General features: G+C 40.7%; 183 protein-coding genes, 1 tRNA gene and 2 pseudogenes (2 of these 186 only partly in view). 77 read left to right on the top strand and 109 right to left on the bottom strand.

The features are described 5' to 3' along the window. Positions 1–2268, bottom strand: the 5' portion of a protein-coding gene (locus tag B9Y81_RS13010) for a TonB-dependent receptor (RefSeq protein ID WP_245832453.1). It extends 48 nt beyond the left edge of the window; the window shows 2268 of its 2316 coding nt (coding positions 1–2268); the start codon lies at positions 2266–2268; its stop codon lies off the left edge, out of view. Between the two features lie 336 nt (positions 2269–2604). Here B9Y81_RS13010 and B9Y81_RS13015 point away from each other — a divergent pair, with 336 nt between their 5' ends. The 3 genes from B9Y81_RS13015 to B9Y81_RS13025 all read left to right on the top strand — a co-directional run bounded on the left by B9Y81_RS13015 (position 2605) and on the right by B9Y81_RS13025 (position 5574). Further along, positions 2605–4278 (top strand): tetratricopeptide repeat protein, encoded by a 1674-nt coding sequence (locus B9Y81_RS13015; RefSeq protein ID WP_085537339.1) that lies wholly within the window; start codon positions 2605–2607, stop codon positions 4276–4278. A 196-nt stretch (positions 4279–4474) separates the two neighbouring features. Continuing rightward, the gene (locus tag B9Y81_RS13020; protein ID WP_085537340.1) at positions 4475–4966 is read left to right on the top strand and encodes an RNA polymerase sigma factor; all 492 of its coding nucleotides are present in this window, start codon (positions 4475–4477) and stop codon (positions 4964–4966) included. An 11-nt stretch (positions 4967–4977) separates the two neighbouring features. Then, entirely contained in the window at positions 4978–5574 is a 597-nt protein-coding gene (locus B9Y81_RS13025) for a hypothetical protein (RefSeq protein ID WP_085537341.1), read from the top strand. A gap of 301 nt (positions 5575–5875) precedes the next feature. Here B9Y81_RS13025 and B9Y81_RS13030 read toward each other — a convergent pair whose 3' ends face one another. The 12 genes from B9Y81_RS13030 to B9Y81_RS13085 form a co-directional block, all read right to left on the bottom strand. Beyond that, on the bottom strand, positions 5876–7393 hold the full coding sequence (locus tag B9Y81_RS13030; RefSeq protein ID WP_085537342.1) for an arylsulfatase: 1518 nt from the start codon (positions 7391–7393) through the stop codon (positions 5876–5878). Between the two features lie 107 nt (positions 7394–7500). Further along, positions 7501–8379, bottom strand: a complete 879-nt coding sequence (locus B9Y81_RS13035; RefSeq protein ID WP_085537343.1) for a hydroxypyruvate isomerase family protein — start codon at positions 8377–8379, stop codon at positions 7501–7503. Between the two features lie 142 nt (positions 8380–8521). Further along, positions 8522–9850 carry a DUF5125 domain-containing protein gene (locus B9Y81_RS13040; RefSeq protein ID WP_085537344.1) on the bottom strand — a complete coding sequence of 443 codons (1329 nt, stop codon included), beginning with the start codon at positions 9848–9850 and terminating at the stop codon, positions 8522–8524. A 21-nt stretch (positions 9851–9871) separates the two neighbouring features. Beyond that, positions 9872–11362, bottom strand: a complete 1491-nt coding sequence (locus B9Y81_RS13045; protein ID WP_085537345.1) for a glycoside hydrolase family 30 protein — start codon at positions 11360–11362, stop codon at positions 9872–9874. 19 nt (positions 11363–11381) lie between these two features. After that, complete coding sequence (locus B9Y81_RS13050) at positions 11382–12902, bottom strand: RagB/SusD family nutrient uptake outer membrane protein (protein ID WP_085537346.1); 1521 nt, start codon at positions 12900–12902, stop codon at positions 11382–11384. A 12-nt stretch (positions 12903–12914) separates the two neighbouring features. Continuing rightward, entirely contained in the window at positions 12915–15896 is a 2982-nt protein-coding gene (locus tag B9Y81_RS13055; RefSeq protein WP_085537347.1) for a SusC/RagA family TonB-linked outer membrane protein, read from the bottom strand. 239 nt (positions 15897–16135) lie between these two features. Further along, a complete protein-coding gene (locus B9Y81_RS13060) occupies positions 16136–17779 on the bottom strand; it encodes a DUF6377 domain-containing protein (RefSeq protein WP_085537784.1) in 1644 nt (547 codons plus the stop codon). A 140-nt stretch (positions 17780–17919) separates the two neighbouring features. Further along, positions 17920–19023 carry a redox-regulated ATPase YchF gene (gene ychF / locus B9Y81_RS13065; protein WP_085537348.1) on the bottom strand — a complete coding sequence of 368 codons (1104 nt, stop codon included), beginning with the start codon at positions 19021–19023 and terminating at the stop codon, positions 17920–17922. A gap of 70 nt (positions 19024–19093) precedes the next feature. Further along, complete coding sequence (locus B9Y81_RS13070; protein ID WP_085537785.1) at positions 19094–20137, bottom strand: oxidoreductase; 1044 nt, start codon at positions 20135–20137, stop codon at positions 19094–19096. A gap of 51 nt (positions 20138–20188) precedes the next feature. Beyond that, positions 20189–20761 (bottom strand): epoxyqueuosine reductase QueH, encoded by a 573-nt coding sequence (locus B9Y81_RS13075; RefSeq protein ID WP_085537349.1) that lies wholly within the window; start codon positions 20759–20761, stop codon positions 20189–20191. Positions 20762–20781: 20 nt separating this feature from the next. After that, positions 20782–21471 carry a response regulator transcription factor gene (locus B9Y81_RS13080; protein WP_085537350.1) on the bottom strand — a complete coding sequence of 230 codons (690 nt, stop codon included), beginning with the start codon at positions 21469–21471 and terminating at the stop codon, positions 20782–20784. Continuing rightward, positions 21468–22922 carry a sensor histidine kinase gene (locus B9Y81_RS13085; protein WP_085537351.1) on the bottom strand — a complete coding sequence of 485 codons (1455 nt, stop codon included), beginning with the start codon at positions 22920–22922 and terminating at the stop codon, positions 21468–21470. Before B9Y81_RS13085 ends, B9Y81_RS13080 begins: the two co-directional genes overlap by 4 nt. 153 nt (positions 22923–23075) lie before the next feature. Between B9Y81_RS13085 and B9Y81_RS13090 the strand changes: the two genes are divergently transcribed. Then, positions 23076–25160, top strand: a complete 2085-nt coding sequence (locus B9Y81_RS13090) for an outer membrane beta-barrel family protein (protein ID WP_085537352.1) — start codon at positions 23076–23078, stop codon at positions 25158–25160. A 141-nt stretch (positions 25161–25301) separates the two neighbouring features. On the opposite strand, the gene B9Y81_RS13095 is transcribed toward B9Y81_RS13090, so the two are convergent. Further along, positions 25302–26243, bottom strand: coding sequence for a DMT family transporter (locus B9Y81_RS13095; protein ID WP_085537353.1), 942 nt, complete (start codon positions 26241–26243; stop codon positions 25302–25304). A gap of 369 nt (positions 26244–26612) precedes the next feature. On the opposite strand from B9Y81_RS13095, the gene B9Y81_RS13100 reads away from it, so the two are divergent. Then, positions 26613–27101, top strand: coding sequence for an RNA polymerase sigma factor (locus B9Y81_RS13100; RefSeq protein ID WP_085537354.1), 489 nt, complete (start codon positions 26613–26615; stop codon positions 27099–27101). An 11-nt stretch (positions 27102–27112) separates the two neighbouring features. Beyond that, a complete protein-coding gene (locus B9Y81_RS13105) occupies positions 27113–27694 on the top strand; it encodes a hypothetical protein (protein WP_085537355.1) in 582 nt (193 codons plus the stop codon). 35 nt (positions 27695–27729) lie between these two features. Here the strand turns inward: B9Y81_RS13105 and B9Y81_RS13110 are convergent, their stop codons facing one another. Continuing rightward, a complete protein-coding gene (locus B9Y81_RS13110; RefSeq protein WP_085537356.1) occupies positions 27730–28185 on the bottom strand; it encodes a hypothetical protein in 456 nt (151 codons plus the stop codon). 361 nt (positions 28186–28546) lie between these two features. On the opposite strand from B9Y81_RS13110, the gene B9Y81_RS13115 reads away from it, so the two are divergent. From B9Y81_RS13115 to B9Y81_RS13125, 3 genes are read left to right on the top strand one after another with little or no spacing between them, the layout of a single operon-like run. Next, positions 28547–30922 carry a TonB-dependent receptor gene (locus B9Y81_RS13115; protein WP_085537357.1) on the top strand — a complete coding sequence of 792 codons (2376 nt, stop codon included), beginning with the start codon at positions 28547–28549 and terminating at the stop codon, positions 30920–30922. Between the two features lie 48 nt (positions 30923–30970). Next, positions 30971–32353, top strand: a complete 1383-nt coding sequence (locus tag B9Y81_RS13120) for a DUF4374 domain-containing protein (RefSeq protein WP_394335442.1) — start codon at positions 30971–30973, stop codon at positions 32351–32353. A 46-nt stretch (positions 32354–32399) separates the two neighbouring features. Continuing rightward, positions 32400–33371, top strand: a complete 972-nt coding sequence (locus B9Y81_RS13125; RefSeq protein WP_085537359.1) for a ferric reductase-like transmembrane domain-containing protein — start codon at positions 32400–32402, stop codon at positions 33369–33371. Positions 33372–33527: 156 nt separating this feature from the next. Here B9Y81_RS13125 and polA read toward each other — a convergent pair whose 3' ends face one another. Then, positions 33528–36293 carry a DNA polymerase I gene (gene polA / locus B9Y81_RS13130; RefSeq protein ID WP_085537360.1) on the bottom strand — a complete coding sequence of 922 codons (2766 nt, stop codon included), beginning with the start codon at positions 36291–36293 and terminating at the stop codon, positions 33528–33530. A gap of 102 nt (positions 36294–36395) precedes the next feature. Here polA and B9Y81_RS13135 point away from each other — a divergent pair, with 102 nt between their 5' ends. Beyond that, positions 36396–37370, top strand: coding sequence for a polyprenyl synthetase family protein (locus tag B9Y81_RS13135; protein ID WP_085537361.1), 975 nt, complete (start codon positions 36396–36398; stop codon positions 37368–37370). 99 nt (positions 37371–37469) lie between these two features. Here B9Y81_RS13135 and deoC read toward each other — a convergent pair whose 3' ends face one another. From deoC to B9Y81_RS13170, 7 genes are all read right to left on the bottom strand, one after another. Further along, positions 37470–38339: a deoxyribose-phosphate aldolase gene (gene deoC / locus B9Y81_RS13140; protein ID WP_085537362.1), complete on the bottom strand. Its 870-nt coding sequence runs from the start codon at positions 38337–38339 to the stop codon at positions 37470–37472. After that, positions 38326–38670: a nucleotide pyrophosphohydrolase gene (locus B9Y81_RS13145; RefSeq protein ID WP_085537363.1), complete on the bottom strand. Its 345-nt coding sequence runs from the start codon at positions 38668–38670 to the stop codon at positions 38326–38328. The genes deoC and B9Y81_RS13145 overlap by 14 nt, the downstream gene beginning before the upstream one ends. Before the next feature lies 1 nt (position 38671). Further along, positions 38672–39124 (bottom strand): D-aminoacyl-tRNA deacylase, encoded by a 453-nt coding sequence (dtd, locus tag B9Y81_RS13150; protein ID WP_085537364.1) that lies wholly within the window; start codon positions 39122–39124, stop codon positions 38672–38674. 4 nt (positions 39125–39128) lie between these two features. Then, positions 39129–40976: an excinuclease ABC subunit UvrC gene (uvrC, locus tag B9Y81_RS13155; protein ID WP_085537365.1), complete on the bottom strand. Its 1848-nt coding sequence runs from the start codon at positions 40974–40976 to the stop codon at positions 39129–39131. A 46-nt stretch (positions 40977–41022) separates the two neighbouring features. Then, on the bottom strand, positions 41023–42900 hold the full coding sequence (mnmG, locus tag B9Y81_RS13160; RefSeq protein WP_085537366.1) for a tRNA uridine-5-carboxymethylaminomethyl(34) synthesis enzyme MnmG: 1878 nt from the start codon (positions 42898–42900) through the stop codon (positions 41023–41025). A gap of 61 nt (positions 42901–42961) precedes the next feature. Continuing rightward, positions 42962–43399: an rRNA maturation RNase YbeY gene (gene ybeY, locus B9Y81_RS13165; RefSeq protein ID WP_085537367.1), complete on the bottom strand. Its 438-nt coding sequence runs from the start codon at positions 43397–43399 to the stop codon at positions 42962–42964. Between the two features lie 11 nt (positions 43400–43410). Beyond that, a complete protein-coding gene (locus B9Y81_RS13170; protein ID WP_085537368.1) occupies positions 43411–44640 on the bottom strand; it encodes a nucleoside recognition domain-containing protein in 1230 nt (409 codons plus the stop codon). Positions 44641–44739: 99 nt separating this feature from the next. On the opposite strand from B9Y81_RS13170, the gene B9Y81_RS13175 reads away from it, so the two are divergent. From B9Y81_RS13175 to B9Y81_RS13235, 13 genes are all read left to right on the top strand, one after another. Next, on the top strand, positions 44740–45711 hold the full coding sequence (locus B9Y81_RS13175; protein ID WP_085537369.1) for an NAD(P)-dependent oxidoreductase: 972 nt from the start codon (positions 44740–44742) through the stop codon (positions 45709–45711). Further along, complete coding sequence (locus tag B9Y81_RS13180) at positions 45705–46463, top strand: TIGR02757 family protein (RefSeq protein ID WP_085537370.1); 759 nt, start codon at positions 45705–45707, stop codon at positions 46461–46463. Before B9Y81_RS13175 ends, B9Y81_RS13180 begins: the two co-directional genes overlap by 7 nt. A gap of 274 nt (positions 46464–46737) precedes the next feature. Beyond that, the gene (locus tag B9Y81_RS13185; RefSeq protein ID WP_085537371.1) at positions 46738–47307 is read left to right on the top strand and encodes an RNA polymerase sigma-70 factor; all 570 of its coding nucleotides are present in this window, start codon (positions 46738–46740) and stop codon (positions 47305–47307) included. Positions 47308–47370: 63 nt separating this feature from the next. Then, positions 47371–48345, top strand: a complete 975-nt coding sequence (locus B9Y81_RS13190; RefSeq protein WP_085537372.1) for a FecR domain-containing protein — start codon at positions 47371–47373, stop codon at positions 48343–48345. Between the two features lie 221 nt (positions 48346–48566). Then, positions 48567–51788 (top strand): SusC/RagA family TonB-linked outer membrane protein, encoded by a 3222-nt coding sequence (locus tag B9Y81_RS13195; RefSeq protein ID WP_085537373.1) that lies wholly within the window; start codon positions 48567–48569, stop codon positions 51786–51788. Between the two features lie 11 nt (positions 51789–51799). Next, positions 51800–53419: a RagB/SusD family nutrient uptake outer membrane protein gene (locus B9Y81_RS13200; protein ID WP_085537374.1), complete on the top strand. Its 1620-nt coding sequence runs from the start codon at positions 51800–51802 to the stop codon at positions 53417–53419. Between the two features lie 4 nt (positions 53420–53423). Next, entirely contained in the window at positions 53424–55289 is a 1866-nt protein-coding gene (locus B9Y81_RS13205; RefSeq protein ID WP_085537375.1) for a glycoside hydrolase family 127 protein, read from the top strand. Positions 55290–55303: 14 nt separating this feature from the next. Beyond that, complete coding sequence (locus B9Y81_RS13210; protein ID WP_095996283.1) at positions 55304–57760, top strand: glycoside hydrolase family 127 protein; 2457 nt, start codon at positions 55304–55306, stop codon at positions 57758–57760. A gap of 14 nt (positions 57761–57774) precedes the next feature. Beyond that, positions 57775–59361 carry an MGH1-like glycoside hydrolase domain-containing protein gene (locus B9Y81_RS13215; protein WP_085537376.1) on the top strand — a complete coding sequence of 529 codons (1587 nt, stop codon included), beginning with the start codon at positions 57775–57777 and terminating at the stop codon, positions 59359–59361. A 5-nt stretch (positions 59362–59366) separates the two neighbouring features. Continuing rightward, entirely contained in the window at positions 59367–60491 is a 1125-nt protein-coding gene (locus B9Y81_RS13220) for a glycoside hydrolase family protein (protein WP_085537377.1), read from the top strand. Positions 60492–60522: 31 nt separating this feature from the next. Continuing rightward, complete coding sequence (locus B9Y81_RS13225; protein WP_085537378.1) at positions 60523–62568, top strand: beta-L-arabinofuranosidase domain-containing protein; 2046 nt, start codon at positions 60523–60525, stop codon at positions 62566–62568. Between the two features lie 215 nt (positions 62569–62783). Continuing rightward, positions 62784–65444, top strand: coding sequence for a transglutaminase family protein (locus tag B9Y81_RS13230; RefSeq protein WP_085537379.1), 2661 nt, complete (start codon positions 62784–62786; stop codon positions 65442–65444). Between the two features lie 9 nt (positions 65445–65453). Next, positions 65454–66674, top strand: coding sequence for a M16 family metallopeptidase (locus tag B9Y81_RS13235; protein ID WP_085537381.1), 1221 nt, complete (start codon positions 65454–65456; stop codon positions 66672–66674). A gap of 514 nt (positions 66675–67188) precedes the next feature. Here the strand turns inward: B9Y81_RS13235 and B9Y81_RS13240 are convergent. Then, positions 67189–68298 (bottom strand): Mrp/NBP35 family ATP-binding protein, encoded by a 1110-nt coding sequence (locus tag B9Y81_RS13240; RefSeq protein ID WP_085537382.1) that lies wholly within the window; start codon positions 68296–68298, stop codon positions 67189–67191. A gap of 29 nt (positions 68299–68327) precedes the next feature. Then, the gene (gene trmB, locus B9Y81_RS13245) at positions 68328–69086 is read right to left on the bottom strand and encodes a tRNA (guanosine(46)-N7)-methyltransferase TrmB (RefSeq protein ID WP_085537383.1); all 759 of its coding nucleotides are present in this window, start codon (positions 69084–69086) and stop codon (positions 68328–68330) included. 175 nt (positions 69087–69261) lie between these two features. Here trmB and B9Y81_RS13250 point away from each other — a divergent pair, with 175 nt between their 5' ends. The 6 genes from B9Y81_RS13250 to B9Y81_RS13275 all read left to right on the top strand — a co-directional run bounded on the left by B9Y81_RS13250 (position 69262) and on the right by B9Y81_RS13275 (position 75221). Further along, the gene (locus tag B9Y81_RS13250) at positions 69262–70296 is read left to right on the top strand and encodes a porin (RefSeq protein WP_085537384.1); all 1035 of its coding nucleotides are present in this window, start codon (positions 69262–69264) and stop codon (positions 70294–70296) included. A 14-nt stretch (positions 70297–70310) separates the two neighbouring features. After that, entirely contained in the window at positions 70311–70895 is a 585-nt protein-coding gene (nrfH, locus tag B9Y81_RS13255) for a cytochrome c nitrite reductase small subunit (RefSeq protein WP_085537385.1), read from the top strand. 22 nt (positions 70896–70917) lie between these two features. Beyond that, the gene (nrfA, locus tag B9Y81_RS13260) at positions 70918–72417 is read left to right on the top strand and encodes an ammonia-forming cytochrome c nitrite reductase (protein WP_085537386.1); all 1500 of its coding nucleotides are present in this window, start codon (positions 70918–70920) and stop codon (positions 72415–72417) included. A 12-nt stretch (positions 72418–72429) separates the two neighbouring features. Beyond that, positions 72430–73683 carry a cytochrome c biogenesis ResB family protein gene (locus B9Y81_RS13265; protein ID WP_245832455.1) on the top strand — a complete coding sequence of 418 codons (1254 nt, stop codon included), beginning with the start codon at positions 72430–72432 and terminating at the stop codon, positions 73681–73683. Then, positions 73680–74465, top strand: a complete 786-nt coding sequence (gene ccsA, locus B9Y81_RS13270; RefSeq protein ID WP_085537388.1) for a cytochrome c biogenesis protein CcsA — start codon at positions 73680–73682, stop codon at positions 74463–74465. The genes B9Y81_RS13265 and ccsA overlap by 4 nt, the downstream gene beginning before the upstream one ends. Before the next feature lie 135 nt (positions 74466–74600). Next, positions 74601–75221 (top strand): Crp/Fnr family transcriptional regulator, encoded by a 621-nt coding sequence (locus B9Y81_RS13275; protein ID WP_245832470.1) that lies wholly within the window; start codon positions 74601–74603, stop codon positions 75219–75221. Positions 75222–75227: 6 nt separating this feature from the next. Here B9Y81_RS13275 and B9Y81_RS13280 read toward each other — a convergent pair whose 3' ends face one another. The 5 genes from B9Y81_RS13280 to B9Y81_RS13300 form a co-directional block, all read right to left on the bottom strand. Further along, positions 75228–77879 carry a DUF5916 domain-containing protein gene (locus B9Y81_RS13280; RefSeq protein ID WP_085537390.1) on the bottom strand — a complete coding sequence of 884 codons (2652 nt, stop codon included), beginning with the start codon at positions 77877–77879 and terminating at the stop codon, positions 75228–75230. Positions 77880–78135: 256 nt separating this feature from the next. Next, positions 78136–79209 carry a DUF2891 domain-containing protein gene (locus B9Y81_RS13285; RefSeq protein WP_085537392.1) on the bottom strand — a complete coding sequence of 358 codons (1074 nt, stop codon included), beginning with the start codon at positions 79207–79209 and terminating at the stop codon, positions 78136–78138. Between the two features lie 20 nt (positions 79210–79229). Then, on the bottom strand, positions 79230–79565 hold the full coding sequence (locus B9Y81_RS13290) for a cupin domain-containing protein (RefSeq protein ID WP_085537394.1): 336 nt from the start codon (positions 79563–79565) through the stop codon (positions 79230–79232). Between the two features lie 109 nt (positions 79566–79674). Next, positions 79675–81129 carry an aminoacyl-histidine dipeptidase gene (locus B9Y81_RS13295; RefSeq protein WP_085537395.1) on the bottom strand — a complete coding sequence of 485 codons (1455 nt, stop codon included), beginning with the start codon at positions 81127–81129 and terminating at the stop codon, positions 79675–79677. A gap of 82 nt (positions 81130–81211) precedes the next feature. After that, on the bottom strand, positions 81212–82228 hold the full coding sequence (locus B9Y81_RS13300) for a lysylphosphatidylglycerol synthase transmembrane domain-containing protein (RefSeq protein ID WP_085537396.1): 1017 nt from the start codon (positions 82226–82228) through the stop codon (positions 81212–81214). A gap of 96 nt (positions 82229–82324) precedes the next feature. Between B9Y81_RS13300 and rsmA the strand changes: the two genes are divergently transcribed. Further along, the gene (gene rsmA, locus B9Y81_RS13305) at positions 82325–83131 is read left to right on the top strand and encodes a 16S rRNA (adenine(1518)-N(6)/adenine(1519)-N(6))-dimethyltransferase RsmA (protein WP_085537398.1); all 807 of its coding nucleotides are present in this window, start codon (positions 82325–82327) and stop codon (positions 83129–83131) included. A 12-nt stretch (positions 83132–83143) separates the two neighbouring features. After that, a complete protein-coding gene (gene mgtE / locus B9Y81_RS13310; protein ID WP_085537399.1) occupies positions 83144–84490 on the top strand; it encodes a magnesium transporter in 1347 nt (448 codons plus the stop codon). A gap of 92 nt (positions 84491–84582) precedes the next feature. On the opposite strand, the gene B9Y81_RS13315 is transcribed toward mgtE, so the two are convergent. The 6 genes from B9Y81_RS13315 to B9Y81_RS13340 all read right to left on the bottom strand — a co-directional run bounded on the left by B9Y81_RS13315 (position 84583) and on the right by B9Y81_RS13340 (position 90345). Next, a complete protein-coding gene (locus tag B9Y81_RS13315) occupies positions 84583–86985 on the bottom strand; it encodes a TonB-dependent receptor (protein ID WP_085537400.1) in 2403 nt (800 codons plus the stop codon). Between the two features lie 88 nt (positions 86986–87073). Beyond that, on the bottom strand, positions 87074–87448 hold the full coding sequence (locus B9Y81_RS13320; RefSeq protein WP_085537401.1) for a hypothetical protein: 375 nt from the start codon (positions 87446–87448) through the stop codon (positions 87074–87076). Positions 87449–87451: 3 nt separating this feature from the next. Beyond that, positions 87452–87901 (bottom strand): hypothetical protein, encoded by a 450-nt coding sequence (locus B9Y81_RS13325; protein ID WP_085537402.1) that lies wholly within the window; start codon positions 87899–87901, stop codon positions 87452–87454. Then, entirely contained in the window at positions 87898–89118 is a 1221-nt protein-coding gene (locus B9Y81_RS13330; RefSeq protein ID WP_085537403.1) for an ABC transporter permease, read from the bottom strand. The genes B9Y81_RS13325 and B9Y81_RS13330 overlap by 4 nt, the downstream gene beginning before the upstream one ends. Beyond that, positions 89115–89756 (bottom strand): ABC transporter ATP-binding protein, encoded by a 642-nt coding sequence (locus B9Y81_RS13335; RefSeq protein ID WP_085537404.1) that lies wholly within the window; start codon positions 89754–89756, stop codon positions 89115–89117. Before B9Y81_RS13335 ends, B9Y81_RS13330 begins: the two co-directional genes overlap by 4 nt. Positions 89757–89931: 175 nt before the next feature. Next, positions 89932–90345, bottom strand: coding sequence for a Fur family transcriptional regulator (locus B9Y81_RS13340; protein WP_317043273.1), 414 nt, complete (start codon positions 90343–90345; stop codon positions 89932–89934). Positions 90346–90447: 102 nt separating this feature from the next. On the opposite strand from B9Y81_RS13340, the gene B9Y81_RS13345 reads away from it, so the two are divergent. Then, positions 90448–92214, top strand: a complete 1767-nt coding sequence (locus tag B9Y81_RS13345) for a DUF4091 domain-containing protein (RefSeq protein WP_085537405.1) — start codon at positions 90448–90450, stop codon at positions 92212–92214. A 145-nt stretch (positions 92215–92359) separates the two neighbouring features. On the opposite strand, the gene B9Y81_RS13350 is transcribed toward B9Y81_RS13345, so the two are convergent. The 23 genes from B9Y81_RS13350 to B9Y81_RS13460 all read right to left on the bottom strand — a co-directional run bounded on the left by B9Y81_RS13350 (position 92360) and on the right by B9Y81_RS13460 (position 119266). After that, the gene (locus B9Y81_RS13350) at positions 92360–93661 is read right to left on the bottom strand and encodes an LVIVD repeat-containing protein (RefSeq protein ID WP_085537406.1); all 1302 of its coding nucleotides are present in this window, start codon (positions 93659–93661) and stop codon (positions 92360–92362) included. A 12-nt stretch (positions 93662–93673) separates the two neighbouring features. Further along, positions 93674–94477 carry a hypothetical protein gene (locus tag B9Y81_RS13355; RefSeq protein WP_085537407.1) on the bottom strand — a complete coding sequence of 268 codons (804 nt, stop codon included), beginning with the start codon at positions 94475–94477 and terminating at the stop codon, positions 93674–93676. Positions 94478–94990: 513 nt separating this feature from the next. After that, complete coding sequence (locus B9Y81_RS13360; protein WP_085537408.1) at positions 94991–95380, bottom strand: RNA recognition motif domain-containing protein; 390 nt, start codon at positions 95378–95380, stop codon at positions 94991–94993. Positions 95381–95411: 31 nt separating this feature from the next. Beyond that, the gene (locus tag B9Y81_RS13365; RefSeq protein WP_085537409.1) at positions 95412–95855 is read right to left on the bottom strand and encodes a cold-shock protein; all 444 of its coding nucleotides are present in this window, start codon (positions 95853–95855) and stop codon (positions 95412–95414) included. A 25-nt stretch (positions 95856–95880) separates the two neighbouring features. Next, positions 95881–97002 (bottom strand): DEAD/DEAH box helicase, encoded by a 1122-nt coding sequence (locus B9Y81_RS13370; protein ID WP_085537410.1) that lies wholly within the window; start codon positions 97000–97002, stop codon positions 95881–95883. Positions 97003–97402: 400 nt separating this feature from the next. Beyond that, entirely contained in the window at positions 97403–97849 is a 447-nt protein-coding gene (locus B9Y81_RS13375; protein ID WP_085537411.1) for a hypothetical protein, read from the bottom strand. Between the two features lie 79 nt (positions 97850–97928). Continuing rightward, positions 97929–98639, bottom strand: a complete 711-nt coding sequence (locus B9Y81_RS13380) for a ComEA family DNA-binding protein (protein ID WP_085537412.1) — start codon at positions 98637–98639, stop codon at positions 97929–97931. 23 nt (positions 98640–98662) lie between these two features. Further along, entirely contained in the window at positions 98663–100033 is a 1371-nt protein-coding gene (locus B9Y81_RS13385; protein WP_085537413.1) for a sodium-dependent transporter, read from the bottom strand. A gap of 14 nt (positions 100034–100047) precedes the next feature. Continuing rightward, positions 100048–100704: an ABC transporter ATP-binding protein gene (locus tag B9Y81_RS13390; protein ID WP_085537788.1), complete on the bottom strand. Its 657-nt coding sequence runs from the start codon at positions 100702–100704 to the stop codon at positions 100048–100050. Positions 100705–100898: 194 nt separating this feature from the next. Then, positions 100899–101990, bottom strand: coding sequence for a DNA-processing protein DprA (gene dprA / locus B9Y81_RS13395; protein ID WP_394335443.1), 1092 nt, complete (start codon positions 101988–101990; stop codon positions 100899–100901). A 14-nt stretch (positions 101991–102004) separates the two neighbouring features. Then, positions 102005–102412, bottom strand: a complete 408-nt coding sequence (locus tag B9Y81_RS13400) for an acyl-CoA thioesterase (protein WP_085537789.1) — start codon at positions 102410–102412, stop codon at positions 102005–102007. Then, entirely contained in the window at positions 102412–103668 is a 1257-nt protein-coding gene (locus B9Y81_RS13405) for a peptidase U32 family protein (protein WP_095996284.1), read from the bottom strand. Before B9Y81_RS13405 ends, B9Y81_RS13400 begins: the two co-directional genes overlap by 1 nt. A gap of 80 nt (positions 103669–103748) precedes the next feature. After that, the gene (locus B9Y81_RS13410) at positions 103749–104891 is read right to left on the bottom strand and encodes an MFS transporter (RefSeq protein WP_085537415.1); all 1143 of its coding nucleotides are present in this window, start codon (positions 104889–104891) and stop codon (positions 103749–103751) included. 2 nt (positions 104892–104893) lie between these two features. Next, positions 104894–105769, bottom strand: coding sequence for a carbohydrate kinase family protein (locus B9Y81_RS13415; protein ID WP_085537416.1), 876 nt, complete (start codon positions 105767–105769; stop codon positions 104894–104896). 16 nt (positions 105770–105785) lie between these two features. Further along, complete coding sequence (locus tag B9Y81_RS13420) at positions 105786–107345, bottom strand: glycoside hydrolase family 32 protein (RefSeq protein WP_085537417.1); 1560 nt, start codon at positions 107343–107345, stop codon at positions 105786–105788. 4 nt (positions 107346–107349) lie between these two features. Then, entirely contained in the window at positions 107350–108981 is a 1632-nt protein-coding gene (locus B9Y81_RS13425) for a glycoside hydrolase family 32 protein (RefSeq protein WP_085537418.1), read from the bottom strand. Between the two features lie 33 nt (positions 108982–109014). Beyond that, a complete protein-coding gene (locus tag B9Y81_RS13430) occupies positions 109015–110739 on the bottom strand; it encodes a RagB/SusD family nutrient uptake outer membrane protein (RefSeq protein ID WP_085537419.1) in 1725 nt (574 codons plus the stop codon). Between the two features lie 31 nt (positions 110740–110770). Continuing rightward, positions 110771–113890: a SusC/RagA family TonB-linked outer membrane protein gene (locus B9Y81_RS13435; RefSeq protein ID WP_085537420.1), complete on the bottom strand. Its 3120-nt coding sequence runs from the start codon at positions 113888–113890 to the stop codon at positions 110771–110773. Between the two features lie 274 nt (positions 113891–114164). Then, a complete protein-coding gene (locus tag B9Y81_RS13440) occupies positions 114165–116873 on the bottom strand; it encodes a hybrid sensor histidine kinase/response regulator transcription factor (RefSeq protein WP_085537421.1) in 2709 nt (902 codons plus the stop codon). A 19-nt stretch (positions 116874–116892) separates the two neighbouring features. After that, entirely contained in the window at positions 116893–117603 is a 711-nt protein-coding gene (gene pyrH, locus B9Y81_RS13445) for a UMP kinase (RefSeq protein WP_085537422.1), read from the bottom strand. Positions 117604–117788: 185 nt separating this feature from the next. Continuing rightward, the gene (locus B9Y81_RS13450) at positions 117789–118541 is read right to left on the bottom strand and encodes a biotin--[acetyl-CoA-carboxylase] ligase (protein ID WP_085537423.1); all 753 of its coding nucleotides are present in this window, start codon (positions 118539–118541) and stop codon (positions 117789–117791) included. Beyond that, positions 118531–118884 carry an MmcQ/YjbR family DNA-binding protein gene (locus B9Y81_RS13455; RefSeq protein WP_085537424.1) on the bottom strand — a complete coding sequence of 118 codons (354 nt, stop codon included), beginning with the start codon at positions 118882–118884 and terminating at the stop codon, positions 118531–118533. Before B9Y81_RS13455 ends, B9Y81_RS13450 begins: the two co-directional genes overlap by 11 nt. Before the next feature lie 13 nt (positions 118885–118897). Next, positions 118898–119266, bottom strand: a complete 369-nt coding sequence (locus B9Y81_RS13460; protein ID WP_085537425.1) for a YraN family protein — start codon at positions 119264–119266, stop codon at positions 118898–118900. A 70-nt stretch (positions 119267–119336) separates the two neighbouring features. On the opposite strand from B9Y81_RS13460, the gene B9Y81_RS13465 reads away from it, so the two are divergent. Beyond that, a complete protein-coding gene (locus tag B9Y81_RS13465; protein WP_085537426.1) occupies positions 119337–119564 on the top strand; it encodes a hypothetical protein in 228 nt (75 codons plus the stop codon). Continuing rightward, positions 119561–120001: a nucleoside deaminase gene (locus B9Y81_RS13470; protein ID WP_085537427.1), complete on the top strand. Its 441-nt coding sequence runs from the start codon at positions 119561–119563 to the stop codon at positions 119999–120001. The genes B9Y81_RS13465 and B9Y81_RS13470 overlap by 4 nt, the downstream gene beginning before the upstream one ends. Before the next feature lie 376 nt (positions 120002–120377). On the opposite strand, the gene B9Y81_RS13475 is transcribed toward B9Y81_RS13470, so the two are convergent. From B9Y81_RS13475 to B9Y81_RS13525, 11 genes are all read right to left on the bottom strand, one after another. Continuing rightward, positions 120378–120650, bottom strand: coding sequence for a DUF4834 family protein (locus B9Y81_RS13475; RefSeq protein ID WP_085537428.1), 273 nt, complete (start codon positions 120648–120650; stop codon positions 120378–120380). Between the two features lie 58 nt (positions 120651–120708). Next, entirely contained in the window at positions 120709–121407 is a 699-nt protein-coding gene (gene pssA, locus B9Y81_RS13480; RefSeq protein WP_085537429.1) for a CDP-diacylglycerol--serine O-phosphatidyltransferase, read from the bottom strand. Between the two features lie 11 nt (positions 121408–121418). Then, positions 121419–122096 (bottom strand): phosphatidylserine decarboxylase family protein, encoded by a 678-nt coding sequence (locus tag B9Y81_RS13485; protein ID WP_085537430.1) that lies wholly within the window; start codon positions 122094–122096, stop codon positions 121419–121421. 89 nt (positions 122097–122185) lie between these two features. Continuing rightward, a complete protein-coding gene (locus B9Y81_RS13490; protein WP_085537431.1) occupies positions 122186–125407 on the bottom strand; it encodes a UvrD-helicase domain-containing protein in 3222 nt (1073 codons plus the stop codon). Positions 125408–125413: 6 nt separating this feature from the next. Continuing rightward, positions 125414–125758 carry a translation initiation factor gene (locus B9Y81_RS13495; protein ID WP_085537432.1) on the bottom strand — a complete coding sequence of 115 codons (345 nt, stop codon included), beginning with the start codon at positions 125756–125758 and terminating at the stop codon, positions 125414–125416. 14 nt (positions 125759–125772) lie between these two features. Beyond that, positions 125773–126252 (bottom strand): 2-C-methyl-D-erythritol 2,4-cyclodiphosphate synthase, encoded by a 480-nt coding sequence (gene ispF / locus B9Y81_RS13500; RefSeq protein ID WP_085537433.1) that lies wholly within the window; start codon positions 126250–126252, stop codon positions 125773–125775. Between the two features lie 10 nt (positions 126253–126262). After that, the gene (gene porV / locus B9Y81_RS13505) at positions 126263–127465 is read right to left on the bottom strand and encodes a type IX secretion system outer membrane channel protein PorV (RefSeq protein WP_095996285.1); all 1203 of its coding nucleotides are present in this window, start codon (positions 127463–127465) and stop codon (positions 126263–126265) included. Between the two features lie 52 nt (positions 127466–127517). Continuing rightward, entirely contained in the window at positions 127518–130925 is a 3408-nt protein-coding gene (gene porU / locus B9Y81_RS13510; protein ID WP_085537434.1) for a type IX secretion system sortase PorU, read from the bottom strand. Between the two features lie 125 nt (positions 130926–131050). Further along, positions 131051–131665 carry a fumarylacetoacetate hydrolase family protein gene (locus tag B9Y81_RS13515; protein WP_085537435.1) on the bottom strand — a complete coding sequence of 205 codons (615 nt, stop codon included), beginning with the start codon at positions 131663–131665 and terminating at the stop codon, positions 131051–131053. A 6-nt stretch (positions 131666–131671) separates the two neighbouring features. Next, positions 131672–132322, bottom strand: coding sequence for a redox-sensing transcriptional repressor Rex (locus B9Y81_RS13520; protein WP_085537436.1), 651 nt, complete (start codon positions 132320–132322; stop codon positions 131672–131674). Between the two features lie 9 nt (positions 132323–132331). Then, positions 132332–132553, bottom strand: a complete 222-nt coding sequence (locus B9Y81_RS13525; RefSeq protein ID WP_139822927.1) for a hypothetical protein — start codon at positions 132551–132553, stop codon at positions 132332–132334. A 200-nt stretch (positions 132554–132753) separates the two neighbouring features. Here B9Y81_RS13525 and B9Y81_RS13530 point away from each other — a divergent pair, with 200 nt between their 5' ends. The 3 genes and pseudogenes from B9Y81_RS13530 to B9Y81_RS15340 all read left to right on the top strand — a co-directional run bounded on the left by B9Y81_RS13530 (position 132754) and on the right by B9Y81_RS15340 (position 133749). After that, complete coding sequence (locus B9Y81_RS13530) at positions 132754–133356, top strand: methyltransferase family protein (protein WP_085537438.1); 603 nt, start codon at positions 132754–132756, stop codon at positions 133354–133356. Positions 133357–133362: 6 nt separating this feature from the next. Continuing rightward, positions 133363–133458 (top strand): annotated as a pseudogene (locus B9Y81_RS15420) (class I SAM-dependent methyltransferase); the annotation flags it as partial. 123 nt (positions 133459–133581) lie between these two features. Beyond that, positions 133582–133749, top strand: coding sequence for a hypothetical protein (locus tag B9Y81_RS15340; protein WP_176221497.1), 168 nt, complete (start codon positions 133582–133584; stop codon positions 133747–133749). Positions 133750–133789: 40 nt separating this feature from the next. Here the strand turns inward: B9Y81_RS15340 and B9Y81_RS13540 are convergent, their stop codons facing one another. Continuing rightward, entirely contained in the window at positions 133790–134530 is a 741-nt protein-coding gene (locus B9Y81_RS13540) for a DUF5131 family protein (protein WP_085537439.1), read from the bottom strand. 251 nt (positions 134531–134781) lie between these two features. On the opposite strand from B9Y81_RS13540, the pseudogene B9Y81_RS13545 reads away from it, so the two are divergent. Both B9Y81_RS13545 and B9Y81_RS13550 read left to right on the top strand, forming a co-directional pair. Next, a pseudogene (locus tag B9Y81_RS13545) lies at positions 134782–135033 on the top strand (site-specific integrase); the annotation flags it as partial. A 15-nt stretch (positions 135034–135048) separates the two neighbouring features. Next, the gene (locus B9Y81_RS13550; RefSeq protein WP_245832457.1) at positions 135049–136497 is read left to right on the top strand and encodes an RNA-binding domain-containing protein; all 1449 of its coding nucleotides are present in this window, start codon (positions 135049–135051) and stop codon (positions 136495–136497) included. A 126-nt stretch (positions 136498–136623) separates the two neighbouring features. Here the strand turns inward: B9Y81_RS13550 and B9Y81_RS13555 are convergent, their stop codons facing one another. Next, positions 136624–137214, bottom strand: coding sequence for a hypothetical protein (locus B9Y81_RS13555; protein ID WP_085537441.1), 591 nt, complete (start codon positions 137212–137214; stop codon positions 136624–136626). A gap of 41 nt (positions 137215–137255) precedes the next feature. On the opposite strand from B9Y81_RS13555, the gene B9Y81_RS13560 reads away from it, so the two are divergent. Next, on the top strand, positions 137256–138263 hold the full coding sequence (locus B9Y81_RS13560) for a DUF6043 family protein (RefSeq protein WP_085537442.1): 1008 nt from the start codon (positions 137256–137258) through the stop codon (positions 138261–138263). A gap of 113 nt (positions 138264–138376) precedes the next feature. Here the strand turns inward: B9Y81_RS13560 and B9Y81_RS13565 are convergent. Next, positions 138377–138460: transfer RNA gene (locus B9Y81_RS13565), tRNA-Leu, on the bottom strand. A 164-nt stretch (positions 138461–138624) separates the two neighbouring features. Here B9Y81_RS13565 and B9Y81_RS13570 point away from each other — a divergent pair. Further along, positions 138625–139704 carry a mannose-1-phosphate guanylyltransferase gene (locus tag B9Y81_RS13570; protein ID WP_085537792.1) on the top strand — a complete coding sequence of 360 codons (1080 nt, stop codon included), beginning with the start codon at positions 138625–138627 and terminating at the stop codon, positions 139702–139704. A 78-nt stretch (positions 139705–139782) separates the two neighbouring features. Here B9Y81_RS13570 and B9Y81_RS13575 read toward each other — a convergent pair whose 3' ends face one another. The 15 genes from B9Y81_RS13575 to rsmH form a co-directional block, all read right to left on the bottom strand. Further along, a complete protein-coding gene (locus B9Y81_RS13575; RefSeq protein WP_085537443.1) occupies positions 139783–140661 on the bottom strand; it encodes a DMT family transporter in 879 nt (292 codons plus the stop codon). 119 nt (positions 140662–140780) lie between these two features. Beyond that, positions 140781–141680: an IS1595 family transposase gene (locus B9Y81_RS13580; protein WP_085535247.1), complete on the bottom strand. Its 900-nt coding sequence runs from the start codon at positions 141678–141680 to the stop codon at positions 140781–140783. A gap of 72 nt (positions 141681–141752) precedes the next feature. Next, a complete protein-coding gene (locus B9Y81_RS13585) occupies positions 141753–142202 on the bottom strand; it encodes a GatB/YqeY domain-containing protein (RefSeq protein ID WP_085537444.1) in 450 nt (149 codons plus the stop codon). A gap of 27 nt (positions 142203–142229) precedes the next feature. Then, positions 142230–143588, bottom strand: a complete 1359-nt coding sequence (gene ftsZ, locus B9Y81_RS13590; RefSeq protein WP_085537445.1) for a cell division protein FtsZ — start codon at positions 143586–143588, stop codon at positions 142230–142232. A 30-nt stretch (positions 143589–143618) separates the two neighbouring features. Beyond that, positions 143619–144965: a cell division protein FtsA gene (gene ftsA, locus B9Y81_RS13595; RefSeq protein ID WP_085537446.1), complete on the bottom strand. Its 1347-nt coding sequence runs from the start codon at positions 144963–144965 to the stop codon at positions 143619–143621. Positions 144966–144970: 5 nt separating this feature from the next. Further along, the gene (locus tag B9Y81_RS13600) at positions 144971–145699 is read right to left on the bottom strand and encodes a cell division protein FtsQ/DivIB (protein WP_085537447.1); all 729 of its coding nucleotides are present in this window, start codon (positions 145697–145699) and stop codon (positions 144971–144973) included. Beyond that, entirely contained in the window at positions 145696–147072 is a 1377-nt protein-coding gene (gene murC / locus B9Y81_RS13605; protein ID WP_085537448.1) for a UDP-N-acetylmuramate--L-alanine ligase, read from the bottom strand. The genes B9Y81_RS13600 and murC overlap by 4 nt, the downstream gene beginning before the upstream one ends. Next, positions 147069–148181, bottom strand: a complete 1113-nt coding sequence (gene murG / locus B9Y81_RS13610; RefSeq protein WP_085537449.1) for an undecaprenyldiphospho-muramoylpentapeptide beta-N-acetylglucosaminyltransferase — start codon at positions 148179–148181, stop codon at positions 147069–147071. Before murG ends, murC begins: the two co-directional genes overlap by 4 nt. Continuing rightward, positions 148178–149431 (bottom strand): FtsW/RodA/SpoVE family cell cycle protein, encoded by a 1254-nt coding sequence (locus B9Y81_RS13615; protein WP_085537450.1) that lies wholly within the window; start codon positions 149429–149431, stop codon positions 148178–148180. The genes murG and B9Y81_RS13615 overlap by 4 nt, the downstream gene beginning before the upstream one ends. Before the next feature lie 17 nt (positions 149432–149448). Beyond that, a complete protein-coding gene (gene murD, locus B9Y81_RS13620; protein WP_085537451.1) occupies positions 149449–150786 on the bottom strand; it encodes a UDP-N-acetylmuramoyl-L-alanine--D-glutamate ligase in 1338 nt (445 codons plus the stop codon). Positions 150787–150791: 5 nt separating this feature from the next. Further along, on the bottom strand, positions 150792–152051 hold the full coding sequence (gene mraY / locus B9Y81_RS13625; RefSeq protein WP_085537452.1) for a phospho-N-acetylmuramoyl-pentapeptide-transferase: 1260 nt from the start codon (positions 152049–152051) through the stop codon (positions 150792–150794). 3 nt (positions 152052–152054) lie between these two features. Beyond that, the gene (locus B9Y81_RS13630; RefSeq protein WP_085537453.1) at positions 152055–153515 is read right to left on the bottom strand and encodes a UDP-N-acetylmuramoyl-L-alanyl-D-glutamate--2,6-diaminopimelate ligase; all 1461 of its coding nucleotides are present in this window, start codon (positions 153513–153515) and stop codon (positions 152055–152057) included. Positions 153516–153536: 21 nt separating this feature from the next. Beyond that, complete coding sequence (locus B9Y81_RS13635) at positions 153537–155705, bottom strand: penicillin-binding protein (protein WP_085537454.1); 2169 nt, start codon at positions 155703–155705, stop codon at positions 153537–153539. A gap of 4 nt (positions 155706–155709) precedes the next feature. Continuing rightward, complete coding sequence (locus B9Y81_RS13640) at positions 155710–156063, bottom strand: FtsL-like putative cell division protein (protein ID WP_085537455.1); 354 nt, start codon at positions 156061–156063, stop codon at positions 155710–155712. A 7-nt stretch (positions 156064–156070) separates the two neighbouring features. After that, positions 156071–156988, bottom strand: coding sequence for a 16S rRNA (cytosine(1402)-N(4))-methyltransferase RsmH (gene rsmH, locus B9Y81_RS13645; RefSeq protein WP_085537456.1), 918 nt, complete (start codon positions 156986–156988; stop codon positions 156071–156073). Positions 156989–157560: 572 nt separating this feature from the next. Between rsmH and B9Y81_RS13650 the strand changes: the two genes are divergently transcribed. From B9Y81_RS13650 to B9Y81_RS13700, 11 genes are all read left to right on the top strand, one after another. Beyond that, a complete protein-coding gene (locus B9Y81_RS13650; RefSeq protein WP_085537457.1) occupies positions 157561–159057 on the top strand; it encodes a catalase in 1497 nt (498 codons plus the stop codon). 226 nt (positions 159058–159283) lie between these two features. Continuing rightward, positions 159284–160720 (top strand): aldehyde dehydrogenase, encoded by a 1437-nt coding sequence (gene aldA, locus B9Y81_RS13655; protein WP_085537458.1) that lies wholly within the window; start codon positions 159284–159286, stop codon positions 160718–160720. A 5-nt stretch (positions 160721–160725) separates the two neighbouring features. Next, positions 160726–161466 (top strand): (Fe-S)-binding protein, encoded by a 741-nt coding sequence (locus tag B9Y81_RS13660; protein ID WP_085537459.1) that lies wholly within the window; start codon positions 160726–160728, stop codon positions 161464–161466. Beyond that, positions 161463–162860, top strand: coding sequence for a lactate utilization protein B (locus B9Y81_RS13665; RefSeq protein ID WP_085537460.1), 1398 nt, complete (start codon positions 161463–161465; stop codon positions 162858–162860). Before B9Y81_RS13660 ends, B9Y81_RS13665 begins: the two co-directional genes overlap by 4 nt. Continuing rightward, entirely contained in the window at positions 162853–163431 is a 579-nt protein-coding gene (locus tag B9Y81_RS13670) for a LutC/YkgG family protein (RefSeq protein ID WP_085537461.1), read from the top strand. The genes B9Y81_RS13665 and B9Y81_RS13670 overlap by 8 nt, the downstream gene beginning before the upstream one ends. 249 nt (positions 163432–163680) lie before the next feature. After that, complete coding sequence (locus B9Y81_RS13675; protein WP_085537462.1) at positions 163681–164154, top strand: pyridoxamine 5'-phosphate oxidase family protein; 474 nt, start codon at positions 163681–163683, stop codon at positions 164152–164154. A 124-nt stretch (positions 164155–164278) separates the two neighbouring features. Further along, positions 164279–165658: a THUMP domain-containing class I SAM-dependent RNA methyltransferase gene (locus tag B9Y81_RS13680; protein ID WP_085537794.1), complete on the top strand. Its 1380-nt coding sequence runs from the start codon at positions 164279–164281 to the stop codon at positions 165656–165658. After that, complete coding sequence (locus B9Y81_RS13685) at positions 165648–167810, top strand: S9 family peptidase (RefSeq protein WP_085537793.1); 2163 nt, start codon at positions 165648–165650, stop codon at positions 167808–167810. The genes B9Y81_RS13680 and B9Y81_RS13685 overlap by 11 nt, the downstream gene beginning before the upstream one ends. 26 nt (positions 167811–167836) lie before the next feature. Beyond that, entirely contained in the window at positions 167837–169108 is a 1272-nt protein-coding gene (gene purD, locus B9Y81_RS13690; RefSeq protein WP_085537463.1) for a phosphoribosylamine--glycine ligase, read from the top strand. Between the two features lie 8 nt (positions 169109–169116). Next, positions 169117–170127, top strand: coding sequence for a hypothetical protein (locus B9Y81_RS13695; protein WP_085537464.1), 1011 nt, complete (start codon positions 169117–169119; stop codon positions 170125–170127). Continuing rightward, the gene (locus tag B9Y81_RS13700; RefSeq protein WP_085537465.1) at positions 170112–170561 is read left to right on the top strand and encodes a YqaA family protein; all 450 of its coding nucleotides are present in this window, start codon (positions 170112–170114) and stop codon (positions 170559–170561) included. The genes B9Y81_RS13695 and B9Y81_RS13700 overlap by 16 nt, the downstream gene beginning before the upstream one ends. Before the next feature lie 2 nt (positions 170562–170563). Here the strand turns inward: B9Y81_RS13700 and B9Y81_RS13705 are convergent, their stop codons facing one another. The 11 genes from B9Y81_RS13705 to B9Y81_RS13755 form a co-directional block, all read right to left on the bottom strand. Beyond that, positions 170564–171847 carry a S28 family serine protease gene (locus B9Y81_RS13705; protein WP_085537466.1) on the bottom strand — a complete coding sequence of 428 codons (1284 nt, stop codon included), beginning with the start codon at positions 171845–171847 and terminating at the stop codon, positions 170564–170566. Between the two features lie 13 nt (positions 171848–171860). Beyond that, complete coding sequence (locus tag B9Y81_RS13710; protein WP_085537467.1) at positions 171861–172472, bottom strand: polysaccharide deacetylase family protein; 612 nt, start codon at positions 172470–172472, stop codon at positions 171861–171863. 2 nt (positions 172473–172474) lie between these two features. Beyond that, positions 172475–175732, bottom strand: a complete 3258-nt coding sequence (locus tag B9Y81_RS13715) for a glycosyltransferase family 117 protein (protein WP_085537468.1) — start codon at positions 175730–175732, stop codon at positions 172475–172477. A gap of 624 nt (positions 175733–176356) precedes the next feature. After that, a complete protein-coding gene (locus B9Y81_RS13720) occupies positions 176357–177082 on the bottom strand; it encodes a T9SS type A sorting domain-containing protein (protein ID WP_085537469.1) in 726 nt (241 codons plus the stop codon). A gap of 33 nt (positions 177083–177115) precedes the next feature. Continuing rightward, positions 177116–180337 (bottom strand): efflux RND transporter permease subunit, encoded by a 3222-nt coding sequence (locus tag B9Y81_RS13725; RefSeq protein ID WP_085537470.1) that lies wholly within the window; start codon positions 180335–180337, stop codon positions 177116–177118. A gap of 3 nt (positions 180338–180340) precedes the next feature. Next, on the bottom strand, positions 180341–181777 hold the full coding sequence (locus B9Y81_RS13730; RefSeq protein ID WP_394335452.1) for a TolC family protein: 1437 nt from the start codon (positions 181775–181777) through the stop codon (positions 180341–180343). A gap of 48 nt (positions 181778–181825) precedes the next feature. After that, positions 181826–184933 (bottom strand): efflux RND transporter permease subunit, encoded by a 3108-nt coding sequence (locus B9Y81_RS13735; RefSeq protein ID WP_085537472.1) that lies wholly within the window; start codon positions 184931–184933, stop codon positions 181826–181828. 10 nt (positions 184934–184943) lie between these two features. After that, the gene (locus B9Y81_RS13740) at positions 184944–186011 is read right to left on the bottom strand and encodes an efflux RND transporter periplasmic adaptor subunit (protein ID WP_085537473.1); all 1068 of its coding nucleotides are present in this window, start codon (positions 186009–186011) and stop codon (positions 184944–184946) included. A gap of 135 nt (positions 186012–186146) precedes the next feature. After that, a complete protein-coding gene (locus tag B9Y81_RS13745; RefSeq protein ID WP_085537474.1) occupies positions 186147–187415 on the bottom strand; it encodes a type II toxin-antitoxin system HipA family toxin in 1269 nt (422 codons plus the stop codon). A gap of 3 nt (positions 187416–187418) precedes the next feature. Next, complete coding sequence (locus B9Y81_RS13750) at positions 187419–187739, bottom strand: transcriptional regulator (protein ID WP_085537475.1); 321 nt, start codon at positions 187737–187739, stop codon at positions 187419–187421. A gap of 320 nt (positions 187740–188059) precedes the next feature. Beyond that, positions 188060–188980 carry a winged helix-turn-helix domain-containing protein gene (locus B9Y81_RS13755; protein ID WP_176221498.1) on the bottom strand — a complete coding sequence of 307 codons (921 nt, stop codon included), beginning with the start codon at positions 188978–188980 and terminating at the stop codon, positions 188060–188062. 229 nt (positions 188981–189209) lie between these two features. Here B9Y81_RS13755 and B9Y81_RS13760 point away from each other — a divergent pair, with 229 nt between their 5' ends. From B9Y81_RS13760 to B9Y81_RS13855, 20 genes are all read left to right on the top strand, one after another. Next, positions 189210–189455 carry an NVEALA domain-containing protein gene (locus tag B9Y81_RS13760; protein WP_085537477.1) on the top strand — a complete coding sequence of 82 codons (246 nt, stop codon included), beginning with the start codon at positions 189210–189212 and terminating at the stop codon, positions 189453–189455. Positions 189456–189458: 3 nt separating this feature from the next. Beyond that, on the top strand, positions 189459–190322 hold the full coding sequence (locus tag B9Y81_RS13765) for a DUF1573 domain-containing protein (protein ID WP_085537478.1): 864 nt from the start codon (positions 189459–189461) through the stop codon (positions 190320–190322). A 189-nt stretch (positions 190323–190511) separates the two neighbouring features. After that, complete coding sequence (locus B9Y81_RS13770; protein ID WP_085537479.1) at positions 190512–190751, top strand: NVEALA domain-containing protein; 240 nt, start codon at positions 190512–190514, stop codon at positions 190749–190751. A 259-nt stretch (positions 190752–191010) separates the two neighbouring features. Further along, positions 191011–192162 (top strand): 6-bladed beta-propeller, encoded by a 1152-nt coding sequence (locus tag B9Y81_RS13775; protein ID WP_085537480.1) that lies wholly within the window; start codon positions 191011–191013, stop codon positions 192160–192162. Positions 192163–192446: 284 nt separating this feature from the next. Then, positions 192447–192665, top strand: coding sequence for an NVEALA domain-containing protein (locus B9Y81_RS13780; protein ID WP_085537481.1), 219 nt, complete (start codon positions 192447–192449; stop codon positions 192663–192665). A gap of 65 nt (positions 192666–192730) precedes the next feature. Continuing rightward, positions 192731–193873, top strand: coding sequence for a DUF4221 family protein (locus B9Y81_RS13785; protein ID WP_085537482.1), 1143 nt, complete (start codon positions 192731–192733; stop codon positions 193871–193873). Positions 193874–194088: 215 nt separating this feature from the next. Further along, a complete protein-coding gene (locus B9Y81_RS13790; RefSeq protein WP_139822928.1) occupies positions 194089–196017 on the top strand; it encodes a hypothetical protein in 1929 nt (642 codons plus the stop codon). A gap of 28 nt (positions 196018–196045) precedes the next feature. Next, a complete protein-coding gene (locus B9Y81_RS13795; RefSeq protein ID WP_139822929.1) occupies positions 196046–198067 on the top strand; it encodes a discoidin domain-containing protein in 2022 nt (673 codons plus the stop codon). A 68-nt stretch (positions 198068–198135) separates the two neighbouring features. After that, positions 198136–198942 carry a signal peptidase I gene (lepB, locus tag B9Y81_RS13800; protein WP_317043279.1) on the top strand — a complete coding sequence of 269 codons (807 nt, stop codon included), beginning with the start codon at positions 198136–198138 and terminating at the stop codon, positions 198940–198942. A 7-nt stretch (positions 198943–198949) separates the two neighbouring features. Next, positions 198950–200758 (top strand): O-antigen ligase family protein, encoded by a 1809-nt coding sequence (locus B9Y81_RS13805; protein WP_085537486.1) that lies wholly within the window; start codon positions 198950–198952, stop codon positions 200756–200758. Next, positions 200755–201810 carry a BF3164 family lipoprotein gene (locus B9Y81_RS13810; RefSeq protein WP_085537487.1) on the top strand — a complete coding sequence of 352 codons (1056 nt, stop codon included), beginning with the start codon at positions 200755–200757 and terminating at the stop codon, positions 201808–201810. The genes B9Y81_RS13805 and B9Y81_RS13810 overlap by 4 nt, the downstream gene beginning before the upstream one ends. 440 nt (positions 201811–202250) lie before the next feature. Further along, on the top strand, positions 202251–203705 hold the full coding sequence (rpoN, locus tag B9Y81_RS13815) for an RNA polymerase factor sigma-54 (RefSeq protein WP_085537488.1): 1455 nt from the start codon (positions 202251–202253) through the stop codon (positions 203703–203705). Between the two features lie 5 nt (positions 203706–203710). Beyond that, the gene (locus tag B9Y81_RS13820; protein WP_085537489.1) at positions 203711–204331 is read left to right on the top strand and encodes a hypothetical protein; all 621 of its coding nucleotides are present in this window, start codon (positions 203711–203713) and stop codon (positions 204329–204331) included. 18 nt (positions 204332–204349) lie between these two features. Further along, entirely contained in the window at positions 204350–204730 is a 381-nt protein-coding gene (gcvH, locus tag B9Y81_RS13825) for a glycine cleavage system protein GcvH (protein ID WP_085537490.1), read from the top strand. Positions 204731–204790: 60 nt separating this feature from the next. Beyond that, positions 204791–205297 (top strand): 5-(carboxyamino)imidazole ribonucleotide mutase, encoded by a 507-nt coding sequence (purE, locus tag B9Y81_RS13830; RefSeq protein WP_085537491.1) that lies wholly within the window; start codon positions 204791–204793, stop codon positions 205295–205297. A 15-nt stretch (positions 205298–205312) separates the two neighbouring features. Beyond that, positions 205313–207148 carry a 4-hydroxy-3-methylbut-2-en-1-yl diphosphate synthase gene (locus tag B9Y81_RS13835; protein WP_085537492.1) on the top strand — a complete coding sequence of 612 codons (1836 nt, stop codon included), beginning with the start codon at positions 205313–205315 and terminating at the stop codon, positions 207146–207148. Positions 207149–207194: 46 nt separating this feature from the next. Then, entirely contained in the window at positions 207195–207629 is a 435-nt protein-coding gene (gene dut, locus B9Y81_RS13840) for a dUTP diphosphatase (protein WP_085537493.1), read from the top strand. 13 nt (positions 207630–207642) lie between these two features. Further along, complete coding sequence (locus B9Y81_RS13845; protein WP_085537494.1) at positions 207643–209403, top strand: tetratricopeptide repeat protein; 1761 nt, start codon at positions 207643–207645, stop codon at positions 209401–209403. Next, positions 209400–210248: a lipoprotein insertase outer membrane protein LolB1 gene (locus B9Y81_RS13850; protein WP_176221499.1), complete on the top strand. Its 849-nt coding sequence runs from the start codon at positions 209400–209402 to the stop codon at positions 210246–210248. Before B9Y81_RS13845 ends, B9Y81_RS13850 begins: the two co-directional genes overlap by 4 nt. Then, positions 210249–211538 (top strand): murein hydrolase activator EnvC family protein, encoded by a 1290-nt coding sequence (locus B9Y81_RS13855; protein ID WP_085537496.1) that lies wholly within the window; start codon positions 210249–210251, stop codon positions 211536–211538. It abuts the gene before it with no gap. A gap of 32 nt (positions 211539–211570) precedes the next feature. On the opposite strand, the gene B9Y81_RS13860 is transcribed toward B9Y81_RS13855, so the two are convergent. The 8 genes from B9Y81_RS13860 to B9Y81_RS13895 all read right to left on the bottom strand — a co-directional run bounded on the left by B9Y81_RS13860 (position 211571) and on the right by B9Y81_RS13895 (position 222852). Further along, complete coding sequence (locus tag B9Y81_RS13860) at positions 211571–212356, bottom strand: carboxylesterase family protein (protein ID WP_085537497.1); 786 nt, start codon at positions 212354–212356, stop codon at positions 211571–211573. A 9-nt stretch (positions 212357–212365) separates the two neighbouring features. Further along, the gene (locus B9Y81_RS13865) at positions 212366–215167 is read right to left on the bottom strand and encodes a T9SS type A sorting domain-containing protein (RefSeq protein ID WP_085537498.1); all 2802 of its coding nucleotides are present in this window, start codon (positions 215165–215167) and stop codon (positions 212366–212368) included. Positions 215168–215171: 4 nt separating this feature from the next. Continuing rightward, positions 215172–216275, bottom strand: coding sequence for an acyltransferase family protein (locus B9Y81_RS13870; protein ID WP_085537499.1), 1104 nt, complete (start codon positions 216273–216275; stop codon positions 215172–215174). A gap of 15 nt (positions 216276–216290) precedes the next feature. Next, positions 216291–217979, bottom strand: coding sequence for a SulP family inorganic anion transporter (locus tag B9Y81_RS13875; protein ID WP_085537500.1), 1689 nt, complete (start codon positions 217977–217979; stop codon positions 216291–216293). 36 nt (positions 217980–218015) lie between these two features. Further along, positions 218016–218975: a glycosyltransferase family 2 protein gene (locus tag B9Y81_RS13880; protein WP_085537501.1), complete on the bottom strand. Its 960-nt coding sequence runs from the start codon at positions 218973–218975 to the stop codon at positions 218016–218018. A 117-nt stretch (positions 218976–219092) separates the two neighbouring features. Then, positions 219093–220511 carry an adenosylhomocysteinase gene (gene ahcY / locus B9Y81_RS13885; RefSeq protein ID WP_085537502.1) on the bottom strand — a complete coding sequence of 473 codons (1419 nt, stop codon included), beginning with the start codon at positions 220509–220511 and terminating at the stop codon, positions 219093–219095. Positions 220512–220609: 98 nt separating this feature from the next. Next, positions 220610–222262 (bottom strand): AMP-binding protein, encoded by a 1653-nt coding sequence (locus tag B9Y81_RS13890; protein ID WP_085537503.1) that lies wholly within the window; start codon positions 222260–222262, stop codon positions 220610–220612. A gap of 8 nt (positions 222263–222270) precedes the next feature. Beyond that, positions 222271–222852: a helix-turn-helix domain-containing protein gene (locus B9Y81_RS13895; protein ID WP_085537504.1), complete on the bottom strand. Its 582-nt coding sequence runs from the start codon at positions 222850–222852 to the stop codon at positions 222271–222273. Between the two features lie 207 nt (positions 222853–223059). Here B9Y81_RS13895 and frr point away from each other — a divergent pair, with 207 nt between their 5' ends. Further along, the gene (gene frr / locus B9Y81_RS13900; RefSeq protein WP_085537505.1) at positions 223060–223620 is read left to right on the top strand and encodes a ribosome recycling factor; all 561 of its coding nucleotides are present in this window, start codon (positions 223060–223062) and stop codon (positions 223618–223620) included. Positions 223621–223696: 76 nt separating this feature from the next. After that, positions 223697–224629, top strand: coding sequence for a ribosome small subunit-dependent GTPase A (rsgA, locus tag B9Y81_RS13905; RefSeq protein WP_085537506.1), 933 nt, complete (start codon positions 223697–223699; stop codon positions 224627–224629). Here rsgA and dgt read toward each other — a convergent pair whose 3' ends face one another. Both dgt and B9Y81_RS13915 read right to left on the bottom strand, forming a co-directional pair. Further along, on the bottom strand, positions 224630–225958 hold the full coding sequence (gene dgt, locus B9Y81_RS13910) for a dGTP triphosphohydrolase (protein ID WP_085537507.1): 1329 nt from the start codon (positions 225956–225958) through the stop codon (positions 224630–224632). Positions 225959–225961: 3 nt separating this feature from the next. Continuing rightward, the gene (locus B9Y81_RS13915) at positions 225962–226654 is read right to left on the bottom strand and encodes an SIR2 family NAD-dependent protein deacylase (protein ID WP_085537508.1); all 693 of its coding nucleotides are present in this window, start codon (positions 226652–226654) and stop codon (positions 225962–225964) included. A 353-nt stretch (positions 226655–227007) separates the two neighbouring features. Here B9Y81_RS13915 and B9Y81_RS13920 point away from each other — a divergent pair, with 353 nt between their 5' ends. From B9Y81_RS13920 to B9Y81_RS13930, 3 genes are all read left to right on the top strand, one after another. Continuing rightward, positions 227008–228255, top strand: a complete 1248-nt coding sequence (locus B9Y81_RS13920; RefSeq protein ID WP_139822930.1) for an AAA family ATPase — start codon at positions 227008–227010, stop codon at positions 228253–228255. Positions 228256–228261: 6 nt separating this feature from the next. Further along, on the top strand, positions 228262–228714 hold the full coding sequence (locus B9Y81_RS13925) for a hypothetical protein (protein ID WP_085537510.1): 453 nt from the start codon (positions 228262–228264) through the stop codon (positions 228712–228714). 143 nt (positions 228715–228857) lie between these two features. Beyond that, on the top strand, positions 228858–230686 hold the 5' portion of the coding sequence (locus B9Y81_RS13930; protein ID WP_085537511.1) for a helix-turn-helix domain-containing protein. Its footprint extends 103 nt past the window's final position; the window shows 1829 of its 1932 coding nt (coding positions 1–1829); the start codon lies at positions 228858–228860; the stop codon falls past the right edge of the window.

Here is a 230686-nt window from a genome sequence, read left to right on the forward strand (position 1 = left end):
CTTTTTTCCTGCTGCTTTATAGTGTCTGCCAAAATCTAAATTAAAAGTGAGATTTAAAAAGAAAATAGGGCTTAATTTAGTGGAGTATGCTACCTGTTTATAAGGAGCTATATCTGATAGGTTTTCAATTTCTATCTGATATTTATTCGTAAAGGGGTTCAAAACACCTGCCGAGATTGTCCATTTCTCTCTATTATACCCTACATTGATAGAATGCAGTTTCTCTTCTTTAGTTAAGGTTTCTCCCCATAATAAATGATTACTTGTATTCATTTCTGCTATAAATGTCCAATTATTATACATAGCCATAAGACTTCCCCTAACACCAAAGTTTGAATGTTTATGCGTATAATTATTACCGTAGCTGATGTATCTGTTATAGAAAGGAGTTACCTTAACAGCAATGTATTCCTGATATGGGAGATATTGTATGGAAGTCTGCAAATTTAGTCTGTGAAAACCTCTATGATTATTTGTACTCCGTATAAATTTGTCATTCTCTACATATGTATTTTCCATTACTGGTTTATGATCATAACTATATCTACCGAATAGTTCAACCGCAACTTTATTTTTATACCAACTTAGAGTCAGATCATTAGAATAGAATGTAACTGATTTAAGTTCCGGATTTCCTTTTCGTATTTGAAAAGAATCAATTGCTTGTGAAACATCATTAAGGTCTGATAACGATGGGGAATAACCAGATATATATCCATTATATCTTAAGTAAAGATTGTCTTTTATAGTATATGCCACTGTAATGGATGGACGAAAGATGTATTTTTCATTACTCCTTTTCTCTTGTGTGTTATAAGTGCGCATTCCCCCGATACCGAACACATAATTAAATTTTCCTTTATTTATCTGATATTCTGTAAAAGCGTAAGTTTCGGCAGTATTCATTCCTACAATATTATTTATATCTTCGGTATACTTATTCTCAAGATGTGATTGAGTGTGTTTCACTCCTCCGGATAACTTTCCCGTTTTAAGGCGTTTTTCATATATAGCTTCAGCAATTAATGAATACTTTTCTCCTCGAATATTTGAGAGGATGTTTGTTTTTTCATTAGTTGTAACAGACTCAATATAGTTTCTTGTGTTTTTTGTATTTAAGTATGTACCAACAAGATTGAATATAAGTTGTTGCTCATTTTTTAAATTTGTTTGAACATAAATGTCTAATGAAGGAATATTGCTCTTCAATGAAGTATGATCACTAATTGATAAGGTATTATTATCTTGAAACACTGTACTTATTCTATCTCCTGTTGAATTCGGCGTATTGTTATGATTATTCCTAAATCGAATATTAAACAAATATTTTTCCGGCTCTTGTAAGTTATAGTTTAAAGTAAAGTTAATATCATCATATTTTACCTTTGTAGGATCCCCGATCTCTCTACGTTCAATTTGCCGGGCAGGTAACTTAAAAAGTTCATAATTTTCTCTTTTCCATTCAAGGTCTCTTCTACCCCAATAAATATTAGTACTAAACTCAGCTTTTTTATAATTATATTTTCCTGAAAGATGGTTTTCTCCATAACCCACGTTTGATAGACCATTAGAAAAATTACCCGCAATATTTCCCCCGGATTCTTTCCGCTTTACAATATAATCAATAACTGCTCCTGCATTATCATATCTTAATCCGGGATTATCTTGGTATTCAACCTTAATAATATCTGATGGTTTTAACGCAATAATTTCAGCTTGAGAAACCTCCATTCCATTTATTCTTAATTGTACATTTTCTCCTCCCGACATTTTTATACTATTATCTATTGGGTTTATTACAATGCGCGACAACTGCAAATTATGCAACAAAGTAAGACCATTCGAAGATGCTTTAATTTGCCTTTCTGTGGGAAGTATAATCTGTCGATCTGTTTTCCTTATTACCGAATTGGTTGTAATGGTAATTTCACTTAGATTAATTGAAGAACTGTATAACGCGATCTCTCCTATATTTATATGCTGAGAAAGATTTTCAATAGTTACATAACTGTTATTATAACCCATAAATGATGCACAAATTAAAAAATTACCCGATTGCACATTCTCAAGCGTAAATTCACCTTTCTCATTTGTAACCAGTCCCTGAATAAAGGTTGAGTCTGTATTCAATAATTGTATATTCACGTATTCTAAATTAGAATTTGTTTCTCCGTCAATTATCGTACCCGTAATCTTTAAATTCACTGAACTTGCCAAAGACGATAAAAAAACAGACACCAGTATTAATAAAATTTTTGCATTCATCATTGTTTATTTTTTGTATTCTTGTTAGTGCAAAAGTAGAGTCAAAACACTATAAATTTGATTTATATCGACATCTTTATAAAGTGCATACCTATTTTCAAATACCTAATAATCAAGTGTATAAATAGCGTTGGTTTGACAAAAGTTTATATTTGAAAAGGTGGATGTTATATTTATTGGATTAGATGATTATAATGGTGTAATTTCACATCAAAATATATATAAATGTATCTTTGCATAAAGTAAAATATTCATTGAAAGTCTTTTAATCTTTTTAAGGTAGAGGTCTTAGAAATGTTATAGGATAGCAAATAATTATAATGAAAAAGATAAATAATAATGACTAAGTACTATACAAGTGTTATAAAAACGATATTGTTTTTATTTGTACTTCTTTTATTTTTCTCATGCAGTAAAAGCAAGCATATTAATCATATTATTAGTGAAGCAGAAGTAATAGTTTCCCATAATCCGGACAGTGCAATTTCTATATTGATGCAAATACCAAAACCGGAAGAGTTGACTGATTCATTAAAAGCGAACTATTGGCTTGTTATGGGGCAAGCACATTATAACTCCGGCAAGGCGATGTCGCAGGACTCTATGTTAGCATTTTCTCTTAATTATTATAATCATCCTGAAAATAAAAATGTATTTCGTTTATTACAAGCTTATAGATTATTCGCTCATTATTTCTGGTGGGTTAATAAAAGAGAGCAAGCTTTTTCCTTATTAAATCAAGGTTTAGATATTTCTCTCTCTTCAGCAGATACCATCAGTAGCATTCATTTATTAAAGGCTTTAGTCAATTTGTCGGAACAAAATCATGATATTAGGGATAATATAAAATACACCAAAATGCTTTTGGAGATTGATAAAGATGCTCCCGATAAATATTATTATTTACATGAACTTGGAATAATGTTTTACTACTTGAATGAGGAGGATTCGACATTTACATATTTAGATAGTGCAATTGAATATTTACCGCCAACTGACTCACTTATATATTGGAACTATATAATTAGAAATTATGCCGATATACTTAGTGACTTTGGTAAGCATAAAGAAGCAATCGATGTACAGAAAAGAGTTCTGGACTACTATATCAGGAATGATAATCAATTTCAATCACTTTCTTATAGTTCACTATCGAGGTATTACCTAAATCTGGGTAATAAAGATTCTGCCTTTTATTATTTAGATCTAGCAGAGAAAACATATCTACCTTTTATGGATGAAGATTTATCATTGAGAAATTACTATACAATCCAGAAAACCATACTTAATTATGCCAAGTCAAACAGTTTTGAGATAAAAGATATTACATACTTTTCAAACCGAATGTTTGATGAATTCAATAACAGGGAAAAAATAATAACAGCTAAAAGTGAAAATGAAAGATTTTTGGAAAATCGCAACTTGCAACTTTCTCTTGAAAAACAAAAAGACCAGATGATAATTATGTTAATAGTTTTCATCGTCATTGTTGGGTCACTGGTTATAGCAATTTATATCCAAAAAAGAAAAAAATTATTTGAAGAAAAAGAAGAAGAACTTGAAGCCTTAAAAAACCTTGTTTCTGAGGCTCAAAAAACTAACAATCAAGACGATAAGTTTTTCAAAAAGATATTGCTCCAACAACTTGGTATTATTAAACTTGTGGCTACCAATCCCACCCCTTCTAATCAGGAGTTTTTATTGCAGATGTCGAGGATAACAAATAAAGACATTCCTGTAGATGATTTATTGATATGGGATGATTTATATGGAGTAATTGATTCTATTTTCAGTAACTTTTATACTAATATACGAAATCATTACGGTGATTGTTTGTTGGAAAAAGAGTACCAATTGTGTTGCTTGTTACGGGCAAACTTTTCCACAAAGGAAATTAGCGTGGTGACACAGCAGAGTATCAGAACAATATATCAGCGAAAGAGCACCATTCGATACAAATTAGAAATGAATGAAAAAGAGGATATTATCGAATTCTTGCTACAAAACATTTAACCAAAACCTACATAGGCATATTAAGAGCCCGCAAAATATCCGATTTTTATTGGCGCCCTAAGTATCAAAAAACACATCCGGCAGGCATTAATTTTCTCACTTTTCCAACTGAAAAAAGGGTTTTTTTGCCTTTTTTATGCAGGAGATGTGATTTAGGTAGCTATTTTTCGACTAATAGATCAAAAACAATTTTGAAATGATTGACGACAAAGTGACTAATAGGTTTTTAGACATGGTTGAAGAAAACAAAAAATTGATTTATAAAGTAAGTCGAATATATTGTGATTCTTCAATTGATAAAGAAGATATTTTTCAGGAAATCATTGCTAATCTATGGAAAGCATACCCTCATTTTAAGGGAGATTCAAAAATAAGTTCCTGGATATATAGAATAGCTCTGAATACTGCGATCTCTTGGTTTCGTGACTACGTAAAATATAAAAAACATATTGAATATGGTCATTTTTTTCCAAATATGTCAGAAGACTGTGGATTAGATGATGTTTATGAACAACTTTATTTAGCTATTGGACATTTGGGTAATATAGATAAAGCTATAATCTTATTACAACTTGATGGTTATTCTTACGATGAAATTTCAAAAATAATAGGTTTATCAAAAACAAATGTTGCGACAAAGCTCAATCGAATCAAATTGAAATTAAAAAATCATTTATCAAACAATTAAACAAAACAATTATGGAATATAAAGAATTGGAAATGCTATGGCAACAATACGATAAAAAGCTTGATAATTTGGAGAAAATAAACAAGAGATTATTAAAAGACGTACTACTCCAAAGTCCCAAAAAAAGGATTAATAGATTGGAATTCAGTAGCCTGTATGGATTAATTGCTTTGCCAATTATATTACTGATCGCTCTACATCCCAATTTAAAAGTAGAGAATATAGACTGGAAATTTATACTCGGCTGTATATTTATCTTTATTGTTTTACTTTATTTATGCATTGAAAATCTCAAGACCTATTTAATTCTTAAAAAAATGGATTTGAGTTCAGATACAGTGATTAGTTCAATGGAAAAAGTAATCAAATTAAAAAGAGTAGCTAATAATTTCCAAAAATCAGTATTAATATATTATCTTCTGATTTATTTGGGATGTATATTAGTTGGTTGGAATAGTTTTACGTTTACAACCAATACAATCATATTTTTAAGTGTTTTGTTTTTAGCCACTTACTATTTAAACATAATAGGTATAGGGAAATATAAGCAAAGAATTAATAAGTTAGAAAAGGATATTGAGGAATTACGAGAATATTCGGAGGAATAATTTTATCACTTTTCCAGCTGAAAAAAGGCTTGATTTTAGCTTTTTTTATGAGATTGATAGTCAGCGTATTATATCTAGCGAAAAACATAAAGGTTATTTTTCGAAAAATAAAGGATATCTTTTCAAAAATAAAGGATATCTTTTTAAACATATAGTAATATGAAAAAACAGGTTATAAAAGCCATCTCATCCCGTCCCTTTTTTTTTGCTGTTTAGTGAAGCTTTATGCGGAGATTCCTCCACTTCGGTCGGAATGACAAAGAGGGGGTGTTAGGTGTAATGAAGAGGGAAAAAAATGTTTTTAGGGCAAGGTGACGGTAAATAATGGATTGGGCACGTGTTGTTCTTGGATTATATTGGTCATTTGGGTTACGATTTCGGGATGGTTTTTTGCTACATCATTGTCTTCGTGTATATCTGTAGCTAAATTGTATAAATATGGTTGTCCTTTTTTTACTAACAGCTTCCAGTCTGCCCTACGGACCGCTATCTGATTTGTTTCTTCGAACTCCCAATATAAAAAATCGTGTTTCTTTTGGTCTTCTTTGCCTAATAATGTGGGGGCAAATGAGATGCCGTCAAAATAATCTATTGCTTTTTTCTTGTTCGTATATTTCTTGACATAGTTTTTTACACCTGTTAGTTCACAGAAAGTCGGCATTAAATCATAAAATGCCAATTGATGGTCGTTGGTTGTATTTGCAGGTACTTTTTCGGGCCAGCGTACAATAAATGGAACGCGGATACCTCCCTCATGGCATTGACGTTTTAAGCCGCGTAATTTTCCGTCCCGACCAAAAAATTTCGGATCAGCTCCGCCTTCTTCGTGTGGTCCGTTGTCGCTGGTGAAGATCACGATTGTATTATTATCCAACCCTTTTTCTTTCAGTTTCTTGAATACCTCTCCTACGTAATGGTCTAATCGAGTGATCATTCCGGCAAACTGAGCATGCGTATGTACAGACGCATTGTAACGAGAACCTTCACTCCCTCCCCAGGTTTTGTCTTCAAAAAACAGTTTTTTGTAATTCAATAGAATGGAATCTTCGGGTTGAACTAACTCGGCATGTGGCAGGGTATACGTAAATATACCGAAAAAAGGTTGTTTTTCGTTCTGTTTATCCAACCAGTTCATGGCTTCCTGATGAATAATATCTGCCGAATATTGCGGTCTTTTGTAATAATCTTTACCATACATCGGGTGGTTGATGTTTTCTTCCAAAACAAGACGAACCACAGCGGTATCACCTATTGATTTACTGTAACGATTCAGAAAATTGGGGTAATATAAATGTGCCTGAAACTGGCAGATATAACCGAAAAACTCGTCAATTCCACGCTTGTCGGGTGTGGATACAGAGCCTTCGTAACCACCTGCCCACTTACCAAACATACCCGTCGTATATCCCTGATCTTTCATTATTTCAGGAATTATTACATGCTCCGGATCGTAAGGATGCTGTCCGACTACAGAAAAGTCTTCGTTATTTCCATACTTCACAATTGGTGAATCGCGCCAATATTCCTTATTTCCCCTAACCTCCGTATGTCCGGAATGCTGTCCTGTCATAAAACAAGCGCGTGAAGGTGCGCTTACCGGACTTCCCGCGTAAGCTTGTGTAAAACGCATACCTTCTTTTGCCATATTATCAATGTGCGGCGTATTGATATAGGCCTGACCATAGCAACCCAAATCGGCATAGCCCATATCATCACACATAATATAAATAATATTAGGCTTAGGCGATTTTTGCGCATGAGCTCCTGAGGCAGAAAGAGCAAATCCACTACTGAGTATAACGAGGCTTCGGATTTTCATTATTATTGTGGTTTTGTATGGCTTTATTCTATCTTCTCCGGATCTTGTGTAGACCGGGAAGATAGGATAAAACCAAAATAAAGACTGGTACTTACTGTTTTACAGATTTAAACATCGCAAATACGGATACATTTTTCAAGAGAAGCGATTTTGTCTTCTTGTTTAGGAACAAATTCCTGACCTACAAAACCTTTGTAGCCGGTATCTACAATCGCTTTCATGATGGCAGGATAATATAATTCCTGTGTTTCGTCTATTTCCGCACGACCCGGATTACCGCCGGTATGGATATGCGAGAAGTAGCTGTGATATTTTCGAATATTTTCGATGATATTGCCTTCCATAATCTGCATGTGATAGATATCATAAAGAAGTTTGAAGTTATCTGAACCTACCCTGCGGCAAAGCTCTACTCCCCAGATTGTATGGTCGCAGAGATAATCTTTATGCCCTACGCTATTTAATAATTCCATGGTTAGCACCACACCGTGTTTTTCAGCGATTGGAGTAATGCGTTTCAGTCCTTTCGCGCAATTTTCCCAGCCCTGAAGGTCGGTCAGTCCGTTTCTTCTCCCCGAGAAGCAAATCAGGTTTGTGAGTCCGGCTTCGGCCACCATAGGAATTACTTTTTCGTAGCTTTCCACTAACTCATCGTGCAAAGAAGGATCGGCAAAACCCCGGTCTATACCCAATCCTGCACCCTGAGCCATAGCCACAGTCAATCCATTTTGTTTTACGATTGGCCAGTCTTTCGGATCAAGTAATTCGATAGACTCTATACCTATTTTTTTGCATATTTTACAGAACTCATCGAGCTCGTAACTGCCAAAACACCATTTACTTACCGAGTGGCGAATGTTTCCTTTCAGCGCCAGCTTTGTGGTTTGCTCTGTTGCGGGAACAGCAGCTTCTAGTCCGGAAACAGCCAAAGCAGCACTTCCGGCCAGCACACTCTTAATAGCAGCTCTTCTTGAAATGTTTTTCATTTGTTTTTATTTTATGATTTAAGTACTAATGTCTTAGCTACAAATATAGGAAAATAGTATGAACAAAATAGTAGAAAAAAACGCGCCCTTCTTTTCTTTGAAGAGCGCGTTCATAATAGAAATACAATTCTTTATTCGAATGCTATTCCTTTGTAACGATCAGGAGTGCTTTATCATTTCCTTCACTAAGATCAACCGTTAGGATATAACGGGCTCCGGTTTCGAGCACTTTCCCTTCTTGTATTCCCAGATTTCCGGGGTCTCTGCCATTGGTGCCATCTCCCACAAAGATCAGATCGCTTTCAGTACGAAGCGTTTCATTCTTATATTCACCTCCCCAACCTTTCTGATGGAAAAATTTGAAGTTGATATCATTCGCTTTTATTGTCTTTCCGGCTTCTACTACGATGCTGTATTTTTTATTACCCATCGGAGCCATGCATAGCGCTTTGTTGGTATCCCATCCTACAGCGTTCGTGCTTACAGACGGTTTTCCTATACCATCACCGATAATCCATAGTGCACCTGATCCATCAGCTTGTAATGAAGCCGGATCCTTTCCTGATAATGCTTCCACAACTAAATAACTAAGCGATGTATTGGCCGTAATTCTGTATGATCCGTCGATAGGCATAAAGCTTAACTCACCGGCTTCATCGGTTTTAAAGAAGCTTGGGTCTATCCACCAGCTGTTAAAATCTTCAAACCCTTCTACGGTTACTTTATCGCCTTGTTTTAAGGAAAGATCGATTGCGTAGTTCGAATCGTCCACACGTTGCATTACTTGCCCGTTTACGGTATAAGCGATAATAAATGGAGCAGCAGTATAGTCAAGTGAATTAAACGTAATTGTATATTCGCCTCCGGTAGTATTTGAAAATGGAATTCTATCTGTTGTAGCTTCTACGATAGCATCATTACTCCATCCGAATGTGATTTCGTTTCCGTTATCACCCATTGCCGGGCTTTTAAAATAGCCCTTTATTTTCTGTGGAAATGTTGCTGTAACGGCATAACTATATGCGGCGGAACGCTCCATGCGGTATTCACCCTTTTCAGATACAAAAGTAAGATAAGGGAAGTCCGGACGTGAAACCGCTACTTCATATACTTCTTCTGTAGTGGTAAAGTTTATGTTCTGTAAAATGAACTTCAGATTGGCTTTACCATTTGGTATATTTGCGTAATAGGGAACGTGTATCTTGCCGTTGTAGGTACCGTTTGTTTTTGTACGGATAACAGTTTCAGATACTTTCTCATCATTAAAGAACAATTGTGCTTTCACCGTAGACAAGGGAACACTGGCATCTTCAACATTAACATCGAATGCAAGGCTATCGCCCATATACGCGCTGCCAATAGTTGTCTGAATTTTCATTACCGGATTCCCCGGATTTTTATCATCGTCATCACATGCGGTTATAAATAATGAACCACAGAAGAATAAGACTAATCCAATATATTTTTTCATAATGAACTCTAATTAAAAAGGTTATTTTTTCCAACGAAACGAAACCACCGATTTGGCAGGTGCATTGTATGTGAAATTCTGTTTGCCATCATTTACAACAATATTTTTTGCCTCTTCCGATTTATTGAGAAGAACAAAGGCATACGATCCGTCTGTATTCTCAAAGGCCGAATAAACAACGCCATTAGTATACCCTTTGGCACCTATACGTGTTGCCCCCGGTTTAACTACCGACGAAAGATGTCCGGTGATGTAATAATGTGAATTACGTGTAATTGTTTTAAAGTCGGAACGGTCAATGTCTACCGCGCCATAACAAGTCTGACAGCCTCCGTCCCGATTCGGTCCGCGTTCGCTATCCAACATCAGGTTCCATACAATAACCGCTTTACACCAATTATTAATCGTGCCCAGCGCAACTTGCTCCATGTCTTCTATTAAGCGAACAGATAAATTTTTTCCGTCATTCCAAGTCCCGATCGATGTTTCGGTAAAGATCAATTCTTTGTCCGGTTGCTTATTGTAAACATCTAAAAGCTCGTCTTTATCTCCTCCATAATTATGATAAGCGGCTCCGTCTACAAACGAAGAGGCAACAGCATCTTCATAGATACGTACCGGATAATCATTCTGATCGGTTATATTGTCGTAATTGAAGTTGTGGTCGAACAGGTAAATCTTCGTGCCGGGGGCAGATTCTTTCACTTTAGGACCGAGAGCTTCTTTTATAAACGCTAATTGCTCTTGCCAACTCATGTATAAAGAAGCAGAATTACCCCTGTTTAATGGCTCATTTTGCGGTGTGATGGCATAAATAGGAATTCCTTTATCCTGCATGGCGTGTATCCACTTTACAAAATAAGTAGCATAATCCTGATAATAGGCAGGGTTCAATTGTCCGCTTGTCCAGGATTCAAACGGTTTTAACTCCGTTAGGTTATTTACTTTCATCCATGGAGGACATGTCCAGGGCGATCCTAAGATTTTCACATTTGGGTTGATCGTGAGGATCTCTTTTAAAACAGGGATAACGTACTTATTCTCTTCGTCTTGTAAGGCGAAATTTTCAATACCCGGTTTGTCACAACACGTATACTCACTCAATGAAAAGTCCGAACAACCGATAGCAATCCGGATATAACTTTGTCCCATCCCTTCCGTTTCAGAAAAGGTTTCTTTCAGGAATTTGGTTCTATCTTCGGCTTTCATCTGCAGTAGATTGAAACTTGTTGACCCTGTAATAGCAGCACCGAAACCATCCATCGTCTGATAGCGTGTAGCCGGATCGAGTGTAATAGTCAAAGGAGACATGCTGGGTTCAGCGTTGAACTTGACTTCCTGTTTTGCAAAATCAAAACTCCGGTTGTTTGTTGTAACATAGGCAACAACTTCGCCTGTTGTTTCTGCCGGAGGATCGATTGGTTTTTCTTTTCCTCCGGATGAATCGCTTCCACAGGCATTCATTGTTACTATTGTAGAAAGAAGCAAAAGGAATATATTTTTATGTACCATAATTTATTTAAATAGTGTATTAATAACCGGGGTTCTGAATCAGATTTTCATTTTGATCGATCGCTCCCTGAGGAATCGGCAACCGATAGGAATTCTGATCATAAGGATATACTTGAGCCTTACGTCCTGAATCTTTGGCATAGACAGCGTTCATAACCTCTTCTACTTTGTCTAAGCGAACAAGGTCAAACCAGCGTTGTGCTTCAAAGGCCAATTCCAAACGACGTTCGTGAAGCAAAGCATCCAGCATTTTATTCTTATCAGCTCTGGTTCCGGCAGATAGTTTTCCAAGTCCTACCCTTGCTCTTATCTGGTCAATGATATCGGCTGCACCTTGCAAATCTACATTATTTCCCATGATCAGTGCTTCAGCCTTCAATAATAAGACATCGGCATAGCGGAATTTAATAAGACTGCTGTAAGAAGAACGGCATTTGTACATAAACGGATAATGATCGGATGGATAATAATAACTCCATGTGCAGGAGTAATAAACCACAGATTCATTAAAACGAACCATATCACCTTCTTTTGTATAGGCATTGATCAGGTCTCTTGAAGGAGTTACCCATTTGCCCCAACTAAATTGCGTATCCCAGTTAACAAGGTCACGACCAAACATCCAGGTACACCAGTTTCCACTACCGGCGAAAAATTGTGCTTCTAAAATTGATTCGGATGTATTTCTTTTGCGTGCGTCGGTCACGTCGTCATTCATTCCGAACAAGTCTTTAAAGTCAGCCACAAGTGAAGGTCCATCAGCCGCTACTGCATTACAATACTCGATTACTTTTGCATAATCGCGCAATGGTTTTTCCGCGTAAACTTTGGCCAGTAATGTACGGGCAACCGTTTTTGTAAATAACGTTTTATCAGCAGCGTTGTACTTCGGAGCAGTCTGAATAGCTTCTAATAGATCCTTTTCAATCTGTTTGTAAGCTTCTTCTTCAGTGCTTTGTTTCGGAAAATACTGAGGATACACTTCACCGATAGTTTCCGAAGTAATGTCTCCGGCTTCTGTCGTGATCACGGGGATATCTCCCCATAAACGAACCATATCAAACCATATCAAAGCACGAAAAATCTTCGCTTCCGCTTTGTATTGTTCCTTCTCCACGCTTGTTAACAAGGGATCGGATACGGAGTCAATATGAATAATCAGTTTATTAGCACGTGCTACATCTTCCAGATATCTATCCCAGTCGCGTTTAATAACGGAGTTTGATCCTTCGATTGAATTATCTTCGTAGGGTAGAATTTCCGCACCTGTTGATCCGGCATAGGCGTTGTCTGAATGCGTTTCGGCAATCAACAACTGATCCATATACCAATGTTCTTGGCGGTCACGCATTTGATTGTAAAGTGTTTTCAAATGACTTTCAACCGCAGCTTTATCTTTAAAGACAACCTTCTTTCCCGAATCAGTAATGCCTTCCGTTACATCCGAATAGGCATCTAACGGATCATAGTCCAATGAGCATGAACCTGCGGCTAAAAGCAGTCCGCAACATAATCCTTTAAAAATATATGTAAGTTTCATAGTAGTCAATTATTAGAATTCAACATTAATACCGAACACAAAAGATTTGCTATGCGGATAAGTACCCCAATCGATGCCCTGAACAGCACCCTTGTTTCCCCATTGATTTACTTCCGGATCCATTCCTGAATAGTTGGTCCAGGTCAGGAGGTTGCTGGCTGTAAAATAAGGCTGAATACGGGTAATGCCCAACTTTCTCAGTTTCTCTATCCTCAGATCGTATGAAAGAGAAATATCTTTTACGCGCAGGTAGCTACCGTCTTCAATAAAATAAGTAGAGTTCTTAATATCGAAACCGGCTCTGGGCACATCCGTGATTTGTCCGGGTATCCTCCATCGGTTCAATACGCGTGTAGATTGATTTTTGCCGTCATACATACCTTCCGTTTCAATTCTTGAAGCATTGAATACGTCATTTCCATAACTACCCTGAATAAAAATACTCAAGTTGATGTTTTTCCATGAAAAGGTGTTTGTCATACCATAGGTGAAATCCGGATTAGGATCGCCGATATAAGTTCTGTCTGTCGAAGATATTTTGCCATCTTCGTTCAAGTCACGGTAGATCATATTTCCGGTTTCCGGATCAACCCCATCAGCAATGTATCCATAAAAACCACCTAATGCACGTCCCGGTTCATTGCGTACAACCGTTTCGTTCACTACGTCACTTGTTGTAGCGTCATTGTATATCTTCTGCAGATCCAGACGATCCAATTTATTGCGATTGAAAGAAATATTGAAGTCGGTATTCCAACCCAACGCTCCTTGTAGGTTTACGGTGCTTACAGAAAGCTCAAAACCACGGTTTGTCATCTCTCCTTCATTACGGATAATTTTGTTAGAGGCAGCAGCACCTGAAGGTAAAGTAACGTCCATCAGCATATCTTTCGTCTTTTTGTGATAATAGTCAAGCGCTACCATCAGTCGGTTGCTGAATCCTGTAAAGTCAATACCCAGGTTTACCTGCGTTGTGGTTTCCCACTTTAAGTCCGGAGTGCGAAGGTTTGACTGACTGATTGAGGGTAATGCGTTGGCTTGACCGGTAACGAACCATTCAATACGATTAATATTGTAACGTTGCAGGTAAGCATAATCATGAATACCGGATTGATTTCCTGTTTTACCCCAGCCCCCACGGATTTTAAAATCGTCTATCCATTCGATGTCTTTCATAAAATCTTCCGAAGAAATACGCCATGCTGCCGAAGCCGAAGGGAAAGTTCCCCAACGATGATCCGGATGAAGCTTTGAAGATCCGTCCATACGCATGTTTACGGTAAGCAGGTATTTACTGTCGTAATTATAAGAAACACGCCCGAAGTAAGATAAGATTCCCCATTCGGAAGCCCCGCTTCCTGTGTTATTCCAGGCTATTTTATTGGCTGCGTTCAGTGTTTGGATATCAGCGTTTCGGTAGTGCGAACCATTGATCCAGTTATTTTTGTAATCTGAATCTGTCCATGAAGCACCGGCCATAGCTTCAATTTTATTCTTTCCGAACCCTTTGCTGTAACTCAATACATTATCAAAAGTAAGCACCGTGTTTGTATTGCGTCTGTCCGAACCTTCACCAAACTGATTCCGCCCCCAGGAAGTGGTTACCGGATCCAGAAAAGTTGTAATTAAGCCATGTCTTCTATCTAATGTGAACGACGATTTTAAGGTCAGGTCAGGCATAAAAGTAATCAAAGCACTTGCCGAAGCGATCAGACGGTTTTCACGATCCTTATCGTTCTCATTTCTGGCCATATTTTCCAGTGGGTTATTAATATTCCCGATGCCGTAAAAGTTATTATAATACTGCTTGGGGTTTTCCGTATCCCAGATAGGTGCGTAAGTAGGTGTATTGATAACCGAAAGTACTACCCCTCCCCTGTTTGCGCCAAGTCCTGTTTGCAGACCGTTCTTTTCACTATCAGAATACGATACGTTCGCATTAAGATTCAGCCAAGTGCGAATTTTACTGTCTAAATTTAATCTGAAATTATACCGTTTATAATAAGCGGTATTCAACACCCCTTTTTCATCCACATAACCTCCTGAAATAAAATAATTCAGTTTTTCTGTTCCATCAGATACAGAAAGCTGATAATTCTGGCGAGTTCCGGTTGAATACGCCTCGTCAAACCAGTCTGTTTTGTCTGTCAGTCCGTCGGGAAGTGCAATCATACCGATCTCATCCTGCAATTCTTTGTATTGCTGTGTGTTGAGGGATTCCATACTTTTCACTACCTGATTCAAACTAAGTTGTGCATTGAACGTGATTTTGGCTTCTCTGTTGCCTCCGGCCTTTGTTGTAACCAAGATAACACCATTGGCCGCACGAGAACCGTAGATAGCAGCCGAAGAGGCATCTTTCAATATCTGTATATTCTCGATATCATTTGGAGCCAGGAAATTGATGTTATCAACAGGAACCCCGTCTACTACATAAAGCGGATCGTTACTGCCGTTAAAAGAAGTTGTTCCACGCACACGGATAGACATTTCTGCTCCCGGCGCGCCGTTGGGTTGAACTACCGAAACACCGGCAGCTTTTCCCTGAATTGCCTGTGCAGCCGATACAATCGGACGACGATCAAGATCTTTGGTCGATACACTTGCGATAGCTGTTGTAACATCTTTACGCTTTACAGCGCCATAACCTATTACCACAACTTCTTCCAAAGCTACCTGAGACTCCTTAAGTTGTATAGCTAATTTCTGTGAACCGGTTGCTTGTATTTCTACAGGTTCATAGCCTACATAAGAAATATGTAGTGTTGCTCCTACGGGTACGTTCGAAAGTGAAAAATTTCCATCATAGTCGGTTACAGTACCGTTTGTAGTTCCTTTTTGAACGATTGAAACCCCAATAAGGGCTTCCTTGTTTTTAACATCCGTCACTGTTCCGTTAACTTGTATACCGGATTGCGCGAAGGCAGTAGCAAAGCAGGTAAACAAAGCACAGAACAATAAGATTGAAGAAAGCATTCTTCCCATTAATTTCATAATTTTCTGTCGATTAAAATTAGTATTTAAAATTAACGAATCAGAAAAGCGTATACCGAATATAGTATTTGCATTCTGACACACATTATAACATAATGATACAATGTCGATGCTAAACTATTTGTTTTGGATATGCAAATTGAAAACAGGAGATAAAAAAGTACTGACTAAAATAGCATATTGCTTGAATAACAGTATATTAAAAAATGAAAGTTAGCTGAAAAAGTACTGAAAAATTACTATTGTACTGAAGTAATTGCAGCAATTCCGGCTACTCTTTTCTCAAAATCGTCACGAGCACCGGCAGCTTTATTTCTCATTTTTGTTCTGTAGTTATACACCGTTCGAAGCGAATACCGTAGAAATGCCGCTATTTTTACACTATCAGTAATGCCTAAGCGGATAAGTGCGAAAATGCGTAATTCAGTATTCAAAAGCTCACCTTGCTTTACTGTGATTCGCTCTTCGGGCATTAATAGGTTGTTAAAGTCGTCAACAAATGTAGGATACAGGTTCAGAAAAATAGAGTCGAAGTTTCTGTAAAGCTCTTCTACTTCGTTATCAACAAAGTGAGTTGATTTCAGTGCAACATATAATTCGTCTAATTTTTTGTTGGCCGCGAGTTTATTCAGGTCCTTCCTATAGCTTTCGAATTTGTCGATATACGATGAGCAAAGGTCGAAGAAATGACCAATGTATTCTTCTTTGATAAGGTTTGCGTCCAATAAGCTTGTGTTTACCTGATTGAGGTTGGTATTCAACAAACTCAGTTCCTTGTTGGTGTCTTTTAATTGCCGGCGAATCCGGGATAACTTTTTCATCTGTACATACAGATAAATAGTTATTAAAACCGTAAGTACAGACAAGATGCTGATAAGCAAAGAAAAAAGCTGTAGATCAGCGTTTCTTCTACTCTCTTTTTCCTGATACGAGGCGTTGATAATCGGGTAGAAAGACGATGACTCGATTGCCCGATAGCGCAAATTACAAAATAGCGCCTCATTAATGGCCAGGTCGATAAAAAGATACGCCTTGTCTACATTGCCCTGATGAAAATAAAATAACGCCAGTTCTTGTGGGGAAGCATTATCTTTGATAGCGTTCTTTATATCAGCGATGGCCGATATCAGCAAATGCTTCTCCTGTAGCCCTGACTGACCGGTTTGTTTGTAGATCAAACTTAAGAAATAAGAAACAGTAGCTTGTTCAGGACTTTCTTCCGGGATGTCACTAAATAATTTATTCAAAACAGTTTCCGCTTCGTTCATACGCCCTTGATATACCAGTTTAATCCCTGAATTCAGCCGGTATTCGTAGGACTCCTCATCCAAAAGAGCAAGAAGAGAATCTCTGTAATGTTCGCTTTTCAGATAATAGTCCAACTTATCATTACTTTGCCCGTAATGGCTGCAAAACGAGCCATACACTTCGTAATACCGTGCTAAAAGATCGTTGCTAAGCCCGTTTCTGTCAATCCCTTCCAATAAATCTTTTGCTTCAAAATATAAGCCGCGAGATGAATATAACCAGGCCAATTCTATTTCAGAGCTATTTTTCCTTTCCGGATCGTTTAATTTTTCTGCGATTTGAATATTTTTTAATACATAGCTGACTGCCGAATCGGATATATATTTTTTATACTCGTTGTACAGTTGTTCGTTTATATCGAACTCTTGTTCAGGAGATAAATACTTCATATCCAGCAATTGCTTTTGCGCCTGCATACGCTGCTCCTTAGCATCTATATAGAATTGTTTTTTATCGATTACTTTATTTAATTCGGAAATCAGGCTGTTATTCTCTTTTTGAGCTATAATTCCGAAAGGACATAAGAGAGTAAATAAAATAATTCGAATAAAAGTAAATCGTGGTTGATTTTTCATGTCTTTGGCTGCTGTAAACAATGAAACACAAAACTACTTATTTTTTAGCAAACAGCGTGTTCAAATGGAAATTTAAGCCTAAAAAAAGTCCGGACGTAATGCCCGGACTTTTCCATTAGCTGTATGTGGTAAATTTGTAGTTATACATTAAAGCGGAAGTGCATGATATCGCCATCTTGTACGATGTATTCTTTTCCTTCCACGCTCATTTTTCCGGCCTCTTTTACGGCAGCTTCAGAGCCGTATTTAATGAAATCTTCATATTTGATCACTTCCGCGCGGATAAATCCTTTTTCAAAGTCGGTGTGAATCACTCCTGCGCATTGAGGTGCTTTGCTGCCTTTCAGATAGGTCCATGCACGAACTTCTTGTACGCCGGCCGTCAGGTAGGTTTCAAGATTTAATAGTTTGTAGGCCGATTTGATCAGACGGTTTACGCCGGATTCTTCCAGGCCTATTTCACCAAGAAACATCTGACGCTCTTCGTAAGTTTCGAATTCAGCTATTTCGCTTTCTATCTTAGCGGCAACAACAAGTATCTGTGCATTTTCTTCCTTAATGGCGTCACGCACGGCTTCTACATATTTATTCCCATTTACGGCACTTGCTTCATCAACGTTGCAAACATAAAGCACCGGCTTATTGGTTAGCAAGAATAGTTCGTGCGCTATTTTTTGATCGTCTTTGGTTTCAAAACTAACCGTACGGGCACTTTTTCCTTGTTCTAATGCTTCCTTGAACTTTACAAGTACATCGTATGTTTGTTTCGCCTGCTTATCTCCTCCTGTTTGTGCTTGTTTTTGCACTTTAGAAATACGCATATCGATCGTTTCCAGGTCTTTGATCTGAAGTTCGGCATCAATAATCTCTTTATCGCGCACAGGATTTACATTTCCATCTACGTGAACGATGTTTTCATCGTCAAAACAACGAAGTACATGCAAAATCGCGTCGGTTTCGCGGATATTAGCCAGGAATTTATTTCCCAGTCCTTCTCCTTTGCTTGCTCCCTTAACGAGTCCGGCGATATCAACAATCTCTACCGTTGTAGGAACTATGCGTTGTGGATTAATAAGTTCAGCCAGTTTAGTAAGGCGTTCATCAGGAACGGTAATTACGCCAACATTGGGTTCGATTGTACAGAAAGGAAAGTTTGCCGATTGCGCTTTCGCGTTTGAGAGGCAATTAAAAAGAGTAGATTTCCCAACGTTTGGAAGACCTACTATACCGCATTGTAATGCCATTTATAGTATAATTAATTTGTTATATCTCTGATTTACGGGCGCAAAGATAACCAATCTTTTGTTAAGTTATTTATAATGTAACTGCCCGTTTCTTCTCATTACTCTCAAAAGCCGCTTCAATAATACGAATTACCGGCAATACGACAGATGCGTCCGCTTGTGGCATCTTACCTGATTTGAGGGATTGATATACGTCTTCATAAAAAGCCATATAGTTGCCGGAGATCGTTTCTATCTTGCCCCGGAAATGCAGATCGTTCAGCTCGGTATTCAGAATGCCGAAGGTAGATTCCTCGTCTGCACCCCAGTTGGGTGAAGTAGGAGGGAGGCCTGCTTTTAACGCCTCTTCCTGCGGATCGAGTCCATATTTAACAAAAGAACCTTTGGTGCCGTGTATATAGTAGCGTGGTGTTTCTTCGCGCATCAGATAGCCTGCCCTGAGTGTTACTTTTACCTGTGGATAGAGTAGTTGTATGTGGTAATAATCGTCTACCTGTGTTCCTTCACGCAATTTGTCGATATCGGCATATACCGCTTGTGGAATACCGAAAAGTGTTACTGCCTGATCGATCATGTGGGAGCCTAAATTATACGTGAGGCCTACACGATGATCGGCCTTTTCTTTCCAGGTGCCCGGTTGTATGTAGTTGCGATAACGCTGGTAGGCAGACTGAAATTCAACCACCTGGCCCAATGAACCCGAGTTGATCACTTGTTTTACGGTTAGGAAATCGCCATCCCAACGCCTGTTCTGATAAACACAGAGCATACGGTTTTGTTTTTTTGCCAGGGCAATCAGTTCTTCTCCTTCATGCACGGTAAAAACAAATGGCTTTTCTACAATAACATGTTTACCGGCAAGCAAAGCAAGCTTAACGAATTCGTAATGTGTTACGTCCGGCGTGTTGACTACCACAAGCTGAATAGACTTATCTGCCAGCAATTCTTCGTACGACCGTATGATCTTTACCCACGGATATTTCTCTTGAGCGCTGTCTGAGCTTCGTTGTACAATGGCATAAAGTTCGAATGCCGGGTGATTGGCTATAAAAGGGGCATGAAATACCGATCCGGACATGCCGTATGAAGCGATTCCTGTTCTAATTTTCTCCATTTTAACTATATTGCTGATAAACAGAAACAAATATAGTGAAAAGATAGGTGATTATTTGGATTTGCGAAAGCTAAATTCGCAGCCGCAATACTGTTGATTATAGAAATCATATTGCGAAATAATCTCTAACCGGCGTTCACTTAGTCCTCCTTTACGCCAATTTTGTTCCCAAAGCGCTACGCCCGGAAATTGTTTCGCGGCATATCGGCCGGCGTCAAATATATCCGCTAAGTTTTTCCAGCGCGAAGAGGCGAGGGTAGTGGTAAAGAGGGTAAATCCGTTTTCCGAAGCATAACGAGCCGTTTCGAGCATGCGAATGATAAAGCATTTCACACAACGACGACCACGTTCCGGTTCATTTTCCAGCCCTCTGATCTGTTCCCGCCAATCGGAATGATTGTAGTCGGCATCCACAAAGTCGAGGTTCAGCGACTTTACGTAGCGCAGACTTTCCGCCTTGCGTATTTCATATTCCTCTTTCGGAAAGATATTGGGATTATAATAAAACACGGTAGGACGAATATCATTCTGCAATAAACATTCAATGATAGCCGATGAACAAGGTGCGCAACAAGCATGCAGCAACACGTTCTTTTCTCCGTTTGGTGTTTCTAATTTGAGCATTCCAACGGCAAAGGTAAGAGTTATAGTGTCAACTTATAGCCGATTCCCCGTATATTAACAATCCGGATACGTTCGTCTTTAGACAGCTTATGGCGTAATTTGGTAATAAATACATGCAAACTTCGGGAGTTGAAGAAACTATCATCTCCCCATAACTCGAGTAGTATATCCTGCGAATTAACCACTTGATTCAGATTCTGGCAAAGCCTTTTCAGTATTTCCGTTTCCCGGTAGGAGAGTTCTTCCTCGTCTTGCCGATGATAAAGTTTTTGAGCGATAGTATCCAATTTATACTCCCCGATAGTAAATAAACTCGTGGCTTTTATCTCCGGTGGCAATTTACGCACAAGCGCTTTAATGCGTACAATCAACTCTTGCATTCCGAAGGGTTTCCGTAGGTAGTCGTTTGCACCCAACTCAAAGCCTTCTACAACGTCTTTTATGGCAGAACGGGCAGTAAGAAATATAACAGGTGTTAGTGTATCTGTCTGACGTATACGCCGTATCATCTCAAAACCATCCATGAAGGGCATCATCACATCGGTTACAATGATATCCGGTTTCTCTTCAAAGAAGCGGCGCAATCCCTTTTCGCCATTTTCGGTAATATAAATAGAAAACACACCGGTTTCTTCGAGCGTATCGCGGATGATCATAGCCAGCGTAGCTTCATCTTCTACTAAAAGTACGTTTATCTTTTCTGTTTTCATACGTTCTCCTTTCCTGTCGGAATTTGTAGGGTAAATGTTGTGCCTTTGCCGGGCGAGCTTTTAACCGATACGTTTCCTCCATGTTTCTCTGCCATAACTTTCACGTAGAACAGTCCCAACCCATACCCTTTCACATTGTGCTGATTGCCATGCGGTACGCGATAGAATTTATCAAAGATATACGCCTGTTTGTCTGCCGGAATGCCCTGTCCGTTATCCGTTATACTCAGGCTGAATATCCCATTTTGTTTATGGATATCGATGATCACCTGAGTTTCTTGTTTGCTGTATTTAATCGCGTTATCAATCAGATTACTGAGCATATTAGTCAGATGCGTACGGTCTGCATAAAGTGTCAGCTCATCCGTAGCGTAATTTATGCTGAAACTAACCGGTTTTGCTGCTTTCAGTTTATGTTGTTCGATCAGCCCGTTTATGATTCCCTTCAGCTGTATTTCCTCCGGGTGCAAGGCAAACGATTTTCGTTGTTCTATGCTCATAGATAAAATCTGTTCTACCAGATTACTCAAGCGGGTGAGCTGCTCTTTGCATATTTGAAGGTATTTTTTCCGTTTTTCCTGGTCATTGGAAAGATCGAAATTCAGCAATGCGTCAGTGGCCGAGTAGGCAACGGCAATTGGCGTTTTCAATTCATGCGTCATGTTGTTTGTGAAATCGTCTTTCATCTCTTCCAGCGTTTTCAGATTTAAAACGGTTCGAATCAAATACCAGAATGCAAACGCGAGAATTAAGATGATGAGTAGGGTTGTGACCAATATACCACCCATGCGGATCAATACTGTTTGCGTTAATGGCTCCATGTAAATACGGTAGCTGTGATACCCTTTCGACCCTATGGGATAAATAATAGTCGGTTTATCGGCAGCTTTACGCTTCAGCTTCTCTGTGTAGGTTGTGCTGATGATACTGTCGGCCGTGTTGTCGTATAGTTCTGAATAGTAATGCTCTATGATGACGTTGTTTTTTGTCAGCGTATTTTTGAGAATGCTGTCTATCCGGTGTAGGTCAATACTTACCTCTTTATCAATGGCGTCATGGATTGATTCGTTAAGACTTTTACGAAGCAAATCAAAGAACGATTCTGTATTGTCTAAGGCTAAATCACTTGTTGTTATTATTGTGTCGTTTTGCTCTTTGCTTCTGTCGATAAACCGTTCTTCTTTCTGGAAAAGAAGAGTGCCTTCTTCATCTGTTGTTCCTGAAATTACGACTGATTTTTCATTATTTTTCTTCTCTTCTCTACTTTCTATGAGATCAGACCTGTAAATAAGTTCCGTCTGATCGGCTGTTTCTATGCACCTTATCAGTTCTCTTTTCAGATCGGTCTCCATTGATAAATACAGCCCATGGAGCCAATACACCTGCCAACTGAAAATAAGTAGCAAGAACATCAGCACACCGGTAACTATATATCGAAATGTATTTCCCATAAACCGGATTAAGAAGATCTTTTTATTTTCGACAAATATAGAGGGTAATAGTCAGAGTAGCGCAAAACGATAAGACTAAATAACACTTCATAAGCAACTGATAACATAGAGCGATGCGTTTAATGGCGAGATTTGCTGAAAATAATAAAGAATATGAAGAAAATATACTACATAATGATCGCTTTAGCAGCAACGTTTACTTCTGTAAAAGCACAGGAAGGAATTACGCAAAGCGTGGCGTGGGATCAGGATACGCTGATTACGATGCTCAATCTGCCGGATATTATGATAAAAGGGGAGAGGCCTATTGTGAAAGTGAATGACGGAAAACTTACTTATGATTTGCCCCGTTTGCTGGAAAACAAAGTGGTTAGCAATGCTTACGAATCGATCTTGCAGTTGCCCGGCATTCGCGAACAAGACGGACGTATTCTATTAGCCGGCGCAAACAGTCTGACTGTGGTTCTGAATGGAAAACCGTCAACCATGAGTGCCGAACAACTCTACGAACAGCTCCGAAACACGCCGCAATCGCGGTTGAAAACAGCCGAAGTAATGTATAGCGCGCCGCCACAATACCATACTCGTGGAGCTGTGATCAATCTTGTACTTACAAAAGGAAACTCGATTATCCCCGACCTGCAGGGACAAATTAATTCTGCTTATACGCAGAAGCATTACGCGGGCTATTCTTTAGGAGCAACTATGCTCTACTCTTCCGAAAAACTATCCGCGGATTTTCTCTATTCTATAACTGAATCGAAAAACAGAACGGGAATGGATTTATTCTCCCGGCATACGCTGAACGACCGGATCTTTGATATCAATCAATCGACTGTAGGGTTTAGAAATTGGTTATCTCATAACCTACGCTTAGGTCTTAATTATAATTTCACGGAGAAAGATGAGTTGAGTTTTGCTTATACAACTCGTTTAACACCGAAACTAAACAGACAAGAGGTCTCTTCCGGTGATTTTGCCGATACGCATACAAAGAAAAAAGTGATTGATCCCGAACAGATGCATAATGCAGGAGTTCACTATAAATCGGGAAGAGGAACAAGTTTTGGAGCCGACTATACATTTTATAAAGACAATACCGCACAGGATTATATTGACTCTAAAAAAGATTTTGTGGCTTATTCTAAACAACAGATAGATCGTCTCACGGCCTACGTGGATCAAACACACACACTTGAATCCTGGAATTTTAACTATGGAGGTAAATTTTCGTACGCTTCCGACCATAGCTCACAATTCTATACATCCCGTAGTAGTGAGGATCTGTCTGGTTTGGATACGGATAATACATTGAAAGAATATACCTATAACCTGTATGCCGGTTTTGATAAATCTTTCTCGGAAAAACTATCTGTTTCCGCTTCGTTGACGGGAGAGTATTACAAATACGGCGATTTTAACGAATGGGTGTTCTTTCCCGCGCTTGAAGCGACCTACCTCTTTTCTCCCTCACACATTCTTCAGTTGTCGCTTTCGTCGGATAGAGCCTATCCGAGTTATTGGGAGATGCACGGCGCAACAAGTTTTATGAATGGCTATGCCGAGTTACAGGGAAATCGTGACCTAAGACCCTCAAAAGACTATTCTGCCCAGTTGAGTTATATCTTTAAAGGGAAATATATTTTGACGGCTTATTCTAATTATTCGGACGATTATTTTGCCCAGCTGCCTTATCAGTCATCCGAACGATTGGCGCTTATCTACAAAACATTGAATTGGGATCATAAATTAACCGTGGGAATCAACTTAGTGATCCCTTTTAAGCCGTTTGAATGTCTGGACTCGCGTTTAACCCTGAACGGATTTTATGACCGGGCAAAGAGCAACCATTTTCATGATGTATCATTCGACAATGAGAATCCGGTTTTATATTCCCGTTTAGACAACACGGTTAAGCTGGCTTCAAACCTGCAATTAGAACTATCCGGTGCCTATCTTACGCCCAATATTCAAGGACCTGCGGACTTAACTAAAATGTGGATGGTAGATGCCGGTGTGAAATGGACTTTCGCTAAAAAGAATGCCGAGTTGAGACTGAAAGGTACAGATTTGTTTAACACCTGGTCTCCCAATCTGAAAATGCGATATGCCAATCAAAACCTGAACCTGAACATGCTGTCGGATTCAAGAGCAGTAACGCTCTCATTCACTTATAAATTCGGAGGCTATAAAGCCCGTGAGCAAAAAAAGATAGATACCTCCCGCTTCGGGCAGTAATTATAAAACTGAAGGAACAGAACGAAAATATAAATTGAGGCTCTTTGTTTAGTTTGCAGAAGCGCTTCAACAAACAAAACAAAGCGCTTCAAAATGTTTGTTGAAGCGCTTCAACAGACGTATGTAATGAATGAAATCTAATTAGTTTCCGGATTGACCTGTAACTTTACTCGAATGACTGTCGGGCTTTGCTGTCTTATACAAAAACAGTATAGGCTTCATTTTTCTCATATTAGCCTCGGCTATAAACATTGCGAATAGAATTAAAATACCTCCAATGATTGTTCTTTGAGTAATTTCTTCATTGATCAGAATATAAGCCGCTATAGTTGCAAAAATGGGTTCACACAAATAAGCCAAAGCTATTTTCTCTTCATCAATATGTTTTTGGGCAATATTTTGTACACAATACATATACGCAGTAGCGAGTACTCCGGTAAACAGTAATGACGTCCATATATCTTCTTGCATAGGTACACGGAGCGCACCGGGGCCTAAAGTTGTGATGGTCAATATCCCATACATCGCTGCACAGGTGTATAACTGCACTATTACAAAGGAAAAAGCTTCAGTTTTATGCTTTAGTTTACTAACAAGTAGCACATAAAACGAGAAAAATACGGACCCGACAAAAACATACAGATCACCAAGCACAAAGCCTTCTGATGACGACATGGCTATGATATAAAGTCCGGCTAATGCCACAATACAAGCAAACCACATTTTGCGCTGAACGGGCTTTCTGAAGAATAATAATTTGAAGATTGGTATCAGCAATACTTCTATCCCGGCAATAAACGAGGCGTTGGAAGAAGACGTATATTTCAGACCAACGGTATGCAATAATATGGCGAGACCTAAAGGTATCCCTGCCAAAATTCCGTATTTGATACCCTGTTTGCTAATAACCGAAAGCTGTTTGTGGAAAATAAAGTTTAATATAACCGCTGCGATTATAAAACGATACAATAAAAAAGAGTATGGATGAAGGACAGAAAAACTATCTTTCGTAACAGGAAAAGAAATTCCCCAGAAAGCTGTACCTATAAGTAGAAGAACGAGAAAAAATCTGCTTTTCGTCATAATCCGTATAATTTAAATTTGAACTTAAACTATTAGGGTATGTAAAAAACGGCTTTACAAAAGGCAACTTATATCCCCTATCTTCTTCCCTAATGCTGGAATATAAGTCAAAAAAATCCTTATCTGGGTGCAAAATTATAGCAAATAGACAAAATGACCAAATTTTAAAGATAGAGTTTATCTATGATAAGTGATACTTTTGGTCTTTTTTCAACCTTTAAATCATTGAAAAAGTCATAGTAGAATATCTTCGCATAAAAATGAAGTTAACTATGGGAGAAAACAAAAAAATAAGCGTTATTTGATTTTTCTTCTTTTTCAATGTAATAATCCGGATAAACCTTCGACTAATAAAGAAAACGCAATCGAATGGAGAAGATAAGTTTAGATGATGAATTTGTAAAGCTGATTCAGGATAATGAAAAAATCATATACAAGGTTTGCTCGGTGTATGTGACTGATGATAATCCTATAGCCGATCTTTATCAGGACGTAGTTTGTAATCTTTGGAGATCATTTGCCGGATTCAGACAGGAGTGTGCCGCTTCTACCTGGATTTATAAGGTAGCTTTAAATACCTGTATCACGGGCTTGAGGAAATACATGAAGAGGCCTCAGCATGTGTCACTCGCGGCTCTTACCGCGCATTTAATGGAGACAGATCAAATGGATGGTACTATTCGCGAAATGTATCGTCTGATCCGTCGTCTATCTTCACTGGAGAAGGCTATTATACTGCTTTATCTCGACGAACATTCTTATCAGGAAATTGCAGATATAACCGGTCTGACACCCACGAATGTAGGCGTGAGGTTGGTGCGTATCAAAGAGAAACTCAAAAAAATGTCGGAAAATTAAAAAAGAATAACATGGAATTGGAAGAAATGAAAAATGCCTGGCTTGCGCTTGGTGAAAAGTTGGATCAGAAAGGAAAGCTTAGCGATATAATCATCCGTGAAATGTACCGGTCGAAGGTGAAAAAATCGGTAAATACATTGCTTCGGTACGAATATTTTGGAGTTATTGTTTGTCTTCTCGTTCTGCCTCTTATCGGATGGCTTATTTTTGTTAACCAGAGTTTATTATACCGTTTTACATTAGGGTATTGGGCTGTGTTTGATATTGCAGCTGTAATTTGGACACTGAAGAAAATAGGTTTACTTATGAAAATAGATGAGATAGGAGTTATAAAAGAAAATATAAGAACAGCGAATACGTATTCCCTATGGATTCATTCTGAAAAAAAGTATTTTATCCCTTTTACAATAATAGGTGTAATCCCGATGACAGTGATCTATTGGTTTTACGCTAAACCTTGGCACTGGGTTTTTATGACCGCGTTGTTAGTTCTGGTGACATTAATCACTATATGGGGATACAAACGGCTTTACGCCCGGAATATCCGTACAATTCAACAAAACTTGAATGAGCTGGACGATTTAAAGGAATAAGTTTAACCAATAAAAAATTTAAAAGGGAGGGGCCTCTACAGTACTTCTCCCTCAATATATGATTGATACAGATAGGCTGGATTTTCGTAATATAAACTACTATTGAAATCTTCAATTTTACGTGAAAGCCAAGTGTTATATACTTCTATTAGTGTGTCAATAGGTTGCTTGTTTTGCTTATTGCATATATCAACAATTAGTCGCATATAAACTTTGCCAATATCCCAATGAGAAGGAATTAAATACTGTCCGTCGCTAATATTATCAAATACACCTTGTTCAATCTGATAATCGTTCACCAGCTCGTCTGTTATTTTGTCTATGTTCTCACTGTGATATATGTCTGCCAAATCGTATATATGTTGTAATTTGTCTTTACCAATGGCATTAACAATCACATTACGATGATTTTTTGTTTTTCTTCCTATATATTCAATCAGGCTGCAAACAAAAAACATATCATTATATTCTTTCTTTTCTCTTCCGGTCATATTTTAACCCTTTCACTTTTGGATGTACTTCCATGATTTTATATCTGATTGTACAATAAAAATACTAAAAGTTATTTATTTACTCCTTCAACCTATCCGGAAAATACCGTAAAGCCTCCTTTTGGGTGGGAGGTTGATAGCTGTAAAGGCACTATAATGTATGTAGATAATCATTATAATGTCTTTTGTCGATATTATAAGCGTCCATTTTACCTTATTGTAGGTATGAGTAAGTGTTGCTTTTACTTATTTGTTGCGATTGTGTAGCGTTCTTAATATGTGGATTTTTGCACCTGAGTAAAGTCTTTCGGACTTTATTCGGATTTGCGAACAAAATTTATCGCACAAAAAAGGACTAACAATGTGGATTAATAGAAGATTAGACGTAATCGTCTTTTTATTTTTACTCGTTTCTTTATCGATGTTCTCACAGCAGGCAAAACTCTCGGGAAAGATCAAGACAAATACTAATGAAGCTGCGGATTTTGCGACAGTTAGTTTAAAAAATACCACCTATGGTAGTGTAACGGGCGTAGATGGTTTTTATTCCTTACAGGCTCCTGTTGGAGACTATGTGCTGACTGTATCCGCTATAGGGTATAAAACAGTTGAAAGACCTGTAAAACTTGTTGCTGACAGAGAAACTAAAGTAAATATCACCATTGCCGAACAAGCTACTGAACTGGATGAAGTAGTTGTGGTTTCAAACGGAGTAAGCAGACTGAAACGATCTGCTTATAATGTCATCGCGATCGATACCAAGTTATTACAGAATTCTACGCAAAACCTGAGCGAAACATTGGCACAGGCACCCGGAGTTAAACTTCGCGAATCGGGTGGGGTAGGTTCGGATATGCAGTTGATGATGGATGGATTCAGCGGCAAACACATTAAGATATTTATTGATGGTGTGCCGCAGGAAGGTGTAGGTAGCTCTTTTGGCTTAAATAATATACCGGCTAATTACGCTGAACGCATTGAGGTTTATAAAGGAGTTGTTCCTGTTGGATTTGGTACCGATGCTATCGGAGGGGTGATTAATATTATTACAAAAAAGAACCTGAACAAATGGTTTCTTGATGCTTCCTATTCCTATGGCTCATTTAATACGCATAAATCATACGTTAACTTCGGACAAACCTTTGCCAATGGGCTTACCTATGAAATTAATGCGTTTCAGAACTATTCGGACAATAATTATTTCGTAGATACACCCGTCAAGGACTTTGCTACGGGGGCAATTAACAAGAAAAAGATTGAGCATGTGGAACGCTTTCACGATATGTACCATAACGAGGCTGTTATAGCCAAAGTAGGTATCGTAAACAAGAAATGGGCGGATCGTTTAATGTTTGGATTTACTTACTCCAACATGTATAAAGACATTCAAACCGGCGTGCGGCAAGAGGTTGTATTTGGTGGCAAGTATCGCAAAGGTCATTCGCTTATGCCGTCGTTGGAGTATCGTAAACAAGATCTGTTTACTAAAGGTTTGGATGTTACATTGACGGCCAACTACAATAAGAACATAACGCATAATGTTGATACTTCGAACTACGAATATAACTGGCGAGGTGAAATGCGCCTTCTCAGGCTGCCGGGAGAACAAACTTATCAACATACCCGTTCAGACAACGACAACTGGAACGGAACTTTTACGGCAAATTATCGTATCGGAAAGGCACATGTATTTACGCTCAATCATGTTTTAAACGACTTTTCGCGCTCTAACCGGTCTATGCTGAATAGTAGTTCAACACAGGAGGCCATAGCAAAAGAAACACGAAAAAACATCAGCGGTTTGTCTTATCGGCTAATGCCTGCTGAGCATTGGAACATATCTGCTTTCGGTAAATATTATAACCAGTTTATTGCCGGACCTATTGCTACATCATCCGCGCAAGATCAATACACGCGTACAACCAACGCTCTTGATGCTTTGGGCTATGGCGCGGCAGGAACTTATTTTATTATAAGCGGATTACAGGCAAAGCTTTCGTATGAAAAGGCATATCGCTTGCCAACCAATGAAGAGATGTTCGGTGATGAAGACTTGGAGAGTGGTGACATAGGTATTAAACCCGAAAACAGTGATAATGTAAATCTGAACCTGAGTTATAATGAACAGTTCGGGAAGCATGCCGTGTATGTGGAAGGTGGGTTTATTTACCGCTATACGAAGGATTATATTCAGCGTAAATTGGTTGATCTGGGTGGCGGAAAATCAGGTGCGGCTTATGAAAACCACGGGCGTGTGGAGACGAAAGGTTATACCCTTTCCGCACGTTATGGGTTTGCGGATTGGGTTAGTGTGGGTGGAAACTTTACACAAATGGATGTGCGTGACAATGTGAAAACCGTAAGCGGTGGAAGTACGCAGGAAAGTCTGACCTATGGCGCGCGTATGCCCAATATGCCTTACCGATTTGCTAACTCTGATCTTACGTTTTACAAGCATAACCTGTGGAAAAAAGGGAACCTGTTGACTGTTACTTACGACAATCTATACATGCACAGCTTCCCGCTTTACTCGGAAGCATTAGGAAGTGAGTCCAGTTTTGTAGTTCCTTCTCAGTTTTCTCATAATCTCACAATCTCTTATGGCGTTCGGAACGGTCGTTATAACTTCTCGTTTGAATGCAGAAATTTCACGAATGAAAAACTATATGACAATTTCAGTTTACAAAAGGCCGGAAGAGCATTTTACGGAAAGGTGAGAATTGCTTTTGGCAACTAAAAATGAATTGATAATAAAGACTATTATCCTTACTAAAATATATAATAAATGAATAACATGAAGAATTTTTTAACGAAAGGTATTGCCGCAATGATGATGGCAGGAGGCCTGTTTGTATCTTGTAGTGATAGTGATGATCCGATTCCAACCCCGGAAGAAAACGAAGCTTCCAATTATGTTGTTGTCGCATCATCTGCCGACGCGAGTTATTTATTAACCGCAGAGGCATTGGGAGAGGGAACGATTACCACCGCTAATAACGGACTTGTAACAGAAACGGGCTCTTTCTGGATTTTTTACAAGGATAAATACTTGTACCGTTTAGTATATAATCAAGGAAACGCGGGGATAAGCTCTTCTTATGTGATGAACGCTGACGGAAAAGTGGAGGAGCGTGATAATACGTATGAAATAAAAAGATTTACGTCATACGGCATCTTTAACGATTATATTATAACGTCTTCTACCGGTGATCTGGGACAAACGTATGCGGACGAAAACGGATTCTTGCCCAAAGGTTTTCAGTTGTCTTATCTGGATGTGAAAAACGAAACATTTACGGATAATAAAAACGTAATTCGGTCTGAAAACTACCTGGGTAATGGCGAGTTCGTTACATTAGCTGGTATTCAGCAGGTAAATAACAAGCTCTATGTAGCGCCAATTCCAATGGGATTAAGCCAGTATGGCGTGAAAGCTGAAGGCGGTAACTATGTAAAATATCCGGAGTTAGTAAAAACAGAGGCGGGAGGAAGTTCCAGTAGTGCGTATCAGAAAGGTGAGCTGCAATGGACGCAGTATCCCGACGAAGCTTGGGTAGCTATTTATAACGATGAATCACTGACAAACCCGAAGTTGATAAAAACGGATAAGATCAGCTATGCTTGCGGTCGTAATCGCTCGCAATATTATCAGATGATCTGGGGAGCAGATAATGGGGATGTGTATGTGTTTTCGCCCAGTTATGCGAAGACGATGACGGCCGATGTACAGAAAACAACACTGCCTGCCGGCGTTGTTCGTATTAAAGCAGGAACAGAAACTTTTGATGAAAGCTATTATTGTAATATTGAAGCACAATCAAATGGGAAATCATTTGTTCGCTCCTGGCATCTTACAGAAGATTACTTCCTGTTGTTGATGTATGACAGACCTTTGACAGAAACGGGCTTTACAGCGAATCAATTAGCTGTTTATAAAGGGGAAGATAAAAAACTGACTTATGTAACAGGACTGCCGGATGCCGGTATTATTACCGGTTTTGCAAATTCACCTTATACAGAAAATGGTATAGTTTATATGCCTGTTACAACAAGTGATGGTAATCCTGCTATCTATACCATTAACCCAAAAACGGCAGTTGCGGCAAAAGGACTTGTTGTTGGATCAACACAAATCAGTGGTGCAGGCAGACTTACTTATGTTAAGTAAAGAAGCCTTTATCCTTAATTAACTACCTAATAAAACGAAATTTTCCATGGTTAAGCTGCTTTTTGATTTGTTGGAATTCCTGAGGGCATGCGCGCCGTTGCTTATGTCATTGGTTGTCCTTACGTTACTATGTATTTTGTTGTCAAAGTCGATTAGAAAGTATTCCACCGTTTATTATACCGTCTTAGGAATACCGTTTGTGTTGATCGCTATACCCGTTATCGCGCGACTTTTCGGTGTCGATATGGCAGGCTTTTCCCGAGTTCCATTTTTAGGAGAGATTATTCGGGATTATATTCACATGGCAACTTTTGGTCATCCGTTGTTGATCATTATTATGTACATGGGTGCTTTAGATATGAAAACTCCAGGTGTTAAACGATTGATGTCTATACGCAAGGAATTGTCCATTATCTCCGGGTTTGCTGTTCTGTCACATTCATTAATCCGTGTGTTGAATAATCTTCCTGCTTCGCTTACCTATTTTGCCGATCGAGATGCTTATATGGCGGGAAGAACAGTTACGAGTGAGCTGGGGGCGGGGATAACCAATTTCAGTTTTGTGTGGGGTATTCTTTTACTGGTACTGTTTATTCCGCTTTGGGTAACTTCTTTTGATTCGATTCGCAATCGTATGGGATACAAGAAATGGAAGAAAGTTCAGAAGTGGGCCTATGTGCTGTACGCGGCACTGTTTATTCATGCTGTAGGAATTCAGGTTGGCTTCATGATGAACCCAAGAGGAGGAGGGCACGGGCAACAAAAAACCGCTGTTGAGAAAGTTGTTACGCAGGTAGCTGAAAACGGAAAAGAAGCCGTAAAACAAATGCCGCAAACGTCTGTGCAAGCTACAAGCAAACGCACACCAACCAAAGGATTCGCGGATATAGCTGTAAGCTCGTCGACGAAGCAATATATCCACCTTTTCTCCATCCTGTTTATCTATGCGTCGTACCTGTTTCTTCGTCTGCGTAAGGCTAAAAAAGGGAAGAAAAAACGCCCTGTTTCGGTTGCCTGATAAATGCTTGTTTATCAGTGCTATATAGAGGATGAAAAACATAAAGGTTATTTTTCCGAAAATAACCTTTATGTTCGGAAAAATAACCTTTATGTTTTTAAAGACATTACTATGTCTTTTTTATGAGATGTTTTTTAGCGTAAAACCACAGTTCGCTTAATGTGCTTCCAACCAGTTTGCGCCCGATCCGCAATCTGCTATCAGCGGAACCTCCAGCTTGATTACGTTCTCCATTTCTTCTAAGACGATTTGTTTGATTTTATCAAACTCATCCTTATAAACGTTGAAGTTTAATTCGTCATGTACTTGCAAAATCATACGGCTTTTCAGGTTTTTAGCCTGAATGCGGCGGTGTATGCGTACCATGGCTAATTTAATAATATCGGCGGCGCTACCTTGGATTGGCGCATTGATGGCGTTTCGTTCGGCATAACCGCGCACAATCGCATTGGCAGAATTGATGTCCGGAAGGAAGCGCTTGCGTTTGAATATGGTTTCTACATAGCCTTTCTCTTTAGCTATGCGAATGCTTTCGTCCATGTATTCACGAATTTGAGGATAGGTGCGGAAATAGCCGTCTATCAGCTCCTTAGATTCGCTTCTGGCGATTGTAAGGCGTTCGGCCAGACCGAATACGGATATGCCGTAAATGATGCCGAAATTGGCTGTTTTAGCCTTTCTGCGCATATCGCTGTTTACTTCTTTAACAGGGATGCCGTAAATTTTGGCGGCGGTTGAGGCGTGAATGTCTTCTCCGCTGCGGAATGCTTCGATCATGTGCTCGTCTTTGCTTAAATGTGCCATGATACGGAGTTCGATCTGGGAATAGTCTGCCGAGAAGAACAGGCAATCTTCGTTTTCGGGAATAAAAGCCTTCCGAATTTCACGTCCTAATGCGTCGCGAATAGGGATGTTCTGTAGATTCGGATTGGTAGAACTGAGTCTTCCCGTAGCCGCCACTGTTTGATTGAACGAGGTGTGTACTTTCCCGGTTGCCGGGTTTATTAATTGAGGCAGGGCATCGATATAGGTGCTTAACAGTTTCTTTAGTCCGCGGTACTCCAGCAGTTTGCCAACGATAGGGTGCTTTGAACGCAGCTTTTCCAACGTTTCTTCGTTGGTGCTGTAGTTTCCGGTTTTCGTTTTCTTTACTTTCTCTTCTATCTTTAGTTTGTCGAAAAGAACTTCGCCTACTTGCTTTGTGGAGTTGATATTGAACACCATGCCCGCCAGTTCGTGTATCTCTGCTTCTAATTTGATGAGCTCGGCGGTAAGTTCTTCGGAAGATTGTTTCAACGCGGCTTTGTCTAACTTTACACCGGTATATTCCATTTCCGCTAAAACAAAAACAAGTGGCATCTCTATATCTTCAAAAAGAGACTTGATACCGGCTTGCTCTATTTCGGGTGCGAAGTAGTTGCGAAGCTTCAGGGTGATATCAGCATCTTCGGCCGCGTACTCTGCAACCTGATCGATCGGTACGTGTCGCATTGACTTCTGACCTTTTCCTTTTGGACCGATCAGATCTTCGATGGGTACTGTTTTATATTTTAAATAAGTTTCGGCCAAATAATCCATACCGTGACGAAGTTCGGGATTGAGTAAATAATGCGCGATCATTGTATCGAACAATTTCCCCCGTACGCGAACACCGTATTTTCGGAGCACAAGAATATCGAATTTTATATTCTGACCGATCTTGGTAGAATTCAAATCTTGAAGGGCAGGGGAGAAGTACGAAATTATTTTTAGGGCTTCTTCCTTGTTGTCGGGTATCGGAACATACCAAGCCTCATTTTCCTTTACGGCAAACGATAAACCGACTAATCCGGCGGTAAGTGGGTCAACTCCGTCTGTTTCGGTGTCGAACGCAAAAAAATCATGGCTGGATAAATAGGCACCTAATTCGAGGTAAGCATCCTCATTATCAATGATATGGTATTCGTGCGGAGTGCTTTTTAAGTCTGCGAGAGTTGAATATTCCGGAACGGTCGGGACTTCGGTCGGAAATAAATCAAAGAGCGAGCCTTGAACTGGAGCTGTTTCGACGGGTTTTTTAGCTTCCCCTTTCATTTTGTTAATAAAAGTGCGAAACTCCAATTCGGTATAAATTTCGATGAGTCGTTCGTCGTTCGGTTTTTCCCGAACACAAGCTTTCGCGTCGAACTCTACGGGAACATCCGTTTTTATAGTAGCCAGGAATTTTGAAAAACGAATCTGCTCAACGTTTTCCTCTACCTTCTTTTTTAGCGCGCCTTTAAGTTGGTCGGTATTGGCCAATAAATTTTCTATGCTCCCAAATTGCTCTAACAATTTCTGTGCGGTTTTCTCACCTACACCCGGACATCCCGGAATATTGTCGGAACTGTCGCCCATTAACCCGAGTAGGTCGATCACCTGATCGGTCGATGTCAATCCGTATTTTTCGAGTACTTCTTTTTTCCCGAGTATTTCATAGTCACCACCAAACTTCGGACGATACATAAATACATGTTCGGTCACTAACTGTCCGTAGTCTTTATCCGGGGTCATCATATAAACCTCGAATCCTTCCTTTTCGGCCAAATGAGAAATCGTTCCGATCACGTCGTCGGCCTCATACCCCTGGATTTCGAGAATCGGAATGTTGTAGGCCTTAATAATATCCTTTATATAAGGAACAGACAGGCGTATATCTTCGGGCGTTTCTTCACGCTGTGCTTTGTAATGTTCATAAGCTTCGTGACGGAAAGTAGGGCCCGACGGATCGAACCCAACCGCTATATGTGTAGGATTCTCCCGTTTGATAACGTCTTCCATACTGTTTACAAAACCGAAAATAGCGGAAGTATTGAAGCCTTTTGAATTAACCCTCGGGTTTTTAATAAAAGCATAATACGATCTGTATATGAGCGCGTAGGCATCTATGAGGAGTAATTTCATTCTTTTTTAACACGTTTTAGTAAGACATTGTCTGGTAAAAGTAGTAAAAAAGTAGCGTACTCGATTGTTTTTGCTAATTTTGCCTCAACGTAGCGACTTAGTATGGATGAGAGAAGATTAATTGAGAGGCCGGTTATTGTCGAATTTGAAAAGTTCAAGGAGGAATTTCGTTCTTCTTTGCAGAGCAACACCCCTAAACTGCAAGCTGCGATCGAGCTTATTCTGGAATCTACAGGTAAACATGTTCGCCCGCTTTTAGTATTGCTTACCGCTAAAGCAAGTGGTAAAATTTCTGATAATACAATAAATTCGGCCGTGTTTCTGGAACTGCTACATACCGCTACACTTATCCACGACGATGTAATTGACGAAACGAAAGAGCGTAGGGGAGTACCCGCCTTAAACGCGCTATTTGATAATCGCATCTCCGTTTTAGTTGGCGATTATGTATTGGCTACCGCTTTAATCCGTTCTACCTTCACCGGTAATATTGATGTTATCGCAATTGTTTCCAAGTTGGGAAGAGATCTTTCCGAAGGTGAAATATGGCAATTGGAAGTAGCTGATGAAATTATTATTGATGAAGCCAGTTATCTGCGTGTTATTGAAAAGAAAACAGCTACGCTATTATCGGCATGTGCTGAAATTGGAGCGATAACTGCCGGTGCAGATGCCGAAACCATTCGTATCTGCCGCGAATTCGGAACGCTTTTGGGCTATAGTTTCCAAATACGTGATGATATATTTGATTACGATAAAAACGCAAATATCGGTAAACCAACAGGAAATGATATACGGGAGGGTAAAGTAACACTACCTTTATTATATGCCTTAAGAACGGCCGATAAAGCGATTGCAGAACGTATGACAGCTATCATCAACAAGAAGGATTTCACGGAAGAAAACATAGACGTTCTGATTGCTTTTGCCAAGGAATATGGGGGGATAACGTATGCGGAATCCCGCATGGAATCTTATCATAATCAAGCCAAGCAATTGCTCAATCAACTTCCTCCTTCAAGTGCCAGAGAGGCGCTTGAGATACTTGCCGACTATATTATTAAAAGAAAGAAGTGACCTACACTGTATAGGTTTTACCCTACTATAAGAAAGCGCGTCATTACAGGTGAGACCTACAATGACGCGCTTTTTATGTCGCAAAATACGTGTGTTTAATTACTCACCAAGTCGATGCTCGATATCACCAACTAAACTTGAGGCTCCTATACGGAAGAGATCTTTAGTTAGCCATTCTTCGCCTAAGATTTCTTTTACAATGGAGTAGTAAATAACCGCGTCTTCGGCTGATTTTACACCGCCTGATATTTTTAATCCTATCTTACGACCGCTTACCTCATGATATGTTTTGATGACATTACAGAGTGTATAGGCGGCTTCAGGTGTAGCACCCGGAAATCCTTTTCCGGTCGATGTTTTAACAAAATCAGCACCGGAATATATGGCGAGAATAGCCGCTTTTTGAATGAATTCGGCTTTCACTAACGCGCCTGTTTCCAATATAACTTTTAGTTTGGCATTCCGGCAGGCTTCTTTGATTTCTGATATCTCTTCGGCTATCTCCTGGTAATTATCCTCCATAAAATAACCTAAGTTTAAAACGACATCTATTTCGTCGGCTCCGTTCAAAACCGCCAGACTTGTTTCCGCTATCTTAACTTCAATATATGTTTGTGAAGACGGAAATCCGGCTGATACGGCAGCAATACTAACATCCTGTGCTGTCAATGCCTGCTTTACGGTTTCGACAAATAGGGGATAGGTGCAAATCGCAGCTACATTGGGAACATCGGGGCGTGATCCCTCATAGTTATTAACCTTTTCCACTAACTTCCAGATGCTTTCCCGTGTGTCTAAGCTGGTGAGAGATGTAAGGTCGATAAAGCCATGTATTTCCTTTAGAACATTAGCTGTCAGGTTGTTGCTTGCGTTCTTCTCTATTATCTTGTTTACTTCGTTGCTTATTTCCGCTTCTGTAGCAGGGGCCTTGAATTTGGCAAAAGCTTCCTGGTATTTATCCATTTCCATTTATTTTTGAATTGTTTTTATGTCTTTCCTTATCCCGGTTTGTTTTTTTTTCGAGATTTTTTTCGAATGCCGCGGTTAAATCTACTCCGGTTTGGTTGGCAAGGCAGAGGAGTACCCACAGTACATCAGCCATTTCGTCCGGAAGATTATAGGTTTTATCGCTTTCTTTAAACGATTGTTCTCCGTAGGTACGCGCCATTACCCGCGCCAGTTCTCCGACTTCTTCCGTTAGGATGGTCATATTCGTTAACTCATTGAAATAACGCACGCCATGAGTCTTTATCCACTGATCTACTTTGTTTTGCGCTTCCTTTATTGTTAATTCTGCCATATCATTCTTTGTTTTGTGAGTCTATGAAAATGGTAACCGGACCGTCGTTGAGTAGTTCTATTTTCATGTCTGCACCAAATTCACCGGTTTGCACCGTTTTGTCTAACTGTATGCTCATCTCGTCGCAAAAAGTTTGGTATATTGGTATGGCAATATCCGGTTTGGAGGCATAAATATAAGATGGTCTGTTGCCTTTCTTCGTTGAAGCATGGAGTGTAAATTGACTAACCACCATAATTTCTCCGCCTATATCCTTGACAGAACAATTCATCACCCCATTTTCATCGTCAAATATCCGTAAAGAGGCTATTTTCTTTGTCAGCCACTCTATATCCTGCTGAGAATCCCTGTCCTCGATCCCTAAAAGAACAAGCAGACCTTGCCCAATTTCAGATTTTACGGCTCCGTTTATCGTAACAGAGCAGTGTTGCACACGTTGAATCACTGTTCGCATATTGTTATTTGCTTAAACTTTCTATCAGTAGGCGGGCTTTTGCTTCACCTATTACCTTTGTTAGTTCGTCGATATTCGCTTCACGAATCCTTTTTACGCTCTTAAACGTTCGTAAAAGTACTGTTTTTGTTTTGTCTCCAATGCCTTTAATCGTGTCTAATTCTGAGGCCGTTTGCCTTTTGCTTCGCTTGTCTTTGTGAAACGTAATAGCGAATCGGTGTACTTCGTTCTGCATTTGCTCTAGCAAATGGAAGAGCGAACTTTTTTGTACGAGTCCGATTGGTTCCGGCGGAAATCCGAAAAGGAACTCAGATGTCCGGTGTTTTTTATCTTTGGCAAGTCCCGCAATAGGTATATTGATTTGTAGCGTGTCCTGAAGAACCTCACGTACAACTTCCATTTGTCCTTTACCACCGTCTGTAATAATCAGGTCGGGGAGGGGAGCTTTCTCTTCCAGCAGGCGTTTATAACGACGATAAACTACCTCTCGCATGGAGGCGTAATCGTCCGGTCCTTCAACCGTTTTAATATTATATTTACGATAGTCTTTTTTCGCTGGTTTTCCCATTTTAAAAACCACACAAGCCGCAACGGGATCACTACCCTGAATGTTCGAGTTGTCAAAGCATTCAATATGAATAGGCAGTTTGTCTAAATGCAGTTGTGTTTGAATTTCTTTTAGTAAACGAGTGCTTCTTTGCTCGGGGTTAAGCTTTTCGGCTTGCTTTAGTTTGTCTACTTTATATTGCTTTACGTTCATTACAGACAGGTCGAGAAGTTTCTTTTTATCACCTCTTTGGGGGATATTTATGGTTACTCCTTCCAGATTCATGTCCGGTTCAAAAGGAACAATGATCTCGCGCGCTGTGCTTTTGAAACGACTGCGCATCTCTATTATACCCATTGCGAGCAGTTCTTCTTTAGCCTCGTCCAATTTCTTTTTGTACTCGAAAGTATAGGCTTGAACAATGGCTCCATTGCCTATATGCATATAATTAATGAAGGCGGATTTCTCGTTTTCAGCAAAAGAAAAGACATCAATATTCGTTAGCATAGGAGTAACTACAGTAGATTTCGCACGGTAGTTTTCAATAACCTCATATTTCTCCTTAACCTTTTGAGCCTCTTCAAAGCGTAGTTCAGCCGCAAGAGCCTGCATCTCGTCGTATAAAATTTTACTAACAGTAGAAATATTACCTTTCAATATTTCCTTTATCTCGCCAATGTTCTTAAGGTATTCTTCGCTTGATTGTAAACCTTCGCACGGAGCTTTGCATCGTTTGATGTGATACTCAAGACATAGTTTGTATCTCCGTTGTGCAATAGTTTCGGGAGTAAGCGGTAGTTTGCATGTACGGATAGGATACAATTCTTTGATCATTTGAAGCATGATCTTGGCGGTATAAAGTGAAGGGTAGGGGCCATAATATTGTGATCCGTCTCTAACAATATTTCGTGTTTGGAAAATTCTGGGAAAATATTCATTCTTAACAACGATAGAGGGATATGTTTTATCGTCTTTTAATAAAACATTATAACGAGGCCTGTATTGTTTAATTAAGTTGTTCTCCAGAAGCAGTGCGTCTTCCTCCGTATCGACAACAAAATACTTGATGTCTCGGATCTGTTTAACGAGTACACGTGTTTTATTATTGTCGTGCTCTTTGTTGAAATAGGAGCTTACCCGCTTCTTTAAATTCTTAGCTTTGCCTACGTAAATTATTGTTCCTTTCTCGTCAAAATACTGATAGCAGCCAGGATTCTCCGGCAACACGGAAAGGATGGTTTGTATCCTTTCCTTAGTTGATAAGCTGCTAAGTTTTACTTCAGTATTTTTCTCTAACTTGTTCATCTCTTGTTTCTTTCGTGGAACATGTTTCACGTGGAACAATCCACGATTATCGGCCCAATAAAACTAACAGGATGTTTATGTCGCTCGGTGATATCCCCGGAATTCTACTTGCCTGAGCTATTGTTTCCGGATCAATCTTCGTGAGCTTCTGTCTGGCTTCAGTCGATAAAGATTGTATGTTGTTGTAATTAAACTTGTCTTTAATTCGGATATTTTCCAGTCTGTTTATTTTATCAGCGATGATCTGTTCGCGTTTGATATAGCCGCTGTATTTAATTAAAATTTCTGCTGCTTCAATGATTTCTTCCTTACGTGATGCCGGAACTTTTTCAAGCTCGACCTTTAGTGCCGGAACAAGCTCGGATAGATTTTGTAAGGTTAGCTGTGGGCGTAAGATTAAGTCTTTTAATTTACAGCCATGGGAGAGTGGGGTAGTCCCGATTTTTTCTAATCCCTCATTGATGTATTGCGCCTTGATTGAATAATTTTCGGCGAAAGAAATGATCGCATCGCGAAACGCTTTCTTTTCCGTCAGGAGATCATAACGATCTTTTTGGGCTAATCCTAAGTTATATCCTTTTTCTGTTAGGCGCATATCTGCATCGTCTTGTCTGAGTAGGATGCGATACTCTGCGCGTGAGGTAAACATTCTGTAAGGCTCGTCCACTCCTTTTGTTACTAAGTCGTCAATAAGCACTCCAATGTAAGCTTCATCTCTTCCTAAGATAAAGGGTGTGCCTCCATGGCAACTTTGATGTGCGTTTATGCCGGCTATTAATCCTTGTCCTCCTGCTTCTTCATATCCGGTAGTGCCGTTTATTTGTCCGGCAAAGAACAGGTTTCCTACTAACTTGGTCTCTAACGTGTGATGAAGCTGGGTAGGATCAAAGAAATCGTATTCGATCGCATAACCGGGACGATAAATATGCACGTCGCGAAAGGCCGGAATTTGTTGTAATGCGCGAAGCTGAGCTTGCAAAGGCAAAGACGATGAGAAACCATTCAAATAATACTCCTGCGTTGTCTCTCCCTCCGGCTCCAGAAAAAGTTGATGAGCTGTTTTGTCAGCAAACGTAACGATCTTTGTTTCTATACTTGGGCAATAACGAGGACCTATACTTTCTATTTGTCCGTTATATAAAGGTGAGTCTGGTAAACCTTCGCGAAGTATGTCATGACAAGCTTCGTTGGTGTAGGTAGTCCAGCAGCTAAGTTGTTTTAAGTTGTGAGCCGTATGATCTAAATAAGAGAATTTGTGAAAATCGTGTTCTCCCGGTTGTTCTCCCATCTCTTCAAAATGTACAGTCCTCCCATCTATGCGAACGGGCGTTCCCGTCTTCATACGATCTGCCCTAAACCCAAAATTGATCAGTTGTTCGGTCAGTCCTGTAGCTGTTGGTTCGGAAATGCGTCCGCCGCGTAGCTTTGTTTTCCCGATGTGGAGCAGTCCGTTTAGAAATGTTCCGTTAGTAAGTACAACGGATTTAGCAGCGAATTCAACATCCATAAATGTCTTTACGCCACAAACCCGACCCTCCTTAACAATCAACTCACGCACCATATCCTGCCAGATGTATAGATTTGGCAGATTTTCTAATATCCCTCTCCAGTACTCGCTGTACCGGTTTCTGTCGCTTTGAGCACGAGGACTCCACATCGCGGGTCCTTTGCTGCGGTTTAACATTCTGAATTGTATGGATGTTTTATCCGTTACAATTCCCATATAACCACCTAAAGCATCTATCTCGCGAACTATTTGTCCTTTCGCAATCCCGCCTACAGCCGGATTACAACTCATCTGGGCTATTTTGCCCATATCCATCGTGATAAGTAATGTTTTCGAGCCCATGTTGGCAGCAGCAGCAGCAGCTTCACAACCGGCATGACCGGCGCCAACAACAATTATATCATATTTAAAATCCATTTTTCCTTTATCCTGTTTCTATTAAGTCCTGAATGCTTGTCTTATATAACAATCGAACAGCTCATTTGGCTGTGAGAATTTCCGGAGGAAGCATAGCCAACGCCTTGTTTTCGTTTGCTTCCATGATCTCTCTTTCTCCCGGACCTTTGTCGTTTATGCCGCATAAATGCAGAATGCCGTGGATGATTGTGCGATGCAGTTCTTCCACATAAGGCGTATTAAACTTCTCGGCGTTTGTGCGGACAGTGTCTAAGCTTATGAATAAATCTCCCGAAATAACATTGCCGGCGGTGTAATCAAACGTAATAATATCGGTGTAATAATCGTGCTGAAGATACTGGCGGTTTACTTCCAATATCTTTTCGTCCGAACAAAAAATGTAGCTGATATCTCCTGCCCGTTTACCATAAGTTTCTGCAACGGATTTTATCCACGAACTAATCGTTCGTTTCTTTATGTCGGGCGATTTAATGTCTTCCGCAAAATATGAAATGGCCATACTGATTGTTTTTAAAAGAATATATAAGTTACGGCGATCGCGGCAATTGCACCTGCCAGATCTGCCAATAATGAAGCCTGAACCGTATATCTGGTGTTTCGTATGTTTACACTTCCAAAATAAAGCGCCACAACATAAAACGTCGTGTCTGTAGTTCCCTGTGCGATGGAAGCAAGCCGGCCAACAAAAGAATCCGCACCATACGTTTGCATCGCATCGATCATCATACCGCGCGCACCACCCCCGCTAAGCGGCTTCATGAAAATAGTAGGAAGTCCTCCTACAAACTGTGTGTCTATTCCTAAACCCGCTACCGCAAGATGTATTCCTTCAATCAGAAAATCCATTGCGCCGGAAGCACGGAAAACGCCAATCCCAACTAAGATCGCCACCAAATAAGGTATGATTGTTATTGCCGTTTGGAAACCCTCTTTTGCCCCTTCAATAAAGGTGTCATATACATTCAGCTTCTTTCTTATTCCGCTAATGAGAAAACCGCAAATGATGGTAAACAACAATGCATTCGCGAAAACAGTTGAATATAGAGATACCTTATCTTCTTCTAACGAATTGAACAGCCAGCCTAATCCTCCTACAAATAAAATAATACCACCAAACAGAAGCAGTAAACTCTTTTGAAAAACATTTATCTTTTGTTTTAGACAAATTACAAACACCGCTACCAACGTTGAACTTAGCGTGGCCAACAAAATGGGGAGGAATATATCCGAAGGATTAGCCGCGCCCATTTGTGCCCGATACATCATTACCGTTATTGGGATGATGGTAAGTCCTGATGCGTTGATACACAGAAACATAATCATTGAGTTGCTTGCTGTGTCCTTCTTCGGATTCAACTCCTGCAATTGCTGCATAGCCTTCAAGCCCATGGGAGTAGCCGCATTGTCTAATCCGAGTAGATTGGCGGAGAAATTCATGAAGATTGATCCAGTAACCGGGTGATTGTGAGGCAAATCCGGAAATAGTTTACTGAAAATAGGCGAAGCGGCACGTGCGAATGACTGTATCAATCCGCCCTTTTCTCCTATTTTCATAATGCCGAGCCAAAGCGTCAACACGCCTGTAAGCCCGAGAGAGATCTCAAAACCGGTTTTAGCCGAATCGAAAGTAGCATTAATAATATCCGTAAATACAGTTGTATCTCCGGCAATTAATAATTTCCCCAATGCAACTACAAAGGCGATAAGAAAAAACGCGATCCAGATGTAGTTCAATACCATAATCAATCTTCTTTAACGCACAAAAGTAGTAATTCTTCTTTGCTTTAAGGAGGTGTTTCTGTATTTTTGGCTTCAGATAACAAATTTAGATAGAGCGAGATGACGAAAATTTTAGTGACTTATGACATGTTTCGGGAAGGTTTTAATGAGTTGGTTGAAAAATACGATGTGACTTTCCCCGATGAAAAGGGATTTTCTTATGAACAAGTGTTAGAAATGATCCCGGAATATGATGTGCTATGCTCCATGTTTGATTTTCCGGTAAATAAAGAACTGATGGACCGGGCGGAAAAACTAAAATTAGTAGCAAACTATGCCGTAGGCTATGATAACATTGATATACCCTATGCTATAGAAAAGGGTATAACCGTAGCGAATACGCCCGATCAGGTAACGGCGCCGACGGCAAACCTTGCTTTAGCCCTGATGTTGGATGCCGCCAGACGAGTAACCGAATGCGACCGCCGACTGAGAATTGAAGGAAAAAACATGAAAATTGGCGTACTCGAAAATCTTGGTGTAGGCGTTACGGGACAAACCTTAGGAATAGTTGGTATGGGGCGCATTGGTCAGGCATTGGCAAAAAGAGCAAACGCTTGCGGAATGGAAGTGCTTTATCATAATAGGCGTCAGCTTGATCTGGAAGCCGAAACCCGGTTTAAAGTGGAATATGTTTCATTTGAAGAGCTGTTGGAGCGCTCCGACTTTGTGTCGTTAAATGCGCCTTACACAAAAGAAACCTACCATTTAATCGGAGAAAATGAGTTGCGCAAAATGAAATCAACCGCGGTACTGATCAATACCGCTCGTGGTCCGCTGATTGACGAGTATGCATTAATTAAAGCCTTGAAAGAAGGAACAATAAGAGCAGCCGGACTCGATGTTTTTGAGTTTGGAGACTATCCGTCGCCCGAACTGCTTGACTTAGATAACGTAGTAATTACCCCACACATAGGAACGCAAACCATGCAAACACGTATAGAAATGGCAAAAGCAGTATGCGATAATGTGATTGGATTTTTTGAAGATGACCGCCCCGTAAAACGGGTTACTCCGCTTATAAAATGGTAGATGCTATAACCCGAGAAAAACTGATTCGGTGGGCTGCGAAATACAATTGCAAGGAATTTATTCCCCATGATCCGATTCGATTTCCCCACCGTTTCACCGAAAAAAAAGACCGGGAGATATCCGGATTTATTACCGCCTGGATATCTTATGGTAGACGGCCGTTGATCTTGAAAAAAGCAGAAGAACTCCATTCCCTATTCGGAGCAAGTCCCTATCAATGGATTATGCAAGACAAAGCAACACGAATGAGCAGTTGTGAAGCCTTGCGCAAACAAAATACGAACAAAAGAGATACCTGTTACCGGTTCTATACTTTTGCCGATTTCTTCGATTTAACCGATCGTTTACATGCAATCTATCAACAATACGAATCACTCGAAGATGCACTTGCGGCAACAACAGGAAACAATATCATTCAAAGAATGCAATCCCTATTTGCAGACATAAAAGGAATACCCTCAAAAGCTTCCACCTCAGCATGCAAACGCCTGGCGATGTACCTGCGCTGGATGATCAGGAACGATGGAGTCGTTGATTTCGGGATCTGGTCCACCCATTTCTCCCCAAACGATCTGATTATCCCATTAGACACGCATGTATTTCGTGTCTCTCACGAACTAAAACTAATTACGCATAAAACAGCCAGCATGACAGCCGCAATTGAATTGACCGAGGCAATGAAACAAATTTTTCCCTTCGACCCCTGCCTTGCCGATTTTTCCTTGTTCGGCTACGGCATCGACGCCGTGTAATTTTTAAGTTAAAATCACCCCAATAATTAGTTAAAATCCCCTGTTTTTCACCTCGAAAAATAAGCCATGAAAATCAACGTAAAATACACCCCAAAAAACATAAAGGTTATTTTCTGAAACATAAAGGTTATTTTCGAAAAAATAAAGGATATGTTTTAAAAGATAAAGGATGTTTTTTTATCCGTATAATTTGTGTGTGAAAATTGTTGTGTTTTCCCAGGGAACTATATTGTGTTCAAAATTTTATATCTAAGTTTGGGAAACTATTGAATATATGATTGTGAAAAACCGACAAAGTCATAATAATAAGGAATTCGAACAAATATATCTCCAATATTATGCCCGTATGAAACGATTTGCCAGAGAGTACGTTGTATCTGAAGAAGATGCGGAGAACATTCTTCAAGATGTATTTCTCGAGTTTTGGGAAAAAAGAGAAACTTTGTTGGCTTACACTAATCTTATCGCTTTTCTATTTACCGCAATCAAAAACAGATGTATAAACCTGCTAAAAAGAAAAATGCTTGAACAAGAGATTTCGAATCATTTGCAGGAAGAGTATGTTAGAACTCTACAAATTAATTTAGAATCGCTGGAGTTCATGAATGTTGAACTTTTTCAGAGTAATAATATTAAAAAACGAATTGACGATGCTATTAATTCATTACCTCCTAAATGTAGACAAATATTTGTAATGAGTAAAATTGAAGGAAAAAAGCAAAAAGATATTGCTGCGGAATTAAACATCTCTGTTCACGCGATTGAAACACAAATGGGAATAGCGTATAAGAAGTTAAGAGAGAAATTGAAAGGATTTTATCCTCTAATTCTGATTCTTTTTTAGAAATAGTTGTTTTTTTTTTGGCGGATTTTTCTTAGCTGTTTGTTTACTATATAAAACGGCAGAATGGAAAATCAGTTACATCAATATTTTCAAGGTGAACTCAAACAAGAAGAACGTTTACGTTTACTACGTGCTATAGAATCAAACAAAGAACTAAAGCAGGAGTTTATTGAACTGAAAAATCTGCAAACCTTGGCATCTTATGCCTATAACGAAGAAAAAGATCATTTGGAGTCAGGCAAAAGCTATCATTTATTCATTCGCAGACTTAAACATAAACGCTTGCTTAATTTGGTAGCAAAAGCAGCCAGCATTGCTGCCGCAGTAATTGTTTTGGTTACTGTTACTTACCTCTACACAATAAACCAAGTTCAGAACTTACAAGATGAGCAGTTACTGTCATTGCATGTTCCCGCAGGACAAAGACTTAAATTTACCCTTCAAGACGGAACATCTGTCTGGCTGAACTCACGTTCTACACTTTATTATCCGGCATCTTTTACAAAAGATAAAAGACGTGTCGCTGTAGAAGGAGAAGCCCTGTTTAATGTTACGCATGACGCAGAACGTCCTTTTATTGTCTCTGCCGAAGGTATAGATATGAAAGTGTTAGGAACAACATTCAATGTATTTAGTTACCCTGAAACAGAAATATTCAGAACTAGTCTTCTGGAAGGAAGTTTGATGGTCTATCCTGAAAACGACGAATCGGGAAGTGTTGTTTTAAAACCAAGCGAACAAGTAACCGTTGAAAAAGGAAAAATGAAAGTAGAACGCATTCCGGATACCGGCTACTTCCTTTGGACAGAAGGAATATACAGTTTTTATAATGAATCACTTGCAAACATATTGAAAAAACTTGAGCTCTATTTTGATATAGAAATCATAGTAAAAGACCCCACTATTTACACTTGGGAATATACCGGTAAGTTCCGCCAACGGGATGGAATAGACGAAATATTACGCATTATTAATAAAATACATAAATTTAAAATAGAAAAAGACGAAGGAAACAATCGGATCATACTAAGTCGCTAAAATATAATTGTTTAACTTTTAAATAAATACATGCCTATGAACTATCACCACTGTTAAAAAGCATAACGGCAGATGCTGGAACAACTGCCGTTAATAGCAAATACAAAATACTGTCTAAGATTTTTTAGTATTCACTTAATCTCAGCAAAGATATGAAAATAAAAACTTTGTTAACAACCTTTATTGTGCAATCTCGAAACAAGAGTAAAATTGTAAAAATTATGAAACTATCTCTGCTTTTGTTGTTTACCTGTGTAATTCAGCTTTTAGCTGTTAATACAAAAGCTCAAAAAACAACTATTCAGTTCAATGCAACTACCATCTCCGTTGGTCAGTTATTAAAAGAGATAGAAGCACAAACAGATTATCTTATCGTTTTTCGTAACAGAGAAGTAAATACCGAGCGAATTCTCCAAATAAAAGAAAAAACAGGAGAAATTGCGTCATTCTTAAGTTTGGCTTTCGACAAAGCCGGAATAGGCTATGAATTTGAAAATAAGTATATCATACTATCAAGAAAAGAACACGATGCCAACCCGGTAATTACGCAAACGAATAAAAAAACAATCACAGGAACTATCGTTGATCAGAAGAATGAACCTGTTATTGGAGCAAATGTTATTGTAAAAGGAACCACTAATGGAACTGTTACCGATATGGATGGTAAATTCAGGCTGGATGTTGAATCCCAGAATGTTTTACACATTTCATTCATCGGGTATCTTACACAAGAAGTTCAGGTAGGAAATAATACCGTATTCTCTATCCTACTCCGCGAAGATTTGCAAGCTTTGGAAGAAGTTGTTGTTGTTGGTTATGGAACCCAAAGGAAAGGGGAGGTCGCAAGTGCTATTACTACGGTAAAATCTGAGAATTTTGTTAAAGCTCCGGCTCCTGATGCCGCGCAAATGATTCGAGGCCAAGTGCCGGGATTAGCCATAGTTTCACCCGGTGGAGATCCGACATCGACTTCTCAACTATTACTACGTGGGGTTACTACTCTAAAAGCAAGCGCGAGTCCTTTAATTATCATAGACGGAGTACCCGGTGCTTTAAATACAATTTCTCCTGAAGAAATAGAACAGATTGATGTATTAAAAGATGGTTCTGCAGCTGCTATTTATGGTACACGCGGTACAAATGGTGTAATTATTATTACAACCAAAAGTGTGAAAGGAGATGTACCTACTACCTTGGAAGTTAACAGCTATATTTCAACTCAACAAATAGCCCGAAAATTGCCATTTATGACTTATAATGAATATATGGATAAGGTTAAATTAGGCAAACCCGGCGCTCAAGACAATGGTGGAAATGTTAATTGGTTAGATGAGGTTACCCGAACTCCTTTCTCACAAGTTTATAATGTAAGTCTAAGGGGAGGTAGTAAAACGACAAATTATACTGCCAGTTTCGAATATAGAGGATTGGAAGGGATTATTAAAAGATCGGATAATCAAATGATTTATCCGCGTATTGAGGTAAATCATCGAATGTTCGATAATAAGTTAAAGATTAATGCAAACTTAAGTGGTTACGAACAAACTTACCGAACAGGTGGAGATGGTAGTAGTTTTAATAGCGGTGTATACAGGAATGCATTAAACTTTAGTCCGGCAGATCCAGCCAAAGATGCTGATGGAAATTGGTACCAAAGTCCATCTAAGACAGATTACTCTAACCCCTTGGCTATGCTATATGAAGCTGATGGTAAAAGTCAGGCAACAAACTTACGTATGTCAGCCTCAATAACATATTCGCCTATTGAAGGATTGGATATCAAATATATGGCAGCAAGAAATATCTACAACCGAGTGCAGGGATATTATGAAACGAAAAAACATCTTTCTACGGTAAAAGATAATAAAAACGGATTTGCCTCTCGAGGAACAAACCGATCAGTAGACGAACTTTATGAACTGACAGCACAATACAATAAAACAATTGCAAATGATCATTCAATTACTCTTTTAGGAGGGTATAGCTGGCAGGCGAATAATTATCAGAATTATTGGATGCAAAACTGGGATTTTCCATCTGATGATTATTCATATAATAATATGAGTTCCGGACAAGCACTGCGTGATGGTAGAGCTAATGTAAGTTCGTATCAAAGTGATAATAAGCTTATTGGGTATTTTGGGAGATTGAATTACAGCTACAAAGGTAGATATATGTTGTCGGCCAGTATCCGTTATGAAGGCTCTACAAAGTTTGGAGCAGATCATAAATGGGGAACTTTTCCGGGAATATCCGGTGCTTGGAATATAAAAGGAGAAGAATTTATGGAGGATCAACACCTCTTTACAATATTAAAAATAAGAGCTGGCTTCGGAATTACCGGTACTGTTCCTGATGATCCGTACATGTCATTAACTACGGTTAGTTTTGGAGATTATATTTATTATAATGGTGACTGGATAAAATCTATCAAACCAGCAAGTAACTCTAATCCGGATTTACGCTGGGAAAAGAAGGAAGAAATTAACGCAGGTTTAGATGTTGGATTTTTTAATGATAGATTAACCGGAAGTATTGACTATTATTTTAGAAAGACAAATGATTTATTATGGAATTATGATGTACCGTCACCTCCGTATATCTACTCAAATATGAATGCGAATGGTGGATCTATCGAAAACAAGGGAGTTGAAATTTCGTTAAGGGCTATACCTTTTGAAACTAAAGAGTTTCAGTGGATAACGGATCTGAATTTTTCTACAAATACAAATAAAGTATTGGCTCTGTCTAATGATAAATTTATTTCTAGTGGCTATTCAGATGAAGGGGGTACCGGAGAGCCTATTCAGCAAAGTACGCATCGTTTACAAGAAGGTGAGCCAATGGGGAATTTCTATGGTTTTAAGAGCATTGATATTGATGAAAACGGACACTGGATCATAGAAGGTGCAGACGGTAAGCCGAAACCGATTTCAGAGCAACAGCCTACAGATAAAAAGATTTTAGGAAATGGTCTTCCAAAACATTATTTGAATTGGAATAACTCAATAAGCTATAAAAACTTCGATTTGGGAATAACTATGCGTGGAGCTTTTGGATTCCAGATATTGAATATGCCGGAATTGCAATATGCCGCTCCTGTAATGCTTTCTCGTGGTAATGTGATGCAAAAAGCTTTTGAAAATGTTTATGGAAAGCGCCCATTAGCAGATAATCAGGAATTACAGTATGTGAGCTATTATATTGAAGACGGAGACTACTGGAAGATTGATAATGTTACTTTAGGGTATACTTTTAACTTTAACAATAAATGGATTCAGCGTTTTCGTGTTTATGGAACAATTGGTAATGTGGCTACTATTACAGGATATGGAGGCGTAGATCCGGAAGTAAATATTTTGGGACGAGCTCCCGGATGTGATGACAAAAACAGGTATCCTGCAGTACGTACTTATACATTCGGACTTTCGTTTAAATTCTAAAATTAATAAATATGAAGACATATCTGAAATATATAATTACCGTTGTATTATCCGGCATTATAATTAGCTGCGATAATAATCTGGACGAAAAAGTGTATTCATCTGTTACGCAACAGAGTTATAAATACACCACAGAAGATTTTCATCCGGCCATTGCGAATATTTACGCTTATTTACGTTCATCATTAGATCATTGGGGCTTTTTCACCGGACAAGAGGTGACCGGTAATGCCATTGTTTTGGCACCCAATGCATCAGGTTGGGATGATGGGGGAGTTTATCGTCGTATGCATTATCACACATGGAATTCAGAGCAAACACATGTAAGTAATATGTGGAATCAATTCTATAGAGGAATACTTATCTGTAATAATGTATTAGATCAGATTGAACGTGATGTGATTCCTGCAGCATCTACTGAGGAAAAAGAAGCCGGGCTTGCTGAAATTAGAGCAATGCGCGCTTATTATTATTGGATGATTTGCGATAATTTCGGAGATGCCCCTCTTGTTGTGAAGAAGACTGATGAATTACCCTTTAAAAGTAGTCGCAAAGAAATTTATGAATTTGTGGTGAAAGAGTTGATCGAAGTAATCCCTAAACTAAATGAAGAACAGGGAGGTAAAATGTATGGACGCATGAGTAAATGGGCTGCTAAAACAACATTGGCCAATGTTTATTTGAATGCTGAAGTTTATGTTGGAGAAGCACGCTGGAATGAATGTATTGAACAGTGTAATGATATAATCAATAGCAATAAGTGTGCTTTGTCAGATAATTACAACGCTTCATTTCGTGCTACAGGGGTAGAGTCATCAAAAGAAGTAATCTTTTCTGTTCCTTTTGACCGGGAATATGGAGGAGGAAACTCCATTCACATGTATTCCTGGCATGGTGAATTGAAAAAGAAGTTTTTAACAGAAGCAACCCCTTGGGGAAGTGGCGCAGCAATTGGACTTACTCAATTTATTGACACCTACGATGATGATGACAGCCGTTTACAGGATACTTGGCTGATGGGACCTCAATATGCAGCTGATGGAATACAATTGAAAGGGACATACGATAAAAAAGGAGAGCCATTTGTCTATACAAAAGATGTTCCTAATGCCAACTATACTTCAGAAATGGAAGGATATAGGATGAACAAGTTTGAGGTTATTGCCGGAAGTACAAATAATAGCACAACAGATCTTCCGGTTTTCCGCTATGCTCAGGTGTTAATGATGAAGGCAGAATGTTTATTGAGAACAGGACAAAGCGGAGCGGGTGAATTGGTAAGCAAAGTGCGTAAAAGAGCATTCAAAGATTATCCTGATAAGGCAATTGTTACAGATGAGCAGTTAAAAGCGAATTCAATATATAAATACGGCTATGTAGAAAATTATAAAATTACAGATCCTGGAAATCAGGATCCAATTCAGTTTGGTCGTATGTTGGATGAATTAGGATGGGAGTTTGTTTGGGAACTTCAGTCTCGTCGAAACCTGATACGTTTTGGTGTATTTGCAAAGAAAAGTTGGCTTTCACATAAACCACAAGGGGATTACCGAACCGTTTTTCCTATTCCGGAAAAAGTGTTGACCTCTAACCCCAATCTGGAACAGAATCCAAATTATTTAAGTAAATAGAATTATGAATAGATATTTATTACTTTTTATATCCTGCGTAGCCATTATTGGCTGCCAGGATTTAAAGGAGGAAAAGGAGCAGTCCTTTAAGATGATAGAACAGATTGACTTCTCTTGTGTCAAAATACAGGATGATTTCTGGACGCATAGATTAAATAATCACTCAACAACAACGTTGGCCGTTTGTATTGATCAGATAGAAAATCAGACCGGCAGGATTCAGAATTTTGAAAATGCTGCGAAAAAATCCGGTAAACATTCGGGTATTTATTTTGATGATTCTGATGTTTATAAAGCATTGGAAGGTATTGCTTATTCTCTGATTGATAATCCAGCTTCGGATTTAGAGGCTAAAGCTGATGAATGGATTGACAAGATTGCGTCTGCCCAAGAACCGGATGGATATATTAATACATATTACACGCTTACTGATCTTAATGAACGTTGGACAAATATGCACATGCATGAAATGTATTGTGCCGGACATATGATTGAGGCTGCTGTGGCATATTATCATGCTACCGGAAAACGTAAATTATTAGATGTATCAATCAAAATGACAGAACACATGATGTCTGTTTTCGGGCCGGACAAACGACACTGGGTTCCTGGTCATCAGGAAATTGAATTAGCATTAGTAAAGTTATATAACGAAACGAAAGATGAACGCTATCTTAATTTTGCTAATTGGCTGATTGAAGAGCGAGGACATGGGCATGGTGTAGGTTGGAATAATGAACCATGGGAATCTGCGTATTGCCAAGATGATAAGCCGGTACGAGAAATGACGGATATAGCTGGTCACGCTGTACGTGCAATGTACTTATATTGTGGAATGGCAGACGTAGCGGCACTCAAAAATGATACGGGCTATATTGAAGCTCTGGATCGTTTATGGGATGATGTGGTTTTGAGAAAGATGTATGTTACCGGCGGCATTGGCTCATCCAAACATAATGAGGGCTTCACCGAACCTTATGATCTTCCGAATTATGATGCTTACTGTGAAACATGTGCTTCTGTAGGGATGGTTTACTGGAATTCACGGATGAATCAGTTTACAGGTGATAGTAAATACATTGATGTGCTTGAACGTTCTATGTATAATGGTGCTTTAGCCGGAGTTTCTCTTAAAGGAGATCGTTTTTTCTATGTAAATCCATTAGCTTCTTTTGGAGAGCATCATCGTAAGGAATGGTATGGTTGTGCTTGTTGCCCAAGTCAGATATCTCGCTTTCTTCCATCCGTCGGAAATTATATTTATGGGGTTTCAAATAATGCTGTCTGGGTTAATTTATATATTGGAAATGAAGCTAAGTTTAATGTGGATGAGGGGGAGATAACTTTAAAATTAGAAACAAAATATCCTTGGGAAGGCAATGTTAAATTAACGGTGAAATCGTTGTCATTACCATTAGAAAAAGAAATACGACTGCGTATTCCTGATTGGTGTAAATCCTATAGAGTAATTGTTAACGGTCAAACAAAGAATAACCTTGTAACAGAAAAAGGTTATGTAGTGCTTAATAATAAATGGAAAGAAGGCGACAAAATTGAATTAGAAATCGATATGCCGGTTCAGATTGTTTCTGCTGATCCTCAGGTAAAAGAAAACGAAGGAAAGCGTGCTGTTCAACGCGGACCACTTGTTTATTGTGCTGAGGAAATTGATAATGCCGAATCTTTTGAAAAAATGACATTTTCTCCTAAAACTTTGTTTGCTGAGACTTATGTTCCTTCTATACTTAGCGGAATTGTTTCTGTAACAGCTAAAGAATCAGGGAAAAATGTAACTTTGATACCTTACTATTCTTGGGATAACAGAAGTGCCGGACAAATGAAGGTCTGGATTGATTATGTAAATAACTAACTTAAAATTAGGTCATGATTAAAAAGCTCTTAACGGTACTAACCGTTTCTTTTTCATTATTTAATATTCATGCTCAGGAGATTCTGAATCCGGTAGTCTTCAACGAGGTTGTTTTGGAAGATAATTTTTGGCTTCCTCGTTTACAGACTCAGAAGAAGGTTTTGGTGCCTTTTGCGTTGGATAAAACGAAACCGGCGGTCGAGAATCTGAAAAAAACGGCAAACTTTCTAAAAGGAATTCCTGATGAACTGCCTTTTCCGCATCGATTTGTTGCTTCCGATTTGTATAAGGTAATGGAAGGAGCGGCTTATTTGTTGACCTTGGAACGGGATTTGCATCTGGAGGCTGAGATGGATCGGATTATTGATATTATCGCGGATGCGCAGCAGAAAGATGGCTATAATTATGAGTCTCATATAACCGGAGTTGCGAAAGGTCGTAAAAAAGAAATGGGTGCGACGCCTTATTCTTTTGTTGTGCATAGCCACGAATTGTATAATATGGGGCACATGTACGAAGGTGCTATCGCTTATTATCAGGCAACGGGAAAGGATAAATGGCTGCAAGTAGCCCAGGCAAATGCACGTCATATAAACAAGGTTTTTTTTGAAGGCGATCCGAATTATAACGGTGGAAAGCCTGTAAATCAGGCTCCCGGTCATCAGGAAATCGAACTTGCGCTGGTTAAAATGTTTCGTGTAACGGGAGATAGTTTATATCTTCAGATGGCAAAGAGGTTTCTCGATATTCGTGGCGTGACTTACCGTCCGGAGGGAACGGGCGTTATGTCTCCGGAATATGCGCAACAGCATTTACCGGTTCGTGAGCAAACAACTGCGGTGGGACATGCCGTGCGTGCTACTTATCTGTATTCCGGAATGGCAGACGTGAGTGTATATATGCATGATCCAACTTTACGCCCAGCGTTAGATAGTATCTGGCATAATATTGTGGATACGCGTATGCATATAACCGGAGGTTTGGGGGCTGTTCATGGAATTGAGGGCTTTGGTCCGGAATATGAATTGCCTAACTTGGAAGCATTCGACGAAACTTGTGCTGCCGTTGGGAACGTGTTTTTTAATCATCGGATGTTCCTTATGGAGCAGGATGGTAAATACATGGATGTGGCGGAAGTTGCTCTATTGAATAATGTATTGGCAGGTGTGAATCTGGAGGGAAATCGCTTCTTTTATCTGAATCCACTGGAAGCAGACGGAATAAAGCCTTTTAATCATGGGTTGCGTGGTCGGTCTCCTTGGTTTGGAACGGCTTGTTGTCCTTCTAATCTGGCACGCCTGATCCCTCAGGTTCCAAGTTTAATGTACGCTACTATGCAGAATGAGATATATTGCTCATTTTATGCCGGAAGCAGTACTACTTTGCAATTGGAAACAGGTAAAGTGAAGTTGAAACAAACAACAGACTATCCTTTTGACGAACAAGTGCGTTGGGAAGTTAACCCCGATGAAAACGGACAAAAATTCTCGATGAAATTTCGTATCCCGACATGGACAGGTAAACAGTTTGTGCCCGGTGAATTATATCATTTCATAAACGCACAACCTTCCGGTTGGAGTCTTTCTGTAAATGGGAAAAAAGTAAATGCCAATTTGACAAAAGGATTTGCCACGATTGACCGGACATGGAAAAAAGGAGATGTCGTAGAATTACATTTGCCGATGCCCTTGAGATATTCAAAAGCGATAGATCTGGTAGAAGCAGACAGAGGTCGTGTGAGTCTGACGAAAGGTCCTTTGGTCTATTGTGCGGAAGGAGTAGACAATAACGACTGTCTGCCGAATGTATTCATTAAAGGAACCCCGGCCTCAGGAAAAAGTTTGGATAATGGATTAAATCACATACCGCAAATCCAAGTTGCTGCCTGGAAGAAAACCGCCCATGGAAACGAGGAATTTAATTTGAATCTACTCCCTTACTATGCGTGGAATAACCGTGGAGATGGCAGCATGATGGTTTGGTTTCCCGAATCGGATAACGTACAACCATATATCGACCGTCGTTTAGCGACGCATGGTAAGTTTAAAAGTCTTGCCGCGTCATACACCAATAAGGGAGACCATCTTGCCGCTGTTGCAGACAATCAGGTGCCTACGCTTTCCGCAAATGGGAAACTATACAAATGGACAAGTTGGGGCGAGCAAGGAAAAGACCAATGGATTGCTGTAACACTCGATAAGCCTGTAGATATACAAAGTGTTTCGGTTTTTTGGGTGGATGATAACCAAGGAGTAAAAACCCCGGAAGAATGGTCGCTCGAATACGAAACCCAAGAGGGTTGGACAGCCTTTCCATTGTATGTCACGGATGATTATAATGTATTTAAAGACCAATTCAACATGGTACATCCGGGCAAGCAAATACTGACTACGAAAATAAGGCTGCTAATGAAACCGCAATCAGAAAAAGCAGTCGGCATCTTTGAAATAAATATTGATGAAGTAAAATAAAGGAGATATATCGTATGAAATATACCACTTTAACCTTTCTGCTGTTGATGCTTACGTCAATTGCAGAGGCTCAAATATTATCTAAAGATAACTACAAACAATATATTGAGCGATTTAATGCGAATGATTACGAACTTTATAGGTTGGGAGAATTCCCTAATGAAAAAGCCTGGGATTTTCTGATAGCTAATATTCCATTTTTTGATTGTCCTGATAAGCAATTAGAAGAGACTTACTATTTTCGTTGGTGGACATACCGGAAGCATATCCGTAAAACGCCGGAGGGTTATATTATTACAGAGTTTCTCCCGGATGTGGGTTGGGCGGGTCAGTATAATTCAATTTCTTGTCCGGCGGCTCATCATTTTATGGAAGGACGTTGGCTTAAAGATCCGCAATACCTGAAAGACTATGCCCTTTTTTGGTTTAATGGAAAATCCAGTCCCCGTTCATATTCTTTTTGGGCAGCTGATGCGATAATCAACTTTAACAAAGTGCATCCGGATGATAATTTGCTTAAAAAACTATTCCCACTATTAGATCAGAATTATGCATCATGGGAAGCCGAACGCCTCGACGAAAGTGGTCTGTTTTGGCAATATGACAACCGGGACGGAATGGAGGTGTCTATCTCAGGATCGTATGCTGATCCGTATGGTCATGGATACCGTGCTACAATTAATAGTTATATGTACGCCGATGCTATCGCATTAGAAAAAATAGCAAATAAAGCAGGAGATAAAATAAAAGAAGCATTGTATAAAGCAAAAGCTGAACATATTAAACGCTCCATAAATACGCGTTTATGGGATGAAAAGGCAGAGTTCTTTAAAGTCATACCGAAAGGACGGGATATGAGTTTCTCTGATGTAAGAGAAGAGCATGGTTATACACCTTGGTATTTTAATATTCCACCCAACAACTATTCTGTAGCCTGGAAATATCTGATGGACTCAAAGTATTTCTTTGCGCCTTACGGAATTACAACGGCAGAACAAAGTCATCCGTTATTTACTATATCTTATGAAGGTCATGAGTGTCGCTGGGATGGTCCGACTTGGCCCTTTTCTACATCGGTTACATTGACGGCTATGGCTAATCTTTTAAATAATTATAATCAGGAAGAGGTATCAAAGAAAGATTATTGGATTCTTTTATCTCAATATAGTCGTTCTCATCAGAGAGTTTTGGAAGATGGGAGCGTGCTGCCTTGGATCGATGAGAATCTGAATCCTTATACAGGAGACTGGATATCGCGTACAAGATTACTAAATTTTAATGATGTTAAGTGGTCAAAAGATAAAGGAGGTGAGGAGCGAGGAAAAGATTATAACCACTCTACATTTAATGATCTTGTTATCTCCGGTCTGGTTGGTATACGTCCGTCAGATAACAATGTTCTGGTGGTAAATCCACTTATTCCGGATAGCTCGTGGGAGTATTTTTGTTTGGATCATTTGTCTTATAAAGGAAAAACAATCACTGTTTGCTATGATAGAACAGGAACTCGTTACAATAAAGACAAAGGCTTTACAATCTATGTGAACGGAGAGAAAGTACACCAATCTGAAAGCATTAAAAAAGTTAGCATTAATCTATAAGAGCCATGAAAATAAATCTTAGAGTTATTCTGTTTGCTGTTTCATTACTCTTCCTTCCTCTTCTTTTTACCTCTTGTAGTCAGCCTAAAGAGCAGGAAAAGAAGGTGATGGTTGATCATGCTACAATGAATCAGGTGTATGAAAAGGTTAAGACACCTTATAAGTATGGATTAGTAGTTGTTCCAGAAGTCAAAAACAAGATGGTGGATAGTCCGAGTGTCTTTAGGCATGGTGATCTTTGGTACATGATCTACATTGTGTTTGATGGGAAGGGTTATGAAACAATGTTGGCTACTAGCGCGGATCTTTTATTCTGGGAAACAAAAGGAAAAATCCTGTCTTTTACGGAAAATACCTGGGATGCCAATCAGAAGGCTGGGTATGTAGCCTTGCAGGATTATGAATGGGGTGGTTCATATACTATTAATAAGTTTGATAATAAATACTGGATGTCTTATCTGGGAGGCGCCACGGAAGGTTATGAGGCGGGAATGTTGGGTATTGGTGTTGCCAATACTGCAGATATAACTCAAGCGGTTGAATGGAACAGACCGGAACATCCGGTTATGTTACCTACAGACCCAGATGCTCGTTGGTATGAGACAGAAACCATCTACAAGAGTTCGGTTATTAACGACAAGAACAAAACCTTGGGATACCCCTTTGTAATGTTTTATAATGCAAAGAATAAAGGTGAAGAAACTCCTGGGCAAGCAAGGGCGGAGCGTATTGCTCTTGCAGTGTCTGAAGATATGGTGACATGGAATAGATATCGGGACGAACCCGTTATTGACCATGGTAGCGGAATAAGTGGAGATGCCTATATAACCAAAATGGATGATCTGTGGGTTATGTTCTACTTTGGAGCAGGGTGGAGACCAAAAGCGTTTGATCGGTTTGCCTGCTCTTATGATCTGGTAAACTGGACGCTTTGGGCCGGAGAAGATTTGATTACTCCTTCTGAGTCTTATGATATGCAGTATGCTCATAAACCGTGTGTGATAAACTACAATGGCATTGTTTATCATTTCTATTGTGCGGTGAGCAGAGATAATGGAGAAGAACAACGGACTATTGCGCTGGCAACTTCAAAAGATTTGGGGAAGAGTGTGCTGGAATTTCCGAAATAGTGAATATAAATAATTAAAATATAAATATATCATGAAACGAATTGGATTAGTAATTATTTCTTTATTAACAATGACTTTGTATGTTATGGCAACGACCGCTTCGGGGGATAATCTGAGTGGGAATTATCTGAACAACAAGGCTCCGTTGCTGACAAAGCCTTATGTTGAATTGCCTATCGGTGCTATTAAGCCTGAAGGTTGGTTGGAAGAACAGCTGAAGCGAATGGCAACCGGGATGACCGGGCATATGGATACCGTTTATGAACATGTAATGGGTTCGCGTAATGGTTGGCTTGGTGGTGATGGTGATGTGTGGGAGAGGGGCCCGTATTGGATTGATGGTTTGCTCCCTTTAGCTTATATTTTAAATGATAAGGCGCTTATTGAAAAGGTGCAGCCATGGATTGAATGGACGTTAGCTTCACAAAAACCGAATGGTTATTTCGGTCCGGATACGGATCGTGGTCATGAAGCCGGTCTTCAGCGTAATAATTCGCATGATTGGTGGCCTAAGATGGTTATGTTAAAAGTAATGCAGCAATATTATTCGGCAACCGGCGACGAACGTATAATCTCTTTCCTGACAAAATACTTCAATTATCAATTGCAGGAATTACCGAAAACACCACTTGGAAACTGGACCTTCTGGGGCGAACAACGTGGAGGTGATAATCTGTTGGTTGTATATTGGCTTTACAATATAACCGGAGACAAATCTCTTCTGGAATTAGGAGAGCTTATTCATAAACAAACGTTAGACTGGACGGATATTTTCCTGCATCAGGATCATCTGAAGCGTCAACATAGTCTTCATTGCGTAAATTTAGCACAAGGATTTAAAGAGCCTGTAATCTATTTTCAACAAAATAAGGATGCAAAACAAATTAAAGCCGTAAAAAAGGCGGTTACTGATATGCGGAATACGATCGCGTTTCCGACAGGATTGTGGGCAGGTGATGAATTACTACGATTTGGAAATCCAAATCTTGGATCTGAACTATGTACTGCGGTAGAAATGATGTATTCTTTGGAGAAAATGCTTGAAATAACCGGAGACGTACAGTGGGCAGATCATTTGGAACGTATTGCTTACAATGCACTGCCAACACAGATAACTGATGATTTCTCCGCGCGTCAATATTACCATCAGATCAATCAGATCGCGATAGACCGTCATTGGCGCGATTTTGTTACTCCACATGATGATACAGATATTTTACACGGAGTGTTGACCGGATATCCTTGCTGTACATCTAACCTGCACCAAGGTTGGCCGAAGTTTGTGCAGAATTTATGGTATGCTACTGCAGATAATGGTATTGCTGCTTTAGTTTATGCACCTTCAAATGTAACGGCAAAAGTAGCTGACGGGAAGTTTGTGCAGATCAAAGAAGAAACAGCATATCCATTCGAAGAAACTATCAGTTTCACGATCCGTTTTGCTGATACTAAAGTTAAGAAAGCATTCTTCCCATTTCACTTACGTGTGCCTGCCTGGTGTAAACAACCCGTTGTTCGTTTGAACGGAACTGTTATTGCAGTTGATGCTTATCAAGGTGAAATTGTACGTATTAATCGTGAATGGCAACAAGGAGATAAGCTCACGCTTGAATTGCCAATGCATATTGAAGCCACGCATTGGTTTGACCGTGCTGCTGTAATAGAAAGAGGACCACTGATCTATTCGCTCAAGATGAATGAAAAATGGGAGAAGAAAACAATTGAACCGGAAAAAGTGAATCAATACGGAGAATGGTTTTATGAAGTAACTTCAGACAGCCCATGGAATTTTGCTCTTTCCACCAGTCAACTGAGACCGGAAGTAATCAACGACTATTTTAAGGTTGAGAAAGCGACTACTATCGCAAAATACCCGTGGACATTAAACGATGCCCCCATAACGATTAAAGGTAAAGGATATCCCATCAGCACATGGCAGGCTTATCGAGGTTCAGCCGGTTCCGTCTCCTATTTCACTCAGCAAGGCCCTGATAACGGTGATGAGGTAGAGATCGAGCTAATACCATTCGGCTGCACAACGCTGCGAATCACCGAATTTCCAATAAGAAACAGATAGGATTAGGTTTTAATTGTGAGCGGGTGTATCAAAATAAAGCTTTGATTCACCCGCTTTCTTTTTGATTATACTATCTCTAAACAACCTTACCCCCACCCAATAATTACGACCGTTTATTGTATTCATGCTGAACAATTAGAATATAACGTATTTCTTATTAGTATCTTTGTGGCTTAATTATTTATCAATCCATTCATATAGTTTCATAATTAAACATGAAGAAAACGATTTTATCCTCATTACTGCTTGCTTTTGTTTTATTCGGATGTGGTGAAAAAGAACAGCATTTTATTACCGATAATGCATTCAGAACGAAGGTCGAGACAGACTTTAACGCTAAACAAACCGCGCTTCCGCACGGTGATCTTTTTTCTGTTTTCGAAACAGAGATGACTCCTCTCGAAAAAGAAGCACTTATGTTTCTCTATGCTTATATGCCTATTGGTGATGTAACCGACTATGATGGCGGTCTTTATTTGAGCAGTGTACGTTCTTCGTTTAAGGCGAAGGAGGAAATGCCTTGGGGGGATAGTATCCCGGAAGAGATTTTCCGCCATTTTGTGTTGCCGATCCGTATTAATAATGAGAATCTGGATGAAAGCCGGATGGTTTTTTATGATGAACTGAAAGATCGTGTGAAGGGATTGTCTTTGTATGATGCCGTGCTGGAGGTAAATCATTGGTGTCATGAAAAAGTGATTTATACGCCTTCCGATGCGCGTACCAGTTCGCCGCTTGCTTCTGTAAAAACAGCTTATGGGCGTTGTGGGGAGGAATCTACTTTTACTACGGCAGCTTTGCGTGCGGTAGGTATTCCGGCACGTCAGGTGTATACTCCGCGTTGGGCGCATACAGACGATAATCATGCCTGGGTTGAGGCTTGGGTGAATGGAAAATGGTTTTTCCTTGGTGCTTGCGAGCCGGAACCAATTTTAAATTTGGGTTGGTTTAATGGTCCGGCTTACCGGGGGATGTTAATGCATACGAAGGTATTCGGACATTATAACGGTCCTGAAGAGGTAATGGAAGTTACTGATGCATACACAGAAGTGAATGTAATTGGCAACTACGCGCCAACCGCAAAATCAATTGTTACGGTAGTGGATTTGGAAGGAAAACCGGTATCCGGCGTGACGGTTGAGTTTAAGATATACAATTACGCCCAATTTACTACTGTAGCCCGTAAGGCGACAGACGCGGAAGGTAAAACGTTCCTTTCTGCCGGAAAGGGTGATATGCTTGCCTGGGCTTCGAAAGACGGACGTTTTGGCTATCAGAAGATTTCTTTTGGCAAAGACGATCAGGTAAAGATCGTATTAGATAAGAGTCCGGGTGATCTGGAAACAGTGGAATTGGATGTTGTTCCTCCTGTAGATGGTTCTATTCCTGCCGAAGTAACTGAAGAGCAGAAGGCCGAAAATGCAAAGCGTTTGCTTGAAGAAGATGATATCCGTAATGCTTATGTGGCTACGTTCTATACCGACGAGAAAGCGGCCGCTCTGGCAAAAGAATTAGCGATCGATACAGAAAAAACGACGAATCTACTGCTTGGTAGTCGTGGAAACTGGAAGGAAATCGAATCATTCCTGCGTGAAACGCCTGCCGACGAACGCACTAAAGCTCTTGAACTACTGCAAGTGGTTTCTGCTAAGGATTTGAGAGATACCCCTGCTTCTGTATTGCGCGATCATCTACTGCATAGTAAATCAGCGGATCAGAAGTTGTTTGCCGACTATGTGCTTAATCCTCGCGTTGCGAACGAAATGATTACCGGCTATAAAGCATTCTTCCAAAAAGAAGTAAATGCTGCGCTGGCCGAACAGGTTAAAGCGGATCCGATGGTGTTGGTAGACTGGGTGAAAAAGAATATTACAATCAATAACGACCTGAATCCGCAAAATATTCCGGTTATGCCGATGGGGGTGTGGAAAAGTCGCGTGGCTGATGTACAGTCGCGTACTATTTTCTTTATTTCGCTTGCTCGTAGCTTGGGTATCCCGGCACGCATTGAGCCGATCGCACAGAAAATTCAATTTAATAAGGACGGCAACTGGGTAGATGTAGATTTCGAAGCAGCAGAACAGGTAACGGCCCGTCAGGGTAAGGTGGTTGCTCCGTATAAGGCCATTAAGTCGCTCGATAATCCGAAATATTACAGTCATTTCACCCTTGCTAAAGTACGCCGGGATGGAACGCTGCAAACACTTAACTTCAGAAGTAACGCAAACGTTGATATGGGCTTAGGTAATACCTGGGCAGGCATATTAAAACAACCGCTTGCGCTGGACGAAGGCAATTATATGTTGACCACCGGTACGCGTATGGCAAACGGCAGCGTATTGGCAGAACTCAGATTCTTTAATATCGAAGCCGGTAAAACTACGAAAACAGAACTGGTTATGCGCGAAAGTGCCGACGAGATACAAGTTATCGGCAGCATGGATGCGGAAGGAAAGTTCAAACGGGCAGATAACGGCGAAGAAGTAAGTATCCTTTCAACCACAGGGCGCGGCTACTTTATTGTAGGTATACTGGGTGCTCGACAGGAACCGACCAACCATGCGATGCGTGATATCGCTCAGTTTGCGAAAGACTTTGAAGGCTGGGGGCGTAGTATGGTGTTGTTGTTCAAAGACGAACAAGGATGGACTAATTTCGACACGAAAGAGTTTGGAACGCTGCCGCAAACAATTACTTATGGCATCGATACGGACCAAACAATTACCAATATGTTGGTAAAAGGCGCGAATTTGCCGAATGGAAACACATTGCCTGTTTTTGTTATTGCCGATACTTTCGGACGAATTGTCTTTGTTTCGCAAGGCTACACGATTGGATTGGGCGAACAGATGATGAAAGTAATACATAAGTTGTAATTTTACTGTATGAGCTATTTAAGCCATGTGTTGTCTAACGGACTGCGCATTGTACATTTGCCTACGGATTCACCCGTATCTTATTGCGGATACGCGATCAACGCAGGAACTCGCGATGAAAGCGCGGGTGAATTCGGTTTGGCTCATTTCGTTGAACACATGCTGTTCAAGGGAACACGTAAACGAAAATCCTGGCATATTTTGAACCGCATGGAAAATGTAGGCGGCGAACTTAACGCCTACACTACCAAAGAGGAAACCTTCGTTTACTCCGTCTTCATGGAAGAGCATTACAGCAGGGCATTCGAATTACTGACCGATATGATCTTTAATTCGCAATTCCCCATGACTGAAATAGAGAAAGAGGTAGACGTGATTCTCGATGAAATCAATTCCTATAAAGACAGTCCTTCGGAACTGATCTACGATGAATTCGAGAATCATTTATTCAACGGACATACCATCGGGCATAATATCTTAGGCGATGAGGCATCTCTTCTATCGTTTAATTCATCTTCCGGACAATCGTTTATTCAACGATTTTATGTGCCGTCCAATATGGTTTTCTTTTCCATGGGGCGCAAACCGTTTCAGAAGATCGTTAAAATGGCAGAAACCGCTTTGTCCGATTTATCTTTTCCCGCTTTCTCCCACAAAAGAGAAGCTCCCGAATCAATGACTGTTTTTTCACACAAAGAAAGACATGACAATCATCAAACCCACGTTTTGATCGGAGGAAAAGCCTATGATATGTATCACCCAAAGCGTGTGCCTTTATTTCTCCTGAACAACATAATTGGTGGCCCCGGCATGAATAACCGGCTGAATGTTTCGCTGCGCGAGAAGAACGGCCTGGTTTATACTGTTGACTCCGGAATCACGAATTATACGGATACCGGCATGGCCTCGATTTATTTTGGTACGGATCCGAAGAATACACAAAAAGCACTTTCTTTAGTGTATAGAGAATTGAAGAAACTGCGGGATACAAAACTGACCAACACGCAACTGGCCGCCGCAAAAAAACAAATAATAGGACAGTTAAGCGTCTCCGGAGATAACAAAGAAGGGCTTTTTCTCGGTTTGGGAAAAAGCTTTCTTCACCATAACCGTTACGATACACTTTCGGACGCGATTGAAAAGATCAGAACCATAACAGCAGAACAACTTCTTGATGTGGCTAACGAAGTGTTTGCGGAAAATAATTTGTCTACATTAATATACGAGTAAAAACCAATTCGGCTTATTGCCGGATTGGTTCACTTCGTCCTAAATTTTCCCTCTAAAAAAAACAAGCCGTTTTTTACATTACTATATAAAAAAAAATATATCCTTTATTTTTTGAAAAATATCCTTTATTTTTCAAGAAATAACCTTTATGTTTTTCGACAAATATAGAGGCTTGATAATCAGACATATACAAAGGGGCAAAAAAAGAAGAAAATCAGTTGATTTTTTTGATAAAAAAACGCACTTTTCCATAAGCCAATTCGGAATCGAAATCACCCCAAACTCCCCTGTCATCCTGAGCCTGTCGAAGGATCTCATACTATCTTGTTTGTTAATTAATTATCCTCTATGCAGAGATCCCTCCACTTCGGTCGGGATGACAAAGAGGGTAGTCGGTTAGATAGAGTGGTTGATGTCGGGATGACAAAGAGGTGGAGGTTGGGATAAAAGAATTGTAGGGGCGAAAAATTTTCGCCCTTATCAATCTATAGCATCATCCTGTTTGTTGGAATTTTTACTTCACTGTCACGATAACCCGTTGTGTGGGATCTTGATTGCGGTTGCGTTCTTCTACCTTTACAACAATATTCTCGGCCAATGCGCGGAATGCGGCTCCGGTTATTGTATCAGGGTTTAAGGCTACGGGTTTACCGCTATCACCTCCTTCGCAGATACTTTGTACAATAGGAATTTGTCCCAAAAGCGGCACATCAAGTTCTTCGGCTAAACGTTTGCAGCCTTCTTTTCCGAAGATGTAATATTTGTTTTCCGGAAGTTCGGCCGGCGTAAACCAGGCCATGTTTTCAATTAACCCCAGCACGGGTACATCTATTTTCTCGCCGGTAAACATGCTGATTCCTTTGCGCGCGTCGGCAAGAGCTACCTCTTGCGGCGTACTGATTACAACCGCTCCGGTTATTCCCAATGTTTGTACTAACGTAAGGTGAATATCGCTTGTGCCCGGAGGAAGGTCGATCAGGAAATAATCCAGTTCACCCCAGTTTGCATCGCTGATCAGTTGCTTCAACGCGTTGCTTGCCATAGAACCACGCCATAGGATGGCATCGTTTTTATTTACAAAAAATCCGATGGAAAGCATCTTTACGCCATAGTTTTCGGCCGGTTGAATAAGTTCGCGTCCGTTTACCTCCTCCATAAATGGGCGGGCATCTTCAACGTTAAACATCTTAGGTTGAGAAGGCCCGAATATGTCGGCATCCAACAAACCTACTTTATACCCTAATCCGGCAAGTGCTACGGCCAAGTTGGCTGCGACCGTACTTTTTCCTACTCCTCCTTTTCCGGATGAAATGGCGATAATGTTCTTTACATCCGGCAGAAGTTCGTCCGGTTCTGGGCGTATGATTTCCGGTGCTACGGCACGAATATTTCCCTTAATTTCCACGTCGGGGCTTACGTAGGTAAGTATTGCCGTTTCGGCCGCCTTAATAACCGACTTGATAAACGGATCGTTTGGCTTCTCGAACACAATGGAAAAGCTAACCTTCATCCCTTCAATCCGGATGTCGTCTTCTACCATTCCCGCGGTTACGAGGTCTTTGCCGTTCCCCGGGTAACGCACTTTTTCCAGCGCGTCCATGATTAGTTTAGGATATATATTCATATTTTTCCTTATTAATAATGTATTGTTGCCTATTTGCCTGACGCCAACGCGCTTCGTTTGCTTCTGTTGAAGCTGCGGTAGGCATCGTATTCAATTTCTTCTTCAGGTTCGACGAGGGTTTCGCGTTCCTCGCATACAAACTTAATGTATTTAATAGATAAACCTCTGTCTAGCCATTGTTGTTCGTAGTAGGTCTTTATTGCCAGAATCGGATCGGCAGAACCGCTATGATATAGATCGTCTGTTTGGAATAAAACAGGATAATTGTTTATCTCTGCCATTTTCACGGTGTAGGTATACATGAAATTGCTGTCCGTTTTCAGGTGAATCACACCGTCTCCGGCAAGAATCTCTCTGTAAAGCTTCATGAATCGGGTAGAGGTAAGGCGCTTATTCGCCTTTCTCATCTGTGGATCAGGGAATGTTATCCAGATTTCCGATACTTCTCCTGCCGCGAAAAAGCGATTGATCAGTTCGATATGTGTGCGTAAAAAGGCAACATTCTTCATACCTGTTTCATGCGATTCTTTCGCCCCGCTCCACATTCTGGCTCCTTTAATGTCTATCCCGATAAAGTTCTTATCCGGGAATATTTTTCCTAATCCCACGGTATATTCACCCTTTCCACAACCTAACTCCAGAACGATCGGATTTTTATTCTTAAAGAAACGTTCATGCCAATGCCCCTTCAGATCGAACCCTTCGGCTTCAAGAACAGAAAAGGGATATTGAAAAACATGCGGATACTCCGCCATGTCGTCAAACTTTGCTAATTTATTCTTTCCCATACCACAAAGATAATAGTATGCATTGAATGATCAATATATTCCGGTTATTCGGAAAGATAACAAAATAACATAATCTATATTTCCTGTAAGTGTAATAAATATTACACTCTATTTGATGGAAAAACACATTCTTTGTAGACTGAAAACTAAAATGTAACCCCAAAAATATTGTACCATGAACAGGTTAGCCATTTTTCTTTTATTATTCCTTTTAGGTGGTACGGCGTTTTCTCAGGAACAGCCATTCAGAAAGCTTTTTAATTCTCCTTACCTTCAGTTAGGCGGAAACGGACAATTAATGCACAGGTATTCGGATGTAGATAAGATACATCATGATACGAAAGCAAAAAACTTGTTTCTTTCGGTAAACGGTAAATTGAACGATTCGTTCAGATATGGTTTCTTATTAGAATTTGTGAATCCGTCTGTTCAGGAATTCTGGGGCGAGTGGACTGCCGATAAAGCGTTTAACCTGAAGGTCGGACAATTTAAAAGTCCGTTCACGCTTGAAAGCCAGTATGTGCCAGCTACTTTGGAAACTGCCTCTTACTCCAGAACAATAGCCAATCTCGTTGGATATGCCGGCGAAGATGATGTGCTGAAAGCTCAAAACAACAAGAATAACTTTGGTCGGGATGCCGGTATCATGGCTTCCGGAGAATTGATCTCTTTAGACAATCATAATTTGATTCAGTATTCAATCGGTTTATTTCAGGGAACAGGAGTTACCACCGGCGAAACCAACAACAATAGAGACTTTGCCGGAATGTTGCTGTTTAAGCCGGTAAAACAACTTCGTATCGGTGGAGGTGCTTATTTCGGACAAGCCACGTATTACAAAGCAGGAGAAGAAGTGCTCGATGACCATGTGCGTAACAGATGGTATTTAAGCGCGGACTATAATTCCGAACGTTTTACCGCCCGTGCAGAATGGGTAAACGGAAACGATGGAGGCATAAAGAAAGAAGGTGTTTACGCATTGGGTCTTTTCTATATTATTCCTAAAAAATTAAATGTGCTCGGCAAAATTGACTACTATAATCGAAATAAAGATGTTAATGCCGATGTTTTTGATTATACCTGTGGAATAAATTATTATTTTTATCCACAATGCAGGGTGCAATTGAATTATACCTATTCGGATTATTCCAAAGAATGGGGAGCAAAGAACTCTAACGTGGTGTTTGCACAATTACAAGTTGCCTTTTAAAAATCTATGAAAGCATGAAAAAGCTCTTGAGCCATATACCTAATCAGTTTATACTCCCATTATTCATTGTGGGCGGCATCCTTGTCGGACTCGGAGGTTATACTATATATATGTCAAGGGCGCATTCTTACCTCTCAGACGATCCCTCCGCTTGTATAAACTGCCATATCATGACGCCTTATTATCAATCATGGGATCATAGTTCGCATGCGCAATGGGCTACATGTAATGACTGTCATGTTCCGCAAGATAATGTTTTTAAAGGCTATGCTTTTAAAGCGAAAGACGGCTTGTACCACGCGGCAATCTTTACACTGAAGGCAGAACCGCAAGCTATTCGTCCGCGAGATGAAAGTTACGGGGTGATTATGAATAACTGTATTCGCTGCCACACCGAGCTTAACACCGAGTTTGTCGAGACCGGTATGATCAGTTATTGCGATGTGAAGGAAGGCAAAGGAAAGGCCTGTTGGGATTGCCATGTCAATGTTCCGCATACGAAGGTGAGTAGTCTCTCGGCTTCGCCAAACGCGATTGTTCCTTTACCGAAATCTCCGGTGCCGGAATGGCTCAAAGAAAGGATGAAAAAAAATAAGTAAAACAAAATAAGACCAGCAAATTATGTTTAAGAAATTAGCAGAAGCAATCAAACGTAAACCCATGATAGGATGGGGGATCTTTACCGTTGTCATGATCGGTGTTTTCGTTCTTGGCTTGTTGGCCGCCTCCATTACGGAACGACGTGCTGAAATCGTTACCTTGTTTAATAATAAGAAAGTAGAGATTACCGGTATTAATCCACATAATGCAGAGTGGGGTGTTAATTATCCGCGTGAGTATAACACCTGGAAGATGACACAGAACATGGACTTCAAAAGTAAGCATTTAGGAAATATGGCTCAAGATGTTCTGGAGCAACGTCCGGAAATGGTTGTTTTGTGGGCCGGATATGCATTCTCGCGTGAGTATACCGCGCCACGCGGACACATGCATGCCATAGAAGATGTGCGTAATACGTTGCGTACCGGTTCTCCAGAGAATGGAGAAGGAGAAATGCAACCCGGAACTTGCTGGACATGCAAAAGCCCCGACGTTCCTCGTTTAATGCATGAAATAGGAATTGAAAATTATTATAAGGCAAAATGGAGTGCTCTCGGAGCGGAGGTTATGAATCCGATAGGATGTGCCGACTGTCATGATCCGGTAACAATGAATCTGACGATAACACGTCCCGCGCTGGTTGAAGCGTTTGAACGACAGGGAAAAAATATCTCGGAGGCAACACCACAGGAAATGCGTTCGCTGGTTTGCGCACAGTGCCATGTGGAATACTTCTTTCAGGGAGATGGCAAATACCTGACGTTCCCTTGGGATGCCGGAATGACTGTGGAGGATATGGAAAAGTATTTCGACACTGCTGAATACACCGACTGGACGCATGCGATAAGTAAGGCGCCTATGTTGAAAGCTCAACACCCGGACTATGAAATATTTCAATTAGGACCTCATGCACAGCGTGGTCTTTCCTGCGCTGATTGCCATATGCCTTATATGGCTGAGGGTGGAATTAAGTATTCCAATCATCAGGTAATGAGTCCGCTTAAGAATGTATCAAATACGTGTCAGACTTGTCATCGTGACAGCGAAGAAAACCTACGTAATTATGTGTACGAGTATCAGGATAAAGCATTAGAAATAAGAAACAGAATCGAGCAAGAGCTAAGTAAAGCACACATCATGGCTAAAGCGGCCTGGGATAACGGAGCTTCAGAAACCGATATGGCTGCATCTTTACAATTGCTTCGTCAGGCGCAGTGGCGTTGGGATTTTGCCGTGGCTTCTCATGGAGCATCTTTCCATGCACCTGTAGAAACACAACGAATTCTTGCACACGGATTGGATAGAAGCCTACAAGCTCAGTTAGAGTTGCAAAGAGTTCTCTTCAAACATGGTGTTACAGATATAAACATGCCCGATATTTCAACGAAAGACAAAGCACAGGCATATATTGGTCTGGATATGAAAACGCTAAAAGAAAAGAAAGAAAACTGGATAAAAACAGTTGTTCCGAAATGGGTAGAGAAAGCGAAGGGTGAAGGTAAACTAAGAGCCGCGCTTTAATATCCGGATAAAATGAAGAATGATAAAAGAATGATGTGGCAATTCCCCTGGCAGTATAAAGAAAGTTTAGCCTTTGTCGGGGGAATTGCTATTATAGGGTTTGCACTTCAGTTATTGACCGGGCCATTTGATTTTTTCTTTTTACAATATCCCGTAAATCTTATTGTAGGTTTTGTTTTACTTCTTTTTCTCGGCGTGTTTTCCCTTGCCCGGAAAACGGCTTTTTACCAATGGTTTTCGGGTGTTCCGTTTGCTGTTAGCTGTATAGGGGCTTTGCTGCTCTTTACGCTGATCATGGGACTTACTCCGCAGTTTGCCCGGCTTGATCCGCATGATACGGGGATAATTACTCGTCTTGGCTTTAAGCAAATGACTACTTCTTGGGCCTTTGTCTTGCTCTATCTTACAACTCTTCTTGCATTGGGAGCACTGATTGTTCGCCGTATGCTTGTGTTTCGTAAACAAGATTATGCCTTTTACCTGAATCATATCGGTTTATGGGTGTTGCTCTTTGCTTCGGGACTGGGTGCTGCTGATACAAGGCGTTATGTAATGCATGTTCGTGAAGGCGAAACGGAGTGGCGCGTATACAGCGAAACGGATGAAGTGCTGGAACTTCCGGTTGCTGTTCAGCTGAATGACTTTGATATGGAAGAATATCCGCCAAAACTTACGGTTATAGATCGCGAAAGCGGAGAACCTCAGCCGTTGGGAGAGCCGGAGTTCTTTTCTATTGACGATAAGAGACCCGAAGGTAAGCTGGTGGACTGGGATATTCAATTAGAAGAGTATATTCATCAGGCTATTCGTAATAGCGACAGCACTTACCATGAAGTACCCATGCCGGGATCAACCCCTGCCGCACGCATAACCGCTACGAACAGAATTACCGGATCAACTTATTCCGGATGGGTGTGTGGTGGAAATCTGGCACAGTTATATATGACGTTACCGTTGGATGAACAGTACTGTGTAGTAATGACAAAGCCTGAACCCAAACGATTTATATCCGACATCGAAGTTTATACAGAAGAGGGCGGAACCTATCATACACTGCTGGAAGTCAATAAACCGCTTCGGGTGGGGCATTGGACAATCTACCAATATGGTTATGACAATGATGCCGGAAAGATGTCGACCTACAGTAGTTTGGAGTTGGTTTATGATCCTTGGATTTATCCGGCCTACGCGGGAATAATCCTGTTGGCTGCCGGATCTGTTTGTTTACTTTGGTCGGGAAATAAAAAGAGGAGGAAAGAAGTATGACCTGGGATGAGTTTTTATGGTTTGCTTTGCCCGCTATGGGCTGTTGGCTTGGCGCAGGTAGTTTGATTTATAATGGTAGAAGACGAAAATTCGCCGGGCTTCTGATGATTGTAGGCATACTGATTTTTGCTGCTTTTATTGTAGGTTTATGGATCGGACAGGAACGTCCTCCGCTGCGTACCATAGGCGAAACCCGGCTGTGGTATTCCTTTTTCTTAGCCACTATTGGCTATATTACTTATAAACATTGGAAATATGCCTGGCTACTGTCTTTCTCGGTAGTCGTTGCCTGTGTTTTTGTTTGTGTGAATATTTTTAAGCCCGAGATACATTCCACCAATCTGATGCCTGCATTGCAGAGCTATTGGTTTGTTCCTCATGTTACTGTTTATATACTTTCCTACGCGATGCTTGGAGCGGCAACAATAGCCTCTTTCATTTTATTGAAAAATCAGTCGAACGGTGTGCATGACGATAACCTCTACCGTTTAACCGACAATGTTGTGTATATAGGCTTTGGTTTTCTTGTGCTGGGAATGCTGATGGGAGCTGTTTGGGCAAAAGAAGCCTGGGGGCATTACTGGTCTTGGGATCCCAAAGAAACCTGGGCATTTGTTACTTCGGCTGCCTATTTGGTTTATATCCACATGCGCTTGCAGCCGTCTCATGCTAAGTTTACATTATGGATGCTTCCTTTCGCTTTTTTGCTGTTAATGATCACTTGGATTGGTGTAAATTACCTGCCTTCTGCCGCAAATAGCATTCACGTTTATTCGAACTAAAGTATTTAATTTCATTATTCTAAGGAATCATTATATATTTGCTTTTATAATATCAGAAGAAAGCAGATGGATAGTCAATATTTCCTTACCGAGCGACAGATTAATATGATTCATAAAATTCCGTTATTTAGCGGAATGACGGATGAATTTAAAGAAAACTTATTAGATAAGCTGGATTATTCTGTATACACGTTAAAAAAGGGAGATACCGTTATCCGGCAGGATACGGTCTGCAATCACATGTATATTTTGTTGGAAGGCAATCTGGTGGTCAACATTGTAGATGTTTCCGGAAACAACGTAAAAGTAGAGAATATCGTTGCGCCACGCGCGTTTGCTACTCCGCATCTCTTTAGTGGGAATAATATTTTTCCGGCAACATTCACTGCTGTCGAAGACGGGCTATTGCTCAAGGCCGGCAGAGATTCCGTGTTTGATCTGATCAGTTCGGAACCGGGGTTGTTGAAGAACTTTCTCCGTATCAGCGGCAATTGTACAGCCTGCACCGTAAGTAGGCTTCGTATTCTATCCTATAAAAGCATTCGCAGCCGTTTTATTTATTATCTGTTTGACCACAAGCGAGACAATAACCGCGCCGTTATGGATCACAATCAAACCCAATTGGCGGAATATATGAGCGTTACGCGTCCTGCCTTAGCCAATGAACTGAAGAAAATGACGGACGAAGGATTGATAAAAATCGATGGTAAGCAAGTAGAGTTGTTAGCGCCTGTTCTTTTGTTGAAATATATTTAATCTTCCTTACAGCGCGAACCAATAGTTGATTTTCATAACCAACGTGTTGCTGGCTGAAAGCCCGAACAACCGGTCTAAGTTATTATTCCAACCCGAACGATACCGGTCGTCACGATTGGTACGGCTGTTTTCCCATACGAAATAGAGGGTTGAGCCGGGTAGATACTCCCATCTGACAACCAGGTTAGAGCGGAATTCATTAAAACTAAAGTCCGGATTCCTGAAGCTGAACTTTCCCTTCTCGCCATCAACAAGGTAGTTGTTTTCGGAATAGTTGATCTCCTTTTCTCCGACAACGCTAAAGCGATTGTCGTAGTTGCGCGACTTGGTGTCTGCCGCCATTTTGAACTGGTCGTATTTTGCGATGGACGTAAACGGAGAACCATAGTATTGAATTGATAAATCCGGCGTGATATTTACCTGTGCCTTCAATGTTACGCCATAGGTGCGTTGCTTCATGTGTGCTATGATGTAGCGGGTATCGCTGCTTCCTTCGGGTTGAACGCCGGCTACGTATTGCAGGTTGTCTTTGTTCCAAGCATAATCAAACTGTCCGGTCAGGTGAACATGATTGCCGAGGCGGAATATAAGACTTGGCTTTATCAGATTATAGGCCGACTTTTCACTTGGGAAGTGCTTCCCGTCGTATTGAAATTTCAAAACCACCTTTTTAGCCTGATCTGTATTAAAGAGTACACTTGTTGTGAAATTCGCGCCATAACGCATATCCGGTCCTCCCCTCAAAATGCGGCTGTCGATTGTATTCCAGCTAAACGTTTCTTTGATATCGACGTTGAAACGGCGTTTTGTAGTAAGGCTTCTCCACCTGAATGCGATGTCGTTATTTATAAGATCACCCCCGTAGTTCCAGGTGTTTTTCTGTGTCAGGTTTAGTGCCAGATAGCGGAATGGCCCTAATATATCGGTTCTCCTAAAGGCGATCTCCGATTCATTGTAAAGGAAATCGGCTTGCTTCATGTAACCTACGTCGTTCAGGTCAAATCCCGGAGATGACCAGCTGAATGTCTGCGCGTAATTCCATTGCGCGTTACCTCTTTTACCGGCTTTTACGTATCCTCCGGTTCCTTGTAGTGACTTCTTTTCGGGGTTGAGGTCCAGATAAGAAGTGCCCGATTCTCTGTGATAATAATGCGCGGCATTTGTTTTTGTTTTCAGAATAGCCTTTTCCGAACCATGCAATGAGCTGAACATACCCTTTGTTTCGACATAATATAACCGATTCGCAAAATATTGCGTAAAGTCTATCCCTGCCGTATAGGCATTATTTATCATTTCACTTTTTAAATGGTCGCGATCAAGATTACGATTTACGGAGGTGATCATTCCACCTAAAAGGGTATTGCCGTCCCAGTTTTTTTGTACACGGGCAACCGTGTAATTGGTTAGCGGCTCGGTTACTTCTTTGCTGTATTCGCCGTTACGCATCACTTTGGCGGAGGTCTGTGCCGTAATGCTTTCCATAAGTCCGATAGTCAGTCCTTTCTTGTTTGTTCCGGTCAGCTTCAACGCGCCGATAATCGGCACATTGGCCAGTGTTTCGGAATAGCTGTCGATATTGTTTATCTCTTTCGGGCGATAAGACGACATGGCCCCTATACGGCGACTGTAAAACATCATATCCGCTTCGTTGGCAAATTCCAGAATATGTTTGCCCTCGAGGAAGAATGGGCGTTTTTCGTCATAAAAAGTTTCATAAGCAGACAGATTCATAACCGATGGATCCAATTCTATCTGTCCATAGTCGGGATTGATGGTTAGGTCCATTGTGTAATCATTCAGGGCGAGCTTAGCGTCCAGTCCGACGCCGCCTTTCCATTCGTCTCCTTTCTGAAACGGACTGCCTGCTATCCGCGGTTCGTTCCGGTATTTTCCCATGGTGTATGGCAGAAATTCTATTCCCTTGGGCTTAGGCAGGTTTTTCATGCCGTGCATTTCTCCGAACGAAAAAACATGTCCGTTGTTTTTGAGCGGAATAAGACTCCAGTTTTGCACCTCGTTGTTTCGTCTGATGATACGACGCACATGCAGCCCCCATACGTCATTTTCTGATTTGGTGTTGTAACGAAGCTGACTGAAAGGAATGCGTAATTCGGCTGTCCAGCACGAGTCTTCTTTGTTTATGTGAGTTTTACCTTCCCATATCGCGTTCCAACTCAGGTTAACCGACAACTTATCGGTCACCACCAGGTCGGTTTTGTTGCCGCCAAGATTTAGATTAAACTCCGGGGCAGCCCTGAAATCATGATAGGTGTCAAAGGCGATGCTAACCAGATCTCCGTTGCTGTTATCATCCCTGTTCCCGATAAAAGCGTTCATTTTGTCCGGATGGTCGTCTTTGCAATACACCCCGATATACAGGTTTTTATTGTCGTAAAATAATTTGATTCGCGTGGGCGAAGGTGTTTTTGCCCGTTCGTAAGGTGTTACCTGCGAAAATTCGGCAGACCATTCGCCCCGTTCTTTCCAAAGAGCTTCGTCCAATTTCCCATCGATAGAAGGATGCTCGCCCTCGTCTATACGTGTTATATTGTACTTCCGTTTGTAGGCGTCTTCGAAAGAAACCACGGCTTCCCTATGCTCTTGGGCATAACACAGCGAGACGATAAATGAGAATAAAAGGACAATCGGCTTTTTCATTAACTATTGATTTTAAGGCTGAACCTGCAAACTTAATGATAATCTCTAAATATTCAGCCTGAAAATTGCTTATATCGTTTTTAAGAACAGATAGTATATATGTTTGCGCATATAGTTTATTTTCCTTTTTCTATATATATAGAAAAACTTTACCACAGATGTAGAAAAGTTTTTCCACAGATATGGAAAAAGGAAAATATCCTTTATTTCCGAAACACTAACCTATGTGTGTTGAATTAAATAGAAATTGTTGCCGTTAATCCGCGTAAACAGCGAATGTAGCCAACCAATGGTCGCCACCGTAATTTGAGTTAAACAGGAGGGGTAAGGCTTTATCAAATAGTTCGGTGGCCTTTTCCGAGAATAGTTTTTTGTATGGATTTTCCTTTTGCATCTTTCGGGCGATATGTTGCATACACCAGGCGCGAGAGAAAGACAGTCCGACTAAATGAACGATCTGATAGTCGTTTAAATCGCTGACTTTGGGCGATTTGCACAGATTGTCAACACCTCTGCTGCTGATAAAAGCGGCAAACCAGTTGTCGTATTTTTTGTCGGGCAGAATGCGTGCCATCAGGTCGGCGATAAGTAGGGAAGGAGAGAAGAAGTCTGCCCCGTCCGGTTCTAAATAAGAAGGAGTGTCTTTTTCATCACCATAAAATTCTTTGGCTTTATCAACTAACGCTTTTTCGAAATCGTTATCTCCTGTTGCTCTTGCCCAATCGAGCGCGAAACCCAACGCAAAAGCCGAATTGTTATGAGTCCCCACCCGGCTTGGATAAGATTGTTTAGGTAAGTAAGCTTTCCACAGATCAACGATCTTTTGGGTTAAAGGCTGGATGTCGCGATGCCATTTCTTCCCCTCTTCCGTATTCAGAAGGCTTAATTCCTCGTCCAGTTTCAACACCCACGCCCAACCATAAGTCCGTTCAAATGATCTCGTCAGATCCGAGCGATCAAAATAAGCGGCCTCTTTTTCAATATTTTCTTTATTCAGTGAAGTATTCAGCGTTTTAATAATCTCCTCTTTGAACATAATGTCCGGATAATTCCGCAGTAAACGAACCAGCATCCAATGTCCATGAACACTGCTGTGCCAATCAAAGCAACCATAAAAGACCGGGTGAAGATCACGCGGAGAAAGTCCGACTTCACCGGCATTTATATACGTATGACCGGGTTTGTTGGGATACTCTACAAATATATTTTTCAAAGGCATCTCGGCCAACTTAATCAGAATCGAGTCGTTTTTAATATTTTGAGCAGATACATTTCCCGCAAAAAGAAACAGAGCTGAAAGGAGGAGGAGGGTGGCTGTCGGTTTATTCATGATTGTTGTCTACAATGGATTTACAAAAAATCTTCCCTTACGGGATTAAAGCTGTCAATTAATCTTGCTGTGGGTGTCAATAGTTGTATCGCGTGTCTTTTTCCTGAGGCAACGGCAAATAGATCTCCGCTTTTGAGGTGTATGGGGTCTTCGCCTTCTTCCAGATAGAGAACTTCGCCTTCTGCAATGTAGCAGGTTTGTTCGTGCGGATGGCTGTGATAAGGATCGGGTTCTGCCATTGGTCCACCGGAAAATTCCACAATTACAGTCATCAGATTATTGGTGCGGATAAGTTTTCTGCTGAGGGTTGGCGTAAGCTGAGTGGCTTCAGTCTCATCGTATTTCAGAATATTCATGGTGGTGGTTGTTTGTGATTTATGTTTTGTTATTCCAATCGAAGTGGAGGAATCTCGCTGTTGTACAAAAAATCCTTCACTTCGACCGAAATAATAAAGGGTAAAGCTTTTAAACCCTTTCTAATGTAGAAACAATATATTTCCAAACCTTTTCTACAGAAGAAATGCTTACGCGTTCGTCCGGAGAGTGAGGGAATTGCAAGTCCGGTCCAATTGAAATCATATCCATATCCGGGTAAGCGCCTTGTATAATTCCGCATTCAAGTCCGGCATGCATTACTTTAACAGACGGTTCTTTGCCGTAAAGCGCTTTGTATGTTTCTTTCATCACGTTCAGTATCGGAGAATTGATGTTGGGTTGCCAACCATTATAGCCTCCTCCTTCTTCTACTTTGGCTCCTGCCAGTGCAAATACACTTTCCAGACTTGAGCAGACTGCCTGTTTTCTTGTTTCGGATGAGCTGCGTACTAATATCTTTATTTCTGCCAGTTCGTTGTCGATCTTTACCAACGCCAGGTTTGATGAGGATTCTACTGTGCCCGGAAAATCACTTAGCATACTTATTACACCGTTTTGGCAAGCTTCAATCGCATTGATCAGATCGTCCTGAATTTCTTCGGGGATAAGCGATGTTGGTAGCGTTTCTTCTGCCGCGGTGAAAGTTATCTTGTTTTCTATGCCGTCATATTCTTTTTGGAACATCTCCTGATAGTCGGCCACAAGTTCCCAAAGTGCTTCGGCGTTATCTCCCGGAATGGTGATAATCGCGAATGCTTCCCGTGGAATGGCGTTGCGTAACGAACCTCCTTCTACAGAAGCTAAGCGTGCGCCATAATCGCATACAGCTTCTTTCAGAAAACGGAATAGAAGTTTATTGGCGTTTGCTCTGCCTAAGTGAATATCTACACCGGAATGCCCGCCTTTTAATCCGGTCAGGCTTAACTTAACAGCTACATCGCCTTCGGGAACGTAGTTGTCGTTTTTAAATTGAAGGGAAATATTCATATCCGCTCCTCCGGCACAACCCACGAATAGTTCGCCTTCTTCTTCCGAATCGCAATTAATCAATATGCCACCCTTCAGAAAGCCGGGCTTTAATCCGAAAGCACCATCCATTCCTACTTCTTCGTCTACAGTGAATAGCGCTTCTACCGGACCGTGTTTCAACGATGTGTCTGAAAGTACGGCCATTGCTAAAGCTGCACCAATTCCGTTGTCAGCTCCTAAAGTAGTATCCTTAGCCGTTACCCAGTCGCCATCAATGTAAGCATTGATCGGGTCTTTTTCAAAGTCATGGGATATATGCGAGTTCTTTTGCGGTACCATGTCTAAGTGTGACTGTAGGATTACAGTGGGTCGTTCTTCATATCCGGGAGTAGCCGGTTTACGGATCACCACATTTCCTACCTCATCCTGTAGCGTTTCGAGGCCCAGGTTTTTTCCGAAATTAAGAACATAGCCGGTTACTGCTTCCATTTTTCCTGTAGGTCGGGGGATTTGTGTAAGGTCGTAAAAATAACCCCATACATGCTTCGGAGAGAGATTCCTAAGTTCTGCTGACATAGCGCTAAGATTTAAATTTATAATATAAGTCTGCCTGAATAAACATTTGCGGGTTAAGCCCACAAGAGATGTTCAGGTTTGATCATATACTTGTTGTATTAGTAGCCGGCTTGTATTCTTTGTTAATGATTGGCAAGGCTATCACACCGAATAAACCGCATAATCCTGTCCATACAGTTTGAACGGTATGTACTACTAATGCAAAGGCAGCGGCATCCGTTTCTTTTACCCCGAACAAAACCAACGTGGCTATTACCATAAAATGCCAGGGGCCAATTCCGCCTTGAACAGGAACGGCAACGCCAATGCTACTCATCGTAAAAGCAATCAAACCTACCCCTATACCAAGGTCACGGGTAAAGTCGAATGCATAGAACGTGATGTAAAAATAACAAAAATATCCAACCCATATTAATAAGGTCTGTAATAAAAACAAACCTTTCTGTTTCATTAACCAGATACTTTTGATGCCGGCCCAGATATTTTTCAACATTTCTTTCGCTTTCTTCACCAAAGAGAAGTTTCTCATGTAGGTGAACACAAACCAAAGCCCTACGCTGATCAGGACGATGATCACATAAAGCCACATGGAGTTAAACATGGCCTGAAAGCCATCAAACAAAGCCGGATTGCGTGCTAAAAAGTGCGTGAAGAAACTGAAATTGAAAATGAAAATAAACAACGTTATCAAACCAACCATGATGGAATCGCTGATTCTGTCAACGAATAGCGTGCCGAGAAGCTTCGAGAATGATATTTTCTCATAACGTGTAATGATGCCACATCGCCAAACTTCACCCACCCGCGGTAGTACGAGGTTTAATGCGTAATTTCCTAATACGGCATAAATGATATTCTTCATCTTGAAACGTTCGCCTAAAGATCCGATGAGCAAACCCCAACGAAGTGAACGGATGATGTTCGCGGCAAGACCAAATAATAATGAAAACAAGATGATGTCGTATCGAACCCCCTTACGAATAACCTCAAAGATTTCCTGAAAGTCCATCTCTCTATATAAGTACCAAAGGAGTAAACAGCCGAAAGCCAAAGGAATAAATACCTTTACGAATGTACGCGTAATGCTTTTAAAATCCATATACAGTAAGGAAACTAATTTTTTTATTGTACTTTTGTGCTTCGGCAAAGATAAACATTATAATTAAAAACGAGCGGATTACAATATAGGAAGTGGATGAGAGTAGTAAAACCGAAGAAAGCTTTAGGACAGCATTTCTTGAAAGATATGCAGGTCGCACAGCGTATAGCCGGAACCGTTTCGGACTATATGGATCTTCCTGTTTTGGAAGTCGGACCGGGTATGGGGGTGCTTACGCGCTTCCTGCTGGATGTTGGACATAACTTGTCTGTCGTTGAAATAGACACTGAATCGGTAACCTACCTGAAAGAACATTTCCCCGAATTGAATGATAAGATTATAGAAGGAGACTTTCTTAAGCTTGATTTAAACCAACTTTTTTCTTCTCAATTTTGTGTGATAGGCAACTATCCATATAATATATCTACCCAGATTTTTTTCAAAATATTAGAATATAAAGATCAAATACCTTGTTGCTCCGGTATGCTGCAAAAGGAAGTGGCGGAACGCCTCGCCTCGCCTCCCGGTAGCAAAGCGTATGGGATCTTGAGTGTCCTACTGCAAGCATGGTATGATGTAGAATACCTTTTCACGGTGAGTGAAACGGTGTTCGACCCTCCTCCGAAGGTCAAGAGCGGAGTGATTCGAGTCACACGCAATGGACGGACATCTCTGGGATGCGACGAAAAACTTTTTAAAACAGTCGTTAAAACTACCTTCAACCAACGCCGCAAAACGCTGCGTAACTCGATTAAACCTATACTTGGTAAAGAATGTCCGGACTATCATTTACCCTTATTCAACAAGCGCCCTGAGCAACTTTCGGTAGAGCAGTTTGTTGAACTTACAGAGATAGTAGATTGTAATCTGAGAACCAGCCCGGAATCACAGACTCCGGCATAAAGCCAGACTCACATGATTGAATTAACAAAAGACTATATCGATAAGTTTCGTAACATTATCGATCAAAAAGATGAGGTGCAAGCAAAAGAACTGCTGCAGGAACTTCACCCGGCGGATATTGCCGAATTGTATAAAGAAGTAGATTTAAAAGAAGCAATTTTCCTCTATTTACTACTTGACGGAGAGAAAGCCGCTGATGTATTGATGGAGCTTGATGATGATGAACGTCACAAGCTTCTGAAAGAACTCCCCAACGAAGTTATCGCCAAGCAATTTGTCGATAACATGGAAACCGACGACGCCGTAGATCTGATGCGTGAATTGGATGAAGAACGGCAAGAAGAAATCCTTTCCCATATTCAAGACGTAGAACAGGCTGGTGATATCGTGGATTTGTTGAAATACGACGAAGACTCTGCCGGGGGGTTGATGGGTACGGAAATGATCGTGGTAAACGAGAATTGGAGTATGCCTCGTTGTATAGATGAAATGCGCTTACAAGCCGAAGAAGTTGATGAAATATATTATGTTTATGTGGTTGATGACGACGAACGCATGAAAGGAGTTCTGCCGCTGAAGAGATTGATAACCAGTCCGTCGGTTTCGAAGATCAAGCACGTAATGAAGAAAGAACCTATCGTAGTGCATGTGGATGATAGTGTTGAAGAGGTGGTTACTACCATTGAAAAGTACGACTTGGTGGCACTTCCTGTTGTAGACAGTATTGGTCGCCTTGTAGGTCGGATTACGATTGACGACGTGATGGATGAGGTGCGCGAGCAACACGAACGCGAGTATCAATTGGCTTCGGGTATCTCGAAAGACGTAGAAACATCAGACAATGTGTTCATGCAAACAGCAGCCCGCCTTCCCTGGTTACTAATCGGAATGATCGGAGGATTGGGCAATTCTGTTATTTTAGGCGGATTCGAAGCAAGTTTCGCTTCCAACCCCAAGATGGCATTATTCATTCCCCTGATCGGAGGAACCGGAGGGAATGTGGGGATACAATCTTCAGCAATTGTTGTACAAGGGTTAGCGAATAACACGTTGAAACCCGATAATATAGTATCTCAATTAGGAAAAGAATTGGTGGTTTCGTTGATCAATGCGAGTATTATCAGTTTGGTTGTGTTTATATATAACTTCTTTATGCTTGGTGACGCTGGTATAACAGCGTCTGTTTCGCTTAGTTTGTTTGCCGTTGTTTTGTTTGCGAGTATTTTCGGTACGATAGTTCCCGTTACACTTTCAAAACTTAAGATTGATCCGGCACTGGCTACAGGTCCGTTTATTACAATTACCAATGACATTATAGGAATGATGATCTATATGTTCGTTACTTCCGCACTTACCTGATTTTAACAGCATATTTATAATGAGGGTATCCTGAAAGTAGCCGAAAATCTACTTTTAAGATACCCTTATATTTTGTGTTTTACTTTCGGTATTTAGAATAGATTTCCAATCTTTATTCCGATAAACACGGTGCGAGGTAATCCCGGACCATATACGTAGGCCGGATCACGGTCGATACCTTTGTCGAAGTCGTTTTGGTAAGCATTGAAGATATTCTTTATACCGCCATACCATTGCATTGTTACTCCTTTTCCAACCGGCATATTGTAGTGGAGTTTTGCTCCGGCGTCAAAAAACGCGTTTGATTCACGAAGTTCGCCGGCATCCCGGATTTCACCTTCAGGAAGTGCTGTTCCGAAATAGGGAACAAGCATTTTTCCGGTATAATTGCCTGTTAATGATAATCCGAATCTTGGCGCGAAATTCCAGTCCGCAGTGAAGAAACCATACGTGTTCGGAGTGCGGAAAAACTTCTTTTCGTTGAAATTTTCATCCCCTTCTTTGTATCTGCTGGATTGAGCGGTAAGTCCCAGATTGATAAATAACGTCTGTGTGGGATATAGTTTAAATTCTACGTTTACCCCTTGAACTGTTGCGCCGTTTTTGGAGTTGATGCGCGTATAGATAACGGTACCGTGCTCGTCCGGTTCGCCTATCTCGTTTCGGAATGGGTTATGCAAAGTGGTATAAAACCCTTCCACAAGAATCCCGGTGCTCATCGTTCCGATAGTTTTGTTAAAGTCAAAGGATACCGTATAGCTTGTGCTATTCTCCCGTTCCAGATCGGGTGCGTTCTTGTTGATCACCTGACGAGATCCGGAGGTTTCGATATGCAGGTCTTCGTCGAATATCTGCGGTGCCCGGTATCCTCTCGAAACCCCGATACGAGTTTGCAGATAGCGTGTCAGGTCATACATGATGCTGGCTCTGGGAATAAGCACATTCCCTGATTTATCACTACCCTCGGCCTGTTTGTTGTCAATCGAATAATGTTCGAAACGTGCTCCTGCTAAAAATTTGGCCCGTCCGTATTTTATTTCATATTGTGCGAAAGCTCCCGTAGTTTTCAGCGACTGGTCTGAAACGACCGTGCCCGGAACATGAGGAACCGACACAATCTTACCATCTACAATTTCGGCATTATCATAATCCGGGTAGCCCAGCTTTTTATCTTTCAGAAAAGAACCGGTATGTTCAATCCCCCCAACCAACGAAGAGATACCTAAAGTAGCTTTATATTGCGCTCCGATATTGTATGTTTTGTCTTTTGTGTTTCCGTAGTCACTAAGTGACTGATTGGCCCCGTAATAAGAGTCACGGTCGAGGTATTGCCCTGAAGCGAAAACGGAAAGGATGTCGCTTTCACGAAGATACTGTTCGAAAGTAAGATCGCCTACTAACATATCGTGCTTTACAGCCTCTGCTACATCGCGTTCGTGCAATGGAAGTTCCTGCTTATTTCCTCCGTCACGATTTTCCCGGATGTTAAAGAAATTCAGGCTGAGTTTATTTCTGTAGGACGGGCGATGAAACAGGCGTGTGCCGATAACCGTATTTTTCATGGGTGCTATTTCCGAGAATCCATCGCCGTTTTGATCATACATTTTACGATCGCGCATATTCCCGAATACGGCAATGCCCGTTCGGTGATCATCAGTAACAAGCGAAGCATTGAAAGAGGCGTTATGATCTGCTGTGGGGCCGTTGGAACCGCTTACTCCTGTGCCGATAAGAGACGTGTTGTATCCTGCCTCAAATGAATTGACCGTTGGATCTTTCAGAATCAGGTTTACCGTTCCGGCTATGGCGTTTGAGCCGTAAAGCACAGATCCTCCTCCGCGTACCACTTCAATCCGGTCGAGCATATTGGCCGGAATCAACTCCAGTCCGTAAACACCCGCAAGTCCGCTGAAAATAGGACGACTGTTGATCAGTATCTGCGAATATGGACCTTCCAGTCCGTTCATCCGGATCTGTGAGAAACCGCAATTCTGACAATCGTTCTCATAGCGGAGACCGGTGCAATAGTTTAATCCTTCCCCCAGTACGGTTGCTTGGGTGGTAGACAGGCTCTTGGCATTTAATGTGTTCACAATAACCGAAGCCTCCATACGCTTTTGAACCGTGCGACCTGCCGTTACTACGACTTCATTCAGGTTCAGCACGTCTTCTTCCAGTATGAATTCAAGCTCTATGCTTTTGTTCTTTTTAATCTCAACAGTTTGTTCGTGAGGAACATATCCTAAACTCGAAGCCAGGATAGTAAATCTCCCTTCAGGAAGGTTTTTCAATGCGAAATGACCTGTCGCATCGGTTGTTGTGCCTATTGTTGTGTTCTTTAGCACTACATTAATAAAAGGAAGATGCTCCCCGCTTTTCTTGTCAATAACATGACCGAATACGTTTGCATCGGTTTTTGAGAACGAAGGTGTTTCGTCTGCTTTGGCGGTTGTGAAATAAAGCAGACAAACCAGTGTGAAAATATAATATTTCATTTAGTTCGTAATTAGAAGTAATAAGACATATCAACCTCTCCGGGCATATTATGTCCTGATAAATAATCGATTGTATTTGAAAAGTAAATTATAAAAAGGAAGGAGAGGGAGGCGAACGCAGATTGAAAAGCTCCTTGAAAGCACCTAAAAGCTTGTTGTTAAAGCTATCTGATCCTATTTCCCAACAAAATAGATTCAACAATGCCATTACAATGGTAGTAAACGCAACTGCGGTGACAAGCAGATGTGATAATCCGGCGATTAAAACGAATTCCGCCTGTGTATGCGTGTGATTCGCGTTTCCGTTACTGTCTTTTTTGTATGGGTGGGAGTGTACTAAAGTGGAATGTTCGTGTGTATGCGCGAGCGGAAAGAAAGTAAGTCCGGAGTAATAAAACACGAATAGCGTCAGAATAAGAATTCCCGACAACCTCTTTATCCGGTTTGTTTCTTTTACGCTCATCGGTTACTTTATAACTTTTACGAGTTCAGCGTCTTCGAGCACGTACATGAGTTGATCGTTTATCTCCATGTTTAACCTAAAACGCCCTTTTAGTTCAATGTATTTATCGGCTTGTATCCGTTTGAACTCTTTATGCCCTTTCTTTACTATTATTTCCATCACGGTTTCAATGCCGCCTATACTACAGAAGAAGCACATGGCCGATGGTGTTGCCGATAAAGCGAAATACTTTCCCTCTGCATCGATAGGTACATAAAAACCTTGTATTGTGATTTCTTTTTTATCTAGACTCCTGATGGCCGGACCATGGTGTGGAATATCGAAATAGGATTCGGTAGCAGGGTCATAGGCTGTTTTCCATTTGATTTTCTCCAGGTCTTGCCAGGTAACGGCTTGTTGCGCCATAACACAAGGAGTAATAAGAAGCAGGAATATGAAAATAAGCCCTTTCATTCGCTTAGCGTTTTTGAAATGTCTGTTTTCATCGCTTTCAGTGCAGGAACAATAGCAGATAAAAGCCCGATAACGAGCGACAAAGATAATAAATATACATCCCATACGCTAAACCATTGGCTTAAATCATAATGAAAATTACTCTCCGCATAGCCTGAAAGCAACCATATACCCATGCGACTAACTAAGAATCCTGCCGCATAACCAATAACTGAAAAGGTAAGCCCTTCGATTAATACCATAGAAAATAATCTGAACCGGCTTCCGCCCATTACGCGCATCAGGGCAAGTTCGTATTTCCGCTCTTTCAACGAATTGAGCAACGAAATGAAAATGCTGAACGCCGAAATGAGAATAATGAAACCGGCGATAAGCTGGAGCGCTTCGATGCCGACACCCAGCAGAGCAAAAAGACGATTTATCTCTAATGCCGGAGAAGCAGCCTGCATATTGGTTGATTGATTAATATGACGGGGTAGGGTGATTGCTCCCATCGGACTTTTAAAAGAAACAAGGAGCGACGTTATTTCCCGGTGCGCTTCCTGTTCGTGGTGATGTTCCGCATCTTCAGCCTCTTCTTCGCCATGGTCATGGTCATGGTGGCTATGTATTTCCCAAACGCTTTCGATACCTGTTAGCACCAATTGATCGAGCACTGTGCCCGATTCCGCGAGGATTCCTTTTACCACGTATTTGCTATCATCATGGCTATGTCCGGCTCCTTCCAGTAAACCGTGCACGCCCGAAAATGTATCATTTAGCTTTAATCCTGTTTCACGTGCCACTTTCGATCCGATCGTTGCCTCAAATCTCTCTTGCCAGAGATCTCCTTCCGCCAACCGGCCTTCGTAATGAGAAATATACGCTTCTGTAGTGCCTACAATGCGGTATCCTTTGTAATTGTCGCCTAATGCTTGTGGAATTACTTTACCGATCAACGGATTGTTCGCCAGATTCATTGCTTCCTTGTAATCGATATTTCCGGTGGGGTAGTCAACGTGATAAATACCGGAAAGAATAAGTTGTAGCGGACTTCCTTTTGCTCCTACCACCAGGTCTATACCTTTCGCGTTACGTTCTATTTGTTTTTCGAAACCATCGCTGAGTAAGAGAAGTAAGGATATGATCGCTATACCTGACGTAAAGAGGAGTATATTGAGGGTAGAGGAGAGCGGCCTCGACTTGATTTGTTTATACGCTAACTGGAATAAGTTCATGACTGTAATGTTATTACATGGTTAAAATGACCAAGCAATCGTTTATCATGCGTAACTATAATCAAGCTCGATCCGTTTGCTTCTGCTACCGATTTCAATAGGCTGAGAGATTCTTCGCAGCTTTTATCGTCTAAGCTGGAAGTGGGTTCGTCGGCAAGAATAATGGTTGGTTTATTAATTACTGCCCGTGCGATTGAGAGGCGTTGTAATTCTCCTTCGCTCATCCGGTTTACGCGCGAGTCTCGTTTGTCTGATAAATTAAGCCGATTTAAAATACGCGCTATTTCCTCTTCCTCCGTATCCTGATGATTCAGGTAAGGAACAATCCGTATGTTTTCAATCACGGAAAGAGCTTGTATAAAATGAGGCTTTTGAAACACAAACCCTATTTCTTTTCCTCTGTATTTGTCCAACAAACTTCGATGTAATCGGGTAATATTTGTTCCGTTTATCGTAATTTCTCCGGAAGAAGGCTTTAATAAGCCGGCCAGCAGATGCAATAAGGTTGTTTTACCACATCCGGACGGTCCCATAATCAATAAATGCTCTCCCTTTTTGCAATTAATATCGGGAAAAGAAAAACTGACAGGATCATTATATGAGAATGTGAGCTTTTGAGTTATAAGCGCGTAATCCATAACCAAAAAAGTTTTGTGCAAAGATAAAGAATAAATTAATGCAACCCCGTTGCAAATGCCATAAACTTCTGCTATAAATTGACAATTAAAATTCGGCCTTAAAATAGGGCTGTTTTTTACAATACTATATGAAAAATAACCTCTATGTTTTTGGGTAGATTTTATGCTTTTGGAATCACTTGTTTTTTAGGCATTTAGGACAAACGCCTTCATACAGCACTTGTGTTTCTTTTACCTTGTATCCTGGGGGTAAATGTGGAGCGTTCGCGCTTATGTCTGTTTCCAGACAAGTTACGTCGTCACATTCTGTACAATGAAAATGCGGATGCGTTTCAGGAAGGAGTAATTTGTCGTTAAGCGCGTATTTTACCGAAGCGTCCTGAAGTATTACGCGGTGAATAATGCCCTTCTCTTCCAAAGTCTTTAAAGAACGGTAAAACGTAACACGATCAAACAGATCGGGAAGAACCCCCTTGATCTCGTGTTCGGAAAGCGCGATACCTTTGGTTAGCAATTCGTTGATGATATGCTTGCGGCAGCCCGTGTTTTTTAGTCCATGAGCTTTTAATATGTGTTCAGAGTTAATCATATCTGGCTGCATTACAAATACAAAGATAGAAAGTATTTGTTTATTTTCTCTTATATTTGACCTTCGTACCGGAATTCATATTAAAGCTAAAAATATAAGATCATGAAAAAAACGCTCTTATTCTGTTTACTCTTCACGCTCGGTCATTTTGTTACCGCACAGCAAAACAGATACCTGACAGATGATTTCACCGAATTGCCCGACCCGAAACCGCACGACGGCGAGGCGGTCTGGAAGCAACAACCGGCAACTCCACAGATCAGCTGGGGGAGTATCGATATACGCTATCCAAAGCTTTCAGTTCCCAAAACGGCAAAGAATCTCCGTTGGCAAGGAAAGGCCTGGAAAGGAGAGCGTGTTAATGCGCAAGCTTTGGTATGGACCAATACCGACCTGACGGGTGCTACGCTGACGGTTAGTGATTTGAAAAACGGATCGAATATCATTCCATCATCAGCCGCCAAAGCTTCATTCGTGCGTTATGTAATGACAGACGAATTGAGTAAAGACGGAAAAACAGGTTGCGGACATCGTCCGAATAAGGCGGATTGGGATTCTTCTCTGGTTGCCGATATGTTGGATAATATCAAGCTGATCGATATTAAAGCACGCACTACTCAACCTGTATGGGTAAACATCCGGGTACCGCAAGGCACTAAAGCGGGAAAATATAAAGGTGCACTTACCGTTTCGGGTGCAGACTTTAAACCTTTGCAATTGCAACTGGAAGTAGAAGTTTTGAATCACACGTTGCCGGAACCGAAAGACTGGAAATTTCATCTGGATTTCTGGCAGAATCCATACGCGGTAGCCCGTTATTATGATGTTCCTTTATGGAGTCAGGCACATTTCGACGCAATGCGTCCGGTAATGAAAATGTTGGCCGATGCAGGGCAGTCGGTAATTACAACTACCATTATGCATAAACCCTGGGCCGGTCAAACGCAAGACCATTACGACAGCATGGTTGGGAAGATGAAGAAGTTGGATGGAACCTGGGCGTATGATTATACAGTCTTCGACAAATGGGTAGAATACATGATGAATGAAATCGGCATCAATAAGCAGATCAATTGTTATACCATGATTCCCTGGGCGTTGAGTTTTGATTATTTCGATCAGGCAACGAACCGCGTGCTTTATGTAGAGGCAAAACCCGGAGACGCTTTATATGCCGATTATTGGGGTAGCTTTCTAAAAGATTTCGCCTCTCACCTGAAAGCAAAAGGTTGGTTTGAAAAAACAACAATCTCTATGGATGAACGTAAATTAGAAGACATGCAAGCAGCCATAGAAGTGATCAAGCAGGCAGAACCCAATTTTAAAATCGCATTAGCCGGTACGTATCACGAAGAAATTCAGGCAGACCTGTATGATTATTGCATAGCCTACGGACTTGAATTCCCTCCGGCAGTAAAAGAAGAAAGAATAAAGGCCGGAAAAATAAGCACGGTTTATACTTGTTGTGCCGAACCGCTACCCAATATATTCTCATTTTCACCTCCGGCAGAAGGCACATGGACCTTTTGGCACGCGGTAGCCGGAAACTATGACGGATTCCTCCGCTGGGCATGGAACAGCTGGACCATCGACCCGTTGCGAGACAGTCGTTTCCGCACCTGGTCTGCCGGTGACTGCTATCAGATTTATCCGGGTCCTCGCAGCAGCATACGCTGGGAGCGCACCATAGAAGGCATTCAAGACGCTGAAAAGATCCGTATCCTTCGCGAAGAACTAACAAGCAAGAACCAAAAAGGGAAATTAGACAAATTAAATAACGCCGTTTCACGCTTCATGCACGAAAACCTAACCCCGGACAATGCAGCCGAAATGGTAAATGCCGGACGAAGAGTATTGAATTCATTATAAGAAACATTACGCTACCCACCAGTCTCAGTTTTAAAAAAGCTCATCCGGGAAATATTGATGCCGGATGAGCTTTTTTCTTTGGTGAAAACAAGTGACGTTAACAAGCTGGATGACAGATAAACTCCACGATTGTTAATGGGGTGTGTTATTCTGCTGTTTTGACGGGTATTGAGGCGATTTGTTTGATGTTTTTTATGTCGGTATAATCGTAGAGGAAGAAACCTCCTTTGCCGATGGTGAAGAGGTAGCCTTTCATGGGTATTACGTCGTAGGCATGGATGGAGGGGAATTCGGCCAGTTTGTTTTGCGAAAGTTTTGTTTTGTCGGCCACATCGTAAATCTTGAGACCGGCATCTCCGTCACATACAAACAGGGTATTGGCGTCTATTCCTAAGCCGTAGGGTTCTTTCATGCTGTAAGTGGCGATTAGTTCGTTTGATCTGTAATCGTCAGACAGTTTCAGAATATCCAATCGGTTGATGCCGGTCGTTTGGCAGTCAGTACCGCTTCGTAGGGTATAATATGCGTATCCGTCTTGAATCACAACAGGGTCGCAAGCGGTTAGGTGACTATAGGTAGAGATGTGCTTCGGACTGGATGGCGCCGATAGATTAAACACGGAAACTCCCGTGGTTGTACCCAGAAACATGTGTCCGTCATACAGAAACATGGTTTCTGCCTGTGCGTTTGTGCGCGTGTTGTTTATCTTATCTATTTTGGACGGGCTGCTCACATCGTAAGTAACAACTTCGTAGAAGTCTTTCAGAATGTATAAATAATGGTCGTATAATCCGAATGTTGCCATTGAGCCGCCGGTTCCGAACGAAGCAGACCCTTTGCCACCACCGGAAGACATATTATCCAGATAAGCTCCATCCCAATTGTTTATATTATAATAATAATAAGGGTGCGAACTGGGGTATAACTCAACTTCTTGCTCTATTTTTCTTACCTCTAAATCAACGACTACCCCTTTTGTTTCGTCTATGTTAGCATACGGATATTCATTGTCTTTTTGGGGGATGCAGTATTGAAAGGCGGATTGAGCACGTGCTGTTTCACGAATGTTGGAAAGGTCTGAGATATCTATGGCAACCAAGTCTATGAAACTATTTGCCAGAAGTATATTGTTTCTTATACTCAGGTCGGTACAGCCCGGGATGGTGATAAAACCGGCGTTTTCGGGATTTGCCGGGTTGTTTACTTTCAGCACATGTACACCGGCATACGCCTCTACAACAAAGAGGGTGTCTCCTTTGAAATAAATGCGTCCCGGTTTGGTTATTTCTTTCGGACTGTCGAAACGAACAGCACTTCTCAGCTCTTCGTAACTTAAATAAACCGGACTATTCGCCAAGAAACTTTCGGTGTAATCTTCCGTGCAAGCACCGAACATAAGAATTGAGGCGAGGCTGAAAAATTTGATATATTGTGTAATACGATTCATGATTCTTGTATTTTAAAAGATAATACCTAATTTGAGTGATAAGCGGTTGTAGTCCACATTCAGCTTATAATCATTTTTCTCATGACTATATTTTAGTCTGTGGTAGCGGTATCCGACAGACAGGCTTATGCCAAAGTCGTAGTCTGTTTCAATAATAACCCCAACCGAAGGATTAATCATAAATCCCCCCTGGGCATCTAACTTTTCATACCTGTTAGGATTATATATATCATACGGATAATAGGAGGATATTGATGTATAGTAAAAATTGTTGGGTTGGTAATAATTACTTTCCAACACAATGAGATATCCGGCCTGTACAGAGGCAAACGGACTTATTCGCTTTGTGCCTAAGCGATAATGAATATTTGCCGTGACGGGCAGATATGTTCCGTGATAGAACTCTACTCCGGTTCCTATCCCGGCAGAAAGACCATCTGTTAATGTGTAATTTAAAGATGTACTTAGAACGAATGGTGTTTTAGGGTTGCTGTCCGGACCGCCAATCAACAGGCCGGCTTCTGTTATGCTGGTGAATTTACGGGGAGAATAAACAAACTCTTCCTTAGACATTAGGGGACCTTTTGAGCCTGTTTTCTCTACTTCCGAAGCGTTATAAACGCGGGATTCTCCATTCGCGGTTACGCGTATTTTTTCAAAATCGGGCGAATAATGATATTTTCCTTTGAGCACGGTGCCGTCTTTCAGGTAAATATATCCTTTTGTTGCCTTTGGCGGACGATATCCGCTTCCTTGCGCGAGTACGGGGGATAAGCATATCCATACTAATAGATTGATGAGGATAACATGTTTCATTTGTTTCTGTGGTTTAATTAATGATAAGAGTATAAAGTCTGTTTAAATAGATAGATGTAAGGATATTGTAAAAAGCTGCAACCAGACAGTCTTTTTTTTATCATTAGTTATTGATCAACAGTTTTTTAAGGGCGAAACAATAGTTGCCCCGAAAACTGATTCCCGCTCATTATTAAGCAAAAAACGAGTTTGCTAAAGCCTGTGATTGGCAATGCTTGTTTTTTATATTTTAAGTTAAAAACAAGGGTTGGTTTTCAATTTTTAGCCGGTGTTGTATATTGCTAAAATTCAGGGCGTTAGAAACCTGTAAAAACATAAAGGTTATTTTTGGAAAAATAAAGGTTATTTCTTGAAAAATAAAGGATATCTTTTTAAATATATAGTATTGTGAAAAATCACCTCTCTTTTTAAGGGTATTTTGAATTGTTAATGAAATAGACTGACCTGATTTTTTTGGACAAAAAAAACGGGTAAGCGATGGTTCGCCTACCCGTTGCGTATTCAAAATATTGATTAATATCTGTTTCTGCCGTAACCACCGTCGCCACCGCCACGATTGAATCCGCCACCACCGCCGCCGCGATTGAAACCACCGCCGCCACCGCCGCGATTGAATCCGCCACCGCCACGGTTAAAACCTCCTCTGTTGTCGCTTCTCTCCGTTCTTGGACGAGCAACGCTTACATTGATTGTTTTTCCTTGGAAATCAGTTTCGTGTAGTTCTTCAATAGCTTTTTGGGCTTCATTATCATCTGGCATTTCCACAAAACCGAAACCTCTTGAACGGCCGGTTTCTCTGTCTGTAATGATGTTGGCAGATGTTACTTCTCCATATTCCGCGAATAATTGTTGCAAGCTATCTGCATCTGTGCTGTAGCTTAAATTTGAAACATAAATGTTCATTTCTTTTGTTGTTAAAGATAAATTATTTGTTCTATTTAGTAAGAACGATGTTTACAGCACTCATACCTCTGTCACCTCGTTCGAGTTCATACGTAACTATATTACCTTCGGCTATATCTGCCGGGGCATTACTGATATGAAAGAAGTACTTGTTCGTGTCCGAAAGGCTCTTAATAAAACCATAACCTTTATCGGGATTAAAATGTTCTACGCGTCCTCGTAAAGCTACTTCTTCCATCTCTTCTTTCTTTGGTGTAGAAATTAGAATATTATCTAATTCTACTTCCTCCTTTTTCTTGTCCGGATCGGGTGGTGTATCTGTGATAACTCCATTTTCGTCCACATAGGCAATCATTTCATCAAATGAACTGACACCTCCAGCTTTACGCTCTTCTTTGCGTTGCTGTTTCTCCTTTCTTTTCTGATCTTTTTTCTTCTCTAATTCTCGTTTGTTAAATGAATTTGATTTTGCCATTAATATGATTTTATAGTTGTTGTTTTTATGCTAAAGATACGGTATTCAGTTTTTTTCCTGTTAATTTCTGAATATCTTTTACCATTGTTTTTTCTTCCTGCGAACAGAAAGATAAAGCGGTGCCGCTTTTTCCGGCACGACCGGTCCGACCGATACGGTGAACGTAAGTTTCTGCCACATCGGGTAAGTCATAATTGATCACCATTTCCAAATTGGCAATATCGATTCCTCTTGCAGCGATGTCGGTCGCTATAATAACACGTGTTTTGCCGGATTTGAAATTTGTAAGCGCGCGTTGCCGTGCTCCTTGCGATTTGTTGCCGTGAATGGCTTCACAGCCTATGCCTTTCTTGTTCAACACCCGTGCAATTCTATCCGCTCCATGTTTTGTGCGTGAAAAGACCAGTACGGATTTGCTTTCTTCTTTCACCAGAACCGTATAAAGCAATGCGCTTTTTTCGGCTTTCTCCACAAAGTATAAACGTTGGTCTATCGTATCTACCGCTGAAGAAACCGGAGTAACTTCAACTTTCGCGGGATGAAATAAGATAGATTTTGAAAGTTTATCGATAGCGGCAGGCATGGTAGCCGAGAAAAACAGCGTTTGTTTCTGTTTCGGCAGCATTGGCAGCAATCGCTTAATGTCATGTATAAATCCCATGTCGAGCATTCTGTCGGCTTCGTCAAGGATAAAATGACGAATATTGTTGAGCGAGATATGTTTCTGCGCAATAAGATCGAGTAGGCGTCCCGGTGTTGCTGTCAGAATATCTACGCCTCTTTTTAAAACTTCTACTTGAGGGTTTTGATTTACCCCTCCAAAAATAACGGTATGACGTAAGTTCGTATATTTTGTATACTCTTTGAAGCAGTCGTCAATCTGTATTGCCAGTTCACGGGTAGGAGTCAGGATGAGCACCTTTAATTCCCTTTTCTGTCCTTTTGAAGGTTGTTGATCTAATTTCTGAATAACCGGAATGGCAAAAGCGGCTGTTTTGCCTGTTCCTGTTTGGGCTATTCCCAGCAAATCCTGTCCTGAAAGTGCGACAGGTATTGCTTTTTCCTGTATTGGTGTAGGCGTTTCATAGCCTTTGTTTGATAGAGCCCTAAGTATTGGCTCCGAAATATTTAATTCTTTAAAAGTCATAATAAATGTAATTACTTCAGGAAGCTATCCGTATTCCAATCTACGAACGCTGATTCGGAACATGAAATGATATGGCCATTTCTCCCGTTTCGATTACGAAAACAGGCGATCCGTTTTTTTATTCCTGATAAAAAAGATTTCATAATTGTCAAAAGTGTGTCACGACATTGTGCTGCACACCCTCGCGACCGTTAATACTAACAAAAAAAGTTAATTTTGAGGTCGATTTTGACGATGAGAAGATTCGCCGGGGAGAGACGAAGCAAAGCATTGTTAAGAATGATTCAATATAAACTCAATTGTATAATAGTACAAAGATAGGTATTATTTTCAGTATATAGTATTATTGTGTGTAAAAACAAGTGATTCATACGCTTTTAGCCCGCGAAAAGGAGAATGTTTACTCCTCTTCACTTGGTATTATTCCGGAAAGGTCTCCCGGAGTTTCGTTTCCGATACGAACAATTTTATCAACTACGTAGCGTGAATAGCCTCTCCAGGGGATAACGCCGAAATATTCTTTATAGTGCAGCTCAACGGTTTTACCGCCGGCACGCATCAGTTCTTCGGCAATAATTTTATCCTCGATTGAGAATTCGAATTCGTTTGATTGTATCCCTCCCGGCTTGTTTGACCAGATGCCGGATTGAATTAACTTGCCTTCGTATGTTTTGAATATCATTCCTTTGTAAACAACATAATTAAGTTGCCCGGTTTTAACTCCTTCGCCGTAGGGGTAATAATATCTAATGCCTACAAAAAGGATCAACGCGATTGCCAGTATAGCTAAAGAGAAGTTGCGGAACTTCTTCCACCATGATTTCAATTTGCTTGTTTTTGTTTCCATGTTTTTGTTTTATAAACTCTTGCGTGCAAAGATAAGACGAACAAAATGATTTTTCTTTATTTATAATCACAAAGATGTTTTAGTCAAATGAAAGGTAAGGTTTGAGCCGGTTCTTATCGGCTTCGGTAAATTCTTCGAGCAAATCCAACATCTCCCAACCGCTGAGGGATCCTTTTCGTTCGTGCATCCGGGTGATTACGCGCGCTTGCTTATAACTGATGTATGGATGGCGGGCAAGTGTTTCAACGTCAAGCTGATTAATTGCTACTTTACGGATACGGGAAGAGTCTGCTTCAAACCAAACCGCAAGCCCGGCAAACTTTTCTTCATCAATGCCGTATACTTCACGCAGTTGGTAAACAGTATAATAGCCTCCTAACAAATCCCTGTATTTTACAATCCTGTTGGCAAAAGCAGTGCCGATTCCCGGAACTTTCTTTAGGATAGTTGTGTCTGCACTGTTCAGTTCTACGATTGTTCCCTTCTGGAACTTTTGTGAAAAGGTTGAAGCTGATTTTGTAAGGCGAGGTTTGGGCGTGTATTTCTTTTTGGATGGAATCGTTTGCTTTATAACTTCTGCCTGTTGCTTTTTCTCTGTTCCCGTTTCCGAAAATGCAGTGTCAGGCATAACCAAGATTGTATCAAGCTTTGCTTCAATGGCTTCTTGTTTGACGGGGACATAATAATCCTTCAGGATAAGCAACACAAATGCAGTCGCGATAATAAAAAGCAGAAGCGTCAAGGCACGTCTTTCTCCTTTAGAAAAATAAAAGAAATCTTTCCAGCCCATAAGGTTAAGGTTTCAGGTAGGTTTTAGAATAATCCGGCAAGAAACTTAAATACGCCTATTTCATAAAGAAGTATCAGCGCAATAGCTACCGGAGCCAAATATTTAACAAAAAAAGCATAACTATTAAAAAAGTAGAAGGGGATAGTTCCTTCGTTAGTGAGTTCGGCTTTAAGAATTCTCTTTTCTATCCGGTACCCCACAAAGATACAGATCATCATTCCTCCGAGGGGAAGCATGATTTTCGCGGTTATATAGTCCAAAAAGTCAAAAAAAGTAAGTCCGAACAATGTGTACTCTTTTAGATAGCCCAGAGACAAAGAACTGATAGACGCTAAAATAACAACAGCAAATGAAACATAATAAGCAGCTTTCTTGCGTGAAATATGATGTTCTTCATGCAAATAAAGGGTAACGACTTCGTGCAAAGAAATAACAGACGTAATCGCTGCTACAGCAAGTAAAGCATAGAAGAAAAATGCCCAAAGGTTGCCCCATGGTAGTTGAGCGAAAACATTAGGTAGCGTGATAAATACCAATTCTGCTCCGGCTGTGGGCTGAATGCCAAAACTAAAAGCAGCCGGAAAAATAATTACTCCGGCAAGAATCGCTACCAGAATTGAAATAATATTTACCTGAAATGCAGTTTCCTGCATGTTTGTGTTCTTCCCGAAATACGACGAAAAGGTGATGAGGCAGCCCATTCCGATACTGAGAGAGAAAAAGGCTTGTCCCATTGCGCTTAATATCGCAGCAGAATCAATCTTGCTGAAATCAGGTTCGAACAAGTATCTTAAACCCACACTCGCGTTAGGTAAAGTAACAGAGCGAATGGCCAATAAAAGCAGGAATACAAATAAAAGCGGCATTAAAACCTTTGCGGATCGTTCTATTCCTTTCTTAACTCCCGACATAATTACTATTTGCGTAATTAAAACAACCATCAATGTCCAGAAAAGGGGGCGAACGATATCTGTTGAAAAGGCGCTGAAATCCGCTTTTATGTCTACTGCTGTTTTATGCTCAAACGAATAGAAAACAGATTGAAACATATATTCCAGCGTCCAGCCTGATACGACGGTGTAGAAGCCAAGTATGAGAAAAGAAGTAATAACCCCGTTGTATCCGATGAGGTTCCAGCGTGTGCCCGGAGCTAATACGTCAAAAGCACCCGTTACATTGCGTTGCGAATGCCTGCCGATGAAGAATTCGGTAATCATAACCGGAAGCCCCAGAAACAAGATACATAAAATGAATACCAATAAAAATGCGCCTCCGCCATGAGCACCGCACATGTAAGGAAATCGCCAGATATTACCTAATCCTACGGCGGTACCGAGGGTTGCCATTAAAACACCGAATTTACCACCGAAAGTAGCTCTTGCTGTATTTGTCATTATAGAAAAACGTTTTATTTAGAAGAGACGATCCCGTCTTTTATGTGAATGACACGGTCTGTGTCGGATGCTAATTGTTCGTCGTGCGTTACGATTACGAATGTTTGATTCATTTGGTTTCTGAGATCAAAGAATAAAGCATGAAGTTCTTCTTTATTTTTGGTGTCCAGACTTCCCGAAGGTTCGTCTGCCAGAATGACTGCCGGATTGTTTATTAACGCGCGGGCCACAGCTACACGTTGCTTTTCTCCTCCGGATAATTCTGCCGGTTTGTGAGACATTCTGTCGGTTAGTTTCAGGAAATCCAGCATGTCTTTTGCTTTCTTTTCCGCAACAGAGGCTTTCTCTTTTGCAATAAGTGCAGGGATCATGACATTCTCTAAAGCGGTGAATTCGGGCAATAATTGATGAAACTGGAATACAAAACCAATATTCCGGTTTCTGAAGGCCGACAACTCTTTTTCTCCGAGGCGTGCAGTCTCGGTTCCGTTGATCAGCAACCGGCCGCTGTCTTGTTTGTCCAATGTACCTACAATTTGCAGAAGCGTTGTCTTTCCGGCTCCACTTGGTCCTACAATGGCTACAATCTCTCCCTGATTGATGGTGAGATCTATACCTTTTAATACTTGCAGCGACCCAAAGCTTTTGGTAATCCCTTCTGTTTTTATCATTTCCATTATCAATACTTTTATGACCGATCCGGTGCAAAAGTAATAAATCTGAAGTATATGGAAGGTTTATCAGTCGGATTTCTCTGTTTTTAAGAGAAAAGAGTGTGTTTGTTAAGATAATAACCTTTATGTTCAGAAAAATATAGTAATGTAAAAAACAGCTTCTGTTTTACGACGAAAATTGAATTGTTAAATTATCTGATCCATTTATATCTGCTACCGGGAAGGGCATTGATTCTGCCATCCATTTCCAATTCAAAAAGAAGAACCGACAATTCGGATATGCTCATTTCGAGTTTGATGGCGAGTTCATTTATATGGATTTCTTTGTGCTGTCTGATAAGTGTGACAGCCGGAATTTCATCTTTCTCTTCAGTAAAGAGGAGCTCTGTCTGAATAGGTGTTCCCTTGGTTTCTTCCCACCGCATCGCGGAAATAAGATCGGCAGCGCAAGTAATCAGGCCGGCTTTGTTTTGCCGGATTAGTTTGTTGCATCCGCACGATTGAGGATCCGTAGTTCTGCCGGGGAAAGAAAACACATCTCTACTGTAAGAGAATGCGATATCGGCCGTGATCAGGGAACCGCCTTTTTCGGCGGATTCAATAACAATTGTTGTGTCTGCCAAACCGGCTACTATACGGTTTCGTTTTACAAAATTTTGTCTGTCCGGATTTGTTCCGCTTGGGAAATCGGTTAATAAGCCGCCCTGTTGAAGCATATTTATAGCTGTTCCCCGATGAGCACCGGGGTAGATGCGATCCAATCCGTGCGCCAACACGCCTATTGTAGAAAGGTTATTTTTTAATGCGGCCATGTGCGAACAGATATCAATCCCAAAAGCAAGTCCGCTAACAATCAGCAAATCGGGAAAAGCTTTAGCTAACTCAGTCACTAATTGTTCAGTTTGTTCTCTACCATAAGCCGTTGCGTTGCGTGTGCCCACAATACTGATAACCCGCTTCCGGTTTAAATCAATATTCCCTTTTGAATAGAGCAGGAGTGGAGCGTCGGCACATTCCTTTAACCGCTGAGGATAGTTTTCGTCTGTAATGAACAATCCTTTAATGTCGTTCTCCTGCATAAAAGCCAACTCGGTTTCGGCCTGAGACAAGACTTCCGGATTTTTTATTTCCGCCGCGGTTTTGGCACCGATGCGCGGCACTTTCTCAAGTAAGCGTTCTTTCTCCGAAAAGATGGCTTCGGCTGTTCCGAAATATTCTAAAAGCTGACGGCTGTGGACATACCCCACCCCGTGTATCATAGTTAAGGCAATTTGGTATAGCATGTTATTCTGGATGTTTATTTTTCCTCGTCGGATTCTATCAGATGATCGAAATACTCTCCCCGGGTTAGTTTTCCGTCTTCAACCACCACCACATCTACTGTGCCTTTGGCGGCTAAAACGTTATCGGGCTCCCTGTATATCTCTTGTTCGAAAACTAACTTCGGTCCGTTTTTCCTGATATTCACATAAGATGAAAAGCGGTCTCCGCTATGGAGTGATGTGCGGTAATGTATTTCCACGCGCGAAACAAAAGCGTCTACACCTTTTTCGTGCATGACTCCAAAGTTTTCGCCTAACGATTCGAGATATTCGTGGCGGGTATGTTCCATATAATGCTGGTAATTCGCATTGTTGACTACCCCTTGCAGATCACATTCATAGTCACGAACTTTCATTTCCAGTTTAAAAACATATTTCTTCATCATTTCAATTCTTGCGTATTGTTTACAACGAGTTTATACATTCTGTCTGACGGACGTATTTTCTCTTTTACTTTAAAGGAGAAGCGTTCGCCCTTAACCGTTTCTTCTACCGGTTTCAGCTCAACACGAATTTCATCAATCGTTTGCATTAAAGCACCTGTTGTAGGGCCGGTAATAAGAATCTCATCTCCGACCTTCAACGTCTGAGATTCCATTTCAAATTCGGCAACACCTATTTCGCTAAAGTATTTGATTGCTTTTGCGACATATACCTTTTTCTTTGTCGCGCTTGATCCGTATTTGCTTGTCCACTCTCCCAAACGCTGGCCTAAATAATAACCATTCCAAAAACCACGATTAAATACCGTGGCAAGACGCTCGTCCCAAGCTTCTATTTTCGCTTCGCTGAATGTTCCATCACAATACGACTTAACCGCCTCCTTATAGCATTCGGACACGATACGTACATATTCGGGACCGCGTGCGCGACCTTCAATCTTAAACACTCTCACACCCGCATCCATCATTTTATTCATGAAATGGATTGTTTTCAGGTCTTTTGGCGACATGATGTATTGATTGTCTATATCCAGTTCTACACTGCTGTCTTTGTCTTTCACCGTATAACCACGGCGACAAATCTGTGTGCAGGCACCTCTGTTTGCCGAAACATTCTGCTCATGCAGACTCAGGTAACATTTTCCCGATACCGCCATACATAAAGCACCATGCGCAAACATCTCGATGCGGATCAATTCCCCTTTCGGACCTTTGATCTGCTGTTCCACAATCTGTTTGTATATCTCATGAACCTGCTCCAGATTTAACTCGCGGGCCAGCACCACAACATCCGCAAAGTGAGCGTAGAACTTCAGTGCATCAATATTGGAAATATTTAATTGAGTAGAAAGATGTACCTCCTGTCCGATGCTGTTCGCATAACTCATCGGAGCCACATCCGCGGCAATAACGGCCGAGATCTCAGCTTCTTTCGCTGCATCAATAATCTCCCGCATAAGCGAAAGATCCTCCCCATATATTACGGTGTTAACCGTCAGGTAGCTTTTAACATGATGTTCTTTACAAATAGCCACGATCTTACGCAGATCCTCCGTTGTAAAGTTGTTCGCAGAGCGGGCGCGCATATTAAGCCCTTCAATTCCAAAATAAATAGAATCCGCACCCCCCTGAATAGCAGCAGCCAGTGATTCATAAGAACCGACCGGCGCCATAATTTCAAAATCCTTTTCTGTCAAAGTCGTATTATTTTAATAAGATAGGCTGCAAAGTTACAAATAATAACGGTAACCGCTTTTAACAGCCTATCTATAAAATACTAACGCCCTACCGACAGCACCATCAAATAAACAACACCAAGGCTCATAATAAGGATAGCTCCTAATTGTGAACCAATTGCGTCAGACGCTATTCCCATAAAGAAAGGAAAAATAGTACCACCGAAAAGTCCCGTGATCATAAGTCCTGATACTTCATTTTGCCGTTCCGGTAGATGTAATAATGCTTTTGAGAATAGAATAGGGAAAATGTTTGAATTTCCGAATCCCACTAACGCAACGCAAATATAAATCGGCATAAGTTCATGAAGGAAAAATAAACCTCCGAAGGCAACTACCATCAATAATGAGCTGATTATAAAAAATACTCGGTGAGACCATCTGGCTAATATAAAAGCTCCAGAAAAACAGCCGATTGTGCGGAATAAGAAGTAAATACTTGTGATATATCCTGCGTCTTCTAAACCTATGCCCAATCTTTCAATTAAAATTTTAGGTGCAGTAAGGTTTATTCCTACATCAATACCTACATGACACATAATACCTAAGAAGGCAAGTAGAACAAGCTTGTTTCCTAATAGAGCGAAGCATTCTCTAAATGTTGAACTTTTGTCTGTTCTCTCCTGATCTTTGATCTTTGTAAGACTTAAACTGATCAAAGCAAAAATGGCTATGACAAAGAAAATAACGAAAAGAATCTTCCAGTCTCCAAACCGAAATGCAGCCCATGCAGCAATAATGGGAGCAAGGAATGAGGCAATTGCTTTTATAAACTGTCCAAATGTAAGTGAACTAGCTAACTTCTCACCGCTGACAATGTTGGATAACAAAGGATTCAAAGATACCTGCATAAAAGTATTACCTATCCCTAATAGAGAAAAGGAAATCAACATAATTGGGAAGCTATATCCTAATAAAGGAATGAGTAATGCTAACGCAGTTACCGCTAAACTAAGCAACACCGTATTCCGACGCCCGATCCTATTCATCAACATCCCGGTAGGAATAGAAAAAATCAGGAACCAAAAGAACACCATGGATGGAAGAAGGTTTGCGATTGTATCCGATAACTCAAAGTCGGCTTTTATATAATTTGTTGCGATTCCAGTAAGATCCACAAATCCCATAACAAAAAAAGAGAACATGATGGGGAGCAATAGCAAATAAATGTTTTTTTCTTTCATGATTAATCTTTGTTATTCTGTGAGTATTTTACCCATGCTCCGGCTTGTGTGCAAACGAAAGCCGCTGTTTTAACCGCTTGCTTATGGGCTTCTCTTACATCTTTTCCAATAAGGAGGGAATAAATGAATGCTCCCGTAAATGAATCTCCTGCACCTATTGTGTCGGCAACCTGAACACGTGGAGTTGGAATTGTTGAAACCATATCCTTTGTGTAGACAGAGCTATATTCACTGCCTGCTGTTAATATGAGGTGTGAAAGATGAAATGTGTCAATTAACGAACGACAAGCCGTATCGTTGTCTTCCGGTAAATGAAGTAAGTCACGAAGTATTATCAATTCGTCATCATTGATTTTAAAAATCGATGCCTTCCTTAATGACGCCTCTATAATCTCTTTTGAGTAATAATGTTGTCGGAGATTAATATCAAACACCCGTAATGCTTCGACCGGAACAAGATCAATTAATGTGTTAATTGTCTTTCTGGATGTTTCGCAGCGTTGAGCGAGTGTGCCAAAACATATCGCGTTAGCACGTTTAACCAATTCCATCGCTTGTTCAGTTAACGGGATATGATCCCAAGCTACATCTTCTATAATAGTGTATGTTGGAATTCCGTTTATTAGAGTAACAGGTACATAACCTGTTGGTAAATCAACTTTAGAAACACAATAGTTTATTCTATTACGTTCTAATTCGTGAATGATCTCCTCACCATCCTCATCATTACCGACAGCACTTATGGCATATCCTTCCGCGCCTAAGCAGGTTGTATGATATACGAAATTGATTGGAGCTCCGCCCGCGAGCCTACCTTCGGGTAGCATATCCCAAAGTAATTCGCCTATACCTATTATTACCGGCTTCCGTGTTTTCATGGTATGTAAATTATATTTATTTCCAGATTGATTTTAATTCTGTGATTGATCCTGACACAAGATCAATGGTACCGTCTTCCGCGAATACTTCGATCTGATCAAAAGGTTCAGATGGATAGAATACGTTTGTGGAGACAACGCGACCTCCAGCGGCAAAGAACTCAACCGAAGCCATGTCCACGATTAGCCGCCATTCGATCTGAGATGTGTCCACTTTGTAAAGGAATGAATGAAGTGAGGAGAAATGCTCCGAAAAAACCTCTCCCACAGCATTGGTCCTATCTGTATAGAATAGCTTATCTTTGTTGTCATATCCGATTGAGATATATTCGCCTTTTGCATTTTTCAAACGAATGCCGTAGATAGAGGCAAACCCCATCTTTGAATTTTCTGTCTGGTCAAAAACAAGCTTTATTTCTACGGGTGCTGCCATAGGTAAAAATCTTTCTGATAGAATCTTAGATTTATTGATTTCCAGATTTGAGAAAGAAATATTTTTTCCATAAAGAGACTCTATTTCCCGGACAGGAACGGAAGTAAGATAAATATCTTGTCCATCTTTTTCAAGACCGAGTTCTCTTGGGAAGGTTGTAGCCCCACTCCATGCGATACATGGTTTTTCCCCTGCATATTGCCAGTTATTCATCCATCCGATAAAGAGAGTTCGACCATCTTGAACATTGGACCAGGTTACTCCGGCATAATTGTCTTTTCCCTGATCTGCCCATTTTGCCTTTTTCTGATCACTCTTAAATGTTTTACCATCAAAATTTCCCACAAAATACTGAGTTGCTGAGCCTCCTGCCGGTCCACCCGGATTAATATTCACAATTAAAACCCAATATGTTTCATTAGAACCTTTTACTTTAAGAGGAAACATGTCTGGGCACTCCCAAACACCGTCGTGGTTGCCATATCCTTCGCCAAAGTGACTTAAGAATGTCCATTCTTTACAATCTTTAGATGCATAAAAATGAATCTCCTGACCAGCAGCAAGAGCCATGATCCATTGCTTACTTTCTTCATGCCAGAAAACTTTTGGATCTCTAAAATCAGGTATTCCCGGATTTTCAACAACAGGATTTTTCTCGTATTTTGCCCAGGTACGGCCTTTGTCAACACTATAAGCAAGGGCTTGTGTTTGATTTATTCCTTGTTTGGTATGATCGAAATAAGTATAAAAGGCGATCAAGGCAGGATTTTCCTTTGCTCCGAAACCGGATGTGTTTTCCAAGTCTACTATAGCACTACCCGAAAAAATGTATCCCAAGCTGTCGGGGTATAAAGCAACAGGTAAATGCTCCCAATGTACTAAGTCTTTACTGATAGCATGCCCCCAATGCATAGGTCCCCAAACCGAGGCTTCAGGATAATGTTGATAGAATAAGTGATATTCGCCTTCATAATAAACCATCCCGTTCGGATCATTCATCCAACCGGCAACCGGAGAGAAGTGTACCTGTGGACGATGTTTTTCCTGAAAAGGTACTTCTTCTACCGAAGATTCTTTCTTTGTATTGCAGGAAATAATACCTGCAATACAAAGAAAAGAAATATAGAATAAAAAGTTTCTCATATTTTTATTTCCAAATTGACTTTAATGTGTGGATTTCCAGATTTTTGATTTCAATATTGTTCCCCCAGAAACGGAATCCTTCGTCATTCTTTGCGTTCAGACTTATAGAGTATGAATAAGCACCGTTATCAATAAATCCTTCAACGGAAGTCTTATCAATAATGAGATCAGCTGTGATTTCCATGCTTGTCATATCTTCAGGAGAATAGAAAACTCCATTAACCAGATTGCCATTCATATCATAATCAAGTAATGCCTGTCCATTACGGCTTAGTCCGGCACTTGTAGCATGAGATAACTTTATAGTCGCTTTTATACGCAGTATTTCTGAATTATTAAATGCTTTTATTACCTCATTTGCTTTGTCTGAAGATAGAGAACTCCATTCTCCGGCTTTTGTTTGTAAAGTATCAAACTCTTTTACAGGCACACTGAATAAACGGATACCGTTTTTTGTTTTGCGTAAACAAAGTTCTGTAGGGATTAACATCTGACCATTAAAGGGCATGCCCGGATGTGATAATCTACTCCATGCTACCTGAATTCTGCGTCCATCAGAATCAGGAATATTTGCAAAGGTTTGGGCTGCATAGAGTGAACCAGTTGTATAATAATGTTTCCCGGACTCAGGAGTGAACTTTTTTCCATCAAAGGAACCAAGCATGTATGTTCCTGTTGCTCCATACATTACCCATTTTGTGTTTTTAGGATCTCCATCAACCGGAAGTTCGAATAATTCAGGGCATTCCCAAAATCCTGTGATATGACTTTGGTATGTCCAGTTTTTCAAATCACGGGAAGTATAAATTGAATGGCCGTCTCGCTCATTCAATACAATAGTCCAATCCCCTGTTGGTTGATACTTGAATAATTTCGGATCACGTGTATCCTGGCTATTCCAGATATGTTTAGAGTCAATCACGGGATTTTCAGCAATCTTGGTGAATGTACGACCATTGTCCAGACTATACGCGATGCATTGTACCTGTTTTGCCGGACTGTCGGCAGTGTAGGCAATCACCATTGTAGGCAATCCTTTTTTGCTTACACCAAGTGTGTTATCGTAATCAATTATAGCTGAGCCGGAAAACATAGTTCCGTGTTCGTCTGGATAAAGAGCCACAGGTAATTCTGCCCAATGAATTAAATCTTTACTTACTGCATGTCCCCAATGCATGTTGCCCCATTCTTTTTCATACGGATTGTGTTGGTAGTACAAATGGTATTCGCCATTATGAAAAACAAGTCCGTTAGGATCATTAATCCATCCCCTACGTGTAGAAAAATGAAGTTGAGGACGGTTTTTTTCTTTATAGAGACTGTCTTGTCCGGCTATTTGTTCCGATTGGTAAATTTGTTTTAAACCGGTGTTATTACCTGCGTATGTAATGTTGATCTCTTTCCCTTGAAGGTGACTCATGTCACAGAATACCCAATAATCAGGGTTTTCAGGTGCAAGGCGGATAACGAATTCACGTTCCTTCTTGTTTTTTATCTGAAAAGACATACTGGCTCGTTCCTCTTTATGAGAAACCGGTATATTTAAATACCGCTTTGTGATTTTCAATTTCAGATCTTCAGCACTAGATGGTATTGCTAAAAGAACTGCCAGACAAGTGATAATGAATGTTCTCATATTTTTATGTTTTTCGTGTGTTTGAATTTAAAGTTACCAGCCATAATTCTGCTGATACAATTTTTTACTAAAATTAATCTGTGCTTTTGGAATAGGGAAATATTCATCTCTGTTTTTTGTGAAACGTGCTTCCTGAAGGAAAGCTCCACGACGTGTTTTTTCTACAGCCAGATACTTGTTGACTGTTTCAGATGCAATTCCCCAACGTACAAGGTCAAAGAAACGATATCCTTCTTGTGAAAACTCCAAACGTCTTTCAAAGCGTAAAGCCTTGCGTGCGAAATCTTGTGTCCATGCTGGGCAATTATCTCCTGGTTTATAAGATGAAATCTTGAATTTTCCAATCGGATCTCCTTGTACATCTACTAATTTTGCAGTACTATTTGCAGAGCGTTCACGAATACGATTGATCAGTGGAAGGGCTTCATCTTGACGACCTATTTCGATTAAAGCTTCTGCTTGCCAAAGCAAAACATCATCAAAGCGAATGATATCCCGGTTTTTTGAACTTGACATAAATGGATCCGCTTTAGCAAAGCAAGGACAATCGGGTAAAACCGTTTCCTTCATTGACATGAATACTCCGTATATTTGAGGACTGCGGTTCCAATCTTCCTGAAACAAGAATTCTGGATTATATTTATAAGGTAAACCTGGTATTGCAACTGTATGATTTAAGCGTGGGTCGATGTTGTTTGTCAATAATTCTTCAGGAGTAGAAATGCTTTTATCATTGAAGGATTCAAACAATGGTAGTCCATTTTCATCTGTACGGAAAGCATTTACCATATTTTGTGTGGGTTGGTGAAAACCACAGCATCCGTATTCGGAATTCATAGGATAGTTTAACATAGCACCCCAATCCAAGCGTCCGCGCAAAGTTCCGTCACTATGAGAATGCTGAACCGCAAAAATAGATTCCGAACCGTTTTCCGTCTCGCACAAAAAGTTATTGGCAAAATCCGCTGCAAGTGAAAAGCGTCCGTCCAAATCGTTACACAAAGTTACGACTTCTTCCAGTTTTGTCTTGTCTATATTGGTTACATTATGTTGTTCATCCTGTTCGTAAGCCGCATAAAGCAAAGTTTTAGCTAAATACGCTTTTGCCATAGCCTTATTTGCTCGTCCTACATCCTCATTATTGTCTGGCAGATTCTCAACGGCAAAACGAAACTCTGCAATAATCTTATCCCATAACTCTTGGTTACTGTACTCTACATTTGAGATATTAATATACTCTTCTGTCGGAATTGTTTCATCAATAAAAGGTATATGTTTGAATAATATTTTTAAATCGAAATAGAAATGCGCGCGTAAAAAACGCATTTCAGCTTCACGAATTTTCTTTTTAGGATATTCGGATTCATCCACCGCTGAAATACGAGCTAAAGCATCATTAGTACGTGCCACGTAAACGTATTGTGCATACCATTTACGATCAAGATAACCTAAATCTTCTTGCATGTAAACAAAGGTTTCAAACATGTTCAAATCACCCATATCTCCTGCTCCGTCACCGCCCTTATGTGCATCACCGCTCCGTAGGTCACCATATGCCCAGAGTGCATTCATTCCATCCGAATAATTATCATTACCTAATGACGAATAAGCAGAAATAACCATTTTCTCTATCTCTTCAGAATTCTTCAGATTCTCTGAGTCTGCTACTCCTTTTGGTGATTCATCAAGAAAAGAATCACATGCTGCCAATGGTGTAAGTAGGGCTGCTATCAATGTTATATATTTAAAAGTTTTCATTTTTTATCAGTTTAAACTATTAACAAATTAATCAGAAAGAAACATTAAGACCGACTGTAAAAGAACGAGGAACCGGATAAGCAAAATTCGGTGTTTCAGGATCTACTCCTGTAAACGAATCATTACCCCATCCTTTTTTGATTGTAAATAAGTTTTGTCCTGAAGCATATATACGCGCATTTTGTATACGCGCCACTTTAAGAATGTCTTTAGGTAAACGATAGCCTATCTCGAAATTCCCCATTTTCAGGAATGAAGTATTCTCTATAAAATAATCAGATCTGCGTTGCTCGTTATTTACGTCACTACTAGAAACAGCAGGAATACTTGTATTTGTGTTATCAGGTCTCCATCCATCAAGTAAACGTGTTCCGTAATTTTGTCCTCCGAAAAAACCGAAAAAGTCAGTAAACTCCTTCTGATTGTTATATGTTTTTGAGCCACTTTGTCCATGAAAAAACATAGAGATGTCAAAGTTTTTATATGAAGCTGTGATATTTAGCCCATACAGAAAATCAGGATCTTCAACACCTAACCAAGTACGGTCTTCATCATTTATTTTCCCATCTTTATTTAAATCTTTATAACGGATACGTCCTAGACCTTTACCGGCTTGTTCTGCATGATTGTCCAGTTCGTCTTGTGATTGAAAAAGTCCATCGGTTACATATCCGAAAAGAGATTTCCAAGGATGGCCTAAAATAGTTTGATCATTTCCGTTGCCGGGATAAGAGTTTATTACATCTTCCGGAAGTTTGGTGATTTTGTTTCGATAACTTGCTATATTCCCTGTTAAAGTTAAATCTACTTCTCCAATTTTTTGATTATAAGTAAGAGAGAATTCCATCCCCCAGTTTTCCATACTGGCTCCATTGACATAATTATCTCCCCCAAAACCTAATGTCGCAATGTAAGGTGGCTTTACAAGAATATCATCTGTTTTTTTTATGAAATAATCTAACGAACCGGTGAACTTCTGATCTAACAATCCAAAATCGATACCTGCATTATGTTGTGTTGTAGCTTCCCATTTTAAATTCTCATTTGGACGTTGTGTACGTATAAATCCGGATGGGAGTGTTCCCTGATTAGCTCCGGATATATCATATGCTGTACCTTGGTCACGCCCCCATGTCGCGTCTGTATAATAACGTGCTACATACAAACCATAAGCTGCATAGTTGTCGATCTCCTGATTTCCTGTTTTTCCCCATCCATAACGTAATTTTAAATCCGAGACAGTGCTACGTGCTCCTTCAAAAAAAGCTTCTTCTGTAATACGCCAACCCAAAGAGAAAGCAGGAAATGTTCCCCAACGATTGTTGACTCCGAATCGAGAGGATCCATCTCGCCTAAGGGTGAAAGAGAGAAGATATCTATTGTCGTATGCATAGTTGATTTTTCCAAAAAAAGAAGAAAGAGCGTATGACGTTGCACCTCCATTATTGCGGAAATTTTCTTCACCAGAAGAAAGATACATATAGTCGGGCGTTTCAAGTACAAACCCATCTCTACCTGCGGACATTTCTTCAAACTTGTATTTCAACATTTCTTGACCGACTAAAATATCAAAGTTATGCTTGCTTAAATCAAATTTGTAATTTAGAACATTACTTAATATCCAATTTCCCCCATAATTAGCATGCGTATCTAATCGTGCTGTTTTATCAGACAAGAAACCAGATTGATAACTTTTCTGCATATTTCGGAACCAGTATGCAGTATAATCAATACCTAATTTGGAACGAAAATGTAGTCCTTTCAGAATTTCGACATCTAGATTAATATCGCCAAATAATCGCACCACATCTTTATAGTTCTCTTTGTTATCTTCTATCATGCGTATTGGGTTTTGACGGTCACTCATATTGCTGGCAGGTCCTCCCCAGCCTCCTTCCATATCGTAAATAGGGACCAATGGTTGGATGACGCGTGCGCGGTCATATAAATTTGGAGCATCTAATGATGATTGTCTGGTTTTAGAAATAGAAAAGTTTTCCCCAATAGTTACCCGGTTGTCAAATAATTTGTAATCACTATTAATACGAGCTACAATACGGTCAAAGTAAGAGCCTTTTATTGTTCCTTTATTTCCATAATAATCTGCAGCAAAGAGCATTCTACCTTTTTCATTTCCATTTGTAACTGTTACATTGTAGTTTTGGATAAATCCTGTACGGCTAACTTCTTTAACCCAGTCTGTATCCGCGGCTTCCATTGTAGCCACACCGCCAACATACAAATATTGCGGTAAGTTAACCTTGTCTAATATAGCATGCCCATTACTGTTTGTATGCCAATCAAAAGTATAATTGCCATAATTAGGATCACTGCCATCAGTCATTGCAGCCAACCATTGAGCTTGCCCGCGCTGTTCAGAATTAAGAAGATTAATAGAACGTTGCCATTGAGATGCTGTTAGTGAAGTTCGGAACTCTATATTGGTTCCTCCTGTTTTTCCCTTCTTTGTGGTCACAATGATAACACCATTGGCTGCACGTGAACCATAAATACTTGCCGCAGAAGCATCTTTTAATACTTGGATCGATTCAATATCCGAAGTTGCGATCTCATTCATTGAACGTGTGCTTGGAACCCCATCAATAATATATAAAGGTTTACTATTTCCCAATGTGGAAACACCACGTACTTTTACATCTACATCTCCTGTAGGATTACCGGTATTTCTAATATGCACACCTGCTACTCTCCCTTGTAATGATTGCATGGCATTGCTATTATTAACGGTTTTAATATCCTCAACTTTCACAACAGATACAGAACCCGTGAGATCTGCTTTTCTCTGTGTAGAATAGCCCGTTACAACTACTCCTTCCAGATTTAATACATCTTCTACTAATACAATTTGCATTGTTTTAGATACAGTAGCAATAAGATTTTGTGTGACAAAACCAATATAACTTATACTAACTGTAGCGCCATTAGAAACATTTAAAGAAAAGCTACCATCCATATCTGTGATGGTTCCATTGGCTGTACCTTTCTCAACAACTGAAGCTCCTATAACAGGAAATTGATCGGTTCCTGAAATCACGGTTCCTTTAATAGATACCTGTTGGGCATAAAGAGCCTGCGATATAAATAAACAAGCTAACCATATACTCCATTTACAGAAGAGTGAGTTTTTCATGTGTAATAATTTTTTAAGTTCAACAATATTAAAATTGTATTTAGGGACAAAAGTATCTTGAGGATAAATTAAATCTGATAACAAAAGGGATTGAAGCTATTACTTTTGTAGCATGTAAGACAAGAATTGTGGCTGTTGTAAGATTTGTTACGTAAAAGTTACATTTGTCATATTGATTCGAATGCAAAAATACGTTGAGGAACTTTTAAGAAAACGTTATTTGTATGTAAATGCAGATTAAATTTACATATTAACTCATGATTAACTCATTGTGTTATTTGTAGTCTGAAGGTGTAACTCCATAAACAGCGCGAAAACATTTTGTAAAATAAGCAGGAGAGGAGAACCCTGTTTGATAGGTAATCTCACTTATTGAAAGTTGTTGCTGTTTTAGTAGTATTGTGGCTTTGGTTAACCTAAAATTACGCAAAAACTCTACAGGGGTGATTCCTGTAAGCTCTTTTATTTTTCGTGATAGATGTCCGCGTGAAAGACCAAGTTCCGTGCTAGCTTTTTCAATGTTGAAATCAGGATCTGTGTAAATGTTTTCAAGTAAACCGATGAATCGGTTAAGGAATAGATCATCTATATTTTCAGTTTTATCCGGAGCTATTAACAGTAAGCTACCTTGTTGTAGTTTGTTTAATAACGCTGTTCTCATACGTTCTCTTTCTTGTAGTTGGCGAATGATTTTGATTTTAATATGCGTTATCTGGAATGGCTTCTGAATATAATCGTCTGCCCCTAAGGATAAGCCGAAATTTCGTTGACGACTATCAGACAGTGCGGTTAGTAGTATAACAGGGATATGTGAACAAGATATGTCTGATTTGATTAATCGACAAAGTTCAAACCCGTTCATTTCAGGCATCATTACATCGCTCAATACTAGTGAAATTTCATGTTTTTGTATAATCTCAAGCGCTTCTTTTCCATTAGTAGCAACAAGTATATTAAAGTTTTCTTTAAGATTATTATTCAGGTAAATTCTTACTTCTTCATCATCTTCCACAATTAAAATTGTGTAATCATAATTTAATTCTAATAATGCTTTCTCTTCCGAGTCATCTAAAACAGATGCGTCGTAGGCGAGGGGTGAAGCCGGGAACTCATTAATTACTTCTTCGGCGAAATGTGCTTTTCCTTTTGATAAGGAGAAAATGAAAGATGAACCTTTTCCCCAGTTGCTGTCTACCCGGATAGCTCCTTTATGTAATTGAATGTATTCTTTTACCAGATGTAAACCAATTCCTGTTCCTGTCTGTTGGCCTTGAGTATAAAAACGATCAAATATAAACGGTTTAATTTGAGGATCAATACCTTGTCCGTTATCTTTTATTTCAATTTCAACCGTTTTTTCTAATTCTCTGATTGAAACGTCTATCTGACCATTTTGAGGAGTGAATTTGAATGCGTTTGAAACCAGATTTACCAATACTTTTTCAATCATATCTGTATCAAACCATAATAAGCAATTTTTAGTGTTTGTATGAAATGCGTATTGAATATTGCGTAGACTGGCAACACTCTCAAAATAAGATTTTACTTCTCCAGCAAGAGAGACAATATCCATATGCCGAATATTTAATGCTTCCTGATTGCGCTCTACTTTACGGAAATCTAATATCTGATTGATAACTCGTAACAAACGATTCGCATTTTTTTGCATTAGTTGTAGATCTGAAAAATAGGGTGAATCATGCATTAGCCGCGTAAGTTTATCAAGTGGGTCTAAGATTAGAGTAAGTGGGGTTCTCACCTCATGTGACACGTTTGTGAAAAACTGTAATTTTTGAGCAGTCACATTTTCTATTTCGGCGTTTAATTCTATGAGTTTTTTACGTTGCTCTTCTTCTTTACGATTGATTTCTACTAAGATTTGGTTTGTCTTTTTCATCTTCCTATTAATGAAATATATATATATAGAAAGAAGTACAAAGCCTAACATTAATAAACTAATGATAGAAAAAGAGTTGCGGAGGAAATTAAATCGACTAATCAATGATTCTGTAATGATACGTTGGTTTTCTATTCTTCTTTGATAATTCAAAAGTTGCTCTGCCTGTATTAAAAGTGTTTCGGCATTATTCTTTCCAATCTGTACGCTACGAAGCTTAATTTCTTTCTCTATTTCTTCGCCATTCAGTATTTTTATAGCTGTACGAATTACTTCTTCACCTGCTGTAGGGTAGGTAAACGAGGCATCTATTCTCCCGTCCGCTACTGCTTCCAATCCAGCACCAGGAACAGCATCAACGCCAATAATCTGTAAGCTGTTTGCCTTTTCAGGTGCGTATTTTATAAAATATTCCCGTGCGGCAATAGCCATCATGTCATTGTGGGAATAAACAAAATCAATATCATCTGGAATGTATTGCTCGTCAAGCCGTTCTTTTGCTTTTTTATAGAGCCAGTCAGCTTCAATTTTAGAAAATCTAAGGTCACTTCTTGAAATTAACGCGTCAATAAAGCCTTGATGACGTTCTTGTGCAGGTGATGATTTTGCCAGCCCCCATATCTCCAAAATCCTTGCGTTTGGAGGAAGTTGATTGATTGCATATTTTCCTGCAGCATGTCCAATCGCATAATTATCTGCTCCAACAAAAGTTGTGTAAAGTTCGGAATTAATTTTTCTGTCGGTAATAATTGTAGGTATTCCTGCTTTGTAAGCCTCTTCGGCGACAGGTGTAATTGGGGCGGATTGGAATGGGGAAATTATCAAAACATCTACGTCCATCTTAATCAGTTCTCTGATTTGAGCTATCTGTCGGTCGTTATCGCTATTGGCATCCTTAACTATGATTTCTATCGAATCATAGTTAAGAGCTTCAATATAGGCCTCTTTGAGCATGGCTTGCCTCCAGGCATCATCCAACATACACTGGGATAGTCCGATTTTGTATTTCTTCTTCTCTATATTTTGAGAACATCCCAAAAACAGAGAAATACTAACTAATATGGCAACAATAAGGCGTAAAGGCATGGTGTTTTAGCCTTGTGTGTTAATTGTGAACCAATGTTCCGATATCTTCTCCACTCATCACCTTCTTCAGGTTGCCGTTGGTGTCCATGTCGAAAACGATGATGGGGAGGTTGTTTTCTTTGCACATTGTGGTTGCTGTAAGGTCCATTACTTTCAGGCCACGGGTGTATATTTCGTCATACGTTATTTCTTTAAACTTTGTGGCTGTCGGGTCTTTTTCGGGATCGGCTGTATAGATTCCATCAACGCGGGTGCCTTTTAGCATAACGTCGGCTTCGATCTCGATTCCTCTGAGTGAAGAACCTGTGTCTGTTGTAAAGAAGGGGTTTCCTGTACCGCAAGACATGATCACTACATTGCCTTGTTCGAGTAGTTCAATCGCTCTCCATTTGTTGTAATACTCTCCGATAGGTTCCATCCTGATGGCGGTCAGTACTTTCGCTTTTACTCCTTGTGCGGTTAGGGCCGAGCTAAGTGCCAGACTGTTGATAACCGTAGCAAGCATACCCATCTGATCTCCTTTTACACGGTCAAAACCTTTTGATGTGCCACTGAGTCCACGAAAAATATTACCTCCTCCGATTACTATGCCTATCTGTACGCCCATTTCGGCTATCTCGCGGATCTGCGTTGCGTATTCATTTAATCTGTTTTCATCGATTCCGTATTGTTTTCCTCCCATCAGGGATTCTCCGCTAAGCTTCAGCAGTATTCTTTTGTAACTGGTCATTGTTTTAACTGTTTGAGTGTTTTACAAATGTAATATAAGTTCGTGATACTGTATAATGAATGTTGTTCCATTGTAATTTAACGGGTGTATTTTTGCTATATAAATAGGCACACATACAAATCAATAGCCAAAACCGCATTCCTAACATATCAGCAGTCTGTTTTTCGGGAGAAAATCAGGCTGTGTCATTTTATGGCAACTTCTTTAAAGGCATAACGCCTTGTTTCTCCATCGATGAGGCGGAGGATTAAATGGCCCGTCGGTTCGATGTCTTTTATTTCAGCGTCGAACGTTCCGTTTTCATCCGTATAGGGGTGGAATCCTTCCCCTCGATAGAGCGCGTTTTTGTATTGACGGCGTATGGATTCTTTTTTATCTTGAAGCAATTCCAGATAAAGCTGATAGAAATGATGACGAAAACGGGTAAGCACCTCTTGCAGGTCATATTCCTGTCCGGTAATTTGTGTGAGAGATACCGGATTGGGAGCGTTGCTAACGAATTCCTTTTGATTAATGTTGATGCCTATGCCGCAAACGGAGCAGTAAATCGAACTTCCGGCAAGGTCATTTTCGATTAACATGCCACAGATTTTACGGTCGTTCCAATAGATATCATTGGGCCATTTTACCCGGATATGCCCGGTATACTCGTTTAATACTTTTTTGACACTTAGCGCGGCAACCTGAGAGATCAGGAATTGTTCGTTGGCAGCTATGGTTTCGGGGTAAATCACGATACTGAATGTCAGGTTCTTTCCGTTTTCCGATTCCCAGGAATTACCGGTCTGACCTCTGCCCGCGGTTTGAAAATCTGCGATTACAATGCTACCTTCCGGTAACGGTTGCTTTTTCAGTAAATCCCGGATATAACTGTTTGTTGATACGGTGTTCGCCACCCGTATTACTTCAGGAGGTAGAGGCTGAGCATTATTCCGCATATTGCTCTCTGGTTTTTTTAGGTAGTTTCGCAATAACTTCACGGAATGAATGGTCTATCCATTTCTTTATCTCGTGATCCGGCATATCACGGTCGAGATAAATGGAGTTCCAGTATTTTTTATTGAAGTGGTACGCGCCTTCTACGGCATTATACCGGTCTCTGAGTTCTTCCGTAAAATCAGGATTGCACTTTACGGAAATTTTAGGCTCTTCTGCATCAAGAGGGAGTAAGAGAAACATCTTGTTCTCTACCTTAAAAACCAAGGAAACATCATCAAACGGGAAATGCTCTGATGTGTTTTTCAGATTTAAGCAATACGTACGAACTTCTTCAATATTCATTTGACTTGGGTTTTTAATAATTTACCGGAGCATAAAACGCGTCTTCGATATGATCGATTCGGTGTCCGTTTTTCGCCTTAATCACGATTATAACATCAAACCGAACATCAACAGTCAGGTTTTTATAGCGAATGTAGGCGTCTGTAGCGGATACAATACGTTTTATCTTACTTTTTGTAACGGCTTTTTCCGGTGGAAGCAGGTAGTTTGCAGATCGTGTTTTTACCTCAATAACAACCAGTTCATCTTCTTGCATCGCAATAATATCCAGTTCGTAGTGATGCCATCTCCAGTTGGTTTGCAGAATTCGATAACCGTTTCTGTTCAGCCAGGCACAAGCCTCGATTTCTCCTTCTTTCCCTGTTTCGTTATGTTCTGCCATGATTGTTGGTTTGCACAAATATAGCCAAATTCTTTTTTATTTAGCTGAACGCGTGTACATTTGCATAGGAATGAAACCGGCTCGTAAAAAATCGCAAGCACTACCCAACCAACCCCGGGTACATAAGGTGGCTTTTATGCTCAATGACGAAGAGTATAAGGCGGTAGAGCGCTATTTGCATAAGTACAAAATCCAGAACAAATCGCGTTGGTATCGCGAAACAATTCTTTCCCACATACTTCGAACTTTAGACGAAGACTATCCCACATTGTTTAAAGAAATAGAAATGAGACGATGAGCCTACTGAACGATGATTATTTCATGAAACAAGCCCTGATCGAAGCTCGTTATGCTGCGGAAGAAGGAGAAGTTCCGGTAGGCGCTGTTGTTGTGTGTAACGACCGAATCATTGCCCGTGCCCATAACCAGACGGAAAGATTAAATGACCCGACGGCTCATGCCGAAATGCTGGCTATTACTGCCGCCACAGGTGTGTTGGGAGCAAAATACTTATCAGACTGCCGCCTCTATGTAACGGTAGAACCCTGCGTTATGTGTGCCGGTGCGATAGGCTGGGCACAAGTTGGTGCGATTATCTACGGTGCTTCCGACGAGAAACGAGGTTTTGCTAGATACGCACCTCAGGCAATGCATCCGAAAGCAGTAATCAAAAGCGGAGTAATGGAAGCCGAATGTGCTGAAGAAATGACCTCTTTTTTTCGGAAGAGGCGGTGAAACTATTGCTGTAACCCATCGCAAAACACACAAGATATTTGTAAAATAAAACCTCATTAGAAAAGTAGGGAAAGCGTTAATGGAAAATCTTCGGGATTCTGTTCCATTTTTATCTCAAAAGAATTAATCAGGCTCCAATATAAGATAAAGAATAACACGCTACATTTTTTCATAAGCATTGCAAATCAGTGATAAACTTGGATGCAAGATACTGTTTTTCCGTTAAAAACAAGGGGATGGCAATTCTAAAAATGTATTTTTTTAGGCTTTGAAAATCAATGGTTTAAAAGGGCTGAAAAACATAAAGGTTATTTTTCAAAATATATCCTTTATTTTTCGAAAAATAACCTTTATGTTTTTAAAGACATTACTATGTTTATTTGGAGGTCTCTTTTACCTCTTCGTAATCCACGTATTCGCCTTCGTCATCTCCGATGATTTTTTTGCGAGGGGTGGTTTGTTCTTGTTGCTGGGTTCTGTAGGAAGATTGTTGACGGCTTGAAGAAGAAGTTTGACGTCTTTGTCCGCCTTTTTGCGTGCTGCTTCCTTTTCCAAATAAGATATTCTTGAATGTGCGTATCACAGAGAACCCCAATAGGAAAAGGAGTAACAGGAAAAAGAAGAACATGACAAATATAAACTTAAACATAGACGTTAAATTCTTTTTATGAAATAGTTAGACTCACAAATATAAGCAATCTTACTGATCACTTTTTGTTAAAAATAGACAAGATTATATATAAGAGGATAGAACCCGCCAGTCCGAGAAGTCCGAATGCAAGAATAAATCCGGCCGAACAAGCGATAAGGATATAACGAAGTTCGTTGCCTTTCCAACCAAGCGATTTAATTTTTAACGAAAACATCGGTATCTCTGATACTAATAGAAAAGAGGTGGTGCAGAATACTACAATCGCGATAACCACAAATAGTTGTGGGCTGTTTTGTATTACCGGTTGCACGGAATAGGCTGCGGAAGCCAGAAAAAGGGCATGAGCAGGAACGGGAAGTCCGATAAAAGACGTAGACTGTCTGGTGTCGATATTAAACTTTGCCAGTCGGAGTGCAGAGAAAACAGGGATCACAAATGCAAGAAACGGCACATAAATGTTCAGTGTACCTAATGGCAAAGAGGGTGCCGCCTGACTTAATAAGCAGAAAAGAATCATTCCCGGTGCAACGCCAAAGCCAACCATATCCGCCAATGAGTCTAAATCTTTCCCTATCGGAGAGAAGGCGTGGAATAAGCGAGCCGCGAATCCATCAAAGAAATCGAGGATTGCTGCCGCGATAATCCAGAGAGTAGCATAGAGTATATAGCCATCTAATGCCATTACACAGGAGATACAACCACATACTAAACTGAGAGAGGTTATCGTATTCGGGATATACTTGGTTATATTCATTTCGGAATAATTTATTGGTGGTAACTACATTTCCCAAGGCGGGCAATGGGAGTTTGATTGCCGGTTACTTTCTGGTCCATTTCTATTAAAACCTCCGTGCCTATCGGCAGATAAATATCTACACGAGAGCCGAACTTAATGAAGCCCATCTGTTCGTTTACATTGCATTTTTCTCCTACTTTCGCGTAAGTAACGATTCGTCGTGCCATAGCTCCGGCAATTTGTCGGGCTAATACGTCTACACCTCCGCGAGTAGTGATAACCACGGCCGATCGTTCGTTTTCTGTACTGCTCTTGGGCAGATAAGCGGCCATAAAGCGTCCTGAGTTATGGGATACGTGCTTTACTGTTCCGTTTACCGGAAACCAATTGGCGTGTACATTAAAAACAGACATGAATATGGAGATCTGGAGTCTCTTTTCATTGAGGATTTCATTCTCCATCACTTCTTCTATTGCTACGATTGTGCCGTCTGCCGGCGCAATTACAAGCCCTTCGGAGTCATAGGGGAATCGTCGGTAAGGACTTCGGAAAAAGTTGAGGACAAGTAAAAACAATATAGTGGAGATACAAAATGTGGAATAAAACAAAATCCCTTCGCCAATTGTGTGATAAATGGCAAGATTTATAATAAAAAGAATTGTAAATAAAGACAATAATAATCCTGTTCCTTCTCTATGTACTTTCATTCCTTTAAATTGCTGAGTGCTTACACTTTCTTTAATCCTATTATAGAATGCGCAAAAGTATCTAATTTTATGGAATATAAAAAATTATATCACGCATTCACTTGTTCTAATTTGTTTAACTCCATATACCAGATATAACCGCTCACTTGTTTATAGCCTATTTGTCGGATCAAATCCATATAGTCTTTCACTTGTTTGTGGTATTTAGTTTCTTCTTTTCCTCCGAATTTGTAATCTACAATCACCACTTCTCCGTTTTGAAACATAACCCGATCCGGTCGTTTGGAATAGCCTTTGGCAAAGAGGATGTCTGTTTCGTTTAAAACTTGAAATGATCCGTCATACCACGCGCTGACTTTCGGCTCTGTAAGGTAATTGAAAAGTCGCTCATTCAGGTCTGTCGCTTCTTCTTGTGTGATCACTCCGGATAAAAGTGCGTTTTCCACTGCCGAGGGGATATCATCGGTTGTATAGATCAGACTAAGCATGTCGTGCATCACAGCTCCCAGCTTTCTTTGTTTGTCGTCAAAGAATAAATTCTTACCTCTCAAACGTAGATGTAAACGTTCCTGAGAGGAAACAGAATGAAACTTGCTCGCCGGCAATTCTATGATATTAGCAGGAGTTTCCTTTTGTGGCGTTTTATACCAGTTGCCCAACTCAAATCGGTTTTCTTCGGGCAGGAAAACGTCAGGCAAGCTCAACGTCGAACTTACTTCGTTAACCGGCTCGGTGTATAATCCCATCCACAATAATTCAGCGATGCCGGTGGCACGGGTTAATCCGGCTCCGGATTTATCTATTTTCTTAGGACGTGGGGCAAAGACGATCAGTTCTTCTTTTGCGCGCGTAAAAGCCACATAAAGCGTATTCAGATTGTCGATGAAAGCGTGTAATTTCTCTTTGAAATAATCTTTGGCAAAATACGTATTCGCCAATATTTGTCCGTAGCGTACAGGCACTAAGTGCAGATGATCAAAAGGAGCACTTTCAGGACGGCACCAGAGAATTACGGATTTGGAGGGCTTATGATCAATCTCCCAGTCTCCGAAAGGTATGATCACCGCCTTAAAGCCGAGTCCTTTTGATTTATGAATAGTCATAATCCGGATCGCATCCTGATCATTCGGTGTCGTGATTGTTTTTTTATGGCCTGCTTCGTCCCACCATTTCAGGAAACGTCCCGTATCCGCGTTTTCTTTTTGCGAAAACTCCAACACCATATCCAAGAATGCCTGGATAAAGACCTGCTCATTTTCGGGAAACTTATCGACGAATAACCGATATATACCTTCGGTCATTTCATAAAGCGAGAGTCTTGACAGTTGTTGTAATGCCTGATTGGTCTCATCGGAAAAGGAAGAAACCGTTTCGTCAAAGCTGCCGAGTAATGCCACATAAGAGAATAATGCCATTTGTCGATTGGTTCGGTCTTCCTGATTCTTCAGATGTTTCAGTATCGCTATAATAAAGCGTACAGCGGGCGAACTGCCTACAAACAACGCATCGTCTGAAATGATATCGTATTTGTACTTTGTGCCGGTGTATGCTTCTTTCTGATTCAGCAAAAGGTCTGCTACAGAAGCTCCTTCCAGATTGGTGCGTACTAAAATGGCTATGTCTTTCAATTGGTAGCCGCTATCCTGTAATCGCTCGATTGTTTCAGGTAGTTTTTGTAGGGCATCTTCTTTCCAGTTGGTATCGGCATCTTGCGGGAGGAAAGAGATCTGTACATGTCCGGTTTGTTTGGCAAGCGCATCAGGAGTTAGCTGAGTACTGTCTTCGTATGCCTTGTTAATGCGTGAAGTAAACGCCGCCTGTTCCGGTTCGGAGATCGATGAAGATCGCAACTGTTCATTGTATTGATTTTGCAGCAGGGTAGGGGTTGCCGAAAAGAAAGCATTGTTGAAATCAACAATATGCCGGCAGCTTCTCCAATTATCTTTGAGTGTTTCTTCCTGCAACTGCGCGGAAGAAAAATCCTGCTGCACCTGGCTATCTAAAAGTGTCCAGTCGGAATTTCGAAAACGATAGATGCTCTGCTTTACATCACCAACTATCAGGTTGTTGTAAGCTTGTGCCAGACTTTCTTTTAACAACGGACGGAAATTATCCCACTGCATTTTGCTGGTGTCCTGAAATTCATCTATCATGTAGTGATCTATCCGTGTTCCCGTCTTTTCGTAGATAAAGGGTGTATCACTACCGGCAATGATCTTATTCAATAATTCGGTAGTATCCGCGATTAAAAGGATGTTTTTCTCTTCTCTATACTTGGCGATCTGACCGGATATATCCGTTAAGATTCCTAATGTATAATAATAACGAATAATCTCTTTTGCGGTATGGTATGCAGTAAGATTGGCGAAGCGTGCTATTATGGCTTTGATACATTCGTTCAGACCGTTATCCATTACACAAGCAATGATCTGTTGTGTGGCAACAGAAGTAGTTTTTGTATAACAACCTTCCGTATTATCCGCGAAACTATTGAAGGTGGCCGTAGGTTCTTTCATTTCTCCATTCGCCAGTTTTTGGAGAATAAGCATAGACGAACGGCTTCCTCCTTTGAAGTCAGTAGGCTGTAATCCATACTGGTCGATCAGTGAAAGGCCCTTTTCTCCTAATGCCTTTACTTCGGCTTCAACGGAACGAACAATTTTTATCAGCTCCTCTTTATATTTTTCCAGCGCTTGTTTATCTTCCAGATCCTTCGCGACATCAGCACTGAGTGCCTTGTAGTTTTCTTTAAATATCTCCTTCCCTAAAGCCCGGATATCTTTGCGCAGATCCCACTCGCCACCATTTTCTATTTTATCTTCCGCAAAACGGAGCAGCCAGTTAAGCAACTCTTTATTGTCCGGTTTTTCTAAATCGGCTAAAAGATTGTCTACCGCTTCTGTTAATACAAGGGTTTGATCCATCTCGATGCCGTACCCACCCTGTAATCCTATCTCACGGGTGAAAGCGCGCATGGTTTGTTGAAAAAATCGGTCTATCGTACTGATGTTGAAAGCCGCATAATCATGCAGAATTCGTATAAGAATACGTTTGGCTTGCTTTCGAACCTCTTTTTCAGAAAGCTGATGAGTGGTGCTTAGTTGATCTACAAAAGAGGAATTTTGTCCGGATGCCAGCAAATAAAGTTCTTCGACGATCCGGCTTTTCATTTCGTCTGTGGCTTTGTTTGTAAAGGTCACCGCAAGAATACGACGATAAGCGATGGGATGAGTAAAAAGCAACTTCAGATACTCACCGGTAAGTTTATGAGTTTTTCCGGCACCGGCAGATGCCCTGTAAACAGTTAGCATAAAGCATTAAATTATTCGGCTCTTAATATACCCTTCTTTTTGCAGAATATCGAGTACTTTTTTACGTAAATCACCCTGTACAATGATTTCGCCATCTTTAGCCGAGCCACCTACGCCACATTTCACCTTCAGAAGTTTGCCTAAAGTGGTAAGATCAGCTGATGTTCCGGTGAATCCGGTAATGAGTGTAACCACCTTTCCACCGCGATTTCGCTTGTCTAACGAAACCCGCAGAAGTTGTTTATCCTTGGGAAGTGTATCGGCTTCTTCCTCTTCTCCCGTATTGTATTGGAATTCCGGATTAGTTGAGTACATAACTCCAAGCCTACTTTTCCAGTCGTTCTCTTTCATCTTTAAATTCTGTTTTATGCTTTACTGATCAAAACGGTAACATAGGCTGTCATTCCTTCTTCACGTCCGGTGAAACCGAGTTTTTCCGTTGTACTTGCCTTGATTGAGATGTCTTCTTCACTCACATTCATCACTTCGGCCAAGCATTGCTTCATAGCAGGAACATGCGGATTTAATTTAGGGCGTTCAGCGGCTATTGTGGCGTCTAAGTTTCCGAACTCATAGCCTGCCTTGCGAATTAGCGCCATGGTATCTTTGAGCAATATCTTGCTGTCGATGTCTTTGTATTCTCCGGCTGTATCGGGAAAATGATAGCCGATATCCCGCAGATTGGCAGCTCCCAACAGCGCATCGCAAATGGCATGAATCAATACGTCCGCGTCACTGTGTCCTAATAAACCGGTTGTATGAGGTATCTTAATTCCTCCCAACCACAAATCACGTCCTTCTGTCAACGCATGTACGTCAAAACCGAATCCAACTCGAATCTTCATCTTACGGAATTTACTTAATTAATCCTTTCAGGCCGTCCATATCAAATGATAAGGAGAAGCGTAAGGTCTGATCTAACGGGTTGCTCTGTACCGTACTGATAAGGTAAGCCGCGTCAATCTGGAATACGCTCATGCGAAATCCCGTACCGATGGAAAAGTATTGACGATTTCCTTTATTCGGGTTCTCGTAATAATACCCTCCACGCACAAAGAATTGTTCATTATAGCTGTATTCTGCTCCGATGGAAACGTTTATTTCTTTTAACTCCTCACTGAAACCTCCGGGAGCGTCACTAAATGAACGGAACATTCCTTTTATTCCGGACATCGTGTTGTAATCCTCTTTTAGTTTCTCATACGCATCAATTTCTTCCTGTGTGCTACCTGCGTTTTTGGGTAAAGTAGGTACCAGGTATTTACTCAAATCAAGGTAGAAACCAATCCGGTTGTAATCATCCAGTGGGTATAACAATCCGGTTCCAAGTCGTAGCGTTGTTGGGATAAACTGGTTTGTAGTACCTCCGTCATACGATATTTTGGTACCGATGTTTGATACATTGAAACCAAAGCTCCATAAAGCTTCCGCACTACCAACCATTACGTATTTTTCAAGATAACCGGCAACGTCTGCCGCATAAGCATTTCCTGCCTCTTGTTCTTCAGAGTCCTGCGTTCCCATATCAGAGCGAATATAACGCAACGCAACCGCCATGGAAAAATAGTCGGACAACTTACGACTATAACTCACGTCAAAAGCCATTTCATAAGGATTTATATATCCTATGTTTTCTCCTATTCCCTGCTGACTCATAGGTACTTCCCCTAAGGTGAAATAACGCAGCGAAGCTCCTATGGCTTGCATATCGCTATCTCCTATCTTGAAATAACCACTAAGATTAGCCAATGCCACATCATTTACCAATTTTCTTAACCAGGGAGTATATGATAGGGCTACACCGGCTTTGCTTGTCATAAACGCGTATTTTGCCGGATTCCAATATTGTGAATTCTCATCGGGTAGTGTAGAAACACCATTGTCACCCATTGAACCACCACGTGCGTCCGGAGCAATGGAAAGTGAAGGCACAGCCGTATTGATCGGAGCAAAATCTTTTTGCTTATCAACGCCTTGTGCATTAATTTGCATTGTCATCGGAAGTGCTAACAAGAGCAAGGTGATGAACAACAGGATTAACTTATTACTTCTAATCATATTCTTTTTTATAATCGTATATACTAACTAATTAAACTCTTTTTCCTTCGCCTTATTGTGCCAAAATAATTAATTTCTTCGCGTCGGTAGCTTCTTTAGAATTTTTTGTGCTGATTGCCGCGCGGTAGATGTATATTCCGGGACGTAAACGGCTTCCGTTTCCATTTTGCAGATTCCACTCTACGGTCAGCGGAGTGCCATATCCCGATACCCCTTGTTCTTCTCCTCTCCAATGTAAACGTCCCATCATGTCGTACACCATAATATTCACTTTTACACTTGATTCCGGTCGGTTATGGTAAAGGTAGAATGTTACTGTTTCCCGTGCAGGTGATGGCGACGCTACCAGATCGTACAATTTTGGTTTCAATCCTTCTGCCACTTCAAAAGTGAACGTAGTATCTGTAGCGTTGTTCAGCACATCCCATACTTTTAATTCCGCTGTGTGAATTCCGGCAGCGAGTTCCGGTATTGGGAAATGCAACATACCTTCTCCGTCTGAATCCGAAATGGTCTTATAATAGGTGTTCAGGTTATACGTCCGGGCCGATTGACCGTCGATAACGAGGGTTATATCGTGACCGATACTGCTTCCTGTAATGTTCACCCCTGTTTCGTCCCAGATTTTAACAGCCAGCAAAGGCGTTGAATTAACTTGTGCACCGTCAACAAAGGTGGAATCGTTCAGGTAAAGCGAACGTATTTCGGGGCCCTCCTTATCCTCGATGTCTCCGTTTGTACCCCATACGTTATAGTTCAGGAATGATCCTTTAGCTTCCTTGCCTGTAGTAGGATTAAAAGCATAGAGACTCATTTTCCCGGCCAAACCGGTGTATGAAATATCGATGGGTACGGTAAAAGTAAATTCGAATTCACCGTTAGTTACGGTTTCATTACCTACAAAAATCTTATTCGGATAGTCAGTAAAATCTAATGTTGAACCTGTTTTGTTATTATCTAACGTTGTAATACTAACCTGACTATCGAAGACGGTCGGACTTATCTCTCCATTAAACTCGGTGTCCACCCGGCCATTATTATTAACTATATTGCCCTTTATGGTTACTTTTTGCAATGCACTGAATGTAACAGGCTCATCAGATACCGCTTTGCCGTTTATCTCGGTTATCCGAATACCTCCTGTCGGATAATTCAAGCGTAAAGCCGGGTCGCCGATTAATCCGAAATTCAGTTTTTGATCCATCCCGTTTAATCTCCGATCTCTTTTTGTTTGCATTATCGCCTTTCCCAACGTGGGGTAAACCCCATCGGTTTGTGTAAATAGATATTCAAGCAGGACCTTATTCATGGTGAAGTTCTTTTCGGAATAGGCTACACGCATTGTCGTAAAAAGAGCGATACCTCCGCTTTTTGCATTTAGAAACACATCTTCGCCGGCTGAGGTAAGCAAATCGTCGAAAGGCGTAAAATCACACGTAGCCGTAATCCATAGCGGAAGATTGGTGTAGGAGAATTGATTGATGTCCGCTTGGATAAGCACTTTCTCGTCACTCCAGGCGTCGTTACTTCCGTGTCCGGTATAATTTACGAGAAGGGTTCCTTCTTTTAGCTGTTGCATTAATCCGGAGCGGATTGTAGGATAAGTGGCGAATCCACCGTTTGAGTTGTCTTTTTTATGCGCGTCGAAGAATAGCTTTTTGGCCATGATCTCCGGATTGCCTAACGTAATCATGTCTGCTAATTTGTTTGCCTGTGACATGTGGTCTATGGTAAAAGAATCACTTGCACTTCCGTCATCAGCAACAAAAGTGACCGTGTTTTTCCAGGAACCAAAGTTCTTATTCTCCATATAGGCAATAACTTTGTCTACTGCGTTTTTGGCTTGTGCCTGAGTCCTGACCGGAAATCTGCCGATGCCAATTCCTATGCTTGAACGGACGATATTTGCTCCTTCGTTATCTTCTAATAAACCGAAATAATCATCGCTTACGTATGTTCCCGAATCCCAACTGGCGAAAAGAGAATTTTGCGATTGGAATGTGAGTAGAAAATTACTCATATCGATAGATTTCCATACCGTAGTAAGCTGACGGTTATCGTATGCTCCATCACCAAAAAGCAATAAATATTTTGGTGCGTCAGTATCGGCTGTAGACCGGTCGTAAAACATTTTCATAAACCGGCGATAAGCAGTAGCATCGGGTGTTCCGCCGGAAAACTCATTGTATATACTTTGAGGATCAACAACATGTACTGTCAGTCCGTCTCGCTCTCGATGTGCGTCTGCCAGACGATTTGCCTGAACGCTAAAACCTTTAGGTGCAATAATGATCATATCCGCCTGAGGAAGGTTATGCAGATTTTGCGTTCCTACCTCACCGACAAATTCCGGAGTGGGAATGGTGCCGTTCGGGCGTACTAAAGCATATTCTCTGAGACCGGATGCTTTTCTGATAAAGGAAAGTTCAGATCCGTTAAGTGTCGTCTCTATTCGTGCCGGATTTTCGCCGTCTGTTACATCAAAAACCAAAAGATCTGCCGACCCGTTTTGAATCACATAACGCGTGTTTGTTTCTTCTGTGTTTAATTTTCTGAAGAAAGTAACTGCTCCATAAGGACGAAGTTCCCGTTTCACTTGAATACGAATGTAGTCCAAGTGAACATTCTCGTGTGAGCTGCTTCCTTCGTATTTTACGTTTACTTTTAGCGTTTCGCTTTTAGCTCCGTCCCACGTCAGGTTTTGTGTGTTTTTAGCTTCTTTCGCATAGGTGTAACTGTCACTTCCGCCGGTAGCAGGGATCGATGTTTTTGTGATTAATTCGTTGTTGATGAGAAGAGAAACAGAAGCTGATCCACTATTGACTCTTGAAACAAAACGGAAGCTTACTTTTCCCGGATCATTGGTAATTCCCGGCGCGCTGAATGTAAAATCCTGGGAGGTCTTGGTCTGGAAAGACTCTCCAAACAAGTCTCGTCCTGATTTCGCAAACGAAGTGGCTTCTGTTTCATGCAATAAGAAATCGTCAAAAGTGGTGACACGCATTGCGCCCGATTCGGTAAGGCCGGCAATAGATTTCATGCGCGAAGGTTCATTCGTTTCTCGCAGGAAATAGTAGCCCGAGCTTGAGTAAGGATTCTGCTCATGCGTAAAAGAACGATAATCCCACCGAATGGTGCCTTTTGCATAAAAGAGGATAAAGTCGCCATCGCCCTTCCATGTTGCCACTTCGGGCAGGTCATCTATATAGTCATTCTTTGAGAAATCTTCACTAAGCATATTACCGCCATAACCGAACACACCGACTTTTGAAATATCGGAAAATCCCATTTTTTTCAGGTCGGCAGCAGTCAGCTTGTAGACTCCGGTCTCGTTTACTTTAATTTTCACCCAGCGGCCCTCTGATAAAACAGAATTTTCCGCATAGCGATCCCCGTTCCCCCAAAGAGAAAAGGGATAAACCAAGTATATAAAAAACAATAAATAGACAATTCTCAACATAAACAGAACTATTATCAACTTATTTCAGATAGATAATCATGTAAGTATTAACGAGAAGCAAAGTACTTTATTGTTTGCCGACCAACATCCGCATAAAGACCTGAATCAATCATCTCAGCCAATTATTATCGTACGTGAAAATCCAACAGTTTGCGATCACCGATATATCCCTGCAAATGATCGTTGATATGAACTTCTCCTACTCCAACCGGTGTGCCGGTAAATATCAGGTCTCCTATTTTGAGCGTAAAAAAACGACTGACGTAGGCAACGATCTTATCTACCGAAAACAACATATCGGCCGTATTCCCCTCCTGTACCTTTGTTCCGTTAATCTCCAGATGAAAAGGTATTGCACCTATTTTGCCGGCTTCTTCCAGCGGAATAAAAGTACCCACTGCCGCGGAATTATCAAACGCTTTACTGATCTCCCAGGGTAATCCTTGCGTGCGTAACCTTGTTTGCAAGTCGCGCGCCGTAAAATCAATCCCCACCGTAACCTCGTTGTAATAACGATGAGCAAAACGTTCGGCAATGTTCTTCCCTAATCTGTCTATCCTGATAACCACCTCCGTTTCATAATGGATCTCAGACGAAAAGTCAGGGATGAAAAACGGCTTTCCATCTTTCAATATCGACGAGTCCGACTTCATGAAAATAGTCGGCTCCGTTAATTCTATCGAATGATTAAGCTCTCTTTTGTGAGCCTCATAATTCATTCCAACCGCAATAATCTTCATTTTGTTTTAATGTTCGATTGAGTTCAGCCGGTTAAACATCACAGCCAGATGCGCATACATAGAAGTATTCTGCACAACAATACCCTCCGGCACCCTGATTCGGAAAGGAGTAAAATTCCATAAAGCCTTTATGCCACCTTCAATAATCTGTTCGGTCACCTCCTGTGCCTTCTCTACCGGTACGGTAATAACGCCGATAATCACCCCTAATTCCTTTTGTTTGTCAGGAAAATCACTGATGTGATAAACAGGTATGCCATTAATTTTTTTTCCGGCCATTTCCTTGCGGATGTCGAACCCGGCCACAATTTCAAGTCCATATTGTTTCAACCCGGAATCCTGCAACAAAGAACCACCCAAACTACCTACCCCAAAAAGGAAAGCCTTATGCTGAGCCGTAAAACCCAAAAATTTCTCCAACACCTTAATCAGCGTATCAATCTCATACCCCACCCGGGTTTTACCGGACACGTTAACAAAAGAAAGATCCTTAGCCACCTGACTGGCATCCACACTAATTTCCTTTGCGATTTGAGTTGAAGAAACAAACGCTTCCCCCTTACCCTTAAGCAATTTTACAAACGCAAGATACCAGGGGAGTCTCCTAAGCGTAGGCTCCGGTACTTTAATAACCTCTTTTGCAAAATTGTTAGCCATCGTTATTATTCAGATATTTAATGTCTTAATTTCCTGCAAAGGTAACAACTTTTCTTGCGTAATAATTATCATTAAAGCAGAAATACAGATAAGTACCTGAAATACACCCTCGTTAAGTTCAACATTAACCCACCCATCTCCCTTTAAAAGATATCCATTACAAAAAGCAGTATATAAAACCCGGCATAAAGTATTTAAAATAAAAGACAAAGGATATTTTCCTTTTTCCATATATATAGAAAAACAGTTCGACAACTGTAGAAAAACTTTTCCATATATATAGAAAAACAATTCCACAACTGTAGAAAAAGAAAACAATCCTTTATTTTCAGAATAACAACCTAATAAAACGATAAAATAATCATTGTGCGTTAATCTTGCCTATAGCGTACCGAATCCCGCTGAAAAATATACTGATTTTAGTGAAACCCATGAAGAAAAGCAGTAAATTTATTGCCGGGAATTGGCTTAAAATATATCATATAGTGATGAGAAAAGGATACATAAACCTATTGGTGAGTTTTCAAAAGAGAAAAACTACCCAAACATATAAGATTATATCCCTCTCTTTCGGTATTATTTTCTTTTTAGTGGTATTTCCAGCTCTATTTATCTATGTTGGTTTTTATATAGACAAATTTATTCATGTTGCCGGAAATGATGCAATAAGAATAGTTATCGCATTGCTTACGATAGTTATTGGTTTATCAATACTCTCTTGGTCGGCATATACACTATGGAAAATTGGAAAAGGCACTCCGGTACCGAATGCACCTACACAACAACTAATTATATCCGGACCCTATCAACACATTAGAAACCCAATCGAGTTAGGAGGGATAATTTATTATTTCGGACTGGGCACAATAATGGGATCGTACACTATAGGAGTCGTAGCTTTCTTATCAGGACTTATTATAGGAAGTACCTATCATAAACTCGTAGAGGAAAAAGAATTATATGCCAGATTTGGAGATAATTATCTCAATTATAAAAAAGAAGTCCCTTTTCTTATACCAAATTTTAAACGGTAAAGAACCGGATTTAATATTATTCGTAAGTTTGGAAGTTTTGAAGAAGAAACATTTAACGACAATTCGGAAAAACAGATATACGTTCTATCAATGGAAATCTGATATAAAAATAAAAAGCAGGAAAACCGACTTTACTTCTCTGCATGGTGGTTGTAGAAATGTCAAAATTTTAAACTCGCTACTACAAATATCTTAAACAGTAATAAACGATTTTTTTGCTTAAACATGAAGATTACAAACAATAACGCAGGGGCTATGAATGATATACCAACTAAAAGATTGATTATACGGTTAGCAAAGCCGGAAGATATAATATATGGCATGCTTAGAAAAGAGTGGCCTGATATCACTAATCCGGAGGATGCCCCCATTGAGTATTCTCCATTATCGTAAGTGAAAACTATCAAGTAATTTTGTAAACAACAGTGGCACTTTATAGATTAATTCCTGCCTTGCGAGCCTGTGAGTGCTGTAGCCTGCGATTGATAGTATATAATTTTCCGTCTTTGATAAATCTGGCTCCGGTTTGTTTGAACCAAAATGAAACATTTTGTGCTTCACATAAATCGTGTAACTCCATAATCCAATCAAAATTGCAGGGACGAGCATCATAACCAGATTCTCCGCCAACAACCACTTGTTCAACCCATGAACCTATATCAAATGAACTAAGGTCGATTCGTTCTAAAAGTGGTTCGCAGATAATGATTTTTTGTTTTATCGGAACATTTCTATAGATAGGAAGTCGATAGTTAGCCCTGTCCTGATTTTCAACCGTGCAACAGATAGTTACATTGTCGTATCCGTTGCCCCAATCTTTGGGTAAAGATTCTTGCATGCGGTCAATGCGCTTGGTTATCATCATAAATCGTAAATCACTTCGAATTCGCATCATTTCCCATGCTTCAACACGCCATTCGTCGGCATCTTCAACAAAAAAATCGGAAGTAAAGCAGGTATAAACCATCGATCCCGGAGGAATTTTATATTCACCGTTACGTTTCTTCTGAATAGGAAGTTCAAAGCTCTTGGTTTTAGTAATAACACTGCTATCTATTCCTCGCTTAGAGTCCCCTCTATACACATAGCAATGCAGACAACCTGCACTTAACTTATGACAGCCATGCCACAAGTTCCACATCTTTGATTTCGATTCGATTGCATTTTTAGTCATGTAGCAAAAATACAAGATTACCCCAATAGTTAGCAGAACTAAAACAGAAAAGCCTAACAGATTTCTCTATCAGGCTTTCTACGTACCCAGAGCCGGGATCATTTAATCAAAATATAACATATTTGATTAAATTGAAAATGTAGTATAAATATTTGATTTACTGTAATTAGTGTTTGATTCTGATTTAATGTGTTTGAAGGTGATTTTTGTTTTTTTATAAAATGTGGATACGGAATATTTTTTTTTTGAATAAAAGAGCAGGACTTGACTGTATGGTTACGGTTCTTGACCAACAAACCCGGGAAGAGATTCAAAGACCTCTTTACAAAGTCGCTTCCTCACACATGGCAAGGCGTAGTTTTATTGGATATATCGACAAGATAGTGAAAGACCCTAATTTAGTTGGAGCATTGAGCGGAAATAAAGAAGGAAGCAAAGCCTTTAGTCGTTATCGGGAGATAGATGAAGAAATGAAAAAAGAATTAGTAAATTTGTTGGATTAAATATTTCAAAATTAAATGATGACAACCTCGCAATCAATAGAACTCCTGAATGAATTAGTGAAATCTTCGAGAGAAAATGAATGGATTGAATTCAAGTTGAATTTTCATTCAGAAGAAGAAATTGGACAAAGGATTTCGGCATTGTCTAATGGAGCTTGCATTCATAATCAACGATTTGGATATTTGGTTTTTGGAATAGAAGATGAAAGTCACATTATTAAAGGGACAACATTTAGTGCTAGAAGACATAAAAAAGGCAATGAAGAGCTAGAGAATTGGTTGGCAAATCGCTTAAATCCGAGAATAGATTTTAGTATTTATGAGTTCGAGTATGATGAGAAAAGGCATATAACTATGTTTGTTATCCCCGCAGCTAAAACTCAGCCAGTGGAATTTTTGCATATTTCATATATACGTGTAGGGAGCATAACTCGAAAGCTAAGTGAATTCCCGGAAAAACAAGCTAAAATTTGGAAAAAGGAAACAACGCCTTTTGAAAAAGAAATAGCTAAAGATGATTTAGTTGCTGCAGATATCAGCAAATATCTTAGCACAGAGACTTATTTTGACCTGATGAGAATACCCTATCCTTCTACTCAGCAAGGGGTTATTGATAAGTTTTTGGAGGAAAAACTAATCGTGAAAAGTAAAGGGTATGCAATAACTAAGTTGGGAGCACTCCTTTTTGCTAAAGATCTGAAAGAGTTTGATAGTATTGCGAGAAAGGCCATAAGAGTTATTGTGTATAAAGGGAAGAATAAGGTTTATACTGAGAGGGAGCAAATTGGGGTAAACGGATATGCAATAGGTTTTGAAGGTTTAGTAGATTGGATCAATAGCCAATTGCCTGCAAATGAAGAAATTGGGAAAGTCTTAAGAACAGAGTCCCGTATGTATCCGGAGATCGCTATAAGAGAGCTCGTTGCTAATTCGCTTATTCATCAAGACCTAACGGAAAAAGGGTTTCCCATGGTTGAAATTTTTGATGATAGAATAGAAATATCTAATCCGGGAACACCTTTGGTAACCCCAGAAAGATTTATCGATGCTTATATCTCAAGGAATGAGAAATTTGCAGACATAATGCGCCGTATGGGATTCTGTGAAGAAAAAGGTAGCGGTATGGACAAGGTGATTTTTTACAATGAGTTATACCAACTTCCTCCTATCAACATTATTGTTGCAGAGAAAAGAACAAGAATAACAATCTATAGCTACAAGAAACTAAATGATCTTGATAAGAGAGAAAAAATTAGAGCTTGCTATCAACATGCTTGCTTAAAATATGTGTCAAACGAGAAGATGACCAATCAGTCTTTGAGAGACAGATTTAAGATAGAAAATCAGAATGCTGCAATTGCATCACGCATTATCAGGGATGCACTTGCAGAAGAAGCGATTAAAGAAGATGATCCGGAAAGCAAATCCAGAAAATATGCCAGTTACATTCCTTTTTGGGCATGATTTCTATTTGATGCTCATTTGATATAAGGACGAATATGAAAGGTAACATCTTGATTATTAGCTATTTCTTATTTGATGGTTATTTGATGATCAAATGACGAAGCAACTGCGAAAAGCATGATTTTACTACATTCTCTTGAGTCGGTTAATATGTTCCAGTAGCCGATCAAAGTAATCCATAAGACCTTCGCCTTTCTCTACAGGAAAAGTTTCGAGCGATAACATGAAATTATCGAGTAATGCTTCATACTCTTTGAATTTCCCTCGCAGCACATCTTCATCTCCGGTTTCCCAATACTCTCCTTCGTCATTCATCTTAAATTCTGAGAGATACTTCTTGCTTAAGTATCGGAATAGATTTATAATCAAAGCATGAACCTCAACCCCCGCAAATTGTGTTTTAGCAAATAGACGGTAAATATAGTCTCTCTCGGTTGCGTTTTTAGAATTACCGAAAAGGTAGATGCCCGACGAACAAGCCATAACGCCATTAGAAAGGAATGTCAAGGAGATTGTTTCACATTCAGGTGGAGTAAAGCTAATTCCATAAATTGGACTGAGATGCTCTTGATCATTCAAAGTGTTGCCCGGAAATGAACTTTCAGCAATACGGTATTTCCATCCGTAAATAGTTACAATTTCCTTTACCTCTTCAATCAGTAGAGGCAGAGATGCGGCATTTTTAATTCGACCACTATAATGTATGCTTAAACCCATGAGAATGTAGATTGATTCACAAAAATAACTCTTTTTGTGAAATGCTGATTATCTTTCTTGTAGCAATTGTTTTTGATATGGCTCAACAAGATTTTGATAACTTCAAACAACAGATTAAAGACTGGATGGATGCCCACCCGGAGGAATACGATTGTTTTGAAGAGGAGATGAACCGGAAAGACAATGCCGGTTACCAGCAAATTCTTAGAAAGGCTTTCTCTTTGGTGCCGAAGTATCAAAAGATCATTCGAAAAAGAGTTAACCAGGTATCAACAGAAGATATTTCTGATATAGAAACCCTCTTTTCTGCAAATAATCTTGCAGAATCATTAATCAACGAGTTTGAGAAATCTTCCCCGGAATCTATTGTGCCGGCAATGCTTTCATGGCTTTACTTTGGAAAGAGCTTTGAACGGATGGTGGAACGTGGCGAAGAGATACGGCGTAATCCGGAAACGACTTTTGCCGAAAGAATTGTTATCCTTCCTATCATCAAATTAGTCATAGCTCGATCCATTAGTTTAGGGCTGCGAACAAAGACCGATTGGGAAAAGCATAGAGAGTTTGAAAATTTTCTAGATGAGTGTGCTTACGGACTTATTAGTAAGACTACCAATCATACATTATGCGAGGAGCTCTTCGAGCATATTGTAGATGATATAATCGGGCGTCTAGAGACGACGAAAAATAATAAAAGTAAAAGACGGCAACATATAAATAAACTTATAGACCTGTGCTCTACCAATGAAAGTGCAAGCTTGGAGCGTTATCGAGATCATGTGAACTCAAAGTTAAAAATAGGTAAGCATGGTCAGCAAGAAATAGAAAGATTATTAACTAAGTTTGGGTTTGGTTCTGTTCTTGAAAGTCCTACTATGTCTGAATTTTTCCAGCGCTTTAATTCTTTAAACAATATTAGGAATAATATTGTGCCTGAAGATGCAACGCCATCTTTAACTCATACGGATGTGCAAAACTATTTATCTGTCATAGATGGATTCGTTCAAGAAATTCAAAACAGAGCAACAGAAATCATTGCTTCCGTCTAAAATTTTCAGGAGCACAGGGATCCTCCATTATCTATCTGGGAACAATTTGGGAACAAATCTTCAAAAGAAAAAGCCTAACTGATTGATTTTCAGTTAGGCTTTCATTTTTAAAGTACCCAGAGCCGGGATCGAACCGGCATGGAAGTGAATCCACTGGTGTTTGAGACCAGCGCGTCTACCAATTCCGCCATCTGGGCATTTTTATAATGCGTTGCAAAGGTAGGTTTTTTTTTTATTTCTGCAAGAAGTACCGGCGTTTTTTTAGACTTTACAGATTCTCTTTGATTTATTGGGATTTGAAAAGGAATAAATGAAAGATTATTTCGCTTACTTTGTAGTATTATCACAAAAAAACTACATCATGACAGATAATTATTGTGTTATCATGGGAGGGGGAATTGGTAGCCGGTTCTGGCCGTTCAGTCGCGAATCGTATCCTAAACAATTTCTGGATATGTTTGGTGTCGGACGTTCACTGTTGCAGATGACATTCGACCGCTTCTCTAAAATTATTCCTGTAGAGAATATCTACATTGTCACGAATAAAATTTATGCTCCTTTAGTAAGGACGCAATTACCTGAATTAGACGAAAGACAAATATTATTAGAACCAACAAGGCGGAATACGGCACCTTGTATCGCTTATGCTTCTTATCACATCAAAGCGCGTAATCCTAATGCGAATATTGTGGTGGCTCCTTCGGATCATCTGATCCTTAAAGAGGATATTTTCTTAAAAGATATTAAAAGGGGACTGGATTTTGTGAAGCAGAATAAGGCGTTGGTAACGTTGGGCGTGAAACCAAGCAGACCTGAAACCGCGTATGGTTATATTCAGAGTGATGAAGAAACAATAGGAGACTTTATTAAGGTTAAGACCTTTACAGAGAAACCTAATGCAGAACTTGCTCAGGTTTTTTATGAAAGTGGTGAGTTTTTCTGGAATTCCGGATTATTCTTATGGAACGTGTCTTCGATTGTAGACGCTTTTGATCGTTTCCTGCCTGACATTACTGCGCGTTTTAACCTAGGATTAGAGAAGTTCAATACTCCGGATGAAAAAACGTTTATCGACGAAAACTTTGCCTATTGTCCGAATATTTCTATTGACTACGGAATTATGGAGAAAGCGGATAATGTATACATGCTTGGGGTAGACTTTGGTTGGGCGGATTTAGGAACATGGGGGTCGTTGTATGATATCGCACCGAAAGATGAAGATGCTAATGCTCTACTTAAGAGTAGAGTTATGACATACGATAGTCATGAGAACCTGATCGCATTGGGGGACAAAAATAAACTGGCTGTAATCCACGGTCTAAATGGCTATATAGTGGCAGATTCAGGCAATGTTCTCCTCATTTGTAAGAGAGAGGACGAAGACAGGATCAAACAGTTTGTTGCAGATGCCCAATTAAACTTTGGTAAAGAGTTTAATTAATTAGAAAGAAACAATATTACTTTGTAAAAAAGACATCATCCAGGCTTAAATGCCGGCTGATGTCTTTTTATTTGTTACCTACTTCTTCTCCGTTATATAAACACCCGTAAGAATAAGGATGCAACCTACTATGGCTATCCAGGTGATTGGTTCGTTGATGACAATGGCGGCTGTGAAGAGTGTTACGAGCGGGGTTATATAGAGATAATTGGCTGTATGAACTGTGCCAATACGTTTCACGGCCAGATTCCACATGATGTAACACAGCATGGATGCTATAATGCCGAGGAACAAAAGGTTCAGAATCACTATGGGATGGAAGAATGTCTCTGTTTTAATTGTTATTGGTCTGAAAAATAAGGCCGGGAGAATGGTGATTACGCCATAGAAAAATACTTTGCGGGTGATGAATACTGTAGGGTATCGATTGCCTAATTTTTGGAACACAATACAGTAAAATGCCCACATCAATACGGCAACAAGGGTTAGTATATCTCCTAAAGGGGAAAGTTGTAGTACAAAGCTACCGTTAAAGACTACTAAGGTAACGCCTAATAGCGCGATCAAAGATCCGACAATCAGTTTTTTGCCGGGGCGTTTCTTCCGATCCATAAGGTATTGAACTAAAGCGGTAATTATCGGAGTCGTGCTAATGATTAATCCTACATTTGAGGCCATTGAAATTTCTAAGGCTGTATTTTCGGCCAGAAAGTAGAGCGAACCTCCGGTAAGTCCTGCTATAACAAGCAAAAGTTCGTCTTTCGGTGTATCTGCCCATAATTTCTTTGGTGATATAAACCAGATACATGCGTAAGCGATGGTAAAGCGGTATATCAATATTTCAATAGGAGTGAGGCCGTTATTGATCAATACCTTGGTGGAGACGAATGTTGTTCCCCAGATCACAACCGTCGCAATAGCCATTAGGTGGGCTCCATAGATGTTTAATATCTTCATATAATCTATCCGTATCTGATAATGCTTGAGTGAAAATTATGGAAAAAGAAAGCCGGCTTTCTTTTTTAGGAAGCCGGCTTAAATTTGTTTTATTGGTATAGGCGTTTAGACCGCACTAATTAATTATTTGATTGTAAGCGAATAGGATTATTTAAAACCATTCTTTTTATGAGTATATCGAATATTGTCTCCATATTTGAACGTCTGTTATACCTAAAGTGGTATTCATCAAGGTATCCTTGAAGACGTTCTTTGGTACAATGATGATGAATTCCTCTGAGCCAACCTTTCAGGTTCATAATGTGGATATGTAAATCCTTGAAGTTTTTTCCGTCGTCAGATTTTACCTGTTCGAGATTTGGAAAATCTTTTTTCAAGGGTATATAACCTCTCCATTCGTCAGTAATTATTCTTGCATCTTTACTGATATATGATTCAAAGAAAGGACGAAAAGAAGCCGAAGAAGCATCCTCGATACATTGAGCATAAGCTCGTCCAACTCCACTCTCAACTATTTCGAGAGCGACAATGACAAGCTTCTTTTCTCCTTTGTAACGACCTCGTTTCCCTTCTTCTTCACCGCCAATATAGAATTCATCAACATGAACTAGTCCTTTGATTAAATGCTTTTTACTGCTTTGCATTGCTTGCTGTATTTTCCATTTGAACTCCCAGCAAGTTTTTTGTCGCAGTTCATATTCTTGAGACAACTCTAAAGAGGACATTCCTTTCTTTTTGGTACTTATCTTAAATGCAATATGAAAAGCCAGGTGCAAAGGAAACTTACATTTATCAAACATAGTTCCTGAAGTGGGACTTTCGTCATATTTACATCTTGTACATCTTCTTGAAAAAGGTCTTACGCCTTTGCAAAAATTTGTATGTCCACATCTTTTACATTGATAAGCGTTATCATTCCATTTGATTGCTGATATGTATTCATAGCAGACTTCATCTGAGCTAAAAGTATTGTAAAATTTGATTGAGTTCACTCCTAAAAATCGTTTTCGTTCATTCATGCTACAAAGGTAGCAAATCATAAAAATCAGTGCGGTCTAAACGCCTATACCAATTGTTTTATTTGTATCTTATCAGGCTAATAAACGCTTTACTGTTTCAGAAATAAGCTTCCCTTCTGTTTTTCCCGCCAATGCCTTTGTGGCTACACCCATTACTTTTCCCATATCGCTTGGGGCTGATGCGCCTACTTGGGCGATGATCTCTTTCAGCGCTGTTTCGAGTTCTTCCAGGCTCATTTGTTTTGGAAGGTAGTTTTCAAGGCATGCTACTTCTGCCAGTTCGCCTTCCGCCAGTTCCGGGCGTCCTTGTGAAGCATATATATCCGCGCTTTCTTTGCGTTGTTTTACCATCTTCTGAATTATTTTGATGGCTGTGTCATCGTGAAGTTCTCCGTCTCCTCCTTTAGCTGTTTTTGCTTCAAGAAATTCTTTTTTTACTCCGCGAAGTGCCTGAAGCCGGATTTTGTCTTTAGCCAACATGGCTTCTTTTATGTCTGCGCTTACTTGATCAAACAGGTTCATATATTATATTAATGTTTTAGGTTTATGTTATTTGAAACTTATAATTGTGCGATTATCATCCGGTTTTTCAGCCGCGGAAGAGGTTGGGTTATTGAAGATATCTTCTTCTTCCTGTGTCTCCGTATCTCCGTCTGTTTTGGCACGAAGGCGATTAACCAATTTCGGATCGCGGCTATAGGTCGGGTTTTCTTCCAGGATTGCGATTAGTGCATCATCGTCCATTTCTTCTATTGTAAGAATGACCGGTTTGATACGTGCAGAACGCCCTCTTTTCTTATTGGTTTTACCGTAGAATTTTTCGATCAGTTCATTCTCTTTCTCCTGAATTTCGATGAGGTTTTGCAGACGTACCTTATCCTGGTTTGTCATCATCTGAGATTCTCGCATCCGTTTGTCTGCAATTTCAGGAATGTCGCCCATGCCGAATCCGGTGGCCAGAATAGTCATCTTTACTTGGTCTCCAAGCGAATTGTCAATGGCAGTACCCCATATCACTTCAATATCCTTTCCAAAGCGCGACATAAAGTCGTGTACATCGTTCATTTCTTCCATAAGAAGCTCTGCTTCCTCACTAAAATAAACATTGAACAATATTTTTTTCGCGTCGAATATATCGTTGTTATTTAATAGTGGAGAGTTGAGCGCGTCTTCGATCGCTTGTCTTACCCGGTTTTCGCCACTCCCGAATCCATTACTCATTAACGCTACACCTCCGTCTTTCATGGTCGTATTCACATCGGCAAAGTCGAGGTTGATAATTCCCGGAAGCGTAATGATTTCGGCGATACTTTTTGCGGCAACAGTCAGTGTATCATCCGCTTTTCCGAAGGCATTTGTTACGGTCAGATCGGCATATATTTCACGTAGCCGTTCATTGTTAATCACTAACAGCGCATCCACATTCTTATTTATCTCTTCTACTCCGTTTAATGCTTGTATGATTTTTCGTCTGCCTTCAAACTCAAACGGAATAGTAACGATACCGACTGTAAGTATTCCCATGCTTTTAGCTATACCGGCTATGACAGGCGCAGCTCCGGTTCCGGTACCTCCGCCCATTCCTGCTGTGATAAACACCATTTTGGTGTTATCGCTAAGCATTTTGCGCAGTTCGTCAAGACTTTCTTGTGCCGCTACCATGGCTTTCTCCGGCTTATTACCGGCGCCGAGTCCTTGCGTGACTTCTCTTCCAAGCGTAATCTTTACCGGTACATCCGAACGTTTCAACGCTTGATTGTCTGTATTACAAAGCACGAATGTAACATCATGTATACCTTCTTTATACATGTGCGAAACGGCGTTTCCACCACCTCCACCCACACCAATCACTTTAATGATATTCGGTGAATCTGTTGGTAAGTTGAAATCTAATATTGTATCGTCCATCGTCTTTCGTTTTTTTGCATTAGCTTGTTTTTACATTTCATCATCAAACAATCCCTTCGTCATATTGTCCACTTTCTTTTTCCATCCGTCGAACAATCCTCCACCTTTTTGTTTCTCTTTTGGTGGTTTTTGTTTTCGGGGTTCCGGTGTAGGCTGTTTAGCTACAGGTTCTTCCGGAGTGTCGAATAATTTAGGTTGAGGTTCCGGTTGCACTGGCAGGGGGAGTGCGCAGTTTTCTGTACCCTGCATCAGTAGACCAATGGCCACGGCATATTCCACGTTGTCGGAGCTGATGTCTCCACTTCCAATAATTCCTTTTCTGGCAGCCGAGTAGCGAACATTTACTTGTAGTTGCTCTCGTATGGTTTCAGTCAGATTTTTTAATGCTGCTCCACCACCCGTGATAATCACACCTCCTCCTAATTCTGATTTTAAACCAGATTCATCAAGACGGGCATATACATTTTCCAGTATTTCACGGGTTCGTGCTTCAACCACTTCATTTAAGTCTACCAACGGAATATCGCGCATGCCGGCTCCATCCGCGGAACTTACCTGAACACTGCTTTCATTATCCCGGTCGGCAATAGCGCTACCATAGGCTTGTTTGATTCGTTCTGCTTCTGCCTCCACGATATGGAGGCTCATTATATCTTTTGTAATAAGATTACTTCCTAAAGGAATTACAAAAAGGCTGTCTAATTTGCCTCCCTTGTATATATTTAAGGTGGTTACGCCGGCTCCAAATCCAATAAGCGCGCATCCCAGATTCTTTTCATCCTCACTCAACACAACATCCGCCATGGCTAAAGGAGAAACAAGGATACCTGCGATCTCAACATTTACCAGGTCTTTAAAGCTATTTATAATATAACTTCTCAAAGAAGGGCGAGCCACAATAAGTTTGTAGTGTGCATCAATCTTACTTCCGGGTATTCCAACCGGATTAACAACAAATTGATTGTCTATATAATAGGTAGGTGATACGGCCGCAAGTACATCCAGCATATCCGGATGATAAGATCGGCATTCTTTGTACAGGGATTCAACGGTTTCTTCCGAAACGATGCCGTCATCTCCCAATATATGCGGAACAACATGATCAATTGAACGTAAAGACATTCCGCCGACTCCGACATATACTTTTCCGATTTTTACGCCATGTAGTTTGTTTTCCAGCTTTAATATCAGACGTTTGATTTTATTAGCCGTCTCTTTCACGTTGTATACACATCCCCGTCTGATACAGGTGTCAGAACTCTCTACCTCATGGGCGATTATAGACAGGGTTCCTACGGGATTCTTAATCCCGACAACACCTATCATGTGAGATGTTCCCAAATCAATAGCTGTGATAAAGTTTGTGTATTGCTGCATAATAACTATCTTTTAGTACAAACGATCTGATTTTTATATTTTAAATTTATGATACTGTACTTTTCCCATCCCATTTTAGGAACGACCTTGTCGTAAAAAAGTTTCAGATTATCTAATTTTTCTTTATATCCGTCAAACATCCCCAGGACAATCCTGAAATTTCCAACTCTTGGAATTAATTCAACATCGCCATCCGGATGAATATATATTTGCTCAACCTGAGCATTCCAGAACTTATCCTGTTGCAAAAATAACGCAAAATTGTATAACTCGGTTATCGCCAGCTCCTTTTCGACATATCCACTGGCAATTGGGACGTGAGCCACGTAGCGATTGCTTACAGGCATCAGTGTTCCTTTATTGTCAACGTAGAAGTTCCCTTTAGTGCTTATCACCCGCAATATTGGCATTTTTTGCTCAACTTCCAACTTTATTATTCCGGAAGGAGTTTTGTAGGCCTCGATACGGGCTATCATTTCATTGGTAAGCAGCGTTTCTTCAATTTTTTCCGTATTAATCTCAGACATAGACTTGTTTACCGGATACATTTTCTCTCGTTTGAGGATAGATGTCAGATCCGCCTCTGTAACAAAATGTTTATCCAGGCTATCTTTTACTACAATCTCTATTGCCTTACATGTATCCGATCTCCTTACATCTTTAAAGAAATAAGTAGCGAAGGCGATGTATAGCAATAACAGCAGCCCGATTAATATGGTAATGAACCGTATCACTTTTTGTCTAATATCTGTTTTACGTTTTCAATCATTCTGTCAATATCTCCGGCTCCGGCCATAAGCACGACCTCGTACTTTCCATTACCGATGATTTCGTATAAATCTTCTTTCCTGCAAAGGGTTTTATTTTTCAGCGTTACTTTGTCGAAAATAACCTGTGAGGTTATACCCGGTATAGGCTCTTCGCGAGCCGGATATATATCCAGCAAGATCAATTCGTCTAATAAGGAAAGACTGGCGGCGAAATCATCCACAAAGTCACGAGTACGACTATATAGATGAGGCTGAAATATTCCGGTAACTTTCTTTCCTTTATATAAAGCCTTTACCGATAATATACTCTCTCTTAATTCAGCCGGATGATGGGCATAATCGTCGATTAATACGATATTTTCTTTCTTGAGATGGAAATCAAATCTTCTTTTCGGTCCGGCAAATGAACGCATTCCTTCCTTTATTTCTGCAGGTGTAGCTCCATTCAACCAGGCAATAGCTATGGCGGCAATTCCATTTTCAATATTAACCTTAACAGGAACACCGAGATTGATGTCATCGATCGATATTCCCGGGCCGACGAAATCGAATATAATTTCACCGTTCGCAATCCGAATATTCTTTGCGTGGAAATCACTTTCAGCCGTTACGGAATAAGTATATAATTTCACACCCTCTTTTAAACGAGGTGTTACGTTTATTCCATTTTTCATCAGAAGAACACCATCCGGGCGTATTAAGGAGGTGAATATATCAAAGCTCTCCTTATAGGCTTCTGCTGTACCGTAGATATCCAAATGATCGGGATCTGCCGATGTAATGATAGCCATGTAAGGTTTCAACCAATGGAAAGAGCGATCAAACTCATCAGCTTCAATTACGGTTAAGTCGCTCTTGTCTGATAAAAGAAGATTGCTATCGTAGTTCTTCAGAATTCCGCCCAGAAAAGCATTGCAATCCACGTGCGATTGTTTTAAAAGATGAGCCAGCATAGAAGAAGTCGTTGTTTTTCCGTGAGTACCGGCAACGCATAGTCCATGTGAATATTCTGTGATCTCTCCCAATACTTGCGCCCGCTTCATAATCGTGAAACCGTTAGAGCGGAAATAAGTTAATTCCGAGTGTGATTCCGGAACGGCAGGCGTGTAAATAATTAACGTCTGTTCCGCATTTTTATAATCGGAGGGAATAAGACGCACATCATCTGTGTAATGTATTTCGGCTCCTTCTTTGTTTAACGCTTCGGTCAGGGGTGTTGAAGTTCTGTCGTAACCGGCTACTTGTTTCCCCTTCGACAGAAAATAACGAATGAGGGCACTCATGCCTATACCACCGGCACCAACAAAATAAACCGCTGTCAACTTCTCTATATTCATTCTTTTACTTTATCTATGATCTTAACAATCTCGTCCACGATGCGTTCCGCGCTATTCGGTTGGGCAAGCAGTGAAATGTTTTTACTTAGCGTCTGCAATTTACTTTGATCTCGGATTAAATCCAAGGCTACGTCGATAAGTTTTGCATTTGCCTCGATGTCTTTAACCATAACAGCCGCTTTTTTATCAACCAAAGCCATAGCGTTCTTGGTCTGATGATCTTCCGCCACATTTGGCGAAGGTATCAGAACGACCGGCTTCTTGAGCAGGCAGAGTTCCGATATGGAACTTGCACCAGCGCGCGAAATAACCAGATCGGCCGCAGCGTAGGCATAATCCATTCGATTGATGAATGCCGAGCACCATATCGGTTTATCCGGAAATGCTTTTAAAAACGCATCGGCTTTCGGATAATAATACTTACCCGTTTGCCAAATAACCTGAACATCTTCAGCAAGCAGTTTTTCCAGACCGGCTTGAATGCTTTGGTTTATTGTGCGAGCGCCTAAGCTTCCACCTACAATCAGGATTGTCCGTTTATCCTTTGCCAAACCGAAGTGCGCCAATGCTTCTTCCCGTTTATCTTTTGCTTCGGCAAGATCTTCTCTGATGGGATTGCCGGTAAGTACAATCCGGTCTTTTGGAAAGAAACGCTCCATACCATCGTAAGCCACGCAAATCTTTTTCACCTTTTTGGCCAAGAGTTTGTTGGTTACTCCTGCATACGAATTTTGTTCTTGTATAAGCGTAGGGATACCCAATGAAGCGGCAGACCATAACGTTGGTCCGCTGGCATATCCGCCCACTCCCACGGCAATATCCGGATTAAAATTACGGATCGTCTTTTTTGCCAAAGAAATGCTTTTTAAAAGGCGGGCTATTACCTTTATATTTCTAAACAGATTGCTCCTGTCAAAACCGCTGACCGGCAACCCTATGATCTTATATCCTGCAGCAGGCACTTTCTCCATTTCCATGCGGTCTTCCGCACCCACAAAAAGTATTTCTGCTTCGGGAAAACGTTTCTTTATTGTATTGGCAATAGATACCGCGGGAAAAATATGACCTCCGGTTCCTCCGCCACTGATGATGATCCTGACTTGTTTCATGCTTTTACCTCCACTTCTAATTCTTCGGTATTGTCTGTTTCTTCTGCTGCCTCTTCTGCTACAGGTTCTTCTTCCAATGGTATGTCTTCATTTCCTATTCCGGCGCCGAATCTGCTGACACTTAAAATAATACCGAAATAAACACATGAAATCATTGTTGATGTACCTCCGCGACTTACTAAAGGCATCGGCTGTCCGGTTACCGGAATCAGATCGACGGCTACCGCCATATTGGCCAATGCTTGTATAACCAATAGTAGTCCGCATCCTAACACAAGAAACTTGGGGAATAATTTATCGCATTTTCGGGCTATCATTCCCACGCGAACCAGCAGTATGACATATAATAATAATACAACCATTCCACCAATGAAACCCAATTCCTCAATAATTATGGCGTAAATAAAATCCGAATAAGCCTGAGGGAGGAAATCACGTTGCTGTCCGTGTCCGGGCATTTGTCCGATAAGCCCACCTCTGGCAATTGCGATTTTTGCGTGTACTACCTGGTAATTATCATCCGTTACTTTTAATACCCCATCTGTTGTTTCTTCATTTTCATCCGGATTTACAAACCGTTCGATACGCCCTTGCCAGGTATTAAAACGATCCGGAAGGTATTTTGAAACACTCTCTGGTGTAAACAATAACATACATAAAAAGACAACTCCCGCTATAATTAACGCTCCCGCCAATTTCATCAGACTTTTAAAAGGTAATTGACCGATAAACATCATTAAAAAACAAACGGCGAACAGCATGATTGCAGTCGAGAAATTTTCAGGAAGGATAAGCAGGCAGGTTATACCTATCCCGATTAAAATAGTTTTGAATATCTGGTTTTCCGTAAACCTGTTTCGTTTACTCAACATAAAGGCGATAAATACAATAGACGCCAGTTTGGCAAATTCAGACGGTTGGAACTGTATGCCGAATATTTCCAGCCAACGATGCGCGTCATTCGCACTTACACCGATAAAAGGCGTAATCAGCAACATCAGAATAGAGATAGGCAAAAGCAAAATAAACGCGGGAAAAAAGCGGCAGGGAATATTGTGCAGCAAAAGAATAAGCACAAAACCTCCTAACAAAAATGTGGTATGTCTTACGATTGGTGCCCAGAAGTTTGCGTTTTTATACGCAATCGTGCTGGTGGCACTAAACACTTCGATAACCGAAATGAGGCACAGGAACATAAAAATGATCCATATAACCCGGTCTCCCCTGAATAATTTATTTGCTAAATCCATGCAATACGTTCTCCTGATTATAAATCGCGGACGCAAGCCTTAAATTGCTCGCCCCTGTCTTCGTAATTTTTGAATAAATCAAAGCTGGCGCAACAGGGAGATAATAAAACAGTATCTCCTTTTTCTGCCAGTTTATAAGCTTTAGATACAGCTTCTTCCATAGAATGGGCATCCTCTATTTGATCTGCCTTTCCATCAAAAAAATCATGAAGCTTGGTGTTATCTACTCCTAAAAAGATCAGCGCGCGTGCTTTTTTACGAACTAACTCTTCTATTTCCGAGTAGTCATTCCCTTTATCGGTACCACCGAGAATAAGCACGATTTTAGTTTCGATACTTTGTAGCGCGTACCAACAGGAATTTACATTTGTTGCCTTGGAATCGTTGATGTAGTCTACACCACGAATACGTAAAACTTTCTCTAAACGATGCTCCACTCCGGCAAAGTCGCTTAAAGATTCCCTGATTTTCTCATCCTGAATATCCAAGATCCGGGCAGCGATTCCCGCGGCTAAAGAGTTATACAAATTGTGTTTCCCTGTAAGTGCTAATATGTCCTGTTCCATTGTAAAAGTTCCGTTTGATGTTTCAATCATCACGTTGTTGTTTATCGTATAGCCCTTTACTCCCGGTTTAAATTCCGCGGAAAAAGGATAAAGAGTTGCTTCCGGAGTTCGCTTCGCGATTTCACGGGCAATTACAGGATCGTCATTCCAGAATATGAACGTGTCTTGCTCCGTCTGATTCTGAATGATACGGAACTTCGCGTTAATATAATTCTGCATGTCATAATTATAACGATCCAAATGATCCGGTGTTATATTAAGCAATATAGCGATGTCAGCTTTAAACGTATACATATTATCCAGCTGAAAACTGCTTAATTCAATTACATAATAATCATGTGGCGATTCTGCCACCTGAAGCGCGAGACTGTTTCCTACATTTCCGGCCAGTCCCACATCAAGTCCGGCTTGTTGAAGAATATGATAGGTCAGCATCGTGGTTGTTGTCTTGCCGTTGCTTCCGGTGATGCAAATCATTTTAGACGTAGTGTATCGTCCGGCAAACTCGATCTCGGAAATGACGGGGATATTTTTCTCCTTACTTTTTACAATAACAGGAGCCTTGTCCGGAATACCGGGACTTTTTATGATTTCGTCGGCATTTAAAACCAGCTCTTCCGTATGTTTGCCCTCTTCCCAGGGAATCTGATGGGCATTAAGCATTTCCTTGTACTTAGCCGGGATCACGGAGAAATCCGACACAAATGTGTCGAAACCTTTGGCCTGCGCCAATATGGCTGCACCGGTTCCGCTTTCTCCTCCACCTAATATGACAATTCTTTTTTTCATCTAGCTTATCTCATCTTTAGCGTAACGATTGTGATAACAGCCAGAATAATGCCGATCAACCAGAAACGGACAACAATCTTTGATTCCGGAACAACATTAAACGGCTTCTGGAGCATTGCCTGAATGCCGGCATTCCCTTGCTTTTGAAAATGATGGTGGAGAGGCGTCATCTTGAAGATACGTCGACCTTCGCCATATTTCTTTTTTGTATATTTAAAATAAGCTACTTGAAGTATTACAGAAAGACTTTCAACAAGAAATATGCCACAAAGTATAGGAATAAGTAATTCCTTGCGAATGATAATGGCAAATACCGCAATAATACCGCCAAGGGTAAGACTTCCGGTGTCTCCCATGAAAACCTGCGCGGGATAAGCGTTATACCACAAAAAGCCAATTGTGGCGCCGATAAACGCCGCGGCAAAAACTACTAACTCTTCAGCTCCCGGAATAAACATGATGTTCAGGAAAGACGCGAATTGAACGTGTGAAGACATGTAGGCTAAAATGCCTAAAGCCACCCCGATGATTGCCGAACTACCTGCGGCAAGCCCATCCAATCCATCCGTCAGGTTGGCCCCGTTGGAAACAGCCGTTACAACAAGAATAACCATCAAAACAAACACAATCCAGGCAGCGGGTTCTTTGTATTCATTCGCCCAGCTAACCAAAACGGCATAATCGAAGTTGTTATTCTTCATAAACGGAATGGTTGTTTTCGTTGATTTGGCTTCATCCTGATATACATTCACTTCTTCAATTGTATTCGCCGCGCGCATTTCAACATTTTCACGGATCACCACATCCGGACTTATGAATAAGATTATACCTACAATAAGTCCAAGTCCAATCTGCCCAACAATTTTGAACCTGCCGTGAAGCCCCTCTTTATCTTTCTTGAACACCTTGATGTAATCGTCTGTGAAACCTATCGCACCTAACCAAATTGTTGTAATCAACATAAGGATGATGTAGATATTCTCCAGGCGGGCACACAAAAGAACAGGAACGAGGATAGCAATAATAATGATAATACCTCCCATCGTAGGAGTCCCCTTTTTGTTCATCTGCCCCTCAAGTCCGAGATTCCGAACAGTCTCGCCAATCTGAAGCTGTTGTAATCTGTCTATAATTCTGCGACCGATAGCCGTGGAGATAAATAAAGAAAGTATCAAAGCTAATCCCGAACGGAATGATACATACTTAAACATCCCTGCTCCGGGCAGGTCGATCTGATCTAAATAATTAAACAGATAATATAACATGTCTTATAATTCTTGTGTTTTAAAAATTTCCTGCACCTTTTCTCTATCGTCAAAATGATGCTTCACCCCTTTTACATCCTGATAGTCCTCATGCCCCTTACCGGCAATCAGGATAACATCTCCTTTTTTTGCCAGCATGATAGCTGTTTTGATTGCTTGCGTTCGGTCTGTGATGCAAAGTGTTCGTTGCATATCCGACGCGGATAATCCGGCAACCATATCTTGTATGATTGCATCCGGTTCTTCAAAACGAGGATTGTCTGACGTCAGGATCACCTGATCACTTTTATCCACGGCTTCTTTGGCCATCAAAGGGCGTTTCCCCTTATCCCGATTACCACCTGCGCCTACAACCGTAATAACCCGGCCGCTTCCTTCAAGCACTTCATGAATTCCGTTGAGTACATTAGACAATGCGTCAGGCGTATGGGCATAATCTACAATCGCGGTATAGCCTAACACAGAGCGAATTGTTTCGAAACGCCCCGAAACAGACTGAAGTGTGCTTAGTCCTATGAGTATATCTTCGGGTTCTTCTCCCAAAGCGACTGCCGCTCCGTAAACAGCCAATAGATTATAGGTGTTAAAACGTCCTACAAAATGCACCATCACTTCCCGGTCGTTGATCAGAAGATCGGTGCCTTCAAAATGAGATTCCAGAATTTTAGCCTTAAAGTCGGCGAGCGTTCTTAACGAGTAAGTCAATTTCTTAGCCGTCGTGTTTTGCAACATAACCGGACCGGCTTTGTCATCCATATTGGTCAGGGCAAATGCTGTTGCGGGAAGATTGTCAAAGAAAGTCTTTTTTGCCTTCAGATAATTATCTACCGTTTTGTGATAATCCAAATGGTCACGTGTGAGATTCGTGAAAATCGCACCGTCAAAGTGTAAACCGCTAATACGTCGCTGATCTACCGCGTGAGAACTTACTTCCATAAACGCGTATTCACAACCGGCGTCTACCATACGTGCCAATAAGGCATGAAGTGTTAGCGGATCGGGCGTAGTGTGCTCTGTTGGAACCGCTTCATTGTCAATATAATTACATACGGTTGAAAGTAATCCCGTTTTATATCCTAATTTGCGGAAAAGCGAATATAATAAGGTAGCGGTTGTTGTTTTCCCGTTTGTTCCGGTAACGCCAACCAGCATCAATTGTTCCGAAGGAAAGCCATACCATGCCGAGGCTAACTTTCCCAAAGCGTCGGCCGAATCCTTTACTTGTATAAAAGAACATGTCGATTCGAGCCCGGCAGGAATCTCTTCGCAGACGATCGCTACCGCACCCTGCTCAATTGCTCCGGCAATATAGGTGTGCCCATCTACCGCTGTTCCTCTTACGGCAACGAATAGATTTCCTTCTACTACTGATCGTGAATCAGCCTGGATGCCGGTTATTACCTTATCTGTCTCTCCGGTCAGGAGCGGCGAAGGCAGCGAGCTAATTAATTCCTTTAGTTTCATATCTTGTTATACTAAATCTTTCTATTTTAATGTAAGTAAAACAGTCTGCCCTTTTGCTATCCGTTGTCCGGGAGAAAGACTTTGCGAAACCACCCGGCCGCTACCTTGCAGATTTACACGTAAGCCGGCACTCTCCATCAGGAATACGGCGTCTTTCGCACCCATGCCTGTTACACGGGGAACCAAACCTTCTTTCAGGGTCAAATCTTTTAACACAACCTTGTCCCCCGACTCTGTACGTTCGGCAACGAGCCAGTCTGTTTCTACGTTATCCTCCTCTGTGTCAATATTCAGTGCATTCAACGCGAGTTTCAGGTCTTTCTTTCCACCCGACTTAGGAAGAGGTGTAAGTACAGCTAACGAGTCCCTCTCTACAGATTTGATGTCGAATGCCATGTGATTGGCGTAAATTTTTTCAGCGATATTTTTCACCACCACTCCGGACATACCTCCTCCGGAAGCATAGCCGATACGTGGACGTCTGATCACCACAATGCTGGAATACTTAGGCTTGTCGGCCGGAAAATAACCGCAGAAAGTTACCTGATGCCCGCTTGTGCGATATACACCTCCCGATGCGATCTGTGCCGTTCCGGTTTTACCCGCAATGGGTATCGCGTCCGAATGAATCACCTTTCCCGTACCTTTTTCTACTACCCCAAGCAACATATCCTGAATGATTTCAAGCGTCTTGTCGGAACAGATAGACGATTTCAATACCTCTGTCGAGAAGCTTTTCGATACCTTGCCATTATTTAATATCTCTTTGGTAAACATGGGGCGAACCATCTTTCCGCTATTCGCTATCGCATTGAAAAAGGTTAAAGTGTAGATAGGAGGGATCTGCGTTTCGTAACCGAAAGACATCCACGGAAGCGTGGTTTTCGACCAATACAAAGCCGTGTCGTTGGGCATTCGGATTTTAGCACGACCTGCACCCGGAATTTCCAGGTTCAAAGGAATGGTCAGCCCGAGTTTGTAAAGACCCTCAACAAATTTTGTCGGATTCTTGTCGTACCCTTTCAGGATGGTTTTGGCAACACCGATGTTGGAAGAAAACCAAATAGCTTCCTCTACCGAGATGCGCCCGTATCCTCCCCGGTTCATGTTGTGGTCGGTCATGCGGGCTCCTTTATACATATATATACCATTGCCTACATCTACAGTGTCGTGCGGGCTACAAAGACCGTCTTCCAACGCCACCATAATGGAGGCTACTTTAAAGGTAGAACCCGGCTCTATCTCGTCGGCCACGGCATGATTTTTAGTTTCGCCGTAAACCCCTTCACGGATACGTCCCATATTGGTTATCGCCTTAATTTCTCCGGTTTCTACCTCCATCACAATGGCAGTGCCCGATTCTGCATCGATGTTCCGAAGCATATCTACGAGTGATTTTTCCGTGATGTCTTGTAGTCCGATATCAATAGTGGTACGAATATCCATTCCGTCAACCGGTTCAATCTCAACCACATTCGTCCATCCGCCACCCAAGCGGCGTACAGAGCTGAGTCCGGCTTCTCCGCGAAGTAACGAATCGTACTGTAGTTCCAGTCCGTTTTTACCTTTTGTAACTCCGCTCTCCTCTATTTCCCCATAAATATCGCCGATGGTACGTGAAGCCAACGTGCCGAAAGGCTTTTGGCGTTGCACCATTTCTTTGGTGTAAAACCCGCTTTTGTATTTGCTTTGCCGCAGAAACGGATATTTTTTGATTTCTTTCAGATCGGAATAGGAGATGCGCCCTTCAAAAATGGGGTATTGGCGGCTTTTGCTTTTTAATCCGCTTAATAAATGCGCTTTATACCCTGCCGGAGTCCGGTTTTTTAATTTTCGGGATAAATAAATCGATAAAGAATCGATGCCGTTCGTTTTGGATTTCAGGAACGTATCAACCGCAAAACCATCTGCCCTAAAGTCGATATACGTGTAATAACGAGGAACGCTTGTAGCCATCAGTTTGCCATCTTCAGCGTAAATATTCCCCCGTCCCGGCAGAATCAGCCGGTTGGGTCGCTGCTGGCTGGCGGCTACCTTCTCCCATTTGTCTTTTTCAACAAAAGCCGTATTGAAAGCACAGATAATAATTCCTGCAACAATAAAGCCCAAGAAGACTACAACGATAAAATAGTTCGTTAGAATCCTGTTGGTTTTCGGACCTTGTTCATTCACACCTTTCTCTTCAGACATAGTTCTATTTATGAATTTCGTAAGGAGGTTTCTTGGCAACTTCCAGATCTATACCTTGCTCCTCGATCAAAAATTCGATCTGAGACTGCCGGCTATGCCCGGTTAATTCGGACGAAATAGAAAGCGCCTCAAAACGGACGTCGCGCAGTTGCTGCTGCAAACGATCTATTTCCCTTAATTTCTGCATGCAGGTATACCTGTTGCCAATGAAGAAAAAGATCAGCACAACAACCAGCACGATCATTTTTGTATGCCTGACAATGAAATCCTCTTTCAGGATCCCTCCACCCAGAATGTACAAAAGCGATAGCCTTTTTTCTTTTTTCTTTGTTTGTTTTTGCTGTTTCTTCTCTTCCATATCTTCTCTATATCTTTTCAGCTATACGTAATTTCGCACTTCTTGATCTTGGATTTCTTTCTACCTCTTCTGCCGACGGAACAATTACTTTATTGTTGATCATCCGGAAAGGCGTTTGCCTGTTTCCAAAGAAGTCCTGTTCGCTCTTACCCTCGAAATTGCCTGTTTTCAGAAAGTTTTTTACTAACCGGTCTTCTAATGAGTGATAGGTCATAACCACTAATCGCCCGCCCGGTTTTAACACCTGAAGACTCTGGCTTAGCATGTCTTTCAACGCGCGCATCTCGTCGTTCACTTCGATACGTAACGCCTGAAACACTTGCGCGAGGAATTTTTTTTCTTTGTCTTTTGCCGTAAACGGTTTTATTACATCCAGCAGAGTCTCAATCGTGTCAATCGGTCTGTTTACTCTTTCTCTTACGAATAAGGACGCTAACCTGCGCGCCATTTTCAATTCGCCATAAAGATAAAATACATCCGCTAAAGCCTCTTCAGAATAGTTGTTTACTACATCAGCCGCGGTTTTACCGGAGCGTGTATTCATACGCATGTCCAGCGCTCCGTCAAAACGGAAAGAAAACCCCCGGTCTTTATCGTCAAAATGATGAGAAGAAACGCCCAAATCGGCCAATAACCCATTTGCTTCTTCCACAATACCGTGGTAACGGGCAAAATTATATAAATAACGAAAATTGCTTCGGATAAAAGTAAAGCGGTTGTCTTTGGGTATATTTTGCTCCGCATCAGCATCCTGATCAAACCCGTATAGCCTGCCGGAGTTTCCCAGATGGGTCAGAATTTCGCGAGAATGCCCGCCACCGCCAAAGGTAACGTCGATGTAAACGCCGTTAGAAATGATAGCCAAACCCTCAATACATTCGTTTAGCATGACCGGTACATGATAAACCTCCTCCTCTTTTCCCATTTCTCGAATTTAAAATCACTAATTGACAGTAAAATTAAATACTTTCATCCAATATAAATAGCAAATAGCTGTAAAAAGTTATCAACACCCTGAAATCATGCCTTTTACCCCCACTGATATGTTGTGTTACTTTAAGTGTGCTTTCCACTTTTACTTTTTGTTTATAAACAGCTTGTTTTTATGCGTTTTTTAAGTTAAAAAACGGCAGAATTGTGCTGCTAAAAATGTATTTTTAAAGCATCTGATTATCAATGACTTGAAGCATGAGAAAATGATAAAGGATATTTTTTGAAAAACAAAGGATATTTTTCGAAAAATAAAGGTTATATTTATTTTTATAAAGGATATGGGAAATCAAGTGGCTTTTTTCAGCATGAATTTGAAATGTTAACAAGAGAACTAATTTGTTGCGGATAAGTGTCCATCTTTTCTAAACGCAGGACGATAAATGTAGATTTCCGCCTTCCTTATTGATTTAATATATCAAGGTATCAATTATTACGATGTAAGAAAACACAAATATATTTTATTAAATCTATACTTTTGAATTATATCATTTGAAACACAAGATTATGGAAGAGAAGAAAAAAACATTGACTTCTGAGTCGGGGCGACCTATCGCCGATAATCAGAACACCAGTACGGCAGGGCCTCACGGGCCGGTATTAATGCAAGACGCATGGTATATGGAAAAACTGGCGCATTTTAATCGTGAGCGTATTCCGGAAAGGGTGGTTCATGCAAAAGGTTCCGGCGCTTTTGGTACATTAACCATTACGCATGATATCTCACAATACACAAAGGCATCCCTATTCTCTGAAATCGGGAAAAAGACACCGTTGTTCCTGCGTTTTTCGACCGTTGCCGGTGAACGTGGAGCTGCGGATACGGAACGGGATGTGCGTGGTTTTGCATTGAAATTTTATACGGAAGAGGGTAACTGGGACTTGGTAGGCAACAATACGCCTGTATTTTTCCTGCGTGACCCGCTGAAATTCCCGGATTTTATTCACACGCAAAAGCGTGATCCGCAAACCAACTTGCGTAGTGCTACAGCGGCATGGGATTTCTGGAGTTTATCTCCTGAAACATTACATCAGGTAATGATTCTGATGAGTGACCGGGGAATTCCGCAAAATCTGCGGCAGCAACACGGATTCGGTAGCCATACATTTAGCTTTATAAATAAAGATAATGTAAGGTATTGGGTGAAATTTCATTTTAAAACACAACAGGGCATTGCTAATTTCACTGATCAGGAAGCGGCAGATATTGTTGCGAAAGACAGAGAATATTCTCAACGGGATTTGTTTAACCACATTGCTTCCGGCAACTTCCCTAAATGGAAGATGTGTGTTCAGATCATGCCCGAAGAAGATGCAAAGACTTATCGTTTCAATCCGTTTGATCTGACCAAGGTGTGGAGCCAGAAAGATTATCCGCTTATTGAAGTAGGCGTAATGGAGTTGAACCGTAATCCGGATAACTACTTCGCGACAGTAGAACAGGCAGCCTTTAACCCGGCGAATATTGTTCCCGGAATCAGTTATTCTCCGGATAAAATGCTTCAAGGACGTTTGTTTGCCTATGGTGACGCTCATCGTTATCGCTTAGGAGTGAATTTTGAAAGTCTTCCGGTTAATGCCCCTAAATGTCCGGTGCATAACTATCACAGAGATGGACACATGCGTTTTGACAACAATGGAGGAGCAAGCCCGAATTATGAGCCAAACAGTTTTAACGGTCCCGTAGAAAACAAGGCTTATCAGGAACCACCATTGAAACTGGAAGGGGATGCCTACAATTACAATCATCGCGACGATAAAGATTACTATACTCAACCGGGAGACCTTTACAAGTTGCTTCCTGAAGCTGAGAAAATACGTTTACACGGCAATGCGGCCCGTTCAATGACCGGTGTGCCGGAAGAAATTCAAGTACGAGCTATCGCCCGATTCTATCAGGCAGACGCAAGATGCGGAGAAGGTATTGCCGGCGAATTAAAAATCAGTTTGGATAAAGTTCTCGCCGAAGTAAAAAAACAACAGGAAAAGGATTACCTGAATTAAAGACATTTTTTTAACACTTATCTGTAGTCACGCGTCCTCCCAAAAAAAAGAGGGCGCGTGCTCTTTCTGTAGCAGACTGAATAAACAACTCCCATTTTTGCAACTTTTTCTGTCAAATATTAAATAAGAAATAAGTACCCCTTCTCTAAATTTGTAAATGACCGCTATCCGTTTAGGATATAGACGATTTAATTTATATTATTTAGCTACTTAAATTGGAGAACTTATGAAAAGTCTGAAAATGTTTATTGACGGTAAATTTATTGAAAACAATACCGGAAAATGGATCGATGTGTTAAATCCCTCCACAGAAGAAGTAATTGCTCGTCAACCGGATGGCACGGTGGATGATGTTCGCAAGGCGATTGATGCTGCGGAAAAGGCACAAACTGCTTGGGAAAAGCTCCCGGCTATTCAACGTGCCGGTTATTTGATGCGTATTGCTTCCGGTATACGGAAAAGAGAGAAAGAACTGACTGATATTATTGTTGCTGAAGGTGGTAAAACACAAGGCTTAGCCAACGTTGAGGTTTTGTTTACGGCCGACTACATTGAATACATGGCCGGATGGGCTCGTCGTTATGAGGGCGAAATTATTCAGAGTGATCGTCCGCTTGAAAGTATTTTTCTTTTCAAAAAAGCAATAGGTGTTACAACCGGCATTTTACCTTGGAACTTTCCGTTCTTCCTTATTGCCCGTAAAGCTGCTCCTGCACTGGTGACAGGTAATACGATTGTAGTTAAGCCAAGTCAGATTACGCCGATCAACGCGCATGTTTTTGCGGAAATAGTGGCGGAATCCGGTTTGCCGGCAGGTGTATTCAATTTGGTGAATGGGCGTGGTTCTGTGTTAGGCAATGAGTTGGCTTCAAATCCGAAAGTCGGCATGGTAAGTCTTACAGGAAGTGTAGAAGCCGGACAGCAGACAATGGCTGCCGCCGCTCCGAATATAACGAAGGTTTCTCTTGAACTCGGAGGAAAAGCACCCGCGATTGTGATGGACGATGCCGATCTTGATCTGGCTGTTAAGTCGATCGTTGCTTCACGCGTAATTAATACGGGACAAGTGTGTAACTGTGCCGAGCGTGTTTATGTGCATAGTAAGGTAAAGGATCTGTTTATCGATAAGCTTGTAGCCGCTATGGGAGAGGTTAAAGTAGGCAACCCTGCCGAAGTGGCAGACCTTGATATGGGACCGCTTGTGGAAGCAAAAGCATTGACTACCGTTCATGAAAAAGTGGAAAAAGCAATAGAGCAAGGTGCGAAATTAGTTTGCGGAGGCAATAGAATAGGAAATAAAGGTTACTTTTACGAGCCGACAGTATTGATCAATGCCACGCAGAAGATGGACATTATTCAGGAAGAGACCTTTGGTCCGGTTCTGCCCGTTGTGGAATTTACGGATATTGAAGATGCTATTGCCTGGGCAAATGATTGTGAATACGGGCTCACTTCTTCTGTATACACACAAAATCTGGACACTGCATTCAAGCTGGTTAGAGCACTCAAGTTTGGCGAAACATATATTAATAGAGAAAACTTTGAAGCCATGCAGGGATTCCATGCAGGCTGGCGCAAATCCGGGATAGGAGGTGCGGATGGCAAACATGGATTGGAAGAATACCTGCAGACACATGTAGTGTATCTCGAAACTAAAGCATAGTTTAAATGAAAGTAGGGTTATTTATCCCGTGTTATGTAAACGCGGTCTATCCCGAGGTTGGCGTTGCCTCTTACAAATTATTAGATTATTTGGGGATTGATGTAGATTATCCTTTGGAACAAACCTGCTGCGGCCAGCCAATGGCCAACGCAGGTTTTGAAGACAAAGCGATTCCGTTGGCCGCTGAGTTCGACCGCATTTTTGACAATTACGATTATGTGGTGGGGCCTTCCGCCAGTTGTGTTGCGTTCGTTCGCGAACATCACCCGGACTTACTGAAGAAAGAAGGACATGCATGTCGTACAAGTGGTAAGATATATGATATCTGCGAGTTTCTGCATGATATCGTAAAAGTAGACAAACTGCCCGGTCGGTTCCCGCACAAAGTGAGCATACACAATAGTTGTCACGGCGTACGCGAATTACAACTTTCTGCAGCCAGCGAATTAAATATCCCCCGCTTTTCAAAAATTAAAGATCTGCTCTCTCTTGTGGAGGGAGTGGAGATTTATGAGCCGGATTATGTGGATGAGTGTTGTGGGTTCGGTGGTATGTTTGCCATTGAAGAACCTTCAGTTTCTGTTTGTATGGGACAAGACAAAGTGCATAACCATATACAAACGGGAGCGGAATATATTACAGGAGCAGACAGTTCGTGCCTGATGCATATGCAAGGGGTAGCTCAACGGGAAAAACTGCCGATCAAGTTTATTCATGTCACACAAATTTTGGCGTCCGGATTATGAGTACGAAACACACAAAAGCCGCTGATCGCTTTATTGCCAATAAGGCGCAGGAAACATGGCATAATCAAACCTTGCATTTTGTTCGGGATAAACGGGATAAAGTAGCCATGCAATTACCTGAATGGGAAGAGCTGCGCGATACTGCACACCAGATCAAGATGCATACCATAACACATCTGGATCAATATTTAGAGGAATTTTCCACCCAAGCAGAAGCAAATGGCGTGCGGGTTCATTGGGCGAAAGACGCGGAAGAACACAACCGGATCGTTTATACCATTCTGCATAGTCACCATGTAAAGAAATTGGTTAAGAGCAAATCTATGTTGACGGAAGAATGCCATCTTAACCCTTACCTGATTGAACGGGGTATACAAGTGGTTGAAAGTGACCTCGGAGAGCGCATTCTCCAATTGATGGATCAGGCTCCGAGTCATATTGTAATGCCGGCGATTCATCTGAAACGGCAAGAAGTAGGGAAACTTTTTGAAGAAAAATTGCAAACAGAAAAAGACAACAGTGACCCGACCTACCTTACCCGTGCCGCGCGAGCGCATTTGCGTGAAGAATTTCTAACGGCCGATGCTGCAATGACGGGGGCTAATTTTGGTGTTGCCGCAACGGGAGATATAGTTGTTTGTACAAACGAAGGCAATGCGGATATGGGAACTTCCCTTTCTCCGCTGCATATTGTGTCGATGGGTATGGAAAAGCTGGTTCCCGACCTGAAATCTCTTGCCGTCTTTACCCGCTTACTTGCCCGTTCTGCTACGGGACAACCTGTGACGGCCTATACTTCTCACTATCGCAAACCCCGTGAAGGAGGTGAAATGCATCTGGTGATTGTAGACAATGGCAGAAGTGATACATTGGCCAACAGCGAACACATTCAAACCCTGAAATGTATTCGTTGTGGAGCTTGTATGAATACTTGCCCTGTTTATCGTAGAAGTGGTGGATATTCATACACCTATTTTATTCCCGGCCCAATCGGTATTAACCTGGGGATGCTTCGTTCTCCGGAAGAATATTCGGATAACGTATCCGCCTGTTCACTTTGCTACTCATGCAATAATGTATGCCCCGTAAAAATAGACCTGGCAGACCAGATATACAGATGGCGGCAAAAACTGGATTCATTCGGAAAAGCCGATCCGATGAAAAAAATAATGTCTGTCGGAATGGAATTTATGTTTAAACGTCCAACCCTGTTTCGTGCAGGACTGAAAATGGCACCTATGCTTAACTACATGCCTCGTCCGTTTGTTTATAACGGATTGAATGATTGGGGAAAGGGTAGGGAATTACCTCGTTTCGCTTCCTCATCATTCGCTTCTCTGTGGCAGAAAGGAAAAGTAACAGGCGCAAAACAAAAACATACCGATCATGAGTAGCAAAGCAGAAATAATAGCAAGAGTGAAGCAGCATATCAAAGAAAAACACGATATGCCGACTATAGAAATTAACGCAATACAGTATGCCGATAAAATAGCCCAATTCAAAAGCATACTTCAAACAACAGGAGGTGAAGCGATAGAATTACAGCCCGACGAAAACCTCAATGAATTAATCCGCGCTCACTTTACAGAGGCAAAAAACATAGCCTCAAACTTGCCGGAAATCAGTTTAGCAACCATAAACCCGGACGAAACAGCCGATCCTCATTCGCTAAACCAAATAGATCTGGCCATAGTACGCGGAGAAATCGGTGTAGCAGAAAACGCCTGTGTATGGGTACCACAACTGATGAAAGAACGCGTAATCTGTTTCATCGCTGAATATTTAGTCATCCTGTTAAACAAACAAGACATAGTCAATAACATGCACGAAGCATACGCACAACTCAATTTTCACAATGCTGCTTTCGGCGTTTTCATCTCCGGCCCTTCCAAAACCGCCGACATCGAACAAGCCCTCGTAGTAGGAGCCCACGGCGCCAAAGGATTACTCGTCGTGTTGGTGTAGAAAATTGCATAGTAATATCTTTTAAAACATAAAGGATATTTTTTCAAAAATAACCTTTATGTTTGGAAAAATAACCTTTATGTTTTTTGCCTTTGTAAGTGTTTGGTTTTCAGTGTAGTTGCGAGAGGGGTTTTTTGATCGTTTTTTTCTCTTTTTTTAGGGCTTGGAGGCTGACTTCGTTTGGGGGATTTGTAGAAAGCTAAGGTCTTTTTCTTATTTTTGCAGATAACAGTAAAAGAGGGAGAAAGAATGAAAACTTTAATTCACGAAGACAAGGAGTTTATTGAGGCGGTTATTGCTAAATGCGAAGTTTGTTATCTTGGTATGGCCGATACTGACGGAACGCCTTATGTGCTGCCGATGAATTTCGGATATAAAGATGGGATTATCTACTTGCATTCTGCTCAGGAAGGGCGTAGTATTTCTATTTTAGAGCGTAATCCGAAGGTGTGTATAACGTTTAGTACGGATCACGATCTTGTGTTTCAGCATCCGGAGGTGGCTTGTAGTTATCGTATGCGTTCGAAGAGTGTAATTGCTTGGGGTAAAGTTGAGTATGAGGAAGATTTTGATAAGAAAACAGACGTGCTGAATATCCTGATGGCTCAATATTCGGACAAAGAGTTTCAATATAGTGACCCGGCTGTACGTAATGTGAAGATCTGGAAAATTGAGATGGAAGAGGTAACTTGTAAAGAGTTCGGTGCGCCACATAAAAAATAGCAGGTTGTATAAGTGCGGATAAATTAGATATTTAATGTACTTTTGCCGATATAAAACGCGAATAATCCAACTAAATAAATCGCTTAGTTAGTAATAACAACAAATGAACAACGAGACATTTGAAATGGTGGCCAAAACCCTATATGGGTTAGAAGAAATATTGGCCGGGGAGTTAATTGCCTTAGGGGCTAATGATGTGCAAATAGGCCGACGTATGGTTTCCTTTACCGGAGATAAAGAATTGCTTTACAAAGCTAACTTCTGTTGCCGAACAGCCTTACGTATTTTGAAACCGATATACCACTTTAAAGCAAAAGATGCTGATACGGTATATAAAGAGGTGCAAACTGTTGTGTGGGAAAACTACATTTCTTTAGATAAGACTTTTGCTATAGACTCAGTGATTAACTCGGAAGATTTCAATCACTCTAAGTTTGTTGCGTATCGCACGAAAGACGCGATTGTCGATTATTTTATGGATAAATACGAGAAGCGTCCGTCTGTTCGGGTGAATAATCCGGATTTATATATTAATATTCATATCTCTCATAACGACTGTACGCTGTCTATCGATAGTTCCGGTGAAAGTCTTCACAAGCGTGGTTATCGTATAGAGCAGACCGAGGCTCCACTAAGTGAGGTGTTGGCTGCCGGGATGATTTTGAAAACGGGGTGGAAAGGAGATTCTAATTTTATTGATCCGATGTGTGGTTCGGGTACGCTGTTGATTGAAGCGGCTATGATCGCTCTGAATATTGCTCCGGGTATTCACCGTAAGGAGTTTGCTTTTGAAAAATGGATCGACTTTGATCAGGATCTTTTTGACCGGATATACAATGATGAAAGTGCAGAGCGTGAGTTTAAGTTTAAATGTATTGGTTCGGATATTTCGCCTATTGCGATTGATGCGGCTAAAGCCAATGTTCGCAATGCCGGACTGAATAAGTATATCGACTTGGAAGTAAAGCCTTTTCAGCAATATGCAGAAGCACCGAAACCGGGTATCCTTGTTACAAACCCGCCTTACGGTGAGCGTATTTCTTCACGCGATTTGATGGGACTTTACTCTATGATCGGTGAACGTTTGAAACATGTGTTTTTAGGTTATAAAGCCTGGATTCTTAGCTACAAAGACGAGTGCTTTGATAAAATAGGTTTACGCCCGGCAGAGAAAATCAAGCTGATGAACGGCTCTTTGGAGTGTGAATACCGTTGCTATGACATCTTTGAAGGCAAGAACAAGGATTATAAAAAAGCCTTGAATGAGACTGAAGGAGGCAGAAAGCCGGAACGTAAAGATACCGGAATGAAGAAAGGGCGTGTAGATACTCCACAACGTCGTTTTGCTCAGGCACATCCGGAAGAAGATGATATGTACGAAACGTTTGTTACCCGTAAAAGTGCCGGTTATAAACAAGAAAAACCCCGGTTTAGGGATGATCCTTCCAGAAAAGGAACTAAACCCAAGAAACCTTTTAATAGAAGGGAAAGAGATGATTTTTAAATCGACAAAAACAATTTTTATTTGCCTGTTTGTTTTCTTTAGTTGTATGGGAATGGAAGCGCAAGAAAAACAGTTAACCCTGCATGATCTGACCCCGGGAGGGAAGACGTATAGTAAGTTTACGCCCCGTACAATAAAACAACTTCAGTGGTACGGCAATAAGTATTTATATGTAAGGGGAGATAGCGCGTTCACTGCTCAGCCGGGGAAGAACGAAAGTTTAGCTTTTACTCTTGAGCAACTGAATAAGGCGCTCGAAGTTTCGGAGTTGGATACAATTTCGTCTCTTCCTGCATTTTCTGTTCCGCAAAAAGCGATTCCTCAGCTTTTATTTGTCAGCAAAGGGCATCGTATTTTATATAATCCGGATGAAAATAAAATCAGTTCTTATTATAAGCAGGAAAAAGCGTGGGGCGACTATGAATTAGCTCCTAAAGGAGGATGGTTGGCTTTTACTGTAGGCAATAATATCGGGTTGCTTTCCGCAACAAAAGAAAACAGAACGGTTACCCGGGAATCCGAAGACGGGATTGTTTGCGGACAAGCTGTTCATCAACGTGAATTCGGTATCAACAAAGGACTATTCTGGTCTCCCGAAGGGAATGCTTTAGCGTTCTATCGTATGGACGAACGAATGGTAACGGATTATCCTATCGTAGATATTGATCAACGCTATGCAATAGCCAAGCCTTTTAAATATCCGATGGCCGGAATGAAAAGTCACGAGGTGACTGTAGGCGTTTACCATATTGCGAGCGGAAAGACTGTTTGGTTGGAAACCGGATTGCCGAAAGAGAAATACCTGACGAACATAGGGTGGAGTCCGGATGAAAAAAGCATTTATCTGGCAGAGTTGAACCGTGAACAAAACGAATTCAGCTTAGTTTGTTATAATGCGGAAACAGGAAAAAGAGAAAGCGTCTTATTCCAGGAGAAAAACGATCGCTATGTAGAACCGCAGCATCCGGTTTTATTTCTGCCCGGATCGAATGATCAGTTTATCTGGCAGAGCCAACGTGACGGATATAATCACTTGTACCTATATAATACACAAGGAAAGTTATTGAAGCAATTAACATCCGGCGAGTGGATTGTAAAGGATATAGTAGGTTTTGACAAAAAAGGGCAACACCTGTTTGTTTCGGCTACAGAAGGAAACGGACGGGAAACGCATACCTGGAAAGTAAATTTAAAAAGCGGTAAACGTACTTCCCTTACAACAAATGGAGGCATACATACTACACAAGTAAGTGCCGATGGCGACTTCCTGATAGATATGCACGTTTCTCCTTCCATCCCACGGGATATTAACCTGCTTTCGGCAAAAGACGGTAAAGTAGTGAAGCAATTACTTTCTGCCTCGGATCCTTATAAGGGCTATGAATTGCCTGAAGTATTAATCGGGCAGATCAAGGCGGCAGATGGAAACACGGATTTGAATTACCGCTTGGTTAAACCGGTGGGTTTTGATCCTGCTAAGAAATATCCGGTCATTATTTATGTGTATGGTGGTCCTCATGCTCAGTTAATCACCGACCGTATGTTTTACGGCGCAGGAGGTTGGGATGTTTACATGGCACAAAAGGGATATGCGGTATTTACGGTAGACAGCCGTGGATCGGCAAACCGTGGATTCGCTTTCGAAAGCGTGATTCATCGTAATCTGGGTGTAAACGAAATGGCCGACCAAATGAAAGGGGTGGAGTTCTTGAAAGCTCAACCTTTTATTGATAGCGAACGCATCGGTGTTTATGGCTGGAGTTACGGTGGTTTTATGGCAACAAATTTGATGCTGACACACCCCGATGTGTTTAAGGTAGGAACGGCAGGAGGTCCGGTTATTGACTGGTCAAACTATGAGATCATGTATGGAGAACGTTATATGGATAAGCCGCAAGATAATAAAGAAGGTTATGCCAACGCGAACCTGAAACTAAAAGCCGGCAATCTGCAAGGACGTTTGTTGATGATTCATGGTGCGATCGATCCGGTTGTAGTCTGGCAGCACAGTCTTGGATTTATGAAGGCGTGTGTAGATGCCGGCACCTATCCCGACTATTTTGTTTATCCTACTCATCAACACAATGTGATAGGAAAAGACAGGCCGCATCTTGCCGAAAAGATTGCCCGGTATTTTATAGATTTCTTATAAGAAAAACGAATATAAAACAAGAAAAGATGAAGTTGTTACTATTAGGATCGGGAGGTCGTGAGCATGCATTAGCTTGGAAAATCGCGCAAAGCCCGAAAATTGAAAAGTTATTTATTGCTCCGGGCAATGCCGGTACGGAATTGGTAGGAGAAAATGTTTCTATCAGCGCGACCGACTTTCCTGCAATCAAATCTTTCGTTCTTGACAAAGGGATCGACATGGTCGTTGTCGGGCCGGAAGACCCGTTGGTAAAGGGTGTGTATGACTTTTTCAATACCGACACTTCATTAAAACATATTCCGGTGATAGGGCCATCGAAAGAAGGCGCTCAGTTGGAAGGAAGCAAAGACTTTGCCAAAGCGTTTATGATGCGTCATCATATTCCAACGGCTGGCTATAAAAGCATAACGGCAAACAATCTTGAAGAAGGATATGCTTTCTTAGATTCTCTGCAACCACCTTATGTGTTAAAAGCAGATGGACTTGCGGCCGGTAAGGGCGTGTTGATCATCGATACAAAAGAGGAAGCTAAAAAGGAACTTGCTGATATGCTTGGTGGCATGTTTGGCGATGCAAGCAAAACGGTAGTGATCGAAGAATTCCTTGATGGAATTGAATGTTCTGTCTTTGTTATGACTGATGGAAACGATTATAAAGTGTTGCCCGTAGCCAAAGATTACAAACGTATCGGTGAGGGTAATACCGGCTTGAATACCGGAGGAATGGGTGCTGTATCGCCGGTTTCTTTTGCCGATGAAGCTTTTATGCAGAAGGTAGACGAACGTATTATCCGGCCGACGGTAGAGGGCTTGAAAGCGGAAGGAATCGATTACAAAGGCTTTATCTTTTTAGGTCTTATCCGTGTGAATGGAGAGCCGATGGTTATCGAATATAACTGTCGTATGGGTGATCCGGAAACAGAGGCTGTTATGCTACGTGTGGAAAGTGACTTTGTAGAACTGCTGGAAGGTATAGCTGAGGGCAACTTGGCTTCACGCATCTTGACCGAAGATTCTCGTTCGGCGGTAACCGTAATGCTTGTAAGCGGCGGCTATCCCGAAGCGTATGAAAAGGGAAAGGTGATTACCGGAATTGATGCTGTAAGCAAAGACAGCATTGTTTTCCATGCCGGAACAAAAAAGGACAACGACCGTATACTGACTAATGGTGGACGTGTAATTGCTGTCAGCTCATACGGTAGAGATAAAGAAGAAGCGCTTGCACATTCGTTTGCCGGAGCAAAAAAGATTGATTTCGATAAAAAATATTTCCGTAGCGATATCGGATTTGATTTATAAAAAAGAGAATGGAGAGTAGGTATACAGGTTATGCTCAGGTAAGAAATGTATATTCTCCCTTGCTTTTGGTGGGAATAGCATTTGTTAGCCTTGGATCATGGCTGATCGGGTATCTGTTCTCCATTGGTTTCCCCGTTTACGGAGGAGTGAGTGCCGCACCGTTTTGGAATATGTTTTGTCAGATCCTTACGATAAAAGAAATCACTTATCTGATGGGTTTTCTGCTTATGCTTGGTGGCGCCTTTTTATTGCAGAAGTCCAATTATGAATTGGGTCTTATTCGCGAAAAGACGCTATTGCCACTCTTCCTCAACCTGTTTCTGATCAGTACCAACCTCAACTTCTTTCCTTTGAACCCGGCTTCTTTCGGTGTGTTTTTTCTGATAGTCGCGATTTGCAATCTTTTTATGGGATACCATAATGAGGATGCCCGGGGTACAGCCTATAATAGCACTTTGATTGTTTCTTTAGGTAGTTTGCTTTGGATACATATTCTGTGGTTTATTCCTTTACTTTGGCATGGTATGTTCCGGTTCCGAATGCTGACGATCCGTACCTTCCTTGCTTCGTTAATGGGTTTGGCAACTATTTATTGGTTTCTGCTGGGTTGGTGTGTCTGGACGCACGATTTCTCTCCATTCAGTATTTTCCCCTCTTTATTTAAGATTCAGCTATTATCATTAGGGTATACCGACTGGGTTAACTGGGTAGGTATTCTTTGGGTAGTAATTATTACATTGATTGCTGTTGTGAATATTATTTCACATGATTCAGACGATATTCAGCGTACGCGTCAATACCTATATCACCTGATCCTGTTTGGTTTCTGGTCGTTAAGCTTAGCTGTTCTGTTCGCACAGTCGGCAAACGAGTTTTTGCAGGTTGCCTGCATTCCATCGTCGCTTCTGACAGCTCATTTTTTTACATTGGTGCGGCATCGTTTTGTACGCTGGTTACTTTATTTTACCTTCATTTTATTTGTAGCACTTTTATCCTTTAGACTATGGAATTTCTTATAGAGTACGGCTATATGGGTGTTTTCATCGCCTCTTTTCTTGCCGCCACGGTGCTTCCGTTCAGTAGTGAAGTTGTACTTACCGGTGTTTTACTGGCCGGAGCCTCTTATTGGCCTTGTATGGTTGCCGCTTCGATAGGTAATTTTCTCGGTGGAATGAGTTGTTATTGGCTGGGTATGCTTGGTAAGATCGAATGGATCGAGAAATACCTGAAAATGGATAGGGTGAAGATCGACAAAACACAAGAATGGATCAAGAACAAAGGTTCTTGGATGGCTTTCTTTGTTTTCCTTCCCGGGATAGGAGACTTTATTGCGGTTGCTCTTGGTTACCTGCGTGCGAATATATGGATCGTTGCCATATCCATGTTCTTAGGTAAAGCCTTACGTTACTGGATATGGATGGAATTTGTCTATAAAGTACAGGGAATGTTCTGATCTTATTCGGCTAACCATTGATTGATCTGTCCGATAATCTTTATTTGCATTTCTTCGGGCATTGTGCCGATACGAGCTCTGTGGCTACCCCGTGGCTGAATATAAATCTGAAAATTCTTTTTCCCTTCTAAATCCGGAACGCGTGTTGCGCTCCAAGGGTCTATCTCTCCATAAATGAAGATCATTTTGGGATCATTCTGTTCCCAGAAGGTTTTAACCTTGTTATATAAGGTAGGGTCAAAGTTGGTTTCAACTCCTTTCGGGAGCATGATGCGGTTAAAGTATCCTTCGGCGCTTTTAATGCTAAGCAACTTGCGTAAAGGAGCTGTGTCGTAGCCGTAATAGCCAAGTTCTCGCGAGGCTTGTACATTAAACGACCTGAACGACTGATTCTCCGCAAAATAGTCAGGACCGCTGATGTCCATCAAATGATCGAATAACATCTGTGTATTTGACGAGCGACCGGGGATTACGGAGATCTCCGTGCCCCATTGCCAGAACGCGAAAGGGTATTCCAACACAGCAAAGTCGAGCACCTCGTTCATAGAAACACGGAATTCAAGTCCTTTTTCCTTGCAATAAGCCTCTAATAAGGGAAGTATATCTTTTCTCTTTTTAAGAATAACTTTCTGAAACGCCTCAATCCGTTTGCGTTCTTTCTTTGTACCTACCTGCTGAAGGAATACTTCATGTCTGCCGTCTTCCAACGCTTTGTTCCATGGTGCTACGTAGGGAACAGAGAAATCCACATCATCCGGGAAATAAGAACGATAAAGAAGGGTTGTTTGTCCTCCTTTACTGATGCCCGTACTGATCCATTTCTCAGGATAAATTGTTTTTAGTAAGGTAACAATATGATGCAGGTCGTAGGCTGAATTTTCGGCTGTAAGATAATCCCAATTCAACGGATCGGGAGTAGACTCGAGGAAGTAACGATGCTCTACTGTGATAACATTCGTGTTAAATAAGCGGGAAAGCTCTTCCTGATAATTTTCTCTTAAAGCGTAAGCCGCTCCGTATCCTTCGGTAACAAGCACTGTAGGACGATCAAAGCCGACATGATTGATGATTACGCGTTGGGTAAATGAACCAGCAGAACTGTCTTTCGGATTGAGGAACTGCTTAATTTTAACCACATATTTACCTGTATAAATAGTTGAATGCAATTGCTCTATTTCGCTGATTGCATCGATTGACTGTAGTTTCTTTCCCAGCTCTCCGGAAGTAGCGAATACATGAAGCGTAGATAGAAAGACGACGAGTAACAGGGTAATAAGCCGTTTCATAAGCGATTTGTTTTTAATCAAAAAGTTTAAAAGTATAGCCTTGCTCTTGCAACCATTCAATTGCTTTAGGCAGCGCACCCCGGATATTACGTTCGGCTTTTACCGAGTCATGAAACACGATGATTGATCCATTCCGCGTGTAGTTCTTCACTACATTAAATACTCCTTTTGAAGTCATGTGCGGACTGTAATCTCTGGTAACGACATCCCACATGATGATTCTGTATTTCTTTCTCAGCCTAAAAACCTGAGGTCTGCGCATGTGTCCGTGTGGAGGTCTGAACAAATCACTTTGAATCACTTCAGCCGCTTTTTCCACGTTGGCCATATAATTTTTTGTCCAGTATTGAATTCCTTGTATATGGTTATACGTATGATTACCTATCCGGTGTCCTCTTTCTAAAATCATACGGAAGACTTCCGGGTATTTTCTTACATTATCCCCTACACAAAAAAACGTTGCCTTTACATTATATTTTTCGAGTACGTCCAATACCCATGGAGTAATTCCGGGTATTGGCCCATCATCGAACGTCAGGTATACACATTTCTCTTTTCCCGGTATTCGCCAAATAGTTCCGGGAAATAATGCCCGATAAAACCAGGGAGGTTGCTCAATAAACATAATTACTTACCACGATTCGGAGAATAAGCCATACGGAAGTTGTCAAACGTTTCCTGATACTTATCCACTAACTTAGAATTATTTTGTTTAGCAATCCGCAATACCTCATTTAAAATGCCCAGTTCCTGTCTTAAATCACTTTCCACAGAAGCCAATTGTCTTGGTTGAAGACGGAAGAACCAGTTGATATTCGTTACGGAATTGGTAGCGATCTGATCCAGCACATCATCTCCTTTCTCCGTTTCACCCAAAGCGTGATATAATTCTCCGAGAGAAAGCGCCGAATAGTCCATCGGTACATTTTCCGGAGGCAACACTTTCATGCCTCTATCCAATACCTCAATTGCTCTTTCCGTATCTCCTTCATTCGCAAGCGTCGCTGCTAATCTGCCGAACAAGATCATCCGGTAACTTCTGCACATGCGTAAAGAGTTTTCATCCAAATAAATGCCGGGTTTATCAACGCCACCCCATTTGAATTTATTCATTACGTTGTCATACATTCTTTCCGAATTTACAGCCAGATCAGAATCTTTAGTTGCTAACGGAACGATCTGGTTTGCCAATCCGGTTTGCTGGAAGTAGCCATCCAGATTAACATACTGATCAGAACTTACGGTCACCGCATAATAAATAGGGCGTTCCCAATTGTTCGTTTGCAACATATCCAGAATAATCAGTTCGTGCTTGCCTAACGCGTTTTTGTTCGTCAGGTCTATCTTCAATTCCGGAAGCATATAAGGCACATGGTTCGATGACAGTACCTGGTTCTCTACAATCTGGTTGGAGTCAACTTTTAATGTCAATATGTTTGATGGAATAAAATCCAGCACCTGATCTACTCCGGGTATCTTTTTAAATTTCGGGTCGTTGCTTTGAACAAAGCTTAAAGCAGTTCCCAAATCAATGGATTGTTCCGTTATGGGGTATATATAAGCCACATCACGTGTTCCCTGTACGTAATCCGCGCGATTCCACGATATGGGTAATGGCTCCGAATCGTAGGCCTGACGCTTCATCTGATCAATATACCAGTCCGTTTGCAGATAGCTGGTGTTACATACACGTACGTCCGTACGGATGCCTTCTACTTCCTGCGCATACCAAAGCGGGAAAGTATCGTTATCTCCGTTTGTGAATATCACCGAATTCGGCTCGCATGACTCTAAGTAGTTATGACCAAAATCTCTTGCTAAATAACGACCTGAACGATCATGATCGTCCCAGTTCTGACCGGCCATTTGCACCGGAACAAACAACGCTGCGAGCGTAGCCGTTGCCGCTGCCGCTACAGCCGGAAGTTTGGCGTATCGTTCTAATCCCTTTGCTAACGCCGCTACTCCGAATCCGACCCATATACAGAATGCATAGAATGAGCCGGCATAGGCATAGTCTCGTTCACGCGGTTGATAAGGTGTTTGATTCAAATACAATACGATCGCGATTCCCGTCATAAAGAACAGGAAGAATGTGATCCAGAAAGACTGAATGCCCTTCTTGCCTGAATAAGCCTGAAAGAATATGCCGATCAATCCAAGTAAAAGCGGGAGCATATAATAAACGTTATGTCCTTTATTATTTGCGATATCAACGTGCATATTATCCTGCGGGCCTACTAATGTGTTATCTATGAATTTAATACCAGTTACCCAGTTGCCGTTCAATACTTCGCCATGTCCCTGTATGTCGTTCTGTCGTCCCGAGAAGTTCCACATAAAGTAACGCCAGTACATAAAGTTCAGCTGATAGGAGAAGAAGAAGCGAATGTTTTCCGCAAATGTTGGTTTCATCACTGTAACCTGCTCTCCGCATCGGTCATACTTTACAGGCGTGCCTTTAAAATTAGACCATTCTTTGTAGGCTCCAATGTGCGACTCCTGACTGCTGTGCATGCGTGGGAAAAGCATATCCAACTCGCCGGCATATTTATACTCAGTGTCGTAGCGTGAGATGTAATATTTATCTTTTTCGTTCTTGTCTTTTTTAATCACGCGGCTCCAGGTAGGCGCACCTTCTTCAGATACAGCTACACAATTATTTCCTTGTCTTTCGCGTTTCACTTCCGAAACAAAAGTCTGTCCGTAGATCAGCGGAGTTCTTCCGTATTGTTCGCGGGCAAGATAAGTACGCAGCGTGAAAATATCTTTCGGTGAGTTCTGATCCATCGGAGTGCCCGCTTCTGAACGTACCATAATTAAAGCATACGAGGAATAACCAACCACAATAACCATTAAGGAAACAAGAATCGTGTTCAGCGTTTTGATGTTTACCTTCTTGCTCCTGAAAAGGAAGAACGTAAGTCCTGCGATCAGGATAACACCCACTACATAGCCATCCCCGATAAAAGGGATACCCAACAGAATAATGGATAATATAAACGCTACCTTCAGTCTCGGTTCGTTCACCTCATCGCGCATTGTTTCATAAATAGACCACCCCAGTAGTCCCAACAAGATGATCAGGTAGGCAAATACTCCCGAATTATAGCCCATGCCGAACGTGTTGACAAATAAAAGTTCGAACCAACCGCAAACTTCCACCAATCCTTGCACCACACCATACATCATCAATCCTACAATAGCGAAAGAAATAAGCAATGCTATGATGGTTCCTTTCATGGTAGGATTGTCAAATTTCTTATAGTAGTAAACCAAAACAATGGCCGGGATACACAAAAGGTTTAGCAGGTGGACTCCGATACTTAACCCCATAAGATAAGCGATCAATACGATCCAACGATCTGCATGAGGGCGATCCGCGGCGTCTTCCCATTTAAGGATAAGCCAGAAAACAACAGCGGTAAACAAGGATGAATAGGCATATACTTCACCTTCTACGGCACTAAACCAGAAGGTATCACTGAATGTGTATACCAAAGCACCAACCAACCCGCTACCCATGATCGTGATCAGCTGAGCAGTTGTCATCTCCTGTTCATTTTTCACTACCACTTTGCGGGCCAGGTGCGTAATACTCCAGAAGAGGAATAAAATAGTTAGTCCGCTGAATAATGCCGACATCGTATTCACCATCAGTGCTACCTGAGACGGGTCAGAAGCAAGCTGCGTGAACAGGTTGGCTGTCAACATGAAGAATGGCGCTCCGGGAGGATGCCCTACTTCTAATTTATATGCTGATGAAATAAACTCTCCGCAGTCCCAAAAGCTGGCTGTCGGTTCCATTGTCATTAAATACACACAGGAAGCGATCAAAAACGAAAGCCATCCCAGTGTATTATTAATCAGTTTATACTTTCCCATAAAATTGTATAAAGTGGTAATTAGTTGCTTGTTAATTATAGCTAAGAATAATAAATTCGAACGCAAAGGTAATACTTACGCGTTAATTCTAACGGTTGTAACGGTTATAAATTGTATTACGCCTTTTGGATTCACCTGAAAAATAAACTTTTTTAATGTTTGAAGGGGTAAATGGTTTTTTAAGTGAGGGATAATGTGGTTTTCTCCTTGTCATCCCGACCTCTCTCCCTGTCATCCCGACCGTAGTGGAGGGATCTCTGCATGGGGCTTCGTTTAATAATAGTCAGACGGTATGAGATGCTTCGACAGGCTCAGCATGACAGTGTGTTGGTATGAGATGCTTCGACAAGCTCAGCATGACAGCGGTTAGCGGTTTGATTATTTGGTGGTTTTTGTGTATCTCTGAATTGGGCGATTTTTTATAATACTATATGAAAAAAAAGATATCCTTTATTTTTCAAAAAATATCCTTTATTTTTCGAAAAATAACCTTTATGTTTTTGGGTGTGTAGAATAGGTTGATTACCAGATAGATATAGAAAGGCGAAAAATGGGTGTCAACCGACTGATTTTAACTTAAAAAAGGGGGGGGATCAGCCGGTTGATCGGGTGTCTTTTTTGGGGTTATTCGTTGATCAATTTATTAGTCCAACCTGCGGAACTTTTGATAATAAGAACGCCCTTAGGGAAAGATTTTGTATTGAGCGTCTCTTCCGTGTTTTTCTTTTGGAAGGATGCTACGATCTGTCCGGTTATTGAGTAGACGGTAATTGTTTCGTTTGAATTGTTCGTTGAGATAAACAGCGTGTTGTTTGTGATGTAGGTTTTATTAGCCTGAACAGTGATTGTTTCGTTTGAAACGGGGCGGTCTGCTATATCTAAAAACTCAAGTAAAAGCGCCGGTTTGTTTCGAGCACAATCAAAGGCGATAATCTCTTCGGGGTGCTCCGGGTCAATGATGTAGGTTATGGGCAGGATTTTCCCTACAATACTATCTAAAACCGCTTCGTAATAATAGCGTCCTTCTGCCAATTGATTGGTCTTGGTGTAATCCAAATCAATATACCATGGTATATAACTATCTTCGATTATGGATTGGACCTCTACTGTTTGAATAGCTTTAAGCGCTGATTTGCAGCTGGCACAGGTAGGTCTTCCGGCAAATAAAAACACATACTTCCCTTCCGTTTTTGCCTGTTCAAAAGCATCTGCCTTTGATTTGTGAAAATCGTTGAGTAATTCATCGTAAGTAGGTTCTTCAATAGGGGGAATTTCCGCATGTAAAACAGAACTTGACAATAGTAGAAAAATGGCGGTTAACACCGTAAATGAATAAATAGTAGTCTTCATTAAAGTAGATTTTAGAAATACAGTAGAACAATATTAGCGTTTTTTTCGCTTCAAAGCAAATATAGGTAAGTAAAAAAACACACCGGCTACCGACATAATCAGCCCACCGATGGTGCCGGCGGCAAGTGGAAACCAAAAGGCTTCTTTATCTGTACCGACCATGAAGGGGATAAAACCAAGTATCGTGGAAATAACCGTCAGGAAAATGGGAATGATCTTGGCGTTCCAGGCTTTTAGGTAAGCACGGTAGGGGGATATTCGCGGATTTTGTTTCAATAGCTGATTGAATTCATATAAAATATAGATGCTCGCATTTACCGTAACACCGCATAAAAGGATAAAGGAGGCAAACCCGCCCTGATCAAAGTTGAGCTTGAACCAGTAAAAGGTGAGGAACACACCGATATACGACACGGGAATAACGAAGATCACCGCTAAGGGCTGTCTGAGCGAATTGAACAATACGCTGGAGGTAATGAAAATGATTACAATAATGAGGAAGAGCAGCAAGTATTGTTTGTTGTCTTTCTTGTTCCACGACCAGTAATAGGTAGTTGCTTGTGCTGTATAGCCCATGGGCAACATAGCGTTGAACTCTTTTAATATTCTTTCCTGTATTTTTTGTCCTTGGTTGGATGCACCGATATATTCGTATTGTAGACAGAGCCGGTATTGTTGGTTCACTTTGGCTACCTTTTGCGGAGCTTGTCCTTTTCCTACTGTGGCCAGTTCGGCCAACTTGTAGGGTACGCCTTTTATTTGTTGCGGCACGTATTGCATGCTCCAGATATCGTATTCCTGCGATTGTCGGGAGTTGAGCTTCAGTTTTTCTATTTCGTTATCTACGATGATATTTCCCGTATAAATATCTTTTCCGAAGACGGGCCTGAGTGATGTGAAAAGTTCGACAGGCAGGATGCCTTCTTCCGCCATACGCCTTTTGTTCAGGTCGAAATAATATTCCTGATAATCATCTTTCCACCACGAAAATTCGGAATTGATCAGCACTTCCTTGATGCGGCGGTAGGTAAGTAACCGTTCTTTCAGGTCTTCCGCCCACCCATATAATTCGTCATAGTTGTAGCCATACATTTCAATACGGAACGATCCGGCATTTTCCCGCACATCGTTGCTGAATCCCTGATCTTGCAATCCCCATACTCCCCAGCTACCTCCGCCTAATTCGAGTGCTTTACTGATAATGTTGCTCTTAAGCGAGTAGGGGAATCCGCTTCGCTCGCTATCCTTGGTAAAATAAATGCGAATACCGGCCTGACGCGCATTGTAAATATTCGTTTGAAACTGGCGTATCTCTTTGAATGTGCTCAGGTAGGACTCCATACGCGAGATCAGGTGGTTCATCTGCTCTAATGTAGCACCATTGGGCAACGTGGCGGAAACAGACAATACGGTTTCATCATTACGGGTGAAGTAGCTGCCGTCATAAACTTTCTGCACAAACAACCGCAGCGTTCCACCGAACACCTTGTCTGTTACCGGCTTGATCTTTTCTTTGTAGATCGGCTTGGCAACAAGTTCATTATACTTCTCGATAAAAACGGAATCCCGTTGAGCGTATTCCTTCTTCGTATCGTATTCTATTTTTTCCGGCAAGAGAAAGAGCGGAATCCCGAAAGCGAACAACAGAACAATACAAGCCGATTTCTTCCAGTTGCAGAAGAAGATAATTTGCCGCTCGTACAAGCGTGTGAAGTAAACAGCAAATCGCCGCGTCCAACTTCTGGGATGCTTGATAAAACGGTTTGCTTTCCTTTGTTTTACTGCCGGAGCTTTTCTGTCCAATCCCAAACGTTCGATCAGGGCGGGAACAAAAAAGAGCGCCATAAGCAAAGAGATAGAAAGGTTAATAATCACAACCGCCGCAAAATCCTGTAAGTTCAGGCGTATCTTTTCATCGAGGAAGAAGATAATCATCAGTGCGCCGATCGTGGTTACCGTAGCTGTTACAATAGAAAGTGCTGCTCCCATATTGTGCCGGTTGCGGATATGGTCGGTCATGACAATCGTATTGTCGATGATGAGACTGAGCGAAATCGTGATTCCTGCCAAAGAATAAAGCTGCATTTCCAGTCCGAAGAAATAGTAAAAGATCACATCAATACATAAACCTACCACCAAGCTTGCCATAATCAGGAATAAATAGCGCAAACTGCGTGTAATCAGAAGAACGAAAGAGAGGAGAATCAAAATGGTGAGTCCCGTACGGAAATAGATTTTGTTCAGTTCGTTCTGAATATATTCGGTTGCGTCATAGCTTGTATGTACTTCATAACCGGGCGGCAGAGAAGCCTGCATCGCTTCCATCTCTTCTTTCACCAACTTAGCCAGATGAAGCTGGTTGGCTGTTTCTTCCGCGCGGATGGAAAGATAGATCGAGTTCAGTCCATTGATCCGGTAATAGTTCTGGGGTTCTTCTTCTTGTCGAGTTACGCGCAGTAGCTGATCTAACCGGATCAGTGTTCCGTTTTTGTCGGCCAGCGTTATTCTTGCCGGTTCGAAGCCACCTTGTTCTCCTTCGGGCATAAGCACCAGACGTATCCAGCCTGAAGCATCGCCGGTAAGCGACATTTCTACGTCTGCTGTTCCTAAAAACTCCTTGTTGTAATACTGGCTGATTGCTGTCTGTATATCGTTTAGTGTAATGCCCAATGCGGTTAACCGGCGACTGTCGTATTCCAACCGCCACTCCATAGGAGTAGCGCCACTTATATCGATTCGATAAATACCCGGTATTCCGGATAGGCGGGGCTTTATCTGGTTTTCGGCATACCGCTGAATAAGGATGGGCGTCGCTGCGGCGTTGAGCGTGTAAGTCATGAAGGGCGTGTCATCCTTATCGTCCGGGCGGGTCATGCTCAGCGCCGGATAGCTCAATCCATCCGGTAATTGAGGCCATGTTTGCCTGATAATGGTCGACGCTTCGAAGCGTGCGGCATCGATATCCGTATGCTTATCCAACTCTATTGTCACATATCCCCACCCGTTACCGGAAGTAGAGTTGATCTCCCTGATCCCTTTTATCCGGGCCAACATGGATTCAAGCCGGGAGGTAACTTCCATTTCAATTACGCGAGCCGAATTGCCGGGCATAGTGTAGTTTACCGTCAGTCGCGGCAAGGTGCGCGAAGGAGATAGCTTTATGGGCAAGAGCGGAATAAACGCTATGCCGGCCAAGGCCACACAAACAAAGATGACGATGATGGTAAACGATGATATGCGCGGTTTTGTACCCATTCGTTATAACCCCTGTTTATAATCAAACGTTGAAGAAAGTGAGATGCCGGTCTCAAAATCGTGCAAGGTAAGTTTGCGTATTTTGAAATAACTCAGCCAATAGTTCTGCAAAGCCGTTATATAATTGCGTTGCGCGGCTTGTTGACGGTTCAGCGAAAGCGTCAGACTATTGATATCTGCTTTCCCAATCATAAAACGTTGCTTCGTTTCGGCATAAGCCATCTGTGCTAAATCGAGCGCCTCTTCGGCACTTAAGATCAGTGCTTGCTGCACATTAAAATCGCTTACAGTCATAATTACATCTTCCTCAATCGTAATCTCTTTTTGCCGGGAAGAGATCTCCGTTACATTCAGGTTGTTTTTTGCCACATTATGTTTACCCTTACGCACGCCCCAGTCAACTAAAGGAATGGACACGGAAACGGAAACAACATCCTGCTGTAGCGGATCACGGTAGGCGTTTTTTAACGTTTCCGCTACCTGATTGAAACCTATACTGGCACGGAAAGAGGCGTTCATAAGCGCTTCTTTTTTAGTTCGGTCTACTTCCTGTTCGGCCTCAAGAATTTGCTGACGCAGTTCCAGAAAGCCGGGATTATTTTCACGGGATAAAGCTAATGCCTCATCTGCTGATATTTCCATGGCACGCGGACGACCGGGTAAGCGGAGTTGTATTTCAGTATTCTTGTCTAAATTCAAATACGACGCCAGATTAAACATGGCTCGTTTAAGCGCTATGTCTGCATTCTGTAAGGTGTTTTTGGCGTTGACGGCATCCAGCTTTAGAGTAAGCAGATCAGCCTGACTGATTGACGCGATCTTATGGCGCTGTAGTCCCGTGCGATACAACGTGTCGGTTGAGGTAACGTTTTCCCGTGCCAGATCGTACTCTGCCTGTGCCATCGCTAAGTTAAAGAATTGATCCGTTACTTCCACACTGATGTTTTCGTGGTTATAAAGCAATTCTTTTTTTGCTTTTTCGTATTTAAGCGGTTCTATCTTGCGTTGCCACCGGAAAGGATTATAGCCAAGTAAGTCTTGAGAGTAACCGATACGTATTGGTACGGTAGAGTATTGGGTGTACGTGTTGTTACCAAAGTTACGCATATAGTCCAACGATGAATTCAGGAAGAAACTACCGCCAAGCAAGTCGAAGTTCTGGTTCACCTGAAGTTGTCCGCCGGAATAAAACGATTGTTGTTCCCGGTAAACGTCTATATCGTTTTCAGAATCATAACGCCGGATTATGTCGCGATAATATTGTGCCGGGGTAAGATTTAAAGTCAGGCTCGGTAGTCTATCTGCCTTGTACGAGCGGTATTGCCAGTAATTCGCCAGATACATATTTTTGCTTCTGAAAGCCTCAAGCGAACTTTCGGATGCTAATTCTATCGTTCGCTCCAACGTAAGTATCAGTTGCTGTGCCGACAGACTTGCCATGACAAGCAAAAAGGAAAGGATGAGTATATTCAGTCGTTTCATATCCGGTCAATCTTTAATTTCTGTTGCTAATTTTACATCATGCCTCCGGTAGATATACCAGTACACTAACGGTATAATAAAAAGGCTGATGACCGTACCAATAATCATAGCGGAGATCATGGCTATTGCCAGTGGCTTTTGTAATTCACTACCCATCTGACTTGAAAAAACAAGCGGAGCCATCCCGAAAATACTGGTCAGTGCTGTCATTAAAATAGGGCGAAGTCTGCGTCGTCCTCCTTCGTGTATGGCCTCCATTACCGGCATACCGCCTTTCCGTAAATTGTTGATCACATCAATCTTCAGAATGGAATCGTTAATGATAATACCGCACGTAACAACAATACCAATGGCACTCATCAGATTTAAAGTATGGCCGCATAGCCAAAGAACAAATAATGACGCGGCGATAGCGATCGGTATTTCAAGCAGAATAATCAATGGTTGCAGAAAGCTTTCAAATTCGGCCGACAGAATAAAATACATCAGCAAAAGAGAGATCATTAAAATGGCAATTAACTCCGCCAGCATTTTTTGATTAGAAAAGAAGCTGCCGGAGAAATCAATATCCCAAAATGTTTTAGGTACGTTTATCTTTGCCTGTGCGGTTTTATCTACGTCTTCTACTAAGCGGTTTCCGTTTTTAACATCGTAAAAACTGAAAGGAACAAACTCCCCATTCTTTCCGGCAGTGATTGTTTTCAGGTCTTCGCCCGGTGTGATGCGCACCAATGCCTGCAAAGGAATCTGGTTGATCTTTCCATGCTTATCCGGCAGGGTGTGGACGAGTGTGTTTCTTAATACTTTATCTACGGTTTCACCTTGTCCGGCCAATGTGATCGGCAGATATTGCTGGTAGGAGCGAAGTGTGGCAACTTCGTTTTCCTTGAATGCTGTTTTAAGTATGCGGTAGATTTCGTTATAATCCACATTATAAAGTAAAAGCCGCTGTCTGTCAATAGATATGTTCAGCTGATTCTCAAAAGCGATACCTGTCGGTGTATATCCGGTTCCATCCCTTATGTCTGTAATCATTTGCTGAAGCGTTGAGGCTTCGGGTGCTTCCGCTTTGTTTCGGGAATAAAATTCGGCTACAACATCCGCCTCTCCGGTTACGAATAGCTTTTCGTAGACAGTCTCCGGCGGCGCGTAGGTATAAACCGCCTTCGGATAATTCTTCTGTATCCAGTTGATTAATGCCTTCTGTACGTCCGGTAGTTGCTTTGCTGTGGTAGTTTTGAAATACAATTCCACTTCGGAGGTGGAAAGCTCCTTTTCCTTGTTCAGCAAAAACTGTTGCTGACCAATATAGGCCGTATGCTCGATAACCAGACCATCTACTTCCGCAAGAAGCGTATTGATACGTTTGCGGCTTTCGTCTACATGTATATTCTCATTCCATTCCACATGAAACAACAACTCGTTTTGGTCGATGACCGGCATACGGGTTTTGGGAATGATATAGAATAGGGCTACTACACAAGGAAGCGTCATAAGCAGGAGGAGAAGGCTGCTTTTTCTGTGACTGAACACATAGTCTATCCCTTTGTCGTAAAAGCGATACAGGTCTTCATCTTTAAAGAAACTGCGGAACTTGATGTTAAGAACGTTCTTCTTAATCTCCGGAATGCTATAGATCAGTTTGTAAAGTACAGGCAACAACATGATCCCTGTGCAATAGGAAACCAACAACCCCACCGTTACGGCAAAGGCCTGATCGTAAAAGATAGCTCCCGCTATTCCACTCATGAAAACCAACGGGGCAAACACGGCGATGGTCGTGAACGTAGAACTCAGCATCGGCGCGATTACTTCTGTGGTTCCCTTGGCGCACGAATCCTCTAAAGAGAAGCCCCTCATACGGTATTGCGTAATATTTTCGGTCACCACAATGGAACTATCCACCATCATTCCCAAAGCAAGGATCAATCCTGATAGCGAAATAATATTCAGCGACATGTTGAACACATAGAAAAAGGTAAGACTGGTTACGATGCTGGTAAACATACTCAATCCGATCACTCCCGGTATTTTTACATCACCAAGGAAAAGAATGGCGGTGATACATATAAAAATAAATCCCAGGATCAGGTTTTCTTTTAGGTCGGAGATGGTATAATCTAATAGCTCCGTTTGATTCCGGCTGATGCTGAATGCTATATCCGGATAAATAGAAGAAAAGTAATCCGTTGTTTCACCCAACGTTTCTTTCATATTGTTCATGTTCTCATCCGCCTGCTTGATGATGGCTAATGTAACAGCTCTTTTACCTCCGGCTATGGATGCTCCGGTTTCTTTCTCGGGAACAATGCTCACCGCTGAAAGATCTTTTAGTTGAAACAGCCGGTTGTTTTTCCGAATATAAATGTTTTCGACATCTTCTTTTGTGCGTAAAAGGGTAGAGAATTTGATGTTGTATTCGTAGTATCCGTCACGAACGGTCATGCTTCCCGGTTCAATATTGTTTGAAGTTAAGGCATACTCGATATCAGAAAGCGTAAGTCCCGCCATTTCTAATTTAAGCATATCCGGAACGATCTGTACCTGTCGTTTCAGAATTCCCGTAATATCTACCATTGCTACTTCGGGTAATTGTTCAATGCGGCGTTTGATCACCGTTTCGGCAAATTCGCAAAGTTCGAGAAAAGCCTCTTGTCCGGATTCGGAATAAGGCTCGTCGCTTTTCAGGGTAAGGTTCAAACAGAATACCGGAATATCCGTGGCACTTGCTTTAATTACACGGGGGCGCTCTATCTCCCGGGGCAGATAACTCATGGCCGCGTCTATCTTTTCATTCACTTCAATAAACGCTAAGTCGATGTTTGTACCGAAATCGAAATTCAGACGGATAATTCCCGCTCCGTCTCGTGTTTCACTGTGGATGTCCCGCAGTTTTCCAACCTGCATCAGTTGTTGGCGTATAGGCTTCACCACCGTATTCTCCAATTCACGCGCGGAAGTATTTATACCGGACACCTGCACCGTAATTTCGGGTATGGCAATATCCGGCAGCAAAGATACGGGCAGTGCGAAATAAGTGGTCAACCCGATAATAAAACAGGCCGTAAACGCCATAAATACAGCAATAGGCCGTTGGAGTAGGAATTTAACCATAAGTCTGTATTTATTCGTTCGTTTGTATGACTTTCACCGGTGATTCGTGTGCCAGATTTATATTGCCGCTTGTAATCACCGCATCTCCCTCTTTCAATCCTTCCGTGATCGTAAAGAAACCGGCGTTTTCTAACCCCGTTGTTACATAATTCCAATACGATTTGCCTTCCACCAGCGTAAACACAACTTGTTTGCCCGAACGAAGTACTAAGGCCTCTTTCGGAATAACCAATTGCTCACCCAGCGAACGCTGTATGCTTACGCGCGCATTCATTCCTTCAAATAACTTTCCGTTGTTGCTGACTGCCGCTTTAGCCTGAACCATCCCCTCCGCGCTAACCAATGGATTAATTTCGGTGATTTGTCCGATTGTTTTCGTGTCGTTCAACGCAAAAGGCGTTACCTCTACTTTGTCTCCAATGCGTATTAATGGTAGTTCGCTTTCCAATACCGTAAAAGAGACTTCAAAACTGGCGGGATTGATAATCACACAAAAAGCCTCCGAAACAGAAGCCGTATTGAACTGTTTGGCAAACAGATTCGCTACAATACCATCATAAGGAGCGCGTAATACAGCCTGCTCCTCCTCGTATTTTGCCAAATTATACTGTGCCAGCGCCTGAGTGTATCCGCTTCTTATTCCGGCCAACCGGCGAATATCTGCCGGCACTTTCGCAGAATCCTCCGGTGCGTAACCTTGTCCGATCAATACATCCTGATATTCCAGGCTGTTCTGTTCGAGTGTGTTTTTTGCTTGTTGCAGTTTATTCTGTATACGAAAGGTCGCTAATTCGGCTAATTTCTGTCCTTTGCTAACCCGATCACCATTCTTTACATGTATTGCAGCGATAGGCTCGGCCGATTCAAAACGCAGTTCGGCGAATTGGCGGGCAGTTAATTTCCCATTACTGATCAGCTCATGATTAAAATCGATCCGTTTCAAAGGAACTACACTCACCTCGTTTGATTCTTCCGGTAAAATGGTCTCAACAGACCCTTCCGGTTTCTCTTTGTTTTCTACGGAACAAGCAATACATCCGAGGATAAGAGTTAAGCAAAGGTAGTAATGGTATTTCATGGTGCTACATCTTTATGATTAACAGAAACAATATCGGCAAATATAATTAAAAAGAAATACGAACTATTCGTAATTCCTTTATTTCTTGCTTATATTTAACTTATATTTTTCTTACATCAACCGAAAAACACGATTTTACCGCTGGTAGTCTGTAGCAGACATGTCGAATCGGGAGCTGAAATAATCAATCTCCGATTTAGGCAACTGAAGTTTTATTGCTAATGGCCTCCATTTGGAAACAGCTTCTACCACTTCATCGATGATTCGGGCTGCTGTTTTATTCTCTATGAAATATTCTTCTGCAGCCTTGAATAGTTGTTTGATATCTGATTTGTTTGAAGAAGAAGAAATCAGCAGACTTTGAAAAGTATCCAAAGTAGGATTAAGGTCGTATGCCGGAGATAAAGTCCATCCTTTTGCTGTCAACAGGAAGGCATGATTACGGAAATGATCATCTGTATTACCGACACATATATTGAATGCTACTCTTCGGTAGAGTTCTTCGAGATTAGATTCAACGTCTGTGCAACTTTGTATAATAAAATCAACGATATCCAGATATCCATGTCCCGTTCCTGCGTTATCTCCGTCTTGAAGACCAAGCATAGACATGGCTGACGCAAAATGAATACGTCTATGCTCATCTGTACGGTCAAAACGCTTGGATAATAAAATGTGAAATTTACTTTCGGTAGCTAAAGCTTTGGTTTCAGCTACGTTAATACCAGCTGAACGAGCCAGTAAATGACAATGATGTTCCCATAGTCCGATGTTGTAAGTGTCTTTGCCGGAAGGAAACTTAGCGATATACATTTCCCCCTTTTCATCAATTACATTAGCCTTTGGACGTGCTCCACCTAAAGATGTTCCCGGCTGAGTTAGTTGAATGATCCATTTTTTCTCAGGAAGAATATTCTCCTCGTCACTCTTTTCTATCTCCTGACTGGCATACATTAACTCCCGAATACTGGTTAAAGGAGGAATACAAATGGAAGTGCTCGTATTAATAAATTCACCTTCAATATCTATCTTAAACCGAAATCCACCCATTCTGGAGAGGTCGTCAATTCCTGTCAGATAATCAAAGGAAGACATTCTCCGAACAGGTCTATTCTCTTCAAAAGCGAATATCCGTTCCCGCTTATCAAGCAACATACGCCCCCAACGATCAGGAAGTGCATCCGAAAAACATCCGAAAATATCTTTTCCGGGCTGTGTATATTGTTGCCCGGGATAATTGTTTATATCATTACTTAAATATAGGTCTGCATGCTTTTTCAACCATTCATCTGCATATTTAAATCCAAATGTTTCCGAACCGCGAAGATTTTCGTAGCTTAACTCTCCGATCAGTTCTATTTCTTTTAACCAATCAAAGTCTGCATAAACGCCTAATTTTTTCATTAGTTATTCCTTTTTTGATGCTCGTGTTCGTTGTTTCAAACTTAAATCCTGTAATGCTTTTCCAATTGGGTCTTCTTTTGCTAATAAAAGAATATCGTCATCAAGTTGCAGGGCGTACAATATCCTTAAATAGATGCCGATAGATACTGTAGGCAGCCCTTTTTCGGCACGAATTACGGATAAATCGGAAACCGTAGCCCGTTCGGCTATTTGTGAAATACTCAGATTTCTTCTGAGCCTCGCCAGCCGGATTTGCTCACCTGTAATCTGCAGCTTTTGTCCCAGTTTACGAGGCAGATTTGTTCCCATTGTGTTCTTTGCCATATTTTTAATCTATCATATAGGATACAAATATAGTATTTTATCTATATTATATGATAGGTTGTGGTTTTTTAGCGCGTTGCGTTGTTTGCGAACGCTTTGTTATTATAAAGAATATAATTTTTGTTATATACTATATAAATCCAGACACATTGGTATATTTCTCTTTTTCTATAGCTGTAGTAAAGTTTTTCCACAACTGTAGAACAGTTTTTCCATATATATAGAAAAAGCGTTCTACAGATGTGGAAAAAGAAAAACATAGTAATTTCTATAGAAAAACATAGTATTTCCGGCAGAAAAATATAGGAATTAATCGGGTTTTATTTGCGTATAGCTATCCGGTATCCCGTTCCGCGGATGGATTCGATTTCCAATTCGGGTATAATAGATAAGGTATTCCGTAGGCGGTTTATCGTTTGTGAAATTCGGTTTGAAGAATCCTCTAAATCTCCCCATAATTCATTTACGATTTCCTCTTTGGTCAGAAAGAAATCCGTTTTGTTTAAGAAAAGAGAAACCAATTGAGCAAGCGTAGGAGGTAATTTAATTTCTTGATTTCTATATTGAATCCCGGTTTTTTCCATATTAAACCGTAGCATTTCCCTGATTCTGTCAGCATCAGTAAGCTTGGCTTCTGCCCGTTTTTTCTTAACTGCTTTATACAAAAACATAATGTATAGGCAAATCAAAACCAGCCATATAAAAAGAGGGATAAACAAACGGGCGCCTGCTTTCCCAACTACGGTAGTAAAAGGCACTTTCACATAAGCCTGAACAGCAATTTCATTGAAAATCCCTGTTTTATATTCTTTTAGAGGATAGGCTGATGCAAAGAAAGTGGTGTCGTTTCCACTGTATTGCGTCTTATTATTTTCTACCTCGGTATAACGAATACCGGTAGATAGGAATAAACCTCTGTTCTGAAGAGTTTGTTGGAAACAGCTCTTTAGGGTGTCGGGATTGATAGGGTGTTTACCCACTAAAAGAGTTTCCCTAATAATTTTCAACTTCTCCTCTTCCGGCAAAGCACGAATTGAATCAATATTATCCTGAACCCGTTCTCCTTTTTCTGTTGTAAATACTATTTTTTCTTTAGGCCAATTGTTGTCTATTTGATGAGAATAATAAGAAAAATCTAGATAGCTTAATCGTTGATTATGGTCTTGTAATATCGCTTGTTTAAATAAGAAATCAGAATGGGATACAATACTTTTTTTACTTGTTGAAAATTTATCACTCACAAGAATACTTGTAAGTATTGTGAATAGAAGAATGAAAATAGTTGAAATATATATCCGGATATTTTTCATTTTAAAGCAGCAATAGTACAATAATTACAAATATAAGGTAAATATAAGGAAGATATAAGTAAAATATAAGGAACTTTTTTCCCTGAATACTAACCCAACTCTTATTTTTGTGATTATAGAAGAAACGTGGAATATATAAACCTTACTAACTTTAATTATTATGAATACTAAAATCAAGACAGGTATTGTTGGAATTGTATGTCTTATTGGGGGAACACTTCTAGTACATACAGCAAGAAATAGTTCAGAAATAAATCCCAATGTTTATTTACAGTTAGATAATATAAATGCATTAGCTTCTAATGAAGGAGGTAAAAATTATTGTTCTGGTTCTGGTTCCATAGATTGTAACGGACAGAAAGTAGAGCAAAAAATATCAACATTTGGTCTCCCCATATATAAATAACAAATGCAGACAAAATTTCGTCTATTATCTATACTATGCTTAACTATTTTGTTTGGTTGTAAGGAAACAGACAAAGAGCGTTTGACACGGTTAGTCACAGAATGGCAGGGGAAAGAGATCATTTTTCCTGAAAACCCTGTTTTCACCGTCTTCTTGACAGATACGGTTGAATACAATATTCCGTCTGCTGGTCATAAAGTGTTGGTCTATGTAGATTCATTAGGTTGTACAAGTTGTAAGCTTCAATTGGATAGGTGGAAGCAGTTTATCAGTTATACTGATTCGGTTACAAACCGAACAGTTTCGTTTCTGTTTTTCATTCATGCCAAAGATTACAAGGAAATCCGTTATCTGCTAAAACGGGACGGTTTTAATTATCCGGTATGTCTGGATATAGATGATAGCCTGAATAAATTAAACCAATTCCCTTCGGAAATGACGTTTCAAACATTTCTGTTAAATGAGAAAAATGAAGTGGAAGTGATCGGGAATCCAATTCATAATTTGGCGGTAAAAGAATTGTATCTGAAACAGATTACCGGAGAGACCGAAGAAAAGGCAATTCAAACAACGGCAGAAGCAACCCCGATGGAGATTAATTTTGGAACTTTTGAGAAATCGGAAACAAAAGAAGCCGTTTTTACCGTAAAAAATACGGGAACGCAACCTTTGGTAATTATTGATGTGGCTACAACTTGCGGCTGCGCTTCACCTACCTTTGAGAAACATCCGGCTAATCCGGGAGAAGAATTAAAGGTAACAGTTAAAATGCAACCCAAAGACGATGGATTCTTTAATGAGACAATTACCGTAAAATGTAATACAGATAAACAAATCAAGCTAATAATCAGGGGACAGGTTATCTAAAAGGAAGGGGAGATTGCCGATACTGTTTTGCATAGAAAAGCAATAACTCCCCTTGCCGTCCCCTCCTAAACAGAAAGGAGGCGATCAAACACCAAATGTAAAAATTAAAATCGGAAGCTAATAGCTTTAGGCTGTTGAAAGGATAGAGACAGCAAGAAATTAAATTAATAAAATCAAAAGAAATAAATCATGAAAAAGAAACTATTATCAATTGTAGCTGTTGCGGCAGTAGCTGTTGCAGCAGCTTGGGGTTTTAATCAATCAAGTAATGACGTGGCTTTAGCTAATGTTGCCTTGAGTAATGTCGAGGCGTTGGCTAGTGGAGAGTCTGGAGGAAAAGGGACTTTGTATGGTAATTCTTCAGGTACAAGTTTCTGCTGTTGTCCAGGGAGTAATAGTTGTAGTGCATCCGCATGTTCGGGCTGTTAATTCTCTTAAATTTAGAGTGATAAAAATTAAATTCAGGGAGTCTATCGTGACTCTCTGAATAGGTGAAATAAATTCATTGCTGTTCATTAAAGTCGCAAAGAGCAATGTGACCTAAATGCTCCAAGTTTAATTTAATTTGTGATTGTGTCCCAATTTTAATGGGAGATTAATGAAATAGGCTGGAGTTTTTATCCGGCAAGGATAATAATTTACTGTTTGTTAATTCTTCTGTATTCTCATTATCTGAAATGTAATTTATATGAAAAGACAAGATGTTTTATTTATTGTAATAGCTTCTTTGTTCATTGGATGTCAAGAGCAAAGAAAGCAAAGTGGTATTGAAACCATTGAAGTTCACTTGAATAAGAATGAGATAAGAACCTCCGCTATTTTTTCTGATGTTGAGTTAATTCAATTAGAAACAAATGACAACTCCTTATTAAGTAATATTTCTAAGTCTTATCTCGGCGATGACCACCTCTTTATAAAAAGTTCTCATGAATTGTTCCTCTTTAACAAGACCGGAGAATTTGTACTTAAAATTAGTGATATGGGTAATGGTCCCAATGAATACACTCGTCTTTCAGATTTTGATGTAGATGAAACCATGAAAGAAATACATATTCTGGATAAAGCTCAAAAAAAGGTGCTTGTCTATAATTACCGAGGAGAATGTCTTAGATCTTTCCCGTTTGATTTTTGGGCAATTAAACTAATAATGGGCGAAAATGAAAAGACCTATTTATACAGTGGGAATGAAGATAGTCCATCAAACAAATATAAAATAAATGTAGCTACAGCATCATCTTTTGGTGATAGACTATTTCAAATAGATAGCCGAAAGAAAGGATATTTACACGTTAATAGTGCTCAAAACTTTTATTGGAGAAATGGCGCAATCTATTTTTATGAAGCATTTAATGATACGATTTATAGCCTGACTGAAGGAGTTCCTCAATATTATATAAACTATGACCAAGCGATTTCTAGTTCTTTTTTTGACAGAGACTTTCAAAATATAATGTCTTTCTTTCAGGAGTTTAACAAAGAAGGCTTTGTTAACTCAACCCATAATGCTTTTGAGAGCGACAACAATCTTTTCTTCTCTTGTTTTCATGGAGGAACTAAATATTTCAATGTTTATGATAAAAATAGCAAGACTTGTTTTTCTTATAATAATATCATTGAAGACCAGTTGTTCCGTGATTACGAAATACCTTTTGTTGATGACGATTTTGAATTTTGGATAAACAGAGAAAACGAAATAACGTATTATATTCCCGCACAGCGAATAAAGGAAAATTTAGATAACTTACAAGATCAAAAGTTACGTGAAACGATTTCTTCTATAAATGACGATGATAATCCTGTAATAATATATTGTAAAATAAAATCAATGAATGGAGTGTAGGAATATATGAGTCGCATTTTAGAAGTGTTAACTTTATATCATTTATTTATCTTACTCAGATAAATAAATGATATGTATGAAAATTTTGATACATAAAGGAAGGGGAGATTGCCGATACTGTTTTGCATAGAAAAGCAATAACTTCCCTTGCCGTCCCCTCCTAAACAGAAAGGAGGCGATCAAACACCAAATGTAAAAATTAAAATCGGAAGCTAATAGCTTTAGGCTGTTGAAAGGATAGAGACAGCAAGAAATTAAATTAATAAAATCAAAAGAAATAAATCATGAAAAAGAAACTATTATCAATTGTAGCTGTTGCGGCAGTAGCTGTTGCAGCGGCTTGGGGTTTTAATCAATCAAATAATGAAGTCGCTTTAACAGACGTGACTTTGAGTAATGTTGAGGCGTTGGCTGGAGGCGAATCTGGAGGTACATGTTATTATAACTATGGGGCTGCAGATTGTAACGATGTTGAAGGAGATTTATACTGTGCTTGTATTTAAATATTAAATCAAGGATTGATTGTTTTGGTGTTTACCATTAACAATCAATCCTTAAAACGACAATTATGAAGTGTTTTTATTTTTTTAGTCTATATGTTATTTTCTTGTGCGGCTGTACAGGGAAAAATAATCGAACTGCGCTAACTCTCAATGCAACAGGAGAGACTATTTCTTTCTCTATTGATGAAAATGTAAAAACAAAAATTCTTTGTTCACAATTGTATACTGACAAAGAAACGGGTAGAGAATATTTTACCTTCCAGAATCAGTCAAGAAACGAAATTTTGTTTTATGGAATTGATTCGCAAGAGTTAGAATTTAATATAAGACCAGAGATTAATGGAGCAAGTGGCATCGGGTTTCTACGTGGCTATATAATCAAAAATCTAGATAGTATATTTGTTGGAACACAAGGGCAGACAAAAATAATACTGATTAATAAAGAAGGAGAGTTGAAAGATAAATTTTCCTATGATGTTGCAGAGGATGGTAAAGCGTTATTGTATAGTTCGTTATTGAGTTTCAGAGATAGACCCGTCACTTTTATAGCAGACAAAATGTATCCTATCACGACTTGTGACCGCCGGGCAGAAAAGAACCCCGTATCTTTTGCTATAGATATGAAAGATAAATCCGTTCGGGCTTTGTATGGGTTTCAATATCCTTCTTTTCCAAAAACAAATAATAAAGCAAAAAAGTCCGGAAAAGAATCTGATTTTAGTCGTTGTTTTGATGGACAGAGATTTGTATATTCATTCTATTTTAGTGAAGATATTTATACCTGTGATATTGACCATGTAGAAGTAAAAAGAATTGCAGCGAAAAGTAAATATATTGATGAAATAGGATTTACTGATGATTATGGGAATCTCACGCCTAAGGATATTGCGGAAAATCCTAATTATGGAAATCTTATTTTCGATCCATATAGAGACGTCTATTATCGCATTGCTTATCCTAAAGTAGTAATTGAACAAGGAGTTAATAGTTTGGAACTTCTGGAATATGGGGGGAAACGCTTTTCTATTATAATTTTAGATAAGGGTTTCAACATTATAGGAGAAACTCTATTCCCTGATTATACTTATAATTCCAGAATCATGTTTGTTCGTAAAGATGGGTTATATATTTCTTCAAGCCATTTTATGAATTCAAACTACAGTGACGACATTCTTTGTTTTCAACGATTTGATTTAGTTGAGAATTAATAAATAAAATTATTAAAAGCAGTTGTCCAGAAGGAAAAATATACTAATCTGAGACTTATAGATAATGATGATAGAATATCTGATTACCACCATAAATTTTAGATTTCTGGTTTGGAGAAATCAACTGTAAGGCAAGAGTATTATGTAAAAACACATATTAATATATTTACAAAAAAGCATAGCGGGAAAATTCTATATTGTCTATGATACACATAATGTCATATATTATTCTGTTACTATCTTGTATTGCATGTTCATCAGTTGACGACAGACAACTAGAGTTTGCGTTACAATTCGCCGGAAAAAACAGACACGAACTTGAAAGAGTTCTAGAATATTATAAGAAAGAGCCACAAAAGCTTGCTGCAGCTCGTTTTCTGATAAAAGATATGCCTGGCTTGTATTCTTATAAATGCTCTCAGGTTGATTCGGTCAAATCTGTCTTAACAAAAGAAATGGAGGCTGGGACTACTTATGGACTACAGTCTATAATAATAGACGATGGGCTAATAAAGAAGTGGAAAAATACATCTTTAGAGAATTGCGAAAAAGTATTTGATGCGCATATTATCACATCAGATTATTTAATTGAAAATATTGATTTGTCTTTTGAGGTTTGGAATAAATATTCATGGAATAAAGCTCTTTGTTTTGAGGATTTTTGTGAATTAATTCTTCCATATAGACTTGGGAATGAACCTTTGGAAAGTTGGAGAAAACATTATTATGAATATTATTCTTCTTTGTTAGATTCTGTTTATAAGGGCGATAATTTGATTAAAGCTTGTGATACGGTTGCTAAGATTATAAATGATGAGGGATTCTTTCTCTGTACTGATTTTAATTTACCCAACCTGGGTGCACTTTATTTAAAAGAGAATAGAATCGGCTATTGTCGTGATGCCTGTGACTTTATCCTTTATGTTATGCGCTCAATAGGTATCCCAACCGCTACGGATTTCTATCATTATTCACCAGACAATCGGTTAGGGCATAGTTGGAATGTTGTGAGAGACACAACTGGGGTTTATTTACAGTGTGGATATACTGTTTTTGGAACAGAAACAAACGTGAGGGATGACGGGCGTAAAAAAGGAAAAGTGTATAGGTTTTGTTATGGGAGTCAGGAAAAGTACTTCAAAGGCTCCTCTTACGACAATTCTTTGCCTGAGTTATTCAAGAACAGGAAAATAAAAGATGTTACCGCTGATTACTTTGGACAGAATAAGGTTTCCATACCTATTAGTCAGCACGAAGATGATCATGCTTTTCTCGGTGTTTTCACAATTAAAGGATGGATCCCTATTGGTGTTGGCAGAGTAGAGAATGACACTGCCGTTTTTAATAATTTGGAACCGAATGTTATTTTTCAGACACTATTGAATATAAACGGACATTTACATCCTGAAAATTATCCTTTTACCTATACGGGAGAGAAAATGCACTATTATATTCCTGATCTACGGCAAATGGAAGATGCTTTTTTAACAAGGAAGTATCCCATTCGTTTCTACACCGTTAACAGTTTGAACAGAAATGTAAGAGGCGCTAAAATCTTAGGATCTTTGCATAAGAACTTTTCTTATTACGAAATCATTTATGAGATAAAAGATACAGTAACAACAAATAGAAATATAATCAACTTTACAGAGCCATTGAATTATAGGTATATACGTTATGTCTCGCCAAAAGATAAACCTCTCGAATTGGCAGAATTTAGTGTCTATGGCAAAAGTGACATCCCCATACCTCTACACATAATAGATAGCATTATTCCTGTACATACAAACAACAAGTTTAGAGTCGATCATATTATTGATAATGATCCGTTAACGTTTACATTGTCAAAAGACTCCACAACGTTTATAACTTTTGACATAGGGAAAGTGGCAGAAATAGAAAAATTATTGTTTATCCCTCGCAATGATGAGAATTTCATACATGTAGGGGATATGTATGAACTGTTTTACAATAACGGAGTAAATGGTTGGTCATCGCTGGGTAAACAAATTGCAGAAAGTAATATTTTAAAATATAAAGTTCCCAAAGGAGCTTTATTGTGGCTTCGAAATTTGACGAAAGGGCAAGAGGAACATGTTTTTTATATGAGAAATGACAAACAGATATTTGCAGCAGACTTATAATAAATTTGACAACCTAAGGATTGTAATTATGAAGATAAAGATAGTAAATGAAATGTTAAAAAACGATTGTGTTCAAAAGATGGACATCCTGTGTGTTGTGTTTACTTGTCTGTCATTTTTTATAAGTTTCAGTTGTAGCTTTAATGCGAAAGATACTAAATTGGATAACGCCTTTTCTCTTGCAGGCAAAAATAGAGAGGAATTAGAAAAAGTATTACTACATTATCAACAGAACGACAATGATTCATTAAAATACAAAGCCGCCTGCTTTCTGATTGAAAATATTGCATATCATTACTCTTATGAGAATGAAGTGTTTGAAGAATATAAAAATTCTCTTAAACAGATTATTTGTTTAGCGGATACATTGAAATATAAAACGATGATGGATAATTTTCTGAAAGATACAATTGCTCACATTAATCAGGTACAATTCTCAAAAAAGAAAAGTAAACCAATCTGTGACCTGGAAACGATCTCTGCAGAATATCTGATAGCAAACATTGATCATGCATTTATGGTTTGGGAGAAGCAGCCATGGGGTAAGCATATTTCGTTCGACTTGTTTTGCCATGAGATACTTCCTTACCGTATTGTAGATGAGCCAATCGAAGAATGGAGACAGGCCTATTATGATTATTTTCAGCCTGTATTAGATTCTTTGTTGACAGATGATAGTCCGATAACGGCTTGTCAGCTTGTTTATGACACAATTGTGAAAATGAAATGGCATTTTATTCCTGACTTACCCGTTCCCCATTTAGGAGGGAAAATACTATTAGACTATCGTTTAGAAAATTGCCGTGAGTACAGTGATTTTGCATTATATGTCATGAGGGCATTAGGGATCTGCGGAGGGGTAGATCTACTGATCCAGAATCCGGATTATAACTTTACGTACCATTACTGGAATTATGTACGGGACATTACAGGTCAAATAAAAGAATTTGAATTATATGCCATGCGCCCGGATAGTGTCAGAGAGGATGTTCGGATGAAAGGAGTTGTATATCGACAGAACTTTTGCATACAGAAAGAATCACTCCGTTTCTTATATCCTGACAAGGATATTCCTCCAACACTCGTTACTCCCTTTTTATCGAATGTTTCGGATGATTATTTTAAAGGGTATGACATAAATATACCTGCTTCAAAAATAGAAGAGTTACTTTATTTATATGTGTTCGACAATAAAGAATGGAGGCCTATAATCTGGTCTGACATAAAAAAAGGGGGCGCGAATTTCCACAGCCTTGAGCCTGGAATCGCATTTTTCCCCGGTCACTATGAAGGAGGTAAGTTTGAACCGGTATCAGATCCTTTTATTTTGGCAAAAGATAAATCTGCAAAGTTCTTTACTCCGGATACGGTAAAAAGAGTAGACCTTGTGCTCAGACGGAAATTCCGAAAAAGGAGTCATTTGATGGACCGCTATGCTAAAAGGACCTATCAGGGACAATTTGAAGGTGCTAACAGACCGGATTTTAAAGAGGGAGAGAGTTTATTTCCGGTGTACAATATAGAGGAACCGGAATATTACGAAAGAGAATTAGCTCTTGACCGAAAATTCAGATATATCAGATATCTTTCTCGTGATACATTATGTTGTAATATGGCAGAATTGGAGTTTTTAGGTATAGGAGATACGTTAATAGATGGAGATATAATTGGTTCGGAATGTTTATTTGGAGAGAATACTAAATACAGTAATAAGACTGTGTTTGATAGAGATCCGCTTACTTTTTTTCATGCTAAAGATACGACGGAAGGATGGGTCGGAATGGATTTTGGGAGTCCTCAAAGAATAGAGAAAATACGTTTTCTTTTCCGCAATGATGATAATAATATACGGGAGGGAGATATCTACGAACTGTTTTACTACACAAAGGATGGGTATAAAAAGTCATTAGGTAAACAAACCGGCAACAGAGAGCAATGTCTCACTTTCAGAAACTGTCCTTCCAATGCTTTGTATCTTTTACATGATCATACGAGGGGACGGGAACAACGCATTTTCTCGTATGAAGATGGTAAACAAATCTGGTGGTGAAGGTGAGAATGAGAATAAATATCAAACATATTACTTCCTTAATCATAAACACCCTATTCTACCTCTGCATGGTCGGAATAGTGTGGGTATTTTGTCAGATATTTCTTATATCCTCCTTCAAAATACCCAGCGACTCTATGGCTCCGGAAGTTGTAGCAGGTGATCATGTGCTTGTGTTAAAACCGCTGATTGGAGCCCGGCTGTTTAATCTTACCGATAAGCAACCGGACGTCTATCGTTTGCCTGGTCTGAGCCCAATCAGCCGGAATGATATACTGGTGTTTAATTTTCCTTGTCCTAAGGATTGGAGCCGGGTTGAAATGGATATGATGAGTTATTATATCAAGCGATGCGTAGGGATGCCTGGAGATTCGCTTCGTATTTCAAATGGCCTCTATCTGGTAAATGGTGTCGATACCCCTTTAGGTAATATAGTTTCTCAACAGATATTTAGTAAAAGGAAGAATAATACATTTGACGATGGTGTTTTCAGAAGTTTTCCTTATGATTCCATAATGAACTGGAATATCAAGGATTTTGGTCCTCTTTATATACCGAAGAAAGGAGCGATAATTCCTATGGACAGGACTAATAGTGTGCTTTACAAAAAAGTAATTGAATGGGAACAGCAGCAAGAACTTCACATTGCAAATGATTCGACGATACATCTTGGCACTGAGGTAATCTATTCTTATTGTTTCCGGAAGAACTACTATTTTATGGCTGGCGATCGTGTAGAAGATTCGCAAGACTCGCGTTATTGGGGATTGCTACCGGAGGAATATATTGTAGGAAAGGCATGGCTTGTATGGAAGTCTATTGATCCTTATACGGATAAATTCCGGTGGAATAGGTTTTTGAAACGGATTAGATAAGAGACGTATGGAGAAGTGGAGATACTATATTGGTTATTCTTTAGTAGCGATTACAGGTGTATTGATATTGTGCACTGTTTTTGAGGGTGACAACGCATTGGTAAACGGACTTGTGATGGGGAAAGTCTGCTGGGCGCAGCGGATTGTTCCTTTCTTTTGTCTTGCGGTATTACTTGGAGTATTGTTCAAAGGGGGAAGTTGCTTTTTTTTATCCTTTGCTGATCTTGCTTTATTAGCGTTTGTTGGTATTACGTATTTGTTTTATGATAAAAGCCTTAATCCAGAACCGGAGAAATTATTTTTTGAGGGACAGTTATTGCTTCTATGGTTTGCTCTTCGTATCGCACTGTCTACTTATCCCGGTCTGAAAAACTTTTTTATATTATTATTCCTTTTCATTGGTGGTGTTGAAGTAGTTACCGGGTTGCTGCAGTTATATGGTATGCAAAGTTCTAATCACCACCTGTTTCGACTAACGGGTTCGTTCTATAATCCGGGACCGTATTCCGGTTTTCTGTCTATGCTGCTTCCTCTTTCCCTTTTTATGGCATTGAAAACAAAGAAGATTGCTGACAGACGAGGGCGGTTTTTATATAAGTTTCTCCATTATTCTGCCTGGCTAGTCGTAGCTCTTATTTTCATTGTATTACCTTCGGGGATGAGTAGAGCGGCCTGGATTGCGGCTACCATTTCTTCAGGCTGGGTATATTGGATACAGGAGATAGGGTTACAAAAAAGTAAGTGCTGGATCACAGAACATAAGAAATCAGCTATCGCTTTGTCTGTTGCTTTTTTTGTTTTGTTTATAACGTTCTCTGCGGGAATCTACCTTTTGAAGAAAGATTCTGCAAATGGACGTCTTTTGCTTTGGAAGATTACGTCCATGGCTATAACAGAACAACCTTTTACAGGAACCGGAGTAGGCGGTTTTCCCGCTACTTACGGCAAACAACAAGCTGCTTATTTTGCATCAGGCAACTATTCGCAGACGGAAGCGTTAGTTGCTGGTGCGCCGGAGTATGCGTTCAACGAATTTCTTCAGATCGGTGTTGAACGTGGAATATTAGTCTTACTAATTTTCTTTTCTTTTCTTGGAATCAGTATATATAAAGGTGTGAAAAACCGGAAGTATGGAACTGTAGGTGGTATATTTGCATTGTGTGTGTTTTCGTTAGCCTCCTATCCTCTACAACTGCCGGATTTTCCAATCGTTCTGGTTTTTCTTTCTGCTATTTCTGTTACCGGAAGAGAATATGGAAAATCGGCAAGTAGTTTTTTTATTCTAATACCTACTTTTATTTTCTCTGCTGTCATTTATAATGCTCAACAGGATACAGGGAAACAATATAGAGAATGGAGTAGACTACAACAACTTTATAATAGTAAGGCGTATGAGGTTGCTTTACCATACTACGAGGCACTGTATCCTTCTCTTAAACACAAACCGGAGTTCCTGTTTGAAATGGGACAATGTCAAAGCAAAACCGGACAGTATGATGGTGCGGTTGTAACGCTAAAGAGAGCTTCCTTGTTGAGCGCTGACCCAATGATTCACTATATGATCGCCAAGAATGAACAACAAAGAGGGAACTATGAAGAAGCGGAACAGATTCTTATTCATGCGATAAATATTCTACCTGAACGTATTTATCCTTATTACTTATTGGTGTATCTTTACAATGAACCGGGCTTTTATCAGGAAGATAAACTTAAAGCCTCGGCTAACGCCGTACTTACAAAAGAACCGAAAGTTCTATCCTCGGCAATACAAGAAATGAGAGAAGAAACCCGAAAAATAATATCAAATGTATTATGAGATCACTATTCGCTTTATGTATATTACTGTTGTTAATTAGCTGCAATAGAGGTTCAAAAGAGAAATATTCTCGATATTCATCTTTTGAGACATCAGAATCAATATATGCGGAAGATATTGAGTTAGATACTATTTTATTCCGTTATCCATTTCGTATATCGGTTCATGAAAATATCGCTGTAGTTTTGGACTTACATCATGTGGATCATTTCCTTCATGCTTTCTCTTATCCCGAGTGGAAACATCTTGTTTCATTTGGGCGGCGAGGACAAGCTCCGGAGGAAATGTTGTCCGCTGAAACAATCCGTGTTTCTTCTTCTGATTCGATCTGGACTTTGGATGCGAATAAAATGGAAATTACCCGCTGGAGTATAGACATAATACAGAAAACAGCCACTCGGGAAGAAGCAATTCCTCTAGACAAGCAGCTTATTCGAACGTTGGATTTTTGTTTGACTGATTCGGGCTTTATCGTACCCGATTATACCGGTGAATACAGATATAGCTGTATTGATCCGGCAGGCAGCCTGCTCCAGTCTTATGAACCTATACCTACAGAAGAATCTTATGCGGATATTGCCCGACCGGCTCTGGCACAAGCCTGGCGAAGTTTTATAGATTATCTTCCCGGCAAACAACTGTTGGTGATGGCAACTCAATTAGGAGAGGTGCTTGAGATCTACAATCTCGAAAAAGGAACAAAGAAAGTACTCTATGGTCCTAATGGAGAACCGAAATTCCAAATACATGCAGGTGAAGGTATTCCCACAGGTATAATGGGTTTCAGCGATGTAAAGATAACAGAGAAATATATTTTTGCCGTCTTCCATGGACGATCATTTAAAGAAATAGCACAAATGTATGATAGAGGAGAAAATCCAGAAGACGGAGGTCGCTACCTTTGTGTTTTTGATCATGAAGGAATTCCAATTAGAAAATACATGTTAGATCACGCGATCTACGGCATAAGTATAGATGAATCCCAAGGAACCATTATTGCCACCGATGTAAATCGTGATGACCCGATAATTGCATATAAGATTCCTCTATAAATAAGAACCATGAAGAATAAGGTGATTTTATGAAAAGACAAGATGTTTTATTTATTATAATAGTTTCTTTGTTCTTTGGATGTCAAGAACAAAGAAAGCAAAGTGGTATTGAAACTATTGAAGTTCATTTGAATAAGCATGAGATAAGTTCTCTCTTTTAACTTTGGTTGGCGTGTGTGTTGATCTAAATAAATTAACAATTCAAATTTATTCTTAAAACAGAGCCTTATTCTCATAGATATGAGTATGTTTTTATGGTTCTGCGGGCAAGTGTTCTTCCGGGCATCATTTCATATTCCTTTTGTGTCTTTGGAGCCAACGATCTTGATTGTTTGTAAAGATTGACAAAAACAGGAGATCAACGACTATTAACGTTTTTCTATGTCGTAATAGATCATAAAAGTTTATATTTGCATAAATAAACCAGATGGTTTGGAGTTATGCTAAGGCAACATTTACAACAGAAATTACAACAAAAACTTTCGCCGCAACAGATTCAGTTAATCCGGTTGCTGGAACTTCCTACAATAGAATTAGAAGAACGTATTAAGCATGAATTGGAGGAGAATCCGGCTCTTGAAGAGGGTGCCGATCCTGTTGAGGATTTTGACGTGAACGATGACGCCGGTGCAGATGAGGTGGCAATTGGTGACTCGGATCTGGACATCTCGTTGGGAGATTATCTTACGGAAGATGATATTCCCGATTATAAGTTAAGGGAAATGCACGAACGAACTGAACAGAAAGAGGATATACCTTTTTCGGTTAGTCAGTCGTTGAATGAGAGTTTGCTTCAGCAGCTTGGATTGCGTGATCTTTCGGAGAAAAATATGAAGATAGCCGAATATGTTATCGGCAATATAGATGATGACGGTTATTTAAGACGCGATTTGAGTGCGATTGCGGACGACCTGATTTTTCAGGAGGGGCAAGATGTAGACGAGAAAGAAGTGGAGGAGATGGTCCATGTTATTCAGGACTTTGAACCGGTAGGCGTTGCCGCTCGTTCCTTACAGGAGTGTCTGCTGATTCAATTGGAAAAGAAGGAACCTACACCTGTTACTGAACTGGCGATACTGGTGTTGAAAGCGTATTTTGATGAGTTTACCCGTAAACATTATGATAAAATACTTCGCGCGCTGTCTATAGACGAAGAAACATTAAAGAAAATAATTCACGAAATCACATTACTAAACCCGAAGCCCGGAAGTTTTCTGGGAGGAGCAATGGAAACAGCAATGAGTCGTGTTACGCCGGACTTTCTGGTTGAGGCGATTAATGGTGAGCTTTTTTTGTCGATGAACAACCGGGGAGTTCCTGAGATGCGTGTAAATCGTGAGTACTCGGAAATGTTTCAGGATTATGTGTCCAACAAGGTGAATCAAACTTCAGAGATGAAGGAGGCTGTTTTGTTTGTAAAACAGAAATTAGATTCCGCGCAATGGTTTATCGAGGCCATTAAGCAAAGGAATGATACGCTGAGAAGAACGATGGAAACGATCATGATCTTGCAGAGAGACTTTTTACTGACCGGTGATGAAGCATCTCTTCGCCCCATGATATTGAAAGATGTGGCCGAAAGAGCCGGTTACGATATCTCAACTATTTCACGTGTGAGCAACAGTAAATACGTACAGACGAATTTTGGTATTTACCCGTTGAAATACTTCTTTTCCGAATCCATGCAGACGGATACCGGCGAGGAGATTTCTACCCGTGAAGTGAAGAAAATAATGAAAGAACATATTGACGCAGAAAATAAACGTAAACCGCTTACCGACGAAGAAATTACAACCATACTGAAAGAGAATGGTTATGTGATTGCTCGCCGTACGGTTGCTAAATATCGTGAGCAGATGGATATTCCGGTTGCCCGCCTGCGCAAAGAAATTTAAAACGTATGAAAATAGTTGCCAATATTGTGTCTGTCCTGTTTCATCCTTTGTTGATGGTTACTTACGGGATGATTCTGACTCTTTTATATACCTATCTGGCCATTTACCCCACTAATCTGAAACTAATTATTGTTGGCGGGGCTTTTGTTTGTACGGCAGTTATCCCCGGGTTGTTTATTCTTCTGCTGAAGTTTAGCGGGAGTATATCTGATCTGGAACTGACGGATAGGAGAGAGCGAGTACTTCCTTTTCTGATTATGATCTTTTCGGTCATGATTTTTATTTTTTTTATCCGTAGGATGCAGGTGCCATTCTGGCTAACAGGGCTTCTGGTTGGTAGCGCGCTGTGTTTGTTGCTGACTATGGTAATCAATTTTTACTGGAAGATTAGTGTTCATGGAATAGGAATAGGGTGTCTGATTGGCGCTGTTATGGGGATTGCCCGTATACACATGATGAATGCCTATTGGTTGTTTATCGTGTTGATCTTGGCCGCGGGTTTAGTTGCCTCTGCCCGGATCATGTTAAATAAGCATACACCTATGCAGATGTATAGCGGCATTTGTTTGGGATTTATATGTACATTTGTTGCATCGATATTAAGTTATTTATATTTATTAATCTAATTTAAAAACACTGAGATTATGAATTTTCCTCCTGAATTAAAGTACACGAAAGACCACGAATGGATTCGCGTGGAAGGTGATGTGGCTTACATCGGTATTACAGATTATGCACAAAGCGAATTGGGTGAAATCGTTTATGTCGATATTACAACCGAAGGCGAAACTGTGGCAAAAGAAGAAGTGTTCGGTACAATCGAAGCCGTTAAAACTGTTTCTGATCTGTTTATGCCTATAAGCGGAGAGGTTCTTGAAGTAAACGCGGCGCTTGAAGACAAACCTGAATTAGTGAATGAAGATGCGTATGGAAATGGCTGGTTAATTAAAATAGCCATAAAAGACGCGGCAGATCTGAATGAATTGCTTTCTGCCGACGATTATAAAGCATTGATCGCGAAATAAAATATTGTGAGGGCGTATATAATACGCCCTTTCTATTTCTACATTCTTTATACAAAAACAATGACTCCGATAGTAAGTATTATTATGGGCAGTACTTCAGATCTGCCTGTTATGGAAAAAGCGGCTAAGCTGCTTGATGAAATGGAAATTCCGTTCGAAATTCATGCATTGTCCGCTCATCGCACACCTGCGGAGGTAGAAGTATTTGCCAAAGAAGCAAAGGGGCGTGGCATCAAGGTGATTATCGCGGCTGCAGGTATGGCGGCTCATTTATGCGGTGTGATTGCTTCGATGACTACATTGCCAGTAATAGGTGTTCCTATTAACGCTTCGCTTGACGGAATGGACGCTTTGTTGGCAATCGTACAGATGCCTCCGGGTATTCCTGTAGCTACAGTGGGAATCAACGGAGCTTTAAACGCGGCAATCCTGGCCGTGCAGATTCTCTCCACCGGAGATGAACAATTGCAGGAAAAGCTTGTTCTTTACAAAGAAGATCTAAAGAAAAAGATCGTAAAGGCTAATGAAGAGTTAGCAACTGTAAAGTTCAAGTATAAAACCAATTGATAGCTGATTTCCTCTATGGATTATTTCAATTATAAACGTCGTGTATCTTCTGTGACTCACATAGGGGATACACCTCTTGGTGGTGAAAACCCCGTTCGAGTTCAGTCTATGGCAAGTGTATCTACAATGGATACGGATGCCGCGGTTCAACAAGCTATACGTATTATTGATGCCGGAGCGGACTATGTTCGCTTTACAGCCCAGGGCGAACGTGAATCGCGCAATCTGGGCGTAATTCGTCAGCTGCTGAACGAAAAGAATTATCGTACGCCATTGGTGGCGGATATTCATTTTAATCCCCGTGCGGCCGATGTAGCTGCTACCACAGTAGAAAAAGTACGTGTTAATCCGGGAAATTATGTGGATAAGCAGAAGACGTTTAGTCATATTGAATATACCGATGAGGAATATGCGGCTGAATTAGAAAAAATCCGGACGCGTTTTGTGCCTTTTCTGAATGTTTGTAAAGAACATAACACGGCTGTGCGTATCGGCGTGAACCACGGTTCTTTGTCTGATCGCATCATGAGCCGTTATGGTGATACACCGGAAGGTATGGTTGCTTCTTGTCTGGAATTCCTGCGGATATGCCGTGAGGAAAACTTTCATGATGTCGCTATTTCCATGAAAGCGTCAAATACTGTGTTGATGGTTCGGGTGGTTCGCTTGCTGGTTCGCACAATGGAGGCAGAAGGGATGAATTATCCTTTACATTTAGGAGTGACGGAAGCCGGTGACGGTGAAGACGGGCGTATTAAAAGCGCGGTAGGTATCGGTACATTACTGGCTGATGGTATTGGAGATACAATACGAGTTTCTTTGAGTGAAGAACCGGAAGTGGAAGTGCCGGTAGGAAGAAAACTGCTTGCTTATATAGAACGAAGGAAAGAACATACGCCAATCCGGGCGGAATCCGCGCCGGGCTTTGATCCGGTCACTGCCGAACGTAGGCAATCACGTGTTGTTGAAGGTATCGGCTATCCACATCCTCCCGTCGTAATTTCGGATCGTAGGAATGGAAATTATTCGATTGACAAGAATGCTGTTCCTGATTACTTCTATACCGGGAAAACAATCCCTGAAAACCTTCCTCAAGGAGTAAAAGTGATTGTCGATTCATGTGCTTGGAACGGTAATAAGGAAACTTATCCTTATTTTACAATTTCCGAGTTAAATAGTGCTATTTCATGTAATGCTGAACTAAAGTTTATCCGGCTTTCTTTTGATGATATGAAGGATGAGGTTATCTCTTTCCTGAAAGAAGATAAGGCGATAGTCGTTATTTTGGAAACGAACCATGCGAACGGCTTAGGTCATCAACGTGCGGCCATGCATAAACTTTTGTCTGCCGGGTGTGATGTGCCTGTGATTTTGAACCGGGAATATGCAGAAGCGGATAAGGAATCATTGCAGTTGGAATCAGCGTCAGACTTTGGTGCGCTTTTCCTGGATGGCTTTGGTGATGGTATCCTGCTGCAAGATGAAAAGCTGGATTCTGTAGTGATAGACAACTGCATGTTCGGTATTCTTCAGGCTACCCGCACGAGAATCAGTAAAACCGAATTTATATCCTGTCCCGGCTGCGGACGTACATTATATAATCTGCAATCTACTATTGCACGTGTAAAGGCGGCAACTTCTCATCTGAAAGGTTTGAAGATCGGGATAATGGGCTGTATCGTGAATGGTCCGGGTGAAATGGCAGATGCGGATTATGGTTATGTAGGTGCGGGAAAAGGAAAGATCAGCTTGTATAAAGGTAAAACCTGTATTGTAAACAGTGTGCCTGAAGACGACGCCGTTGAACGTCTGGTTCAGTTAATAAAAGAGAACGGAGACTGGCAAAACTAGAATATTATTATCTTTGTCTATATATTATAGAAAAGATAATAATCCGATGAAAGTAAAGATCATAAATAAATCTCATCATCCGCTACCTCATTATGCGACTCCTTTGTCTGCAGGGATGGATATACGGGCGTTTCTTACAACGCCGGTTGAACTCAAACCTTTGGAAAGAAAGTTAATCCCGACAGGATTATATATTGCTTTGCCGGAAGGCTTTGAAGCACAAATGCGTCCAAGGAGTGGTTTGGCTATTAAGCATGGGATTTCTTTATTAAATACCCCGGGTACGATTGACGCGGACTATCGTGGTGAAATCGGAATTATCCTGATCAATCTTTCCAATGAACCTTTTGTGGTTAACGACGGCGAACGAATTTGTCAGATGGTTATTACGGCGCACAGCCAGGTTGAATGGCAGCCGGAAGAATCTTTGGACGAGACGGAGCGCGGAGCCGGAGGCTTTGGACATACAGGTAAGCAATAAAACAAACAGCACTATGCAGAGACAACAGATATATCGCTTCCTGCTTTTCTTATTTACTTTTGTGGTTTTTCCCGTTGGGTTTTCTTATGCGGATAATATAAAATCCGTATCCTTGAAGAAAGAACTAAGTGAGGCGGAAAAGCGAAAGTTTGATTACTTCTATTATGAGGGCTTGAACCTGAAGCAAGCCGGAAAGTTTGACGCTTCTTATGAAGCTTTTACGCATTGCCTGGCTATTGATTCTACAGCCGCTCCGGTTTTGTTTGAACTATCTACGTTCTACTTGCAGCTTAATCGACCCGAAAAGGCGTTGGATTTGCTAAAACGGGCTGTCGCGAATAGTGATAACAACTTCACCTACAGAATGACATTGGCTTCACTTTCCCGTAATTTGGGATTGTATGGAGAAGCGGCTGAAGAGTTTGAGGAATTAGTGAAAGATTATCCGGATAAAGCGGATCTGAATTATTATCTGGCTGAGGCTTTGACGCAGAAAGGGGAAATAGGCAAGGCGATTGAGGCTTTTGATGCATTAGAGTCTGTTATTGGAATGAATGAGGCGCTGTCTATGCAGAAATACAAATTGTATAATACATTGGATCAGCCTGTGGAGGCTTTTAATGAGATAGAGAAACTATCGCTAAAGTATCCTATGGAAGCCCGTTATCAGATTATAATGGGCGACTTACGTTTGGAAAAGGGCGAGCTGGAAAAAGCGTTGGAACACTACACGAAGGCAAAAGCAATTGATCCCGAGAATCCGTATTATATCGTTTCCATGGCTAATTATTACGAAGCGAAAGGGGATAAAGAAGCAGCGGAAACCCAAATTAATAATGCCTTAATTAATGAAAAATTGGATGTGGATGTGAAAGTCAGCATTCTTTCCAGATATATCCTTAAACTGAGTCAGGTAGATAAAGGCTCGGAACGTGCCAATTCTTTATTCCAGACGCTTTTGGAACAACATCCGGAAGAGACGGAGATCAAAATTATGTATGCCGGACTTTTAGTTGCTCAAAACAAACTCGACGAAGCGAAGTTTCAAATACAGCTTGTAACGGAAATGGAACCGGATAACGCAGGTGCATGGCAGCAACTGTTGAATCTTTCGCTTAGATCTGAAGATATACCCGAAGTAATTCGTATCTGTAACCGGGGGATGGAACTGTTTCCGGAAGCACCGGAGTATTATTTCTATTTGGGTATTGCCCATTACCAGCAAAAAGAGTACGAAAAAGCATTAGAAACCTATAAAGCCGGAATTGATATTATTCCGGCCGAAAATATGCCCTTGAAATCTGATTTCTATGGACAAATAGGTGATATATATTATCAGATGGATCAGATGGATAATGCTTATGCCGCATACGACGAAGCACTGAAGTACAACGATAAGAATGTAATGGTGTTAAATAATTACAGCTATTTTCTTTCACTTGCGAAAAAAGACCTCAAAAAGGCTGAACGCATGAGTGCTCAGTGTATTAAGCTGGAGCCGGATAACGCAACTTATTTAGATACATACGCCTGGATATTCTTTATGCAAGGAAATTATTCTTTGGCAAAGATTTACATAGAAAGCGCGTTGGGTAAAGATAAAACCAACAGTTCGGAATTGGTGGATCATTATGGCGATATTCTTTATATGTCCGGCGAAAAGGAAAAAGCGATCGAACAATGGCAAAAAGCGAAGGAACTGGGAAAGGAAAGTCCGGTTTTGGAGCGTAAAATCAGTGAAGGAATTTACATTGAAGACGAAAACCCGAAATGATGAAGAGTACTGTAGTTAAATTGTCCGGCGTGTTTTTAGTGTTTGTCTTATTGCTTAGCGGTTGTAAGACCGTAAAGAAAGTTGGAACAGTTGAAGCCGGTGAGGCGAAGGAACATCGGGTGTTTTTTGATTCAATGAAAGAACAGGCCTTTCATTATTCAACTTTGTCTGCTCGCTTGAACGCGGAAATTATTACGCCGGAAAAAGAGTTGAGCTCACGTGTTGACCTGAAAATGGTTAAAGACAGTGCTTTTCAGCTTTCGATCGTACCTGTGTTGGGAATTGAAATATTCCGGATAGAATTCAGTCGTGATAGTGTGAAGGTGTTGGATCGTCTGAATAAGCGATATGTTGCTGAGGGATATGAAGGAATGAAAGGTAAACTGCCTGTTGATTTTAATTTTTATAATTTGCAGGCGTTGTTCACGAATCGGATTTTTCTGCCGGGAGAACAAGAAATAGATCCTAAAAAATATAATCGGTTTAAGCTTTCTCAGGATGGACCGAAAGCGATAGCGAAAACACGTGATGTACTGGATTTGCTTTATACATTTATAGCCGACGGGGAAGAAAAGCTTTTATCATTGCATGTCACGGATAAGAGTGAACAATATAATTTGTATTGGGATTATAAGGATTTCAGAATTGTGGAAAAGCAGGTATTTCCTATGCTGATGGATATACGTGTAGTTGCAGATAATAAGCAGACAGGCAAGGTTGTGCTGGCCTACGGTCGTGTAGAACCGGATGTTCCTGTAAAATTGGAATTCGCTATACCAACAAAATATAAACGTATTACCTTTGCACAGGTATTAAAAGGTTTGAGTGATAGTAAAAAGGAGTAAATGAGATATTTCTGTTTGAGCATACTTTTGTTGTTTACGTTGTCTGTTGCTGCCCAGAATTCAGCCCGGGTGAAGCAACTGGAAAGACAACGCAAGGAAGCATTGGCAGAAATCGAAGAAACCAACAAGTTGCTGAAAGAAACTACCCGTACGGCAAAGAATTCGCTGAGCCGACTGAATCTTCTTTCCAACCAACTTCTGAACCGTAAGAAAGTATTAAGTATTCTGACGCAGGAAATGGACGCGTTAGATAAACAGATTGAAACTACCCGTAGTGAAATCAAGACCTTGGAAAATGAACTCAATACCAAACGGGAAAATTATAAAAAATCCATACAAACCATACATAAGCGGAGAACATCACAAGATAAATTGTTGTTTATTCTATCCGCCGAAAATTTCGCTCAATCCATGCGACGGATGCGTTATCTCCGTGAATATGGTAACTGGCAAAAGAAGCAAGCTGTTGAAATAATAGAGAAACAGAAAGAAATAGAGCTGAAACAAAAAGAATTACAAAAAACACGTTCTGAAAAACAAACGTTAGCGCAGGTGCGTGAGCAGGAAAAAAATAAACTCCAACAAGAGGAGTCAAGCCAGAAAGTGGAAGTGCAGCAGCTCAATAAGAAACAAAAAGAACTGCAGGCAGAACTTCGTAAAAAGAGACAGCAAGCCGCCGCATTGAATAAGCAAATAGAGAAGCTGATTGCGGAAGAAATCGCACGTGCGGAAGAGGCAGCCAGAAAGGCTGAACGCGAACGACAAGCGGCCGCTGCCAAAGGGGATAAAAAAGATCCGGCTAAAGACGCTGAAAAGCGTGTGGCGGAAACGAAAGGTGGCTATGCCATGACTCAGGCAGAGCAAAAACTGTCTTCAGACTTCGCAAGCAACAGAGGTCGCCTACCTGCTCCGGTGAACAGGAAATATACGATCGTGGCATTCTTTGGAGAACAACAACACCAGGAATTAAAAAATGTACGTACCAATAATAACGGTATAGACCTGCAAGTTACTCCGGGCACAGACGCTCAGGCCGTATTTAATGGCGAAGTAACCCGTGTATTTGTAGTGCCCGGATATAATAACTCGGTCATAGTTCGTCATGGTAACTACCTTACGGTATATAGTAATCTGAGCCAAGTTTATGTAAAACAAGGAGACAAAGTTTCTACGCGTCAGGCTTTAGGAAAGATCTTTACCGATACCGAAGATAGCAACTCAACCATTCTCCACTTCCAACTTTGGAAAGAAAGAACCAAGCTTAATCCCGCTCCGTGGATCAGCCGGTAATTTCTTGTGGATTCATTCCGGTTTAATAATCTTTATTTTTGGTTGAACATCCAGCTCACAAAATCAGGTTCCGCGAAAGCGTTGACCCAGCTGTTGTGGTTAACTCCCGGATATTCTTTATAGCTTACTTTTGCACCTGCCTTTTGCAATGCGGCGTGAGCGTCACGCGAGAATTGCGCATCTACAACTGAGTCTTCATCACCATGGAAAATGCGGAAAACGGTTTTGCCTTTGAATCTTTCTGCTCGTTGTGTATTTACACCTCCGCAAATTGGGGTTGCGGTTACAAACATATCCGGATAACGAAAAACAAGGTCGAATGTTGCGATTCCTCCCATGGAAAGTCCTGTTATATGCATGTTGCTTTTATCAATAAGACCTTTGCTGATATAGCTGTCTACTAACTCCTTGACTGCTGCTAAGGGTTTTGTAATGGCATTACTCGGATAGAAATAGCGCTTTTCTCCTTCTGCATTTGGGCGTACATAATCTACCCAATAGATTTCGGCCGGACATTGAGGTGCTATAATTATGGCCGGATAATTTGTTCTGTTTTCGTGCGAAGCAAACAAGTTGCCCCCGTGAAACAGCTGAGCCTCATTGTCATTTCCCCTTTCGCCCGCACCATGCAGAAAAAGAATTAGCGGGTATTGTTTGTCCGGCTCATAATCTGCCGGATAAAGTACCCTATAGTTTAATTTATATCCGGAGTTGGTGGTGAATTGCTTTTTAAGAAAGCTTAATTTATCGCCGGAATAAGCCGGTGCGGTTAATAATAAACAAAAAAATACGATTAGTGTTTTTAATGGTGTTTTCATGGTGTTAAGTTATTTTTTGATTGTTTGAATCGTTTTTATTTCATCTTTCAGATATAGTCTGAAAAAATAAATTCCCGGACTGAGGGAGTTGGTGTTTATAACCTCGTCCGGTTGATTGATTTGACTAACCAACAGTCCGCTTACGGTATATATCTCAAGGCGGTTCACCTGATAAGCATTTCTTATCCTGACCTGTTCTTTGAATACTGTCGGATATAATGAAACCTGATTTTCTTTAATTTCAATGTTAGAAACACTGATGTCGGAAGATAATACCTGTTCGCTTTCTCCACCGGCATAAACAGTTGATACACCATAAGTATATGTTCCATCTGAAGCCCGGTTAGTGTACCGAAGTTGATCGATTGGTGGTGTTGTCAGCAACGTTCCATTACGATATACATTATATCCCTTTATCTCCGGAAATGCTGTCGGATATTGAAACTGAGTAGCTCGTGTTGAAAACGATTTTAACGTAGTCCCCTGATATGGCATCTTATGCAGTACAGAAGGATATTTCGCCATAACCTCTTTTCCATCTGTAGTAGCAGCAGTCATTCGCTGAGTTGTTCCCTTTTCAGAGCTTACGATTGCAGCCAGATAGAGGTTATAATTTAGGTTGTCTTCTTCTGTTGTCGTTCCTTCATTTCCATCGTATAAAACAAACCATTCTTTGGCATCTTCGGAAATGATATTCCCTTTGCCTATCATTGCCGGTCCTTCGTCAATAGCGATTGTGCCTTCTGTCGGATCCGGATCGGAAACGTAAATTACGACAAATAAATCTTTACTTGCGTCGATTACAAAAGGAGTCGTTAACGCGGCAGTAATGATGCCGGGAGATTGCGGAGAACTAATCGCCTGAGTATAACGATTGCTTCCCTGAATGAGTAGGAGGGAATAAGTAGCCTTATTCGTGGCATACAGTTCAATCGCAGTTATTGTATTGTTTGCGATGCTTGCCAATTCGGCCGGCTCCCAGTAATGCCCGAAATAAAGAGGTGCATTAATCCTAAGTAATCCATATAGGGTGTTGGCAGACCAGGATATGGCTTGTGTATAAACCGGTGCTTTCCAATTGAGAGTCACAATTGAATTATCTACGCTTAACGCTAAATCTGTGGGAGCTTTAAAATCCTGAATAACGATCGAGCCTTTTATCGGATATGATTCACTTTTGTCTGCATATTCCGCCGTGACGGCATAGAAAACCTCACCCAGTAAGCTTGGATTGAGATCTGTATAGCTCGTTGTGCGCGTAGTGCCTATCAATTGATTTGTTCTGTATACATTATAGTGAGTTGGTTTTTTGGTCGCTGTTGGAGCCGTCCAGCTGAGTGTAACGCTTTTGTTCTTGTATTCCAGATTTAGTCCTGTTGGTTCGGGCTTGGGTGTTGCGCGAGACAGGCCGTTCAACGTCTCTACACCGGTAGTTTTCGGATCGAGCCATACAGCCATACGAGATGAATCGGCATCACCGTGTTTATCCCAGTTGTAATAAAGCTTAGCATACAGGTTATTTCCGGTAGGATTGGAACAAGAGGAATTACCACCAGACAGTGTTCCGGCAACCAGATGATCCTGATTAAATAACGGAGAACCGGAAGATCCGCCTTCGGTTATACCATGTCCATTTTCAGTTTGTGCGAATATCACATTCCAATGCGCGCTTCTGGCACCCGTTGAAGAGTCAGTGCCATACCATGTCGTATTCGCCGGCTTTTGGGTATAGGTGGAGATCTTCTTGTAATCGCCTTCCGGATGATGAATGCCGACGCCTGATAATGGGGCTGTGTTTGATCTGTCCCATCCGTTATAATACACATTGTAGCTTACGGGTATTTCCTGATCCAATAGAACTAATAATCCGTCTCCTCCCTTATCTATCGGAGTAGAGGCGACTTTTGTGCAGCCTGTCATTGTGCGTTTAACCGTTGGAGATGAAGCTGAGCAACCTTGTCTTTCATAATTGAAATAGAACATCCATTGCTTCATATCTTCCGGTGTACTAACAGTCTTCCGTGCTCGTGTTGATATGGATTCCATGCAATGGTAGGCCATCAATACATACGGCTTGAAATCCAGTGCGGTGTTGTTTACAAGTGAGCCCGTGCAGATGTACGTTTTGTCTCCTATCTTTTGTATCGTATGGCAAACACCGGCCTTCTCTTTTTGCCAGGCAGCTCCTTCCGGACAATTAATATTGACTTCGCAAGCGGCACTACTTCGCAGATTATTTCCCATCAGGATATTAAGGTGATTATAGCCGTATCCTATTTCTTCTATTTCAATATGCGGAAGATTCCCTGAAGGTGCGGAAACATATTCCAGTATCAGGTCATCTCCTGCAACAAATTCTGTAGCGAACCGTCCGCCCCGGGGATTTGTGCGGTGTGTATAGGCACCGAGAATATGGGTTTTGTCTGCATTATAGAGGAACAGTTTTCCTCCTTCTGGTATCTCAAATGTTTTATAGTAAAGCATTAGAGCGATTGCGTCTTTTGCCTGGATCCGAAGTTGCCAGATTTTTTCTCCTCCGGGCAGCGTGAGCCATTGTCCGGAATTGGACGTATTGAGATCTGCCTGAATAGACGTGGCGACAGCCAATGGCGATCCGTTGGCAACTTGCCATTCGTCTACAAGCAACAAATCTTCCACATTAAAGAGAACGGGAATATCCGTCAAGGCAACAGTGCTGCGAAGAGACGTTCCGTATTGAAAACTTGGAGGAGTGCCCCCTTCGCTGATTTGCGCTTCTGCGTGGCAGAAAGCTAATAATGTTGACAGTAAAATAGCAATCCACCTGTTCATACGTCTATAGTTTTATATAGATTTGTTTTTTATATAACAAATAGCCGGGAATCCAGTTCACTGCAACAAAGAAAAGAGCCCAGGCTAAAGAGCCTCCGTAGTTGCCTAATACAGGTGTGAATACAGAGTTGTACATAAAGGATGAAAAACCGGTCAGCGAGAAGATCGTTGTCAATATAGCCGCCTGAACATATAAGTAAAGCGGATTAATGCCAAATGCTTCAAAGAATTTAGACCAACTTTTCTTTCCGTTGATATCGATGATCCAGATCAGTAAAGCAAGCAATAAAGAACCGAATCCGCAAGTGGTAAGAACAAACGTGCTGCTCCATATTTTTTTGTTGATAGGACAGCCGTAATGGAATAATAATCCGGCAAAGGTGAGTATCGTTCCCAGTATAAACAGATTACGGATAATAAGTTCGTTATTCTTTTTAGCATCAAGAATTAACTTACCGGCGTAGAATCCGATCAGTACGTGGGCTATACTGCCGATTGTGCTAAGAAATCCTTCGGGATCGAAAGCAATACGCGTTCCATCTGCTAAAGAGTCTTTGTACATGTGTGTTTCCCCAAACAACGTCCGGTCTACAATCGCGATTATATTATCCGCAGACATTGTGGTGCTGCCCGTAAAACCGAGCAAGGCAGCATAGAACAGCAATACCCCGAGTGCCGTATGCAGAATGTATTTATGATTAACGGCCAAGCCAATTAACGATCCGGCTCCATAAGCCAATGCAAGTCGTTGCATCACGCCTAAAACGCGTAGGTTCTCAAAATGCTCGAAACCATTGCGGCAGATATGTCCGAAAAGGTTTAATCCGAACCCGACTAAGAAAATCAGGACTGTTCTTTTCAATATTTTGCCAACGCTTTCTTTAGAGAATTTGAATCCGTATTTCCGAAGCGAAAAAAACATGGAGACACCCATGATAAACATAAAGAAAGGAAAGACTAAGTCGGTCGGTGTAAGACCGTCCCATTGAGCATGCCCAAGCGGAGTATACACGTATTGCCAACTTCCGGGGTTATTGACCATGATCATTCCTGCAATAGTTATTCCTCGCATAACGTCAAGCGAGAGTAGTCTTCCTGATTCCGCCATTTTGTATTTTAGTTTTTATTGGTTTTTCTGTTCGTTTACATAATCTGTCGCTTTTGCCACTGCTTCGCTGATGTGGCTGCATATATTCTCTACACCGATCGTATCCTTGAATCCGGTTTTGATAAACACTTCCCTTACGCGTTCATTTACGCCGGAAAGGATAAGCCTTATATTCTCTTTTTGGGATAGACGATATAAACTACCTAAGTTGTGTAGGCCGGTAGAGTCGATGAATGAGACCTTACGCATCCGGATTATACGTACTTTGGGTTTATCTCCCAACGTTTGCATTACACCATCGAACTTGTTGGCAATACCGAAAAAGAACGGTCCGTCTATTTCATACACTTCAACTCCTTTAGGCAATATAAGTATCTCTTCTTCACTGTTATCACTTCCGTCCGACAAATTGATCTCATCTGTCGTTACAGATACTTGTGTGGTTTCGGCTACACGTTTCATGAAGAGGAACATAGCGATCAATAATCCCACCTCGATTGCGATTGTCAGGTCGAAAATTACAGTAAGGAAGAACGTTACTAATAATACGGCGATGTCGCTTGGCGGATTTTTCAGTAAAGAACGGAAGGTACGCCATTCACTCATGTTGTACGAAACGATGATAAGCACACCTGCCAGGCACGCCATTGGAATGTGCTTTGTTAAAGGGCCTAAGAATAGCAGGATCAGCAGTAGAACTACAGCGTGAATGATTCCGGCTACGGGTGTTCTACCCCCATTGTTAATATTTGTCATTGTGCGGGCTATGGCTCCTGTTACCGGAATACCGCCAAAGATGGGAACTATGATATTCGCGGCTCCCTGAGCGATTAATTCTGTATTTGAATTGTGTTTTTTCCCAATTACCCCATCCGCAACAGTAGCCGATAACAACGATTCTATCGCACCCAGCATAGCTATTGTAAAGGCCGACGGTAGCAGCAGATTAATCGTTTGTATATTAAAACTTATCGGTTCGGGTTGAGGTAATGTCGGGTCGATTGTGAATCTGTCTCCAATCGTTTCAATTTGTGTGATACCCAGGTAATGACGTAATATATAAACAATAATCGTCATTGCGATGATCGCAATCAGTGAACCGGGAATTTTCTTCGTCACACGGGGAGAGTAAATGATGATAATTAAACTAAGCACACCGATAAGGAACGGCCAGAAATTGAATGTGTGTATGTGCTGGAAATAAACAATCCATTTGCTGAGAAAGTCGGCCGGCGTATTCTCAATCGTCAGTCCGAACCAATCTTTTATCTGGGTGGTGAAAATCGTAACCGCAATTCCGCTTGTAAAGCCTACAATGATTGGATAAGGAATGAATTTTATTACTGTCCCCAGCTTCAGTAGGCCCATGATCAATAACATCACACCGGCAACAACTGTAGCGATAGCCAGCCCTTCGATTCCGAAATTCTGAACAATTCCGTATACGATTACGATAAAGGCTCCGGTCGGACCTCCGATCTGTACAGAGCTTCCTCCAAGGAACGAAACAATAAAACCTCCGATAATGGCTGTTATTATCCCTTTTTCCGGACTCACACCCGAAGCAATACCGAAGGCAATTGCCAGGGGTAACGCAACAACACCTACAATGATGCCCGCCATTAGGTCAGACATAAACTTTTCTTTAGAATAGGTCTTTAATGACTGGAATAAAGCAGGATAAAAATCAAATCTGTTTTTCATGTTCAAAAATAAATAAACTGCGGTAGATACCTGATTTTACTGTTGTTTCACAATCAGTTTTCTCCAAACTGCAGAAATAAAACCTGTACCATACCCGGTTAGTTGCACAAAAGAAGCGGGCACAGAAAGCAGGGCAACCTTAAGGCTTCTGTTTTTAATTAGTGAATCTATAAATAAAGCAACCATATAGATGAGCGGTAGAAGGAGAAGGGGCGGGTAAACTATCGCAAGGATTAGTATGATCGCTAACCCGATTGTAAATACCGCCGGCAGACAATGTACGATCTTTAGTGATTCCGGATATTTTAGATACAGATCTATCCGGGCTTTGCCGGAATGATTAACCTGACGGAAAAATTGTCTGAAGTCGGTTCTTCTTTTGTGGTATACCCAGGCATTGGAAAAATAGTAGCAAGCATAACCGCCCTTGAATATCCGGATACTGAAATCTATATCTTCGCCATAACGCATCTTGGAAAATCCTCCCAACGTTTCATAAACAGACTTTCGTAGGCCCATATTGAAGCTGCGTGGATAGAACTTGTCTAATTTCTTTTCACTTCCGCGAATGCCGCCTGTCGTGAAAAAAGAGGTCATCGCGTAATTAACAGCTTTCTGGGTGGCAGAGAAGTCTGCGTGCGCACGGTCTGCGCCACCAAAAGCATCTGCGTTGTAATGTCTGAATGAATGATCTACCTGTTTGAGGTAGGAGGGGGGGAGGATGCAATCGGAGTCAAGAATGATCACATATTTACCCCGGCTTTGACCGACGCCATAATTTCTTGCCGGACCAGGTCCCGAGTTTTCTATAATGTAATAATGTATACTTAGCTGATCCTTGTATTTGTCGACAATGTCTTTGCAGGGAACCTTTGAGCCGTCTTCTACAATGACCACCTCAAAATTTGAAAAAGATTGTTCTTTCAAACTTTGCAATAGCTCGTCCACTTCGTCTGGACGGTTATATACCGGAACTACGATAGAATACGTACACATAATAATATAACTCCTGGTTGTTTCACTAAGAACAGCAGCACAATGCTGTGGTCTTCCGGTACAAAGATACTATAAATTTGTAGGTGTGTCAAAAATAGATTGACACACCTTATTGTATTAGTATCTGTAGTGATCTGCTTTATAAGGGCCGTCAACCGAGACTCCGATATAGTCTGCTTGTTCTTTTGTAAGCTTTGTCAGTGTAACACCGATACGCTCAAGATGCAAACGCGCTACTTCTTCATCCAAATGCTTGGGCAGACGATATACGCCTACTTCATAATTGTTTTCCCACAAGTCGATCTGAGCTAAAACCTGATTAGTAAATGAATTGCTCATTACAAATGATGGGTGACCCGTGGCACAACCTAAGTTTACTAAGCGTCCTTCGGCTAATAAGAAGATTGAATTTCCGGTAGGGAATGTGTATTTATCAACCTGAGGTTTGATGTTAACGTGTTTGATTCCCGGATAAGTAACTAATTTGTGAACCTGTATTTCGTTGTCGAAGTGCCCAATGTTACAAACAATCGCCTGATCTTTCATCGCGGCTATATGTTCAATCGTAATGATGTCTCGGTTTCCGGTTGTCGTAACAAAAATATTGCCTTCTTTGACGGCTTCTTCCATTGTTGTTACCTCAAAGCCTTCCATTGCTGCCTGAAGCGCGCAAATAGGATCTATTTCTGTTACCAGCACACGGGCGCCGTATGAGCGCATAGAATGTGAGCAACCTTTACCCACATCACCGTAACCGGCCACCACAACAACCTTTCCGGCAATCATCACATCCGTGGCACGTTTGATACCGTCTGCCAAAGATTCACGGCAACCATATAGATTGTCAAATTTTGATTTCGTAACCGAGTCGTTTACGTTGATAGCAGGAACAAGCAGTTCGCCTCTCTCCATCATCTGATACAAACGGTGAACTCCAGTTGTTGTTTCTTCAGACACCCCTTTCATTTCGGCAACTGTACGATGCCAACGACCGTTGTCTTCTTTCAGAATACGGTTTAACGTATCTAAAATAACCTGCTCCTCGTGATTGCCACCTTTGCGATTGATTGTTTCCGCATTGTTTTCAGCAGCATATCCCCAATGAACTAACAAAGAAGCATCGCCTCCATCATCCACTATCATCTGAGGGCCTTTTCCCTCCGGGAAACGCATAGCCATATCCGTACACCACCAGTATTCTTCCAGTGTTTCACCCTTCCAGGCAAAAACCGGAACTCCTGCTGCCGCGATAGCCGCTGCCGCATGATTCTGGGTGGAGAAAATGTTACAACTGGCCCAACGTACGTCAGCGCCTAAGTCAACTAATGTTTCGATCAACACTGCCGTTTGAATAGTCATGTGCAGTGAACCGGTGATACGTACTCCTTTCAGTGGCTTTTTTGCACCATACTTAGCACGTAGTGCCATCAAACCCGGCATTTCGTGTTCGGCTATTTCGATTTCTTTGCGACCGAAATCAGCCAAACTTATATCTGCTACTTTGTAAGGCAGATTAGTTGGAAATAATTCTGGCATAATCAATTAATTAAGTAAAAATATTATGCCGCAAAGGTAAGGTTTTATTTTTACTTAATTAATCGGGTTGCAAAGGAAGAATATTCTCTTTTAGGATGTTAAACAGGTATAATATTCTGTTTTTCGAGCAATTCTAATGAAAGGTCTTTCAGTTTGTACTTCTGTATCTTGCCGCTTCCGGTCATTGGGAATGAGTCTACAAAGAATACGTATTTAGGAATTTTATAACGGGATATTTTCCCCCTGCAAAAGTCTCGTACCTCTTCTTCAGTCAGGCAACAGCCATCATGACAGATGATAAAGGCACCTACCTCTTCACCGTATTTTTTGGAGGGAACAGCCGCTACCTGTACATCTTTCACGCCTTTCAGATGATAGAGAAATTCCTCTATTTCGCGAGGATAAATGTTCTCTCCTCCGCGAATGATCATGTCTTTAATACGTCCGGTGATGCGGTAATAACCATTTTCATCTTTAATGCCGAGGTCTCCACTATGCAGCCAGCCATCTTTGTCGATAACCTCTGCGGTGGCTTGCGGATTCTTATAATAGCCCTTCATTACTAAATAGCCGCGACAGCAAACTTCGCCTTGTTCGCCGACAGCACATTCTGCACCGGTTTCCGGGTTTAATATTTTAACTTCGGTAAACGGATACTCTTTCCCAACCGTTGTGCATCTGTTTTCAAAGGTGTCGCTTAGTACCGTATGCGTCATACCGGGAGAACTTTCCGTTAGTCCGTATACACTTGTGATATGAGTTACATGCATTTTTTCGGTTACCGCTCGCATTAACTCGATTGGGCAAAGAGCTCCTGCCATGATTCCCGTACGAAGCGAAGTGAGATCAAACATATCGAACATGGGGTGGTTCATCTCTGCGATAAACATGGTTGGTACGCCATGCAACATGGTGCATCTTTCCTTATGAACAGAAGCGAGTACAACAAGCGGGTTGAAACGCTCAACCATTACTTGCGTACAACCATGGGTGAGACAGCTCATGGTTGCTAACACTACTCCGAAGCAATGAAACAAGGGTACGCAGCAACAAAGTTTATCCTCTGCCGTTACGTTCATTCCTTCACCGGTAAAATAACCGTTGTTCGTTATGTTGTGATGGGTTAGCATTACCCCTTTAGGGAAGCCGGTAGTTCCGGATGTGTATTGCATATTAACCACGTCCTGACAGGAAACCTGGTCTTTTGCCTCCTGAAGAACGATGTCGTCTATGTTTTCTCCGAGAAGAAGTATTTCAGGTGTATTATACATGCCTCTGAATTTCTCTTGGCCGATATAAACAACATTTTTCATTTTGGGGAAACGTTTGCTTTTCAAGAAGCCGCGCTGGCTTGTTCTCAACTCAGGCAGCATTGTATAGACCATATCTACATAATTACTGTCAAAAATCCCTTCGGTAATACAAAGCGTATGTATATCCGCATTTTCCGTCAGATATTCCAGTTCATGTTGTTTGTAATTCGTATTTATGGTAACAAGTATCGCACCGATTTTGGCTCCGGCATAAAGAAATGTAAGCCAATCGGGCACATTGGTTGCCCAGATGCCTACATGGGTTCCTTTTTTAACGCCGACAGATAGTAAACCTTTAGCCATTTTATCTACCCGGTCGTTCAGGGTTTCCCAGGTAAAGCGGAGATCCCTGTCCGAATAAACGATACTTTCTTTTTCAGGTGTATGTTCAGCCCAATGCTCAATCCATTCTCCGATAGTTTTATGCTGTAATTCCATAGCTTTTCTCAATAAGGAGTATAAATAACACCCAGAATGCGAGCTTTACCACCATTGGCGGCATGCACATGATGAGCAACAATTGAGTCGTAATAAATACTGTCTCCTTCTTCGAGAATGTATGTTTTCTTACCGTAGTTAATTTCGATAATTCCGTGCAAAACATAGATGAACTCTTCGCCTTCATGAGTCGATGTAATAAAGTCAGCGCCTTCAGACGATTCGATATCAATCAGGAACGGTTCCATGTGACGGCCGGATTTGTCTTGCGAAAGAGATTGATAAGACATGTGTTTCCGATTTTGCATCGCGTTATTCGAAAAACTGATCCCTGAGGCATCATCGGCTATTTTTTTACGCGAAATGACCGGGCCTAATTCCGTCTGATCGTCGAGGAAGGTGCCCAGACGAACACCTAATACACGAGCAATTTTGATAAGCGGAGCTAATGATGGGAAGTCTGTGTTGTTTTCTATGCGTTGAATTTGTTCCCTATTCAGACCCGTACGTTCGGCTACTTCTTCAACGGTTAACTGTTGCGACTCACGGATATTCTTGATCTTCTCTCCGATAATTTTATTCTGTCCCATGTTGTTATTTGTTTCTTTTCTTCGTATATATTCTCTCTTCTATAAGTATGATAGGCAAAAATACATTAATTTGTTATATTTCAAAAAAAAGAAAGCCCCTAACTTTCTCCGGATTATGCAAACCGAGCACATGTTCTGTTGTTAGGTTCGAAAACTTTATTACTTTTGTTAAACAAATGGAAATGTGAATACAAAATACGATCAATCATGGTAGATACGAAACAAAATGTAAAAGCAGCAGAAGAAAAAATGTCATCTGCAATAGAATTTCTTGACGAACAGCTGGCTCGTATACGTGCGGGAAAAGCTAATCCGAAAATTCTTGACGGTATTAAAGTTCCGTATTATGGAAGTCCGGTTCCTTTAACCAACGTAGCAACTGTTACGACTCCTGATGCGAAAACGATAATCATTACTCCTTGGGAGAAAAACCTGATTCGTGACATAGAAAAAGCAATTATGGATTCTGACGTAGGTATTACTCCGGAAAATAATGGCGAGATCATCCGTTTGGGAATTCCTCCTTTGACCGAAGAACGTCGTCGGGCTTTGGCAAAACAATCCAAACAAGAGGCCGAAAACGCGAAGATAAGCGTTCGCAACGCACGAAGAGACGCTATTGAAGCAATCAAGAAAAGTGTGAAAGAAGGCGTCGGAGAAGATTTAGCAAAAGATGCTGAAGCTGAAGTGCAAAAAGTACATGATAAGTTTATCAAAAAAGTAGACGAGTTGTACGCGGCGAAAGAAAAAGAAATAATGACCGTATAGTAGAGAAGCACGGTCGTGCGTCTTACGACCGTGCATCCCCACCAATAACGGATTGCGCGTCTATACAAAAAATCGAATGAAAGGATTAGTCATTAAGAACACGGGTAGTTGGTATACCGTTCGTACGGAAGACCGGCGAGACATCGAGTCTAAAATCAAAGGGAATTTCCGTCTTAAAAATATACGTACAACTAATCCTATTGCGGTAGGAGACCGTGTGAAAGTTGATATAAACAACGAAGGGACAGCTTTTATTACCGAAATAGAAGAGCGAAGAAATTACATTATCCGCCGTGCTTCCAATCTCTCCAAACAAGCGCATATTATCGCGGCCAACTTAGATCAGGCCATACTGATCGTGACTGTTAATTACCCCATTACTACCACCATTTTTATCGATCGCTTTTTGGCAACAGCCGAGGCCTATTCTATTCCTGTAAAAATTGTATTCAACAAAATTGATCGTTATCACGACCATGATGTAGCTGTAATGGAGTCGCTGATCAAAATATACACGGCTATAGGCTATCACTGTGAGAAGATTTGTGCGCTCACCGATGAGGGAATAGGTGGGTTTAAAGAACTTTTAAAAAATAAAATCTCCTTATTGTCCGGTCATTCCGGAGTCGGTAAATCAACCATTATAAACCGTATCCTGCCTGAGCTTAATCTGAAAACAGGTCTGATTTCCGAATACCACAATAAAGGGATGCATACCACTACCTTTTCCGAAATGATTGAGTTGCCCGAAGGAGGATACATTATTGATACCCCGGGAATAAAAGGTTTCGGTACCATTGAAATGGAAGAAGCTGAAATCTCTCATTATTTCCCCGAGATATTTCGCCTTTCGGAGGGTTGCCGTTTCAGCAACTGTACGCATCGACACGAGCCGGGTTGTGTAGTTTTGGAAGCGGTACACGAAAAAAGGATAGCCGAATCACGGTATAAAAGCTACCTTAGTATCCTGAAAGACAAAGAAGAAAGTAAATACCGCGAGGAATACTGATCAGACAGCAGGCAGCCCCATACCGGTTATTTTGCGATAAAGATCGAGCGCGTACACATCCGTCATTCCCGAAATATAATCCAATACACATTGAATCTTTCCGTACGTAGTAGGCACATTCGTGTCGTATTGATCCGGAATACGCTGAAGCAACAGTTTGCTGTAGGCATGCTCCTGATTCATTACCGCTTCGGTCAGGCAGTCGATCAGATGACTGAAAATATGGTATCCGGCCAATTCAATATCTAATACTTCTTTAGCCTTATAAATCTTTCTATACGCCATCATGGAACAGTTTACATAGGCCTGACGGGCATGTGGTTCAATATGTTCAATCAGCGGACCCTGAAATGTGCCGCTAAGGAATTCATCTTCCCGTTCAATGAAAACACGCGAACATTCATCTACCAATAAACCGATAATGGATGAGCGGAGATAGCCGATTTGCTCATTTACATCATCTACCATACGCATAATACGCGTGATGCGATCTAATTTTTCTCCTTCAAAATAACCCAGAAGCAGACTGATAGCCTCTTCGCTGGTGAGGATATGTAACTTGTGCGCATCTTCAATGTCCATGATCTGATAGCAGATATCATCTGCCGCTTCGACAAGATAAACCAAAGGGTGACGGGCATAACGGTCTGCTGCATCATCTATTTTAAGGATGCCAAGCTCTTCAACAATGCGCTTGTAAGTTTCCTCTTCCGACTGAAAGAAGCCGAATTTATTCTTTTTTACCGATTGTGTTGACGGATAAGGATACTTAACAATAGAAGCAAGCGTACTATAAGTAAGTGCAAATCCCCCTTTTCTGCGCCCGATAAACTGATGTGTCAACAGACGTATCGCATTCGCATTGCCTTCGAAATGAACAAAGTCTTCCCAGCGACCTCCTTCCTCACGTACTTGTTGTTCGTACTTCATGCCTTTGCCTTCGAAGAAATAAGCGGAAATAGCGCGTTCACCGGAATGACCAAAAGGCGGATTTCCCATATCATGAGCCAGGCAGGCCGCGGAAACAATCGATCCGAATTCAGCGAAATTAGCTGTTTCCGCACCATACTTACGACTAAGTACTCGCCCTACATTATTTCCCAATGAGCGACCCACACAAGAAACTTCCAGACTATGCGTTAACCGGTTGTGTACGAATATACTTCCGGGAAGAGGAAACACCTGTGTTTTGTTCTGTAACCGACGGAAGGGCGACGAGAATATAAGGCGATCATAATCCCTTTGGAAATCTGTACGTTCGTGATGACGACCATCGTGATACTCCTCCATCCCTAAACGCTTGTCGGAGATAAGCTGTGTCCAGTTCATGCTTTATTTAATTTGCTTTACCAGTTCTGTTAATCGTTTTACCCCTTTCGAGGCATTTGCTTTAATAATATGAATATCATTACGTTGTGTTTTTACATCTTTAGGATCGATCAGGTAAACCGGACTTCCTTTATGCACATAGGATATAAGGCCGGCCGCGGGGTATACATTCAACGATGTGCCGATGATAACAAAAATATCCGCTTCCCTCACCCAATCAATGGCCGGTTCAATCATCGGAACCGGTTCGCCAAACCAGACAATAAACGGACGACGTTGTGCACCGTCAGGTGCTTTGTCTCCAACCTGCAGATCTGGATTCTCAGGAGACAGGTCATAAGCGAGGTTTAGATTCTTTATAGAACAATACTTCATCAATTCTCCATGCAGATGGATTACTTTACTACTACCTGCCTGTTCGTGTAAATTATCAATATTCTGAGTAATAATCCGCACATCAAAATACTTTTCGAGCGCAACAAGCCCTGAATGACCCATGTTTGGCTTACACTCCAACAATTGCCGGCGCCGTTGATTATAAAAATCCAGCACAAGCGCGGGATTCGCTTCAAAGCCTTCAGGCGTAGCAACATCTTCCACGCGATAACGCTCCCACAAACCATCCGAATCCCGGAAAGTAGAAATGCCGCTTTCCGCACTCATACCTGCTCCCGAAAGCACAACCAATTTTTTCATAAGCCAATCATTTATTGATACAAACCTACTAAAAATAATGGATTAAGAGAGATTTCCGATCACCTAAACTAACAGGAAGTAGCAATAAACTCCCCTTCAATGTCAATATACTAACCATTTTTTATTAATTAGGATTGATTTTATTTTATATCCTTTATTTTCCTTTTTCTATATATATAGAAAAACTTTACTACAGATATAGAAAAACTTTACCACAGATATAGAAAAAGGAAAATAAAGGATATGCAGGAAGAAATATAGTGATATCAACGAAAAAAGATAAGGAACTTTTTATGGTGATTCAACTATCCTATTTTTTTATATTTACCTTTGTATTTAAACATTTGCATAGCATGAGACACTTAGTGATAAAAAACATAGGTTCTATTATTGAGGTTGATATTGAATTAAGCAAGCTGAATCTTTTTATTGGACCTCAAAGTAGTGGTAAAAGTACAATTACCAAAATAGCATGTTATTGTTCCTGGGTAGAAAAGAGAACGGCTATACTCAATTCCAATCAAGAATCACTGAGCGAGAAAGGTGTTTTTGCAAAAGAACTTATTCGCTTTCATAAACTTTCGGGTTATTTAAATAATAATAGCTCTATTTTTTATGAGAGTGATATTCTTACTATATCATATAGTCATAACGAAGGAGTGCCTGTCTTTAAATGGAAAAACAGATTTAACTATAAAAGAGGAAAAATATCTTATATTCCTTCGGAGCGTAACATTGTGGCAGCAATACCGAATTGGATAAATATAAAATTTACAGATAATAATATCCGTAGTTTTATGTCGGATTGGGATGAGGCACGCAGTTCCTGTCAAAAGGAGAATCCATTCAATATTTTGAATATAGGTGCAAAATATTTTTTCGATGGAGAGCGTGATAAGGTTATCGTTGATCAAACAAACAGAATGCTGGAGCTGACTGATACATCAAGTGGAATGCAGTCGCTAATACCTTTGTTGGTTCATCTGAATTATATTTATTACTCTATATACCATACTGAAAGTCCGGAAAGTGTGGAAGATCTCTACATTAAAAGGACTATAAATTCGGATTTGATGTTAGATGTTTTTGGAACAAATGAACCTCGTCAGATATTTAAATTACTGGAACAAAGACAAAAAGGAGGTGATGATGTTGATGGGCTTTTGAGTAAGTTTGAAAAATTTGAAACGCTGGTTAAACACTTTAGTCAAACACATTTCACGAATACTTATCTTGAAGAGCCGGAACAAAATCTTTTTCCCGAAACACAACGTGATCTTGTTGGAGAATTAGTTCGTCTTCATAATTTGAATGAAGATCATTCTCTTACAATAACCACACATAGTCCCTATGTTTTATCATCCATAAATAATCTGATCTATGCTCATGAGGTAGGGGAGAAAGATCGAGGCAAAGTAAACGCTATAATTCCGGAACAGAGCTGGATTGATTTTAGTAAAGTGAGGGTATATTTTGTTGATAAAGGAACTGTTTCCTGTTTATTGGACCATGAAATAAAACAGATAAAGGTAGAAGCAATAGATGAGGTATCTAATATCTTAAATAGGGAATATGACGATTTATTAGCTATCGAAAATTAGAAAAAGATGACTTTTGATAAAAAATACCAAAACCCTTTATTTATTATTTCTGACGACACTCGTGCTGTTATAACATTAAAAGATAAGAGAGAGCCCAGAAAGTACATAGGTAATAATAATCAGAAAAAACAAATTACAGTTTATCAGATTGATAATGGTATTCTCAAAGATGGTGAGAAATGTGACTTTGGGTTATACTTGCCAGATCAAAATGAATTATTTCTTATCGAGTTGAAAGGGGGTGATTTTACAAAAGCGTTATCTCAGATTCATTCAACCATAAACGTATTGCTTGTTAAGGCATGCGTAGATACATCTAAAGTGCATGCTCGGATTGTTCTTTCCAGAGTTTGTGTTCCTAATATTAAATCTGCTGCAGAAATTAAACTTTTGAAATTACTTAAAGAACTAAACGGTACATTAAAAAAAGAGAGTCAAGTAATGGTGGAAAACTTGTGATTTCAGACTATAAATCAATTGTGCATTGTTGTGAAAACGCTGGTTTTTCTGCTGATAGTTTGCGTTATCTGCTGACTTTTAACTACTTTTGAATTATTAAAACCGGATAGCAGCTTTGCGTTGCTTATTGTTATACTAAATCTATGCTTGATAACTATTTGAGGAAGTCTGTGCTGTTTTTGTTGTTTTGGAGTTTCTGTCCTTTGTGGGTATTCTGTGCTTTTATGAAGCCTGACGGACCAGCTGCTCAGGAAGTTATTCCAACTTTGGTAATTCCGGATGAACTGACGGGATATTCCGACCTTGATTGCTATTATTCCCAATTGCAAAAAAATAATCGTAGAGAGATTGAAGTTAGAAGACGTTTCTTGTTGGAAACGACATCAATCACGCAATTCTTTAATAATTATATAGAACGAGGAATTGATGTTGTGCGCGATACGGCTTCGGTTTTTGAACTTATTGACGACTATTATTATACTACCGAACAGCGGCAAATGATCTTAAGTCAATTTTATGAAACGGCGCTTCAACGCAAAAGTGAATCACTGAAACGGATGGCGGATCTGCTTCAGGGACGGTTGATTGATTCTTCCGATGAAAAAATTAACTGGTTTGAAGAGCTGATTAGTCGATGCCACAAGGCGGGCGACAGGGATTTGGAAGCTCTTGTGTTGAATGAGTTGAGGTTCCACTGTTTTGAGAATGAAAACCAGGCAAACGGGTTTCATTATGTACAACGGTTGGTGGATCTGCTGGAAAAAACCGGAAACGATTATCCTTTAAAGGGACAGTTCTATAGTTGGATCGGAACGAATTATTATAGGTTTAAAGATTATGACCGGGCACTTTATTTTCTGCATAAAGGGCTTTCTTATAGGGGGCATTATGATATACGTTCTTATGTACGCACCTGTTTGACCGCATGGAATCATCTGGCTACCTATTATCAGACTTTGGGAGAGGTTGACTCGACGGTCTATTATAATCGCACCATACTGCTGAGTACGGAAGGTACGGCCGATTATCCGATACATATAAGTATTGCCTTATGTAATTTGGCGCGGATCGAGATGGCTAATGGGAATTATGATGCCGCTATTGCCATGCTTCAGGCCGGACTGATCAATATTGAAGATGAGCCTACGGCTTGGGATTTTCATATTGGCATCTATTTGTCATTGGGTGAATGTATGCTTGTTAAAGAAAATCTGCCGGCTGTAGTTGGATATATGGATAAAATCAGAGACGCGCTCCCCGATTTCCCCGAAAGTACTCAAATGTATAGGTTCAAAGATCTGTTTGCTTTGGAAAGTAAGTATTACTCTCGCTTAGGACAGTATGACAAGGCTGCCGTAAGTCTTGACTCCGCACAGTTTTGCGCACAGCGATACGAGCAATTGACCGGACAGCATTTTATCGTGATCGGTGAACAGCAACTGAAGGAGGTTGAACTACTTCTGAAAAATGCACAGATTGCCAAACAAAAGAACATTATCTTTTTTACGTTGCTGATTATGGGCTTGATCAGCACTGGTCTGTTTGTGATTGCGCGACTTTACCGGAAGAAAAACGCAGCATACAAAGAGTTGGTCAGGAAGGCCAATACGTGGGCGTATGAAGATAAGACTTCCTTAACATTGAAGATACAAGAAAAGGAGGATAATAATGATCCCATTACGGATGAAGAGATTTGCATTATGGAACGTATTGATGCGGAAATGATATCGCATCATCTTTATCGTGAAACAGGGCTTACCGCCGAATCACTGGCGGAGCGTATGGGTATACACCGCAACCAACTATCCCGTGCCATTAATAAAGTTACCGGGGGAAATTTCAATAATTATATCAATAGCCTGCGTATTAAAGAAGCAGTAAGACTTATCTCCGCGTCAACGCATAAAGAGTTATACATAAACGAACTTTATGAACGTATCGGCTTTACAAATCGTTCTACTTTTTACCGTAT

This window comes from Massilibacteroides vaginae (assembly GCF_900178525.1).
Taxonomy (GTDB): Bacteria; Bacteroidota; Bacteroidia; order Bacteroidales; family Tannerellaceae; genus Massilibacteroides; species Massilibacteroides vaginae.

Excerpts from the sequence above, each read along its gene's own strand:
- B9Y81_RS13185 (WP_085537371.1), top strand. The coding sequence starts at position 46,738 with ATGATTGTGAAAAACCGACAAAGTCATAATAATAAGGAATTCGAACAA.
- B9Y81_RS13425 (WP_085537418.1), bottom strand. The coding sequence starts at position 108,981 with ATGAGAACATTCATTATCACTTGTCTGGCAGTTCTTTTAGCAATACCA.
- B9Y81_RS13095 (WP_085537353.1), bottom strand. The coding sequence starts at position 26,243 with ATGACGAAAAGCAGATTTTTTCTCGTTCTTCTACTTATAGGTACAGCT.
- B9Y81_RS13790 (WP_139822928.1), top strand. The coding sequence starts at position 194,089 with ATGTCATATATTATTCTGTTACTATCTTGTATTGCATGTTCATCAGTT.
- B9Y81_RS13585 (WP_085537444.1), bottom strand. The coding sequence starts at position 142,202 with ATGAACCTGTTTGATCAAGTAAGCGCAGACATAAAAGAAGCCATGTTG.
- murD (WP_085537451.1), bottom strand. The coding sequence starts at position 150,786 with ATGAAAAAAAGAATTGTCATATTAGGTGGAGGAGAAAGCGGAACCGGT.
- purE (WP_085537491.1), top strand. The coding sequence starts at position 204,791 with ATGACTCCGATAGTAAGTATTATTATGGGCAGTACTTCAGATCTGCCT.
- B9Y81_RS13850 (WP_176221499.1), top strand. The coding sequence starts at position 209,400 with ATGATGAAGAGTACTGTAGTTAAATTGTCCGGCGTGTTTTTAGTGTTT.
- B9Y81_RS13035 (WP_085537343.1), bottom strand. The coding sequence starts at position 8,379 with ATGAAAAACATTTCAAGAAGAGCTGCTATTAAGAGTGTGCTGGCCGGA.
- B9Y81_RS13225 (WP_085537378.1), top strand. The coding sequence starts at position 60,523 with ATGAAACGAATTGGATTAGTAATTATTTCTTTATTAACAATGACTTTG.
- B9Y81_RS13530 (WP_085537438.1), top strand. The coding sequence starts at position 132,754 with ATGAAGAAAAGCAGTAAATTTATTGCCGGGAATTGGCTTAAAATATAT.
- B9Y81_RS13925 (WP_085537510.1), top strand. The coding sequence starts at position 228,262 with ATGACTTTTGATAAAAAATACCAAAACCCTTTATTTATTATTTCTGAC.
- dprA (WP_394335443.1), bottom strand. The coding sequence starts at position 101,990 with ATGCTATACCAAATTGCCTTAACTATGATACACGGGGTGGGGTATGTC.
- B9Y81_RS13135 (WP_085537361.1), top strand. The coding sequence starts at position 36,396 with ATGGATGAGAGAAGATTAATTGAGAGGCCGGTTATTGTCGAATTTGAA.
- B9Y81_RS13025 (WP_085537341.1), top strand. The coding sequence starts at position 4,978 with ATGGAATATAAAGAATTGGAAATGCTATGGCAACAATACGATAAAAAG.
- B9Y81_RS13300 (WP_085537396.1), bottom strand. The coding sequence starts at position 82,228 with ATGGATTTTAAAAGCATTACGCGTACATTCGTAAAGGTATTTATTCCT.
- porV (WP_095996285.1), bottom strand. The coding sequence starts at position 127,465 with ATGATTAGAAGTAATAAGTTAATCCTGTTGTTCATCACCTTGCTCTTG.
- B9Y81_RS13615 (WP_085537450.1), bottom strand. The coding sequence starts at position 149,431 with ATGGATTTAGCAAATAAATTATTCAGGGGAGACCGGGTTATATGGATC.
- B9Y81_RS13670 (WP_085537461.1), top strand. The coding sequence starts at position 162,853 with ATGAGTAGCAAAGCAGAAATAATAGCAAGAGTGAAGCAGCATATCAAA.
- B9Y81_RS13490 (WP_085537431.1), bottom strand. The coding sequence starts at position 125,407 with ATGCTAACTGTTTACAGGGCATCTGCCGGTGCCGGAAAAACTCATAAA.
- B9Y81_RS13205 (WP_085537375.1), top strand. The coding sequence starts at position 53,424 with ATGAATAGATATTTATTACTTTTTATATCCTGCGTAGCCATTATTGGC.
- B9Y81_RS13320 (WP_085537401.1), bottom strand. The coding sequence starts at position 87,448 with ATGAGCGTAAAAGAAACAAACCGGATAAAGAGGTTGTCGGGAATTCTT.
- B9Y81_RS13460 (WP_085537425.1), bottom strand. The coding sequence starts at position 119,266 with ATGGCAGAACATAACGAAACAGGGAAAGAAGGAGAAATCGAGGCTTGT.
- ccsA (WP_085537388.1), top strand. The coding sequence starts at position 73,680 with ATGACCTGGGATGAGTTTTTATGGTTTGCTTTGCCCGCTATGGGCTGT.
- B9Y81_RS13875 (WP_085537500.1), bottom strand. The coding sequence starts at position 217,979 with ATGAAAAACAGATTTGATTTTTATCCTGCTTTATTCCAGTCATTAAAG.
- B9Y81_RS13895 (WP_085537504.1), bottom strand. The coding sequence starts at position 222,852 with ATGGGACAGAATAAAATTATCGGAGAGAAGATCAAGAATATCCGTGAG.
- trmB (WP_085537383.1), bottom strand. The coding sequence starts at position 69,086 with ATGGGAAAGAATAAATTAGCAAAGTTTGACGACATGGCGGAGTATCCG.
- B9Y81_RS13525 (WP_139822927.1), bottom strand. The coding sequence starts at position 132,553 with ATGGAAAAAGGAAAATATCCTTTGTCTTTTATTTTAAATACTTTATGC.
- B9Y81_RS13295 (WP_085537395.1), bottom strand. The coding sequence starts at position 81,129 with ATGTCAGCAGAACTTAGGAATCTCTCTCCGAAGCATGTATGGGGTTAT.
- B9Y81_RS13390 (WP_085537788.1), bottom strand. The coding sequence starts at position 100,704 with ATGATAAAAACAGAAGGGATTACCAAAAGCTTTGGGTCGCTGCAAGTA.
- B9Y81_RS13685 (WP_085537793.1), top strand. The coding sequence starts at position 165,648 with ATGATTTTTAAATCGACAAAAACAATTTTTATTTGCCTGTTTGTTTTC.
- B9Y81_RS13200 (WP_085537374.1), top strand. The coding sequence starts at position 51,800 with ATGAAGACATATCTGAAATATATAATTACCGTTGTATTATCCGGCATT.
- B9Y81_RS13700 (WP_085537465.1), top strand. The coding sequence starts at position 170,112 with ATGGAATTTCTTATAGAGTACGGCTATATGGGTGTTTTCATCGCCTCT.
- ychF (WP_085537348.1), bottom strand. The coding sequence starts at position 19,023 with ATGGCATTACAATGCGGTATAGTAGGTCTTCCAAACGTTGGGAAATCT.
- B9Y81_RS13575 (WP_085537443.1), bottom strand. The coding sequence starts at position 140,661 with ATGAAGATATTAAACATCTATGGAGCCCACCTAATGGCTATTGCGACG.
- B9Y81_RS13880 (WP_085537501.1), bottom strand. The coding sequence starts at position 218,975 with ATGTGTACGTATTCTATCGTAGTTCCGGTATATAACCGTCCAGACGAA.
- B9Y81_RS13550 (WP_245832457.1), top strand. The coding sequence starts at position 135,049 with ATGATGACAACCTCGCAATCAATAGAACTCCTGAATGAATTAGTGAAA.
- B9Y81_RS13085 (WP_085537351.1), bottom strand. The coding sequence starts at position 22,922 with ATGGGAAATACATTTCGATATATAGTTACCGGTGTGCTGATGTTCTTG.
- B9Y81_RS13265 (WP_245832455.1), top strand. The coding sequence starts at position 72,430 with ATGAAGAATGATAAAAGAATGATGTGGCAATTCCCCTGGCAGTATAAA.
- B9Y81_RS13630 (WP_085537453.1), bottom strand. The coding sequence starts at position 153,515 with ATGAAACTAAAGGAATTAATTAGCTCGCTGCCTTCGCCGCTCCTGACC.
- B9Y81_RS13810 (WP_085537487.1), top strand. The coding sequence starts at position 200,755 with ATGAGATCACTATTCGCTTTATGTATATTACTGTTGTTAATTAGCTGC.
- B9Y81_RS13540 (WP_085537439.1), bottom strand. The coding sequence starts at position 134,530 with ATGACTAAAAATGCAATCGAATCGAAATCAAAGATGTGGAACTTGTGG.
- B9Y81_RS13485 (WP_085537430.1), bottom strand. The coding sequence starts at position 122,096 with ATGAAAGTACATAGAGAAGGAACAGGATTATTATTGTCTTTATTTACA.
- B9Y81_RS13795 (WP_139822929.1), top strand. The coding sequence starts at position 196,046 with ATGAAGATAAAGATAGTAAATGAAATGTTAAAAAACGATTGTGTTCAA.
- B9Y81_RS13195 (WP_085537373.1), top strand. The coding sequence starts at position 48,567 with ATGAAACTATCTCTGCTTTTGTTGTTTACCTGTGTAATTCAGCTTTTA.
- B9Y81_RS13475 (WP_085537428.1), bottom strand. The coding sequence starts at position 120,650 with ATGTTTAAGTTTATATTTGTCATGTTCTTCTTTTTCCTGTTACTCCTT.
- B9Y81_RS13860 (WP_085537497.1), bottom strand. The coding sequence starts at position 212,356 with ATGAAAACACCATTAAAAACACTAATCGTATTTTTTTGTTTATTATTA.
- mnmG (WP_085537366.1), bottom strand. The coding sequence starts at position 42,900 with ATGGATTTTAAATATGATATAATTGTTGTTGGCGCCGGTCATGCCGGT.
- B9Y81_RS13805 (WP_085537486.1), top strand. The coding sequence starts at position 198,950 with ATGGAGAAGTGGAGATACTATATTGGTTATTCTTTAGTAGCGATTACA.
- ybeY (WP_085537367.1), bottom strand. The coding sequence starts at position 43,399 with ATGGCCATTTCATATTTTGCGGAAGACATTAAATCGCCCGACATAAAG.
- B9Y81_RS13470 (WP_085537427.1), top strand. The coding sequence starts at position 119,561 with ATGAGCCTACTGAACGATGATTATTTCATGAAACAAGCCCTGATCGAA.
- B9Y81_RS13380 (WP_085537412.1), bottom strand. The coding sequence starts at position 98,639 with ATGGGCTGGAAAGATTTCTTTTATTTTTCTAAAGGAGAAAGACGTGCC.
- B9Y81_RS13020 (WP_085537340.1), top strand. The coding sequence starts at position 4,475 with ATGATTGACGACAAAGTGACTAATAGGTTTTTAGACATGGTTGAAGAA.
- B9Y81_RS13120 (WP_394335442.1), top strand. The coding sequence starts at position 30,971 with ATGAATAACATGAAGAATTTTTTAACGAAAGGTATTGCCGCAATGATG.
- nrfA (WP_085537386.1), top strand. The coding sequence starts at position 70,918 with ATGTTTAAGAAATTAGCAGAAGCAATCAAACGTAAACCCATGATAGGA.
- B9Y81_RS13105 (WP_085537355.1), top strand. The coding sequence starts at position 27,113 with ATGGAATTGGAAGAAATGAAAAATGCCTGGCTTGCGCTTGGTGAAAAG.
- B9Y81_RS13770 (WP_085537479.1), top strand. The coding sequence starts at position 190,512 with ATGAAAAAGAAACTATTATCAATTGTAGCTGTTGCGGCAGTAGCTGTT.
- B9Y81_RS13230 (WP_085537379.1), top strand. The coding sequence starts at position 62,784 with ATGAAGAAAACGATTTTATCCTCATTACTGCTTGCTTTTGTTTTATTC.
- mraY (WP_085537452.1), bottom strand. The coding sequence starts at position 152,051 with ATGTTATATTATCTGTTTAATTATTTAGATCAGATCGACCTGCCCGGA.
- B9Y81_RS13730 (WP_394335452.1), bottom strand. The coding sequence starts at position 181,777 with ATGGCAAGTCTGTCGGCACAGCAACTGATACTTACGTTGGAGCGAACG.
- B9Y81_RS13780 (WP_085537481.1), top strand. The coding sequence starts at position 192,447 with ATGAAAAAGAAACTATTATCAATTGTAGCTGTTGCGGCAGTAGCTGTT.
- B9Y81_RS13170 (WP_085537368.1), bottom strand. The coding sequence starts at position 44,640 with ATGGTATTGAACTACATCTGGATCGCGTTTTTTCTTATCGCCTTTGTA.
- B9Y81_RS13440 (WP_085537421.1), bottom strand. The coding sequence starts at position 116,873 with ATGCCTTTACGCCTTATTGTTGCCATATTAGTTAGTATTTCTCTGTTT.
- B9Y81_RS13080 (WP_085537350.1), bottom strand. The coding sequence starts at position 21,471 with ATGAAAACAGAAAAGATAAACGTACTTTTAGTAGAAGATGAAGCTACG.
- polA (WP_085537360.1), bottom strand. The coding sequence starts at position 36,293 with ATGAAATTACTCCTCATAGATGCCTACGCGCTCATATACAGATCGTAT.
- ispF (WP_085537433.1), bottom strand. The coding sequence starts at position 126,252 with ATGAAGATTCGAGTTGGATTCGGTTTTGACGTACATGCGTTGACAGAA.
- B9Y81_RS13650 (WP_085537457.1), top strand. The coding sequence starts at position 157,561 with ATGGAAGAGAAGAAAAAAACATTGACTTCTGAGTCGGGGCGACCTATC.
- B9Y81_RS13290 (WP_085537394.1), bottom strand. The coding sequence starts at position 79,565 with ATGAATATTCTGAAATACGATGAGACTGAAGCCACTCAGCTTACGCCA.
- B9Y81_RS13705 (WP_085537466.1), bottom strand. The coding sequence starts at position 171,847 with ATGAAACGGCTTATTACCCTGTTACTCGTCGTCTTTCTATCTACGCTT.
- B9Y81_RS13580 (WP_085535247.1), bottom strand. The coding sequence starts at position 141,680 with ATGAATGAACGAAAACGATTTTTAGGAGTGAACTCAATCAAATTTTAC.
- B9Y81_RS13240 (WP_085537382.1), bottom strand. The coding sequence starts at position 68,298 with ATGAATATATATCCTAAACTAATCATGGACGCGCTGGAAAAAGTGCGT.
- B9Y81_RS13210 (WP_095996283.1), top strand. The coding sequence starts at position 55,304 with ATGATTAAAAAGCTCTTAACGGTACTAACCGTTTCTTTTTCATTATTT.
- B9Y81_RS13865 (WP_085537498.1), bottom strand. The coding sequence starts at position 215,167 with ATGAACAGGTGGATTGCTATTTTACTGTCAACATTATTAGCTTTCTGC.
- B9Y81_RS13050 (WP_085537346.1), bottom strand. The coding sequence starts at position 12,902 with ATGAAACTTACATATATTTTTAAAGGATTATGTTGCGGACTGCTTTTA.
- B9Y81_RS13740 (WP_085537473.1), bottom strand. The coding sequence starts at position 186,011 with ATGAAATACCATTACTACCTTTGCTTAACTCTTATCCTCGGATGTATT.
- B9Y81_RS13115 (WP_085537357.1), top strand. The coding sequence starts at position 28,547 with ATGTGGATTAATAGAAGATTAGACGTAATCGTCTTTTTATTTTTACTC.
- B9Y81_RS13280 (WP_085537390.1), bottom strand. The coding sequence starts at position 77,879 with ATGAAAAAGCCGATTGTCCTTTTATTCTCATTTATCGTCTCGCTGTGT.
- B9Y81_RS13710 (WP_085537467.1), bottom strand. The coding sequence starts at position 172,472 with ATGTTTATTGAGCAACCTCCCTGGTTTTATCGGGCATTATTTCCCGGA.
- B9Y81_RS13070 (WP_085537785.1), bottom strand. The coding sequence starts at position 20,137 with ATGGAGAAAATTAGAACAGGAATCGCTTCATACGGCATGTCCGGATCG.
- B9Y81_RS13055 (WP_085537347.1), bottom strand. The coding sequence starts at position 15,896 with ATGAAATTAATGGGAAGAATGCTTTCTTCAATCTTATTGTTCTGTGCT.
- B9Y81_RS13570 (WP_085537792.1), top strand. The coding sequence starts at position 138,625 with ATGACAGATAATTATTGTGTTATCATGGGAGGGGGAATTGGTAGCCGG.
- ftsZ (WP_085537445.1), bottom strand. The coding sequence starts at position 143,588 with ATGGACGATACAATATTAGATTTCAACTTACCAACAGATTCACCGAAT.
- B9Y81_RS13675 (WP_085537462.1), top strand. The coding sequence starts at position 163,681 with ATGAAAACTTTAATTCACGAAGACAAGGAGTTTATTGAGGCGGTTATT.
- frr (WP_085537505.1), top strand. The coding sequence starts at position 223,060 with ATGGTAGATACGAAACAAAATGTAAAAGCAGCAGAAGAAAAAATGTCA.
- B9Y81_RS13660 (WP_085537459.1), top strand. The coding sequence starts at position 160,726 with ATGAAAGTAGGGTTATTTATCCCGTGTTATGTAAACGCGGTCTATCCC.
- B9Y81_RS13745 (WP_085537474.1), bottom strand. The coding sequence starts at position 187,415 with ATGAAAAAATTAGGCGTTTATGCAGACTTTGATTGGTTAAAAGAAATA.
- B9Y81_RS13340 (WP_317043273.1), bottom strand. The coding sequence starts at position 90,345 with ATGATTAACTCTGAACACATATTAAAAGCTCATGGACTAAAAAACACG.
- B9Y81_RS13175 (WP_085537369.1), top strand. The coding sequence starts at position 44,740 with ATGACGAAAATTTTAGTGACTTATGACATGTTTCGGGAAGGTTTTAAT.
- B9Y81_RS13560 (WP_085537442.1), top strand. The coding sequence starts at position 137,256 with ATGCTGATTATCTTTCTTGTAGCAATTGTTTTTGATATGGCTCAACAA.
- B9Y81_RS13640 (WP_085537455.1), bottom strand. The coding sequence starts at position 156,063 with ATGGAAGAGAAGAAACAGCAAAAACAAACAAAGAAAAAAGAAAAAAGG.
- dgt (WP_085537507.1), bottom strand. The coding sequence starts at position 225,958 with ATGAACTGGACACAGCTTATCTCCGACAAGCGTTTAGGGATGGAGGAG.
- B9Y81_RS13030 (WP_085537342.1), bottom strand. The coding sequence starts at position 7,393 with ATGAAAATCCGAAGCCTCGTTATACTCAGTAGTGGATTTGCTCTTTCT.
- ftsA (WP_085537446.1), bottom strand. The coding sequence starts at position 144,965 with ATGCAGCAATACACAAACTTTATCACAGCTATTGATTTGGGAACATCT.
- B9Y81_RS13345 (WP_085537405.1), top strand. The coding sequence starts at position 90,448 with ATGAAAAAAACGCTCTTATTCTGTTTACTCTTCACGCTCGGTCATTTT.
- B9Y81_RS13335 (WP_085537404.1), bottom strand. The coding sequence starts at position 89,756 with ATGGATTACGCGCTTATAACTCAAAAGCTCACATTCTCATATAATGAT.
- B9Y81_RS13090 (WP_085537352.1), top strand. The coding sequence starts at position 23,076 with ATGAAGAAAATATACTACATAATGATCGCTTTAGCAGCAACGTTTACT.
- B9Y81_RS13760 (WP_085537477.1), top strand. The coding sequence starts at position 189,210 with ATGAATACTAAAATCAAGACAGGTATTGTTGGAATTGTATGTCTTATT.
- B9Y81_RS13040 (WP_085537344.1), bottom strand. The coding sequence starts at position 9,850 with ATGAAAAAATATATTGGATTAGTCTTATTCTTCTGTGGTTCATTATTT.
- mgtE (WP_085537399.1), top strand. The coding sequence starts at position 83,144 with ATGATTGAATTAACAAAAGACTATATCGATAAGTTTCGTAACATTATC.
- B9Y81_RS13430 (WP_085537419.1), bottom strand. The coding sequence starts at position 110,739 with ATGAAAACTTTTAAATATATAACATTGATAGCAGCCCTACTTACACCA.
- B9Y81_RS13015 (WP_085537339.1), top strand. The coding sequence starts at position 2,605 with ATGACTAAGTACTATACAAGTGTTATAAAAACGATATTGTTTTTATTT.
- B9Y81_RS13385 (WP_085537413.1), bottom strand. The coding sequence starts at position 100,033 with ATGACAAATACAGCAAGAGCTACTTTCGGTGGTAAATTCGGTGTTTTA.
- B9Y81_RS13635 (WP_085537454.1), bottom strand. The coding sequence starts at position 155,705 with ATGTCTGAAGAGAAAGGTGTGAATGAACAAGGTCCGAAAACCAACAGG.
- B9Y81_RS13785 (WP_085537482.1), top strand. The coding sequence starts at position 192,731 with ATGAAGTGTTTTTATTTTTTTAGTCTATATGTTATTTTCTTGTGCGGC.
- B9Y81_RS13890 (WP_085537503.1), bottom strand. The coding sequence starts at position 222,262 with ATGGAATTACAGCATAAAACTATCGGAGAATGGATTGAGCATTGGGCT.
- B9Y81_RS13775 (WP_085537480.1), top strand. The coding sequence starts at position 191,011 with ATGAAAAGACAAGATGTTTTATTTATTGTAATAGCTTCTTTGTTCATT.
- B9Y81_RS13360 (WP_085537408.1), bottom strand. The coding sequence starts at position 95,380 with ATGAACATTTATGTTTCAAATTTAAGCTACAGCACAGATGCAGATAGC.
- nrfH (WP_085537385.1), top strand. The coding sequence starts at position 70,311 with ATGAAAAAGCTCTTGAGCCATATACCTAATCAGTTTATACTCCCATTA.
- B9Y81_RS13285 (WP_085537392.1), bottom strand. The coding sequence starts at position 79,209 with ATGAATAAACCGACAGCCACCCTCCTCCTCCTTTCAGCTCTGTTTCTT.
- rsmA (WP_085537398.1), top strand. The coding sequence starts at position 82,325 with ATGAGAGTAGTAAAACCGAAGAAAGCTTTAGGACAGCATTTCTTGAAA.
- B9Y81_RS13330 (WP_085537403.1), bottom strand. The coding sequence starts at position 89,118 with ATGAACTTATTCCAGTTAGCGTATAAACAAATCAAGTCGAGGCCGCTC.
- B9Y81_RS13365 (WP_085537409.1), bottom strand. The coding sequence starts at position 95,855 with ATGGCAAAATCAAATTCATTTAACAAACGAGAATTAGAGAAGAAAAAA.
- B9Y81_RS13680 (WP_085537794.1), top strand. The coding sequence starts at position 164,279 with ATGGTGGCCAAAACCCTATATGGGTTAGAAGAAATATTGGCCGGGGAG.
- B9Y81_RS13455 (WP_085537424.1), bottom strand. The coding sequence starts at position 118,884 with ATGAATATTGAAGAAGTTCGTACGTATTGCTTAAATCTGAAAAACACA.
- B9Y81_RS13695 (WP_085537464.1), top strand. The coding sequence starts at position 169,117 with ATGGAGAGTAGGTATACAGGTTATGCTCAGGTAAGAAATGTATATTCT.
- B9Y81_RS13835 (WP_085537492.1), top strand. The coding sequence starts at position 205,313 with ATGGATTATTTCAATTATAAACGTCGTGTATCTTCTGTGACTCACATA.
- pyrH (WP_085537422.1), bottom strand. The coding sequence starts at position 117,603 with ATGACCAGTTACAAAAGAATACTGCTGAAGCTTAGCGGAGAATCCCTG.
- B9Y81_RS13100 (WP_085537354.1), top strand. The coding sequence starts at position 26,613 with ATGGAGAAGATAAGTTTAGATGATGAATTTGTAAAGCTGATTCAGGAT.
- B9Y81_RS13495 (WP_085537432.1), bottom strand. The coding sequence starts at position 125,758 with ATGAAAGAGAACGACTGGAAAAGTAGGCTTGGAGTTATGTACTCAACT.
- B9Y81_RS13410 (WP_085537415.1), bottom strand. The coding sequence starts at position 104,891 with ATGAAAGAAAAAAACATTTATTTGCTATTGCTCCCCATCATGTTCTCT.
- uvrC (WP_085537365.1), bottom strand. The coding sequence starts at position 40,976 with ATGAACAAGTTAGAGAAAAATACTGAAGTAAAACTTAGCAGCTTATCA.
- B9Y81_RS13870 (WP_085537499.1), bottom strand. The coding sequence starts at position 216,275 with ATGGCGGAATCAGGAAGACTACTCTCGCTTGACGTTATGCGAGGAATA.
- B9Y81_RS13435 (WP_085537420.1), bottom strand. The coding sequence starts at position 113,890 with ATGAAAAACTCACTCTTCTGTAAATGGAGTATATGGTTAGCTTGTTTA.
- B9Y81_RS13190 (WP_085537372.1), top strand. The coding sequence starts at position 47,371 with ATGGAAAATCAGTTACATCAATATTTTCAAGGTGAACTCAAACAAGAA.
- B9Y81_RS13465 (WP_085537426.1), top strand. The coding sequence starts at position 119,337 with ATGAAACCGGCTCGTAAAAAATCGCAAGCACTACCCAACCAACCCCGG.
- B9Y81_RS13350 (WP_085537406.1), bottom strand. The coding sequence starts at position 93,661 with ATGAATCGTATTACACAATATATCAAATTTTTCAGCCTCGCCTCAATT.
- B9Y81_RS15340 (WP_176221497.1), top strand. The coding sequence starts at position 133,582 with ATGAAGATTACAAACAATAACGCAGGGGCTATGAATGATATACCAACT.
- B9Y81_RS13315 (WP_085537400.1), bottom strand. The coding sequence starts at position 86,985 with ATGAAATATTATATTTTCACACTGGTTTGTCTGCTTTATTTCACAACC.
- dtd (WP_085537364.1), bottom strand. The coding sequence starts at position 39,124 with ATGCGAACAGTGATTCAACGTGTGCAACACTGCTCTGTTACGATAAAC.
- B9Y81_RS13715 (WP_085537468.1), bottom strand. The coding sequence starts at position 175,732 with ATGGGAAAGTATAAACTGATTAATAATACACTGGGATGGCTTTCGTTT.
- pssA (WP_085537429.1), bottom strand. The coding sequence starts at position 121,407 with ATGAATATAACCAAGTATATCCCGAATACGATAACCTCTCTCAGTTTA.
- B9Y81_RS13520 (WP_085537436.1), bottom strand. The coding sequence starts at position 132,322 with ATGGCTAACAATTTTGCAAAAGAGGTTATTAAAGTACCGGAGCCTACG.
- porU (WP_085537434.1), bottom strand. The coding sequence starts at position 130,925 with ATGTTGAGAATTGTCTATTTATTGTTTTTTATATACTTGGTTTATCCC.
- B9Y81_RS13845 (WP_085537494.1), top strand. The coding sequence starts at position 207,643 with ATGCAGAGACAACAGATATATCGCTTCCTGCTTTTCTTATTTACTTTT.
- purD (WP_085537463.1), top strand. The coding sequence starts at position 167,837 with ATGAAGTTGTTACTATTAGGATCGGGAGGTCGTGAGCATGCATTAGCT.
- B9Y81_RS13045 (WP_085537345.1), bottom strand. The coding sequence starts at position 11,362 with ATGGTACATAAAAATATATTCCTTTTGCTTCTTTCTACAATAGTAACA.
- B9Y81_RS13060 (WP_085537784.1), bottom strand. The coding sequence starts at position 17,779 with ATGAAAAATCAACCACGATTTACTTTTATTCGAATTATTTTATTTACT.
- B9Y81_RS13820 (WP_085537489.1), top strand. The coding sequence starts at position 203,711 with ATGAAAATAGTTGCCAATATTGTGTCTGTCCTGTTTCATCCTTTGTTG.
- B9Y81_RS13375 (WP_085537411.1), bottom strand. The coding sequence starts at position 97,849 with ATGGAAACAAAAACAAGCAAATTGAAATCATGGTGGAAGAAGTTCCGC.
- B9Y81_RS13920 (WP_139822930.1), top strand. The coding sequence starts at position 227,008 with ATGAGACACTTAGTGATAAAAAACATAGGTTCTATTATTGAGGTTGAT.
- aldA (WP_085537458.1), top strand. The coding sequence starts at position 159,284 with ATGAAAAGTCTGAAAATGTTTATTGACGGTAAATTTATTGAAAACAAT.
- B9Y81_RS13720 (WP_085537469.1), bottom strand. The coding sequence starts at position 177,082 with ATGAAGACTACTATTTATTCATTTACGGTGTTAACCGCCATTTTTCTA.
- rsgA (WP_085537506.1), top strand. The coding sequence starts at position 223,697 with ATGAAAGGATTAGTCATTAAGAACACGGGTAGTTGGTATACCGTTCGT.
- B9Y81_RS13250 (WP_085537384.1), top strand. The coding sequence starts at position 69,262 with ATGAACAGGTTAGCCATTTTTCTTTTATTATTCCTTTTAGGTGGTACG.
- B9Y81_RS13420 (WP_085537417.1), bottom strand. The coding sequence starts at position 107,345 with ATGAGAAACTTTTTATTCTATATTTCTTTTCTTTGTATTGCAGGTATT.
- deoC (WP_085537362.1), bottom strand. The coding sequence starts at position 38,339 with ATGGAAATGGATAAATACCAGGAAGCTTTTGCCAAATTCAAGGCCCCT.
- ahcY (WP_085537502.1), bottom strand. The coding sequence starts at position 220,511 with ATGCCAGAATTATTTCCAACTAATCTGCCTTACAAAGTAGCAGATATA.
- murC (WP_085537448.1), bottom strand. The coding sequence starts at position 147,072 with ATGAATATAGAGAAGTTGACAGCGGTTTATTTTGTTGGTGCCGGTGGT.
- B9Y81_RS13450 (WP_085537423.1), bottom strand. The coding sequence starts at position 118,541 with ATGCGGAATAATGCTCAGCCTCTACCTCCTGAAGTAATACGGGTGGCG.
- B9Y81_RS13110 (WP_085537356.1), bottom strand. The coding sequence starts at position 28,185 with ATGACCGGAAGAGAAAAGAAAGAATATAATGATATGTTTTTTGTTTGC.
- B9Y81_RS13220 (WP_085537377.1), top strand. The coding sequence starts at position 59,367 with ATGAAAATAAATCTTAGAGTTATTCTGTTTGCTGTTTCATTACTCTTC.
- B9Y81_RS13750 (WP_085537475.1), bottom strand. The coding sequence starts at position 187,739 with ATGGCAAAGAACACAATGGGAACAAATCTGCCTCGTAAACTGGGACAA.
- rpoN (WP_085537488.1), top strand. The coding sequence starts at position 202,251 with ATGCTAAGGCAACATTTACAACAGAAATTACAACAAAAACTTTCGCCG.
- B9Y81_RS13325 (WP_085537402.1), bottom strand. The coding sequence starts at position 87,901 with ATGAAAGGGCTTATTTTCATATTCCTGCTTCTTATTACTCCTTGTGTT.
- B9Y81_RS13555 (WP_085537441.1), bottom strand. The coding sequence starts at position 137,214 with ATGGGTTTAAGCATACATTATAGTGGTCGAATTAAAAATGCCGCATCT.
- B9Y81_RS13180 (WP_085537370.1), top strand. The coding sequence starts at position 45,705 with ATGGTAGATGCTATAACCCGAGAAAAACTGATTCGGTGGGCTGCGAAA.
- B9Y81_RS13515 (WP_085537435.1), bottom strand. The coding sequence starts at position 131,665 with ATGAAGATTATTGCGGTTGGAATGAATTATGAGGCTCACAAAAGAGAG.
- B9Y81_RS13735 (WP_085537472.1), bottom strand. The coding sequence starts at position 184,933 with ATGGTTAAATTCCTACTCCAACGGCCTATTGCTGTATTTATGGCGTTT.
- B9Y81_RS13075 (WP_085537349.1), bottom strand. The coding sequence starts at position 20,761 with ATGCTCAAATTAGAAACACCAAACGGAGAAAAGAACGTGTTGCTGCAT.
- lepB (WP_317043279.1), top strand. The coding sequence starts at position 198,136 with ATGGTCGGAATAGTGTGGGTATTTTGTCAGATATTTCTTATATCCTCC.
- B9Y81_RS13400 (WP_085537789.1), bottom strand. The coding sequence starts at position 102,412 with ATGAAGAAATATGTTTTTAAACTGGAAATGAAAGTTCGTGACTATGAA.
- B9Y81_RS13235 (WP_085537381.1), top strand. The coding sequence starts at position 65,454 with ATGAGCTATTTAAGCCATGTGTTGTCTAACGGACTGCGCATTGTACAT.
- B9Y81_RS13725 (WP_085537470.1), bottom strand. The coding sequence starts at position 180,337 with ATGGGTACAAAACCGCGCATATCATCGTTTACCATCATCGTCATCTTT.
- B9Y81_RS13665 (WP_085537460.1), top strand. The coding sequence starts at position 161,463 with ATGAGTACGAAACACACAAAAGCCGCTGATCGCTTTATTGCCAATAAG.
- B9Y81_RS13275 (WP_245832470.1), top strand. The coding sequence starts at position 74,601 with ATGACGGATGAATTTAAAGAAAACTTATTAGATAAGCTGGATTATTCT.
- B9Y81_RS13415 (WP_085537416.1), bottom strand. The coding sequence starts at position 105,769 with ATGAAAACACGGAAGCCGGTAATAATAGGTATAGGCGAATTACTTTGG.
- B9Y81_RS13145 (WP_085537363.1), bottom strand. The coding sequence starts at position 38,670 with ATGGCAGAATTAACAATAAAGGAAGCGCAAAACAAAGTAGATCAGTGG.
- B9Y81_RS13855 (WP_085537496.1), top strand. The coding sequence starts at position 210,249 with ATGAGATATTTCTGTTTGAGCATACTTTTGTTGTTTACGTTGTCTGTT.
- dut (WP_085537493.1), top strand. The coding sequence starts at position 207,195 with ATGAAAGTAAAGATCATAAATAAATCTCATCATCCGCTACCTCATTAT.
- rsmH (WP_085537456.1), bottom strand. The coding sequence starts at position 156,988 with ATGGGAAAAGAGGAGGAGGTTTATCATGTACCGGTCATGCTAAACGAA.
- gcvH (WP_085537490.1), top strand. The coding sequence starts at position 204,350 with ATGAATTTTCCTCCTGAATTAAAGTACACGAAAGACCACGAATGGATT.
- B9Y81_RS13355 (WP_085537407.1), bottom strand. The coding sequence starts at position 94,477 with ATGAAACATGTTATCCTCATCAATCTATTAGTATGGATATGCTTATCC.
- murG (WP_085537449.1), bottom strand. The coding sequence starts at position 148,181 with ATGAAACAAGTCAGGATCATCATCAGTGGCGGAGGAACCGGAGGTCAT.
- B9Y81_RS13215 (WP_085537376.1), top strand. The coding sequence starts at position 57,775 with ATGAAATATACCACTTTAACCTTTCTGCTGTTGATGCTTACGTCAATT.
- B9Y81_RS13915 (WP_085537508.1), bottom strand. The coding sequence starts at position 226,654 with ATGAAAAAATTGGTTGTGCTTTCGGGAGCAGGTATGAGTGCGGAAAGC.
- B9Y81_RS13125 (WP_085537359.1), top strand. The coding sequence starts at position 32,400 with ATGGTTAAGCTGCTTTTTGATTTGTTGGAATTCCTGAGGGCATGCGCG.
- B9Y81_RS13370 (WP_085537410.1), bottom strand. The coding sequence starts at position 97,002 with ATGACTTTTAAAGAATTAAATATTTCGGAGCCAATACTTAGGGCTCTA.
- B9Y81_RS13765 (WP_085537478.1), top strand. The coding sequence starts at position 189,459 with ATGCAGACAAAATTTCGTCTATTATCTATACTATGCTTAACTATTTTG.